This is a genomic window from Bacillus sp. MSP13 (assembly GCF_000815295.1).
GTDB lineage: Bacteria > Bacillota > Bacilli > Bacillales > Bacillaceae > Bacillus > Bacillus vallismortis.
This window is the reverse complement of the sequence record NZ_JXAQ01000010.1, coordinates 57,672-288,357: the sequence shown is the minus strand read 5'-3', so window position 1 is coordinate 288,357 and position 230,686 is coordinate 57,672. Positions and strand designations below refer to the sequence as shown.

The 230,686-nt window shown below is 45.6% G+C and carries 233 protein-coding genes, 12 pseudogenes and 3 other annotated features (2 of these 248 only partly in view); of the genes and pseudogenes, 74 read left to right on the top strand and 171 right to left on the bottom strand.

Annotated elements, in window-relative coordinates; translation table 11 throughout:
• Nucleotides 1-1,187, bottom strand: the 5' portion of a protein-coding gene (gene pucI / locus SC79_RS12080) for an allantoin permease (RefSeq protein ID WP_039075246.1). The gene continues 286 nt to the left of window position 1, outside the view; only the first 1,187 of its 1,473 coding nucleotides appear in the window; the start codon lies at nt 1,185-1,187; its stop codon lies off the left edge, out of view.
• A 786-nt stretch (nt 1,188-1,973) separates the two neighbouring features.
• Here pucI and amtB point away from each other — a divergent pair.
• The 3 genes from amtB (at nt 1,974) to SC79_RS12065 (ending at nt 4,307) form a co-directional block, all read left to right on the top strand.
• The gene (amtB, locus tag SC79_RS12075) at nt 1,974-3,188 is read left to right on the top strand and encodes an ammonium transporter AmtB (RefSeq protein WP_039075245.1); all 1,215 of its coding nucleotides are present in this window, start codon (nt 1,974-1,976) and stop codon (nt 3,186-3,188) included.
• Nucleotides 3,189-3,199: 11 nt separating this feature from the next.
• Complete coding sequence (locus SC79_RS12070) at nt 3,200-3,550, top strand: P-II family nitrogen regulator (RefSeq protein ID WP_010328878.1); 351 nt, start codon at nt 3,200-3,202, stop codon at nt 3,548-3,550.
• A gap of 175 nt (nt 3,551-3,725) precedes the next feature.
• Nucleotides 3,726-4,307: an undecaprenyl-diphosphatase gene (locus tag SC79_RS12065; RefSeq protein ID WP_039075244.1), complete on the top strand. Its 582-nt coding sequence runs from the start codon at nt 3,726-3,728 to the stop codon at nt 4,305-4,307.
• A 24-nt stretch (nt 4,308-4,331) separates the two neighbouring features.
• Here SC79_RS12065 and SC79_RS12060 read toward each other — a convergent pair whose 3' ends face one another.
• Both SC79_RS12060 and spoIIQ read right to left on the bottom strand, forming a co-directional pair.
• A complete protein-coding gene (locus SC79_RS12060; RefSeq protein WP_039075243.1) occupies nt 4,332-4,769 on the bottom strand; it encodes a VanZ family protein in 438 nt (145 codons plus the stop codon).
• A gap of 83 nt (nt 4,770-4,852) precedes the next feature.
• Complete coding sequence (gene spoIIQ, locus SC79_RS12055; protein WP_010328881.1) at nt 4,853-5,725, bottom strand: stage II sporulation protein spoIIQ; 873 nt, start codon at nt 5,723-5,725, stop codon at nt 4,853-4,855.
• Nucleotides 5,726-5,864: 139 nt separating this feature from the next.
• On the opposite strand from spoIIQ, the gene SC79_RS12050 reads away from it, so the two are divergent.
• The 3 genes and pseudogenes from SC79_RS12050 (at nt 5,865) to SC79_RS12040 (ending at nt 8,891) form a co-directional block, all read left to right on the top strand.
• Nucleotides 5,865-6,356, top strand: coding sequence for a GNAT family N-acetyltransferase (locus SC79_RS12050; protein WP_082022687.1), 492 nt, complete (start codon nt 5,865-5,867; stop codon nt 6,354-6,356).
• Complete coding sequence (locus tag SC79_RS12045; protein ID WP_039075241.1) at nt 6,353-6,871, top strand: DUF5362 family protein; 519 nt, start codon at nt 6,353-6,355, stop codon at nt 6,869-6,871. Before SC79_RS12050 ends, SC79_RS12045 begins: the two co-directional genes overlap by 4 nt.
• 231 nt (nt 6,872-7,102) lie before the next feature.
• Nucleotides 7,103-8,891: pseudogene (locus SC79_RS12040) on the top strand (N-acetylneuraminate synthase family protein).
• A 104-nt stretch (nt 8,892-8,995) separates the two neighbouring features.
• Here SC79_RS12040 and SC79_RS20615 read toward each other — a convergent pair.
• Nucleotides 8,996-9,354: pseudogene (locus SC79_RS20615) on the bottom strand (DUF5392 family protein).
• Nucleotides 9,355-9,405: 51 nt separating this feature from the next.
• Between SC79_RS20615 and SC79_RS12035 the strand changes: the two are divergent.
• From SC79_RS12035 to pseI, 8 genes and pseudogenes are all read left to right on the top strand, one after another.
• Nucleotides 9,406-9,643 (top strand): annotated as a pseudogene (locus SC79_RS12035) (cardiolipin synthase); the annotation flags it as partial.
• Between the two features lie 465 nt (nt 9,644-10,108).
• A complete protein-coding gene (locus tag SC79_RS12030; protein ID WP_039075239.1) occupies nt 10,109-11,113 on the top strand; it encodes an SDR family NAD(P)-dependent oxidoreductase in 1,005 nt (334 codons plus the stop codon).
• Nucleotides 11,114-11,132: 19 nt separating this feature from the next.
• A complete protein-coding gene (locus SC79_RS12025; RefSeq protein ID WP_039075238.1) occupies nt 11,133-12,077 on the top strand; it encodes a dTDP-glucose 4,6-dehydratase in 945 nt (314 codons plus the stop codon).
• A 14-nt stretch (nt 12,078-12,091) separates the two neighbouring features.
• Nucleotides 12,092-13,288: a UDP-4-amino-4,6-dideoxy-N-acetyl-beta-L-altrosamine transaminase gene (gene pseC, locus SC79_RS12020; RefSeq protein ID WP_039075237.1), complete on the top strand. Its 1,197-nt coding sequence runs from the start codon at nt 12,092-12,094 to the stop codon at nt 13,286-13,288.
• 11 nt (nt 13,289-13,299) lie between these two features.
• Nucleotides 13,300-14,058 (top strand): cytidylyltransferase domain-containing protein, encoded by a 759-nt coding sequence (locus tag SC79_RS12015; RefSeq protein ID WP_039075236.1) that lies wholly within the window; start codon nt 13,300-13,302, stop codon nt 14,056-14,058.
• A gap of 15 nt (nt 14,059-14,073) precedes the next feature.
• The gene (gene pseG, locus SC79_RS12010; protein ID WP_039075235.1) at nt 14,074-15,165 is read left to right on the top strand and encodes a UDP-2,4-diacetamido-2,4,6-trideoxy-beta-L-altropyranose hydrolase; all 1,092 of its coding nucleotides are present in this window, start codon (nt 14,074-14,076) and stop codon (nt 15,163-15,165) included.
• A gap of 15 nt (nt 15,166-15,180) precedes the next feature.
• The gene (pseH, locus tag SC79_RS12005; protein WP_039075234.1) at nt 15,181-15,771 is read left to right on the top strand and encodes a UDP-4-amino-4,6-dideoxy-N-acetyl-beta-L-altrosamine N-acetyltransferase; all 591 of its coding nucleotides are present in this window, start codon (nt 15,181-15,183) and stop codon (nt 15,769-15,771) included.
• A 47-nt stretch (nt 15,772-15,818) separates the two neighbouring features.
• Complete coding sequence (gene pseI, locus SC79_RS12000) at nt 15,819-16,868, top strand: pseudaminic acid synthase (RefSeq protein ID WP_039075233.1); 1,050 nt, start codon at nt 15,819-15,821, stop codon at nt 16,866-16,868.
• Between the two features lie 131 nt (nt 16,869-16,999).
• Here the strand turns inward: pseI and SC79_RS11995 are convergent, their stop codons facing one another.
• Nucleotides 17,000-17,434, bottom strand: a complete 435-nt coding sequence (locus tag SC79_RS11995; protein ID WP_039075232.1) for a DUF5392 family protein — start codon at nt 17,432-17,434, stop codon at nt 17,000-17,002.
• A gap of 241 nt (nt 17,435-17,675) precedes the next feature.
• On the opposite strand from SC79_RS11995, the gene cls (SC79_RS11990) reads away from it, so the two are divergent.
• Nucleotides 17,676-19,124 carry a cardiolipin synthase gene (cls, locus tag SC79_RS11990; protein ID WP_039075231.1) on the top strand — a complete coding sequence of 483 codons (1,449 nt, stop codon included), beginning with the start codon at nt 17,676-17,678 and terminating at the stop codon, nt 19,122-19,124.
• A 22-nt stretch (nt 19,125-19,146) separates the two neighbouring features.
• Here cls (SC79_RS11990) and SC79_RS11985 read toward each other — a convergent pair whose 3' ends face one another.
• Nucleotides 19,147-19,920 carry a MerR family transcriptional regulator gene (locus SC79_RS11985; RefSeq protein WP_039075230.1) on the bottom strand — a complete coding sequence of 258 codons (774 nt, stop codon included), beginning with the start codon at nt 19,918-19,920 and terminating at the stop codon, nt 19,147-19,149.
• Nucleotides 19,921-20,065: 145 nt separating this feature from the next.
• Between SC79_RS11985 and SC79_RS11980 the strand changes: the two genes are divergently transcribed.
• On the top strand, nt 20,066-20,455 hold the full coding sequence (locus SC79_RS11980; protein WP_039075229.1) for a DUF5362 family protein: 390 nt from the start codon (nt 20,066-20,068) through the stop codon (nt 20,453-20,455).
• A 248-nt stretch (nt 20,456-20,703) separates the two neighbouring features.
• Here the strand turns inward: SC79_RS11980 and SC79_RS11975 are convergent, their stop codons facing one another.
• The 22 genes from SC79_RS11975 to SC79_RS11875 all read right to left on the bottom strand — a co-directional run bounded on the left by SC79_RS11975 (nt 20,704) and on the right by SC79_RS11875 (nt 39,635).
• Nucleotides 20,704-21,345, bottom strand: coding sequence for an NAD(P)-dependent oxidoreductase (locus tag SC79_RS11975; RefSeq protein WP_039075228.1), 642 nt, complete (start codon nt 21,343-21,345; stop codon nt 20,704-20,706).
• A 66-nt stretch (nt 21,346-21,411) separates the two neighbouring features.
• On the bottom strand, nt 21,412-21,813 hold the full coding sequence (locus SC79_RS11970) for an Rrf2 family transcriptional regulator (RefSeq protein ID WP_039075227.1): 402 nt from the start codon (nt 21,811-21,813) through the stop codon (nt 21,412-21,414).
• A gap of 132 nt (nt 21,814-21,945) precedes the next feature.
• On the bottom strand, nt 21,946-23,655 hold the full coding sequence (gene ureC, locus SC79_RS11965) for an urease subunit alpha (protein ID WP_039075226.1): 1,710 nt from the start codon (nt 23,653-23,655) through the stop codon (nt 21,946-21,948).
• Nucleotides 23,652-24,026, bottom strand: coding sequence for an urease subunit beta (gene ureB, locus SC79_RS11960; protein ID WP_039075225.1), 375 nt, complete (start codon nt 24,024-24,026; stop codon nt 23,652-23,654). Before ureB ends, ureC begins: the two co-directional genes overlap by 4 nt.
• Entirely contained in the window at nt 24,023-24,340 is a 318-nt protein-coding gene (gene ureA, locus SC79_RS11955; RefSeq protein ID WP_010328899.1) for an urease subunit gamma, read from the bottom strand. Before ureA ends, ureB begins: the two co-directional genes overlap by 4 nt.
• A gap of 99 nt (nt 24,341-24,439) precedes the next feature.
• Nucleotides 24,440-25,141, bottom strand: coding sequence for an urea ABC transporter ATP-binding subunit UrtE (gene urtE / locus SC79_RS11950; RefSeq protein WP_039075224.1), 702 nt, complete (start codon nt 25,139-25,141; stop codon nt 24,440-24,442).
• Nucleotides 25,138-25,884, bottom strand: a complete 747-nt coding sequence (gene urtD / locus SC79_RS11945; protein ID WP_039075223.1) for an urea ABC transporter ATP-binding protein UrtD — start codon at nt 25,882-25,884, stop codon at nt 25,138-25,140. Before urtD ends, urtE begins: the two co-directional genes overlap by 4 nt.
• Entirely contained in the window at nt 25,859-26,932 is a 1,074-nt protein-coding gene (gene urtC, locus SC79_RS11940) for an urea ABC transporter permease subunit UrtC (RefSeq protein ID WP_039075222.1), read from the bottom strand. Before urtC ends, urtD begins: the two co-directional genes overlap by 26 nt.
• Nucleotides 26,933-26,943: 11 nt before the next feature.
• Nucleotides 26,944-27,846: an urea ABC transporter permease subunit UrtB gene (gene urtB / locus SC79_RS11935; RefSeq protein WP_039075221.1), complete on the bottom strand. Its 903-nt coding sequence runs from the start codon at nt 27,844-27,846 to the stop codon at nt 26,944-26,946.
• A 31-nt stretch (nt 27,847-27,877) separates the two neighbouring features.
• On the bottom strand, nt 27,878-29,134 hold the full coding sequence (urtA, locus tag SC79_RS11930; RefSeq protein WP_039075220.1) for an urea ABC transporter substrate-binding protein: 1,257 nt from the start codon (nt 29,132-29,134) through the stop codon (nt 27,878-27,880).
• A gap of 202 nt (nt 29,135-29,336) precedes the next feature.
• The gene (locus SC79_RS11925) at nt 29,337-29,525 is read right to left on the bottom strand and encodes a CsbD family protein (RefSeq protein ID WP_039075219.1); all 189 of its coding nucleotides are present in this window, start codon (nt 29,523-29,525) and stop codon (nt 29,337-29,339) included.
• A 71-nt stretch (nt 29,526-29,596) separates the two neighbouring features.
• Nucleotides 29,597-30,076, bottom strand: coding sequence for a membrane protein (locus SC79_RS11920; RefSeq protein ID WP_039075218.1), 480 nt, complete (start codon nt 30,074-30,076; stop codon nt 29,597-29,599).
• Nucleotides 30,077-30,237: 161 nt separating this feature from the next.
• A complete protein-coding gene (locus tag SC79_RS11915) occupies nt 30,238-31,371 on the bottom strand; it encodes a response regulator aspartate phosphatase (protein ID WP_039075217.1) in 1,134 nt (377 codons plus the stop codon).
• Nucleotides 31,372-31,557: 186 nt separating this feature from the next.
• Nucleotides 31,558-32,583 (bottom strand): GTP 3',8-cyclase MoaA, encoded by a 1,026-nt coding sequence (gene moaA / locus SC79_RS11910; RefSeq protein WP_039075216.1) that lies wholly within the window; start codon nt 32,581-32,583, stop codon nt 31,558-31,560.
• A gap of 15 nt (nt 32,584-32,598) precedes the next feature.
• Entirely contained in the window at nt 32,599-33,387 is a 789-nt protein-coding gene (gene fdhD, locus SC79_RS11905; RefSeq protein ID WP_039075215.1) for a formate dehydrogenase accessory sulfurtransferase FdhD, read from the bottom strand.
• A 244-nt stretch (nt 33,388-33,631) separates the two neighbouring features.
• The gene (locus SC79_RS20085) at nt 33,632-33,793 is read right to left on the bottom strand and encodes a hypothetical protein (protein ID WP_052245601.1); all 162 of its coding nucleotides are present in this window, start codon (nt 33,791-33,793) and stop codon (nt 33,632-33,634) included.
• 92 nt (nt 33,794-33,885) lie between these two features.
• Nucleotides 33,886-34,560 carry a vWA domain-containing protein gene (locus tag SC79_RS11900; protein ID WP_039075214.1) on the bottom strand — a complete coding sequence of 225 codons (675 nt, stop codon included), beginning with the start codon at nt 34,558-34,560 and terminating at the stop codon, nt 33,886-33,888.
• Between the two features lie 324 nt (nt 34,561-34,884).
• Nucleotides 34,885-35,568, bottom strand: a complete 684-nt coding sequence (locus SC79_RS11895; RefSeq protein ID WP_039075213.1) for a vWA domain-containing protein — start codon at nt 35,566-35,568, stop codon at nt 34,885-34,887.
• 392 nt (nt 35,569-35,960) lie between these two features.
• Nucleotides 35,961-36,992, bottom strand: a complete 1,032-nt coding sequence (gene spoIID, locus SC79_RS11890) for a stage II sporulation protein D (RefSeq protein WP_039075212.1) — start codon at nt 36,990-36,992, stop codon at nt 35,961-35,963.
• Nucleotides 36,993-37,186: 194 nt separating this feature from the next.
• Nucleotides 37,187-38,497 (bottom strand): UDP-N-acetylglucosamine 1-carboxyvinyltransferase, encoded by a 1,311-nt coding sequence (gene murA / locus SC79_RS11885; RefSeq protein WP_039075211.1) that lies wholly within the window; start codon nt 38,495-38,497, stop codon nt 37,187-37,189.
• A 33-nt stretch (nt 38,498-38,530) separates the two neighbouring features.
• The gene (locus SC79_RS11880) at nt 38,531-39,271 is read right to left on the bottom strand and encodes a YwmB family TATA-box binding protein (RefSeq protein ID WP_039075210.1); all 741 of its coding nucleotides are present in this window, start codon (nt 39,269-39,271) and stop codon (nt 38,531-38,533) included.
• A 133-nt stretch (nt 39,272-39,404) separates the two neighbouring features.
• Nucleotides 39,405-39,635 carry a DUF1146 family protein gene (locus SC79_RS11875; protein ID WP_010328914.1) on the bottom strand — a complete coding sequence of 77 codons (231 nt, stop codon included), beginning with the start codon at nt 39,633-39,635 and terminating at the stop codon, nt 39,405-39,407.
• Nucleotides 39,636-39,811: 176 nt separating this feature from the next.
• Here SC79_RS11875 and SC79_RS11870 point away from each other — a divergent pair, with 176 nt between their 5' ends.
• The gene (locus SC79_RS11870) at nt 39,812-40,285 is read left to right on the top strand and encodes a hypothetical protein (protein ID WP_039075209.1); all 474 of its coding nucleotides are present in this window, start codon (nt 39,812-39,814) and stop codon (nt 40,283-40,285) included.
• 32 nt (nt 40,286-40,317) lie between these two features.
• Here the strand turns inward: SC79_RS11870 and SC79_RS11865 are convergent, their stop codons facing one another.
• The 18 genes from SC79_RS11865 to spoIIR form a co-directional block, all read right to left on the bottom strand.
• Nucleotides 40,318-40,716, bottom strand: a complete 399-nt coding sequence (locus SC79_RS11865) for a F0F1 ATP synthase subunit epsilon (protein ID WP_039075208.1) — start codon at nt 40,714-40,716, stop codon at nt 40,318-40,320.
• 23 nt (nt 40,717-40,739) lie between these two features.
• Nucleotides 40,740-42,158, bottom strand: a complete 1,419-nt coding sequence (gene atpD / locus SC79_RS11860) for a F0F1 ATP synthase subunit beta (RefSeq protein WP_010328918.1) — start codon at nt 42,156-42,158, stop codon at nt 40,740-40,742.
• A 25-nt stretch (nt 42,159-42,183) separates the two neighbouring features.
• Nucleotides 42,184-43,047, bottom strand: a complete 864-nt coding sequence (gene atpG / locus SC79_RS11855; RefSeq protein WP_039075207.1) for an ATP synthase F1 subunit gamma — start codon at nt 43,045-43,047, stop codon at nt 42,184-42,186.
• A 76-nt stretch (nt 43,048-43,123) separates the two neighbouring features.
• Nucleotides 43,124-44,632, bottom strand: coding sequence for a F0F1 ATP synthase subunit alpha (gene atpA, locus SC79_RS11850; RefSeq protein WP_010328920.1), 1,509 nt, complete (start codon nt 44,630-44,632; stop codon nt 43,124-43,126).
• Between the two features lie 16 nt (nt 44,633-44,648).
• Nucleotides 44,649-45,194, bottom strand: coding sequence for a F0F1 ATP synthase subunit delta (locus SC79_RS11845; RefSeq protein WP_039075206.1), 546 nt, complete (start codon nt 45,192-45,194; stop codon nt 44,649-44,651).
• Nucleotides 45,191-45,703 (bottom strand): F0F1 ATP synthase subunit B, encoded by a 513-nt coding sequence (gene atpF, locus SC79_RS11840; protein ID WP_003221894.1) that lies wholly within the window; start codon nt 45,701-45,703, stop codon nt 45,191-45,193. The genes SC79_RS11845 and atpF overlap by 4 nt, the downstream gene beginning before the upstream one ends.
• A gap of 162 nt (nt 45,704-45,865) precedes the next feature.
• The gene (gene atpE / locus SC79_RS11835; RefSeq protein ID WP_003151167.1) at nt 45,866-46,078 is read right to left on the bottom strand and encodes a F0F1 ATP synthase subunit C; all 213 of its coding nucleotides are present in this window, start codon (nt 46,076-46,078) and stop codon (nt 45,866-45,868) included.
• Nucleotides 46,079-46,123: 45 nt separating this feature from the next.
• Nucleotides 46,124-46,858, bottom strand: a complete 735-nt coding sequence (atpB, locus tag SC79_RS11830) for a F0F1 ATP synthase subunit A (protein ID WP_003221896.1) — start codon at nt 46,856-46,858, stop codon at nt 46,124-46,126.
• 7 nt (nt 46,859-46,865) lie between these two features.
• On the bottom strand, nt 46,866-47,249 hold the full coding sequence (atpI, locus tag SC79_RS11825; RefSeq protein ID WP_010328922.1) for an ATP synthase subunit I: 384 nt from the start codon (nt 47,247-47,249) through the stop codon (nt 46,866-46,868).
• A gap of 417 nt (nt 47,250-47,666) precedes the next feature.
• Complete coding sequence (gene upp / locus SC79_RS11820) at nt 47,667-48,296, bottom strand: uracil phosphoribosyltransferase (protein ID WP_010328923.1); 630 nt, start codon at nt 48,294-48,296, stop codon at nt 47,667-47,669.
• Nucleotides 48,297-48,431: 135 nt separating this feature from the next.
• Nucleotides 48,432-49,679 (bottom strand): serine hydroxymethyltransferase, encoded by a 1,248-nt coding sequence (gene glyA / locus SC79_RS11815; protein ID WP_039075205.1) that lies wholly within the window; start codon nt 49,677-49,679, stop codon nt 48,432-48,434.
• A 205-nt stretch (nt 49,680-49,884) separates the two neighbouring features.
• Nucleotides 49,885-50,427, bottom strand: a complete 543-nt coding sequence (locus SC79_RS11810; RefSeq protein WP_039075204.1) for a TIGR01440 family protein — start codon at nt 50,425-50,427, stop codon at nt 49,885-49,887.
• Nucleotides 50,428-50,439: 12 nt separating this feature from the next.
• Entirely contained in the window at nt 50,440-50,889 is a 450-nt protein-coding gene (gene rpiB, locus SC79_RS11805; protein ID WP_039075203.1) for a ribose 5-phosphate isomerase B, read from the bottom strand.
• A 155-nt stretch (nt 50,890-51,044) separates the two neighbouring features.
• Nucleotides 51,045-51,497 carry a low molecular weight protein arginine phosphatase gene (locus SC79_RS11800; RefSeq protein WP_039075202.1) on the bottom strand — a complete coding sequence of 151 codons (453 nt, stop codon included), beginning with the start codon at nt 51,495-51,497 and terminating at the stop codon, nt 51,045-51,047.
• Nucleotides 51,498-51,571: 74 nt separating this feature from the next.
• Entirely contained in the window at nt 51,572-52,129 is a 558-nt protein-coding gene (locus tag SC79_RS11795; RefSeq protein WP_039075201.1) for a manganese efflux pump MntP, read from the bottom strand.
• 76 nt (nt 52,130-52,205) lie between these two features.
• Entirely contained in the window at nt 52,206-53,246 is a 1,041-nt protein-coding gene (locus SC79_RS11790) for an L-threonylcarbamoyladenylate synthase (protein ID WP_039075200.1), read from the bottom strand.
• Between the two features lie 157 nt (nt 53,247-53,403).
• The gene (locus tag SC79_RS11785) at nt 53,404-53,847 is read right to left on the bottom strand and encodes a GNAT family N-acetyltransferase (RefSeq protein WP_010328930.1); all 444 of its coding nucleotides are present in this window, start codon (nt 53,845-53,847) and stop codon (nt 53,404-53,406) included.
• 66 nt (nt 53,848-53,913) lie between these two features.
• Nucleotides 53,914-54,600 (bottom strand): stage II sporulation protein R, encoded by a 687-nt coding sequence (gene spoIIR / locus SC79_RS11780; RefSeq protein WP_039075199.1) that lies wholly within the window; start codon nt 54,598-54,600, stop codon nt 53,914-53,916.
• A gap of 140 nt (nt 54,601-54,740) precedes the next feature.
• Here spoIIR and SC79_RS11775 point away from each other — a divergent pair, with 140 nt between their 5' ends.
• Entirely contained in the window at nt 54,741-55,103 is a 363-nt protein-coding gene (locus tag SC79_RS11775) for a UPF0715 family protein (RefSeq protein WP_039075198.1), read from the top strand.
• 13 nt (nt 55,104-55,116) lie between these two features.
• On the opposite strand, the gene SC79_RS11770 is transcribed toward SC79_RS11775, so the two are convergent.
• From SC79_RS11770 to prfA, 3 genes are all read right to left on the bottom strand, one after another.
• Nucleotides 55,117-55,407: a DUF5316 family protein gene (locus SC79_RS11770; RefSeq protein ID WP_039075197.1), complete on the bottom strand. Its 291-nt coding sequence runs from the start codon at nt 55,405-55,407 to the stop codon at nt 55,117-55,119.
• A gap of 61 nt (nt 55,408-55,468) precedes the next feature.
• The gene (gene prmC / locus SC79_RS11765) at nt 55,469-56,335 is read right to left on the bottom strand and encodes a peptide chain release factor N(5)-glutamine methyltransferase (protein ID WP_039075196.1); all 867 of its coding nucleotides are present in this window, start codon (nt 56,333-56,335) and stop codon (nt 55,469-55,471) included.
• Nucleotide 56,336: 1 nt separating this feature from the next.
• Nucleotides 56,337-57,407, bottom strand: a complete 1,071-nt coding sequence (prfA, locus tag SC79_RS11760) for a peptide chain release factor 1 (protein ID WP_010328934.1) — start codon at nt 57,405-57,407, stop codon at nt 56,337-56,339.
• Nucleotides 57,408-57,532: 125 nt separating this feature from the next.
• Between prfA and gloA2 the strand changes: the two genes are divergently transcribed.
• Both gloA2 and racA read left to right on the top strand, forming a co-directional pair.
• Nucleotides 57,533-57,919: an SMU1112c/YaeR family gloxylase I-like metalloprotein gene (gene gloA2, locus SC79_RS11755; protein WP_082022685.1), complete on the top strand. Its 387-nt coding sequence runs from the start codon at nt 57,533-57,535 to the stop codon at nt 57,917-57,919.
• Nucleotides 57,920-58,040: 121 nt separating this feature from the next.
• Entirely contained in the window at nt 58,041-58,595 is a 555-nt protein-coding gene (gene racA, locus SC79_RS11750; protein ID WP_039075194.1) for a chromosome-anchoring protein RacA, read from the top strand.
• Nucleotides 58,596-58,633: 38 nt separating this feature from the next.
• Here racA and SC79_RS11745 read toward each other — a convergent pair whose 3' ends face one another.
• The 11 genes from SC79_RS11745 to spo0F form a co-directional block, all read right to left on the bottom strand.
• A complete protein-coding gene (locus SC79_RS11745) occupies nt 58,634-59,590 on the bottom strand; it encodes an AEC family transporter (protein WP_039075193.1) in 957 nt (318 codons plus the stop codon).
• Nucleotides 59,591-59,670: 80 nt separating this feature from the next.
• Nucleotides 59,671-61,368 (bottom strand): oxaloacetate-decarboxylating malate dehydrogenase, encoded by a 1,698-nt coding sequence (gene malS, locus SC79_RS11740; RefSeq protein WP_039075192.1) that lies wholly within the window; start codon nt 61,366-61,368, stop codon nt 59,671-59,673.
• A 287-nt stretch (nt 61,369-61,655) separates the two neighbouring features.
• On the bottom strand, nt 61,656-62,243 hold the full coding sequence (locus SC79_RS11735; protein WP_010328938.1) for a thymidine kinase: 588 nt from the start codon (nt 62,241-62,243) through the stop codon (nt 61,656-61,658).
• An 86-nt stretch (nt 62,244-62,329) separates the two neighbouring features.
• On the bottom strand, nt 62,330-62,530 hold the full coding sequence (gene rpmE, locus SC79_RS11730; protein WP_003151132.1) for a 50S ribosomal protein L31: 201 nt from the start codon (nt 62,528-62,530) through the stop codon (nt 62,330-62,332).
• 118 nt (nt 62,531-62,648) lie between these two features.
• Nucleotides 62,649-63,932 carry a transcription termination factor Rho gene (gene rho, locus SC79_RS11725; protein ID WP_010328939.1) on the bottom strand — a complete coding sequence of 428 codons (1,284 nt, stop codon included), beginning with the start codon at nt 63,930-63,932 and terminating at the stop codon, nt 62,649-62,651.
• Between the two features lie 30 nt (nt 63,933-63,962).
• Entirely contained in the window at nt 63,963-64,124 is a 162-nt protein-coding gene (locus SC79_RS21020; protein ID WP_052245600.1) for a hypothetical protein, read from the bottom strand.
• Between the two features lie 212 nt (nt 64,125-64,336).
• Entirely contained in the window at nt 64,337-65,302 is a 966-nt protein-coding gene (glpX, locus tag SC79_RS11720; RefSeq protein ID WP_039075191.1) for a class II fructose-bisphosphatase, read from the bottom strand.
• 31 nt (nt 65,303-65,333) lie between these two features.
• Nucleotides 65,334-66,623, bottom strand: a complete 1,290-nt coding sequence (locus SC79_RS11715; protein ID WP_039075190.1) for a UDP-N-acetylglucosamine 1-carboxyvinyltransferase — start codon at nt 66,621-66,623, stop codon at nt 65,334-65,336.
• Nucleotides 66,624-67,001: 378 nt separating this feature from the next.
• The gene (gene fsa, locus SC79_RS11710) at nt 67,002-67,640 is read right to left on the bottom strand and encodes a fructose-6-phosphate aldolase (protein WP_039075189.1); all 639 of its coding nucleotides are present in this window, start codon (nt 67,638-67,640) and stop codon (nt 67,002-67,004) included.
• Nucleotides 67,641-67,758: 118 nt separating this feature from the next.
• A complete protein-coding gene (locus SC79_RS11705) occupies nt 67,759-68,616 on the bottom strand; it encodes a class II fructose-bisphosphate aldolase (RefSeq protein ID WP_010328944.1) in 858 nt (285 codons plus the stop codon).
• A 178-nt stretch (nt 68,617-68,794) separates the two neighbouring features.
• Nucleotides 68,795-69,169 carry a sporulation initiation phosphotransferase Spo0F gene (gene spo0F, locus SC79_RS11700; RefSeq protein ID WP_082022673.1) on the bottom strand — a complete coding sequence of 125 codons (375 nt, stop codon included), beginning with the start codon at nt 69,167-69,169 and terminating at the stop codon, nt 68,795-68,797.
• Between the two features lie 165 nt (nt 69,170-69,334).
• On the opposite strand from spo0F, the gene SC79_RS11695 reads away from it, so the two are divergent.
• Entirely contained in the window at nt 69,335-69,856 is a 522-nt protein-coding gene (locus tag SC79_RS11695) for a DUF2529 domain-containing protein (protein WP_039075188.1), read from the top strand.
• A gap of 83 nt (nt 69,857-69,939) precedes the next feature.
• On the opposite strand, the gene pyrG is transcribed toward SC79_RS11695, so the two are convergent.
• The 4 genes and pseudogenes from pyrG to SC79_RS11675 form a co-directional block, all read right to left on the bottom strand.
• Nucleotides 69,940-71,547, bottom strand: coding sequence for a glutamine hydrolyzing CTP synthase (gene pyrG / locus SC79_RS11690; RefSeq protein ID WP_039075187.1), 1,608 nt, complete (start codon nt 71,545-71,547; stop codon nt 69,940-69,942).
• A gap of 237 nt (nt 71,548-71,784) precedes the next feature.
• Nucleotides 71,785-72,312 (bottom strand): DNA-directed RNA polymerase subunit delta, encoded by a 528-nt coding sequence (gene rpoE, locus SC79_RS11685; protein ID WP_039075186.1) that lies wholly within the window; start codon nt 72,310-72,312, stop codon nt 71,785-71,787.
• Between the two features lie 182 nt (nt 72,313-72,494).
• Complete coding sequence (locus SC79_RS11680; RefSeq protein ID WP_039075185.1) at nt 72,495-73,634, bottom strand: acyl-CoA dehydrogenase; 1,140 nt, start codon at nt 73,632-73,634, stop codon at nt 72,495-72,497.
• A pseudogene (locus tag SC79_RS11675) lies at nt 73,631-75,747 on the bottom strand (heterodisulfide reductase-related iron-sulfur binding cluster). The gene SC79_RS11680 and the pseudogene SC79_RS11675 overlap by 4 nt, the downstream one beginning before the upstream one ends.
• A 155-nt stretch (nt 75,748-75,902) precedes the next feature.
• Between SC79_RS11675 and cls (SC79_RS11670) the strand changes: the two are divergent.
• The 3 genes from cls (SC79_RS11670) to SC79_RS11660 all read left to right on the top strand — a co-directional run bounded on the left by cls (SC79_RS11670) (nt 75,903) and on the right by SC79_RS11660 (nt 78,426).
• Nucleotides 75,903-77,099, top strand: coding sequence for a cardiolipin synthase (gene cls / locus SC79_RS11670; protein ID WP_039075183.1), 1,197 nt, complete (start codon nt 75,903-75,905; stop codon nt 77,097-77,099).
• Between the two features lie 12 nt (nt 77,100-77,111).
• Nucleotides 77,112-78,074 carry a UV DNA damage repair endonuclease UvsE gene (gene uvsE, locus SC79_RS11665; protein ID WP_039075182.1) on the top strand — a complete coding sequence of 321 codons (963 nt, stop codon included), beginning with the start codon at nt 77,112-77,114 and terminating at the stop codon, nt 78,072-78,074.
• Nucleotides 78,075-78,153: 79 nt separating this feature from the next.
• Nucleotides 78,154-78,426, top strand: coding sequence for a hypothetical protein (locus SC79_RS11660; RefSeq protein WP_010328953.1), 273 nt, complete (start codon nt 78,154-78,156; stop codon nt 78,424-78,426).
• Between the two features lie 158 nt (nt 78,427-78,584).
• On the opposite strand, the gene SC79_RS11655 is transcribed toward SC79_RS11660, so the two are convergent.
• From SC79_RS11655 to SC79_RS11620, 8 genes are all read right to left on the bottom strand, one after another.
• Nucleotides 78,585-80,312 carry an ABC transporter ATP-binding protein gene (locus SC79_RS11655; RefSeq protein ID WP_039075181.1) on the bottom strand — a complete coding sequence of 576 codons (1,728 nt, stop codon included), beginning with the start codon at nt 80,310-80,312 and terminating at the stop codon, nt 78,585-78,587.
• A gap of 90 nt (nt 80,313-80,402) precedes the next feature.
• Nucleotides 80,403-81,905, bottom strand: coding sequence for a cardiolipin synthase (gene cls, locus SC79_RS11650; protein ID WP_039075180.1), 1,503 nt, complete (start codon nt 81,903-81,905; stop codon nt 80,403-80,405).
• A gap of 98 nt (nt 81,906-82,003) precedes the next feature.
• Complete coding sequence (locus SC79_RS11645) at nt 82,004-82,633, bottom strand: YitT family protein (protein ID WP_039075179.1); 630 nt, start codon at nt 82,631-82,633, stop codon at nt 82,004-82,006.
• Between the two features lie 139 nt (nt 82,634-82,772).
• Nucleotides 82,773-83,444 (bottom strand): respiratory nitrate reductase subunit gamma, encoded by a 672-nt coding sequence (gene narI, locus SC79_RS11640; protein ID WP_039075178.1) that lies wholly within the window; start codon nt 83,442-83,444, stop codon nt 82,773-82,775.
• The gene (gene narJ, locus SC79_RS11635; protein ID WP_039075177.1) at nt 83,441-83,995 is read right to left on the bottom strand and encodes a nitrate reductase molybdenum cofactor assembly chaperone; all 555 of its coding nucleotides are present in this window, start codon (nt 83,993-83,995) and stop codon (nt 83,441-83,443) included. The genes narI and narJ overlap by 4 nt, the downstream gene beginning before the upstream one ends.
• 25 nt (nt 83,996-84,020) lie before the next feature.
• A complete protein-coding gene (narH, locus tag SC79_RS11630) occupies nt 84,021-85,484 on the bottom strand; it encodes a nitrate reductase subunit beta (protein WP_039075176.1) in 1,464 nt (487 codons plus the stop codon).
• A complete protein-coding gene (locus SC79_RS11625; RefSeq protein ID WP_039075175.1) occupies nt 85,474-89,160 on the bottom strand; it encodes a nitrate reductase subunit alpha in 3,687 nt (1,228 codons plus the stop codon). Before SC79_RS11625 ends, narH begins: the two co-directional genes overlap by 11 nt.
• A 418-nt stretch (nt 89,161-89,578) precedes the next feature.
• Nucleotides 89,579-90,055: a Crp/Fnr family transcriptional regulator gene (locus SC79_RS11620; protein WP_039075174.1), complete on the bottom strand. Its 477-nt coding sequence runs from the start codon at nt 90,053-90,055 to the stop codon at nt 89,579-89,581.
• A gap of 143 nt (nt 90,056-90,198) precedes the next feature.
• Between SC79_RS11620 and SC79_RS11615 the strand changes: the two genes are divergently transcribed.
• Nucleotides 90,199-90,918 carry a YwiC-like family protein gene (locus tag SC79_RS11615; protein WP_039075173.1) on the top strand — a complete coding sequence of 240 codons (720 nt, stop codon included), beginning with the start codon at nt 90,199-90,201 and terminating at the stop codon, nt 90,916-90,918.
• 32 nt (nt 90,919-90,950) lie between these two features.
• Here the strand turns inward: SC79_RS11615 and fnr are convergent, their stop codons facing one another.
• The 4 genes from fnr to SC79_RS11595 form a co-directional block, all read right to left on the bottom strand.
• Entirely contained in the window at nt 90,951-91,667 is a 717-nt protein-coding gene (gene fnr / locus SC79_RS11610; RefSeq protein ID WP_010328965.1) for a fumarate/nitrate reduction transcriptional regulator Fnr, read from the bottom strand.
• A 99-nt stretch (nt 91,668-91,766) separates the two neighbouring features.
• On the bottom strand, nt 91,767-92,954 hold the full coding sequence (gene narK, locus SC79_RS11605; protein WP_039075172.1) for a nitrate transporter NarK: 1,188 nt from the start codon (nt 92,952-92,954) through the stop codon (nt 91,767-91,769).
• A 134-nt stretch (nt 92,955-93,088) separates the two neighbouring features.
• Nucleotides 93,089-94,759, bottom strand: coding sequence for an arginine--tRNA ligase (gene argS / locus SC79_RS11600; protein ID WP_039075171.1), 1,671 nt, complete (start codon nt 94,757-94,759; stop codon nt 93,089-93,091).
• A complete protein-coding gene (locus tag SC79_RS11595) occupies nt 94,756-95,184 on the bottom strand; it encodes a DUF1934 domain-containing protein (protein WP_039075170.1) in 429 nt (142 codons plus the stop codon). The genes argS and SC79_RS11595 overlap by 4 nt, the downstream gene beginning before the upstream one ends.
• 291 nt (nt 95,185-95,475) lie before the next feature.
• On the opposite strand from SC79_RS11595, the pseudogene SC79_RS20070 reads away from it, so the two are divergent.
• The 4 genes and pseudogenes from SC79_RS20070 to SC79_RS20595 all read left to right on the top strand — a co-directional run.
• Nucleotides 95,476-95,599, top strand: a pseudogene (locus SC79_RS20070) (subtilosin A family bacteriocin); the annotation flags it as partial.
• A gap of 134 nt (nt 95,600-95,733) precedes the next feature.
• Nucleotides 95,734-97,053 (top strand): annotated as a pseudogene (albA, locus tag SC79_RS11590) (subtilosin maturase AlbA).
• A gap of 36 nt (nt 97,054-97,089) precedes the next feature.
• Nucleotides 97,090-97,251: an antilisterial bacteriocin subtilosin biosynthesis protein AlbB gene (albB, locus tag SC79_RS11585; protein ID WP_039075169.1), complete on the top strand. Its 162-nt coding sequence runs from the start codon at nt 97,090-97,092 to the stop codon at nt 97,249-97,251.
• Nucleotides 97,248-97,403: pseudogene (locus SC79_RS20595) on the top strand (ATP-binding cassette domain-containing protein); the annotation flags it as partial. The gene albB and the pseudogene SC79_RS20595, both read left to right, overlap by 4 nt.
• Nucleotides 97,404-97,480: 77 nt before the next feature.
• On the opposite strand, the gene SC79_RS11580 reads toward SC79_RS20595, so the two are convergent.
• Nucleotides 97,481-98,860, bottom strand: a complete 1,380-nt coding sequence (locus tag SC79_RS11580; protein ID WP_039075168.1) for a YncE family protein — start codon at nt 98,858-98,860, stop codon at nt 97,481-97,483.
• A 219-nt stretch (nt 98,861-99,079) separates the two neighbouring features.
• On the opposite strand from SC79_RS11580, the pseudogene SC79_RS11575 reads away from it, so the two are divergent.
• The 7 genes and pseudogenes from SC79_RS11575 (at nt 99,080) to SC79_RS11545 (ending at nt 102,183) form a co-directional block, all read left to right on the top strand.
• Nucleotides 99,080-100,226, top strand: a pseudogene (locus tag SC79_RS11575) (response regulator aspartate phosphatase).
• The gene (locus SC79_RS11570; RefSeq protein WP_014665774.1) at nt 100,210-100,329 is read left to right on the top strand and encodes a PhrC/PhrF family phosphatase-inhibitory pheromone; all 120 of its coding nucleotides are present in this window, start codon (nt 100,210-100,212) and stop codon (nt 100,327-100,329) included. The pseudogene SC79_RS11575 and the gene SC79_RS11570 overlap by 17 nt, the downstream one beginning before the upstream one ends.
• 187 nt (nt 100,330-100,516) lie before the next feature.
• Nucleotides 100,517-100,720, top strand: coding sequence for a helix-turn-helix transcriptional regulator (locus tag SC79_RS11565; RefSeq protein ID WP_039075167.1), 204 nt, complete (start codon nt 100,517-100,519; stop codon nt 100,718-100,720).
• Nucleotides 100,721-100,733: 13 nt separating this feature from the next.
• Entirely contained in the window at nt 100,734-100,937 is a 204-nt protein-coding gene (locus SC79_RS11560) for a hypothetical protein (RefSeq protein WP_039075166.1), read from the top strand.
• A gap of 34 nt (nt 100,938-100,971) precedes the next feature.
• Nucleotides 100,972-101,157 (top strand): DUF4177 domain-containing protein, encoded by a 186-nt coding sequence (locus tag SC79_RS11555; protein WP_039075165.1) that lies wholly within the window; start codon nt 100,972-100,974, stop codon nt 101,155-101,157.
• A gap of 188 nt (nt 101,158-101,345) precedes the next feature.
• Nucleotides 101,346-101,627 (top strand): hypothetical protein, encoded by a 282-nt coding sequence (locus SC79_RS11550; RefSeq protein WP_039075164.1) that lies wholly within the window; start codon nt 101,346-101,348, stop codon nt 101,625-101,627.
• 43 nt (nt 101,628-101,670) lie between these two features.
• Entirely contained in the window at nt 101,671-102,183 is a 513-nt protein-coding gene (locus SC79_RS11545) for a stage II sporulation protein M (protein WP_039075163.1), read from the top strand.
• A gap of 770 nt (nt 102,184-102,953) precedes the next feature.
• On the opposite strand, the gene SC79_RS11535 is transcribed toward SC79_RS11545, so the two are convergent.
• The 3 genes from SC79_RS11535 to speE all read right to left on the bottom strand — a co-directional run bounded on the left by SC79_RS11535 (nt 102,954) and on the right by speE (nt 105,107).
• Complete coding sequence (locus SC79_RS11535) at nt 102,954-103,172, bottom strand: LuxR C-terminal-related transcriptional regulator (protein ID WP_039075161.1); 219 nt, start codon at nt 103,170-103,172, stop codon at nt 102,954-102,956.
• A gap of 170 nt (nt 103,173-103,342) precedes the next feature.
• On the bottom strand, nt 103,343-104,215 hold the full coding sequence (speB, locus tag SC79_RS11530) for an agmatinase (RefSeq protein ID WP_039075160.1): 873 nt from the start codon (nt 104,213-104,215) through the stop codon (nt 103,343-103,345).
• Between the two features lie 61 nt (nt 104,216-104,276).
• Nucleotides 104,277-105,107 carry a spermidine synthase gene (speE, locus tag SC79_RS11525; protein ID WP_024713868.1) on the bottom strand — a complete coding sequence of 277 codons (831 nt, stop codon included), beginning with the start codon at nt 105,105-105,107 and terminating at the stop codon, nt 104,277-104,279.
• A 201-nt stretch (nt 105,108-105,308) separates the two neighbouring features.
• Between speE and SC79_RS11520 the strand changes: the two genes are divergently transcribed.
• A complete protein-coding gene (locus tag SC79_RS11520) occupies nt 105,309-107,384 on the top strand; it encodes a transglycosylase domain-containing protein (protein WP_039075159.1) in 2,076 nt (691 codons plus the stop codon).
• Nucleotides 107,385-107,411: 27 nt separating this feature from the next.
• On the opposite strand, the gene SC79_RS11515 is transcribed toward SC79_RS11520, so the two are convergent.
• From SC79_RS11515 to SC79_RS11505, 3 genes are all read right to left on the bottom strand, one after another.
• A complete protein-coding gene (locus SC79_RS11515; RefSeq protein ID WP_039075158.1) occupies nt 107,412-107,837 on the bottom strand; it encodes a hypothetical protein in 426 nt (141 codons plus the stop codon).
• A gap of 152 nt (nt 107,838-107,989) precedes the next feature.
• Nucleotides 107,990-108,508: a YwhD family protein gene (locus SC79_RS11510; RefSeq protein WP_039075157.1), complete on the bottom strand. Its 519-nt coding sequence runs from the start codon at nt 108,506-108,508 to the stop codon at nt 107,990-107,992.
• A gap of 12 nt (nt 108,509-108,520) precedes the next feature.
• The gene (locus SC79_RS11505; RefSeq protein WP_039075156.1) at nt 108,521-109,180 is read right to left on the bottom strand and encodes a site-2 protease family protein; all 660 of its coding nucleotides are present in this window, start codon (nt 109,178-109,180) and stop codon (nt 108,521-108,523) included.
• A gap of 108 nt (nt 109,181-109,288) precedes the next feature.
• On the opposite strand from SC79_RS11505, the gene SC79_RS11500 reads away from it, so the two are divergent.
• Nucleotides 109,289-109,477: a 2-hydroxymuconate tautomerase gene (locus tag SC79_RS11500; protein WP_003222038.1), complete on the top strand. Its 189-nt coding sequence runs from the start codon at nt 109,289-109,291 to the stop codon at nt 109,475-109,477.
• A 42-nt stretch (nt 109,478-109,519) separates the two neighbouring features.
• Here SC79_RS11500 and SC79_RS11495 read toward each other — a convergent pair whose 3' ends face one another.
• The 5 genes from SC79_RS11495 to SC79_RS11470 form a co-directional block, all read right to left on the bottom strand.
• Nucleotides 109,520-109,939 carry a MarR family transcriptional regulator gene (locus tag SC79_RS11495; RefSeq protein WP_039075155.1) on the bottom strand — a complete coding sequence of 140 codons (420 nt, stop codon included), beginning with the start codon at nt 109,937-109,939 and terminating at the stop codon, nt 109,520-109,522.
• Nucleotides 109,940-110,058: 119 nt separating this feature from the next.
• Complete coding sequence (gene thrS, locus SC79_RS11490) at nt 110,059-111,975, bottom strand: threonine--tRNA ligase (protein ID WP_039075154.1); 1,917 nt, start codon at nt 111,973-111,975, stop codon at nt 110,059-110,061.
• A 54-nt stretch (nt 111,976-112,029) separates the two neighbouring features.
• Nucleotides 112,030-112,251, bottom strand: a binding site (T-box leader).
• Nucleotides 112,252-112,283: 32 nt separating this feature from the next.
• Nucleotides 112,284-112,505: a binding site (T-box leader), on the bottom strand.
• Between the two features lie 33 nt (nt 112,506-112,538).
• Nucleotides 112,539-112,766, bottom strand: a binding site (T-box leader).
• A gap of 112 nt (nt 112,767-112,878) precedes the next feature.
• Nucleotides 112,879-113,379 carry a YwgA family protein gene (locus SC79_RS11480; protein ID WP_039075152.1) on the bottom strand — a complete coding sequence of 167 codons (501 nt, stop codon included), beginning with the start codon at nt 113,377-113,379 and terminating at the stop codon, nt 112,879-112,881.
• A 35-nt stretch (nt 113,380-113,414) separates the two neighbouring features.
• Nucleotides 113,415-114,716: an HD domain-containing protein gene (locus SC79_RS11475; protein WP_010328986.1), complete on the bottom strand. Its 1,302-nt coding sequence runs from the start codon at nt 114,714-114,716 to the stop codon at nt 113,415-113,417.
• A 160-nt stretch (nt 114,717-114,876) separates the two neighbouring features.
• Nucleotides 114,877-115,101, bottom strand: a complete 225-nt coding sequence (locus tag SC79_RS11470) for a DUF1450 domain-containing protein (protein WP_003222050.1) — start codon at nt 115,099-115,101, stop codon at nt 114,877-114,879.
• Nucleotides 115,102-115,314: 213 nt separating this feature from the next.
• Here SC79_RS11470 and SC79_RS11465 point away from each other — a divergent pair, with 213 nt between their 5' ends.
• Complete coding sequence (locus SC79_RS11465; protein ID WP_039075151.1) at nt 115,315-116,097, top strand: RsfA family transcriptional regulator; 783 nt, start codon at nt 115,315-115,317, stop codon at nt 116,095-116,097.
• A gap of 143 nt (nt 116,098-116,240) precedes the next feature.
• On the opposite strand, the gene SC79_RS11460 is transcribed toward SC79_RS11465, so the two are convergent.
• The 4 genes from SC79_RS11460 to pta form a co-directional block, all read right to left on the bottom strand.
• Entirely contained in the window at nt 116,241-117,131 is an 891-nt protein-coding gene (locus SC79_RS11460) for a carboxylate/amino acid/amine transporter (RefSeq protein WP_039075290.1), read from the bottom strand.
• A gap of 170 nt (nt 117,132-117,301) precedes the next feature.
• Nucleotides 117,302-118,147, bottom strand: a complete 846-nt coding sequence (gene ywfL, locus SC79_RS11455; protein ID WP_039075150.1) for an octanoyl-[GcvH]:protein N-octanoyltransferase — start codon at nt 118,145-118,147, stop codon at nt 117,302-117,304.
• A 47-nt stretch (nt 118,148-118,194) separates the two neighbouring features.
• Nucleotides 118,195-119,094: a cysJI operon transcriptional regulator CysL gene (cysL, locus tag SC79_RS11450; RefSeq protein ID WP_039075149.1), complete on the bottom strand. Its 900-nt coding sequence runs from the start codon at nt 119,092-119,094 to the stop codon at nt 118,195-118,197.
• Nucleotides 119,095-119,240: 146 nt separating this feature from the next.
• Nucleotides 119,241-120,212: a phosphate acetyltransferase gene (gene pta / locus SC79_RS11445; RefSeq protein WP_010328990.1), complete on the bottom strand. Its 972-nt coding sequence runs from the start codon at nt 120,210-120,212 to the stop codon at nt 119,241-119,243.
• A 271-nt stretch (nt 120,213-120,483) separates the two neighbouring features.
• Here pta and hemQ point away from each other — a divergent pair, with 271 nt between their 5' ends.
• Together hemQ and SC79_RS11435 are read left to right on the top strand one after the other, a co-directional pair.
• A complete protein-coding gene (gene hemQ / locus SC79_RS11440; RefSeq protein ID WP_039075148.1) occupies nt 120,484-121,248 on the top strand; it encodes a hydrogen peroxide-dependent heme synthase in 765 nt (254 codons plus the stop codon).
• A 135-nt stretch (nt 121,249-121,383) separates the two neighbouring features.
• On the top strand, nt 121,384-122,163 hold the full coding sequence (locus tag SC79_RS11435; RefSeq protein WP_039075147.1) for an SDR family oxidoreductase: 780 nt from the start codon (nt 121,384-121,386) through the stop codon (nt 122,161-122,163).
• Nucleotides 122,164-122,176: 13 nt separating this feature from the next.
• Here the strand turns inward: SC79_RS11435 and SC79_RS11430 are convergent, their stop codons facing one another.
• The 18 genes and pseudogenes from SC79_RS11430 to spsA all read right to left on the bottom strand — a co-directional run bounded on the left by SC79_RS11430 (nt 122,177) and on the right by spsA (nt 140,561).
• Nucleotides 122,177-123,376, bottom strand: coding sequence for a pyridoxal phosphate-dependent aminotransferase (locus SC79_RS11430; protein WP_039075146.1), 1,200 nt, complete (start codon nt 123,374-123,376; stop codon nt 122,177-122,179).
• Nucleotides 123,377-124,561: a bacilysin exporter BacE gene (gene bacE, locus SC79_RS11425; RefSeq protein ID WP_039075145.1), complete on the bottom strand. Its 1,185-nt coding sequence runs from the start codon at nt 124,559-124,561 to the stop codon at nt 123,377-123,379. It abuts the gene before it with no gap.
• Nucleotides 124,558-125,976 (bottom strand): alanine--anticapsin ligase, encoded by a 1,419-nt coding sequence (bacD, locus tag SC79_RS11420; protein ID WP_039075144.1) that lies wholly within the window; start codon nt 125,974-125,976, stop codon nt 124,558-124,560. Before bacD ends, bacE begins: the two co-directional genes overlap by 4 nt.
• A gap of 18 nt (nt 125,977-125,994) precedes the next feature.
• Nucleotides 125,995-126,756: a dihydroanticapsin 7-dehydrogenase gene (gene bacC / locus SC79_RS11415; protein WP_039075143.1), complete on the bottom strand. Its 762-nt coding sequence runs from the start codon at nt 126,754-126,756 to the stop codon at nt 125,995-125,997.
• Nucleotides 126,753-127,466, bottom strand: coding sequence for a 3-((4R)-4-hydroxycyclohexa-1,5-dien-1-yl)-2-oxopropanoate isomerase (gene bacB / locus SC79_RS11410; protein WP_039075142.1), 714 nt, complete (start codon nt 127,464-127,466; stop codon nt 126,753-126,755). Before bacB ends, bacC begins: the two co-directional genes overlap by 4 nt.
• Complete coding sequence (bacA, locus tag SC79_RS11405; RefSeq protein ID WP_010328998.1) at nt 127,456-128,070, bottom strand: prephenate decarboxylase; 615 nt, start codon at nt 128,068-128,070, stop codon at nt 127,456-127,458. Before bacA ends, bacB begins: the two co-directional genes overlap by 11 nt.
• Before the next feature lie 147 nt (nt 128,071-128,217).
• Nucleotides 128,218-129,456, bottom strand: coding sequence for an MFS transporter (locus SC79_RS11400; RefSeq protein ID WP_039075141.1), 1,239 nt, complete (start codon nt 129,454-129,456; stop codon nt 128,218-128,220).
• 319 nt (nt 129,457-129,775) lie between these two features.
• On the bottom strand, nt 129,776-131,323 hold the full coding sequence (gene pruA, locus SC79_RS11395) for an L-glutamate gamma-semialdehyde dehydrogenase (RefSeq protein ID WP_039075140.1): 1,548 nt from the start codon (nt 131,321-131,323) through the stop codon (nt 129,776-129,778).
• Nucleotides 131,324-131,562: 239 nt separating this feature from the next.
• The gene (gene rocG / locus SC79_RS11390; protein ID WP_039075289.1) at nt 131,563-132,834 is read right to left on the bottom strand and encodes a glutamate dehydrogenase; all 1,272 of its coding nucleotides are present in this window, start codon (nt 132,832-132,834) and stop codon (nt 131,563-131,565) included.
• 175 nt (nt 132,835-133,009) lie between these two features.
• Nucleotides 133,010-133,474, bottom strand: a complete 465-nt coding sequence (gene bslB, locus SC79_RS11385) for a biofilm surface layer hydrophobin BslB (protein WP_039075139.1) — start codon at nt 133,472-133,474, stop codon at nt 133,010-133,012.
• Nucleotides 133,475-133,798: 324 nt separating this feature from the next.
• Complete coding sequence (locus tag SC79_RS11380) at nt 133,799-134,254, bottom strand: dTDP-4-dehydrorhamnose 3,5-epimerase family protein (RefSeq protein ID WP_039075138.1); 456 nt, start codon at nt 134,252-134,254, stop codon at nt 133,799-133,801.
• Nucleotides 134,247-135,098 carry a dTDP-4-dehydrorhamnose reductase gene (rfbD, locus tag SC79_RS11375; protein WP_039075137.1) on the bottom strand — a complete coding sequence of 284 codons (852 nt, stop codon included), beginning with the start codon at nt 135,096-135,098 and terminating at the stop codon, nt 134,247-134,249. Before rfbD ends, SC79_RS11380 begins: the two co-directional genes overlap by 8 nt.
• 12 nt (nt 135,099-135,110) lie before the next feature.
• Entirely contained in the window at nt 135,111-136,058 is a 948-nt protein-coding gene (gene rfbB, locus SC79_RS11370) for a dTDP-glucose 4,6-dehydratase (protein ID WP_039075136.1), read from the bottom strand.
• Complete coding sequence (locus SC79_RS11365) at nt 136,058-136,798, bottom strand: sugar phosphate nucleotidyltransferase (protein ID WP_039075135.1); 741 nt, start codon at nt 136,796-136,798, stop codon at nt 136,058-136,060. The genes rfbB and SC79_RS11365 overlap by 1 nt, the downstream gene beginning before the upstream one ends.
• 461 nt (nt 136,799-137,259) lie before the next feature.
• Entirely contained in the window at nt 137,260-138,141 is an 882-nt protein-coding gene (locus SC79_RS11360; RefSeq protein ID WP_039075134.1) for a GNAT family N-acetyltransferase, read from the bottom strand.
• A gap of 93 nt (nt 138,142-138,234) precedes the next feature.
• Nucleotides 138,235-138,339: pseudogene (locus tag SC79_RS21665) on the bottom strand (hypothetical protein); the annotation flags it as partial.
• 22 nt (nt 138,340-138,361) lie between these two features.
• Nucleotides 138,362-139,786 carry a CDP-glycerol glycerophosphotransferase family protein gene (locus SC79_RS11350; RefSeq protein WP_039075132.1) on the bottom strand — a complete coding sequence of 475 codons (1,425 nt, stop codon included), beginning with the start codon at nt 139,784-139,786 and terminating at the stop codon, nt 138,362-138,364.
• Between the two features lie 4 nt (nt 139,787-139,790).
• Nucleotides 139,791-140,561: a spore coat dTDP-glycosyltransferase SpsA gene (gene spsA / locus SC79_RS11345; protein WP_039075131.1), complete on the bottom strand. Its 771-nt coding sequence runs from the start codon at nt 140,559-140,561 to the stop codon at nt 139,791-139,793.
• Between the two features lie 319 nt (nt 140,562-140,880).
• Between spsA and gerQ the strand changes: the two genes are divergently transcribed.
• Nucleotides 140,881-141,414 carry a spore coat protein GerQ gene (gene gerQ / locus SC79_RS11340; RefSeq protein WP_039075130.1) on the top strand — a complete coding sequence of 178 codons (534 nt, stop codon included), beginning with the start codon at nt 140,881-140,883 and terminating at the stop codon, nt 141,412-141,414.
• A 42-nt stretch (nt 141,415-141,456) separates the two neighbouring features.
• Here gerQ and SC79_RS11335 read toward each other — a convergent pair whose 3' ends face one another.
• From SC79_RS11335 to SC79_RS11325, 3 genes are all read right to left on the bottom strand, one after another.
• Entirely contained in the window at nt 141,457-141,828 is a 372-nt protein-coding gene (locus SC79_RS11335; protein WP_039075129.1) for a DUF423 domain-containing protein, read from the bottom strand.
• Nucleotides 141,829-141,889: 61 nt separating this feature from the next.
• Nucleotides 141,890-143,215 (bottom strand): purine/pyrimidine permease, encoded by a 1,326-nt coding sequence (locus SC79_RS11330; RefSeq protein WP_039075128.1) that lies wholly within the window; start codon nt 143,213-143,215, stop codon nt 141,890-141,892.
• 20 nt (nt 143,216-143,235) lie between these two features.
• A complete protein-coding gene (locus SC79_RS11325) occupies nt 143,236-143,553 on the bottom strand; it encodes a YwdI family protein (RefSeq protein ID WP_010329013.1) in 318 nt (105 codons plus the stop codon).
• A 167-nt stretch (nt 143,554-143,720) separates the two neighbouring features.
• On the opposite strand from SC79_RS11325, the gene SC79_RS11320 reads away from it, so the two are divergent.
• Entirely contained in the window at nt 143,721-145,091 is a 1,371-nt protein-coding gene (locus tag SC79_RS11320; RefSeq protein ID WP_039075127.1) for an aldehyde dehydrogenase, read from the top strand.
• Between the two features lie 25 nt (nt 145,092-145,116).
• Here the strand turns inward: SC79_RS11320 and SC79_RS11315 are convergent, their stop codons facing one another.
• From SC79_RS11315 to SC79_RS11295, 5 genes and pseudogenes are all read right to left on the bottom strand, one after another.
• On the bottom strand, nt 145,117-145,794 hold the full coding sequence (locus SC79_RS11315) for a uracil-DNA glycosylase (RefSeq protein WP_039075126.1): 678 nt from the start codon (nt 145,792-145,794) through the stop codon (nt 145,117-145,119).
• A 14-nt stretch (nt 145,795-145,808) separates the two neighbouring features.
• Entirely contained in the window at nt 145,809-146,615 is an 807-nt protein-coding gene (locus tag SC79_RS11310) for a glycosyltransferase family 2 protein (protein WP_039075125.1), read from the bottom strand.
• Between the two features lie 89 nt (nt 146,616-146,704).
• Nucleotides 146,705-147,238 carry a hypothetical protein gene (locus SC79_RS11305; RefSeq protein WP_039075124.1) on the bottom strand — a complete coding sequence of 178 codons (534 nt, stop codon included), beginning with the start codon at nt 147,236-147,238 and terminating at the stop codon, nt 146,705-146,707.
• Nucleotides 147,239-147,286: 48 nt separating this feature from the next.
• Nucleotides 147,287-147,922 (bottom strand): annotated as a pseudogene (locus SC79_RS11300) (permease prefix domain 1-containing protein).
• Complete coding sequence (locus tag SC79_RS11295; protein ID WP_039075123.1) at nt 147,915-148,253, bottom strand: PadR family transcriptional regulator; 339 nt, start codon at nt 148,251-148,253, stop codon at nt 147,915-147,917. Before SC79_RS11295 ends, SC79_RS11300 begins: the two are co-directional and overlap by 8 nt.
• A 143-nt stretch (nt 148,254-148,396) precedes the next feature.
• Here SC79_RS11295 and SC79_RS11290 point away from each other — a divergent pair, with 143 nt between their 5' ends.
• Entirely contained in the window at nt 148,397-149,212 is an 816-nt protein-coding gene (locus SC79_RS11290; protein WP_039075122.1) for a bifunctional hydroxymethylpyrimidine kinase/phosphomethylpyrimidine kinase, read from the top strand.
• A gap of 91 nt (nt 149,213-149,303) precedes the next feature.
• On the opposite strand, the gene SC79_RS11285 is transcribed toward SC79_RS11290, so the two are convergent.
• From SC79_RS11285 to scrA, 3 genes are all read right to left on the bottom strand, one after another.
• Nucleotides 149,304-149,552: a hypothetical protein gene (locus tag SC79_RS11285; protein ID WP_039075121.1), complete on the bottom strand. Its 249-nt coding sequence runs from the start codon at nt 149,550-149,552 to the stop codon at nt 149,304-149,306.
• A 93-nt stretch (nt 149,553-149,645) separates the two neighbouring features.
• The gene (gene sacA / locus SC79_RS11280; protein ID WP_039075120.1) at nt 149,646-151,085 is read right to left on the bottom strand and encodes a sucrose-6-phosphate hydrolase; all 1,440 of its coding nucleotides are present in this window, start codon (nt 151,083-151,085) and stop codon (nt 149,646-149,648) included.
• Nucleotides 151,082-152,467: a PTS system sucrose transporter subunit IIBC gene (scrA, locus tag SC79_RS11275; RefSeq protein ID WP_039075119.1), complete on the bottom strand. Its 1,386-nt coding sequence runs from the start codon at nt 152,465-152,467 to the stop codon at nt 151,082-151,084. Before scrA ends, sacA begins: the two co-directional genes overlap by 4 nt.
• A 301-nt stretch (nt 152,468-152,768) precedes the next feature.
• On the opposite strand from scrA, the gene SC79_RS11270 reads away from it, so the two are divergent.
• Nucleotides 152,769-153,539 carry a formate/nitrite transporter family protein gene (locus SC79_RS11270; RefSeq protein WP_039075118.1) on the top strand — a complete coding sequence of 257 codons (771 nt, stop codon included), beginning with the start codon at nt 152,769-152,771 and terminating at the stop codon, nt 153,537-153,539.
• A gap of 37 nt (nt 153,540-153,576) precedes the next feature.
• Here the strand turns inward: SC79_RS11270 and sacT are convergent, their stop codons facing one another.
• Together sacT and SC79_RS11260 are read right to left on the bottom strand one after the other, a co-directional pair.
• The gene (gene sacT, locus SC79_RS11265) at nt 153,577-154,407 is read right to left on the bottom strand and encodes a sac operon transcriptional antiterminator SacT (protein WP_010329026.1); all 831 of its coding nucleotides are present in this window, start codon (nt 154,405-154,407) and stop codon (nt 153,577-153,579) included.
• Nucleotides 154,408-154,446: 39 nt separating this feature from the next.
• Complete coding sequence (locus SC79_RS11260; protein WP_010329027.1) at nt 154,447-154,749, bottom strand: hypothetical protein; 303 nt, start codon at nt 154,747-154,749, stop codon at nt 154,447-154,449.
• 527 nt (nt 154,750-155,276) lie between these two features.
• Here SC79_RS11260 and vpr point away from each other — a divergent pair.
• Complete coding sequence (gene vpr, locus SC79_RS11255) at nt 155,277-157,697, top strand: serine protease Vpr (protein ID WP_039075117.1); 2,421 nt, start codon at nt 155,277-155,279, stop codon at nt 157,695-157,697.
• Between the two features lie 34 nt (nt 157,698-157,731).
• Here vpr and SC79_RS11250 read toward each other — a convergent pair whose 3' ends face one another.
• From SC79_RS11250 to SC79_RS11235, 4 genes are all read right to left on the bottom strand, one after another.
• Nucleotides 157,732-158,733, bottom strand: a complete 1,002-nt coding sequence (locus tag SC79_RS11250; RefSeq protein ID WP_039075116.1) for an LLM class flavin-dependent oxidoreductase — start codon at nt 158,731-158,733, stop codon at nt 157,732-157,734.
• 174 nt (nt 158,734-158,907) lie between these two features.
• A complete protein-coding gene (gene nfsA / locus SC79_RS11245; protein WP_039075115.1) occupies nt 158,908-159,657 on the bottom strand; it encodes an oxygen-insensitive NADPH nitroreductase in 750 nt (249 codons plus the stop codon).
• A 106-nt stretch (nt 159,658-159,763) separates the two neighbouring features.
• The gene (gene rodA / locus SC79_RS11240; protein ID WP_039075114.1) at nt 159,764-160,945 is read right to left on the bottom strand and encodes a cell shape-determining peptidoglycan glycosyltransferase RodA; all 1,182 of its coding nucleotides are present in this window, start codon (nt 160,943-160,945) and stop codon (nt 159,764-159,766) included.
• Between the two features lie 209 nt (nt 160,946-161,154).
• A complete protein-coding gene (locus tag SC79_RS11235; RefSeq protein ID WP_039075113.1) occupies nt 161,155-162,300 on the bottom strand; it encodes a GNAT family N-acetyltransferase in 1,146 nt (381 codons plus the stop codon).
• A 228-nt stretch (nt 162,301-162,528) separates the two neighbouring features.
• Here SC79_RS11235 and ywcE point away from each other — a divergent pair, with 228 nt between their 5' ends.
• A complete protein-coding gene (gene ywcE, locus SC79_RS11230; protein ID WP_081638379.1) occupies nt 162,529-162,795 on the top strand; it encodes a spore morphogenesis/germination protein YwcE in 267 nt (88 codons plus the stop codon).
• Nucleotides 162,796-162,836: 41 nt separating this feature from the next.
• On the opposite strand, the gene qoxD is transcribed toward ywcE, so the two are convergent.
• Genes qoxD through qoxA form a run of 4 tightly spaced genes read right to left on the bottom strand, consistent with a single transcriptional unit; the run spans nt 162,837 to nt 166,783 of the window.
• Nucleotides 162,837-163,211: a cytochrome aa3 quinol oxidase subunit IV gene (gene qoxD, locus SC79_RS11225; RefSeq protein ID WP_039075112.1), complete on the bottom strand. Its 375-nt coding sequence runs from the start codon at nt 163,209-163,211 to the stop codon at nt 162,837-162,839.
• A gap of 1 nt (nt 163,212) precedes the next feature.
• Nucleotides 163,213-163,827: a cytochrome aa3 quinol oxidase subunit III gene (gene qoxC, locus SC79_RS11220; protein WP_039075111.1), complete on the bottom strand. Its 615-nt coding sequence runs from the start codon at nt 163,825-163,827 to the stop codon at nt 163,213-163,215.
• Nucleotides 163,828-163,840: 13 nt separating this feature from the next.
• Entirely contained in the window at nt 163,841-165,790 is a 1,950-nt protein-coding gene (gene qoxB / locus SC79_RS11215; RefSeq protein WP_039075110.1) for a cytochrome aa3 quinol oxidase subunit I, read from the bottom strand.
• A 27-nt stretch (nt 165,791-165,817) separates the two neighbouring features.
• Complete coding sequence (gene qoxA / locus SC79_RS11210) at nt 165,818-166,783, bottom strand: cytochrome aa3 quinol oxidase subunit II (protein WP_082022681.1); 966 nt, start codon at nt 166,781-166,783, stop codon at nt 165,818-165,820.
• 512 nt (nt 166,784-167,295) lie between these two features.
• Between qoxA and SC79_RS11205 the strand changes: the two genes are divergently transcribed.
• The gene (locus tag SC79_RS11205; protein WP_003222176.1) at nt 167,296-167,541 is read left to right on the top strand and encodes a GlsB/YeaQ/YmgE family stress response membrane protein; all 246 of its coding nucleotides are present in this window, start codon (nt 167,296-167,298) and stop codon (nt 167,539-167,541) included.
• Nucleotides 167,542-167,610: 69 nt separating this feature from the next.
• Here SC79_RS11205 and galT read toward each other — a convergent pair whose 3' ends face one another.
• From galT to SC79_RS11185, 4 genes are all read right to left on the bottom strand, one after another.
• Nucleotides 167,611-169,152, bottom strand: a complete 1,542-nt coding sequence (gene galT, locus SC79_RS11200; protein WP_039075109.1) for a UDP-glucose--hexose-1-phosphate uridylyltransferase — start codon at nt 169,150-169,152, stop codon at nt 167,611-167,613.
• Between the two features lie 3 nt (nt 169,153-169,155).
• The gene (locus SC79_RS11195; RefSeq protein WP_039075108.1) at nt 169,156-170,328 is read right to left on the bottom strand and encodes a galactokinase; all 1,173 of its coding nucleotides are present in this window, start codon (nt 170,326-170,328) and stop codon (nt 169,156-169,158) included.
• A gap of 67 nt (nt 170,329-170,395) precedes the next feature.
• Nucleotides 170,396-170,779 carry a GtrA family protein gene (locus SC79_RS11190; RefSeq protein WP_039075287.1) on the bottom strand — a complete coding sequence of 128 codons (384 nt, stop codon included), beginning with the start codon at nt 170,777-170,779 and terminating at the stop codon, nt 170,396-170,398.
• A 17-nt stretch (nt 170,780-170,796) separates the two neighbouring features.
• Entirely contained in the window at nt 170,797-171,468 is a 672-nt protein-coding gene (locus SC79_RS11185) for a TetR/AcrR family transcriptional regulator (protein WP_039075107.1), read from the bottom strand.
• 351 nt (nt 171,469-171,819) lie between these two features.
• Between SC79_RS11185 and slrA the strand changes: the two genes are divergently transcribed.
• Nucleotides 171,820-171,978, top strand: a complete 159-nt coding sequence (gene slrA / locus SC79_RS11180; protein ID WP_039075106.1) for a transcriptional regulator SlrA — start codon at nt 171,820-171,822, stop codon at nt 171,976-171,978.
• 171 nt (nt 171,979-172,149) lie between these two features.
• Here slrA and SC79_RS21010 read toward each other — a convergent pair whose 3' ends face one another.
• Entirely contained in the window at nt 172,150-172,290 is a 141-nt protein-coding gene (locus tag SC79_RS21010) for a hypothetical protein (RefSeq protein ID WP_156122670.1), read from the bottom strand.
• A 128-nt stretch (nt 172,291-172,418) separates the two neighbouring features.
• On the opposite strand from SC79_RS21010, the gene SC79_RS11175 reads away from it, so the two are divergent.
• The gene (locus SC79_RS11175; protein ID WP_039075105.1) at nt 172,419-172,727 is read left to right on the top strand and encodes a DUF485 domain-containing protein; all 309 of its coding nucleotides are present in this window, start codon (nt 172,419-172,421) and stop codon (nt 172,725-172,727) included.
• Nucleotides 172,724-174,265 carry a solute symporter family protein gene (locus SC79_RS11170; protein WP_039075104.1) on the top strand — a complete coding sequence of 514 codons (1,542 nt, stop codon included), beginning with the start codon at nt 172,724-172,726 and terminating at the stop codon, nt 174,263-174,265. Before SC79_RS11175 ends, SC79_RS11170 begins: the two co-directional genes overlap by 4 nt.
• 96 nt (nt 174,266-174,361) lie before the next feature.
• On the opposite strand, the gene SC79_RS11165 is transcribed toward SC79_RS11170, so the two are convergent.
• From SC79_RS11165 to cidR, 6 genes and pseudogenes are all read right to left on the bottom strand, one after another.
• On the bottom strand, nt 174,362-174,964 hold the full coding sequence (locus SC79_RS11165; RefSeq protein WP_039075103.1) for a DsbA family oxidoreductase: 603 nt from the start codon (nt 174,962-174,964) through the stop codon (nt 174,362-174,364).
• A gap of 91 nt (nt 174,965-175,055) precedes the next feature.
• A complete protein-coding gene (gene efeB, locus SC79_RS11160) occupies nt 175,056-176,306 on the bottom strand; it encodes an iron uptake transporter deferrochelatase/peroxidase subunit (RefSeq protein ID WP_039075102.1) in 1,251 nt (416 codons plus the stop codon).
• A gap of 18 nt (nt 176,307-176,324) precedes the next feature.
• A pseudogene (locus tag SC79_RS21605) lies at nt 176,325-176,753 on the bottom strand (Efem/EfeO family lipoprotein); the annotation flags it as partial.
• Nucleotides 176,754-176,849: 96 nt separating this feature from the next.
• A complete protein-coding gene (thiE, locus tag SC79_RS11145) occupies nt 176,850-177,518 on the bottom strand; it encodes a thiamine phosphate synthase (protein WP_039075100.1) in 669 nt (222 codons plus the stop codon).
• A complete protein-coding gene (thiM, locus tag SC79_RS11140; protein WP_039075099.1) occupies nt 177,518-178,333 on the bottom strand; it encodes a hydroxyethylthiazole kinase in 816 nt (271 codons plus the stop codon). The genes thiE and thiM overlap by 1 nt, the downstream gene beginning before the upstream one ends.
• A 7-nt stretch (nt 178,334-178,340) precedes the next feature.
• Complete coding sequence (cidR, locus tag SC79_RS11135) at nt 178,341-179,246, bottom strand: cidABC operon transcriptional activator CidR (protein ID WP_039075098.1); 906 nt, start codon at nt 179,244-179,246, stop codon at nt 178,341-178,343.
• 105 nt (nt 179,247-179,351) lie between these two features.
• On the opposite strand from cidR, the gene SC79_RS11130 reads away from it, so the two are divergent.
• The 4 genes from SC79_RS11130 to SC79_RS11115 all read left to right on the top strand — a co-directional run bounded on the left by SC79_RS11130 (nt 179,352) and on the right by SC79_RS11115 (nt 181,934).
• Nucleotides 179,352-179,738 (top strand): CidA/LrgA family holin-like protein, encoded by a 387-nt coding sequence (locus SC79_RS11130; RefSeq protein WP_015714922.1) that lies wholly within the window; start codon nt 179,352-179,354, stop codon nt 179,736-179,738.
• Entirely contained in the window at nt 179,720-180,397 is a 678-nt protein-coding gene (locus tag SC79_RS11125; protein WP_039075097.1) for a CidB/LrgB family autolysis modulator, read from the top strand. Before SC79_RS11130 ends, SC79_RS11125 begins: the two co-directional genes overlap by 19 nt.
• Nucleotides 180,398-180,499: 102 nt before the next feature.
• Complete coding sequence (locus tag SC79_RS11120; protein ID WP_039075096.1) at nt 180,500-181,702, top strand: MFS transporter; 1,203 nt, start codon at nt 180,500-180,502, stop codon at nt 181,700-181,702.
• A gap of 34 nt (nt 181,703-181,736) precedes the next feature.
• Nucleotides 181,737-181,934 (top strand): YwbE family protein, encoded by a 198-nt coding sequence (locus SC79_RS11115; protein ID WP_039075095.1) that lies wholly within the window; start codon nt 181,737-181,739, stop codon nt 181,932-181,934.
• A 35-nt stretch (nt 181,935-181,969) separates the two neighbouring features.
• Here SC79_RS11115 and SC79_RS11110 read toward each other — a convergent pair whose 3' ends face one another.
• Nucleotides 181,970-183,157 carry a class I SAM-dependent rRNA methyltransferase gene (locus tag SC79_RS11110; protein ID WP_039075094.1) on the bottom strand — a complete coding sequence of 396 codons (1,188 nt, stop codon included), beginning with the start codon at nt 183,155-183,157 and terminating at the stop codon, nt 181,970-181,972.
• A gap of 122 nt (nt 183,158-183,279) precedes the next feature.
• Here SC79_RS11110 and glxA point away from each other — a divergent pair, with 122 nt between their 5' ends.
• The gene (glxA, locus tag SC79_RS11105; RefSeq protein WP_039075093.1) at nt 183,280-183,660 is read left to right on the top strand and encodes a glyoxalase GlxA; all 381 of its coding nucleotides are present in this window, start codon (nt 183,280-183,282) and stop codon (nt 183,658-183,660) included.
• A gap of 38 nt (nt 183,661-183,698) precedes the next feature.
• On the opposite strand, the gene SC79_RS11100 is transcribed toward glxA, so the two are convergent.
• Nucleotides 183,699-184,376, bottom strand: coding sequence for a DUF2711 family protein (locus SC79_RS11100; protein ID WP_039075092.1), 678 nt, complete (start codon nt 184,374-184,376; stop codon nt 183,699-183,701).
• A 97-nt stretch (nt 184,377-184,473) separates the two neighbouring features.
• Nucleotides 184,474-185,790, bottom strand: coding sequence for a PTS cellobiose transporter subunit IIC (gene celB, locus SC79_RS11095; RefSeq protein WP_039075091.1), 1,317 nt, complete (start codon nt 185,788-185,790; stop codon nt 184,474-184,476).
• Between the two features lie 227 nt (nt 185,791-186,017).
• Here celB and SC79_RS11090 point away from each other — a divergent pair, with 227 nt between their 5' ends.
• The 3 genes from SC79_RS11090 (at nt 186,018) to sacY (ending at nt 190,685) form a co-directional block, all read left to right on the top strand.
• Complete coding sequence (locus tag SC79_RS11090) at nt 186,018-187,955, top strand: S8 family peptidase (protein ID WP_039075090.1); 1,938 nt, start codon at nt 186,018-186,020, stop codon at nt 187,953-187,955.
• A gap of 454 nt (nt 187,956-188,409) precedes the next feature.
• A complete protein-coding gene (locus tag SC79_RS11085; RefSeq protein WP_039075089.1) occupies nt 188,410-189,789 on the top strand; it encodes a sucrose-specific PTS transporter subunit IIBC in 1,380 nt (459 codons plus the stop codon).
• A gap of 53 nt (nt 189,790-189,842) precedes the next feature.
• Nucleotides 189,843-190,685, top strand: a complete 843-nt coding sequence (gene sacY / locus SC79_RS11080) for a transcription antiterminator SacY (protein ID WP_039075088.1) — start codon at nt 189,843-189,845, stop codon at nt 190,683-190,685.
• Nucleotides 190,686-190,735: 50 nt separating this feature from the next.
• Here sacY and SC79_RS11075 read toward each other — a convergent pair whose 3' ends face one another.
• Nucleotides 190,736-191,596, bottom strand: coding sequence for a glycosyltransferase family 8 protein (locus SC79_RS11075; protein ID WP_039075087.1), 861 nt, complete (start codon nt 191,594-191,596; stop codon nt 190,736-190,738).
• Nucleotides 191,597-191,706: 110 nt separating this feature from the next.
• Complete coding sequence (locus SC79_RS11070) at nt 191,707-192,420, bottom strand: YwaF family protein (protein ID WP_039075086.1); 714 nt, start codon at nt 192,418-192,420, stop codon at nt 191,707-191,709.
• Nucleotides 192,421-192,490: 70 nt separating this feature from the next.
• Between SC79_RS11070 and SC79_RS21310 the strand changes: the two are divergent.
• Nucleotides 192,491-192,611, top strand: a pseudogene (locus SC79_RS21310) (hypothetical protein); the annotation flags it as partial.
• 152 nt (nt 192,612-192,763) lie between these two features.
• A complete protein-coding gene (locus SC79_RS11065; RefSeq protein WP_039075085.1) occupies nt 192,764-194,131 on the top strand; it encodes a M28 family metallopeptidase in 1,368 nt (455 codons plus the stop codon).
• A gap of 226 nt (nt 194,132-194,357) precedes the next feature.
• Here SC79_RS11065 and ywaC read toward each other — a convergent pair whose 3' ends face one another.
• Together ywaC and SC79_RS11055 are read right to left on the bottom strand one after the other, a co-directional pair.
• Nucleotides 194,358-194,990 (bottom strand): GTP pyrophosphokinase YwaC, encoded by a 633-nt coding sequence (gene ywaC / locus SC79_RS11060; protein WP_039075084.1) that lies wholly within the window; start codon nt 194,988-194,990, stop codon nt 194,358-194,360.
• 142 nt (nt 194,991-195,132) lie between these two features.
• A complete protein-coding gene (locus SC79_RS11055) occupies nt 195,133-196,068 on the bottom strand; it encodes a 1,4-dihydroxy-2-naphthoate polyprenyltransferase (RefSeq protein WP_039075083.1) in 936 nt (311 codons plus the stop codon).
• Between the two features lie 448 nt (nt 196,069-196,516).
• Here SC79_RS11055 and SC79_RS11050 point away from each other — a divergent pair, with 448 nt between their 5' ends.
• From SC79_RS11050 to SC79_RS11020, 7 genes are all read left to right on the top strand, one after another.
• Nucleotides 196,517-196,666, top strand: a complete 150-nt coding sequence (locus SC79_RS11050) for a teichoic acid D-Ala incorporation-associated protein DltX (protein WP_039075082.1) — start codon at nt 196,517-196,519, stop codon at nt 196,664-196,666.
• Between the two features lie 17 nt (nt 196,667-196,683).
• Complete coding sequence (gene dltA, locus SC79_RS11045; RefSeq protein WP_039075081.1) at nt 196,684-198,195, top strand: D-alanine--poly(phosphoribitol) ligase subunit DltA; 1,512 nt, start codon at nt 196,684-196,686, stop codon at nt 198,193-198,195.
• Entirely contained in the window at nt 198,192-199,379 is a 1,188-nt protein-coding gene (gene dltB / locus SC79_RS11040) for a D-alanyl-lipoteichoic acid biosynthesis protein DltB (RefSeq protein WP_039075080.1), read from the top strand. The genes dltA and dltB overlap by 4 nt, the downstream gene beginning before the upstream one ends.
• A 16-nt stretch (nt 199,380-199,395) precedes the next feature.
• Nucleotides 199,396-199,632 carry a D-alanine--poly(phosphoribitol) ligase subunit DltC gene (gene dltC / locus SC79_RS11035; RefSeq protein ID WP_039075079.1) on the top strand — a complete coding sequence of 79 codons (237 nt, stop codon included), beginning with the start codon at nt 199,396-199,398 and terminating at the stop codon, nt 199,630-199,632.
• Complete coding sequence (dltD, locus tag SC79_RS11030) at nt 199,632-200,810, top strand: D-alanyl-lipoteichoic acid biosynthesis protein DltD (protein ID WP_039075078.1); 1,179 nt, start codon at nt 199,632-199,634, stop codon at nt 200,808-200,810. The genes dltC and dltD overlap by 1 nt, the downstream gene beginning before the upstream one ends.
• A gap of 88 nt (nt 200,811-200,898) precedes the next feature.
• On the top strand, nt 200,899-201,657 hold the full coding sequence (locus tag SC79_RS11025) for an SDR family oxidoreductase (RefSeq protein ID WP_039075077.1): 759 nt from the start codon (nt 200,899-200,901) through the stop codon (nt 201,655-201,657).
• Between the two features lie 141 nt (nt 201,658-201,798).
• The gene (locus SC79_RS11020; protein ID WP_039075076.1) at nt 201,799-202,890 is read left to right on the top strand and encodes a branched-chain amino acid aminotransferase; all 1,092 of its coding nucleotides are present in this window, start codon (nt 201,799-201,801) and stop codon (nt 202,888-202,890) included.
• A gap of 30 nt (nt 202,891-202,920) precedes the next feature.
• Here the strand turns inward: SC79_RS11020 and licH are convergent, their stop codons facing one another.
• The 7 genes from licH to SC79_RS10990 all read right to left on the bottom strand — a co-directional run bounded on the left by licH (nt 202,921) and on the right by SC79_RS10990 (nt 209,495).
• Nucleotides 202,921-204,249, bottom strand: coding sequence for a 6-phospho-beta-glucosidase LicH (licH, locus tag SC79_RS11015; RefSeq protein ID WP_039075075.1), 1,329 nt, complete (start codon nt 204,247-204,249; stop codon nt 202,921-202,923).
• The gene (gene licA, locus SC79_RS11010; RefSeq protein ID WP_039075074.1) at nt 204,246-204,578 is read right to left on the bottom strand and encodes a PTS lichenan transporter subunit IIA; all 333 of its coding nucleotides are present in this window, start codon (nt 204,576-204,578) and stop codon (nt 204,246-204,248) included. Before licA ends, licH begins: the two co-directional genes overlap by 4 nt.
• 18 nt (nt 204,579-204,596) lie before the next feature.
• Nucleotides 204,597-205,955 carry a PTS lichenan transporter subunit IIC gene (licC, locus tag SC79_RS11005; protein WP_039075073.1) on the bottom strand — a complete coding sequence of 453 codons (1,359 nt, stop codon included), beginning with the start codon at nt 205,953-205,955 and terminating at the stop codon, nt 204,597-204,599.
• A 15-nt stretch (nt 205,956-205,970) separates the two neighbouring features.
• The gene (gene licB / locus SC79_RS11000; protein ID WP_003218755.1) at nt 205,971-206,279 is read right to left on the bottom strand and encodes a PTS lichenan transporter subunit IIB; all 309 of its coding nucleotides are present in this window, start codon (nt 206,277-206,279) and stop codon (nt 205,971-205,973) included.
• A gap of 128 nt (nt 206,280-206,407) precedes the next feature.
• Nucleotides 206,408-208,333, bottom strand: a complete 1,926-nt coding sequence (gene licR / locus SC79_RS10995) for a transcriptional regulator LicR (protein WP_039075072.1) — start codon at nt 208,331-208,333, stop codon at nt 206,408-206,410.
• A gap of 385 nt (nt 208,334-208,718) precedes the next feature.
• Nucleotides 208,719-208,835 (bottom strand): hypothetical protein, encoded by a 117-nt coding sequence (locus tag SC79_RS21005; protein ID WP_100739930.1) that lies wholly within the window; start codon nt 208,833-208,835, stop codon nt 208,719-208,721.
• Between the two features lie 69 nt (nt 208,836-208,904).
• Nucleotides 208,905-209,495, bottom strand: coding sequence for a DNA-3-methyladenine glycosylase (locus SC79_RS10990; protein WP_039075071.1), 591 nt, complete (start codon nt 209,493-209,495; stop codon nt 208,905-208,907).
• A gap of 127 nt (nt 209,496-209,622) precedes the next feature.
• On the opposite strand from SC79_RS10990, the gene katX reads away from it, so the two are divergent.
• Nucleotides 209,623-211,266 (top strand): catalase KatX, encoded by a 1,644-nt coding sequence (gene katX / locus SC79_RS10985; RefSeq protein ID WP_039075070.1) that lies wholly within the window; start codon nt 209,623-209,625, stop codon nt 211,264-211,266.
• Between the two features lie 100 nt (nt 211,267-211,366).
• A complete protein-coding gene (locus SC79_RS10980) occupies nt 211,367-212,569 on the top strand; it encodes an MFS transporter (protein WP_039075069.1) in 1,203 nt (400 codons plus the stop codon).
• Here the strand turns inward: SC79_RS10980 and SC79_RS10975 are convergent.
• From SC79_RS10975 to sigY, 6 genes are read right to left on the bottom strand one after another with little or no spacing between them, the layout of a single operon-like run.
• On the bottom strand, nt 212,566-213,342 hold the full coding sequence (locus SC79_RS10975; RefSeq protein ID WP_039075068.1) for an ABC transporter permease: 777 nt from the start codon (nt 213,340-213,342) through the stop codon (nt 212,566-212,568). The genes SC79_RS10980 and SC79_RS10975 overlap by 4 nt on opposite strands.
• Nucleotides 213,339-214,226, bottom strand: coding sequence for an ABC transporter ATP-binding protein (locus SC79_RS10970; RefSeq protein WP_039075067.1), 888 nt, complete (start codon nt 214,224-214,226; stop codon nt 213,339-213,341). The genes SC79_RS10975 and SC79_RS10970 overlap by 4 nt, the downstream gene beginning before the upstream one ends.
• Nucleotides 214,227-214,232: 6 nt before the next feature.
• Nucleotides 214,233-214,421 (bottom strand): sigma Y negative regulator YxlE, encoded by a 189-nt coding sequence (yxlE, locus tag SC79_RS10965; protein WP_039075066.1) that lies wholly within the window; start codon nt 214,419-214,421, stop codon nt 214,233-214,235.
• On the bottom strand, nt 214,418-214,624 hold the full coding sequence (yxlD, locus tag SC79_RS10960; protein WP_039075065.1) for a sigma Y negative regulator YxlD: 207 nt from the start codon (nt 214,622-214,624) through the stop codon (nt 214,418-214,420). Before yxlD ends, yxlE begins: the two co-directional genes overlap by 4 nt.
• On the bottom strand, nt 214,624-214,941 hold the full coding sequence (locus SC79_RS10955; RefSeq protein WP_039075064.1) for a YxlC family protein: 318 nt from the start codon (nt 214,939-214,941) through the stop codon (nt 214,624-214,626). The genes yxlD and SC79_RS10955 overlap by 1 nt, the downstream gene beginning before the upstream one ends.
• Entirely contained in the window at nt 214,934-215,470 is a 537-nt protein-coding gene (gene sigY, locus SC79_RS10950) for an RNA polymerase sigma factor SigY (protein WP_039075063.1), read from the bottom strand. Before sigY ends, SC79_RS10955 begins: the two co-directional genes overlap by 8 nt.
• A gap of 211 nt (nt 215,471-215,681) precedes the next feature.
• Here sigY and SC79_RS10945 point away from each other — a divergent pair, with 211 nt between their 5' ends.
• Entirely contained in the window at nt 215,682-217,055 is a 1,374-nt protein-coding gene (locus SC79_RS10945; protein WP_039075062.1) for a cytosine permease, read from the top strand.
• A gap of 26 nt (nt 217,056-217,081) precedes the next feature.
• On the opposite strand, the gene SC79_RS10940 is transcribed toward SC79_RS10945, so the two are convergent.
• From SC79_RS10940 to cydA, 5 genes are all read right to left on the bottom strand, one after another.
• Nucleotides 217,082-217,912 (bottom strand): NAD(P)H-hydrate dehydratase, encoded by an 831-nt coding sequence (locus SC79_RS10940; RefSeq protein WP_039075061.1) that lies wholly within the window; start codon nt 217,910-217,912, stop codon nt 217,082-217,084.
• A gap of 83 nt (nt 217,913-217,995) precedes the next feature.
• Complete coding sequence (gene cydC, locus SC79_RS10935) at nt 217,996-219,723, bottom strand: thiol reductant ABC exporter subunit CydC (RefSeq protein ID WP_039075060.1); 1,728 nt, start codon at nt 219,721-219,723, stop codon at nt 217,996-217,998.
• Nucleotides 219,720-221,423, bottom strand: coding sequence for a thiol reductant ABC exporter subunit CydD (gene cydD, locus SC79_RS10930; RefSeq protein ID WP_039075059.1), 1,704 nt, complete (start codon nt 221,421-221,423; stop codon nt 219,720-219,722). The genes cydC and cydD overlap by 4 nt, the downstream gene beginning before the upstream one ends.
• Nucleotides 221,423-222,436 carry a cytochrome d ubiquinol oxidase subunit II gene (gene cydB, locus SC79_RS10925; protein WP_039075058.1) on the bottom strand — a complete coding sequence of 338 codons (1,014 nt, stop codon included), beginning with the start codon at nt 222,434-222,436 and terminating at the stop codon, nt 221,423-221,425. Before cydB ends, cydD begins: the two co-directional genes overlap by 1 nt.
• Nucleotides 222,423-223,826 (bottom strand): cytochrome ubiquinol oxidase subunit I, encoded by a 1,404-nt coding sequence (cydA, locus tag SC79_RS10920; protein WP_039075057.1) that lies wholly within the window; start codon nt 223,824-223,826, stop codon nt 222,423-222,425. The genes cydB and cydA overlap by 14 nt, the downstream gene beginning before the upstream one ends.
• A 559-nt stretch (nt 223,827-224,385) precedes the next feature.
• On the opposite strand from cydA, the gene cimH reads away from it, so the two are divergent.
• The 3 genes from cimH to SC79_RS10905 all read left to right on the top strand — a co-directional run bounded on the left by cimH (nt 224,386) and on the right by SC79_RS10905 (nt 227,811).
• On the top strand, nt 224,386-225,738 hold the full coding sequence (gene cimH, locus SC79_RS10915) for a citrate/malate transporter CimH (protein WP_039075056.1): 1,353 nt from the start codon (nt 224,386-224,388) through the stop codon (nt 225,736-225,738).
• Nucleotides 225,739-225,861: 123 nt separating this feature from the next.
• Nucleotides 225,862-227,550: a M56 family metallopeptidase gene (locus SC79_RS10910; protein ID WP_082022669.1), complete on the top strand. Its 1,689-nt coding sequence runs from the start codon at nt 225,862-225,864 to the stop codon at nt 227,548-227,550.
• Nucleotides 227,551-227,607: 57 nt separating this feature from the next.
• Nucleotides 227,608-227,811 (top strand): hypothetical protein, encoded by a 204-nt coding sequence (locus SC79_RS10905; RefSeq protein ID WP_039075055.1) that lies wholly within the window; start codon nt 227,608-227,610, stop codon nt 227,809-227,811.
• Between the two features lie 12 nt (nt 227,812-227,823).
• Here SC79_RS10905 and SC79_RS10900 read toward each other — a convergent pair whose 3' ends face one another.
• From SC79_RS10900 to msmX, 4 genes are all read right to left on the bottom strand, one after another.
• Nucleotides 227,824-228,663, bottom strand: coding sequence for a polysaccharide deacetylase family protein (locus SC79_RS10900; RefSeq protein WP_039075054.1), 840 nt, complete (start codon nt 228,661-228,663; stop codon nt 227,824-227,826).
• Between the two features lie 267 nt (nt 228,664-228,930).
• Complete coding sequence (locus SC79_RS10895) at nt 228,931-229,284, bottom strand: Ig-like domain-containing protein (RefSeq protein WP_039075053.1); 354 nt, start codon at nt 229,282-229,284, stop codon at nt 228,931-228,933.
• 219 nt (nt 229,285-229,503) lie between these two features.
• Entirely contained in the window at nt 229,504-230,232 is a 729-nt protein-coding gene (locus tag SC79_RS10890; protein WP_039075052.1) for a ZIP family metal transporter, read from the bottom strand.
• Between the two features lie 102 nt (nt 230,233-230,334).
• A protein-coding gene (gene msmX, locus SC79_RS10885) for a maltodextrin ABC transporter ATP-binding protein MsmX (RefSeq protein WP_039075051.1) crosses the window boundary here: on the bottom strand, nt 230,335-230,686 show its 3' portion. 746 nt of this gene lie beyond the right edge of the window; the window shows 352 of its 1,098 coding nt (coding positions 747-1,098); the start codon falls outside the window, past its right edge; its stop codon occupies nt 230,335-230,337.

Below are 230,686 nucleotides of genomic sequence, written 5' to 3'. Positions count from 1 at the left end.
AAGTAATCAGCCATCATCACGCCTGCCACCGGACCAAGCATACCGCCAATTAAGCCGAGAAACGCGTATACGCTTGTCGCACTTTCCATCAGCTTCCACGGAACCGTAAATAAAGCGAGCAGTGCCGTGATGTAACTGCCGCGTTTGAAATTAATATATGTCGGCAGGGCATTCGCTATATCATAAGCGGGCGATACGATATTCGCCGCGACGTTTACAGAGATCGTGGCGATGCAGAGTGTGATCACGGACAATGCGATGACATATGGGTTATCAAACCTCGCCAAAATATCCACAACATCCCAAATCGGTTCGCCGAAAGCAACCTGAGAACCTGAGGTCACTGTAATACTGGCAAACGCAAACAGCGCAAAGGTTCCCGGCAAGCCGTAAAATTGCCCTTTGACTTGCTCTTTTTGCGTTTTAGCAAACCGTGTAAAATCGGGGATATTTAAGATTAATGTCGCCCAGATGCCGATGATGCCGGTAACCCCGGCGGCAAACGGCCAGAATGTTTCTGAAAACGTATGGAACTTTCCCGGCTGGGAATAGATCGGCCCCAATCCTCCGGCAATATCGACAGCCCACCATACCATGCCGCCAAATACCAGATACACTAAAGGACCTGCCCATACTTCAAAACGCTTAATCGATTCCATGCCGTGATGCAATACAAGCAAATGAATGGCCCAAAAGAATATAAAAGAAAGCAAACCAGACAAGTGAATGCCGAGAATGTTCCACTCGCCGCCAATTCCTCCCCAGCCTGGCCATATATTCAAAAGCAAAATATTCAGCGCCGTGCTTCCGGCAAAGGTTTGAATGCCTAGCCACATAATCGCTGTAAACGCCCTGAGCAGCGCCGGGATATTCGCGCCATATATTCCGTAAGAAGCCCGAATGATTACCGGGAACGGCAGCCCGTATTTTGTCCCCGCGTGGCCGTTTAAAGCCAAAGCGCCAAACAAGATAAGCGAAGCTGTAATAATGATCGCCAGCACCTGCCAAGGCGAGAGGCCGATCGCAATTAATCCGCCCACCGTCGCGTAGGTCGGTATATTATGTATACATCCCATCCAAATAGAGGCAAAGTTCATTGCTTTCCATGTCCGTTTTTCCTGTCCTAAAGGCAGCAGATCTTCATTGCTCAGTTTGTTGGATTGATGCTGGCTCGTTTTTAATGTCATAGCCGGCTCCCCTTTCAATATTGTCTGTTTTTCGTCACATGTTCAGTTTTCTGACATTTGATGTCACCTAATATAACTGAAAAGTCAGACAATAACATTGGCTATGATATACAATTTTCCTATTTCTATTTGAACAGCTTAAACAAGAAAAAAGACAGACCTAGCGCCAGTCTCTTTTCTCACGATGAGTTTTCCCGCAAAGCACATTGCCATTCATAACGCACTAAGAGCCTGCGTAAAATGTCAAACAATCGTTAACCAAATCATCGTTCACAATAATCGCATCCATACAACCGCCCCTCATACAGCTGTTCGCGGGATTAAAATAAGACCGCCGCAATGATTTCACGAAATCTATGAACAGTTCGTAAACATGAGAATTCTAGAAAAATGTCTACGCAATGCCAACCTTCTTCCCAGCAGCTGCCTCGATTTCAGGCGTTGAGCCAGACCGTACACGAAAAAATGAAAGGCTAAAAATAATAATCGGACCGTCACTGGCTGCGAGCTCTCCTGAACCTGCCGCCTTTGGTCATCTCGATCCTCTCCTTAGTATCTTATAAAACCTTCTTCTTATTGGAAATTCCCAGTTCTGCTCTTATGGATAGCATCTTTTATAGATATAAAGTCTTATAATCTTTCAATTGTTCATTTGCTGTTATTCCATCCCTCGATAATATCCCCCAAAAAACCATGTTAGTAAATCTCACATGAAAATGTTTTATCATTCTTTTTTCTCTATAATGAAGAAATATAATAATTCTGAAAGATACGGAGGAATGAGACATGCAAATGGGCGATACAGTTTTTATGTTCTTTTGCGCTTTACTCGTGTGGCTGATGACACCGGGGTTAGCGTTATTTTATGGAGGAATGGTAAAAAGCAAAAATGTGCTGAGCACTGCCATGCACAGTTTCTCTTCCATTGCCATTGTTTCTATCATATGGGTGCTGTTCGGATATACACTCGCCTTCGCACCAGGCAATTCACTCATTGGCGGGCTGGAGTGGGCCGGTCTGAAAGGGGTCGGATTCGATCCGGGAGATTACAGTGATACCATTCCCCACTCGTTATTTATGATGTTCCAAATGACGTTCGCTGTCCTGACAACAGCGATTATTTCCGGGGCTTTCGCAGAGAGGATGCGATTCGGCGCTTTTCTGTTATTCTCTGTTTTATGGGCTTCCTTCGTTTACACACCGGTTGCGCACTGGGTATGGGGCGGCGGCTGGATCGGCCAGCTTGGCGCGCTTGATTTTGCCGGCGGCAACGTTGTTCATATTTCCTCCGGTGTGGCAGGCCTTGTTCTTGCTATTGTGCTGGGAAAACGGAAAGAAGGCACAGCGCCTTCCCCGCACAATCTCATTTACACCTTCTTAGGCGGAGCTTTGATTTGGTTCGGCTGGTTCGGCTTTAACGTCGGCAGCGCCCTGACCTTAGATGATGTGGCCATGTACGCCTTCATCAACACAAACACTGCCGCGGCAGCCGGGATTGCCGGCTGGATCTTAGTAGAATGGATCATTAACAAGAAACCGACGATGCTCGGAGCGGTATCCGGCGCAATTGCCGGGCTTGTGGCGATCACGCCGGCAGCTGGATTTGTCACCCCGTTCGCTTCTATTATAATCGGCATCATAGGCGGTGCGGTTTGTTTCTGGGGCGTTTTCTCGCTCAAAAAGAAATTCGGATACGATGACGCACTCGACGCCTTTGGCTTGCATGGCATCGGCGGCACATGGGGCGGCATCGCAACAGGATTATTCGCGACAACCTCTGTTAATTCAGCGGGTGCGGATGGATTATTTTACGGTGATGCAAGCTTAATCTGGAAACAAATCGTAGCGATCGTCGCCACTTACGTTTTTGTATTTATAGTCACATTCGTTATCATTAAAATTGTAGGCCTCTTCCTTCCCCTTCGCGCAACCGAAGAAGAAGAATCACTTGGGCTTGATTTAACGATGCACGGGGAAAAAGCATATCAAGATACTATGTGAGGAGTGACGTTATGAGCGGTCAAATGTTCAAGGTGGAAATTGTAACGCGTCCGGCAAATTTCGAAAAGCTGAAGGAGGAACTCGGAAAAATCGGAGTGACCTCTCTGACCTTCTCCAATGTTCACGGCTGCGGCCTTCAAAAAGCGCATACGGAGCTCTATCGAGGGGTAAAAATAGAAAGCAATGTATACGAGCGTTTAAAAATTGAAATTGTGGTCAGCAAGGTCCCTGTTGATCAAGTGACTGAGACCGCTAAAAGAGTCCTGAAAACGGGTTCACCCGGCGACGGGAAAATATTTGTCTATGAAATCAGCAATACAATCAACATCCGCACCGGCGAGGAAGGACCTGACGCACTGTAATCGTTTTTGAAGAGATTCGGAATTCCGGATCTCTTTTTTTGCATAGAATCCCCCAGAAAGACTGTTTCCCCTTCGAATTCTCTTCAAGCATCACAATTTCCGGCAAATTCTTTATTGATTTGAAACTTTTTATGAGTATAATGGGTCTATTATAAAAAATGCAAAAGGTGATTATTTGAATTACGAACTATTTAAAGCCATCCATGGACTATCTCATCACAATTCGGTTCTCGATTCCATTATGGTCTTCATAACGGAATATGCCATTCTCGCTTATGCTCTCATCTTGCTGGCTATCTGGGTGTTCGGGAACACGCAAAACAGAAAAAATGTGCTTTACGCGGGCCTTACAGGAATTGCGGGTCTTATCATCAACTTTTTGATTTCACAAGTTTATTTCGAACCGCGCCCGTTCGTCGCGCACACTGTGCATACACTGATTCCGCACGATGCGGATGCTTCATTTCCGAGTGACCATACAACAGGCGCGTTAGCGATTTCGATTGCGATGCTTTTCAGAAACCGCAAGATCGGCTGGCCGCTTGTCATTTTCGGGCTATTGACAGGGTTTTCAAGAATTTGGGTAGGGCATCACTATCCGGTAGATGTATTAGGCAGCCTCGTTGTCTCCATCATTATCGGGTTCTTGTTCTTTAGATTTTCAGATCTGCTTCGCCCATTGGTCGATTCGATTGTGAGAATCTATGAAGCCATCATCAATAAACTGACGAAAAAACCAACCGATCAAAATTTCTAGAAAAGACAAAAGCCGGCGTCTGAATCAAGACAGCCGGCTTTCATATTTTTCATGCATCTTATGTTTTCTCCGCTTCGCCAACACATATAAACCACAAAACAATCCAATTCCAACAGCATCGATGAGCACATCCCGCATACATCCGTTCCTGCTGAAGAAGAGCTGAAGAACTTCTGTGAAAAACGCAAATACAAATGAGCCGGCCGCAGCCAATTTTATGCCGCACCGCTGTTTCCACAGCAAATAGGTCAGGACAAAGAAGGAAAACGCGTGCCCGATTTTTTGAATAAACGCTTCAGGTACAGCAAGCTCAGCAACATCCATCACCAAAAATTGAGACAGGTCGGGGCGCGGCTGAAAATGAAAAGCTACCGTTTGCGTTAAGACCATGCCGCTGAAACTTTCCGTACAGACAGAAAGCAGCATAAAAAGGGTCCAGCCTCCAAGCAACAGACGGTTCATCATATAACCTCCTTTACGATATATAACGACATAAGCAAAGACACAGAAAAAAACGCCTATCACACGGATAGACGTTTTCTACATTAAGATTGTTCAGTGTCTTCTGTTGTGCTGCTTTCTTTAGAACCAGATTTGTCAGTTGAATCATCCGTTTTCTCATCGGATTTTTCTTCTGTTCCTTTTTCAGTTGCTCCATCCTTTTTCTCGGAAGATTGCTGAATGGATTCTTCTGTTTCTTCAGCGGCAGCTTTTTCTTCTGCTGCTGCAGCTTTTTCAATAGAAGAAACCGGCTTGTCCATAAAGTTCAGCGGGTTCATGGCGACTCCGTCTTTACGGATTTCAAAATGCACGTGGTTTCCGCTGTCTTCACTGTACAAGTTCTTGCCAGACTTTCCGATCACTTGGTTTTGCTTTACCTTGTCACCTTGCTCAACACTTACTTCAGAAAGAGATTGATACACAGTTGATAAGCCATTGGCATGTTCAACTTCAATCACGTATCCCAGCACCGGATCTTTTTCAGCCTTGACAACCGTACCGCTTAGAGAAGCAGAAACATCGAAATCTTTTCCGTCTTTCTCAGCTAAGTCAATTCCTTTGCTAAGGCTGTACGTGTTATTATAGGTAACGAGTGCTGCTTCTTTCTCTTCTTTTGCGGCATCGGTTTCATAAAACTTTTTCACAACAGATACGTTTTCAGAATCAACAACCGGCATAGCGACATTTTCCATTGACTTTCCTACTTCAACTGCATCGTCGTTGTTGTCATATGCGGAGTTTCCGCCGTTATCAGCCAACTGATCCTTTACATCATCATTTGATACAGATTGATACCAAAGGACAGCTGTTAAAATGACGGCCGCGCTGACTAAGTAAATTGCAGGGAACACCCAGCGTTTACGAAAAAACTGCTGAAGTTTTTTGACTTGAGAAGTTTTCTTTTCTTCCTCTCTCATTGTTTCATCACCTCAGCAACATTCTGAACACTTTTCTGAAAATATATACACCTATACAAAAAATTTTTTTACATGTAGTTTGCGCAGGCTGATACGAAAATATGTGACTTTTTTGAGAGGAGTGCAAAAATGTATGAACATGACATTGCGTCTTGCTGAACATAAAGATCTGGAGGCTGTTGTTGCGATTTATAATTCAACGATTGCTTCGAGAATGGTAACAGCCGATACAGAGCCGGTAACACCCGAAGACAGGATGGAGTGGTTTTTGGGGCATACAGAGTCGCGGCCGCTCTATGTTGCCGAAGACGGAAGCGGGAACGTTGCTGCCTGGATCAGCTTTGAAACATTTTACGGAAGGCCCGCTTATAATAAAACAGCGGAGGTCAGCATATACATTGACGAAGCATGCCGCGGCAAAGGCGTCGGATCGTATTTGCTCAAGGAAGCGCTTCGCATTGCGCCGAAACTTGGAATCCGTTCACTTATGGCCTTCATTTTCGGACATAATAAACCAAGCTTGAAGCTGTTTGAAAAGCACGGGTTTGCGGAATGGGGACTATTCCCCGGCATCGCCGAAATGGACGGCAAAAGATACGATTTAAAAATTTTAGGGAGAGAGCTATCATGATTAGTCTGGATAAAGATGAAAACGAGATTGAACATCAGAACGAAGGAAATGATGCCGTCGAACAGGAGATTGCGGCTGAGGAAAGTAAGAGCCGCCAGCTGAGTGCCTCTGCTGTCAAGTCGCTATCAGACATCGCCAAGTGGGGCAAAGTGTCAGGCATTTTGCTGATCGTTATGGGATCGCTTGCCACACTGTCTACCTTGATGACAGTGATCGGCGCCATTCCGGGCGTACTGCTCATTATTTCAGGCGTCTTTCTGATGCGTTCAGCAAAAGCAGCCGCGGAAGCCGAAGGAAATCTTGCCGGCAGCGCTGGCGAAAACATGCTTGAGAATTACGGAAAGTTTATAAAGATGCAGTTGTTTTACGCTGCATCCAGTATTATTTCGGCCCTGATTGGGATCGCTATGCTCATTTTCATATTCGTGATTATCGGTATTGCCGCTTATGAAAGCACCGACACATATGAAGATCCGGATTCTTATTACTATGAGGATGATCCGGTGTTTGAATAAGCCATTGAATTGATGCAGACAAAACGAGGCATGTGTTCCATATAAGACGGAACCATGCTTTTTTATTTGCCTATTTTTCTTTTATACATGTAATCAAAGCAGGCTGGCGTAAACACCGAGTCCTTTATAAAGCATATAATTCAATAAAAGAAAGAGTTTTCAATCAGGAGTGACTCCTGCTAATTTTGTATTAATGCAGGATTGTCTCAATATCGTTAAGGAGTGAGACATGTGGAAAATAACAGCTTACCGGAAAAAGTAATAGTCATTGCTGAAATCGCAAACGCCCATCAAGGAAAAGAGGAGAACCTTAAAGCTCTCATCAAGGCTGCCGCAGAAAGCGGAGCAGATGGTGTGAAATTTCAGTGGTTCAAGTATGACTGTCTTGCAACACCGTGTTTTTTCGCTTATGAGTCGTATATCGAGCTGTTTTTGAATGAAGATGTATGGAAAAATTGTATCTCTTATGGAAAAAGACTTGGATTAGAAATTTGGGTGGATATTTTCGATTCATGGGGGGCAAAGCTCTTTTTGCACCTGCAGAATGATATTGATGGCATAAAGCTTCCAACAACCATCCTTCAATCCACGGAAATCATGAAAACGATCGGTATGACAGAGAAGCCTGTGCTCATCGGAGTTGGCGGGTGGTACGAAGAAGAGATCGATCAGATGATGTCGCTTGTAAAACAACATATGGCAAATCAGCTCATTCTCATGCACGGATTTCAAGGGTATCCGACAAAATTAGAGGATATTAACCTAAAACGAATACAACATCTACAAAAAAGATACAAGGTTCAAATTGGATTTGCTGATCACATTGACGCAGAACACCCACTTGCTGCCGACCTTCCAGTCTATGCATTTTTTTCAGGGGCAGCTGTTATTGAAAAACATATTACCCTACATCGGGCAGCTAAAGGGTTTGATTATTATTCTTCCCTAGAGCCAAACGAATTCAAACTGATGGCGGAAAAGCTCCAGCAGGCCCAAATAGCTGCTGGCTCACTTGAAGTAAATGCAACCGAAAGAAAGTATTTGCATGATTCATCATTACGTGTGACAGCCAACCGGGAAATTAAAAAAGGAGAAATCATTACACTGGATAAAACGAGTTCCAAAAGATGCGGAAATGAGAATGCGTTAATGCCCTTACAAGCCGAGGACGCATTTCCTCAAGTAGCAACTGCTGATTTATCGTTAAACCAACCAATTACACCCAACGAAATAAAAAGTCCAACAATTGCTATTGCAGTCATATGCCGGCTAAAATCGACTCGTTTGCCGAAAAAAGCGCTGCTCCCTATTTACGGAATACCATCTATTGAGCGCTGTCTGATCAATTGTCTGGCTGTCCCTGGTGTTCATGAAGTTGTATTGGCAACGTCAAATCTTCCTGAAGACGACCCACTTGAAGCTTTCACTCTAAACGGAAAGGTCAGAATCGTGAGAGGCGCCCCCGAAAATGTGGCAGAAAGAATGCTTGAAGCCGCAGCTCTAACAAAAGCCGATATAATTATCCGTGTAACAGGTGATTGCCCAGTGGTTTCACCTGAAGTGCTTCAATATTTAATTGATCAGCACTTGCAAAAAGGGGCAGATTATACTCAGGAATTTTCAAGTTCAGCAGGGATTTCCGGTAATGTCATTACTGTTGAAGCCCTTCAGCGGCTTGTGCAGCAGCCAAAACCGTTAACCCATACAGAATATCTTTCTTTTATTTTTAAACAACCCTTCCCTATTTTCCATCAATCACGTCAGCCTGCCAGAAGAACTCCATTATCCATCTTGGCGTTTAACTCTGGATGAACCTAAAGACCTAGAGCTGTTTGAACAAATATATCGAAACCTGGATGTCAAAAACGAACCGCTCTATTTCAGCCGGCTAAGAGATTATTTATCAGCAAACCAACATATTTCAAAAATAAATCAAGATGTGTCAACCAAATGGATCGATCAGTCATCTCTAGTGGAGGAAATCAACAAAGCAACGTTGTTGCCAGCGGAGAACAAATAATATCTCGCTAAAAACGATGACATATTTATTTAAACTGCCCATATCCCTATTGTCTAATAAAACGCCCGACTGTCAGACAAATCCCAATATTTCGAGTGGAATTCTTATTTAATGCATTTTCTTGCGTCTGTCTCCGCTGTCAAAAATCCCACAAAACTTCGAATCGCAGAAGGTTCTTCCTTAATCTGTCGCGTGTAGGAGTCTTTCCGCTCTTCTAAAATGATGTCGCTCTTTTTAATCCTGTTCATGTTCATCATATAGATGTGAACCGGTTTTTGGATTTGTTTATGCTGACAGCCTGCTTTTTTGAAAAATGCAGCCCAAGCGCCGCCAAAAGGGCGAATATGCCCGCGCTGATCAGGGACTCCCTGTCAGCTGAAGCGCGAAATAGAAAAGCTGCTAAATTAAAGAGAGAAAATGCACAAGCGGAATCGCAAGAAAACGGTAAATGACGTTTTTTCATGAAAGGCTGTACAACCTTTTGAATTGTTTGCATTTCTGTTTTAATGGACACGGAATTGAAAAGCAGCAGCTAGAAGATTTACAAAACAAGCAATTTCAGTTTAACAACCGGGCGACCTTTGATAACAAAGATTTAATTTATATGATGATCATGAATAACCATGCGGTGTTTACAGAGAATAATTCGGTTGACGTCATTACAGATGGTCGGGATACGTTTTCAGCGGTTGCTGTATGACATTGAAATGGCTAAGGATCATATCCACTTACAATATTATATTTATAGAGGATGATCCGGTGTTTGAATAAAGGTGTGGGGGGTCGACCTCAAAAAAACAGACTTGAGTAGTAGAGAGGCGTGGTTTCGGTATTGAACCGGACTCATGCCTTTTTCATGTTCTCCTCAAATTCTCTGCGTTATTGTCATTCATCCAGGCACGCTCTTCAGTGTGACATACTTTGTATAGTATCCCTCGACCTTAGATGTTGGAAACGATTCCAGACAGACTGTTATACGTTTTCTATGATGACAAAGCATTTGTTTCTATTTTGTATACGTTTAGACCACTCAACAGCTGTTCCTCCTCCCCACGCTATCCTGTTACAATATTGCCCTTCATTTCTACTTTTTTATGGCTTTTAAAATAATAGTTGAATCCGCTTAGGCGAGAGTAAACACAGCGTCTTGTTATAAGCATATACTTCAATATCTGACATTTTTCCATCCATTTAAGAAAAAGGAAGTGAATATACTTGTGTTTTTCAAAGACAAAAAGATACTCATAATTGGCGGAACAGGTACCATCGGAAAAAGCCTGCTAAAACAAATTCTTAAGGACCAGCCAAAGGTTGTGCGAATCTTCAGCAGGGATGAATATAAACAATTTATGCTAGAAAACGAAATCGGGCCAAGAAAGGATATTAGATTTTTAATAGGAGATGTGCGAGATTATGACCGGGTCTTACATGCAATGGACGGCATTGACTACGTCTTCCATACTGCTGCCATGAAGCATGTTCCCGCTTGTGAATACAATCCCTATGAAGCGGTCCTGACAAATATTATAGGAACCAATCATGTCATCAAAGCAGCCGTTGCCCAAAACGTGAAAAAAGTCGTTTTTACAAGTTCCGATAAAGCAATCTCACCAACGAATGCATATGGCGCAACAAAACTCACAGCTGAAAGATTAATTTCCGCTGCACAATACAGCAAGGGAAGAGCCGAGACGGTTTTTTCTTGTGTTCGATTTGGAAATGTCATGGGTTCAAGGGGTTCCGTAGTTCCCTTGTTTACAGAACAAATCTTAAAGCAAAAAAAAGTGACTGTGACGGATTTAAACATGAACCGCTTTATGATGACATTGGATCAGGCGACGTCATTATTAATTAGTGCGCTTAAAGAATCTCAAGGCGGAGAAATTTTCATATTAAAAATGCCGGTGATCTCACTGCGTGACTTAGTGTCAGTCGTTGTTGAAGAAACATGCAAAAATCACAATCTGAATGTTGATGAAATTGAAATACAAGAGATCGGGCTGCGCCCCGGAGAAAAAATGTATGAAGAACTGATGACGCATGATGAATCGACTATGGCTTTTGAGCTGCCTGAAATGTTTGTGATTCCTTCAGCATTCGGGAAAAAAAATCATTATACTCAAGCAAAAAAAGCAACTGAAGGAACTTATAGTTCAAATGATCAGGAGCAAATGTCAAAAGGAGAAGTCCTGACATTATTAAAATCGCAAAACCTCATTTAATCTGGAAAGGAAGATGGTCATGAATATTCTCGTTACCGGAGGAGCAGGTTTTATTGGCAGATGGGTTGTGAAAAAATTATTAGAAGACGGTCATCAAGTATGGGTGCTGGATGATTTGTCGAACGGGCGTTTAGAAAATATTGAAGAGCTGAAGAACGCTCCGGGATTTATCGAGTTTATTAATGGAGATATAAAGAATCTAAAAACACTAGAAGATCTTTTCTTGAACCAATTTGATATTTGCTATCATTTGGGTGCAAGCATAAACGTACAAGACAGCATCGACGATCCGAAAACCACATTTGAAAATGACACAATCGGTACTTTTAACATTTTAGAATTATGTAAAAAGCATAATGTAAAAGTTGTTTTTATGAGTACCTGTATGGTGTATGACCGAGCTGCATTTGCTGAAGGCATTAAAGAAACAGACCCTATTAAACCCGCTTCTCCTTATGCAGGTGCAAAAATCGCCGCTGAAAACATGGTGCTCTCCTATTATCATGCGTATGGTCTTCCAGCAGTGGTGATACGTCCGTTTAACACGTATGGGCCTTTCCAGAAAACAGGTGGCGAAGGCGGAGTCGTCGCGATTTTTATAAAAAATAAATTGGACGGGAAAAAGCTGCATATATATGGGGATGGCACTCAAACACGAGATCTTTTATATGTTGAGGATTGTGCTCATTTCGTCGTGCAGGCCGGTTATTCCCAAAAAGCAAACGGTGAAATTATAAACGCAGGCCTTGGAAGAGATATCTCTATTAATGATTTAGCAGCATTAATTACAGGCGATAGACAAAACATTCACCATGTAGAGCATATCCATCCTCAAAGTGAAATTCCAACATTGTTATGCAACTACGAAAAAGCAAAGAAAATCCTTAATTGGAGCCCTCAGGTCAGTTTGGAGGAAGGAATAAGAAAAACAGAAGAATGGATTAAAGGCACGAATCTTATTTAATAGGAGAATGGAATATGAAAAGTGAAAATAAATTGGCGATTGCAGGCGGTAAGCCCGTCAGAGATTCCTACCTTCCATACGGCAGACAATGCCTGGATGAGGAAGATATCCAATCAGTAGTTGATGTTTTACGTGGAGACTATTTGACGACGGGCCCAACCATTGACTTATTCGAACAGAAAGTCGCTGAATATGCTGGCAGCAGCTATGCTGTTGCATTTTCCAGCGGCACAGCTGCTTTGCATGCAGCGTGCTTTGCTGCGGGAATTTCACAGGGAGATGAAGTGATTACTACACCCATCACCTTTGCGGCAAGCGCCAATTGTATTTTGTACATGGGCGCCAAACCGGTTTTTGCAGATATTGACCCGCTCACATACAATATTGACCCTGATTCTATTGAAAAACTGATTACCCCAAAAACAAAGGCTATTATACCCGTAGACTTCACGGGACAGCCGGTGAACCACGACAAGATTCAAAAAATCGCAAAAGCCAATAACGTAATCGTCATTGAAGATGCTGCACATGCATTAGGCGCTTCATATAAAGGGGAAAAAATCGGTTCTATTAGTGATATGACGATGTTTAGCTTCCACCCCGTCAAACATATCACAACCGGCGAAGGCGGAATGATCACGACTAATAATAGAACATATTATGAAAAGCTGCTCCAATTTCGCAGTCACGGTATAACCCGTGATCCGAAAAAATTAACCCAAGACCATGGATCGTGGTACTATGAAATGCACTTCCTTGGTTTCAATTATCGGATGACAGATATCCAAGCTTCATTAGGGATCAGCCAACTGAAAAAAATAGATGATTTTATTAACACACGAAACCATCTTGCCAGAATCTATAACGAAAAATTAAAAACCATCTCCCACATTCATCTCCCAAGCCAAGATGCAGCCTCAACTTCAAGCTGGCACCTTTATATTATCAACTTACATCTCGATCAGCTAAAGGGAACTCGCGATGACATTTTTAACGCTATGCAAAAAGAAAATATCGGAGTTAACGTTCACTATATACCTGTGTATCTACACCCTTACTATCAACGTTTAGGTTATCAAGCCGGCCTATGTCCACATGCTGAGGCCCTTTATAAAGGAATCATTACCTTGCCTCTGTTTCAATCAATGAACGAAAAAGATGCAGATGACGTGATCAAAGCATTAAAAAAAGTAGTGGATTTTTATTCATAGAAGGTGATGAGTTGACAGTAACGGCTATTATCCAAGCACGGATGGGGTCCAGCAGATTTCCAGGCAAAGTATTGAAAAAAGTCCTGAATAAACCTCTGCTGGAATATCAAATTGAAAGAATAAAGAGGTCGGCCCTTATTGATGAGATTGTGATCGCCACAACGACAAATGCTATAGATAAACCAATTGTTGAGTTAAGTAAGAGGTTATCTCTTGCTTATTATTGCGGGTCGGAAAACGATGTCCTATCTAGGTATTACGAAGCTGCAAAAATGAGCAAAGCGGAAACGATCGTCCGCTTAACCTCTGACTGCCCTATTATTGATCATCGTGTCATTGACAAAGTCATTACGTATTATCTAGATGCAAACGGTCACTATGATTATGTGTCTAACACGTTAAATAGAACGTACCCCCGCGGAATGGATATAGAAGTTTTTTCAGCTTCGTCGTTAGAAAAAGCTCATGCCGAGTCCAGTCTTGAATATGAACGAGAGCACGTAACACCCTTTATTTTCATGAATCCCGCCCGCTTCAAATTGGCTAATATCACCAATGCCGAAAATCAAAAACAGCATAGATGGACTGTGGACACACCTGAGGACTTTTTATTAATCCAAAAGATCATTGAAAATCTGTATCCAACTAAACCTGACTTTAGCTTAGAGGATACATTAGCATTATTGAACACGTTTCCGGAGTGGTCTTTACTCAACGCCCGAATAGAACAAAAAGAAATCTTCAATGAAAACAATGACAAAGATAAGTGATGATGGGGTGCTGTTATGAATATTCTTTTCAGAGCAGATGCTTCAATTGAAATAGGCACAGGCCATGTCATGAGGTGCCTCACGCTTGCTCATGCTTTGCGTAAAAAGGGAGCTCATATTATATTTGTTTGCCGAGACTTACAGGGACATCTAGCTGATGTGATTCGCGAGCAGCAGTTTGATCTCATTTTGCTACCAGAACCTAAAAAGAATGTTTTCATTCCTAAAGCAACTCCCCATTCTGATTGGCTCGGTGTCCCTTGGCATGTTGACTCAGACGAAACCATTCATGCGATGAAAAACCTGAACAAGGAAATCTCTCTCCTTATCGTTGATCACTACTCAATTGATATCAATTGGGAGAAGAAAGTGAAAAAACATGTCAAAAAAATGATGGTGATTGATGATCTGGCTGACCGTTTACATGATTGTGATATGTTATTAGACCAGAATCTTTATCCTCATTATAAAGACCGTTATGTCCATTTGGTCCCCAAAAGCTGCAAACAATTTTTAGGGCCAGAGTATGTCTTATTGCGAGACGAATTTTATTCATTTTGTCCCAGTCACAAAAACTGCGATGGAAGCATAAGAAAGATTCTTGTCTTTTTTGGAGGCACTGATCCCTCTAATGAAACGAAAAAGGCCATGAAAGCCTTTCAGCAGCTTCCCTCCCATGATATTGAGCTGGACATCGTGATTGGAAGCACCAATGTTCATAAGAATGAAATTGAATCCATTTGTAATAAACATGTTTTTTTCAACTTTCACTGCCAAGTCAATCATATTGCAGAATTAATGTACAATGCCGACCTTGCGATAGGTGCGGGCGGAACTGCTGCATGGGAGCGCTGCTTTCTCGGCCTTCCAGCCATCGTGATTACAGTCGCTGAAAATCAAGAACTGATCGCTCAAACACTCGATCAAATAGGGGCTATTCATTATCTGGGGCCTAAAGAATCAGTCAAAGAATCACATATCGTCTCCGCCCTTCACGACATGATCAATAACCCCTTGTCATTCATACAAATGTCCAAAAAAGCCCGCATGCTGCTAGAAGGAAATATTGATAGTCGCCAAAATCTATTATTGGAAATTTTAAAGTAAGGAAGGGATAAATCTGTGTTCACATACTCCCTTAGGACATTAAAAGAAAAAGACTTAGACACAGTTCTCCGTTGGCGGAACGATGAAAGAATCAGGAAATCGATGTATAACGACCAAATCATAACTGAAAAACAGCATCATCAATGGTTCAAGAATGTGAATTCCTCAAAAACAGAACATGATTTTATCTTTACCATTGATCATACAGACACCGGCTTTGTCAGTTTTAAAGATATTGATCATCATAATCACCACTGCTACTGGGGTTTTTATATCGGAGAGGCCCAGAGTCCAAAAGGCTCCGGTTCTGTCATGGGGTTTTTAGCATTAGAATGGGCGTTTCAACAGTTAGAGGTTGAGAAAGTGTACGGAGAAGTCTTGTCGAATAACGAAAAAAGCTTGTCATACCACCAATCACTCGGTTTTCGCAAAGAAGGCCATTTCCGAAACCACATCGTAAGGAAGAACAAATATCTTGATGTCATCAGATACGGTCTTTTAAAGGAAGAATGGATAGCGGAAAAACCGCAAGTGCTGAAGAAATTAGCTGAAAGAGGAATAGATCACAAAGACCTTGATACAAATTTTAATGAACTGAAGAGCTGAGCCCATCTTTTAAGGAGGTTTGACTATAAATAAAAGGAGGTGCAAAAATGAACGAAATCACGTTGGAAGGAAGAAAAATCGGGCCGAATCATCCCCCGTTTATTATTGCTGAAATGTCCGGGAACCATAATCAATCCTTAGAACGTGCCTTTCACATTATAGAGGAAGCTTCTAAAGCAGGTGCACACGCACTGAAAATACAAACATATACCGCTGACACGATGACATTAAATATGAATACGAAAGATTTTAAAATCGAGGATGAAAATAGCCTCTGGTCCGGCAGAACGCTCTATACATTATATGAGCAAGCGTACACCCCCTGGGAATGGCATAAACCAATCTTCGATAAATGCCGGGAACTTGGAATGATCCCTTTGAGTACGCCATTCGATGAATCGTCTGTCGACTTCCTGGAGGACTTGGGGGTTCCTATTTATAAAATAGCTTCATTTGAAAATACCGATATCCCTCTTATCAAAAAGGTCGCTGCTACTGGTAAACCTATGATCATTTCTACCGGAATGGCTACAGTAGCAGAAATTGATGAATCAATGAGGGCCGCCAAAGAAGCCGGCTGTAAAGAACTCATACTGCTGAAATGCACGAGCACCTACCCGGCATCGCCGGAAAATACCAATATCTCCACGATTCCTCATATGAAACAATTATTCAACTGCCAAGTTGGCTTATCAGATCACACAATGGGAACAGGAGTTGCTGTGGCTAGTGTCGCCTTGGGCGCAACTGTGATTGAGAAACATTTTACTTTATCAAGAGCCGATGGCGGCGTAGATTCTGCCTTTTCGCTGGAACCCCTCGAATTGGAGGAGCTTGTTGTTGAAACGAAAAGAGCGTGGCAAGCATTAGGACGGATCACGTACGGACCCACTTCCGAGGAAAAAGCTTCGCTTACATTCCGCCGTTCTATTTATGTAAAAAAAGATATAAAAGCCGGAGACATGTTCACCAAAGACAATATTCAAGTTGTGCGACCCGGTTATGGCTTGGAGCCAAAATACTATGAGGTCGTGATTGGCAGAACAGCCAAGAAACATATTGCAGCAGGGACACCGCTGAAATGGGATTCTCTATAGTCTAAATACCGCCTCTTAGTAAACCATGCTCCACCGCTCCGCTTTACAGAACTAGAGAATATATCGCCATTAAAAAACTGCACCCTGATGTCCGGCAAATCGGGGTGCAGTTCTGGTTTACAGCTTTTAATTTAATACATTTTTTTACGTCTGTCTTCTTCTGTCAGAAATTCCACAAAACTGCGCATCGCAAACGGTTCTTCCTTAATCTGTCGGGTATAGGAGTTTTTTCGCTCTTCTGAAAGGATGTCGCTCTTTTTGATCCTGTTCAGCATATAGATGTGTACCGTTTTTTGGACTTGTTTGCGCTGGTAGCCTGCTTCTTTGAAAAATGCCAATCCAAGCGCCGCCAGAAGGGCGAATATTCCTATGCTGATCAGGGACTCCCTGTCTGCTGCAGCGTGAAATAGATAAGCGGTCAATTGAAAGAGAGAGAATGCAGCAAGCGGAATCGCAAGAAAACGGTAAATGACGGTTTTCTTCATAAAAGGCTGTACGGCCTTTTGAATTTTTTGCATTTCTGTTTTAATGAACCCCGGCATTTGTTCGACTCTGTAAAAGTTCATGTAATCCTCCCCCTTTATTTGATGTTGCAAGGCTTTACGAACGTTATCATATGTGCTTATTTTAACGCAGGTGCAAACTGGTTTTAAAGAAATCTGCCCGGTTTTTTCACGAAGAATCTGGCGCCGCTCTTTATTCTTTTAAAATGTGAGTGTTATAATTTGTAATGGGAATCAGATCGCTGTTAATCATGGAATACTAATGGCAATCTTCTTGATAAATATGAATGAGCGGGGTTACAAAGTGAGTATTTCTTCCATCCTTTTATCACTTTTTTTCATTTTGAATATTCTTTTGGCCATCATTGTCATTTTCAAAGAACGGCGCGATGCCAGCGCATCTTGGGCATGGCTGCTTGTTCTTTTCTTTATTCCCGTTTTAGGCTTTATTTTATACTTATTATTCGGCCATAACCTCAGACGCAAACAATTGTTTCAATGGGAGGACCGGAAAAAGATCGGAATCGAAAAACTGCTGAAGCATCAGCTAGAAGATTTAGAAACCAGGCAATTTCAGTTCAACAACCGGGCAACCTTTGATAACAAAGATTTAATTTATATGCTTATTATGAATAATCACGCTGTGTTCACCGAGGATAATTCAGTTGACGTGATCACAGACGGACGGGATAAGTTTCAGCGGCTGCTGCATGACATTTCAAAGGCTAAGGATCACATCCACTTACAATATTATATTTATAAAGGTGATGAATTAGGCAAAAAATTACGGGATGCTCTTATCCAAAAAGCGAAAGAAGGCGTTCAAGTCCGGGTGCTTTATGATGAGCTCGGATCCAGAACACTGAGAAAAAAGTTTTTTAAAGAGCTCCGTGAGGCCGGCGGGCATGTGGAGGTTTTTTTCCCTTCAAAGCTCAGGCCGATTAACTTGCGGCTGAATTACCGGAATCACCGAAAGCTTGTCATCATAGACGGGATGACCGGTTATGTCGGAGGATTTAATGTCGGAGATGAGTACCTTGGTCTTAATCCGAAATTCGGTTATTGGCGGGATACGCATATCCGGCTGCAGGGAACGGCCGTACACGCCATCCAGACACGTTTCATCCTTGACTGGAACCAAGCTTCCCACCGCCATACCCTGACATATATTCCGAATCACTTTCCTGATTACGGCCCAAAAGGCAATGTCGGGATGCAGATTGTCACGAGCGGTCCGGATTCCGAATGGGAACAAATTAAAAATGGCTACATTAAAATGATTTCGAATGCCAAGCGTTCCATTTTGATTCAGACGCCTTATTTCATTCCTGACGCAAGCCTGCTGGATGCTTTAAGGATCGCATGCCTGTCGGGTGTTGACGTCAATATTATGATCCCGAACAAACCTGATCATGCCTTTGTATACTGGGCGACACTTTCGAACATCGGCGATCTGCTGAAAGCCGGAGCCGCTGTCTATATTTACGATAATGGCTTTATTCACGCGAAAACCATCGTGGTGGATGACGAAATCGCATCAGTCGGCACAGCGAACATCGATGTCCGAAGCTTCAGGCTGAATTTTGAAGTGAATGCATTTATTTACGATATCACCATTGCGAAAAAACTGGTTTCTACATTTAAAGAGGATTTGCTCGTATCCAGAAAATATACCTATGAGGAATACCTGCAGCGCCCCTTATGGATTCGAATAAAGGAGTCCATCTCGCGGCTGTTGTCACCGATTTTATAAGATGCGCCCCCCCCCCCGGCTTTTATGGCCGGGGGTTTTCCTGATGGTCACAGTAGATCATCATCGCTTCCCGCAAAAAAGCGGCAAGGCCATCTCCATATTGATTGATTGAATCGGTAAATCGTTCGTCAGTGATATACAGGTCCCCAAGCCCTCTGAAAATGTCGAGTGTGCAGTCGTAATGATAGTGACAAATATGGTCGCGAAACGCCCCCACAGCAACCTGAACCTCTGCATCACCGGGGCCGTGCTCCATTCGCGCCGCGATTCGTCTGTAAATTGAATCAAATTCTGCCATGATCATCCGCCAATCGTCCGCCGAATATGCAGATGTCCTTTTCTCTGTTTCTTCTGCCATTTCCCTTCCATACAGCTTTCTGACTTCACCGGCATATGTCTGCTGGTGCTCTTCAATGTCTTTCATGCTTAATCCGGCGAATAAATCCCGCTTACTCATTTGTTCTCCCCCCTTCATGGACTGAAGCGTTCTGTCAATCGTTTGAATCATCTCTTCCATTCTTTGTTTTTTCTTTATTAAGATATCCTTTTGCGACTGAAGCGCCTCTTTCCGGTCAAAATTCGGATGAGCCAGCAGCTCTTTAATATCATCCAAACGAAACCCAATTTCCTTGAAAAATAAAATCTGCTGCAGTCTTTCCAAATCTGCATCACTGTACAAACGATACCCCGCGTCAGTAATCGCTGAAGGATTCAAAAGCTGAATATCGTCATAGTGATGAAGGGTCCGAATGCTGACGCCCGCTATGTCCGCCACTTGTTTGACTTGGTATTTCATAAATGCCGCCTCCTCTTTTTCATCGTAAACAATCACGCAACGTCAGGGTCAACCCCAAAAATGTTATTTTCGATATATAAAACTTCTCACAAATAGTGTATAAATGAAAAGTGAGTATTTTTTTGTAAAGGGGGAGCCAGTGTATATGAATCCTGAAACAATGAACAAAACCCTCGTCAGCATTTCAAAATGGGGGAAAGCAACAGGCATCTTATTTATTATTATGGGCGCTCTTACCGCGCTTTCAGGCGCGTTTTTCTTTCTAATTGGGGCTGTACCGGGCGTCTTGCAAATCATCGCCGGAATCTTTTTGATGCGATCAGCGAAAGAAGCAGGCCAAATGGCTGAGCACAACAGCGAACAGTCTGAAGACTTCATGCTGGAGAATTACGCGAAGTTTGTGAAGATGCAAGGGATTTATTTAATCGTGAGCATTGCTGTATCGGTTCTTGCGATTATCGCCTTTTTCATCTTTTTAATGCTAGGAATTGCTGACGGCATTTTCAGCGATTATGATACGTACAACACTTATTAATGAGAAAAACCCGGAGGAAGCCCCGGGTTTCAGATTGTTGACAAAATCCTAAAACGATTTATCGTTTTAGGATTTTGTCTCTTTTCAGCCTGCTGGAAAACCCTTAAAGTATAAGCATCAAAGCATACTTTTACAGGATGTGATGAGGGCGCCATTTAGGCAGGACGCCTGAGCGATTAACCGCCGTTCCTGTCATAAAACATGGGTTTGCCGTCACGTTGGAATCGAAGGAAGCTCCGGCTGTTTTATTATTCCGCTTCGCTTACCACTGTGAAGCGCTCATTTTTGTGTGCAGGTTGTTCAAGCTCATCCAATACGGCAATGGCGTAATCTGCATAGCTGATATAGCTGTCGCCTTTTTCGTTTACGATGACATTGTCTTTTCCTTTTTGGTAAGAACCCGTCCGTTTTCCTGTTGGATCAAAAAATGCCGCTGGACTGAGGAACGTCCAGGAAATGGAGTCCGTCTGCTGCAAATCTTTCAGGTTCTCCCCTTGATTTGATGCAGTCGGCACATATTCTTTCGGGAATTCCGCTGTATCCATTAAACGGGTTGTTTTGGCTTCATCAACAAACAGGCTTCCTGCTCCGCCGACGACAAGCAATCTTGTGTCTTTCGCATCTTTTAAGATGCTGATGAGCGCTCTGCCTGCCTCCACATGAAGATGCTCCTCACCAGGCGCTGCTCCAAAAGCGTTGACGACCGCATCGAAAGGCTTGATATCTTCTGCAGTCAGTTCAAACACATCTTTCTCTAAAATCGCTATGCCCTGTTCCTGCACTTTTGAAGCGTTTCGGACGATGGCAGTCACTTCATGGCCTCTTGTTTTCGCTTCTTTCAAAATCTCGTTCCCTGCTTTTCCGCTTGCACCGATAATTCCAATTTTCATGTTTCATGTCCTCCTTATTGTAACAATTTTAGTTACATGTTAGTGGTGAGAAGTCATCCCTTTTGATTAAAAGAGATGATTCATAACGTCTTTTAATGACTTGCTTGCCAGTTCATTTTCCATCGCTTTTTGCACACTTTCAAATGTTTCATCCAGTGCGTTCTGAATTTTTCTCCCTACCGGACAGTTCGGATTCGGGTTTTCATGAACCGCAAAGAGTTCATCTTGCTTTTGGACAGCTCGATATACGTCTAAAAGAGAAATATCAGCCGGATCTTTTTTGAGGCTTGCACCCGGAACCCCGGCGCGGGATGTGAGAATATCCGCTTTTTTCAGCATGCTGATCATTCTTCGCACGACAACCGGATTGGTGTTGACGCTGCCAGCGATGGTTTCTGAAGACTCTTTTTCATCCATCGAAATGAGGGATAAAATATGAATGGCAACAGCAAGACGGCTGTTAATCATGTTTTTCACCACCGTTGTAACTATAATAGTTACACTTAATTCGTTTGTCAACATTTAATATACACTACCGAGGGATTCTTGTGCACCGTTTTGAGTCAATAGAACGGCCGGATTCACTCCGGCCGCGTCTTGTCAGAATAAGAAATATCGTTGTCCGAGCGGAACATAATCGACAGGCTGGCAAGACAATTCCTTTCCGTCCGCGAAGACCTGATAGGTTTTTGGGTCAACTTCGATCTTCGGCAAAGCTGAGTTCAATTTCATATCCAGCTTGCTGAGCTTTCTGATATGTTTGACTGGTGAAATTCTTTTTTCCAGCCCTAAGCTTTCCGCCACACCCCGCTCAATGCTTGCCTGAGACATAAATGTAATTGAGGTTGAGCGATTGGCTTTTCCGTACGATGCATACATTTGGCGCATAAATACCGGTTCAGGTGTCGGAATGGACGCGTTCGGATCTCCCATTTGCGCGCGGGCAATCATGCCGCCCTTTAAGACCAGTTCCGGTTTTACAGCGAAGAATACCGGGTCCCACAGAACCAGATCTGCGAGCTTCCCTTTTTCCACCGAGCCGACTTCATGGCTGAGGCCATGCGTAATCGCCGGATTAATTGTGTATTTGGCAATATAGCGTTTTGCCCGCACATTGTCATTTCCGTTTTCACCGGCAAGAGCGCCGCGCTGCTTCTTCATTTTGTCGGCTACTTGCCACGTTCGGATGATCACTTCACCGACCCGTCCCATCGCTTGGGAATCCGATGATGTCATGCTGATCGCGCCGATATCATGGAGAATGTCCTCTGCCGCAATGGTCGCAGCCCTGATTCTGGAATGGCTGAACGCCACATCTTCAGGCACTTTCGCATCTAAATGGTGGCAGACCATCATCATATCAAGATGCTCATCCATCGTATTAACGGTGTAAGGAATGGTTGGCGTTGTGGATGATGGCAGAATGTTTGCGTAAGAGGCGAGCTTCATTATATCCGGGGCGTGGCCGCCGCCTGCTCCTTCAATGTGATAAGTATGAATGACCCGGTCCCCGATCGCATCGAGCGTGTTTTCCAAGAATCCCGCTTCATTAATTGTATCGGTATGGATGGCGACTTGAATATCAGCCTCATCCACGACTTCCATACACGTTTTGATAGCCCTTGGCGTCGTGCCCCAGTCCTCGTGAAGCTTAAGGCCTATGGCGCCTGCTTCCACCTGTTCGATCAGCGGCGCTTTATCGGACGCATTCCCTTTTCCTAAGAAGCCGACATTGATTGGAAACTCCTCGGCTGCTTCCAGCATTCTTGCCATATACCACGCGCCGGATGTGCATGTTGTCGCTTTGCTTCCTGTAGCGGGTCCTGTTCCGCCTCCCAAAAGGGTTGTCACACCTGAAGAAAGCGCAACTTCCATCTGCTGAGGGCATATAAAATGAATGTGCGTGTCCACACCTCCGGCTGTTAAGATTTTGCCTTCACCTGAAATCACCTCTGTACCCGCGCCGATGACCATACGCGGATCGACTCCGTCCATGATATCAGGGTTTCCGCTTTTTCCGACGCCGACAATCCGTCCATCCTTCACACCGACATCCGCTTTAACAATGCCTGTGTAATCCAAGAGCACGACATTGGTGATGACCAAATCCAAAGCGCCGTCTTTCCCTGTGATCCTGCCGTTTTGGCCCATGCCGTCGCGGATCGTTTTTCCGCCGCCAAAGATCATTTCTTCGCCGTATACTGTAAAATCCTTTTCGACTTCGATCCATAAATCCGTATCGCCCAATCTGATTTTATCGCCCGTTGTCGGACCAAACAGCTCCGCATATTGCTCCCGTGACATTTTCATCGGATAACACCCTCCATCCAGCCGGCTTGATGTAAGTTGGCTGCCGTTTTTTCTTTGCCGCGTTCATCAATAAGCGTGTCGGCCATTCCGTTCAGGCCTCTGATTGTCTTTCGTCCTCCGATTTCCACAAGCGTGACCGTTTTCCTCTCGCCCGGCTCAAAACGGACCGACGTGCCTGATGGAACGTCCAGGCGCATGCCGATTGCCTGCTCGCGGTCAAATGTTAATGCCCCATTGGCTTCCGCAAAATGAAAATGCGAGCCGACTTGAATGGAGCGTGATCCGGTGTTTTTTACCGCTATCTCCCGTGTCTGGCGGCCTTCATTAATCGTAATCGTTCCCTCAGCAATTTGGAATGCTCCCGGCTTCATGACTTCACCTCCGCAGAAATGGGCTGATGTACCGTAACAAGCTTCACTCCATCCGGAAATGTGGCCTCCACCTGAATGCTGTCGAGCATCTCAGGCACACCCTCCATCACCTCTTTTTCCGTTAACACATGACGTCCGGCTTCCATTAGCTCCGCTACTCCCTTTCCGTCACGCGCGCCTTCCATGATAAAGCAGGTGATATAAGCGGCAGCCTCAGGGTAGTTCAGCAGAACGCCCCGCGCTTTTCGCTGTTTCGCTAATTCTCCCGCTGCAAAAATGAGCAATTTTTCTTGTTCAACCGGTGTCAGTTTCATCTGTAGTCCCCCTTCTTTTATCTTATTAAGCAGATATGATTACTGCGAATTTACGGAACATGCAGGCGGGACATCACCTCCCTTTCTTCAGCGTGATGTTCATACAGTAAGATGCCTTTCAAAGCGGCGTGTCGTTTCTTCATCGGCCTTTCCATGGTCGACAACCATTCCCCTGTCGATCACATAAAGATAGTCAGCACATGTGAACGCGTTTTCCAAACTGTGCTCGACTAACATAACGGAAATGTCATTTTTTCTGGAAATTTCTATGACAACTTGTCTGATTAGTTCGACAATTGAAGGTTGAATACCTTCCATTGGTTCATCAAGTAAAATAATTTTTGGATTTCCCATCAGCGCTCTGGCAATTGCAAGCTGCTGCTGCTGCCCTCCGCTTAAATCGCCGCCTTTGCGGTCAAGCATTTCCTTTAAAACAGGAAACCACTGAAAAATCTCTTCCTTTACCTGCCCCGTCCGCTTCTTCTTCGGAAGCGGCTCCTCCCCGAGCAGCAGGTTTTCACGAACGGTTAAGGAGGCAAAGATATCTCTTCCCTGCGGAACGTACGCAATCCCCATTCTTGCCCGTTTTTCCGCCTTTTCGTTTTGAATAAACGTTTGTTTAAAACAAATATCCCCCTGTTTAGCCGGAAGCAGGCCTATGATTGTTTTCAGCAAAGTGGATTTGCCGACTCCGTTTCGGCCTAACACAGCGACAATCTGCCCTGGGTGAATCTTCATGCTGAGGCTGCGCAATACCATCGATTGATCGTAACCGGAAGTTACATCGCTGATGGTCATCATGACACACCGCTCCTTCCTAGATACACCGCTGCCACCTCTTCATTGCTTGTGATCTCATCCATCGACCCTTCACAAAGCACTTTTCCTTCATGCATGACCGTGACTTTTCTGGAAAATGAACGCACAAAATCCATATCGTGCTCAACAATCAGTACAGAGCACGTTTTCGCGATTTCTTCAAGCAGGGCTCCGGTTTTTTCCCGCTCCTTTCCCGTCATGCCCGCTATCGGTTCATCCAGCAGCAAAAGCTTTGGCTCCATAGCGAGCTGCATGCCGATCTCCAGCCATTGCTTCTGTCCGTGTGACAGGCTGCAAGCTGGCAGATTCCGTTTGTCATCTAACCCAATCAGCCGCAGGATGCCTATGATCCTGTCACTTTGCTGTTTCGTCATACGCGCTGTCAGCAATGAAAGGATCGTCTTTTTCTGTTTCATAGCAAGCTCGAGATTTTCAAACACAGTCAGCTGCGTAAAGACACTCGGAGCCTGAAACTTTCTGGCGACACCCAGTTTCGCGATCTGATATTCCCGAGCCTTTGTCAATTCATTCGTATGAAACAGAACCTCGCCTGAATGCGGCTTTGTTTTTCCGCAAATGATGTCAAGCAATGTTGTTTTTCCGGCACCGTTCGGCCCAATCAAAAAATGGATATCACGTTCCTGCACGCTGATATCAGCGCCCCGCAACGCCCAAAATCCGTCAAACTCAACCTTCACGTCATGGCAGGTAAGTATCGGTTTCATAAGCAGCAGCCGCTCCTTTCTTTTTCGGGGAGAAAAGCTGGGTTTGAAGCTTCTCGCATAGCCCGACAATCCCTTTTGGCATATAGAGCACGACGATGATAAACAAAGCGCCGAGAAAGCACAGCCAAATGTCAGGGTAATATTCGCTTAAATAGCTTTTCATGCCGTTCGTTAACAGCGCGCCAAGCATCGCCCCGAAAATGGAGTGCCTGCCGCCGATCGCAACCCACAGCACCATCTCAACCGAAGGAATGATGCCCATCATTTCCGGCGAGATCATCCCGTCCTGAAGCACAAACAGCATTCCGGAAACCCCCGCCATCGCAGCGGATACACAGTAGATAAACACTTTAAAAACGGTGGAATGATACCCAAAAAACCGGACTCTGTTTTCTCCATCGCGCACCGCCTGCAATAGCCGCCCAAAACGGCTTCTCGTCAGAAACAAAGCGAACACCACAGAAACACCGAGGAAAAAGATTGTTGTGAAGTACAGAATGTGCTTTATTGCAGGATCGGCCAGAGCATATTGAAAAATGGTATAAAAATTTGTGAGACCATTCGTGCCGCCTGTAATGTCCTGGCTGCCGATGAACAATGTGACAACAACCACCACAACAGCCTGAGAGATCAACGAAAAATAAACGCCCTTTATGTTGTTGCGAAAGGTAAAGTAACCGATTAAAAAAGCCAAAAAGACAGGCACAATGACAGCCGCCGCAATCGCGCGAAAAGGATTACTGAATATGGCCCAAATCCACGGCAGTTCACTGACGCCGGTCCACTCCATAAAGTCAGGAATGCCTGTCGACGAGGCTTCTATCTTTAAGTACATGGCCATGCAGTAAGCGCCCAATCCGAAAAAGACGCCATGCCCCAAACTCAAAATGCCTGTATATCCCCAAATCAAGCAAATGCCGACCGCTACAATCGCGAAGCATAAAAACTTCGCCAACAGCCCCAATCGAAACTCCTGCAGAAAGAACGGGGCGGCAATAAAAAGGGCAAACATCACCAAATACGGACTAAATTGTGAAAACCGCTTCATCCGGTTCCCTCCTAATCAAGTAATCTCGTTCTGACGCTTGCAAGACCTGAAGGCCGCCATTGCAGAAACAGAATAATCAATGCAAACACGACAATCTTGGCGATCGTAGCGCTTGTCGAGTACTCAACGAATGTACTAAGCAAACCGACCGTCACAGCGCCGATAATCGTTCCCTTTAATTTTCCGATTCCCCCTAAAATGACAATCATGAAGGCATCAACAAGGTATGACGAACCGAGAGTAGGCCCGATCGAACCAAGCAATGTGAGTGAGCTCCCCGCAATACCGGCCAGTCCGCTTCCGAGCGCGAAAGCCAATGTATCGGTTTTTCTCACAGATACGCCGAGACACGAGGCCATGCTCCGGTTCAGCGTAACAGCCTGTATCCGCCGCCCTGCAGAGGTCTTAAACAAATAAAATCCGAGCAGCACCAGCGTAAATAGGACAAGCGCCAAAATAAACAGCCGTTTATACGGAAAGGTAACGGAAAACAGCGTTACCCCTCCCGTCAGCCACTCAGGTGACTTGACGGCCACATTCGGCGCGCCAAAAATCGATCTGGCCGCCTGCTGCAGAATTAAACTCACCCCCCACGTCGCCAACAGGCTGTCGAGTGGGCGGTCATACAACCGCCTGACAATCACTTTTTCAATGACAATCCCAATAAGCGCCGCGACCGCAAACGCCATGATAATCGAGATGAAAAAATAATAAGAAAACAGAGAAGCAGGCAAATAGCTTAAAAACAGCTGCTGAACAACATATGTCGTATAGGCTCCCGCCATAATCAACTCACCGTGCGCCATATTAATCATGTTCATCAAACCGAATGTAACGGCCAATCCAATCGCAATGAGAATCAAAATAGAACCGAGACTGATCCCGTTAAATAATTGAGTCATGATAATAGACACGCTCCGCCTCCTCCCCCGCAACGCCTTTAATTTATTTAGTTAACCCCTTTGCCCAATCGTACGATGTTAAATACGGATCAGGTTTTACCAGGTCACCTGAGTTCCATACTTCTTTAAACTGTCCATCCCCCATGATTTCCCCGATTCTGACCGTTTTGTAAAGATGCTGTGTATCTCCGTCGATTTTCACTGGGCCGCCCGGGGCATTAAATGTAATCCCGTCAGCCGCTTTCTTCACCTTATCGACATCAAAGGACTTGGCTTTTTCAACAGCCGCCGCCCAGAGATATACCGCATTATAACCCGCTTCAATCGGGTCGCTCGTCACCCTTTTACCGCCGTTCATCTTTTTATAGTTCTTCACGAACGTTTGATTTTCGCTCGTATTGGTTGTCTGGAAGTAATTCCATACCGCATAATGTCCTTTTAGCACATCAGGGCCGATCCCCCGAATTTCTTCCTCAGCGATACTTGCCGACATCACAGGCATATCGCCAGCCGAGATTCCCGCATCTTTCAGCTGTTTGAAAAACGCCACGTTGCTGTCGCCGTTTAAGGTGTTAAAAATGACATCAGGCTGCTTTTCTTTGATTTTGCTGACGAGCGTACTGTAATTCGTGTGGCCGAGCGGCGTATACTCTTCACCGGCAATTTCCCCTCCGGCCGCTTTCACCTGCGCTTTCATGATTTTATTGGCTGTTCTCGGAAACACATAATCCGATCCGATCAAGAAGAACGTCTTACCTTTATTCTTCAGCAGCCAATCAACAGCCGGCACAATTTGCTGATTCGTCGTTGCTCCGGTATAAAAAACATTAGGCGATGACTCCATCCCTTCGTACTGCACCGGATAGAATAACAGCCCGTTGTTTTGCTCCACAACCGGAAGCATGGCTTTGCGGCTTGCTGACGTCCATCCGCCGAAAACAGCAGCTGCTTTATCCTGCTGAAGCAGTTTTCTCATTTTTTCCGCATATACAGGCCAGTCTGAAGCGCCGTCTTCCACGATGGGTTGAAGCTTTTTGCCGAGAACGCCGCCTTTTTGGTTGATTTCTTGAATCGCCAGTAATTCTGCATCATGGACGGACACTTCGCTGATCGCCATTGTCCCGCTTAATGAGTGAAGAATCCCAACCTTCACCGCATCCCCGCTTGTGTCGATATCAACCGTATTTTTCGCATCTCCACTGGCTTCCGACACTTTCTTCGGCGCAACGCATCCCGTTATCAGAATCATAAGCAGGAACAACAGAAAAACAGATTGTATGCCAACCCCTTTGTTTTTCATTCAGAACCTCCCTTTGTCTAAATTCCACCATTTGATGTAATAAAAGTTAACAACTCATGTCATTATTATATAGAAGAAGGGCATTATTTCAAAGAATATTTGAAAAATTTAGATACTTTAACCAAATCGATAGATTTTTTTGTTACATTTGGTTACATCAAAAAAGGCAAGAAACATATCGTTTCCTGCCTTTTCCGTATGATTAATCTTTATTTGAGAATCGATCCTTCGCTTCCCCGATATCCTTTTGAATCTCGCCTTTCGCCTTATCTTTTTTGCCTTCAGCCTGCATGTCCGCTTTATCCGTCATATCTCCGGCTTTATCCTTCACTTCTCCCTTGGCTTTATTGAAGCCGCCTTTCATTTTATCTTTTACACTATCGTTACCCATGTTGATTCTCTCCCTTCAAGATCTGTGTACTTGTTATCTTCCCGATCTGAGAGAAGGTAAACAATTGAAGGTTAATTATCGATTTCATAGCGCTCTCCGTAGCGAAGCACCTTGTAAATCGCCAGCCCGTCCGATAACTTTTTCTCAGTGTATTGAACCGGCAGCAAGGCGAAAAACACATAATACGTAGAAAAATAAACAAACTGATAGAAAAACACATTCGGCTTTAATACACTGTGTATAATCAGCAGGTTAACTGTGAAAATCGTTATCAGGTTAAACAGGCTGCCCCCGGCATATACAAGCGCATTTGAATAGCGATTGTCAATTTTCAGCTCATCGTACCTGCAAAAAGAATCGATGAAATAAATTGTTCTGATCCGTATCGGCCCGATCTTGAACAGAGGTTTGCCCATCCCAATATCCAACGATCCTTTTCCGCCAAAAATAAAAGCCATAAAGCTGTGCCCTGAAACATGTATGATCTGTACAAGCGGCAGAACAATGAGGAAAGACCATAGAAACTTTACCATATCATTGAAACCAAACATTCAATTCCCCCTCACGCTTGTCATTGACCTAAACACCGTATAATCCGGCCAATTGTTTAAAAGCATATGTAGCGATTTTTCCTGTTTTGTCCGGAAATAAACCTTCCAACGCTTCCCTTTTTTTGTATATAAAAAACCATCTGCCAGCAGATGGTTTCGTCTTACACTTGATATAAACAGTCATTCCTTTGGATCATGTCTCTTACGCCAACCGCTTTTTCATAAAAATACACCGCTTCTTTGTAATGTTCGCGATGACTGAAATAGGCGGCAGCGTCTAAGGCGAATTCTTCAATATATACGTACAGGGCTTTTTCTTCCATATAGTCAAATACTTCTTGAATCATATCAACATTGACAGATTCCACATATAAGGCCTGCAAAAACTTATATTTTGCCAGACTGAAGAAATCGTTGCGTTTTTGAGCGATGAAAACCCCTTTTTCATAGTATCGCATCGCTGCTTGGACATCTTCTTTTTTGAAAAGAACGCGAGTCAGGCTGAAGAGCGCTTTCGGGAGCTGTTCTAGCTGATGCTCCTCAAAGACAGGCAGCGCTTTTTCAAAGTAAGCCGCAGCTTGATCCAGCTCGCCTTTATCGTCATAGCAATTCCCTATATTGTAGAGGGCAGATCCAATCAAACGGGGCTGGCCTTCTAATAAAGCCAGGCGATACGCGTCATCCAAATGCTCAAGCGCTTTTTCATCATTTCTGTAGTCAATATAGTTGCCAGATATGACGAAATGGCATTGAATTCTTCTGACTCTGTAAAAATCATAAGCCTTATATGTCTCAAGCGCCTGTATGGCATGGTTCATAGAAAAGTGCGTCTGCTTCATGACATAATAAACTTCAGCCACTTTGAAGTGGTATTCCGCTCTTTCAATTTCATCTTCTACAAACGCAAGCATCTTTTCAGCTTTCCGATAAAAGGATATCGCCGAAATATAATTGTTCTGTTCAAATTCGTACATTCCTCTGAACAAGTGAAAATAATACTCAGATAATCCGGAGATGCTGTCCTTATTGCTTTCCAGCTTGTTGATCAATTCACGATATTGAAGCTGAGATTCCTCGTGCAGGTCGGGTTTTACATAATCCAGCATCATTTGGTGGCGGTAACTGATCAGCTGATAATACAGCAAAAGCAGCTGATCCTCTTCCATCTGTTCGATGTTCTGATCAATCTCTTCCTTCAGCTTAACGGCATCAGCCACTTGAAATGCTAAAATGCGTTTATACCACTTATTGATTTTCACTCCTACTTGAGATGACGGGATTTCGTACGCGGCCATGCCCCTCCAACCCTTTCTATTATTTAATTGGTTATATTTTATCATAATGTATGGCGCTGGAATTAAAAATTCTTACAATGATTCCTTCTTTATGCCTATCCTTATATACTACGGTGTTTGCAAATACTTTTTGCCCTTATAAAAAAAAAGCTTACCGGACAGTGCCGATAAGCTCTTTACATGAATTTAGCCGCCAATATAAGACATTTCCACTTTCTTTTTATCTGATGCTTTTGATAGCGTACGGTCGACCGAATATTGATCAATCCGATTTTTCCATACCGTGCCGATCATCTCTGCCAGTTCGTCATCGCTTAACTCCTGCCGCACCGGCGCTCTGAGGTCGAACCCGCTTGCAGCGAATAAGCAGGTAAACAGCTCCCCTCTCGCAGAAAGACGGGCCCTGTTGCACGAGCCGCAAAACGCGTCAGATACAGACGATATGACGCCGATTTCCCCTGATCCGTCCAAGTAGCGGAATCTGGAAGCCACTTCGCCTATATAATTAGGCGCTATCGGTTCTACCGGCATGTGTCCATTGATCAAATCAATGATTTCCGCCTTTGTCATAACGTCCTTCTTTTCCCATTGGTTGGTGTTGCCCACATCCATAAATTCGATGAACCTCAGGATGTGCCCTTTTTCCTTAAAATAATGGGCCATAGGCAGGATATCTTTTTCATTGACGCCCTTTTGGACGACCATGTTGATTTTCACACCGAGACCCGCTTCCTTCGCCGCTTCAATGCCTTCCAGCACCTTGCTGACAGAAACCCCGCGCCCGTTTATCTTTTTGAAGCGCTCGTCCTCTAAAGAATCAAGGCTGATTGTGACCCTTTTCAGCCCGGCTTCCTTGAGCCTCTCCGCATAAACAGGCAGCAAAGATCCGTTTGTCGTCATCGCAATATCACGGACACCCGGAATGCGGGCCAGTTTTCTAATTAATTCAGGCATATCCTTTCTCATGAGAGGCTCTCCGCCGGTTAGGCGGATTTTTTCAACGCCGAACCTTGTGACAAACAGCGCCGCAAGCCGTTCTAGTTCCTCAAATGAAAGCAGCTCCTCTTTCTTTAAAAAAGGATAATCCGGGCCGAATAATTCGGCGGGCATACAGTACGTGCATCGGAAGTTGCAGCGGTCTGTAACAGATATGCGAAGGTCTCTCAGCGGCCTGTTTCTTTTATCCAACATCTGGCGCGATTCTGTAATCATAGCTACAGCCCCTTCCTATCCCCCGATTCTCTCGGGGTGTGTATATACATTAAACGATCTGTTTCTGACAAAACCGATCGCTGTGATATTTAATTCTTCTGCCATTTGAATCGCAAGCTCCGTCGGTGCCGATTTGGAAATCACAATCGATACGCCGATTTTTGCCGCTTTTAACAGGACTTCTGATGAGATTCTGCCGCTGAACACAATCAGTTTGTCGCGGACAGATATCCCGTTCAGCAGGCAGTGTCCGTATAATTTATCAAGCGCGTTGTGCCGGCCGATATCCGTGCGCATCAACAGCAGTTTTTCTGTGTCGCAAAGCGCCGCATTGTGGACGCCTCCCGTATCCTGAAACGTTCCGCTCCCATTTTGCAAATCTTTCATCAGCGCCAGACATGCTTCAGGCGATATCTTCATTTGGCTGACAGCCGTTTTGGCGGTTTTGACATCTTGCTGAAAGTAAAAATGGCGGCCCTTTCCGCAGCATGAGCCGATCACCCGTTTTGTATAATCCTTTTGATCCAACGTCTCAGGATGAATGAGATCGACATAAACAAAACCGAGACTTTCATCTATTGTAAACCTTTTAATCTCTTTTTGAAATCGTATAACACCCTCTGATGCGAGAAATCCAATGACAAGCTCTTTCATATGCTCCGGCGTACAAACGAGTGTCACAAATTCATTCCCGTTTAGTATCACTGTCAATGGATGCTCCGTCACCATCCGATCTTCTATTTTACTGATTTCCCCTTGTTCATAGCGCCATACATCCCTGACCGCAGTTACTTTATCGTTCAATTTCTTTCCCCTCCGCAATGTTCCTGCCATTATATTTTTTCATACTCCCCGGAATTTGTCGAATTCTGAGACACAAAAAGAGCCCTCTGTTTAAAGGGCTTTCACAGGATGTAATGACGGCGGTGTTTAGGCAGGACGCCTAAGCATTTAGCCGCCGTTCGTTTCATAACACGTGAGCACCGAGGTGCATTGACAATAAATGCGGGATTTGCCGACACGCTGAGAGCCCTCTGTATAAAGGGCTCTACGTGTGACGATGCTGGTTTTTTTTCAGGATCACAAACAGCACAATCGCTGCGATCAAGGTGAGAATGCTGACAAAAAAGAAGGCTGCCAGTTTTAGAAAAACACCGAGCAAAACAAACGCCACGGCGGCTATAAGAAAAATCATGCCTAATAATCTCATATATTCAACCCCTTTTAAGGGTATCTTTCCCGCACAGATCGTTTTTAAACCAATAGAAAAAGGCGCCTGGGGGAGCGCCTTCATACAAACAATTACTCAGTAAATTTTTGTGCTTCTTTTTCCCAGGTCTGTTCGAATTCATCTGCGCTGGCCGCTGAGATATATTCTCCGCCGCCAGCAACAGCCGCCTGTTTCATCTCTTCGTTCCCTTTTACATCAAAGTTAAATCCAATAATGTTTACAATTGTATCCACATTTGCTTCGCGAAGCTTTTCAATTTCCGCCGCTGGATCTCCGCCGCACGTTTCTTCACCATCCGTGATGACATACACCACATTTTTTCCGTTGGCGTCAAATGCTTCAAGTTCTTTTCTTGTATCTGAAAGGGCTTTGGCAATCGGTGTCCAGCCTGTTGGCTTGATCTCGCTCAATGAATTGTCAAACAGTGATCCTTCATATGGATGAAGGCCGTAAATGGTTTCTGTCGTGCCGCATGAAAGAGCTTTACCTGACAGTTTATTGTTTCCAGCATGCCCGAAAACGCGAAGCATCAAATTTGTATCCTTCGGAAGCAGCTCGGCAAACGACTTTACGGATTTTTTGGCAATATCTATTTTGCGCTCTCCTCCTGTTTTTTGAACCATGCTTCCGCTTCCGTCAAACAAAACAGCCACATTTGTATCAGCCTGTTTTTCAGCGGCAAAGGACGGGGATGCAATAGAGACAGTCAGCAATCCAATGAGACCGGCAGTCAGCAATTTTTTCATACAACAACTTCCTTTCTTTCTCATATTTTCCAACTTTATGTTGGATTCTTCTTTATGCTAGAATATCAAAATGCAAAAAGATATAGGGCAAGCTGCCTTTTGTGCCGCTTTCACTTTCTGTACAAAATCGCTTGATATGCCGATGATTGTTAGCCATTTTCGCCCATAAAGCAGATACAGACTGTGACATCACTCATTCTTTTTTCTCCTTGAATACGACAAATTAACGGAAATCTAATACTATGATACAAGCAGACAGCTAATCACTATTGAACATTTTGTTACATACAAAAAAGAGGCTGACATCGGCCAGCCTCTTTTTCCTTATTTAGATAACATCAATGACTGCTGAGTGAAGATTTTCTCAACATCTTTTTGAGTATACGCAGGGAAGTATTCACCGCCGCCTACTTTCGCAATCGCGTTCAGCTGGCCTTTGTATCCCTCTTTATAATCAAAACCGATCACATTCACAGTGATATTGTCTTTATGCAGTTCTTTTGCTGTTTTAATCGGATTTCCTCCGCACGTTTCCTCACCGTCTGTCAGCAGATACACTACTTTTTCCCCTTTTGTATCAAGCTGATCAAACGAAGATTTCGCCTCGTTCAGCGCTTTGGCAATTGGCGTCCAGCCAGTCGGCCCGATTGCATTGAGAGAATTGAGGAAGCTTTGCTCGTTAAAGCTTTGGAAGCCGTAAACGTTGCGGATAGATTCACATGATTGAACTTTTCCTGAATTTTTATTGTTTCCTTCTGAACCAAACACGCTCATTTTCACTTGAGTTCCTTCCGGCAGTGAGCTTGCAAACTTAGAAATTTCTTTTTTAGCTGAATTAAATTTAGATACACCGTCTATTCTTTTCGCCATACTTCCGCTGGCATCAAGCAAGACTGCCACGTTTGCCGGATCTTCAGCCTTCGGTTCTTCCTTTTCAGCCGCAAAAGCAGGTGACGTTAATCCAAATAACAAGCCTGTCATCATGATCAGTGAAAATCTTTTCTTCATGTTCGTACCCCTTTACAAGTTGGTTTCTGCGTGCAGATGTTCAACGCTGAACATAACTAATCGTAATCGACAAAAACAGAGAAATAAATAGGGCGGGCTTCCTCAATCGTGTTATTTACTTTTGCATAGAAACCTTTGTTTTTATTAGTGATTTCCACCTAATGATAAGATGAAAAAACAACATTGCCGGCCTTTTGGCTTTCGTTATATGAGTCTGTCGAAGTCTGTCGATACATGTGGATTACTTTACCACATCACGAAGTCCGCTATTAGGAAAAAGGAACTGATTTCCTTGTCATTCTAAAGGCTGCAGGAGCTCCTCTAAACCGTTTCAACAGCTCTTGGATAAAAGACATTCAGGAACAGAAAAGGACGCTCAATGAGCGTCCTTTCTACTTCTTGGCCATATATTTATTCAAAAACGAATCGGCTTCAGAAATTTGTGTGCCTTTGTAATAGTACTTCACAATGTCATTAACCGTTTTTCCTTCTTTCGCCATAAAATTGGCGCCATATTGGCTCATCCCGACACCGTGTCCAAAACCTCTCGTCGTGACAGTAATCGTGTCTCCGCTTCGCTTCCATTCAAAATCGGCTGAATTGAGGCCCAGCTTCTCTCGTATGTCTCTTCCTTTCAGCGTCTTGCCGTTAATAACGGCAGTTGCGACTTGGCGGCCCGGTGTTTCTCCGGTAATCTGTCCGACTGTGCCAGACCCATCCAGCTTGACGCCAAGCTTTTGCTCAAACTCCGAGGCTGTGAAGGTTTTCGTCGCCTTATATTTTGGAGACTTTTTATCCCATGAGCTTTTGACGCTTTTTAAATAAGGGATGGCACTTGTCCAATAGGCTTCTGCATTTTCTGTGTAGCCGTTGCTTGTAGAGAAAAAAGAGGCTTCAATCGGCTGGTTGTTGTACGTTAAGATTTTGCCTTGCGTGCTGGCAACCGCATCTGTGATTTTCTTCAAATCCCGCTCGTAGCTTGCCCCCCACTGTTTTTTCAGCTCCGCTTTGCTTTTATACACCTGGAACATCTGTGTATCATCGACCAGCGAGCCTTTAGGAGCCTCAACCGCTGAATTTGACACCATCAGTCTGACAATAAACGTTCTGGCGGCGAGAGCCTGCGCTTTCAGCGCTTCAGTTTCAAAGGTTGCGGGCATTTCGGAGGCGACGACTCCAATTACATACTCTTCAAGCGGAATGTGTTCTACGGATTGATTTGCGGTTCGATAGACGGGAATAGAAACAGGCGATGCTTTCAACGTTTCCGCTCCTTTTGATGCCGGTTTCGTGCTGACTGCTGTCTTTCCTGATTCTGCACTGGCTTCCGCTTCTTTGTTATGCTGAAACGGTATGACCAAGAGTGTGGGAATCAAGAGAATCAATGCACATAGTATGGATAGTGTAATTACGAATTGTTTCATATTCAGCTGCCTCCTGCTCGGGATTCGACTCTAGTCTAGTCTATGGGCAGGGACAAGCTAATATGACTCTCGTTTTGGACAGAAACTTTATTTGTCATTTACGTATTCTTTTTTGCTATTTTGCGCATAATGATGATAATACACGAAAAATAAAAAACCAGTATGCCAGAGTGACATACTGATTTTCATGTGGTTTATGCGTTTAAGTCAGATACGACTTCTTTGTTCTCTTGCTCAGAAGCAGACTCATCATTTACACGTTCGATGTCTGCGCCGATAGCCTCAAGCTTCTTATGGAAATCAACGTAACCGCGGTCTAAGTGCTTCAGTTCAGTAACACGCGTATGACCTTCAGCCACTAACCCCGCAAGAATCAGCGCTGCACCTGCACGCAAATCAGTCGCTGCAACTTCAGCTCCCTGAAGCTGTACAGGACCATTAATGATGACAGAACGTCCTTCAATCTTGATATCACCATTCATACGGCGGAATTCTTCCGCATGCATAAAACGGTTTTCAAAAACAGTTTCTGTAATCATGCTTGTGCCGCTTGCACGAAGCAGAAGCGCCATCATTTGTGACTGCATATCAGTCGGGAAGCCTGGGTGAGGCATTGTTTTAATGTCAATCGGTTTGAGTTGTTTCGGGCCGATGACACGCAAGCCTTCACCTTCATCCTTAATCGTTACACCCATCTCTTCCATTTTCGCAATTAAAGAGGTGAGGTGTTCAGGAACCGCTCCTTTCACCAATACGTTTCCTTCTGTGATTGCAGCAGCAACCATAAATGTGCCCGCTTCAATGCGGTCAGGAATAATATGGTGTTTTACGCCGTGAAGCTTTTCGACCCCTTCAATTTTGATGGTGCCGGTCCCAGCTCCGCGGATTTTACCGCCCATACCGTTGATATAGTTTGCTAAATCAACGATTTCGGGTTCTTTCGCCACGTTCTCCAGCGTTGTTGTTCCTTCAGCCAGAGCGGCTGCCATAATCAGGTTCTCTGTAGCTCCTACACTTGGGAAGTCCAGGTAGATTTTTGCGCCTTGCAGACGGCCGTTCACTTCAGCTTCGATGAAGCCATTGCCGACTTTGATTTCTGCGCCCATTGCTTCAAAACCTTTTAAATGCTGATCGATCGGTCTGGAACCAATTGCGCATCCGCCCGGAAGCGCAACTCTTGCATGACCTGTACGCGCAAGAAGCGGCCCCATGACAAGCACAGACGCACGCATTTTACGAACATATTCAAAAGGTGCTTCAGTTTGCAAAGCGTATGAAGCATTTACAGTCACTTCATTATTCTCAAAATGCACATCTGCTCCTAAATGACGCAACACTTCGTTAATTGTATATACATCGGAGAGCGTAGGTACATCACAAATTACGCTTTTTTCTTCACTTGCTAACAAAGATGCAGCGATAACAGGTAAAACAGCATTTTTAGCGCCTTCAACTTTGACTGTGCCGTTTAACTTTTGACCGCCGCGGACGATGATTTTTTCCAAGGTATTCCCCTCCGCGTCCCTAAATTCTCTATATTAATATTCAGTCGTTACGATTGGTGTGCCAACCGTAACGGTATGTTTTCCGCCCATTCCTGCACTTCTAAGTGCAATTTGCAAATTCATTTTATGTTTCGAGGTCATGATGTACTCTTCCCACTCATCTGTAAACGCAGAAATAGAAACGAAATTTGGCTCAACTACATGTTCTACAGATCTTGCTTGAAATTCATTTAATAACTGATTTGCTTTTTTTTGCAAAACAATATTCATATTATCATTTAAATGACCATTTAGACAAGTAAAAATAACTACTTTTTCTTGGAATATCCCGAGTGTCTCACGTTCAAACTGTTCATATGTATCATTCCAGCTATTCGGTGTCTCAAGACTCATTTGCTCATATAATAAATACGAAGTTGGGTTGTGTTTTTTGAGGGTTGTGACAAGCTGCAGCCTAAAAGAAGTGCGATTTTTTTTGTCAGTATATGTGCCAATGGCCTTTACGACCTTATCTTCCTGTGCAAGCTCCCAATCATATTGACGATACTCTGATTGTAAACGTTGCACTTTTTGATAAAATTCTTTTTCGGTCAGCGACATGTTTTGTTTGGCATGCAAAGTCCACTTATCTATTGACACATCTTGGCGATTCAGCCCCTCTGCCAGTTGTGCTAACGGCGTTAACTCCCTCGCATGAATGGTATGGAAAACAGCTATGACGAAGCTTAGCGTCACGGAAATGATAATAGCGCGGCTTACTTGTTTTTTGTTCATGTTCATCTCTCCCCCTTATCCCCAGTTTTACCGGAGGCAAGAGGCGCCATACGTAAAAATCTTCGTCAAAACTCGAGCTATTCGCTTCAACCCTTCCCCCAACCATTCCCTAGATGATGAGGTTCCAAACCTATTAAAATAGATAGGGAAGCTGCTGTGAATAATTGAGGTAATCTAAAAAGAAATTTGCAACGGCCGTTCCAATGGCGATTGTCAGCAACATCATCAGGAGCCTAGCCTGCACAACTTTGCCTTTTTTAATTAACGGATCGATATTGACGGCTTGCAGCGCCCACCAAGTCACCGCTATAAAAATCAGGTGCACGACAATGCCGATAGCAGCCTGCTGTCCCAATACACTCATCTATTCCACTCCTTTCATCCTTCTCCGCGTTTATACCCTTTCTTATTATATAAGAAGCACAGATAAAGATGATACATTTTATACAGAATGGAATAATCAGCCATATATAGGGCTAATCCCCGCTTAAAGTGCGATTCTTTTACATGGTATACTGAATTGGAAAGGAGCTGACAAATGTGAATCATTCTTTTTTTCAGCCTGAAAAGCAATACGGTGAGGACCTGCCAATTTTTGAACAGGAATGGGAAGCAATTGCATTCTATTATGATTATAGACAGTCGCAGATTGAAGAACTGAATGAATTGTGTCAGTTTTATAACATTTCTCTTACTTATGCGAGAGAAAGCCTTGAAGAGCTTGAAAACCTTTATTTTCAAAGTATACAAGAGCTATTGCTTACTGATTGGAACCTTCCTATTGAAGAATTTGAGAAAATGATCAGTGTGTATCTTATAGATTGCGTGATTGCCCATCATGAGGATGCGGAATGGATCGTAAAACCTTATCCGTACACAGACGGCGCTTATACAATGGGCTTCAGAAGACATCGGAAATCATGGCATACCGTAAATTGCTGCGATCGTTTATACTTGCGGCAAAAAGAGGGCCAACCGCTGCTCTCGCTGTTTGATTCTCTTGTGCGGTCATAAAAAAATCCTTCTCATAAAGAGAAGGATTTTTTCTATTTCCCTGCTACATCCAATCTGTTCAAAGCCCGCTGTAACGCAAGCTCAGCCCGACGAATGTCAGTATCATATGATTGAGAATTCAAACGCTCCTGCGCCCGCTGGCGTGCAGCTTCAGCGCGCTCTTTATCAATGCCTTCCGCTTTTTCCGCGGTTTGGGCAAGGATGGTTACATGATCAGGGCGGACTTCTACAAATCCGCCGCTGACGGCAACCAATTCAGTCTGCCCGTCTTTTTTCAGACGGACAGCGCCGATTTTAAGAGGAGCCACGGTTGGAATATGACCTGGCAAAATACCGAGATCGCCGCTTTCGGCTCTCACGCTCACCATTTCGATATCCGCATCGTATACTGGGCCGTCGGGAGTAACGATATTGACTTTAACGGTCTTCATGCTTTTACCCTCCTAGGACCAGATTAAACTTCTACACCCATTTCTTTTGCTTTCTCAACAACTTCTTCGATACGGCCTACAAGACGGAACGCATCTTCAGGAAGATGGTCGTATTTGCCGGCTAAGATTTCTTTGAAACCTTGAACCGTTTCTTTTACAGGCACGTAAGAACCTTTTTGTCCAGTGAACTGTTCAGCCACGTGGAAGTTTTGAGAAAGGAAGAACTGAATGCGGCGTGCGCGTTGAACGACAAGCTTGTCTTCATCACTTAACTCATCCATACCGAGAATCGCAATGATATCTTGAAGCTCTTTGTAACGCTGAAGCGTTGACTGTACTTCACGGGCAACTGCATAATGCTCTTCTCCGACAATTTCAGGAGCAAGGGCGCGTGATGTAGAAGCCAACGGATCAACCGCAGGGTAAATACCCATTTCAGTTAACTTACGCTCAAGGTTTGTTGTCGCATCCAAGTGAGCGAACGTTGTTGCCGGCGCCGGGTCAGTGTAGTCATCGGCAGGCACGTAGATCGCCTGGATAGATGTAACTGATCCAACGTTTGTAGATGTGATACGCTCTTGAAGCTGCCCCATTTCAGTCGCGAGCGTCGGCTGATAACCAACCGCTGAAGGCATACGGCCAAGAAGGGCAGAAACTTCGGAACCCGCTTGCGTGAAACGGAAAATGTTGTCGATGAAGAACAGTACGTCCTGTCCTTGTTCATCACGGAAGTGCTCAGCCATTGTAAGGCCTGTCAAAGCAACACGCATACGTGCGCCCGGCGGCTCGTTCATTTGTCCGAATACCATGGCTGTTTTGTTGATTACGCCAGAATCGCTCATTTCGTAGAAAAGGTCGTTTCCTTCACGAGTACGCTCTCCTACACCGGCGAATACAGAGATACCGCCGTGCTCTTGCGCGATGTTGTTGATTAATTCCTGGATTAATACGGTTTTACCTACACCGGCACCGCCGAACAATCCGATCTTACCGCCCTTGATGTATGGAGCAAGCAAGTCAACAACTTTAATACCTGTTTCAAGAATTTCAACTTCTGTTGAAAGCTGATCAAATGAAGGCGCCTGTCTGTGAATCGGATCCTTTTTCGCATCCGCAGAAAGCGGCTCATTCAAATCAATATTTTCTCCGAGTACGTTAAATACACGGCCGAGTGTTACATCACCAACTGGCACTGAGATTGGCGCTCCTGTATCAATAGCTTCCATTCCGCGCTGAACACCGTCCGTAGACGCCATTGCGATTGTACGGACTGTATCATCGCCTAAATGAAGAGCGACCTCAAGCGTTAAATCAATACCTACTTCGTTTTCACTTGCTGGCTGTGAAACCTTAATCGCATTATAAATTTCAGGCAAGTGACCGTCTTCAAAACGTACGTCGACGACCGGACCTAATACCTGGCTAACGCGTCCTTTCTTCATCGCTATCCCTCCTGACAAAATCTTTCTATTCTAAAGCGGCTGCTCCGCCGACAATTTCCGTAATTTCTTGTGTGATGGCTGCTTGGCGAGCGCGGTTGTAAGAAAGCGAAAGTGAATCGATAAGATCCTTCGCGTTGTCTGTCGCGTTTTTCATCGCCGTCATTCTTGCAGCGTGCTCACTTGCTTTACTGTCAAGAAGCGCACCGAAAATTAAGCTTTCTGCATATTGAGGAAGCAAAACCTCCAGAACCTCTTCTTCAGACGGTTCAAATTCATATGACGCCGTTCTCTTTCCGCCGCCGCTGCCCAAATCAGTTAACGGCAGAAGTTTTTTCTCCGTGACTTCTTGAGAAATGGCGCTGACAAAATGGTTATAAACAAGGTGCAATTCATCATACGCACCATCTGTAAACATTTGGATCGTTTGCCGGGCAAGATCCTTAATCTGTGCAAACGTTACTTCATCTCCAAGTCCTGTTAACTCGGAAATGATGGGAATCTCACGTTTCTTAAAGAAATCACGGCCCACTCTTCCGATGACGATCACCGCGTACTCATCCTTAGACTGATGACGTTCTTGCATGGCCTGATAAGCACTTCGTAAGACCGAACTGTTAAAAGCGCCGGCAAGACCGCGGTCAGACGTAATGACTAGGTATGCTGTCTTTTTCACTTCTCTGCTGATAAGCATCGGATGCTTCACGTTGCCGGAAACTCTTCCGACGTTTGACACAACCTCTTGGATCTTATCCATATATGGCACAAATGATTTTGCGTTGTTTTCAGCACGATTCAGTTTAGCCGCAGATACCATCTGCATGGCCTTTGTAATCTGGCTTGTTTTTTTCGTTGACGTGATCCTTGACTTAATATCGCGTAATGAGGCCAAAGATTTCACCACCTTTTCTCTTCATCTGCGTAAAAAGAGAGAAAAAGAGAACCTTTTTCTCTCATCAGCATTCGAGTTAGTTGCTTGGTGCAAATGTGCGTTTGAAGCCTTCGATTGCCGCTTTGAAGTCTTCATCAGCAGGAAGGTTTCCTGTTTTCGCAATTCCATCAAGCAGTTCTTTATGGTTTTGGTCAAGGTACATGTAGTACTCTTCTTCAAAACGTCTGATGTCCGCAACAGGAATATCATCAAGATGTCCTTTTGTCAGCGCATAAAGAATGGCTACTTGCTTTTCTACCGGAAGCGGCTTGTTCAGATCCTGCTTCAGCACTTCAACTGTACGCGCACCGCGGTTCAGTTTCGCCTGAGTCGCTTGGTCGAGGTCAGATCCGAATTGAGCGAAGGCTTCCAGCTCACGGTATGACGCAAGGTCAAGACGCAGTGTTCCTGATACTTTTTTCATCGCTTTGATTTGCGCTGAACCACCGACACGGGATACAGACAATCCGGCGTTGATCGCTGGACGTACGCCCGAGAAGAACAAATCAGATTGCAGGAAGATTTGTCCGTCGGTGATAGAGATAACGTTCGTTGGAATATAAGCGGAGATATCTCCAGCTTGTGTTTCTACGAACGGCAGAGCTGTAATTGATCCCGCGCCTTTCGCGTCGCTAAGCTTTGCTGCACGCTCTAGCAGGCGGGAATGAAGGTAGAAAACATCCCCAGGGAACGCTTCACGGCCTGGCGGACGGCGAAGAAGCAAGGACAGCTCACGGTAAGCAGCCGCTTGTTTAGAAAGATCATCGTATACAACAAGAACGTGCTTGCCGTTGTACATAAATTCTTCTGCCATTGTAACTCCTGCATACGGAGCCAGGTACAGAAGCGGTGCCGGCTGTGACGCAGACGCCGTTACAACGATTGTGTAATCAAGCGCGCCGTGCTTACGCAATGTTTCTACTACGCCGCGGACTGTTGATTCTTTTTGACCGATCGCTACGTACACGCAGATCATGTCTTGGTCTTTTTGGTTCAGGATGGAATCGATCGCAACTGAAGTTTTACCTGTTTGACGGTCACCGATGATCAGCTCACGCTGGCCGCGGCCAATTGGAATCAGTGCGTCGATCGCTTTAATACCCGTTTGGAGCGGTTCATGAACGGATTTACGGTCCATAACGCCTGGTGCAGGGCTTTCGATCGGACGCGTTTTGCTAGTAAGAATCGGGCCAAGTCCGTCTACCGGCTGGCCTAATGGGTTCACAATACGGCCGATTAGTTCCTCACCGACAGGAACCTCCATGATGCGTCCTGTTCTTTTTACTTCGTCTCCCTCACGGATCTCACTGAAAGGTCCTAAGATAACGATACCTACGTTTGATTCCTCAAGGTTTTGGGCCATGCCCAGAACGCCGTTTGAAAACTCGACAAGTTCACCGGCCATACAGTTGTCAAGGCCGTGCACACGCGCAATACCGTCACCGACTTGGATGACTGTACCTACGTCTTGAACTTCAATATCAGATTGATAATTTTGTATTTGCTGTTTTATCAGCGTGCTAATCTCTTCAGCTTTGATGCTCACTTAGGTTTCACCCCTTCTATCGATTTTCCCCGGCTAGTTGACGTTCAATGCGCTGAAGCTTTCCGCTTACACTGCCGTCAAAAATCCGGTTTCCAATGCGGACTTTAATGCCGCCTATTAAATCCGTCTGCACTTCATTTTTGATTCTCAGTGAAGCGACTCCGGCTTTTTTTGCAAACACTTGTGATAATGATGAAATTTCCGCCTCCGTCAGCGGTTTCACTGAATATACGATTGCGTCTTCTGTTTGACGGGCCTCATTTGCGAGTTTGATAAACTCATCTGTAAGATCAGGCACGATCGCCGCCCGATGGCGGTCAATCAAAAGAAAAATCGTATTGAGCACGGAATGCGACAAAGAGCCAAATGCATTTTGAACCAGCTCTTTTTTCTTCGCAGTCGGCACCTTCGGATGGTTTAACACATCATTAAGCGCTTTTTCATTTTGAAATACTTGTTTTACAACAGTTAGCTCTTCTTCTACTTGATTCAGCTGAGCGGACTCATTGGCAATATCAAAAAGAGCTGACGCATATCGTTTAGAGACAGCTGATCCACTCATCGGCTTTCTCCTACCTCTTTAAGATAGTCCTGAATCAATTTCTCTTGAGCTTGTTCATCCAGTTCTTTTTCGATCACTTTCGACGCAATCATGACAGATAGAGACGCTACTTGCTCACGGAGAGCAGAAACCGCCTGTTCTTTTTCCTTCACGATTTCAGTTCTCGCTGCTTCTTTCAGACGTTCAGATTCTGCACGTGCAGCCTGGATAATTTCTTCTTTTTGCTTATCTCCCAGTTTCTTCGCGTTTTCGATAAGAGTTTGGGATTCCTGTCTTGCTTCTTTTAAAAGAACGCGTTGCTCTTCAATCAGCTGCTGCGCTTCTTTATTTTTTTCTTCAGCAGACGTAATTTCTCCAGCGATGTGGTCTTCACGCTGTTTCATTATGTTTAATAGCGGCCCTAAAGCGTATTTCTTCAGAAGCGCTAATAAGATTAACATAGCTAACAGTTGGAACAGGATATCTCCGCCGTTAAACGATAATCCTAGTTCAAGTGGTAATTGAGACATCTACTACGGCAACTCCCTTCTGCAGGTTTTTCTTTGCTGATCCAGCAGCCGCACTTGTCTCTTTTCAGCCGGCAAGGCGGGTTGCTTATCAGACATAAAGCAATGGCGAAGGTTCTCTTGGAATGATCTTCGCCATTTTTAGTTCATATAAGGCTTTTATGCTTAGCCAAAGAACGCTAAGAATGCGATAACGACAGCGATAATAGGAAGGGCTTCAACCAATGCGATACCCATGAACATAAGCGTTCTAAGTTCTTTACCTGCTTCCGGCTGACGGGCAATCCCCTCTACCGTACGTGAAACAATCAAACCGTTACCAATACCTGCACCAAGTGCGCCTAAACCAATTGCAATCGCAGCTGCTATTAAATTCATGAAAAAGTTCCTCCTTTAAAATGTTATCCGTTTGGATATAATGTTTTAGTGATCATGACTGATTTTATGAGACATGTACACCATCGTGAGCATTGTAAAGATAAACGCTTGGATGGCGCCTATAAATAAACTGAATGCTTGCCATGCCAGCATCGGCAGAATGGCGCCGATTGTACCGACAAGACCGAGAGCCACGCTTTGCGAATAATGGCTTGTCGCTAAACCCGCAAGCAGGCCGAGAAGAATCTCACCAGCGAAGATGTTACCATAAAGCCGCAACCCGAGAGTCAGCGTATTGGCAAACTCTTCGATGATTTTCATCGGGAGCATGAATGGAACAGGCCTTAAATAGTCTTTAGAATACTCCTTGAGCCCTTTCATCTTCACACCATAGTAGTGGGTTAAAGCGACAACCATCACGGCTAGCGTTAATGTAATGGCAGGGTCGGCTGTCGGAGATTTCCACCAGAGCTCATGTCCGATTGTAATAGAGAACGGCAGCCCCAGCATATTCGACACAAATATGTACATCAGCAATGTGACACCAAGTGCCAAGAAGTTCGCCCCTGTTTTCAAATCCATTGTACTGCCGATAATATTGCGGACGAAATCAACAACCCATTCCATAAAATTCTGGGCTTTTCCGGGACGGATCGAAAGCGTTCTTGTCGTTAATATCGCAATCAATAAAACAATCACACTCGCCACAGTAATCATCAGAATGTTTGTCAGATTAAAAGTAAGACCTAGAAATTCAATAGTTCTGTATTCATGATTCAAAGGGTTTTCACCTCTCTTCCATTGATGAACGTTTAAGCTGGATAATAGAATCTATCATAATGACAGGGTATATTGTCATTAATCCAATGATTGTGCTTGCCATATGAACATGCTCAGGGTTTTTATAGGCGACAGCTGCTGCAAGAATCGCATTGCACCACCGCGCTGCGCTCCCCAAAGATCGTATGGACTTTCCTTTCTCAACAGCTCTGTCAAAAGCGTTCATTCTTCTGATGAGCAGTAAAAAATTAAACAAACTGAAAACAGTTCCCAGAATAAGGCCTAAAAAAACGGTTTTATACGCTGTTAAACCATAACCCAGTACATACACTGCCAAAATGCATAATAGATATTTTCGTTGTCTGCTAAATGTAAGCTTGGGATCGTCCATCAACTATCTGTCTCCTGATGAAAAATAATGTATTTCTTAGATACGGCAAAATCAGCGGTTAACCCTAGTAGAAGACCTTTTTTGACCGGCAAAACGGGCCTGTTCGAAAAAATCATTCATCCGCAAGCCTTGCAAGGATGCTGTTTCATTCGCTTAATAAATCCTCATAATACGGGTTTTCTGAGAGGATTTACATTGAGGATGGGGACTATAATGAAAGCTATGAAAACCTTCTCATAATACCCTCGTTTAGCATACAATAGCCCCTAACAAGTGTCAATCTGTTTAAAGTTAAAAAACTTTTTATACTGTAAGCATCCACAGAATGTTCACATTTTCACCTATAATTGTATACAGATTGGCCGAACAGCAAATAACTGGATAAAAAAAGAAAACCCTTTTTCGGGGTTTTCTTTTTTATTTTGTTCCAAACATACGGTCTCCCGCATCTCCGAGACCTGGAACGATATAACCTTTTTCATTTAATTTATCATCAAGCGCCGCAATGTAAATATCCACGTCCGAATGATGCTTTTGCAATTCTTCCACACCCTCCGGCGCCGCTACCAGACACATAAAACGAATGTTTTTCGCGCCGCGTTTTTTGAGGCTGTGAATGGCTTCAACCGCGGAGCCGCCTGTGGCCAGCATCGGGTCAACCACGATGAATTCACGCTCTTCCACGTCAGAAGGAAGCTTGACATAGTATTCCACTGGTTTTAAGGTTTCAGGATCACGGTACAGGCCGACATGCCCCACTTTTGCCGCTGGAATAAGCTTTAAGATGCCGTCAACCATTCCCAATCCGGCTCTGAGGATAGGAACCACTCCGAGTTTTTTCCCTGAGATGACTTTCGACTTCGCCGCCTGAACCGGTGTGTTGATATCCACTTCTTCCAGAGGGAGATCACGGGTAATTTCAAACGCCATAAGCGTTGCCACTTCGTCTACAAGCTCTCTAAAATCCTTCGTACCTGTCTCTTCATTCCGTATATATGTCAGCTTGTGCTGAATTAAAGGATGATCAAATACATAAACCTTACCCATACTGTGTTTCAGCTCCTTTTTTATTGTCACATCAACAATTACACACTTCTATTGATTCTACAAAAAAAGACATGGAGTTTCAAGAACATCGTCAAAAAACCCGCCGGGCATAAGCCTGAGCGGGTTTTTAGGATCTTAGTAATCTAATTCATTATATAGAGGGAATTTATCTGTCAGAGCAGCTACACGCTGGCTTGCTTCTTTAAGTTTCCCTTCATCTTCGTGGTTTTTCAATGCAAGCGCTATAATAGCGCCAACTTCGTCCAATGCGTCTCCGTCAAAACCGCGGCTTGTCACAGCAGCTGTACCAAGACGGATGCCGCTTGTTACGAAAGGTTTTTCCGGATCATATGGAATCGCGTTTTTGTTAGACGTAATACCAATTTCATCAAGCACATGCTCCGCAACCTTACCTGTCAGTCCGAGAGAACGAAGGTCAACAAGGATAAGGTGGTTGTCTGTTCCGCCTGAAACAAGCTCGACGCCTTCTTTCGTTAACGCTTCAGCCAAGCGTTTTGCATTTGAGATGACGTTTTGTGCATATGTTTTGAAATCGTCCTGCAATACTTCGCCGAATGAAACAGCTTTTGCAGCAATTACGTGCATCAGCGGGCCGCCTTGAATGCCAGGGAAGATCGATTTATCAATTTTCTTGCCAAACTCTTCACGGCAAAGAATCATACCTCCGCGAGGTCCGCGCAGTGTTTTATGTGTTGTTGTTGTCACGAAATCAGCATAAGGAACCGGGTTTGGATGAAGGCCTGCCGCAACAAGTCCAGCGATATGCGCCATATCCACCATGAAGTAAGCGCCGACTTCATCGGCAATTTCACGGAATTTCTTAAAGTCGATTGTACGAGGATACGCACTTGCTCCTGCCACAATAAGCTTCGGTTTATGAGCGAGGGCTTTTTCACGCACGTCATCGTAATCAATATATTGAGTTTCTTTATCTACGCCGTACTCAACAAAGTTATATTGAACACCGCTGAAGTTGACTGGACTTCCGTGTGTTAAATGGCCGCCGTGGGAGAGGTTCATCCCAAGTACAGTATCGCCTTGCTCCAAAATCGTGAAGTATACTGCCATGTTTGCTTGTGCGCCTGAATGCGGCTGAACGTTTACATACTCCGCTCCAAAGATCTCCTTCGCGCGGTCACGAGCGATATCTTCAACGACATCAACGTGCTCACATCCGCCATAGTAGCGTTTGCCCGGATATCCTTCAGCGTACTTGTTTGTCAAAACAGATCCTTGTGCTTCCATAACCGCTTCACTTACAAAGTTCTCAGAAGCAATCAATTCGATCTTAGTCTGTTGGCGTTCACGCTCATTTTTAATGGCGTTAAACACTTGTGCGTCTTGCGCAGGTAAATGTTTCATCAGCGAGATCCTCTCCTATCCGTATCCTGTTCTTTGTTTTTACCATCACTATTGTACATGGTTTTTTAGGCCGATGTAAAAGATTATTTTCAAAAAACCAAAAATTCCGTTGGTAAAAACGAATATTAATAACTTAAATTTAAATTAAAGTTCGGAATTTATTTTTCCGCCTCAAAATAAAGAAAAGACTGGCCTCGCAGTCCTTTCATTCGCACTCATAAACCGCCCGTACTCCGCCAATCAGCTTCGGCCGCGTACGCGCTAATGTCACATGGGCTTCACCCAGACTGTTTTGAGAAATACGCACAGGGACAGCTACCGGCTTCAGATGCATGCCGATAAACGTATCGCCTACGTCTATTCCGGCGTCAGCCTGTATGTTTTCAACAAGAACAGGAGACCTCATCTGCTTAAATGCATAAGCAGCCATCGCCCCGCCCGCTTTTGGAACAGGTACGGCCGAAACGGCCGGCAGCCTGAACAGCTGAGCCGTTTCCTCCTCTACTACAAGCGCTCTGTTCAAATGCTCGCAACACTGAAATGCGAGATGGATGCCTGTTTTTCTCTTGAGCTCGGCAAGTCCGCTGTAGATGCTTTCCGCGATGTCTTCGCTTCCCGATGTGCCGATCCGGCTGCCGGCCACTTCGCTCGTGCTGCATCCAAGGACAAAGAGCTGATCCTGTTTCAATCCCGCTTGTTCCTGAAACTCAGACAGCATCGTACTCCATTTTAGCTTGATCTCATTCATTGAACAGCACCCCTATAGGTTCTTCTCTTCATAGTCCGAGATTTTTCCAATCCGGGTTTGATGTCTTCCGCCGGTAAATTCAGTAGTCAGCCAGATTTTCGCCACTTCCCGCGCCAAACCGGGGCCGATCACCCGTTCACCCATCGCGAGGATGTTTGTGTCATTATGCTCTCTCGTCGCTTTTGCGCTGAATGTATCGTGCGCCAGCGCGCAACGAATGCCTTTGACCTTATTAGCGGAAATGCTCATGCCGATCCCTGTCCCGCAAATTAAAATGCCTCTGTCAACTTCGCCGCTAACCACTTTTTCGGCCACCGGAAAAGCATAATCCGGATAATCGACAGATCCGCTGCCGCAGTCACAGCCCATATCCATATATTCAATTTGCAATTCGTCCATTAACTCTTTGATTTCATTTCGAATGTGAACACCGCCATGATCCGATGCAATGGCTACTTTCATCAGCTTTTCCTCCCAGCGTGTGTGATGCGGCAGCCCGCTATGTTGACCGCGCAGCCTGTCCGCTCTTAAGATTCACACCATATGATGTGCTTTTCACTATATTCTACTCCTTCACGCAGGATTTGCAAATGACCTGTTTGCAGATTTTCATCCATCTACCTGCCGTCTTTTTTCAGCTGTTTTGCCAGCTGACGAAGAAGCTCTTCAAGCTCATCTCTCGTTTGTTTATAGATATCAATTGAGCCGCCGAACGGATCGATGACATCCTCATGGCTGTCTTTGACATATTCTTTTAGCGTGAACACTTTATCACGATAACGTCCGAATTGATTGGCAATGATCTGTTTGTGCTGCTGGGTCATAGCCAGAACCAAATCAGCCGATTCCATATGTTCTTCAGTTAATGGAGAAGACATATGGTTAAGGGCAATGTGTTTTTCAAACAACGCTTCGACTGCATGAGGCGTCGCTCTCCCATTAGGCGAAGCAAACACGCCAGCCGAGCGGACACTGACATGCAGCCCTTCCGTTTCTGCAATTGACTTAAAAAGCGCCTCAGCCATGGGACTGCGGCACGTATTTCCAGTACAGACAAAAATAATGTTCATGTCAGTCACCCCTTATTTTCTCTATTATATATGAAGAAAAAAGAAACAGCGACTTCGTTTCTTTTATTGATATATTAAATTGGCAGAAGCAGCTTTAGGCCGAATGCGATTAAGATGATGCCCCCAAGCGCTTCGCTGTATGTGCCAAGCCATGACTGTACTTGTTTTCCGATCAGCAGGCCCAGCCATGTCAATATCATGCTGAACAGCCCGAACAGGGTAATGGTGAGAAGCGGGTGTGAGCCGTATATCCCCAAGCTCAAGCCAACGGAGAAGCTGTCAAGGCTGACGCCGACGGCAAACAGGAATAAGCCCGGCCCTGCCGGAGACATGAATCGTTCTTCCGACTGTTTAAATGAAGCCATCAGCATTTGAATACCAAGAACAAAAAGCAGCGAACCCCCGATATAAACCGCTAACACGCCGAGGAGCCCTGACAGCATGTTACCGGCCACCATCCCTCCGAGAGGCATGATGACATGAAAGAGGCCGATGATCAAACCAATATAGAATATCTGCTTTTTTCTGAGTTTGACCATGCCCATTCCAAGGCCGACAGAAAAAGCATCCATCCCTAACGCAAACGCCATGATGCTTAATGTAATCAGTTCGCCTATAAACATATCCGACATACATGAATACCCCCTTGGACACGCCTCGCTTTTTTAGCCTATGCGTGTCCAAAAAGGGTTAGAACATCTGACTTCGTCAGCGAATCACTCTTCCACCCGCGGCTTTCATCAGCCTGTTCATAATAGCGTGCCCGACACCCGTGTCCGGAAAGGATTCCGCTATAATAAAATCCACCTTTGCCTCATCAAAGCTGCGTAAAGCATCATACAGCGCCGCCGCAACAGTCTCAAGCTGAGCCCGTCTGCCGCAGCTCTTCACGTAATCTGCCGAATACACATCAGCGTTTTCTTCTGTTGTCAGGACACCGACCCGTCTGCCGTCCTGTTGGTGCTCCTGAATGAGATGCTGAATACGTTCTGGGCTGCCTTCGCAAATGGCAAGCGGTGCAGTCGGGGCATAATGTGTATATTTCATCCCTGGAGATATCGGCTTTTGATTTTGATCACTGAGCCCTTTATCCACAAGGATCGGTCCGATCTCCGCTTCAATTTGCTCTTTCGTAATGCCCCCCGGACGAAGAAGAACAGGAATGTCGCCAGCACATGAAAGGACGGTCGATTCGACCCCAATCCCGGTAGGACCTCCGTCCATGATGCCAGCTATGCGGCCATCTAAGTCGTGAGCCACATGTTCCGCCTTTGTCGGGCTTGGCTTTCCTGATAGATTAGCGCTCGGTGCCGCAATCGGCAATTCCGACGCGCGAATCAACGCAAGAGCAAGCGGATGATCCGGCATCCTAATGGCAACCGTTTCAAGCCCTGCCGTTACACGAGGTGAGAGCGCACCAGGTTTGCAGGGCAGGATGAGGGTAAGTGCCCCTGGCCAAAACCGGTTCATTAATGTTTTCGCCTTATCTGGCGCCGGGCCCGTTAAGTCGTCAAGCTGGCTGATGTCCGCAATGTGGACAATCAGGGGATTATCACTCGGACGCCCTTTCGCTTCATATATTTTTTTGACAGCATCTGTGTCTTTCGCATTTGCGCCGAGGCCGTATACCGTTTCTGTCGGGAACGCAACGACCTCATTTTGCCGGAGCAAAGCGGCTGCTTGTGCAATTTGTGGATCATTTGTGGATAACTCGCCAGTTACATCCACAAACCATCTTTTCGTTTTCATTTTCTGACCAAACTCCTTATTCACAACAATAAAACGATTGTTTTACGCGTGTAATCCTTTTGAAAGTATAAAAGATGTCCTGTAATAAAACAAGCGTTATCCACAAATTGTGGACAACGCTAATGAAGAAGTGGATAACTCTGTGTATAAATCACACTTATCCAGACGCTTTTTTCATCAAGACGGCCCCTTCTGTTTTTCGCGACTCACAGAAATGCCCAGAAGAAAACAGCTCTTCAGGTACACTCTCAGCTTGTTCAAACCCCATGGCCGTAAGGAAATCAGCAGAGGAATGCTGATTCGCAATTAAATATACTGTTTTGATCTGGTGCTTTTCGCACAGAAGCTCCATGCTCTGAAAGAGGGTCACAATATGGCCTTGGTGAAGCTTGTCCGATATCACAAGTGATCGCAACAGCCCTTGATCACAGCTTATTTTTTCAATTCCGAGACAGCCGGCAATGTTCTTCTCGCTATCCTCAAGCATCAGAAACTGGGTGAAGCCTTCTTTCACGCCTTCATGGTTGGCTTTCGCCTGTTTTAAAAATTCCTCGAGCACGTCCCCGTCTTTTTCCCTTGCCACCCGCAGTTGATAAAACATCCGTTCACCCCGTTTTTGCATTCTTTCTTCCAATCTATGAGGCAAATCTATTTTTAGACCAGGTGATTAGGAAAAAAGGTCGGAAATCCATTCGACTAAGAAGAATTTCACTTCTGTGCCGCCGTCTTCCTTCTCTTCTTGCTCTTCTTTCTCTTCTATTTTGGCTTTTTCCGCTTTGGCGGTTACGTCCTCAAGCACTTTTTCAGTCTGTTTTTTCGAGGCTTCTTGATCTTCTTGTTCTTTCACAGCTTCCCCATTCGAAAAATCAAGAAAGCAGAGCGGCGGGAACAGCACACACCACCAGTTGGCGCCGTCGCCGTTTCCAAGCGTAATCAGGATCGCTTCATACTCACCAGCGGGATATACCATGTTGCCGTAAAGCTTTGTCGGAAAAGAGATTTTGTCAAAATCAACAGATATGGACTGGTTCGCCCCTTCGTTCTCCATTGTTTTCTTTGCAATGTCTTTGATTTCAGGAAGCTTTGAGCGAATCACACGCCGCGCCTCTTCTATAGAAGCAATATTCTCTACCCAGGTTGTGATTTCTTGATTGACCGCGTCTCTGATATGCCGTTTTAATTGCTGATCTTGATCCCTATCGCTGTTTGCCAATATTCGCAAACGAATCGCCTCATCCGGTATGACCACCGGCTGATTTTCTGATTGCTGTGCCGTCTCTTCTTTTGCCAGCCCTACAAGTGCTCCAGATAATAAAAGAAAGATATATATGCAAATGATAACTGTTTTTTTCATCTGTCCCCACCGTTCCTCTCCGTGCTTTGTTTCTAGCCCTATTATGGACAAGGGAAGCCCGGGGTAAACGTGCAGGGTGAAAAAAATCTAGCAAGCTGGTAATCTTATTTATGGTACGATAGTGTTTTAGGAGGTTTAAGATGAAATATAATTATACAGTGCTGTTATCGGCATTTACGATGTCGGTTCTTTATTCGGTGATTTATATTCATTCATTTATCATTGCCGCTCTGATCACGATGGCATTTTATTTTCTATTTCCTTATCTGATATTCGCGCTTCCTCTTCAATTCATGATGAATAAAAAGCCGAAGCGGTTCAACCCTTTGTATTTGCTGTATTACTTTGCTGCGGCTTTTGTGGCCAACGCGATTATTTTCGGCCTGCTGCAGCCTTCAGGACAATCTCTGTTTCAAAATACCGCCTTTTACATCTTCGTTGTATTAACAGCTGTTGTTTATTGGATATGGGATTCTGTTTTACTGCAAAAAAAGGAAGCCTAGGGGGCTTCCTTTTTCATGAAAACAAAACCGTCAGCAGATAACATAGAATAGAAGGTATCGCCGCAACAAAGAAAGCAGCCGCCATTTTCATGCGGGCTGTACGGCCTTCTTTCGTTTCTGAATGGTAGTTCGCCCGCTGATCGCTTCCGCTTACAGCCAAGCCTGATGTGATGATTGCAAGCCCAATCAAAACAAGAGACGCGATGCCAAATATGGATTCATATGAAAGTACCTGCGGAAAAATGGTGCCCACCATGCTCTCAATTGCAATGAGCAAGATTCCTGCTGCCAGGGCTTTTTTCATTTTTCACATCCCCTTTGCCGGTGATCAAACAGCTCGATTCATCAACTCGACAGCAAGCTGCTTACTTATTTTTATGAATCACAGCGCATATGGTTCTGTCTTTTCCATTAATATCTTTCAGCACTTCCACTTCCGCATCCTTAAACGTCTTGAGAATCAGCTCTTTGACCGCCGCCCCCTGTTGCCATCCGATTTCAAAAACGACAAACACTTTATCCTTCATGACAAGCGGGATGTCTTCCATAAACCGCTTATAAAATTTGAGCCCGTCTCCGCCATCGGTGAGAGCGTGCAGCGGCTCATGAAAACGGACAATCTCTGATAGATCAGCCATTTCTTCTTCTGAAATATAAGGAGGATTTGAGACGATCATATCCGCTTTTTTTCCCGCCGTAATCAAAGGCTCAAGCAGATCGCCCTGGTAAAAACGCACATCAGCTCCGAGCTTTTCCGCATTGGCAGAAGCGACCTGAAGCGCCTCTTTTGAAATATCGACCGCCGACACAGAAAAATTTTCGTTTTCAAGCGCAAGCGTGACGGCTATCGCGCCGCTCCCTGTACCGACGTCAACAACATCAAGCCCGCCGTCTTCCGAAAAGACATGCCGATACTTTTGCAGCAGATGATAGACAACCTCTTCTGTTTCCGGCCGCGGGATCAGCACATCATCATTCACCATAAACTCCCGTCCGTAAAAAAACTCTTTTCCGATAATGTACTGAACCGGCACTCCCTCTTTATGCATCTCAACGTGACGCCGAAAGCGATACAGCTCATCTTCGCCGATCGGTTCCTGTAAGCTGGCGAGCAGCTTGCTTCTGTCCATTCCGGTATCATAAAGCAAAAGAAGCTCAGCAGCGTTTTCTTCTCTTCCCGCTTCGGTTAAATAAGAAGAAGCCCATTTCAGGGCTTCAAATATCGTCTTCATCTTAACCTTCCGCTTGCTGAAGCTTGCTTGCCTGATCTTCAACAATCAGCGTTTCAACCACTTCATCAAGTTTTCCTTCAAGAATCTGATCAAGCTTTTGAATCGTCAGGCCGATTCTGTGATCCGTCACACGGTTTTGCGGGAAGTTGTATGTGCGGATACGTTCAGAACGGTCACCTGATCCGACTGCTGATTTTCGCGTTTGATCATATTCAGCTTGTGCTTCCTGCTGAAATTTATCGTAGATTCTGGCACGAAGAACTTTCATTGCTTTTTCTTTGTTTTTGATTTGAGATTTCTCATCTTGGCATGATACAACAACACCTGTCGGCAAGTGTGTCAGACGAACGGCAGACATGGTGGTGTTTACGCTTTGTCCGCCCGGTCCGCTTGAAGCAAACGTATCAACTCGGATATCCTTCTCATGAATGTCAACCTCTACCTCTTCGGCCTCAGGAAGGCACGCTACGGTCGCGGTCGATGTATGGATACGGCCGCCTGATTCTGTTTCCGGAACACGCTGTACGCGGTGGGCGCCGTTTTCATATTTGAGTTTAGAATACGCGCCGCTTCCCGTAATCATAAAGATGATCTCTTTGTAGCCGCCCGTTCCGGTTACACTCGCTTCCATGACCTCAGTTTTCCAGCCTTGAAGCTCGGCATAACGGGAATACATTCTGTACAGGTTACCCGCGAATAAAGCGGCTTCCTCGCCTCCCGCTGCTCCGCGGATCTCCATAATAACGTTTTTGTCATCATTAGGGTCTTTCGGGATCAGGAGCACTTTCAGACGCTCTGACAGTGTATCCGTTTCCTTCTGGAGTTCAGAAATCTCTTCCTTCACCATCTCGCGCATCTCAGCGTCCAGCTTCTCTTCCAGCATCGCTTTTGCATCAGTCAGCTGTTCTGACGCATCTCTGTATTGTCTATAGACGTCAACTGTTTCTTGTATATCAGATTGCTCTTTTGAATATTCTCTTAGCTTTTTCGGATCGTTGACTACTTCTGGATCGCTTAAAAGCTCATTTAATTTTTCGTATCGTTCTTCGATTGATTGTAAACGGTCTAACACGGTCTTCACCTCTGTTTTCCTGTGCGTAACATTCTCATTATAGTATAGTGATGAACCCCAGTCAAAAGCATTTCAATCCCATTTGGAAAAGCCTCCTCTGCTATACTGGGAATCGAGGAGTGATGATCATGCTGAAATCCATACATCATATTGCAATCATATGTTCAGATTATGAAAAGTCGAAAGCTTTCTACGTACATAAGCTTGGTTTTCAAGTGATTCAAGAAACGTATCGAGAAGAACGGGACTCTTTTAAGCTTGATTTGTCGCTTAACGGCGCGTATGCCATTGAGCTGTTTTCGTTTCCCGATCCGCCCGCACGCCAAACCCGGCCTGAAGCGGCAGGCCTCCGCCACCTCGCTTTTACAGTCAGCAGCTTGGAGGAGGCGGTTCAGAAGCTTCACAAAAAAGGAATCGAAACAGAACCCATCAGAACAGATCCGCTGACCGGCAAGCGGTTCACCTTCTTTTTTGATCCTGACCAGCTTCCTTTAGAACTGTATGAACAATAACGGTTTTTGAAGAAAAAAAGGAGATACCCACTTTCTTTGCCGAATCTTTTCTTGTTTTGTCTAACAAGAAGGGAACCGCATGCGATGGTCGAATACCTAGCTAAAAAGGAGGTATGGGATCATGAATACAAATATGGTAGCAAGTGAACTCGGCGTCTCCGCAAAAACGGTGCAGCGGTGGGTGAAGCAGCTGAAGCTCCCGGCCGAACGCAATGAGCTCGGACATTATTCGTTCACGGCAGAAGACGTGAAGATTCTAAAATCTGTTCAAAAACAAATTTCTGAAGGCACGGCGATTCAGGATATTCATGTGCCGCAAAGCACGAAAAAGCGGACAGGATTCATTGTCCAAAAGACAACCGGCGACACAGAACGAAGAATCGAGCTGCTCGAACAGAAGTTCAACACCCTATTGCAGCAAAAGCAGGATGAAAACGAACTTCTGTCAAGGATCGAGGAACTAGAACGCCAGCTGAAGCAAAAAGCCGATGAGGGTGTATCTTATCAACTGCTTCAGCATCGCAGGGAAATGGATGACATCCTTGCAGACTTGCAATCATTGACCTCACAAATGCAAGAATTCACCGCTCAGCCGATCCCCGAGACCGCTGCCGCTGCCGAAAAAACCAAATCAAGAAAAAAACCGCTGCTGTCACTGTTCAAATTTCAAACCTAATATAAAAAGCTCCCCGTAAAAAGGGAGCTTTTTTCGATTTACGCCGTAAGCGCAATAATAATCGGAAGTGAAATCAATGACAGAATCGCACTGATGACAAATGCAGAAGCCGTTTCTTCCTCTTGTCTCTCGAATCGAGTTGCAATCATGGCTGCTACGGCAGAACCAGGGAATGCCACAAGAAGGATCGCTTTTGTCATTTGGTCAGCTGGCAGTCCGACAGCAAGAGCAATCAAGAACATTAACGCAGGTTGAACCGCGACTTTGAGCAACGCAATGCCAAATGCCGGTACGCTGAGTTTGATACTGCGGATACCAACAGTAACACCGACAGCAAAGAGAGCCACACCAGATGTTGTGCTTCCAATCTGGTCAAGCATTTTAACACCCAGCTCAGGCAGAGTCACACCGCAAAGCACTAAGATCATACTAATTAACGGAGCAGCTGCAAGCGGCTCAGAAAGACCGTGCAGGATTGATTTCCCTGTCATCTTCCAGAAGCTGTCGCCGCCCTCTTCGTTTTTCTTAGAAGACACGCCGACAGTAGCAACAATAATCGCAAGCGGATCAAGAATCGCATTAACAACGATACCTGTAACCGCGATTGGAATCGCAACCTCTTGCGCACCAAACAAGCTTCCCAGTACAGGAATACCCATAAATGCGAATGTTGGCTGTGCAGAGTTCAAAGAAAATACGGATGAGTTCGTTAAATCATATTTAAACACAAATCTGCAAAGCAGTAAAATAACAATATAGAAACCAACAATCCCAATGATTAAAGAAACCATTAATGGAATTTGAGATAAAAATTCACTTCTGGAAGTAGTCAAAATACCAGCGATAAAGTGAGCTGGAAGTGCGTATTTCGTTACTAACGTACTTACCCCTTTTGCCGACTTGGCATCATAACTTCCAAAATGTCCTGCAAACCATCCCAGCACGATCACAAAGAAGATCGGTGCCAGGAGGATTAAGATATCTAAGATGCTCAAAATATTCTCCTCCAAATCCTATGTCCGTATACTTTAGCTTTCCGAAAAAGCTTTCCCTCGGACGATATATTAATAGTTAATTATTTTGCGATGACTTTTTTGTATTCCGGTGTCCACATCGCATCAAGAACCGCTTGTTTCACATCTTCAGGCTGGCGATTTGCTACGCCGTCTTTAATAGCCGCTTCAGCAACGGCAATCGCAACTTGAATAGAAACTTCTTGAAGCTTATCAATGCTTGGAAGCAAACCTGCTCCAGGTGTTTCAAGATCAACCATTTCAGCAATCGCATCAGCAGTTGCAGCAAACATAGCAGGCGTAATGATACGCGCTTCCGCTACAATTGAACCAAGTCCAAGACCAGGGAACGCGAATGCGTTATTAGATTGTCCGATTTCATAAGAAACACCGTTGTATTCTACATTGTCAAATGGGCTTCCTGTTGCAATAAGCACTTTTCCGTCAGTCCATTTGAATAGATCTTCAGGAGTCGCTTCCGCAAGGTGAGTCGGGTTTGACATCGGCATGATTACCGGACGGTCTGTGTGAGATGCCATTTCTTTCACAATTTCTTCTGTAAACGCGCCTGATACACCTGAAGTACCGATTAAGATCGTTGGTTTCGCTTGGCGAACCACTTCATCGAATGGAATTTGGCCTTTTTCATCGCGTTTCCAATCTTTCACTTCGTCCGCAGTGCGAAGGTAAGGTTTTTGGAAATCAAGGATGCCTTCGATTTCTTCAGTCAGCAAGCCTCTGTAATCAATTGTGTAGAAGCGTTTGTTCGCTTCTTCTTCAGATAATCCAGCAAGCACCATTGTGTCACGGATTTGGTCGGCAATACCGATACCAGCAGAACCTGCACCGAAGACAACAACACGCTGATCTTTAATAGAAGCGCCAGTTTTCTTCATAGCAGCAAGCACACCAGCGAGCGTGATAGCGCCTGTACCTTGGATATCATCATTAAATGTAAGAACTTCATGGTTGTATTTTTTCATGATATTGCGCGCATTTTTGTTACCAAGGTCTTCCCAGTGAAGAAGCGCTTTAGGGAAGAATTTCAATGCTGCTTTTACATAAGCGTCTATGAAAGCTTCATAGCGTTCGCCTTGAACACGTTCATGTTTGTTACCAATATATAAAGGATCATTCAGAAGTTTTTCGTTGTTTGTACCGACATCAAGCACTACCGGGATCACACGGCTAGGGTCAATACCAGCTGCAGCAGTGTAAACCGCTAATTTACCGATTGCGATGTTAATACCTCCTACACCCCAGTCACCGATACCGAGAATGCTTTCAGAGTCAGTAGCAACGATAAGATCAATATCCCCTGCTGTCGCATGAAGGTTTTCAAACGCTTTTTCAATACCGTCAATATTGTCGATTGACAAGTAGATACCTTGAGGTCTTCTGTATTCATGGCTGTATTCCTGAATCGCTTCGCCAACTGTCGGTGTGTAAACAACAGGAAGCATTTCGCGAAGATGGTTTTTCAGCAATTTATAGAAAAGAACTTCGTTACGGTTTGCAAGATCACTTAAGTAAACATTTTGACGAAGGCGGTCAGGCTGCGCTTGGAATTGCTCGTATGCGCGTTGTGCTTGTTGATCAAGAGAAAGTACAGTTGGCGGCAGAAGCCCTTCTAAGCCAAGCTCTTGTCTTTCTTCTATTGAAAACGCAACACCTTTATTTAAAGTAGGAATAGATAAAACTTCTTTTCCTCTAAGAGTTGTTTCTAAGTGGCCTTCTTTCGTTTTTTTTATGTTATTCAAGCAAATCTCCTTCTTTCTTGAAATAGTTAACCAAGTTAAGTAATAACCCATCTAAAAAAATACGATCATGATCTTTATGCGACTTTATGACAATTATTCGAACAATGTCTAAAAACTATTTACATTACGTAAGCTATTGTATGCCTGTCCAAATCAAAATTCAAGGGAAGAAAATTACTTAATTTTTTAATACACTTAATTAAATTTTTTAATTAAGTGTTGTCAGAAAATAAAAAAACACCGGTGTTTTTAGCCGGTGCCTTCTAGCTTTATACCCATGTTTCGGGCTATTTTTTAGGTTTTCCTGGAACTTCATGATGATGTCTGCATCTTGCTTCATACGATTCGGATGCCCCCACCAAAATGACCGGATCATCGTAAGAAGCAGGTTTGCCGTCAATCAGGCGCTGCGTTCTGCTCGCAGGCGATCCGCAGACGGAACAGACGGCTTGCAGCTTCGTCACACTTTCCGCAATCGCCATTATATCCGGGACGACACCGAACGGCTCTCCCCTAAAATCCATATCAAGACCAGCTGCAATCACACGGTAGCCTTTATCGGCAAGGGATGATAAAACCTCTACAATTCCCTCGTCAAAAAACTGAACTTCATCAACCGCAATCACATCCGTGCTTTCGCTGATGTGTTCCCAAATATCCGCAGCAGCAGAAATGGCATAGCTCTTCATGGATGTTCCATTATGGGAGACAACAGCATCTTCGCTGTATCGATTATCAATCACAGGCTTAAAAACCCTGACTTCCTGCTTGGCATAAGTCGCTCTCTTCACTCTTCTGATCAGCTCTTCAGATTTCCCCGAGAACATGCTGCCGCAAATCAGCTCAAGCCAACCGCTTTGTTTCATTATGTACATAGGCTCTGTTCCCCTCTTTCTGCCAGCTGTTTTAGACAATATAAAAAACAGGCAAGACTGCTTCTTGCCTGTTGAAAAATCTATTATTACTTAAGACCGTATTTTTTGTTAAAGCGATCAACACGACCATCAGCAGAAGCGAATTTTTGACGGCCAGTATAGAATGGGTGGCACTCAGAGCAAATCTCAACGCGTACCTCTTCTTTTACTGAGCCTGTTTCAAATTCATTTCCACAAGCGCATTTCACTGTTGCTTTTTTGAAATTAGGATGAATTCCTGCTTTCATTGTATCCATCTCCTTCCGCCCTGAATCCCGTGTGGAAACAGAGTTATTATTTCGGAGCATTGTCCGAAACGCATATGAGAAAATTATATCAGTGATTTACTTCTTTTGCAAATACAATTTACCGTCTTGCCGATGATAGATTTGCCTGTTTCCATTCTTGATTGAGGATATCGAAAAATTCCTGATTTGTTTTGGTTTTTTTCATTTTTCTCATGAACTTTTCCGCAAAATCAGGTGAATCAGACATCGTTTTGCGGATCGACCATAAGCGATCAAGATGCTCTTTAGGCACAAGCAGCTCTTCCTTGCGCGTTCCTGAACGGCGGATATCGATGGCCGGGAAGATTCGGCGCTCTGCCAGAGAGCGGTCGAGGTGAAGCTCCATGTTGCCCGTTCCCTTGAATTCTTCATAAATCACATCGTCCATACGTGATCCTGTATCGACCAGAGCTGTAGCTAGGATGGTTAAACTGCCGCCCTCTTCGATATTTCTCGCAGCCCCGAAGAAACGCTTCGGACGATGGAACGCCGCTGGGTCAATCCCTCCGGAAAGCGTTCTTCCGCTCGGCGGAATTACTAAGTTGTAGGCGCGGGCAAGGCGTGTAATGCTGTCCATCAGGATGATGACGTCTTTTTTGTGTTCCACAAGACGCATCGCGCGCTCAAGCACAAGCTCGGCAACTTTGATATGGTTTTCCGGCACTTCGTCAAATGTTGAGCTGACGACATCCCCAGCCACAGAGCGCTCGATATCAGTCACTTCTTCCGGTCTTTCGTCAATCAAAAGCACGATCAGCTCTGCTTCAGGCTGGTTCGCTGTAATGCTGTTGGCAATTTCCTTCAGCAGCATCGTTTTTCCGGCTTTTGGCGGCGCGACAATCAAACCCCGCTGTCCAAATCCGACCGGCGCCATCATGTCCATAATTCTGGTAGACAAGAAGTTTGGCTTTGTCTCCAACACCATTTGACGGTCTGGATAAAGAGGTGTAAGCGCCGGGAAATGCACACGCTCTTTTGCTGATTCGGGATCATCCCCATTTACTGCTTCAACGTGCAAAAGTCCATAATAACGCTCATTTTCTTTTGGCGGGCGAACCTTGCCTGATACTTTGTCTCCGTTTCGCAAATCGAAGCGGCGAATTTGTGAAGCTGAGATGTAAATGTCTTCTGAGCTTGGAGAGTAGTTGATCGGTCTCAGGAAGCCGAAACCTTCAGACTGGATGATCTCAAGAACGCCTTCCATAAACAGCAGGTCTTCCTGTTCTGCGTTTGCTTTCAGAATGGCGAAAATAAGTTCTTTTTTTGTCAGTTTGCTGTAATAGGAGATTTTATAATGTCTTGCAAGTTCATAAAGCTCTTTCAATTTCATATTTTCCAAAGAGGAAATAGATACATTTTTCATAAAAACACCACGCTTTTCATAGTCAATATCTTACTCTGCACATATCATCTGCTGCTTTTGCACAACATCCGCCAAAGCACATTCTTTTTTCAACATAAAGGAACTTCTATCGGTAACACTTCCACCCATGATCGGCGCTTTTGTTAAAAGGATTGTCTTAATGAGTTTTGAAGGAAGCGAGGACAAAAACATGAGAAGATCAATACTTATATCGTCTGTATGCGGTAGAAATTGAAACATTCCTAGTGCTTAAAAGAAGGAATTACGCAGTAAATTCGCAGCACTCTTTATTTTTACCTTATTTCAGAAAATTATTCAACTGAAATAAGGTTTTGACACTGAATTGATAGAGTCGACTCTTTTTTGCAAAAGAAAAGCGGGCTCATCCCCGCTTTTTCTGTTTGTTATGGACGGATTACAAGGTTTGGTTTCTTTTTCAAGCTGTGTCTGCCGTCAACGAAGCGGACAGTGCCTGATTTCGCACGAATCACCAAGCTTTCAGTTGTGCCGACAGTGCCTTTGAATTGAACGCCTTTTAACAGCTCGCCGTCAGTTACCCCGGTAGCTGCAAAAATCGCGTCATCGCCTTTCACAAGGTCTTCCATGCGAAGGACTTTGCTTACATCAAGGCCCATGTTGTTACAGCGCGTGATTTCTTCTTGATGTTGCGGAAGGAGTCTACCAATGATTTCACCGCCCAGCGCTTTTAACGCAACAGCAGAAAGCACCCCCTCAGGAGCTCCGCCTGATCCGAACAGAATGTCAACGCCCGTGTGGTCAAAAGCCGTATTGATGGCGCCTGCGACATCGCCATCATTGATCAATTTGATCCTGGCTCCCGCTTCACGAAGTTGAGAAATAATGTTTGCGTGTCTATCACGGTTTAAAATGGTGGCAACGACGTCCTCAACGTCCTTGTTTTTCGCTTTTGCCACCGCTTTAAGGTTATCAATGACAGGGGCTTCAATGTCAATGCAGCCCACCGCTTCCGGGCCGACTGCGATTTTATCCATATACATGTCAGGGGCGTTCAGAAGCGTGCCATGGTCTGCGACTGCAATAACGGTCAGCGCGTTCCAGCCGCCGCTTGCCACGATGTTTGTGCCTTCAAGAGGGTCAACTGCGACATCCACGCGCGGACCGTATCCGTTTCCGAGCTTTTCCCCAATATACAGCATCGGCGCTTCGTCCATTTCGCCTTCACCGATCACAACGGTTCCTTTCATCGGAACGGTATCAAAAACGTCTCTCATTGCGCTAGTTGCCGCTTCATCAGCCTCGTCTTTTTTTCCCCGGCCCATCCATCTTGCAGATGCCAATGCAGCAGCTTCTGTCACACGTACCAATTCCATTGATAAACTTCTTTCCATTCAACACGAGCTCCTCTCCACAAATAACCATTTATGAATTTTGCAGCTGCTCTATTTCTTCGTCAGTCATTCTTTCACGCCAGATTGTCGCTCCAAGCCCTTCAAGTTTCTTCTCAAGACTGCTGTATCCGCGGTCAATATGCTCCAAACCCGTAATTTCCGTGACGCCGTCAGCCATCAGGCCGGCTACCACCAGACAGGCTCCGGCACGCAGATCGCTCGCCTTCACTTTTGCGCCTTGAAGCTCGACAGGACCTGTGATGATGGCGGATCTGCCTTCTACTTTCATATTCGCACCCATCCGTCTCAGCTCGTCAATGTGCTTGAATCTTGCCGAGTAAATGGTGTCCGTTACAACGCTTGTCCCTTTCGCTCTTGTCAGGAGCGCCGTCATCGGCTGCTGCAAATCTGTCGGGAAGCCCGGATATACGAGGGTTTTGACATCAACCGGCTTTAATTGCTTCTGCCCGCCGACAATGAGAAGCTGGTCATCGCTTGTTTCGATATGGTATCCCATTTCCCTCAACTTTGCCGTTAACGACTCTAGATGAGTGGGAATCACATTGTCGATCATGACTTCCTTACCCATTGCAGCAGCCACAATCATAAATGTCCCGGCCTCAATTCTGTCCGGAATAATCGTATGTTTGCAGCCGTGCAGCTCCTCCACGCCGTCGATTCGGATCACATTGGTTCCCGCACCTTTGATTTTGGCGCCCATGCTCGTAAGCAGTGTCGCAACATCAATGATCTCAGGCTCCTTCGCAGCGTTTTCGATGATCGTTTTCCCTTCTGCCAAAACAGCGGCAAGCATAATGTTAATGGTTGCCCCTACGCTCACGACATCTAAATAGATTCGTGCGCCTCTCAGCCTTTGGGCACGCAAATAAATGGCGCCCTGTTCGTTGGTCACTTCAGCTCCGAGCGCTTCAAAGCCTTTAATATGCTGATCAATCGGCCGGGGCCCCAAATGGCAGCCGCCGGGTAATCCGATGACGGCCTGCTTGAAGCGGCCTAGCATCGCTCCCATTAAATAATAGGACGCGCGAAGCTTTTTTACTTTTCCGTTAGGAAGCGGCATACTGATCATCGACGTCGGGTCAACGACCATTTCCCCATTATCAAAATGTACGTTTCCGCCGATTTCCTTTAACAGGTCACGCAGCGTTTCAATATCTGAAATCTCTGGAAGCCCTTCAATAGTCACCTCGGAATTTGCCAAAATGGTTGCTGGTATTAAAGCAACAGCGCTGTTTTTAGCGCCGCTGATATGTACTGTACCGTTTAACGAGTCACCGCCGGCAATATTCAACTTTTCCATGATAGTCTCCTTCCATAAGAAGATAGCTGCGGAGCTAAATAAAATGTCATTTTATTCTGTCTCTGCAAATAAAGCTCATGTCCAAAATCTAGCCAATTCGAAGAGAAAGAATACAACACATTGTAAAATATCAGGAAGAAAATAGCGAAGCTTTTTGCGGGGCACAGGTTTCGAAAATTGCATAGAGACCCGCCGGCTCGAGAAACATATCGTCATCCGGCAAAAGCAGTACGCAAACACTTCATTCCGATATCAGCTTCTGCAGCCCAATGATTCCTTCTCTGTAAAGCGGCGTCAGTGTCTGTAGGTCCGCTGTATCAGGACGGTGAAAAACAAAGGCCGCGGCAAACAAGCATAAACCGTTTGCCGCCCTTTGCATTATTTATTCCAGTCTGCCAGGAATTGTTCAATACCTTTGTCTGTTAACGGATGCTTAGTGAGTGAATGAATGACTTTCAGCGGCATAGTGCCGATATGGGCCCCTCTTAGAGCGGCTTCTGTCACGTGTTGCGGATGGCGGATTGACGCCGCAATGATTTGCGTGTCAAGACCGTGAATGTCAAAAATGGCTTTGACGTCTGAAATCAGGTCAAGTCCGTTGTGGCCGATGTCATCTAAGCGTCCAAGGAAAGGTGATACATACGTCGCCCCTGCTCTGGCGGCAAGAAGCGCCTGGTTTGCATTGAAGATCAATGTGACGTTTGTTTTGATGCCTAATTCAGTAAGCGCTCTTACCGCTTTAAGGCCGTCAGACGTCATCGGGATTTTCACCGTAATGTTCGGAGCGATCTTCGCCAGTTCTTTACCTTCCTCGATCATTTCCTCAGCTTTTAAAGAAATAACCTCTGCGCTTACAGAGCCTTTTACGACGTCTGTGATCTCGCGAAGACGGTCGTGGAATGATACATTAGCTTCTTTCGCTACTAAACTAGGGTTCGTCGTTACACCGGCAAGAATTCCTAATTCATTCGCTTCTTTAATTTCATCAATATTGGCTGTATCAATAAAAAATAACATGTTCAAAAAGCCTCCTTGAGCAAGAAATTTTCTGAATTGCGAATATGATTGCGCTTTCTAAAGATAGACGGAAAACCGCCTGTCAAGCTGTCAGGCGGTTATAAACGTTCCAATTGAATTAAGCTTGGTTTGAAGAACCAAATTCACGCATTTTACCGATAACTGTTTCTTTAATCGCTTCACGAGCAGGTCCAAGATATTTACGAGGATCGTATTCGTTAGGCTTAGCTGCCAAAGTATCGCGAACAGCTTTTGCAGAAGAAATTTGGTTTTCAGTATTTACGTTGATTTTAGCTGTACCAAGTGAAATTGATTTTTTAATGTCAGCAGTCGGAATTCCAGTACCGCCGTGGAGAACTAATGGAAGGCCAGTTGTTTTACCGATATCTTCCATTTCCTTGAAACCAAGGTTTGGTTCGCCTTTGTAAGGGCCGTGAACAGAACCTAATGCTGGTGCAAGGCAGTCGATGCCAGTGCGCTCAACAAGCTCTTGGCACTCTTTAGGGTCAGCGTAGATTACGCCTTCAGCGATAACATCATCTTCTTGTCCGCCGACTGTTCCAAGCTCAGCTTCTACAGATACTCCGTGGAAATGAGCAAGCTCAACAACTTTAGAAGTTGTTGCGATGTTTTCTTCAAATGGATGGTGAGAAGCGTCGATCATGACAGATGTGAAACCTGCATGAATCGCTTTCGCACAAGATTCAAAGCTTGAACCATGGTCTAAGTGAATCGCAACAGGAACTGTCACGTTGTAATCTTCCATAAGTGCTTTCACCATAGCAACGACTGTTTTGAAGCCGCCCATGTAGCGTCCCGCACCTTCAGAAACACCAAGGATCACTGGAGATTTTTCTTCTTCAGCTGCTTGTAAAATCGCTTGAGTAAACTCAAGGTTGTTTAAGTTGAATTGTCCTACTGCATAACCTTTTTCTTTAGCTGTATTCAACATTTCTGTCATAGAAACTAAAGGCATGTCGAATGTCCTCCTTATGTAGCCTGATTGTCTTCTAGCGAAAAAAGCTTTCCACCCTAGCATGACCCATATATTGCTGTCATATGTAAATACTCAGATCGCTTTTTCTCCATAACTAGAATACCAACTTTTCGACAAATGGGCAACACAATGACATCATACATTTGTATCTTCTTTGTTAATTAGACTTCAGGGGCAGATATTTTTTCACGGCTTCTCTGATTTCATCGATATCAAAAGGCTTCGCAAAGTGCGTCAGAGCGCCCAGTTCTTTTGATTCCTGGATCATGTCGAGCTCTCCGTATGCCGTCATAATGATCACCCGGATGTCTTCGTCAATGACCTTCATCCGTTTTAAGATTTCAATTCCGTCCATGCCGGGAATTTTCATGTCCAGAAGCACAAGGTCGGGCCGTTCTTTTGTCACGATGTCAAGCGCCTGCAAGCCGTTTGCAGCCTGGAATGTCTGGTAGCCTTCTTTATTGAACACTTCGTTAAGCAAAATACGTATGCCGTATTGATCATCAACGATTAAAATTTTTTCATTCATCATTTTACACCCCAATATTATGATTTTCGTCAAAAGTAAGCAGTAGTGTATGTATTCTGTTTGATTTTCCTATTTCCTTTAATTATAATAGTCTACTTTACGACATTTTCTGAGCATTTTCTCTTTTGTTGTATACTGATATTGTACGTTATAAAGGAGGATTCACTTATGTTGAAAATATTCACGACACAGTTAACAGGTATTTTTTCCCGCATTCAGGATAAGGAATCTGACGCGATTGAAGATGGGGCGCGGCTGCTTGCCCAAGCGGTGGTCAGCGGGCATACCATATATATATACGGAGCAAATGAGCTTCAGGGCGTCTTATACGAGGCTGCCGAAAGCACAGAACCGCTGCCTTCCGTCAAACCTTTTCCAAAAAGTGCTGATGAAGTGACAGAAAGCGACAGGGTGCTGATGTTTTGCTCAGGGACGGGCACAGCCGAAGAGCAGGCGCTCGCGAAAGAACTTTATGAAAAGGGTGCGGGAGTCGTATGCGTATCGCCGGCAGCCAAAGACAGTGCGGGAATGGAACCATATTGCGATGTGCATATTGATTCCAAATTAAAAATGCCGCTCGTTCCCGATGAAGACGGCACCCGTTACGGATTTCCCTCTTTAATGACAGCACTGTATGTCTACCATGCTTTATCGTTTACATTAAAAGAAATTCTGCAAGAGTATGCATAATATCTTATTGTACATGCTGTATGTTGCCGGAAACAAATAAAAAAGACTTGCCCGCTTTTGATAAAAACGGCAAGTCTTTTTTATTACTTTTGATTTGCAGCTTCGACAGACGCTCCGATAAAGCCTTTGAATAGAGGCTGAGGTCTTGTCGGTCTTGACTTGAATTCCGGGTGGAACTGAGAAGCCACGAACCAAGGGTGGTCTTTCAGCTCGATGATTTCAACAAGGCGTCCGTCAGGGCTTGTGCCTGAGAATACGAAGCCTTGGTCTTCCATTTGCTGTCTGAATTCGTTGTTGAATTCATAGCGGTGGCGGTGGCGCTCGTACACCACTTCATCCTGGTACACTTCAAAGGCTTTTGTGCCTTCTTCAAGCTTACAAGGGTAAAGGCCGAGGCGAAGCGTTCCGCCGAGGTCCTCAACATCCTTCTGTTCAGGAAGAAGGTCGATGATCGGGTATTGAGTTGACGGATCAATTTCGGCTGAGTGGGCGCCTTTTAAGCCCAATACGTGCCGTGCGTATTCAATAGATGCAACCTGCATGCCAAGGCAAATGCCCAAGAACGGAATGTTGTTTTCGCGCGCGTATTTTGTTGCGACGATTTTGCCTTCAACACCGCGGTCTCCGAATCCGCCCGGTACGATGATGCCGTCCGTTCCGTTCGTAAGCTCTTGAATGTTGCTTTCTGTTACTTCTTCCGCGTTGATCCATTTCACTTTTACATCTGTGTCGAACGCATAACCCGCATGGCGGAGTGATTCAACGACAGAGATGTACGCGTCAGGAAGCTCAACGTATTTCCCGACAAGTCCGATCGTGATCGTTTGAGACAGATTGCTGACCTTGTTAACAAGCTCTTTCCACTCGGACATTTCCGCCTCTTTGCATTCCAATTGCATGTGATCGCAAACAAGCTTATCCAGCCCTTGTTTTTGAAGCTCAAGCGGAATGGAGTAGAGGTTGTCCGCATCTTCACATTCAATAACGGCTTTTGTATCTATATCGCAGAATAGCGCGATTTTATCTTTCATATCTTGAGAAATCGGCATTTCTGTACGAACAACGATGATGTTTGGCTGAATGCCCAAGCTGCGCAGTTCTTTTACACTGTGCTGTGTCGGTTTTGTTTTCAATTCTCCCGCGGCTTTAATGTAAGGCACAAGCGTGCAGTGGATGTACATGACATTTTCACGGCCGATGTCGCTCTTCATTTGGCGAATGGCTTCAAGGAATGGCAGTGATTCGATATCCCCGACAGTACCGCCGATTTCCGTAATCACGACATCTGCGTTTGTTTCTTTCCCCGCGCGGTACACACGGTCCTTCAGTTCGTTTGTGATGTGCGGGATGACCTGTACCGTTCCGCCAAGATAGTCACCGCGTCGTTCTTTTTTAAGAACTGTTGAATAAATTTTACCTGTAGTCACGTTGCTGAATTTATTCAGGTTGATATCGATAAAACGCTCATAGTGACCAAGGTCCAAATCTGTTTCAGCGCCGTCATCCGTTACGAATACTTCACCGTGCTGGTACGGGCTCATGGTTCCCGGGTCGACGTTGATGTATGGATCGAATTTTTGAATTGTCACGTTCATTCCGCGGTTTTTCAGCAAACGTCCTAATGAAGCAGCTACAATACCCTTTCCAAGTGAGGATACAACTCCCCCGGTTACAAAAATATATTTCGTCATTTCGTTTGCTCCTCTCTTCGCTCTTAGCTACATGTTTAAAATGTACTGTTTTATAGAAAATCATTTAGCCTTTTAAATGATTTATTAAGAAAAATGAGGGGTGAAAATAAGAAAGCTCCCTTTCAATTTCTTGAAAGGGAGCAAAACGCACTATGTTCTCTCTTCGTTTTTGAAGAGCCCAAAATACATACTACATAGTTCGACTTTGAAAGTCAAGATTGTTTTAAAGATGATCTTTTACGATTTGATTTCCTCTTCATCTTCATCATAGTCGTCATCTTCATCTTCATCAATCAGATCTTCTTCGATCTCAAGTTTATCGTCGTCTTCGTCAATATCTTCATCATCAAAATCGCCGGTATCAAGATCAAGTTGTTCCTCGACTTCATCCAAATCAATGTCGTCTTCATCGATCTCTTCAAACTCGTCAAGATCAAGATCTTCTTCGACTGCTTTCTTCGCTTTTTTCTTTTTCGCTTTAACTGTCGGCTGAGTTTCTTCATCAAGCTGATCATACGGATACCAGCTGCGAAGCCCCCAAGTCTGGTCAGAAAGCGCCAGGAAGCGGCCGTCAATGTTTAAATCTGTATAAAATTGAGCGATGCGGTCTCCAAGCTCTTCTTTTGTCACACCGAGCAAAGATGCAATTTCATTTAAAAGCTCCTGAAAAGGAACTGGTTTTTTATGATCTTCAAATAATTCGTGAGCGATTTCCACTAAAGCCATTTCCTTTAGCTCTTCCTGTGAATATTGTTTGATACCCAAGGTCGGACACTCCCTTTCTATTACTTATATGTATCTGTTTTATCAATAATGAAAGCGATTTTGTATCGTTCTTATACAAACCATACCTCTCATTATAAACAAAATAAAACAGAATATGCTACCCTTAACAGCGTTAATTTAAATAATTTTACAAGAGTGGTCCGACTGATAGATATTTTGCGTCAATCCGCGAGCATTCTGGAGATGACAAGTCTTTGAATTTCTTGAGTGCCTTCATAGATTTGCGTGATCTTCGCATCACGCATATAGCGTTCAACCGGATAATCCTTTGTATAGCCGTAGCCGCCAAAAATCTGCACGGCTTCGGTCGTCACCTTCATCGCCGTATCCCCCGCCAGCAGTTTGGACATGGCGGAAGCTTTTCCATATGGAAGGCCTGATGATTCCAGCCATGCCGCCTGATAGGTCAATAGCCTTGAAGCTTCTATCATTGTAGCCATATCCGCGAGTTTAAATGCGATGCCCTGCTGATCGGCGATCGATTTTCCGAATTGTTTTCTTTCTTTTGCGTACTGAAGCGCGGCATCAAGCGCCCCCTGAGCGATGCCCACGGCTTGGGCGGCAATGCCGTTTCTGCCTCCATCAAGCGTCTTCATCGCGATTTTGAAGCCTTCCCCTTCTTCTCCGAGACGGTTCGCCGCGGGAACAACACAATCTTCGAACGTGATTTCTGTTGTGGGAGACGAGCGGATGCCCATCTTCTTTTCTTTCTTGCCTGCAGAAAATCCTTCGAAATCCTTTTCTACAATAAAAGCGGAAATGCCTTTTTTCTTTTTCTCGGGATCCGTGACTGCAAAAACAAGGTACATATCCGCAACGCCGCCGTTTGTGATAAACACTTTGGCGCCATTTAACACATAGTCATCACCGATTCGTTCAGCAGACGTTTTCATGCCGCCGGCGTCAGAGCCGGACCCCGCTTCCGTCAAAGCGAAAGCGCCGATTTTCTCCCCGAGGGCCAGCTGTGTTAAGTGCTCTGCCTTCTGTTCTTCCGTCCCATAGGCAAACAGCGGACAGCTGCATAGAGAGATATGGGCGGAAAGCGTCACACCGGTGGAGGCGCACACTTTCGAAAGCTCCTCCACCGCAATGACATAGGCCAGATAGTCACTTCCGATTCCTCCGTATTCTTCTGGCCACGGAATTCCCGTCAGCCCTACATGCGCCATCTCCCGAAACAGTTTGCGGTCGAATCGTTCTTGTTCGTCTCGTTCTGCGGCTGACGGGGCCACCTCATGCTTTGCAAAGTCGCGCACCAATTTCCGTATCATCTCGTGTTCTTCTGACAATGAAAAATTCATGGCTTCTCCCCCATTTTCATACAGCGCCTAAGACAGATTGAGCCAGAAGCTCGGCAACATCATACGTTTTGACCCGGTCCTCGGCTTCTTTTGCCTTTGTGCCGTCCCCAAGCATTGTGAGACAGTAAGGACAGCCCGAGCTGATCACCGATGGGTTGACCGCAAGCGCTTGCTCTGTCCGCGCGACGTTAATCCTGTTTCCTGTTTCTTCCTCCATCCACATTAACCCTCCGCCGGCGCCGCAGCACATGCCGGTTTCCCTGTTTCTCTCCATTTCAATCAGCTGCACGCCCGGAATGGCTTTCAAAATCTCTCTCGGCGGATCATAGACTTCGTTGTACCGGCCCAAGTAGCATGAATCGTGGAAGGTAATCGCCTCTTGAAGCGGGTGTTGCGGCTTTAATTTTCCGTTCTTCACCAGCTCAGCCAGCACTTCTGTATGGTGATAAACCTCGGCTTCAAAGCCGAAATCAGGATACTCGTTTTTAAATAAATTGTATGCGTGCGGGTCGATCGTCACGATTTTTTTAATATGATTTTTTTCAAATTCAGCAATATTCTTTTCAGCCAGCTCTTGGAATAAAAACTCATTTCCTAAGCGGCGCGGCGTGTCCCCTGAATTTTTTTCTTTATTGCCAAGGATCGCGAAGGACACACCCGCGTGATTGAGCAGCTTGGCAAAGGAGATTGCGATTTTCTGGCTTCTGTTGTCGTAAGACCCCATCGAACCGACCCAGAAAAGGTACTCAAATTCTTTTCCCTCTTTTTTCAATTCTTTTACGGTCGGAATTTCTGTATTCGGCGCCGCGTCACGCCAATTCTCACGTTCCTTGCGGTTGAGGCCCCACGGATTTCCCTGCCGCTCGATACTTGTCATGGCGCGCTGTGCGTCACTGTCCATTTTTCCTTCTGTCAGCACGAGGTAGCGGCGGAGATCGATGATTTTATCCACGTGCTCGTTCATGACCGGGCATTGATCCTCACAGTTTCGGCAAGTGGTGCACGCCCAAATTTCTTCCTCGGTGATGACATCGCCAATCAAGCTCAGCTCGTCATCCAGCGCGGCAGCGGCTTCCTGCGATCCGCTTCCTGATGAAGCCGCCGCCAGCTGATTGCCTCTCGTATGACGGAACGCTGCCGCGGGCACCCAAGGCGAGCGTGAAGTGACGGCGGCTCCTTTTTCTGTGAGATGATCTCTGAGACGCAAAATCAAGTCCATCGGCGACAGCATTTTTCCGGTGCCTGTTGCCGGACACATATTGGTGCAGCGGCCGCACTCAACACACGCGTACAGATCAAGCAGCTGAGACTGCTTGAAATCTTCAATTTTCCCCGCACCGTAGCTTTCTTTCGTTTCATCGGTAAAATCGATTTTTTCAAGCTTTCCGGCCGCTTCCATTCTATTGAAAAAGACATTGGCAGGGCCTGCGATGAGATGGGCATGCTTTGACTGCGGCACGTATACCAAAAAGCTCAGCAAAAAGAGAAGATGCACCCACCATGCGATATAGAAAATCACCATCGCGCCCGTTTTTCCGACTCCGCCAAACAAAAACGCGATACCTGAGGCAATCGGCTCGCTCCAAGAAAGCCCATGATCATGCCAGATGAGATTCATTCCGTTTCCCAGCAGTACCGTCAGCATTAATCCTCCGATAAAAATGAGAACAAGCCCTGCTTTGAAGCCGCGTTTCAGCCTGACGAGCTTTTCAATATAACGTCTGTAGAATGCCCAAGCCACAGCGATTAAAATGAGAAACGTAACAATTTCCTGAAAAAAGGTGAAGGCGGGATAAACAGGGCCAAGCGGCAGATTCCGGCCAGGAGCCAGTCCCTTGATGATAAAGTCGATTGCTCCGAACTGAACCAATATAAACCCGTAGAAAAACATGACATGAATGATTCCGCTCTTCTTGTCCTTCAGCAGTTTTTTCTGTCCGAATACATTCACCCATATGGCGCGAAGCCGTTCCTTGATCCTTTGATCAAATTGTTCTTTTTGGCCGAGTCTGATATAGGCCAGTCTCGTTTTGATCAAATAGACAAACAAATAGACAGCGTAAGCGGTTACAATCAGAAATAACAATGCGTTTGCGATGAGAAAGCCGCTCATTCCAATTCCCCCTTTTTACTGATAAAGACCGCGATCCCCTACCCTCGAATCTGTATAAGATTATCTTTATGATAAATAATGAATGAGTGTTCAGTCAATAATTAAATTCCTGCTGTTAGGGCACACTACCTTTACTACAAGAAAGGAGTGCCGGGATGAAGATATTTTTCGCGATTCTTATCATCGTCATTATACTATTGGCTTTCATACTGCTTGATATCTTCATGGGGCGTGCCGTTTACAAAAAAAACGCGTACGAACCTGTTTTTTCAAAAAAGAAAAGTAATATCGAACTGATCCACTGCGGCGCTGATCTTGTGGAACGGATGATGAAAGATATCAGCCAGGCAGCTTCCTCTGTTCACGTGATGTTTTTCATTATGAAAAACGATGAGGTCAGCCACAATATGTTTACGCTGCTGAAAACAAAAGCACAAGCCGGTGTTTCTGTTTATTTGCTGCTGGATTGGTCGGGATGCCAAAAAATTAAACAACCGGCACTGGAAACGATGAAAAATGCCGGGGTTCATGTGCATTTTCTGAATAAGCCCCGTTTTCCTTTTTTCTTTTTTCATATGCAAAAACGGAATCACCGGAAAATCGCTGTGATCGACGGGAAAATCGGTTATATCGGCGGATTTAACATCGGTGAGGAATACCTTGGAAAGAAGGCGAAGTTCGGCAATTGGGAGGATTATCATCTGCGCATGAAGGGAGAAGGCGTGCATGATCTTCAAACGCTTTTTGCATCCGATCTGAAACGAAATACCGGAATTGAACTTGGCACGGATGTTTGGCCAGAGCTTCCGCAAGGGAATATCTCTCATAAGATTTATGCGACTGACGGTTATTCTCTTGAAAAAACGTATTTGGCAAATATCGCGCAGGCAAAAGAACGCATTACGATTTGCACGCCTTATTATATTCCGACAAAACCGCTTCAGCAGGCCTTGGTCAAAGCAAGAAAAAACGGTGTAGCCGTTACGATCATCGTGCCGATGAAATCAGATCATCCGCTGGTCCGGGAAGCAGCTTATACCTATTATTCGGAACTCTTAGATGCCGGCTGTCTGATCTATCGTTTTTACCAGGGGTTTTATCATGTGAAAGCCCTGATCATAGACGATCATTTCAGCATCATCGGAACCGCCAATTTTGATCAGCGAAGCTTTTTTTTAAATGAAGAAGTGAATATCGAAATTGATAATGAAGCATTTACAAAAGATGTCTATGCCACGATTGAAGAGGATATGAAAAGGTCAGAGCTGCTGACAAAGGACAACTTCAAAAAGCGCACGTTCAGGCAGCGCCCGGCGGAATGGCTTGGCCGAGCATTATCTTATTTTTTATAAAGGAGAATTCCTATGATTTTCAGATTCGGGTTCGTTTCAAACGCGATGAGCCTTTGGGAGGCGTCTCCCGCTAAAACACTGACATTCGCGCGTTATTCAAAGCTATCAAAGGATGAAAGAAAAGAAGCGCTGTTAACTGTGACAAAAGCCAATTTGCACAATACACTCAGAACCCTTCACTATATCATCGGCCACGGCATTCCTTTGTACCGTTTTTCCAGCTCGATTGTGCCGCTGGCCACGCATCCCGAAGTCATGTGGGATTTTGTGACGCCTTTTCAAAAGGAGTTTCGGGAGATCGGGGAGCTTGTCAAAACACATCATCTGAGAACAAGCTTCCATCCAAACCAATTCACTCTGTTCACGAGCCCGAAGGAAACCGTCACAAAAAATGCGGTAACCGATATGGCGTATCACTATCGCATGCTTGAAGCTATGGGCATTGTTGATCGCTCCGTAATCAACATTCATATTGGCGGCGCTTACGGAGATAAAGACACCGCCACTGCTCAATTCCATCAAAATATAAAGAAACTGCCGCAGGAGATCAAACAGCGGATGACGCTGGAAAACGATGATAAAACCTATACGACAGAAGAAACGCTTCAGGTCTGTGAACAAGAGGATGTTCCGTTTGTCTTTGACTTTCATCATTTCTACGCCAATCCAGATGATCACGCCGACCTGAATGAAGCACTGCCCCGGATGATCAAAACGTGGGAGCGAATTGGGCTGCAGCCGAAGGTTCATCTGTCTTCCCCAAAATCGGAGCAGGCCATACGCAGCCATGCCGATTATGTTGACGCCAACTTTTTGCTGCCGCTGTTGGAACGCTTCAGGCAATGGGGGACCAATATTGATTTCATGATTGAAGCAAAGCAGAAAGACAAAGCGCTTCTCCGCCTGATGGATGAATTAAGCTCCATTCGCGGCGTCAAACGCATCGGCGGCGGCACGCTGCAATGGAAATCATAAATGCGCATCATCAGGTTTAAGACTCGTCCGCTCTGGGAACATACGCTATATAAGATAACAATGATGGAGGAGAAAGAACATGAAAAACATCAAGTCTCTAAAAGTAGCCGCACAGGCATTTACTTTAAGAAATTTGATTCATCTTTATAAAATGTGCCATTCCGGCAGCCACGAGGTCTATATTTATTCGAAGAAAACAATGTGCAAAATCAAAAACTTAATTGAGCTTGAGACGTTCCGCATGGCTCATGATGAGAAAGAATATCTCATTGTAGTGGAGGGCACAAAAGCGTCCCAACTGGTAGAAAAGTTTCAAAATATCATTGAGCCTGCTGAAAAAGAAGCGCTCTGACTTACATATAAAAAGGATAGACATGTTGTCTATCCTTTTTCTTATGGTAGCTGAACTGTCTGGCCAAATCGTTTCCGCCCTTTAAACCGCAACTTTTTTTCATATGTTAACTCGTAAAACAGCGGGATGCCTAGACTGGAATAATATTTTCTAACCTCCTATTGCTGCACCATTTCTCCGAATTGCGCCTGATGCAGCCTGCTATAAAGACCGCCGGCTTCAATCAGGTCATGATGGCGCCCTTGCTCTTCTATCCCGTTCTTTGTGACAACCACAATTCTGTCCGCGTCTTTGATCGTCGCCAGCCTGTGGGCGATGACGAGCGTCGTGCGCCCTTCGGATAATTCTTGAAGCGCCTTTTGGATCGCCGCTTCTGTTTCTGTATCAAGAGCCGAGGTCGCTTCGTCGAGGATCAGGATCGACGGATTTTTCAAGAACATCCGCGCAATGGACAAGCGCTGCTTTTGTCCGCCGGAAAGCTTCACGCCGCGTTCGCCGATGATGGTATCCAGCCCATCCGGCATGTGATGGACGAGCTCTTCCAGATGCGCTTGCTTCACAGCCTGCCAAATGTCTTCTTCTGATGCGTCTAATCGCCCGTAGGCGATATTTTCTCTAAGCGTGCCCGAGAACAAGAAAACGTCCTGCTGTACGACGCCAATCTGCCCCCGCAGCGAAGACAGCGTCATGTCTTTACTATTGACGCCGTCGATCGTAATGTCGCCCCCTGATGCTTCATAAAAGCGCGGTAGCAAACTGCAAAGCGTTGATTTCCCCGCGCCTGACGGACCGACGAACGCAACTGTTTCCCCCGCTTGAATGGATAAGTTGATGTCATTGAGGACATTGTGTTGGTCATCATAGCCAAACGAAACATGTTCATAGCGGATGTTGCCCTTCAGGCCGGAAACGTCTTTCGCATCAGGGGAATCCTGAATATCCGGCTCTGTCTCCATCAGTTCCATATAGCTTTTGAAACCGGCGATTCCCCTTGGATACATTTCGATAATGGCGTTAATTTTGTCAATAGGCCTGAACAGCACGTTCGTCAAGAGTACAAACGCCACGAATTCCCCGTACGATAAGGAGCCGCGAATGACAAACCACGTTCCGCACAAAAGCACAAACAGCGTGACAAACCGAGTCAGCATGTAGCTGATTGAGCCGTTTTTCGCCATGATTTTGTATGAGGAAAGCTTCGTGATACGGAAACGCTGATTGTTGACGTCGAAGCGTTCTTTTTCAAACGCTTCATTGCCGAACGCCTGCACGAGCCGGATGCCGCCGATATTATTTTCTACACGCGCGCTGAAGTCTCCGATATCTTTGTTCAGCGTGGTAAATGCTTTGGTCATTTTTTTGTTGAAATAAAGCGCTAGCCAAATGACAATCGGCATGATGATAAACGTGAGTAATGCCAGCTGCCAATTAATAAACAGCATCACCCCGAACGCCCCCAGAATGGTCATGATGGCAATGAATAAATCCTCCGGTCCGTGATGGGCAACTTCGCCGATATACATTAAATCGTTCGTCAGCTTCGACATGAGCGTTCCCGTCTTGTTGTTGTCGTAAAATTTGAACGAGAGCTTTTGTAAATGGTCAAAAAGCGACTTTCTCATATCGGTTTCAATATTGATCCCGAGCATATGCCCCCAGTATGTCACGATATACTGGAGCGCCGAGCTGAGCGCGTACACCGCAAATAAACCAAGTGAGGTCGCGATAATCAGCCCCCAGTCCCTGCCCGGAAGCAAGGTATCAATAAAATAATTGACGATCAAAGGAAAGCTCAACTCCATTAAGCCTCCCGCGATCGCCGAGAAAAAATCAAGAAAGAACAACGTTTTATATGGTTTATAATACGCAAAAAATTGCCGCAGCACCCTATTTTCCCCCAATGCATAAATAACTGATCACTTTTCTCAAAATTATACTATAGACTGGCTGTTTTGAAAGGACATATTTTCTGTTTTCTATAGAACACCTGAAAATAGACGGGCAAAGGATTCTTTTGTCCGGTCGGCCACTCCCCTTTTATAAAAACCGACAGGGCTGAGCTTTTCACTGTCCAGCATATCCTCTTCGAAATGGTCTTCAAGGGTGCGGATCGCTTCGGCATCCGTAAAAAACATGTTCACTTCAAAGTTGAGCTGGAAGCTGCGCATGTCCATATTCGCCGTGCCGACCGTGGCGAGATCGCCATCAACAATCATGACTTTTTGATGCATGAAGCCTTTTTGGTAAGAGTACACTTCAATGCCCTCAAGGAGCAGCTCCGGGAAATAGGATCTTGACGCGTATTGCGTCAAAAAGCTGTCGTTCTTTTCCGGCACCATGACCCTTACCTCTACGCCTTTTGTCGCCGCTGCTTTCAACGCCGTGCGAATGGACTCATTCGGGACAAAATAGGGCGTGGCGATCCATATTGATTTCTGCGCTGAAGTAATCATTTCATAATATAAGTCGCTCATGCTTTCTTTCGCATCAGGGCCAGTCGCGACAATTTGATATATGCCCCCTCCCTCCACGGGAACCGGCGTATTGTACTCCTTTTGATCTATCAACACTTCATTGGAGACGTATTCCCAATCCAGCATAAAAATGGCATGAAGCGTTTGGACAATTTCTCCTTCCAGCCGCAGGTGAGTGTCTCTCCAAAACCCGATATATGGATCTCTGCTGATATATTCCTTCCCGACATTTAATCCTCCCACAAAACCGATTTTCCCGTCGATGACCACGATTTTCCGGTGATTTCTGAAATTCAGTTTCTGGTTGAAAAATCCGTATTTCAGCGGAGAAAACGGCACAATGTCCACTCCCGCTTGTTTCATTTTCATGATATCTCTTCTTGCCAGCTTGATGCTCCCTGCGGCGTCATATAAAAACCGCACCTCTACGCCTTGACGCGCTTTTTCCACCATAATGTCCATCATGCCGTGGCCGAGCATGTCTGATTTAAACATGTAGTATTCAATATGTATATAAGATTCCGCTTGCCGCATCGCTTCAAAAATATCAGGAAACGTTTCTTCGCCGTTTTTCAGCACTTTCATATCGCTTTTCGTATTGATATTCATATGGGCGGCCCTGATGGAATACGTAAAAAACCTCTCCTGATTGTCCTTCAGGCCTGTCACTTCCGGCGTTTCCTCCATGTGAAACAGCTTCCTGAGCTTTTCCCTGTTGTACATTCGTTTTGTTTTAAACAGCTTTCCCTTCACATAAAGCTGTCCGGAAAACAGATAAAACATGTAGCCGACGATTGGAAAAAAGATGAGAATGTGGATCCATAACAGCGTGTGCTGAGAGGTGCGATTTTCAAGAATTAACGAATAGATGCTGAACAAAATAATGCTGACATAGCAAAGCAATCCTCCGTAAAATTCAAGCCTGGAAACCGGAAAAAACCATATGACATATGCCCCGATGAGCATGATATATAAAAAGAAAAATTCCAGTCTCCTTTTTAGCATTCTCACTCTCTCCAATCTGATTCGATTACCTCCTTATACCTCTTTTCTCTCGTCTGTAAACCTTGCAAAAAAAGCCCCTCCGCACGAGGCGGAAAGGCTTAAGATGAGGCTTCCTTTGATTGCCCGGGTGTGATGTTCCGGAGTAACCCGAGCTTGAGTGAGTAGCTGCTTTTGATTTTATTTTTGAAGAAGCTGACGATCAAACCCGTCACCGCAATCGACACTATGGAGAAGAGGCCTTTTATCAATCCAACGGAGTAAATGCCGGCCAGCACTACGCCAAAATCGAAGATGAAATTAACCGTACCCGGATTCCATCCGTAGCGCTTTTGCAGAAATAAAGCGAGGATATTGGCTCCCCCGAGCGATGCCTGATGATAAAACATGAGCGACAGGCCGAATCCAATCAGCGTTCCGCCGCAAATCGCCCCGCCAAGCGGTGAAAAAGAGACAGACGGCAGCCAGTGATCCGCGATTGTAAACAGAGTCAGCGCAGTGACTGCAAATACAGTGGATAAGGTGAATGTGATGCCCATTCTGATGAGTGAAAAAACATAAAACGGGATATTGACCAGAAAGAAGATCATAGCAAACGAGGAATGAAACAAGTAAGACAGGCTTAGTGACAATCCGGCTGTGCCGCCGGTTAATACGTGAGAATGCCTGAGTGTCAGGACTCCGGCGCTTGTGATAAGACAAGCAGTTAAAATGAGTAAAATCCGCTTCATTCTTCACTCTCCTTGTTAGATGATGTGTTTTCCACATACAAACATAACAGGATACCCGGGCGCCCAGCCATTGCCTTGGCAGATCATATCTCCATCATATTAATTTGATAAAATATCCCCCTCTTGCCAAGGGGGATTTTCACGAGCGTTTCCGATACACGACATAGCTTCGTGTCAGATATTTGAGCGGCAGACTGAATACGTGAACCAATCTCGTAAACGGCCAGAGGATAAAAACGACGTAACCTATGATGATATGAAGCTGAAACCATAGCGGGACATTCTCCATCAAAGAGGCGTCAGGCCTGAACAAAAAGATCTCTCTGAACCACGGTCCGACTGTTGTCCGGTAATCAAATCCTTTCGAATCAATGTTGAGAAATGTGGCGGCAAGGCCCGACAGCAGCATAAACAGCAGCAGAATCAGCGTAAGAATATCCGATGGCGTGCTGGTTTTGCGGATTCTTTTGTCAAACAGCCTTCTGTACGTCAGGATGAAAAGTCCGATACAAGCCGCGATCCCCGCCGGCAGGCCCGCGCCAATCGCCATTTTGTGATACATATGCTCTGAAATGCCAAGGGAAGAATACACGGCTTCCGGGATCAGAATGCCCATGACATGGCCGCCGATCACGCACAGCATGCCCCAGTGAAAAAGGGTGCTGCCCGCCGCAAGTTTTTTCTTTTCTAATAGCTCGCTTGATTTCGCGTTCCAGCCAAATTGGTCATGCTGATAGCGGTAAATATGGCCGCCGATGAAGATCGTCATGACAATGTATGGCATCACACCCCACAGGATCTGCCCGCTCATGGCTGAACAGTCCCTTCAACGCTTTCACGCAAGCCGATACTTTCCAGCGCGGCCAGCAGCACGTGCAGCAGCTCCGCATAGATACTGTCATTTTTTTCGAGGCGGGATGCCAGCTCCCTCACATTGGACAAATAGGTTTCAAACACGCTATTCACAGCTTCGATCTCCGCAACCGCGGCAAATTCCAGCATAAGCGGAAGATAATCAGGCAGCTCTTTGTCTGTCGGCAGGAAACCGGATTGCTGGTACGTGTTTTTTAAATGCAGCAATTCAATCCCGCGTTCCCTTTGCTCGCCTGAGTTGAAATAAGTGACGTACATATTCGTTTTTTTCCCGAAGTCGAATGTATAGACATAGTGTTCAATCAGCGCTGCTTGAGTAAAGTTGGCAGACGCCTCGAAAAAACGCAGCAGCTTCTCCCGGATGTGCTGGTTACTGATTTCATGGATAAGAGCCTTCCAATCGGGAAGCTCGGCCCTCCACTCTTCATCCGGATAGGAAAGAAGAGTGGAGAGAGCGGAGAACGTGATTTGCCTGTCTGTGGTGTTCATCTTGTTACACCTCGTTTATCAAAAATTAGAAACAAGAACCGGGACCGCCTGAAAATGATAAGCCGCAGCTCCCCTGTTCAGCATATAAATCGGACACTTCTTCCCGGTGGCTGCTCGGAATCACAAAACGGTCATCATATTTGGCGATGGCAAGCAGCCGATACATGTCTTCGATTTGTTGTTCTGTTAAGCCGACACTGGAGATCAGTGCCGGGTCGACGGTTTTATTCGTCTGGACCGCTCTCATATACTGGCGCATGACAGACATTTTCTTTAATGTTGACCGAATATGATCCGTATCACCGGCCGTTAACAGCTGTGCCAAATAGTCAATCGGAATTCTCATCTGGTCGATAGCCGGAAAAATATCTTCCGCCGTTTGCTGGCTGCCTTTTCCTTCAAAGAGATTCATAATCGGGCTCAGCGGCGGAATGTACCAAACCATCGGCAGCGTCCGGTACTCAGGATGAAGCGGCAGCGCAATCTTCCAGTCGATGATCATTTTATAGATCGGCGATTGCTGCGCGGCCTCTATCCATTCTGCCGGGATGCCTTGTTCTTTTGCCAGTTTGGCAACTTCAGGGTCATTCGGATCAAGAAAAACGTCCAATTGGGAATGGTAGAGATCCTTTTCATTTTCAACAGATGCCGCTTCCTCCACTTTGTCTGCGTCGTACAGCATGACGCCGAGGTAGCGGATTCTGCCTACACACGTCTCGGAGCAGATGGTCGGCAGCCCCGCCTCCAAGCGCGGAAAGCAGAGGGTGCATTTTTCCGCTTTGTTCGTTTGCCAGTTAAAATAAACCTTTTTATAAGGGCAGGATGAAACGCAATATCTCCATGAACGGCATGCGTTTTGATCCACAAGCACAATGCCGTCTTCCTCGCGTTTGTACATGGCGCCGGACGGGCAGGATGAAACGCACGCCGGGTTGATGCAGTGCTCGCAAATACGCGGCAGATACATCATAAAGACCTCATCGAATTCAGTTTTGATCGATTCCTCCATCTTTTGCACGTTTGGGTCTTCAAGACCTGTAATGTGGCCGCCTGCGAGATCATCCTCCCAGTTCGGCCCCCATTCAATATTCATGAAATCCCCTGTCAAGGACGATTTCGGGCGTGCCACTGGCTGGTGTTTCTTCTGCGGGCTGTTCGTTAATGTTTCATAATCATAGTTCCAAGGTTCATAGTAATCATCAATTGAGGGCTGGTTCGGGTTATAGAAAAGGCCTGCGAGCCGATTTGTTTTCGAGCCGGATTTCAGCTCGAGTTTTCCTTTTTTCAATGTCCAGCCGCCCTTATATTTGTCCTGGTCCTCCCATTGCTTCGGGTAGCCGATGCCCGGCTTTGTTTCTACATTATTGAAGTACATATATTCCGCACCGGCACGGTTTGTCCACGTGTTTTTGCAGGTGACGCTGCACGTGTGGCAGCCGATGCATTTATCCAAGTTCATGACCATTCCGATTTGCGCTTTAATCTTCAAGCCAATCGACCTCCTTCAGCTTACGGATGACGACGTTCAGGTCACGCTGATTCCCCGTTGGACCGTAGTAGTTAAAGCCGTAGCTGAGCTGGGCATAACCCCCGATCATCTGTGTCGGCTTGACATGTATCCTTGTCGGACTGTTATGGGTGCCTCCGCGGTTATTCGTCAGCTTCGTGCCGGGCACGTTGATATGGCGGTCCTGGGCATGGTGCATAAACGCCATCCCTTTAGGAATCCGGTGAGATAAAACCGCTCTCGCGACGACAACACCGTTTCTGTTGAAGCATTCAATCCAATCGTTGTCTTTGATATCCGTGTCCTCCGCATCATCTTTATTCATCCACACGGTCGGCCCTCCGCGGAATAGCGTAAGCATCGGCAAAGAATCAAAATACATGCTGTGGACGGACCATTTATTATGCGGCGTCAAATAATTGAGGACGATTTCTTTGCCCTCTTGATCAGGCCGCTTGCTCAGAAACGGACGGTGCTGGAGGATCGGTTTAAATGTCGCCATCGTTTCACCGAATTCCATCATCAGTTCATGATCGACATAATAAGATTGCCTTCCGGTCAGGGTTCGCCATGGGATTAATTTTTCTACGTTCGTCGTAAACGGCGAGTACCTGCGTCCCCCTTTTTCCGAGCCGGTAAATGCCGGAGAGGTGATGACCGTTTTCGGCTGGGCTGTAATTTGTTCGAACGTAAAGCATTCTTCCTCTCGTTCTTCCGCCAGGTCTTTTAGCTTCAGGTTTGTGATATTTTCAAGCGATTCCCATGCTTTCACGGCGACTTTTCCATTTGAAGTGGACGATAGGGTTAAAATCGCTTCTGCCGCCTGCTTCGCTTCACTTATATTCGGACATCCCTTGGCGACACTGTCCGTTGAGATGTCTCCCAGTCTTTTTTTGAGTGATTCATATTCATCAGCTATCGACCAGCTCATCCCTTTTGTTCCGCTCGGTTTTAATCCGGCATGAGGCCCGAGCGCGGTCATTTTATGAAAAATATGCTTGTAATCCCGTTCAACGACATGGATGTTCGGCATCGTTTTTCCCGGAATGGCTTCACATTCGCCCTTGCTCCAGTCATTGATTTTGCCGAACGGCTGAGCCAATTCCTGCGCGGTGTCATGAAGGAGCGGCGTCGCGACTACTTCTTTCACAGGCTCCATATCGACTTCTTCTGCCAGATCGGAAACGGCTTTCGACAGGGCTTTGAAAATATCCCAGTCTGACTTCGATTCCCACGGAGCCGAGATCGCCGGGGCGAAAGGATGAATAAACGGATGCATATCTGTGCTGCTGAGATCGTGTTTTTCATACCATGTCGCCGCCGGCAGCACGATATCAGAATAAAGTGCCGTACCAGCCATTCGAAAATCAAGATTGATTAACAAGTCGAGCTTTCCTTCCGGCGCTTGCTCCCGCCATTCGATTTCTTCGGGGCGGATGCTGTCGCTGTCGTCATTCATCAAGCCATTCGTCGTCCCCAGCAAATGCTTGAGAAAATACTCATGCCCTTTTCCTGAGCTGGAGATCAGATTTGCCCGCCATACGAAGAGATTTCTTGGGAAATTCACTTCATTGTCGGGATCTTCAATCGCGAATTTCAGCTTTTTCTCTTGAAGCTGTGAGGCCACGTACGCACCAACGTCTTCAGGTGTTGCTGCCCCCGCTTGTTCAGCTTCCTTGTAAAGGTCAATACCGTTTTGATTGAATGTCGGGTAAGACGGAAGCCATCCTAAACGCGCTGCCAGCACATTGTAATCGGCGTGATGCTTATAGCGGGATGACGCAGCGATCGGTGAAGCCAAGTCACTGATCGGCTGGTCCTCATATCGCCACTGGTCTGTCGCAAAGTAGAAAAACGAGGTGCCGTTTTGCAGCTTGGGCACGCCCTCCCAGTCCTTTGCGTTGGCAATCGTCTGCCACCCTTCAGCGGGACGGAGCTTTTCCTGCCCGACATAATGGGCCCAGCCTCCGCCGTTTACGCCTTGGGCGCCTACCAGCAAAACAAGATTTAACACCGCCCGATAAATCGTGTCGGAGTTGAACCAGTGGTTGATCCCCGCCCCTACGATAATCATGGAGCGGCCGTCTGTATCGATCGCATTTTGGGCAAACTCTCTGGCTATCTTAATGACGGCTTCTTTTTTGATTCCTGTCATCTGTTCCTGCCATCCAGGTGTAAACGGCTCAGGATCATCATAAGAGGCAGCTGATTGATCGCCGATGCCCCGGTTTACGCCGTAGTTGGCCAATATTAAGTCAAATACGGTCGTGACACAAACCTCTTCGCCGTTCAGATCCAGTTTTTTAATCGGCAAATCCCGCTCAAGCACTTTGTTGCCGTCATTTGAAAAATAAGGGATACGCACCGTGCCGATTTCGTCCTCTATTCCGAGCACAGAGAGACGGGGTTCTATCGGTTCCCCGGTTTCTTCATCAATCATGTGCAGGTTCCATTTCTGCTGCCCGTCCCAGCGGGAGCCCATTGTCCCTTGCGGTATGGCAAACGCGCCTGTCTGTTCATTCCAGACCGCAGGCTTCCACTGATCATGCTTTGTCTTCCGGCCAATGTCCTTCGCATGCAGAAACCGCCCCGCTGTGTATACGCCATTTTCTTTCGACAGGGTGACGAAGAACGGAAAATCTGTGTATTGCTTCGCATAGTCAATGAAACGTTCCGTCTCTTGGTTCACGTAAAATTCCTGCAAAATGACGTGGCCCATAGCCATCGCAAGCGCTCCGTCAGTCCCTTGGCGGATACTCAGCCAGTCATCCGCAAACTTTGAGGATTCCGCAAAATCCGGACTGATTGAAATAACCTTAGCTCCTTTATAACGGGCCTCAGCCAAAAAATGCGCGTCAGGCGTTCTTGTTAACGGAACGTTGGAGCCCCATGTCATGATATAGCCTGAGTTGTACCAATCACTGCTTTCCGGAACGTCCGTCTGGTCACCCCAGATTTGCGGGGACGCCGGAGGAAGATCCGCATACCAGTCATAAAAACTGAGCATCGGGCCGCCGATTAAAGACATAAACCGGGAGCCTGAGGCATGGCTGATCATGGACATGGCCGGAATCGGAGAAAAACCGACATTCCGGTCAGGCCCGTATTTCATGACGGTATAGAGCAGAGAGGCTGAAATCAGCTTCAGCACCTCCGGCCATTCAGCGCGCACAAAACCGCCCTTCCCTCTTGCCTGTTTATAGGACTTTGCTTTTTCAGGATTTTCAACGATCGATTTCCAAGCATCCAATGGATTTTGATGGGCCTGCAGTGCTTCCCGCCACAAATTGATCAGCACACCGCGCACGTATGGATATTTCACACGGAGCGGGCTGTAAATATACCAAGAAAAACTGGCCCCTCGCGGACAGCCTCTCGGTTCGAAATCAGGCATATCAGGGCCTGTTGATGGATAATTCAAGTTTTGTCCTTCCCATGTGACAATTCCATTTTTCACATAAATATTCCAGCTGCAGGACCCCGTACAGTTGACGCCGTGGGTGGAGCGGACGACTTTGTCGTACTGCCATCTGTTTCTGTATACATTCTCCCAATCGCGATCTTCGCGGGTGGTTTGGCTATGTTGATTTGAATGGTGTTCGATAGGAGAGAAATAGTTTAATCTCCTAAACAACGGACTCATTTTCTTTTTCTTCATGAGCGTTCACTCCTTCCGAGTCAGGTAATGCTAAGTTCACTATAAACAGAGAAAGCGTGTTTCCTTGTGAACTATGTCACACACTTTGTTTTTTTCACAAAATGTTCACATTGAGAAGAAGGAACAGACTTTCACAGGACGTGATGACGGCGGCGTTTAGGCAGGACCTGAGTCATGAACCGCCTTTCATTCAAAGATCAAAAAAACCGGTTCTTTTTAAGAACCGGGCAGATTGTTGACAAAGTCATAAAACGGTTTTCGTTTTATGACTTTGTCATCTTTTCAGCGTGATTGAAAAACCCTTGAAGTCTAGGAAGGGCCCAGCATCGGAGCACAGCGAATGTAGATATTCGTGAGCACCGACGCGCAGGCCTGACAACGAATGCGAGGGTTTGTCGACACGCTGACCGGTTCTTTTTTAAGAACCGGGCTTGGCGTTTTCACCCTGTGATGTGTGCAGATAACGCAAAAATAATTGATAGGAACAAAAAACATTTTGCTGTAGCATGGCTAAAAAATTCATTTGCAGCTGCGGATGGTAAGACATCATTTTTTTAAATATGTAATAAGGGATATTGAGAATAAGAACGTCTGAAGAGGCATTGACTGAGATAAAAGGCGATAAGTACAGCCCGCCTTTTTCATCAACCGGAAACACATCGCCTTTTTCCCACAGCGCAACGGTTTTCGATCCTTCCGGGAGCCTGCTGTCCATCAAACGGACACTGCCTTTTAATACGATATAAACGGATTGCGAATGAAGAAAGGATGAAGACTGATCAGATGAGCCGCTAATCAACGTCCCGTTTTTCAGCAAGGTTTCAACAATGGACACAGGCACTTCATTAAACATAGGAAGTTGTTTCAGAAATAATAAATAGTCACACTGATTCATAGGAAAGCCTCCTGTGCTAAGGATAGCTTTAGTGTAGCCCGATTAAGCCTGTACAGCAGTGATGTATTTCACAGCCTGTATGATGAATGTCACTAATCGAAAGACTGTCTCTATTTATAATGAAATAAAAAAGGAGGATTTCGATGAAGACGATGATTCCAAAACAGCACGGCGCGTGGGCGATGCTGCTGATTCCATTTTCACTCGGGATGGTCAAGGGCGGTCCCGTTTTCTGGCATATTCCGCTCTTCCTAGGGTGGCTTTTCCTTTATTTGACGGTCTATCCCGTCACCCTCGCCTTGAAGAAGAAGCAGATCAAACTTTACCAAAAGTGGATATGTTACTACGGTGTTTCGGCCTGCTGCTTTTTGATGATCTCCATTTTTCATAAACCGGCACTCATCTGGATTGGCATTTCGTTATTGCCGCTTTTTCTCATCCATGTGTGCTATGCCCGCCGTAAAAACGAACGAGCATTAGTGAATGATATTGCGGGTGTCTTGTTCTTTTGCTCAGGGGGGCTTGCGAGCTGCTGGCTTGGGACAGGAATCCTTAACGGCTGGGCTTGGTTTATATTCTTGCAATCTGCTATATTTTTTATCGGGAGTTCCTTTTATGTAAAGTCGGTGATCCGGGAGAGAAAAAACAGCACTTTTGCATACTGGTCATGGGGTTACCACTTGCTGCTCCCCTTTTTATCCGCTCTTCTCGGAGCCGGATGGGCATTTCTTGCTTTTATCCCAAGCAGTTTGCGGGCTTGGTTTTTTTACGGAAGAGATTGGCCCGTGAAAACGATCGGCATCCTGGAAATGGTGAATGCCTGCTTCTTTTTTGCCGCCATGTGCCTAGCAATCACAAGATAAAAAACCAAGGACCGCCGGCGGCCCTTGGTTTTTCAATCAATATTGCAAATCTCCAGCGGACAATTTTCACACTCAATTTCGCATCGTAAATAGTCCCGCTTGTGCAAAATAATTTTTCCGGATTCGTCTATCGAAATCACCCCTTGTTTGCGGAGGTCTCCCAGCATACGGTTGACGCTTTCCCTTGCCGCCGCGCAAAACTTTGCCAAATCCTGATTTGTCAGCGCGATGTTAATCAGAATGCCGTCGCTTCGTTCCACCCCGTAGCTGTTTGATAAGCGGATAAGGGTGGAGTAGAGCGCCCCCTTTTTGCCGTGAAGAAGCAGATCCCTGATCTTAGACTGGATTTTCCGGAGATGGGTGCTCATCCATTTCATAAATTCAAATGTCAGAGCACCGTTTTGAATGAGTTCCTTTTCCAGCTTGTTTTTATTAATGACGAGCACCTCGCCATCCTCTAGCACCTTTGCACTGAGCATATATCTCGGTTCTTCAGTGAAAAGTGTTAATTCCCCGACAATATCATTTCTTTGGCAAATTCTAAGGGTCAGATCTTTTCCGTCAGATGTCAGTTTGCCGATTTCAATGAGTCCTGATTGAAGCAGATACAGCTCTTCTGCATCCATTCCTTCTCGAAACAAATACGTGTGTTTTTCCATTTTTCTTTTCGTACTGATCGATTCCAGCAATTCAAAGAGATCGCTGGACAGAAGATCACTATCAGATGGTCGAACAGAGAGAATATTCATGAGCTCACCTCGAAGAAAGTCACGTTGCGTATGTTTATTGTAACGTGAATTGTTTTGCACCCATCGAGAAAAAACTAACAATCTTGTGAAGGCCCAGTGTTAGCTGATGCTCTGGCTGTTTCTCTCCGTGTGTGCTTTCATTCTTTCCTGCCAATACATCCATATGACAAGGACAAAGCTGGCTAACGCCACTTCCGATAGCGCCATAAAGCCGATCGCGTATTGGCCTGTGGCCTGAAAAACACTCGCCAATATCAGCGGAGGGAAAAAACCGCCTAATCCGCCCATGGCAGACACAATACCATTAACAATCCCCGCCTGCTTCGAAAAATAAAAAGGCACCAGTTTAAAAACGGTTCCGTTTCCTATACCTGAGCAAACTGCCACCGTTAATGACCCGAACGTATAAAGGCCGATCGTCGGCGAGAACGATAAGATAATGCCCGATAACGTAAGCCCCGCAAAAACAACCATCAGGATGCGAAGCGGGCTCATCTTATCAGCCAAAAATCCGCCCGCAGGCCTGAGCAGCGTAGAGACAGCAATAAACCCAGCCGTCCGCAAACCGGCGTCCGCAGGGTTCAGCCCAAAGTGCTCTACCAGAAAGTTCGGGAGATAGATGGTGAAAGCGACAAAGGCGCCAAACGTAATAAAATAAAACAGGCTCAAAAACCACAGGACATGATTTCGGTAAACGGTCTTGATTTGGGATGTTACGGAAACGTTCACTTTTTTCTCATGGCGATCGCCAAACAAAACGTGCAGCAATGCGAAGACAGCCAGCAGAACCATATACATCTGCACGGTTGCTTTCCATCCCGCCGCTTGAGCGATAACCGGCGCCGCAAAAGTGGTAATCGCGGTTCCGATGTTTCCGGCCCCGTAAATCCCATTGACGAAACCGTGCTTTTCTTTCGGATAATATTTCGGAAGAGATGTTACCCCAATGGAGAACACCGCTCCCCCGATCCCTAAGAAAAAACCGCCCGCGATTAAATCAAACAGGGAATCCGCGATACTGATCCAAAACACCGGAAACAAAAGCAGGATGAAGCTGATCATAAACATCAGCCGCGCGCCAAACCTGTTCGTTAAATACCCTAAAGGAATGCGGAGAAGCGATCCGAGAATGACGGGAATGGCCGTCACCAAAGAAATCTCGCCTTTGCTTAAATGAATATCTAATGTGATTTGGCTAATGAGTGATGAAATCAGCACCCATACCATAAACCCTGCCACCAAGCTTAATGACTGTAACGATAATTGGAAATGTTGACGGTTGAACATTCGGCTTGCCCCTTTCAATGATTCAATAATCAGTCCTATCATACAAAAACTCGGCAAACAGGTTTGTGAATTACATCACACGTTTTACGCATAAAAAAAGGACAAAGCCCGAAGACTTTGTCCTTTGATCATGATTACATTTTTTCCGGAGCCGATACGCCGATCAGCTGAAGCGCATTGTTCAGCGTAATTTGCGTTGCCTTCATTAATGCAAGGCGCTCGCGGCTTTTCTCTTCATTTTCAGGATCGATAACTTTCTCTGCGTTATAAAAGCTGTGCAAAGCAGAAGCCAGATCATAAATATAATTTGTGACGCGGTGCGGAATTCGTTTTTCCGCCGCTTCCGCCACCGCTTCCGGGAAGCCGCCGATTGTTTTCAGCAGGTCATATTCTTTTTCTGATTGAACATGGCTGAAATCAAGATCCGCCGCCGGCTTAAGTCCCTGTTCTTCCCCTTGGCGAAGCATGCTGCAAATACGGGCATGAGCGTATTGTGCGTAATACACAGGGTTTTCGTTAGATGTTGATACAGCAAGATCTAAGTCAAAATCCATATGCGTATCGGCGCTGCGCATCGCAAAGAAGTAACGCACGGCATCCAAGCCGACTTCTTCAATCAGGTCGCGCATCGTTACCGCTTTACCTGTTCGTTTGCTCATTTTCATTTTCTCGCCGTTTTTGTAAAGGTGAACGAGCTGAATGATTTCGACTTCGAGTGTTCCATTTTCATAGCCCAACGCTTCGATTGCCGATTTCATACGCGGAATGTAGCCGTGGTGATCGGCGCCCCAAACGTTGATCAGCTTATCAAAGCCGCGGTCAAGCTTGTCCTTATGGTATGCGATATCAGGCAGCAGGTACGTGTACGTGCCGTCCTTCTTAATCAATACGCGGTCTTTATCATCGCCGAATGTTGTGGAACGGAACCAAGTCGCGCCTTCTTCTTCATAGACATGGCCTTTTTCGCGGATCGCTTCAAGCGCCTTGTCGATTTTTCCGTTTTGATACAGCGATGTTTCGGAATACCACACATCAAACGGCACACGGAAGTTTTCCAAGTCCTTGCGAAGCTTTTCCAGTTCGTATTTTAGGCCGTATTCACGGAAAAACGCGAGGCGTTCGCTTTCGTCTTCGTTGACGAAACGGTCGCCGTATTCTTCTGCGAGACGCTTTCCGATCGCAATGATATCCTCACCGCGGTAGCCGTCCTCCGGCATCGGTTTTTCCAAACCGAGCGCTTCAAAGTAACGGACTTCCACAGAAAGCGCCAGGTTGTTGATTTGGTTTCCGGCATCGTTAATGTAATATTCGCGGCTCACATCGTAACCCGCTTTTGAAAGCACATTGCACAAAGAATCGCCGACAGCCGCACCGCGCGCATGGCCAAGGTGAAGGTCTCCCGTCGGATTCGCTGATACAAATTCTACTTGAACGCGCTCACCGTTTCCGATATTCGTTTCCCCGTACGCTTCCCCCGCTTTTAACACAGACGGAATCAGCTTCGTTAAATAGTGATTGTTCATATAAAAATTGATAAAACCCGGGCCGGCGATATCCAGTTTTTCAATCGAAGCCTTTCCTTTATCAAAATGAGCGACAATCTCTTCAGCGATTTGGCGCGGCGCTTTTTTTGCGACTCTCGCCAGCTGCATCGCCATATTTGTTGAATAATCCCCGTGTGTTTTATCTTTCGGTGTTTCTAAAACGACATTCGGAATCTGGCTTTCTTCAGCCAACCCCGCTTTCAGAACGGCCGCTTTGATTTCTTCTTTCAGCACGTCCTTCATTTGTTCCGCAATGTTCATGCGTGAGTTCCTCCCTCATACGTGATCGTCATATGATGTAAATGCTGCTGCTCGTCTCCGACATGCATGTCATATGCGATGCTGATACGGCCTTTTTCTTCACCGAGATCAGATTGAATCGATTTTGTGCTTGTTTTCAGCTCAAGCTCACCAAATGACATTTTATATTTGGCAATTGTGGAAGCTCCCGTTACGAAACGCTGATTCGCTTTGACAGCGCCTGACCTCATGACCAGCACTTCGCCTTCGCTTACTTTCACAATTGTTTTTACTTTGCCTAAGTCGTGTTCTTCATAATAAGATAGATACACTTTATTTTGTTTAACATAGTAAAATCCGGTGGTGCGGAATTCGATGACTTCCTGGTTTCCGTCATCTCCGATCACAGATTTCACATGGAGTGTTATCGGTGTCTCTTGCTTCATTTTGACACGTCCTTTTCATCTTTCCACTTTGACTTGAATAGTATAATCATTCGGTTTGTAAACTTCAACTGCTTCTATCTTACCATCATTGCTCATCAGATTTGAAGATAAACCTCATAAAAAGCATTTCCTTAATAGAAGAGAAAAACATGTCACACTTTTCCGAAATTTATTGTTTTCATTTCACATTTTCTTCAAAACATATGTATTGAATTGGTAATTTTTTAGTTTTATGATAAAAGCAAAACATAGACATGCTAGAATAACAAAAAAATAGGGCATATCCAATGGTTGAAAAAAGCTGTCATTCCAGAAAACAAGGGTTGTGCAACATGTTCGATCGGAGCGCCTCGTGGAAGGTCCTATCCCTGATTTTGAAATCGCCGGTGCTACAGGTCTATTCGGTCTATGGGGAACAAGTTCTCCAAAAGGGCATAGTCTTTCTGCTATGTCCTTTTTAAGTAATTACAGTTTTCAACTACATTCTACCTCTTAGTTATACATACACAATCGTTTTTCATATGAATCATATGTATAGGGGATGGTTTTTTGTTTACAGAACATAAGTTTCCATTTATTAATAAAAGTGTAAGAGTTCACCGGCTTCCTGAGGGCGGCGTGTTAGAAATCAACTACTTGCGGGATAACGTCTCCATTTCTGACTTTGAGTATTTGGATCTTAACAAAACGGCTTACGAGCTTTGTATGCGAATGGATGGGCAAACAACAGCTGAGCAGATTTTGGCGGAGCAATGCGCCGTCTACGATGAATCACCGGAAGACCACAAAGACTGGTTTTACGAGATGCTCAACATGCTTTTGAACAAGCAGGTCATTCAGTTTGGAAACCAGCCCGGCAGCCACACCATCACCACGAGCGGAAGCGATGAATTTCCGATGCCGCTGCACGCCACCTTTGAGCTGACGCACCGCTGTAATTTGAAATGCTCCCACTGTTATTTGGAAAGCTCGCCGGAAGCGCTCGGCACCGTGTCGATTGAGCAATTCAAGAAAACGGCTGATATGCTGTATGACAACGGTGTATCGACATGCGACATTGCGGGCGGAGAAATCTTTGTCCATCCGAACGCCAATGAGATTCTTGACTATGTGTGTAAAAAGTTCAAAAAAGTCGCTGTCTTAACGAACGGAACACTTATGCGAAAAGAGAGCCTCAAGCTTTTAAAAGACTACAAGCAAAAAATCATCGTCGGCATTTCTCTCGATAGTGTGAACTCCGAGGTCCATGACGCCTTTAGAGGGAGAAAAGGCTCTTTTGCCCAAACTTGTAAAACGATAAAATTGTTAAGTGATCACGGGATTTTTGTCAGAGTCGCCATGTCCGTTTTCGAAAAAAACATGTGGGAAATCCACGACATGGTCCAAAAAGTTCGGGATCTTGGGGCGAAGGCGTTCTCTTATAATTGGGTTGAAGATTTCGGAAGAGGCAGAGATATGGCCCACCCCACAAAAAATGACGAGCAGCATCGCAAATTTATGGAATATGAGCAACATGTCATTGATGAGTTTAGCGATCTGATCACGATTATTCCTTATGAGAAGAAACGCGCGGCAAATTGCGGCGCTGGCTGGACGTCCATCGTGATCAGCCCGTTCGGAGAAGTCCGTCCGTGCGCGCTCTTTCCAAAGGGATTATCATTGGGAAATATTTTTCATGACTCATATGAAAGCATCTTTAACTCCCCTCTCGTCCATAAACTGTGGCAAGCGCAGGCGCCGCGGTTCAGCGAGCATTGCATAAAAAACAAATGCACGTTCAGAGCTATTGCGGCGGCTGTTATTTAAAAGGGCTGAACACTAACAACTATCACGAAAAACATGTGCTCTTGGGAGAAAAATGAACAATGAGAAGACGTGGTCCAGCTTATGTAGGAGGGAAACGATTTGTCACCAGTACAAAGAAGAATTTTACTGTATATCCTTTCATTTATCTTTATCATCGGCGCGGTCGTCTATTTTATCAAAAACAATTATTTATTTACGATGATCTTCATTGCGATTGCCATCCTTTTCGGGATGCGCGCGCGGAAGGCTGACTCGCGATGAGCATTTTGAATATACACGATGTATCCGTTTGGTATGGACGGGACAACGTCATCTTAGAGCACGTGGACTTACATTTAGAAAAAGGCACTGTTTACGGATTGCTTGGGGTAAACGGCGCCGGAAAAACAACATTGATTAGTACGCTGACAGGAGCCTAGAGATTGTGGATGCTCAGTTTCTACAAACACATCTCTGACCGCTGGCCTGTTTCTTTCAAACTGTAAAGCTGCTACATCGCAATTGCAGCCGGTCCCGTGCCAACCGGGATCACTGACACGGCTGTATAATCACTCGTACGGTAGACGGTCACGGTATTGTCATCGGGCTGTGCCGCATAAATATACTGATTGTCCGGCGTTACGGCGATGTCAGATGCGCCAGGGAGAGAGGCAGTTGTTATCATAGTATGCTGTGCTGTATCTACGACGGTGAGATTCTCCGGAAAGGGCTCAAGGAAAAACGCACGAGTCCCGTCATCAGAAAAAACAATTGTAATTAAACCATCAAATAGTCTGTTAATTTGTGAAGATTTGCTAAATGTCGTCAAATCGATCACAGAAACGACATTCGGCCTTAGCTCACCATTTTCCAGATAAGCAAAATCCCCTATTAACGGGGTTTCAATAACATTTGGTGTTTCTAAGTTACTTAAACGATCAATCAGCTGCCCTGTATTGATGTCATATTTATTAACGACCCAAATTCCAGAGTTGGTCGTATAAAAAAACTGTCCGTTAGGGTCTAGGGCAAAATCGTCCGCAGCGGGTGACACCGTAAATGTATTGGTAATGGTTTGTGAGGAAATGTTAATTTCATAAATGGAGCTGCCCCCTGCAAGAATATAAGCAAATTCGCCTCCAGTTTCAAACTGAATTTTTCTTGGGGCTCCTGCAAGAGGGGTTGTTTGTGTAACCGTTAATGTCTCGTTGTTAATGATTGATACAAGATTCGCATTTCCATGGAGAACATACGTATACGCTTTATCCAAGGTAACACCCAGATCAGTCGGGATATCAGATAAAGAAATGTTACTTACAAGAGTATTCACTTCAGCGTCAATGACCGAAACCGTGCTGTCTCCAGAGTTTGCAGTAAACACGTAAGATCGCTGATCCGGCTCCGGTACAAGCACAATCGTCCCCATCACCGATAAAGGACTGCCGTAAAACGGCGGAACAACAACAAGCTTCTCAATCCTGATATCACTGAAATCCGGGCAATCATCCGGTTCATCAGAATAATAAACAACTTGATCGATCTCTGCACTGTGAATGACAGAAACAGCCCCGTTCCCTTGTCCATACTGATTTCGTACAGGTGAGACGCTGACAAGAAGCGTAACGGTTCCCTGCAAGCGAACAGCAAATTGAACAGCGATTTCATAAGGCTCAGGTCCGGTTTCAATGAAGCATCGTTCGCTGACACAAGAAAGGCTGTCAGCATTCCACGTAACGTTTGTGACAGCTTCTGCCGGATCAATAACAAATCCTTCAGGCAATTCAATCGGTGCTTGAAACATTGCTTCACGGCTTGCTTCCTCACAAAAACATAAACATTCTTCTTGTAAGGATCCTGCTCTTTCTTGAAAGGAAAGCTTGTTTTTTCTCATCCCTTCACTTCCTTTTCAGAAATACACTGCTCACGCAGATACAACAGAATATGGAAGGTGAATCTATTTGCTTGTACAAATTGCCGAGGGTAAAAGCAAGTTTTTCCTCTAACATGCGGGGTAACGAAAGAAAAGATTGCGGTTTTTTTGCGCTTCTCATAAGAATGATAATGATAAAATATGACATATATAGAATAATGAAGGGAGGGATTTGCAAACGTGACAGGTGTCATATCTTCTTCTTCCGTCGGAGAAAAGATTAACGAATGGTATATGTACATACGCCGATTCAGCATACCCGATGCAGAGTACTTACGAAGAGAAATCAAACAAGAGCTGGATCAAATGGAAGAAGATCAAGATCTCCATTTGTACTATTCACTGATGGAATTTCGGCACAACCTGATGCTTGAGTACCTTGAACCGCTGGAAAAAATGCGGATTGAGGAACAGCCGCGGCTGTCTGATTTGCTGGTTGAGATTGATAAAAAACAGGCTCGTTTGACTGGGCTTCTTGAGTACTACTTTAACTTCTTCAGAGGTATGTATGAGCTGGATCGCCGTGAATATGTATTAGCCATTCAATTTTTTAAAAAAGCAGAGAGCAAACTGATTTTTGTGAAAGACAAAATTGACAAAGCTGAATTCTTTTTCAAAATGTCAGAAGTCTATTACTATATGAAACAAACTTATGTCTCCATGGACTATGCACGTCAAGCATTCGAACTCTACAGTGAACAGACTACATATGATATCAGAATGATTCAATGCCAGTCCTTATTCGGAGCCAATTTTTTGGATCTAAAACAATATGAGAAAGCCATTGCCCATTTTCAAAAAGCTTATATACTTGCCGAAGCAGAGCAGCAGCCTCAATTAATGGGAAGAACGCTTTATAACATAGCGCTTTGCAAGCAAAATCAAAATAGTTTTGAATCAGCGATAGAGTATGTAAAAAAATCTATTCAAGTATTTGAAGGATCTAAAATGATCCCTTCTCTGCCACAAGCCTTTTTCCTAATTACACAAATTTATTTTAAATTAGGTAAGATGGATGACGCTTGTGAATATCATAAAAAAGGAATAGAATATTCAGCAACAGCGGGAGACACCGTGTACTTAACGGAGTTTGAATTTTTGGAATCTTTATACTTGTCTGGACCAGATGAGGAACGGATAGAAAAATGTTTTGTTTTTCTTGAAAGTAAAATGATGTATGCTGATATTGAAGACTTCGCACTTGATGTTGCTAAGTATTATCATCAGCAGGAAAATTACAAAAAAGCATCTCATTACTTTTTAAAGGTTGAAGAAGCAAGACAGCACATTCAAGGGGGGGGTGAATTTATATGAAATGGAAGTATAAATTATTACTCGCTTGTTTAGCTGTGAGCGCTGTATTTATCACAGTCGAAGTATCAAATTCATCAACAGAACATTTTGATGTTGCACAACGCGCCATGATCTAAAACCGCCGTCCATCGGCGGTTTTTTTGTGAAAACGACTTTATAATTGTCAAATTTTCAAAACAAAAAAATATACTTTAACACCCTAATATGTAAAAAGTATTTGACACTTATGCATATATTAATTAAAATAAATATATAAATTTGAAGATTTAAAATAAGAATAAAAATAATTTAAGGAGGGTTTTAGTGGATAACAATATTAAAAAATTTAGAACAGAAGCTAATATTTCACAAAATGATTTGGCTAAGCTCTGCAATGTTTCAAGGCAAACCATTAATGCAATTGAGAATAACAAATATGACCCGACTTTAAGTCTGGCTTTTTCTATAGCCCAAGCATTAAATATGGGAATAGACAAAGTTTTCAACTATAATGTAAAAAAAAACTAAGGGAGAGGTTCTTATGAAGAAAATGGATGAGATGCAAAAACACCAATCGGGCATAGCCGCCAGAATAGCATTTAGTTTTTATACTATCACTTTACTGATATGGTCATTAATAGATTATTTTAATAACGGAAATACAGGGTGGCAATTCCCAATACTTTTAATAGGCTGCGCTCTCTATTTGTGGATTCAAGTTTATCATAATAGAAAAACTAGGTAAAATTCCTATAAAACTTCTGGAGGATTATACAGTCATGTATGAATATAAGTTCATAAAAGTAGAAGTAAACCGTTGGAAAGGAAAGCCTAAAGAAGACTATAAAGATATTATTGAAAAGTATTCGCAGCAAGGGTGGAAACTAGTCCAAATTTTTGCTCCTGCTATTTCAGGTTACGGGGCAGCCGATTATTTTGATATTATTCTTGAAAAAAAAGTATAATGTTTCAGTACAGTTAAAGCCGGGTCATAAATAGGACCCGGCTTTAACTGTACTGAGATAAACCAGACAGATATCTTAGTAGACTTCACCTCCTAAATATTATTTTTCGGAAATCCGCAATTCAAATAGATTCCAATATATTTTATTATTTAACTTGCTGGGGATATTGAAAAAATTGGAGGAAAAAAATGAATCTACTTTTAAAAACACAAAATAGTAAAGCAATTTTTACATTAGTAGCATCAGGAATAATTGTTCTCGCTCTTTTCAGTATGAAACATAATAATTTAAGTATGGATGTTATCGATATTTTAAACAGAGCTGGAATAATAGCTCCTAGTTGGATTGTCAGTGCTATCACCGCAACTGGATCAGTTCTGGCCATCATAACTGTTTTAGGATCTCTTGGAGCAGGTTTGCCATTAGCCGTTTTAGAACAATTGGCTGGAGCAAGTACCGCAGCGGCCTAATATAAAACATTAAATTCAATATCCCTGGCAGTCCCTCGAACGAATAGGTGAAAATACTTTGTTTAAAAAGAACATTTTAGTTAAATTGTATATGCTATGTCTGATCTTATTTTTAATTGCTTTTTTTTCAGCATATTTTTATACAGATCCCGTTTCAAATTTAAATAACCTAAATCGAAATATCCGTCCGAATTTTTTTGGGATTTTCTTTAATAACATTAAAGTAGCGACTCTGCTTGTTTTTTTAGGACCGCTGACGCTGTCACTTGGCACGATTGCTGTTTTAATTATTAATGGGTTAATTTTAGGAAATGCCATAGGGAATATTAAAGACAATTTAAACCTTTTACTGCTTGTTATACCTCATGGAATAATTGAAGTCCCGGTATTGCTTCTGGCAGCCTCTGTAGGAATGAAATTAACTTTGGATTTATTACTCTTTAAAATAAATTTGAAATTTACTTTTAAATACATTGCCATTATATTTCTCGGTTTAATTATAGCAGCTATGTTAGAAACATTTATTACACCTATCTTTATAAAAGGAGCCTTTTAGGATTATGCAAATTGAATTATCTTCATTTAAGGAACGAAACATTAAATTTTTACCCTCGTTTTTATTTTATATTATTGGGTTAGCTTTTTATTTAAGTTCTCTATTACCTTTTATGAAAAGTTTAATTCCCAAAAATATATCTATACAAGTTGTTGATCAGATAAAACATTTAGATTATATCATAGCAATAGCCGCTCTGTTTCTTTTAATGTTCGGGGTGATTTTTGAAGGGTTTGTATTATTTCTCATTATAAATTTTCTTGGTGCTCAAATTAAGATTAAAACCTTTTATTCCCTATTTATGTTTTCTAACATCCCAGTAGCAATTAAGTTTTTTCTTATATCATTCAAAAATATTTTCGCAGAACATCCAAATACTAGTTTATTTTTCACAAGTGATCATTTGATTTTTTCTATACTTGATTTGTTCAACATTACATATTTATTTCTTTTATTTATACTTCTAAAATGGCGAACAAATATGAACTACCTAACAATCTCAGTTTTTATTTTTACGGCATTCCTGTATAGAATGTTTTTTTAGCATATATAAATAACCCCCCCCTTAATAGCGGTTTCAGGCTGTTGACAAGTCGACAGCCGTTTTTTATAATGACTAATTCATCAATATATGGTGCTGATTCTTGAGAAGAGCAACCATATTTGCAACTAAAACAGAACAAAAACCCCTTTTTCTTGAGATGACTTTTTGAAAAAGGGGTTTGTCTACACTCTGAAACCCCCTCAATAGGGGTTTATCTATAATTTCACTATATACAATTTCTTTTATATGCTTCCGAAACAATACCGACTCTAGTACTTACATTCAATTTTTTACAAATATCAGCTATTATGTATTCAACATTGCGCTGAGAGTAGTTTAATGACTTAGCAATCTCTTTATTAGGTTTTTCAGCAATTATCATCTTAATTACTGAAGTTTCAATCTTTTTTAATTCCAATTCATTTTCTATAACTGCTGTTTTCATTCTATCTTCCTTTCTAAAGAAGTATTTACTAAATAATACCCTATTATATAAATTTTATCAATATTTCAATTACTAATGGTAAAATAAAGTGTGTTGCTTTTACTAACTTCTAAGTATTTTATATACAATATAAAAATACCCCGCGATGTTTCGAGCGGGGAATCTTCTATTTATTTCACAAACCCAAGCAGCATTTCACGGATGATTTTGCTAGCTGTGTTTGCTGTTTGTTCTGAGTGGTCGTACACCGGTGCGACTTCCACCAAATCAGCGCCCTTCACGTTTACCTCTGAACGCGCGATTTCATGGACGGATGCAAGCAGTTCTTTAGACGTGATGCCTCCGGCGTCAACTGTACCTGTTCCCGGTGCGTGTGCAGGGTCTAATACGTCAATGTCGATTGTGACATACACTGGACGGCCGGCGAGCTTCGGAAGCACTTCCTTCAGCGGTTCTAGCACTTCAAATTTTGAGATGTGCATGCCGTTTTCCTTCGCCCATTCAAACTCTTCTTTCATGCCGGAACGGATTCCGAATGAATATACATTTTGCGGTCCGATCAATTCTGCCGCTTTGCGGATCGGCGTGGAGTGAGAAAGCGGTTCTCCCTCATAATCAACGCGAAGATCCGTATGTGCGTCAAAATGGATAATCGCAAGGTCTGGGTATTTCTTGTGCATTGCTTTTATGACAGGCCATGACACGAGGTGCTCCCCGCCCATGCCCATTGGGAATTTCCCTTTTTCTAAAATGCTGTCCACATATTCCTCGATCATATCAAGGCTTCGCTGCGGATTTCCGAACGGCAGCGGAATGTCGCCTGCGTCAAAGAAATTGAGATCGGCCAGATCACGATCTAAATACGGACTGTATTCTTCAAGGCCGATTGACACCTCGCGGATTCTGCTCGGGCCAAAGCGTGAGCCCGGGCGATAGCTGACCGTCCAGTCCATCGGCATGCCGTAAAGGATGGCGTCCGCCCCTTTCCACTCTGGACGGCTCGCGATAAATACTTTTCCTGAATAAGCTTCATCAAATCTCATCTATAATGCCCTCGCTTTCCTGTAAAAAAGCGCAAGATTCGCTCCTGCGCCATTGCCAATATTATTTAATCAGGTCACTCACAAATTTCGGCAGAACAAACGCCGCTTTATGAATATCTTTTGTGTAATATTTTGTTTCAATATCGAAGAAACGGCTGTCTTCCACTGCAAGCGGATCATATTTTTTCGAGCCGATTGTAAATGTCCACAAACCGCTTGGATATGTCGGAATGTTCGCTGTATACAGCTTCGTGATCGGGAAGATTTCCTTCACGTCGCGCTGTACATTTGTGATTAATTCCGGCGTAAACCATGGGTTGTCCGTCTGAGCGACGAAAATGCCGTCTTCTTTCAGCGCCTTCGCGATTCCCGCGTAGAATCCTTTTGTAAACAGGTTTACAGCCGGTCCGACAGGTTCAGTTGAATCCACCATGATCACGTCATATTGATTTTCAGATTTTGCAATGTGCATAAATCCGTCATCCACCTGCACGTCAACGCGCGGATCATCCAGTTTTCCTGCAATAGATGGAAGGAATTTTTTAGAGTATTCGATGACCTTGCCGTCAATATCAACAAGTGTCGCTTTTTTCACGCTCGGATGCTTGAGGATTTCTCTGATGACGCCGCCGTCACCGCCGCCGACAACAAGAACGTGCTCCGGGTTCGGGTGTGTAAACAATGGGACATGCGCAACCATTTCATGATAAACGAATTCGTCTTTTTCAGATGTCATGACCATGCCGTCCAAAAACAGCATGTTGCCGAATTCTTCTGTTTCCACCATTTCTAGATGCTGAAATTCCGTTTGTTCTGTATGTAATGTTTTGTTAACCTTCAATGTTATGCCAAAGTTTTTCGTCTGCTTCTCTGTGTACCAAAGTTCGCTCAATTGTCATCTCCCTTTCAAGGCTGTATTCATTTATTGTAAGCGTCTTATCAGCTTTTATTCTCGGTTGAAATCTCTTTTTCACCTAAGGAAAAAGTATAGAGGATGGCGGGGAAAAAGTAAAGATGCGTCCTCTTCTGCGATGTTTAAAAACGGTCTTTTTTCCTCATAATAGTAGAAACATAAAAAAAGGGGGAACCCGTTGTGGATGCAATGACAAATAAACGGCTGAAACTGACGCTGAAAACCGTTCGCGCCTGTATCTTTTTAGGGGCTCTTGCGGCCTTAGCGGCAGCTGCTGTATTTATGACTGTCATTCTGATAGCCAAATACCAAGGCGCTCCCTCCGTGCAAGTGCCGCAATCCACGATTTTGTATGCGAGTGACGGCTCAAAGCTCGGAGAAACGAATTACGGTGAAAAGCGCTATTGGGTCCCCTTAAAGGACATGAATCCGACGATTGTAAAAGCGACAGTGGCGGTTGAAGACCAGAATTTCTACGATCATCACGGTTTTGACTATAAACGCATGGCCGGTGCGGCGCTTGCTGATCTGAAAGCATTTGCCAAGGTTCAGGGCGCAAGCACCATCACCCAGCAATATGCGAGAAACTTATACCTTGAACACGATAAAACGTGGAAACGGAAATGGAATGAGGCGTTTTATACGATCCGTCTGGAACAAAACTATTCTAAGGACGAGATAGTAGAAGGCTATTTAAATACGATTTACTACGGCCACGGCGCCTACGGCATTGAAGCAGCTTCCCGCCTGTATTTCGGCAAGCATGCGAAAAACCTGACCGATGCGGAGGCGGCGCTTTTGGCGGGAATCCCGAAAGGCCCTTCCGGCTATTCGCCGTATGTTAATGAAACGAAGGCTAAGGATCGCCAGAAAACGATTGTGCGGATGATGGAACAGCAGCGGATGATCAGCCAGAAAAAAGCGGATGAACTGATCCGGGAACCTCTTTCCTATCAGCCTTTGAATAAACAAGTTTCCAAGAGAAAAGCCCCTTATTTCTATGACAATGCGATGAGAGAGCTGGAGAAGAAGCTCGGCATGACGCGGGCACAAATTGAAACGAGCGGGTTAAATGTCTATACAACGGTAGATAAACGGATGCAGCGCATCGCCGAGGAGACCATTACTGAAACGGTTAACGCCGGCTCGGATATTCAAGTCGGATTTTCAGCCATTGATCCCCGCACCGGAAACGTTCTCGCTCTAGTCGGCGGCAGAGATTATCAAAAAAGCCCATTTGACCGGGCGACACAGGCGAAACGCCAGCCTGCTTCGACAATCAAGCCGTTGCTATACTACAAAGCGATTCAGAGCGGATTTACGCCTGTCACCTTGATGAAAAGCGAAGAAACCGAGTTTCAAATTGACGCGAAGGGAGAAACGTATTCTCCAAGCAACTATAACGGATACTACGCCAACAAGCCCATTACGCTTCTGCAGGCGCTGGCGCTTTCCGACAACATCTACGCTGTGAAAACACATCTTTTTCTCGGCATGAACAAGCTCGTACAGGCGGCAAAAGAGTTCGGCATCACTGCCCATTTTCAAAAACTGCCGTCTCTGGCACTCGGCACCGAACCCGTGCGCCCGATTGAGATGGTCAATGCCTACGCCATGCTCGCCAATGGCGGGAAGAAAATCGAACCGGCTTTTATTTCAAGGGTCACAGACGCGGCGGGGCATGTGCTGTATGAAAATCCGAATCAGCATAAACAGGTGCTTGATGAAAAAGCCGCCTTTGTTACGGCGAATATGATGACAGGCATGTTTGATACAGATTTAAACGGCTATACATCGGTAACCGGACGGACGATCGCCAACCGCCTGACAAGAACGTATGCGGGAAAATCAGGCACCACCAGCGCAGACAGTTGGATGATCGGCTTCAATCCGAAGCTGGCCGCAGGCGTGTGGACGGGCTATGACAAAAATAGCACCATCGACTCGGTCGAAGAAAAAAGCTATGCCAAAACGATTTGGGCGGACTTCATGGAGGATGCGCTTAAAGGAGAACCAGAAACAGCTTTCAAACCGCCAAAAGGCGTAACCGGCGTATACATTGATCCGGCAACGGGCTACACGTCCGGCCCCGGCTGCGCAGCCAAGCACTACACGTATTTTGTGAAAGGCACTGAACCGTCGAACGTGTGCTATGGCGCTGAACCCGCAAAACCAACAAAACACCGGTCTCCAGTCAAAGAAAAGCCCGCTTCCGAGAAAAAGTGGTGGGACAAATGGCTGGGGCGGAATCATTGAAAATAACCCGGCTCCTCGGTGGCCGGGTTATTCATATGGTTCTTTCATAGTCCATGGAAGCAATGTGATGCAATCGAGCTGAACAATCGGTTTCGGGAATCCTTCGGGGATAAAGTGGTCATCTCTCGGCAATTCAAATGATATTGTCCAGTTACGGTCCGGATCCCATTCGTTTCTCCCTTCTATAATATGTCCGACAATAAAATAGCTGGCTACATAAAGATGACGGTCACCCTCAGGGCCGAATTCATTAATATCGGTACAAACAGATGGCTGAAGACCAAATCCCTCAAAAATTTGCGCCTTCTCACGCGGCAGTGTTTCCATTACTTCCCGGAAATTTTCACAGAGAAGACATCCGCACATATCTTCAATATTTTTCGCATACTGCCTTCTCGTTTCCTCCACGTCCGCTTCAATGATCCAATCACCAATCCTTATCGTTTGAAACATGATATCTCCCCTATCTACTGCAAAAAAAAATGAAAAACCCCGAGTCTTGGTTCGGCTCGGGATTTTCCATGTCCTATTTCTGTATCACCAGTTTACTCAATGTTCACGAAAAATAGTACAAATTTTCTAAAAGTTCACAGAACGTTCACAAACTAATTATCTTCCGGAAAAAGGCCTTTTTTTAATTCATCTGGTGACCGATCCCATAGTCCCTGATCATGATTTTTCAGAAACTCGCCGAGCACACGCTTCGAGCTGTCGTCCATTTTATCAATGATAATCTTCCGTTTCATGGATTTATCCATTAGATTCACATGCTCAGGCAGCGATTTGTAGCCTCTTCTGATGCTTCTGTCAACCGTCAGTTCACAGGCTGTCACACCAGCGTAATAAGGCCCCTCTTCTCTTCTGTCAATCGTCACCCAGACAAGCCAGTATGGTTTGCCGTTCGGAACTTCTTCTTTGTTCGGCAGAAATTTAATTCCTTTTTCAACGGTGCTGCGGGCGTGCATGGCGCCGATATCAACGAACGCTTCTTTTTCCTCTACATCGACGAATACGGGGGAAATGTTATCGAGGCTGAGCGCTCCTACGCCGAAACCGCCGTGTCCGTCTGTCGGATCACTTTTGATAATATTAAACCCGATTGATTTTTTCTTTTTTTCTTCCATGAGTTCTACCTCCTACAAAAGCGGTTGAAATATCGCTGAAAACAGCTGTAAAATCTGATCTCTTCCGGCATTGAGCATCGGCCAAAGCACGTAAGACCCGAGCGGTGTCACAAACAGAACCAAAAAGACGATAAAGCCGTAGCTCTCCGCCTGCGTCATCTTGGCACGCACCCCCGGCGGAACGAGATCTTCAATGATTCGATAGCCATCGAGCGGCGGCAGCGGCAGCAGATTAAATAAAAACAAGACAAGGTTCAGCTGAATCCAAATCGAAAAGAACTGATCAAGTCCAGTGCTGAATGCCGCAAGCTGCTCCATTCCGTATGCATGCATCAACACTAACAAAAAGAAACCGATAAACGCAAGAATCAGGTTACTGACGGGTCCGGCGATTGATACGAGCACGCCGGCAATCCGAGGTTTCTTAAAGAAGCGGCGATTGACGGGAATAGGGCGCGCCCACCCGAATCCGGCCACCAGAATCAAAATGGTTCCGAACGGATCAAGGTGTTTAATAGGATTCAGCGTCAGCCTTCCTTGTTTTTTCGCCGTATCGTCACCGAATTTGTATGCGACATAAGCATGGGCAAGCTCGTGAATCGTAAACGACACAATTAACGTAATGACGAGGTATGGCATTAAAGATAACGGATAATAAAAAAAACGGTCCAAGTGAGATATCCCTCTTTCTAAAAATGCAAGAATTTACTTTATTCAGTATACTATAAGAAGCCTCTTTTTCTAAAGAGAGGAAACGAGATAAAGGAGGATTCAGCACCCATGCCATACGTAACCGTCAAAATGCTCGAAGGCCGTACAGACGAGCAAAAACGCAACCTTGTCGAGAAAGTAACAGAAGCCGTAAAGGAAACAACCGGTGCTTCTGAAGAAAAAATTGTTGTATTTATAGAAGAAATGAGAAAAGACCATTATGCCGTCGCAGGCAAACGCCTGAGCGATATGGAATAAGCTCTATAAAGCCGGCGTTTCGCACACCGGCTTTTTCTATCCCTATTGGGTCAGCTTCTCAATAATCGATAATAATGACTGTTTCTCTTCGGCTGTTAAACGTTCAAACATGCCGTCAATCAGCTGTTGGCGGTTTTCGATCATTTGCTGAGCCGCTCCCCGGCCCGAATCAGAGAGCGTAATCCATACAGTGCGGCGGTCATTGTTATTTCTCGATCGCTCAATAAACCCCTCCTGCTCTAAATGATTGAGAGCGGTGGTTGTGGCAGAAGGAGACAATGTGACTTCCTTTAGTATATCCTTTATGGTGCAGCTCCCATGTCTGTATATGATCCGCAGAATAAATCCTCTTACATTATTTACGTGTTTCGGAACGGTCGCTTCATCTAATTGCTTCGTGGTTTTCAAGTATTTTGTAAGTGCGTGATCCAGCAAGTTTGCTTCCAGTTTGTCATGGTCCATGTCAATTTCCCCATTTCGAGATGCATTCAAAACATACGAACGATTTGATTTACTTATTATTTTACTGATTCCGAATAGGGAAAGTCAAAAAAGCAAAATGTGAATCCGCAGCTTTTCACCTACATGCCTCGATTTTTCACCTGTTTGACAAGTTTATCTTTAAATGTCTGAAAAGGAACGTGTTCACTCTCCTGATGCCCGAATTGGCGGACGTTTACCGTATCCTGCTGCTCTTCATGATCTCCAAGCACAAGCACGTACGGGATTTTGTGGATCTGGGACTCTCTGATTTTGTATCCAAGTTTCTCATTGCGCTCATCAATGCCGGCTCGTATGCCCAGCTGCTTCAGCTCTGCCTGCACCTTTCTGCAATAGTCCAAGTGAACGTGCGAAACCGGTATGATCTGAGCCTGAACCGGTGCGAGCCAAACGGGGAAAGCCCCGCCGAAATGCTCAATCAAAATGCCGAAGAAACGGTCGATCGAGCCGAATACCGCTCTGTGTATGACGACGGGCCGAACCTTTTCATTGTGTTCATTGATATATGTTAAATCAAATTTTTCCGGCATTTGAAAATCAAGCTGAATGGTCGCGCATTGGTGGCTTCGTTTCAGGGCATCTTTGATGTGAAAATCGATTTTCGGTCCGTAAAACGCCCCATCACCTTCATTGATCTCATAAGAGAGGCCAAGCTCCTCAAGGACGTGTGCTAAGGCGCGTTCCGACGCTTCCCAAAGGCTGTCATCGCCTAATGAATCCTCCGGACGAGTCGAAAGCTCAACCGAATACTCAAAACCAAAAGGGCGATATACCTCGTCAATCAGCCCAATCGCTTCTTTGATCTCGCTCTGAATTTGATCCTCACGAACGAAGATATGCGCGTCATCCTGGCAGAATGTCCGAACGCGAAGCATTCCATTTAAAGCACCGCTGTATTCATGGCGATGCACCTGGCCGAATTCCGCCATGCGAATCGGCAGATCCCGATAAGAATAAAGGCTGTTTTTAAAGATGAGCATATGGCCGGGACAATTCATCGGCTTCATGGCGAATCTTTTCTCATCCACTTCTGAAAAATACATATTGTCGCGATAATGATCCCAGTGGCCAGACTGCTCCCATAACCGCTGATTCATCATAAACGGCGTACGCACCTCATCATAGCCGGCCTTTGTTTGCAGCTCACGCGAGAAGCGTTCCAGCTCATTACGGACAACCTGCCCTTTCGGCAAATAAAACGGCATGCCCGGCGCTTCTTCAGAAAACATAAACAGCCCTAGTTGTTTGCCCAGCTTGCGGTGGTCTCGTTTTGCCGCTTCTTCCAGCATATGCAGATGCGCATCGAGCTCTTTTTTCTTGGGAAACGCAACCCCGTACACCCGTTGCAGGACTTCATTTTCGCTGTCTCCACGCCAATAAGCGCCGGATACTCTTGTCAGTTTGAACGCCTTGATCATTCCTGTAGAAGGAAGGTGCGGACCGCGGCACAGGTCAACAAATTCTCCCTGCTGGTACAGCGTGATATCCGCTCCGCGCGGAAGATCCTTCAAAATCTCCAGTTTAAACGGCTCGCCTTTTTTGGCAAACAGCTCTTCTGCCTCTTCGTAAGAAACCTCAATTCGTTTGACCTCATGGTTCTCATTTATAATGTTCTTCATTTCTTTTTCGATGGCTTCTAAGTCTCCTGATGTCAAACTGTGCTCCAGCTTCATGTCATAGCAGAAGCCGTCTTCAATCACTGGACCTATCCCCAATGACACTTCTCCATACAGGCGTTTCACAGCTTGCGCCAAAACGTGCGCTGATGTGTGGCGGAATACCTGCAAGCCTTCTTGTGAATCAAGTGTGATAATCGAAAGCTTGGCATCCTTCTCCAGCTTAAAACTGAGATCAACGGGCTTGCCATTGACCTGCCCCGCAGCCGCCTTCTTTTGCAGGCTAGAGCTAATAAAACCCGCTACATCTTTGACTGCGATGCCTTTCGGGTATTCCTTGACCTGTCCGTCCGGAAGCTCAATGTGTACATGTTTATTCATTTTTTAAACACTCCTTCATTATTGTTGTATATAAAAAAACACACCCGTCCCGCTGAAAGGGACGAGTGTGTGATTCACCCGTGGTTCCACCCAATTTCCCGACAAACGCTATGTTGTCGGCTTGGTGCTGTAACGCAGCATAGACGGCATTGGATACTTCAGTTCCCCAATGCTGCTCCAAGGCGGTAAATGATCATCCTAAGCTGGGAAGCTCTCACCTTTCCTTCCCTCTCTGAAAACCGTAACGACCATTCGTATCCTTTTCTTCGCATGTATTCAATTCATAAAAAAAACACATCCATCCCTCTACAAGGGACGAATGTGTTTATCATCCGTGGTTCCACCCAAATTCCCGACAAACGTTATGTCTATCGGCTCGGTGCTGTAACGCAGCATAGACGGCATTGGATACTTCAGTTCCCCAATGCTGCTCCAAGGCGGTAAATGATATTCCTAAGCTGGGAGCTCTCACCTTTCCTTCCCTCTCTGAAAACCGTAAATATCATTCGTATCCTTTTCTTCGCATGTATTCAACTCATATAAAAAAACACATCCATCCCTCTACAAGGGACGAATGTGTTTATGATCCGTGGTTCCACCCAAATTCCCGATCACACACATGGTGTATCGGCTTTAAGGTGCTGTAACGCAGCATGACGGTATCGGATACTTTAGTTCCCCGATACGGCTCAAAGGCGGTAAGCTGCTTTCCCTGCGTTAGGAAGATCTCAGCTGTTCTTCCCTCTCTGGAAACCGTAAAAAGCATCTCATGTCCTTATCAGTGCCTGTATACATTACTGATTGTTAAATGATTTCATATATTTTACAATAGTCTTTTTAAAACCGCAATCTTTTTTGTTAAAAAAAGCAAAAGAAACGTTTCAGTTCTTTTGCCCTGTATGGTTAACAAATCTGCTTCAATTCCTCTATGTATTGAAGCGCTTCGTCATATTCTTCATTCGTATATTTTTGCTTGCTTTTGATTGTAAAGACTTTTTCTTTCTTTTCCTCGGCCTCAAGCCCGTCAAAGTAAAGGATCGTGGAAACCAGCTCTAAAAACCGCGATGAACAGCTGTTCACACTGTCGATATAGCCCTTAATGTCTGGCATATCCAGATCTGCATGGTCTAAAAACGCGGAGCCCGTCTCAGTCAGTGAATAACGGTATTGAAAGTAGCCGCCCTTTTTTTCCTTCACCTCATCCAGAAATCCAAGGTTGCACAGCTCTTCAATCTGGAGCGTCAGTTCTTCTGAATACGGTCCATAAAAGTGAAAATCATATTTCTCATAGAAAGGAAACTGCATTTTCTTGGCGATATAAATCATTTTCTGCAGCTTCTTCCGCCCGATGATTTCTCCAGAATCCGAGAACACCTTCATCAGTTTTGCATGTTCTTTCAACAAATTCCCGACATCTCCTTTTTCCTTCTTTCCAATTTCTATGTCAGACCCAGCAGCTGCCGGATTTTCATTTTCGCTTCCGGGTATTCAGAGCCGTCACAAATCAAGTCCTTCGGATAGTACAGCTTGTGGTCCGTCCGCCGTTTCCCGGAGATGGATTCCACAATAGCCGACTGTCTGGACAGTTCTTTAATTTGGCCGTTTTGCGTCAAGAGATGGATCGGCAGACGCTCCTCTTCCTCTCCCGGTCGGTAAAAATCGTATGGCAGATCAGAAGAAGAATCAACGACCAAATAATAGCTCGGATCGATTCCCGCCTCTTTGAATAATGAAGTCAGCTCAAAATAAGCCGACATTTCTTCATTCGGATTGAATTCAACGTATTGGAACAGCTGGCGGTTAATGAATCTGCGGCACAAATCGGATAAAATCGCGTCCTCTTCATCCTCCCAGGCCTGGAAATAATATAAAATAATAGATTCATCCAGCTTCACATAATCCTCCAGTATCAATTTCCCTTCAAAAATAGAATAGAAATGAACCGGAGCGTGAGTGAAGACATAGCCTTCATCATGAAGCTGCTTCGCTCTGTGCAGAATCTTCGTTAGTATAACCTCCGCGCTTCTTGTCACTGGATGGAAATATACCTGCCAGTACATTTGGTAGCGGCTCATGATATAGTCTTCGACAGCGTGCATCCCGCTTTCTTTAATGACGATCTGATCCTCGCGCGGGCGCATCACGCGAAGAATTCGCTCCATATCAAAATGGCCGTAGCTGACGCCCGTATAATAAGCGTCGCGCTGCAGGTAATCCATGCGGTCCGCGTCAATTTGACTCGAAATCAGGCTGACCACTTGCTTGTTTTTATATGTTTTGGCAATGACTTCAGCAACATCCTGCGGGAAACGCGGGCTCACCTTTCTGAGCACCTGATTGACCTCTGTGTCCCCCAAAATGATTTCCCTTGTAAAATCTTCGTGGTCAAGGTGAAAGACTTTTTCAAATGAATGTGAGAACGGTCCGTGCCCAAGATCATGAAGCAGCGCCGCGGCCAAACAGAGTTCGCGCTCACTGTCATCCCATTCAGGGCGGCCTTTAAAGACATCATCAACCATTCTCCTGACAATTTCATAGACACCGAGAGAATGGTTAAACCGGCTGTGCTCAGCGCCGTGGAACGTCAAATACGTCGTGCCGAGCTGCTTAATTCTGCGGAGACGCTGAAATTCACGGGTACCGATCAAATCCCATATCAGCTTGTCCCGAACATGAACATAGCGGTGCACCGGATCTTTAAACACTTTTTCTTCTGATAATTTTCCATTTGGATACGCCATCGTCATTCCCTCTTTTTTTTAGCCGTGTTTCTATTATATCGACTCTATTCTTTGAAAACATCCTTGAATTTGCCCGGCGATTTGTTCCACCTTCACAAAACACACATTCTGCGAAGCAAAAAAGCCTGACCTGAGGCCGAGGCTATGAAAAAATATGTTTTTACTTTTTTATTTTCTTTTTTACTTTATCAATCAGCTCATCCTCTGTCGGAGCTGACAGCGGGCGATTGTTCACAAAAGCAAATGATTTTTTCCGTCCGGGCCCGCAATAAGATTGGCACCCTACCTCAACCTTTGCATCCGGGTCCACTTCTTTTAAACGCGGCAGCAATGTTTTGATATTAGTGGCTTGGCAATCATCACACACTCGAAATTCATTAGCCATGACGTACGCTTCCCTTCATTTCTATGTTCATCTATGTGAATAAACTTAAAATCGCTTTTCAAAAAAATCACATCGCTCTTCATTTTACAAGGATTCGACTGTTCCTGCAAGCCGCTCCATCCTTCGTATCTCCTATTCTTTCAGCCAACTTGTATAAATATTTTCAAATTGGACACTCTAATACCATGAAAAGAAAAATGGGAGTTGAGATAAATGACAAAACAGCGACAAGACGCTTGGTCAGAAGAAAATGATCTGCTTTTAGCCGAAACAGTGCTTCGGCATGTGAGGGAGGGCAGCACTCAGCTGAACGCCTTTGAAGAAGTCGGAGATCAATTAAACCGGACATCCGCAGCCTGCGGATTCAGATGGAACGCGGTCGTCCGCCACCAATATGAAAAAGCGCTTCAGCTTGCGAAGAAACAGCGAAAACAGCGAATGAGAGCGCTCGGAAACGGGCAGCCCGCAAAAAAAAGACTATTATATCAGCCTCCTGCGGTTGATCCTGAAACAATTCAAGAAACTGCAGTGCTGGAGGAGCAGGCGAAAGCTGAAACTCCGACAGCCGAAAATGAGCAGCAGCCTTTACTGTCAGGCGAACACATGCCTTTTGTAGACGAAAGCTTTAAGGAAGAGTTAGCTAGTCTATCACACTTATTGTCTCCTCAAACGCCTTCAGTCGCGCCTGAGATGACGATGGATGATGTGATCCGCTTCCTGCAGAATTACGAAGGAAATAACGAGCAATCATCAGCATTAAGAATGGAAAACGAACGTTTAAAGAAAGAAAATCAAGAATTGCAAAGCAAAACGGAACAGCTTGAGGCAGAAGTTCAAAAGCTGGAAAAAGACCAAAAAACAATCCAAGAAGATTACGAAACCTTAGTGAAAATTATGAATAGAGCCAGAAAGCTAGTTTTATTTGAAGAAGATGAACATGCCTCTCCGTCCTTCAAAATGGACCGAAACGGCAATTTAGAAAAAATGGCAGAATAAGTTAGAAAAATCCCAAAACCAGCTGCTGTTTTGGGATTTTCACCATGTGCAAAATCCCCTTTTCCATTAAGAAAAGAGGATTTTATCATTTTGCAGCAGTTTACTCTATTCTTTTAAAATGAGGCCAAGCTTATGTGAATCTATTAAGACAAGTGAGCTGCCTCGGCCGTTTTTTGTTTACGAGGCGCAGCGGAAATGACCAGAAGCCCCAGCATCATCAGCGCAATGCCGAACCACGAGGAAAGTGAAAGCATTTCCCCTATGAAAAACACGCCCAGCAATGAGGCCGTCAGCGGTTCAGCTAAAGAAAGCGTAACCGCCGCCGAGGCCGGAACCCCGGTAAGCCCTTTCGCAAACAAAAAGTATGCGGCGCATGTTGCGATTAGGCCGATATAAAGGCTCGTTCCGAATCCTCTCGGTGTCAATATCCACGAGATATCTGATTGCCATAAAAGCGGCGTCAGCAGGATGGCGCTGATCATAAAAACAACGGCGGAGGTTGCTCGCGGAGGCTGGGTTTTCATCATCGCTTTACTGATGAGCGTATAGCCAGCAAAAGAAGCACCAGCTCCAAGCGCCATAAGCACGCCAGCCACATCAATCCGGACATTCGAACCGTCGGAAAACAGGAGCCAGCAACCGGCTAAAGCCAATACAGTCGCGATCCACCACGAGTTTTGCGGGCGTTTTTTCAAGACGGCCCACTCCATGCTCCCGGCAATAATAGGCGCACTTCCGATCGCAATCACAGTCCCTACCGCGATTCCGGTTTCTTTAACAGCTGTGAAAAACAGCGGCTGGTAACACGCCATACAAACTGCTGCCGATAACACGAGCGGCCATGACCAATTTTTCACGTCAAGCTCACGGCTCACCCAAACCGCCAGCAGCATGGCGCTTCCTCCTATTAATAATCTGAACGCTCCAAATGCCAGCGGTGTGGAGTTTTCTGGAGCCATTGCCTGAACGGTTCCCGTGGTTCCCCAGAAAAAAGCCGCGATCAGCACATACAGGCTGTAAACATTCCCTTTCATCTGCCTCTCCCCTTTGTATATGGATGCTGATTTCATTTTACCGTTTTTCTTTTTGTCATGGTTATCCGCATGTAAGAAGGATTTATCTGAAAATAAGATGATTGGAGATAACATGCCGCTTAAAATAAAAAATGCATGCCCGCCGGATACGGCTGGCATGCGAAGAACGTTCACCCAAATACCTTTGCATTCCGTTCAGCCATTCGGACGAGGTTTTCTTCAAATGCCATTTCCTCATCGATGGACAGCCCGGCTGAGTATAGATGGGTGCTTAATACTTTTAATTCTGTCAGTAAAGCGAACATTAAGTCTTGTACGGAGATGTCTGTTTGCAATAGTTCGCTTAGGGACGCCATCGTTTCCGGACGAATCTCGGGATAGACGCCTTTTTTATCGTTTTGTCTGTCCTTTAGCGCCGCTTGGTAGAACCGTCTGATCAAATCGGCTCTTTCACTGCCGCTTTTGTCCGCGCATAGATAAATTTGAACAGCGACTCCGCCGCGAACGCGTCTTTGAGAGATGCCGGCGAACTTTTTGCCATTGATGCTGAGGTCATAGCTGCCCGGACAATACGAGCCTTCAATTTCATAGGCTTCGATCTTTGCGTTATATGGGCTTAGCATCCGTCTCATCAGCTCAACCATCGCTTCGTATCCTTTGTCTATATCGATGCCTTTCTTTTCGTCCTCGAATATGAGGGAGATATTTAAAACGCCTTCATCCAAAACGACGGCAAGGCCGCCGGAATTGCGTACAATCACACGGTATCCTTCGTTCTCCAAGAAAGAGATACCATCCTGCAAAAACGGGAGGCGCGTATCCTGTATTCCAAGGACAATTGTATTGTGGTGCACCCAGGAGCGCGCTGTCGCCGGCGACACGCCTTTTCCGACGGACATGCACAGCGTATCGTCCATTGCGAAGGATTGCTTCGCGTCAAATAAAGGGCCGAGACTGGATTGGTCAATGACTCTCCATGTCGGCTGCATCAGTAAATCAATCGGTTGGTTTGCCATCTATGTAAAACCCTTTCATGTTAGGCTTATGAACGAAAACTATTATATCATTTCAGCCGCTGTGATTGATCATTGCTTTTCAGCATTGTAATGAAAATTTCTTTGTTTTTTGTATTCTCCATAAGAGGTGAATGAATGTAAGACAGCTTGCGCTTCAACGAGAAATCTTTTATCTGGAGAATGGAAATTTCTCGATGGATCAAATCCTTGTGCAGCACGCTTCTGGATAAAACCGACAGTCCCATGCCGCTGATCACCGCTTCTTTTACCCCTTGATTGCTGCTGATGGTGAACATCGACTTTGGCCGCAGTCCGTTTGAGCTGAGGACATGATCGAGAAATTCTCTCGTTCCGGAGCCTTTCTCTCTTGTCACCCACGCTTCGTTTTGCAAATCGCTGATTGATATATCACTCCGTCCCGCCAGCGGGTGCTGATTCGGCGCGGCAATGCACATTTCATCCTCCATGAACGGCTCAATTTCAAGTTCATTCTCATTTGTATGTCCTTCAATCAGCCCGATATCGGCCTGAAGCATCCGCACACGTTCACTGACCTCCTCTGTATTGCCAATCATGACATCGAGGTTCAGCTCTGGATACAGCTTTTGCAGCTGGGCCAATAGCGGCGGAAGAATATACTCTCCGATCGTAAAGCTGGCAGCTATTTTCAATTCGCCTTTCACATAGTGATGATGCGCATAGATTTCAGCCTTTGCTTGCTCGTAGAGAAATACCATTTGCTTTGCTCTTTGATACAAAATGTCCCCTGTCGGCGTTGTCGTAAAGTGTTTTGGCGATCGGTTCAGGAGGGCCGTTTGAAATTCTTTCTCAAGATTTTTGATATGCAGGCTTACGCTGGGCTGGGAGATCATCAGCTTTTCCGCCGCTTTTGTGAAGTTTTTTTCTTCTACTACCGCTATAAATGTTTTCAGCACGTCGTAATACAAAGACCCCACCCCTGTCATTAATGAAATATATCGTTATGATTCGTTTTCTTTATTGTACTCATATCATCTGTCTTGGTAAAGAAGGCTATACGAAGGCGCAAAAAAAAGCAGCCCTCCGGAAGAGAGCTGCCATCGTCTTCATTTTATTACAGTGCTTGAACAGCTGTAATTAATGCGAGGTTGTAAACATCCTCAGCATTACATCCTCTTGAAAGGTCGTTTACAGGCATATTTAAGCCTTGCAGGATTGGTCCTACCGCTTCAAAGTTGCCTAAACGCTGAGCGATTTTATAGCCGATGTTGCCTGCTTCAAGGCTTGGGAATACGAATACATTAGCATCCCCTTTGATATCGGAATCGGGCGCTTTTTTCTCAGCTACAGATGGAACAAATGCAGCATCGAATTGGAATTCGCCGTCAAGTGTCAGCTCAGGCGCTTTTTCTTTGGCGATTTTCACAGCATCAGCTACTTTTTCTGTTTCATCAGATTTTGCTGAGCCTTTTGTCGAGAAGCTGAGCATTGCCACGCGAGGCTCAATGTCGAACATTTTTGCTGTATTGGCACTTTCGATCGCAATCTCGGCAAGATCTTGGCTGTCAGGCGCAATGTTGATCGCGCAATCTGCGAATACATATTGCTCTTCTCCGCGAGCCATAATGAAAACGCCGGAAGTCTTTTTCACGCCTTCTTTTGTTTTAATGATTTGAAGAGCAGGGCGGACAGTATCGGCTGTTGAATGAGCCGCTCCGCTCACAAGGCCGTGTGCAAGGCCTTTGTACACCAGCATAGTACCGAAGTAGTTCTCGTCTAACAACGCTTTACGAGCCTGTTCTTCTGTCGCTTTGCCTTTACGGCGTTCTACGAATGCTTGTACAAGGTCTTCCATGCCTTCATATGTATGAGGATCATAAATCTCAACGCCATCCAGCGCCAGATTCAGCTCTTTTGCTTTTGCTTGGATCTCATTTTCATTGCCGATCACAATCGGATTCAGCACTTTGTTTCCCGCAAGCTTGCTGACCGCTTCTAAAATACGCTCGTCTAAGCCTTCAGGGAATACAATCTTAACATCTTTTCCAGCTACTTTTTCTTGCACTGTTGAAAATAAATCTGCCACGATAAAACCTCCTCAAAAAGTTGCAAAAACGCTTTCTTTTACTAGCATACTCTTCTTCCAATCAAATTCAAACAGCCAACTTTCATTATAGCGCTTTCATGAAAAAATCTTATTTTTCTAATTAATTTAAGTGGCTGATTCTTTCCTTATAGCATCTCTTATTTTTATGGAGTTATGCGAATGGGATGATGTTCAAGGTTTCTCCACAGTAGAATCGGATAAACTATGATATAGTGAAGGCAATCATGAAAAGTAATAGGAGTGAAGATAAATGAGTGAACAGCAAATGACCAATGAAGCGGCGAAAACGCTTGACGGCTGGTATGCGCTTCATGATTTCCGCACAATGGACTGGACTTCCTGGAAGATGCTGTCCAGTGATGAGCGCCAATCTATCATACATGAATTCACAGGATTGCTTGAAAAATGGGGCGTAGCCCAAAAAGAAGGAAAAGGATCACAGGCCATTTACAGCATCGTCGGCCAAAAAGCTGATTTTATGCTGATGATTCTTCGTCCTACAATGGAAGAATTGAATGAAATTGAGCTTGAATTCAACAAATCAAGACTTGCCGAGTTCACCATCCCGGCTTACTCCTACGTATCAGTGGTAGAGTTGAGCAACTACTTGGCAAGCGGCGACGGCGACCCTTACGAAAATCCGCATGTGCGTGCGCGCCTTTACCCTGAACTGCCTGAATCAAAATATGTATGTTTCTATCCAATGGATAAAAGAAGATCCGGTAACGACAACTGGTACATGCTTTCAATGGAAGAACGCAGAAATTTGATGAGAAGCCACGGCTTAATCGGCCGCAGCTATGCGGGCAAAGTCAAACAAATCATCACCGGCTCAGTCGGCTTTGACGATTACGAATGGGGCGTTACACTATTCAGTGATGATGTGCTTCAATTCAAAAAGCTTGTGTATGAAATGCGTTTTGACGAAGTCAGCGCCCGCTACGGCGAATTCGGTTCATTCTTTGTCGGCAACCGCCTTTCGCTTGAGACACTTCCTCAATTCCTATATGTATAATACCTGCTCCCGCCCTGGCCGGCGGGAGTTTTTCGATTCTGCTTTATCAGAATTTAAATAAAATTTGCTATTTTCTCTGTTTTTTCTTACGATGGAGATAATCATAATCCATTTTTTTCAAAGGGGTGCAGTGATTTGTCAAAACGAACCGCGTTTATTATGGGAGCCAGTCAAGGGATCGGAGAAGCAATCGCTCTGAAGCTAGCAGACCAGCATTTTTCTCTCGTCATTAATTCACGAAACTTGGACAATATTGAGCCTGTCAAAAAAGACATTTTGAACAAGCATCCTGATGCGAGTGTCATGGTCCTTGCGGGCGATATGTCTGACCAAGATACGAGAGCCGGCATTTTTCATCAAATCGAATCTCAGTGCGGACGGCTTGATGTTCTGATTAATAATATCCCGGGCGGCGCGCCTGACACATTTGAAAACTGTAATACAGAGGATATGACGGCCACGTTTACACAGAAAACCGTCGCCTATATTGACGCTATCAAGCGTGCCGCCTCACTGATGAAACAAAATGAGTTTGGCAGAATCATCAACATCGTCGGGAATCTATGGAAAGAACCGGGCGCCAATATGTTCACAAACAGTATGATGAATGCCGCTTTAGTTAACGCGAGTAAAAATATTTCCATCCAGCTTGCCCCTCACAACATTACTGTCAACTGCCTGAATCCTGGTTTTATCGCTACAGACCGTTACCATCAATTTGTGGAAAATATGATGAAAAAGAACAGCATATCCAAACAAGAAGCAGAAGAACAGGTTGCCTCCGGGATTCCGATGAAACGTGTCGGATCAGCCGAAGAAACCGCGGCGCTCGCCGCGTTTCTCGCCTCTGAGGAAGCCTCCTATATCACCGGACAGCAAATTTCAGCTGATGGCGGCAGCATGAAAAGCATATAAAAAATCCCGCTTTTTAGCGGGATGCTTCTTGTAATGATGCAAACTTTAGGTTCAGCTTTTGAATCCGCATGACAAATTCCCGCAGATCCTCCTGCTTCGACACCATTGATATTCTGACATGCCTTTTTCCGTTGCTTCCAAATATGTCGCCCGGCGTGACCACAACATGGGCATGTTCCAGCAAGTAATCGGAGAATTGATGAGATGTCTCAAACATTTTCGGAATCTCAGCCCATACGTAAAACGTCCCTTTTGGCTTTTCTATCTTCCAGCCCAATTCCTTTTCACACAGCTCTGTAAAAAAGGCAATTCGTTCCTCGTAGATTCGTTTCAACGATTCCATTTGCTCCGGATCTCCCGAAAGCGCTGCACTCGCCGCCTGCTGCAGTCCGCCGAACATGCCGACAAATACATGATCCTGAAATTCATTGACGGCCTGAATGATCTTTTCATTCCCAACGGCAAATGCCATTCTCCATCCGGCCATGTTAAATGTTTTTGAAAATGAATACAGCTCTGCTCCGACAGCTTTTGCATCCTCTGCCTCAAGAAAGCTGGCCGGTTTTTTATCAAATTCAAACGCGCCATATGCAAAATCATGAATCAAGTTGATCTTGTGCTCTTTCGCAAAAGCTGCCGCTTTTGCATAAAAAGCCGTATCCGCCACAGCTCCCGTCGGGTTATTCGGATAGTTTAAAAACATGAGCTTCGCTTTTTTCAGCACGGCGGGGTTGATCTTTTCAAAATCGGGAAGATAGCCATTTTCCTCATACAGCGGCATGTCGTGAAGCTCAGCTCGCGCCATCGCAATCCCTGACATGTATTCAGGATAGCCGGGATTCGGAACCAAAGCGATGTCTCCCGGATTGAGCAGGCATTGTGTCAGCACATACAAGCCGGCTTTCCCGCCCCCGAAGAGCGCAACTTCCGTTTCAGGATTGATCGAAACTCCGTATTCTCTTTTATAGAAAGCAGCGATGGCTTCCTTCAAAAAAGGGTAGCCCCTGAATGGGCCGTATCCGTGAAATGAAGGATTCAAAGACGCCTCACGCAAAGCTTCCACAATATGCGGGGGAGTCGGAAGGTCAGGGTTTCCCTGCCCGAGATTAATAATATCGGCCCCCGTTTTTTCCATTCCCTTCACCTTTTGAAAAACGAGAGAAAACTCTTGCTTTGGAAGTGTCTTGATGATGTCGGACGGTGTTATTTCCATCTAAAAGACTCCTTTTTGCTCCGTTTTGTTATCCCGTTCCAAAAACGATTTATTGACGAGCTTCGTATGCAAAAACAATCCGCTTACGATCACAATTATCAACCCCATAATGACCGGAGCGTTGAAGACATTGATTAACATCGAACCAACAGAAATACAAAATCCGATTGACGCCTCCGCCACCGAAAAAATGCGCCCCTGAATCTGATTCGCCGCGTTCTCCTGAACCTTCACCTTTGCAAGCACTTCCCCATACTCCATCGCGATGAAAAAGAGGACAGCAGCGATGACAGAGACAGCGAAAATCGGCGTAAATAAAAACAGCGCCAGCGAAACAATGGATAGTACGGTAAAGTACGTCAGTCCTCTATTGTTGTTAAAACCCCATTTGCTGACAAGCGCCGCTCCGATGAAGCCGCCAAAGCCGATACAGAAAGTAAGAATAAAGTTGCCGATTTCCCCGTCACCCAAAAAGCGGCTGACAATTGGAAAATAACTGTACACAATCCCCCACAGCAAAGCCATCGTAATCATTGTAAACATAGCGTTTAATACGTAAGCATTTGTTTTGATTTCCTTTAGCCCTTCTTTAAAAGAATAAAAGGCCTCTTTTATGTTTTCAGATTGAATCGGCACGAATTGGAGCTTGATGCGGCTGATAAATAATGCCGAAATCAAGTATGTCACACCGTTAAAGGCTACAGCCAGCTCTACAGAACCGCCTAACAGAAACAGCCCTCCGGCAGCCGCCCCGACGATAATGGAGATGGTCGTCGCTTTTGCGAATAACGTGTTGATGTTTTTAATATCTGATTCCAATGAGGACATGACAGCAAGACGGGCCGGATTGAAAAACACGCCGCTTCCATAAGAGATAAACAGCAAAGCGAGAAAAATCAGCGGGTACTCGCCTTTTGGAAGAAATGTGAGCCCCAAAAAGATAAGGCCCCTGATGATATCCGTCCACAGCATGATTTTAACTCTATCTAACCGATCGACCAGAACCCCCAAAAACGGCTGAAACACCATCGGAATGCTTCTGACCACGATAACCCCCGACGTCACCCAATAGTCATGATAATATGTAGACAAAATGAGCAGGGCCGGGAGAACACAATAGTCTCCCATAAACGATAGCGCCTGCCCGTAAAGCAAGTATTTAGAATTGGGCTTTAATTGTTTCATACTGGCAGCACATACTTTGCCGTCAGCTTCGCATGCTGCTGAATGTGTCTAATTGAATCGGCCACATCCTGCGAATTGCTGCCTTTCAGTTCAAAGGCAGCAATGGAATTGAAGGCTTCAAACAGTGTCAAATCCACTGATGTGCCTGGTGCCGCAGCCTCAAATGAAACGATTTCAGTATCACCCTTCAAAAGCCCGTCCGGAATATCGATCGCTTCGATCACCAAATCCTCCGCCGTTTCAGGAATCTGGCCATTTTGCTTGAAATGCTCAGGGTATAAATGGCAGTCAGCGAGATAGCAAGGCTCTTGATCCAGTAATCCGTTCGGGAGATCAGCGTCTTTCCCGAAACAAAGAACATCTAATAATAGTTGCGCCATATCAACGCCGAAGACTTTTTTAATATTAGGAATCATATTCCAGCCGGCGAATCTGGCTGCCGACTCTATTAAACCCGGTTCTCTATTTTTCATTAGCTTGATTTCTGTATGTGTTGCGCAATTTTCCAGTCCAAGCCCTTCATTTGCCTTTTTGGCGGCTTCGACAATTTTCTTTTTCGCCTCTTCATCCAATATGGACGGCGTAATATGTGAGGTTTCCGTAAATCCGATTTGCGGCGTTTTGTCATGAATGGCAATCGGAAAATACTCCCCGTCCGCCATGATGCCTTCTATACTGATATAGTCGGAGTAGCCTCCGGTTTGATACCAGTCTCCGTATTCACCCTGTAAAAATTCTTCAGCAATAAACGGCGCTTCAAACGTGACCGCCTTCGGCACGTTAATCGATTTTAGGTAGTCATTCACTCTGTTAAATTCAGATTCTGCCGTCTCAATGTCCGTAATCAGCGTAACACCGATTGAACTCGCTAAGTATGTAGGCTTTAAGATGAGAGGTGTGCCGATTTCTTCAAGTGCGGCACGGAAATCTTCGAGAGTTGTGACCCGTTTGTTTTTGATCGATTTCACTCCCGCTTTATTAAAAGCGTCTCTCATTTTATTTTTATCTCTTGCATTTTCGGCAGCTTGCACTCCGGCACCCCTCAGGCCAAGGCGTTCACAGGCTTTCGCCATCGGGGCAATGAATAATTCATTGTTTGTGGTGATGGCGTCTGCTCCAAACATTTCGGCAACCTTAACAATTTGCTCGACGACCTCTTCTTCAGGCTTGTCATGATCCTCATGAGCCCAATAAATGGAATCAGGGTGCTCAAAATCAGCTAAGCTCTGAAAATAGTCCTTATCCTTTATGACCGCGACCGAGTATTTTTCAATCAGTGCTGCATGGGAGGCTGTAATTGCGAAAGGTCTTGGAATATAGCTGACCAGGTTATACTTTTCGGCAGCGCTCTTATAAAACATGTGCGGCGGGCAGCCTCCAAGATCGGCGATGACCAATACTGTTTTTCTCTCCATATGTAAAACACTCCTTCTCTATTGTGCGGTGTATCCTCCGTCTGCGGTGATGGCGCTTCCGGTCATATAGCTTGATAAATCTGAGGCTAAAAACAGCATTACGTTTGCGATTTCTTCCGGTTTCCCGAGCCTCAGCAGCGGATTTACCTTTGCCTTTTCTTTTTTGATCTCTTCAAGTGTGCCTTCGTTATTTTCAAGGAATGATTTTTCATTTAGCGGTGTGTCGATAATCCCCGGACATACGCAGTTGACGCGTATTTGATGTTTCGCATAATCAACGGCCATTGACCGCGTCAGCTGCAAAACGCCGCCTTTGCTGGCGTTATAGGCAGGAATGTCAGGCCATGCCACGACTCCTCCGACTGAGCACGTATTAATGATGTTGCCCTTGCCGGCAGCCAGCATATGTTTAAGTGCGTACTTGCTCATTAAAAACGTGCCGGTCAAATTGACTTGCAGCACCTTGTTCCAATCGCTGAGCTCCATCTCGTGAATGGGAGCCACGATTTCAATGCCCGCGTTATTAATCAATACATCCAATCCTCCAAATGTATCGACCGCCGATTGAACAGCTTGCTGACAGGCAGCTTCGTCTGTGATGTCCGTTTGCACAAAGTGCAGCCCGTCATGATTTTCTTTCCTGACCATTTCTTCTCCCTGCGCCTCGTCAATATCCGCCACAACCACGTTGGCCTTCTGGTTCAAAAAAGCCTGAACCGCCGCATACCCAATGCCTGATGCGCCTCCTGTTATAAGGACGGTTTTACCGATGAGGTTCATGATGACTCATCCGCCTTTATTTTTTTTGCTTTTGCTCTGTTGTAGCGCGGCGGGAAGAAGATGTTAATGGATTTTGATTCGTTTTCTGAACGGTTGATGGCGCCGTGATCTTCTCGAGGCTCACAGAAATAGGCTGTACCGAATTTCATGTCTACCGTGCAGCCTTCGACCGTCATGTCATAACCGCCGCCGATGCAGATGCCGATTTGTTCATTCCGATGTTTATGGAAGGGCATTTCACCGCCGTTGCCAGGGATTTTGGCCAGCATGATTTCCACCCAGTCCTCAACAAAGAACGTGACTTCCATGCCAGGCAATAGGTCTCTTGTTTTAAAAATAGTCAAAAAATAGTCCTCGGGACTTGTATAGGTTTCATCAGCTTTCAACCTCTTGATGTCAATCGCAATGACTTCTTGGTCTGTATCGTTTCTTGCCCCGTGAGGCACATGCGGCGGCGCGATATAGGCAGATTCCAAGGCCGTCATTTTTCTCGTCACATCTCCGACAGTCATCATCAGCTCGCCTGAAACGACCATACCGATTTGGACTTCCTTATGCTGATGGGGTTCTACATTGGTATGCGGCGGAACGTAAGACATTAATACCTCAGTGTCACCGCGTACGGTTGAATACTGTCTCACTCCGTTTTCCCATTCGATTACTTTCGGTGTCGGGAAATAAAGCTCCTGCATATCTTCTTTAGTTTTCATCATCAACGTCTCCTTTTCCGAATAATGACCAGCTCATAGGAATTGTTTTAAATGTTTTCACAAATGCAAGCCCGTACTTTTGCCGCGCAAGCTCATTGGTTAAGGCAATGTCATACAAGCCTTCTTTTACTTTTCTTGCAGCTTGGCTGGTCGAATTGACGAGTTTGAAACGTACATCTTTGCGGGTAAAATATTTGATTAAATTAATGGGTGAAGGATGTGAAACGATAACAGATGAATCAAGCATATCGTCGCTAAATTCAAAATTAGGACGAACAGCCAGGCCGTACATTGGTGTATCGCACCTGAAGATCTGCAAAAGCTGCAAATCCGGCCTCATGTAGAAATGCTTAATGCCGTCATAAGCGTGTGGGACGATGGTATATTCCAGAGGGCTTTGAAGCGTCCTTTCGATGCACGATTCAAACGTATCATGCAAGGACAATTTACTGTTTAGCCCCTGTAGAAGAGTAAAATTGGAGATGAAATGTTTTGCTGCGTACTCACTGCTTGTCCCCTCAGGACCGAGCGTGTTGACTGTAATGAGTTTGGATATCGAATCAGTTCTTTTTTTTGTCTGAATACTATTATCCAATATGATCATGAGCACCAACCAATCTTTTAAATTTTAAGTAAATTTTATCCAGCGTTAATCAAACTGTCAACATTTTTTGAAAATATTGATAATTATCCCCATACAAACAGAAAAACCCTTAAAGAAGGGTTTTTTATAGGCATTTAGAAACTTTGTTTATTGAAATAAGGAATGATCTGCTTTCTGCTCATGCTTGCCGTACTTTTTATACGCGAATACACTGAGCACAAATCCGAGCACTGTGATGGCGGCGCAAATTAACCCTACGGCTGCATACCCGTATCCCACATATACAGGTCCCATTAAAGCAGATCCTAATGTCACAGCCAAATTCGAGGCGAGGCTGTAAAACACCATGATTTTCCCACGATGGCGCTCTGAACAGTCACTCAAAATGGTGCTAAGCAGTGTCACCGTCAAGCTTTGCATTAATCCCCAAATAAACAGGCTGGCCATTAACAGAAACATTGAAGCCGGCGCATATGCTAAACATGCCAGCAGCACGCTGATGACCCCCAGTGCAATAAATAGGGAACGCATTTTTCCGATGCGGTCGGCTATCTTTCCTGTAATGACACTCATGGAAAACCCAATGCCATAAATCATGATAAATAAACCCGCAGCTGTATTTCCTCCGGTAAAAACGTCCTGAAGATAGGAGCCTAAAAATGAATACATACCGTAAAAACCAATCATATTACAAAAGGTGATCGTGATATAAACGGGTACGCGCGGGACTTTCAGCGCGTCCCGGAATGTTCCGGCCGGCTCTTCTTTTTCTTCCTTGCCGCTGTTCTTCTGTTTGGCGTGGCGGCGCATTTCAAGCAGGATCAGCAGAACAACCAGAACGCCCATCAAGGCGAAAATCCAAAATGTCCATCTCCAATGCAGGACGCCGCCGATAAATGATCCGAGCGGCACACCGAAGATCAGTGCCAGCGACCAGCTAGAAACGATCAGTCCCATCACCTTGCCCCGGTATGTATAAGGAACACGATCCCCGACAACTGCATAAGCGGTCGGCACAAATGCTCCCGCAGCCAATCCCGACAGCGCCCGGCCTAAAAAGAAGAAAAAGATATTTTGAGCTAAAGCGCAAATTACTGTTCCTATGATAAAGATCATAAGCCCCGCCATTACACTTAGTTCCCTGGAGTATTTATCGCCTAAAGGAACCAAGAGCGGCGCACCGATAAAAATCATCACGCCGTAAATACTGATAGATAACGCAAGGACACTGACATCTGAGTTGAAGGCTTTTGCTAAATCCGGCAGCAGCGGCGAGATGACAAGTTCTTCAGAGCCAGCCGCAAACACCCCCATTGTTAAAGCCAGTGCCAACAATAGCGGAAAATGATGTTTTGTTTCGATGTCATTGTTTTGTTTGCCGTTCATTCTCCTACAAACACCTCTTCCATATTCTTCATAAAGTTGAATTCATTTTAGCATTGTTTTTACAACATTTACAATCCGAACGAAACCTTTATTATTTTTATTATTTTCATTTAAACATTAATACAAATTTAAATATTTCATTTAAAAATAAGGAAAAACTTTAATGCTACTAGGGGAAAGCCGAAGGCACTTAAGCGTATTCAGATGGTCAGACGAAACCGAAAAAAGCTCTCCGGTTCTCCGGAGAGCTTTTCTATTGCGCCTCTGCCTGTTGACATCGTGCGGGCCGCTACAGAATCGCACGGTTTTGTTTCTTATATCAAAAAGCTTCAGACGTTGTTTTGGCTTGCATATGAAGAATTAAATAATCCGGGCCGCCTGCTTTAGAATCAGTTCCTGACATATTAAAACCGCCGAACGGCTGATAGCCGACAATCGCTCCGGTACAGCCTCTGTTGAAGTATAGGTTTCCGACATGAAAATCCTCTCGCGCCCGTTCAATATGCGCGCGGTTTTTCGTCAGCAGAGCGCCTGTTAATCCGTATTCCGTATTATTTGCAATCTCCAGCATATGATCGAAATCACGCGCTTTGCAGACCGCAACAACCGGGCCGAAAATTTCTTCCTGCATCAGGCGCGCGTTTTCATCAACATCTGCAAAGATCGTCGGCTGGATAAAGTAGCCTTTTGAATCATCACCTTCCCCGCCGGTCAACAGTTTGCCTTCTGAATTGCCGATTTCAATATATGACATGACTTTGTTATAGGACGCTTCATGAATGACTGGGCCCATATACGTATCAGGATCTTCCGGATTGCCGACAGTCAGGTTTTTGGTCAACGCCACAGCCTTTTCCACCACTTCATCATAAACATCCTGATGGATGACCGCTCGGGAGCCTGCTGAACACTTCTGTCCTGAGAATCCAAACGCTGAATACACGATAGAGGATGCAGCAAGGTCGAGATCAGCGTCCTTGTCGACGAGCACCGTATCTTTGCCGCCCATCTCTGCAATGACCCGTTTCAGCCATTTTTGGCCCGGCTGCACTTTGGCGGCTCGCTCATAAATCCGGCAGCCGACCGCGCGGGAACCTGTAAATGAGACAAAGCGCGTTTTCGGATGCTCTACTAAGAAATCACCGATTTCTGCCCCATCTCCCGGAATGTAATTCAGAACGCCGTTCGGCAAGCCCGCTTCCTCCATGACCTCGACAAACTTCGCAGCGACTACCGGGGCCGCGTCAGCCGGTTTTAAGAGAATCGTATTCCCTGTCACAATGGCAGCCGCCGCTGTACCTGCCATAATCGCAAGCGGGAAATTAAATGGAGAAATGACGATGCCGACGCCAAGCGCTTCATAATGGTATTGATTGAACTCGCCTGACCGGCTCTTCACCGGAGCCCCTTCCTTAAGGTGTAACATTTGGCGCGCGTAGAACTCCAAAAAATCTATCGCCTCAGCCGTGTCCGCATCAGCTTCCTTCCACGGTTTTCCCGCTTCCTTTACAAGATAGCTTGAAAATTCATGCTTTCTTCTGCGCAAAATAGCCGCTGCTTTAAAGAGGATATTCGCGCGGTGCTCCGGCCTTTGTTTTTTCCAAGATTGAAATGCCTGCAATGCGGCTTGCATCGCTTTTTCGGCAAGCGCTTGATCAGCTGCAGACGCATACCCAATGATCTCTTCTTTATTTGCCGGGTTAACGGAAATGATTTTGCGGTCCGTTTCTATTTTTTCTCCATTGATGACAAGCGGATAATGCTTGCCAAGCTGCGTGTTTACAAAGGCCAATGACTCCCCAAATGCTGTTTTATTCTTTGCTTCCGTAAAATCAGTAAATGGTTCGTGTGCGTATGAAACTGTCATATGTAATCCCCCTCATGTCATGAAAAATGTCTTCAATTGAATGAAAATGCAAGAACCATACCAATATCCTGTCTTTTGCTGAAAAAACTTGTTGAATCCTACAGAAATTTGTCAAGCAGGAGAGCACTTTTCTCTTTTTTCGATCACGAAATGCAAATTTCTTTTGCAGGTTTCGTTTTTACGAAAAGGTTAAATGCAAAATTCCTTTGCACCAAAAAGGGATATCTCTCCTTCCGTAATCATACCCATCCGCGGAACCGCGACGCTTCCGCCGATTTTCTGATGCCTGTCATGTAAGCCGCCAAGCGCATATCGACTTTATGTGTCGCTGCTGTCTGATAAATGGTATCGAACGAATGAACCATGACGTTTCTCAGTTTTTCTGCGACCTCTTCCTCTGACCAATAATATCCTTGGTTGTTCTGCACCCATTCAAAATAAGAAACCGTGACGCCGCCGGCACTCGCCAGGATATCAGGCACGAGGAGCACGCCTCTTTCATTCAGGATTTTCGTGGCATCAATGGTTGTCGGGCCATTCGCTGCTTCGACAACGATTGACGCCTGAATGTTGTGTGCGTTTTTGGCTGTGATTTGATTGGCAATCGCCGCCGGCACTAAAATATCGCAATCCTTTTCAAGCAGCTCCTCATTCGTGATGACGTCTGTAAATAAGTTGGTAACCATGCCGAAGCTGTCACGCTTATCGAGCAAATAAGGGATATCAAGACCATCCGGATTGTAGAGCCCGCCATGGGCATCCGAGATCCCGATCACCTTCGTGCCCGCATCGTGCATGAATTTGGCCAGAAAGCTTCCCGCATTTCCAAAGCCCTGTATGATGATCCGCGCGTTTTGCAGCTTGATCCCTTTTTTCTTCACCGCCTCTTCAATACAAATCGTGACGCCCTGTGCCGTTGCCGTTTCCCGGCCTTGTGATCCGCCTAAAACGAGCGGTTTTCCTGTGATAAAGCCCGGAGAATCGAATTCACGCAGCCGGCTGTACTCATCCATCATCCACGCCATAATTTGCGAGTTGGTGTACACATCAGGAGCCGGAATATCCTTTGTCGGGCCGACGATCTGGCTGATGGCACGAACATATCCCCTGCTCAGCCTTTCCAGCTCTCCAAATGACATGGTCCGCGGATCACAAATAATACCGCCCTTTCCGCCGCCGTAAGGAAGATTGGCAATCCCGCATTTGAGCGTCATCCAAATGGATAATGCCTTGACTTCTTCTTCGTTGACTTCAGGATGGAAACGCACGCCTCCCTTAGTCGGACCGACCGCATCATTGTGCTGGGACCGGTAGCCTGTAAACACGTTGACACTCCCGTTATCCATTTTTACTGGAATGCGGACAGTAAGCATTCTCTGCGGCTCTTTCATGAGTTCATACATATCTCCCGGATAGCCAAGCTTTCGAATTGCTTCCTTAATGATCGTTTGGGTAGACAGAAATAAGTTAAGAGCTTCTTTTTCCTCGTCTTTCGTCACCTTTGCTGACATCATTTTTCACCTCATTGTTTGTTTGACCGTTTGAATTGTAAGCGCTTCAAAAAATGCGGACGGCCAATTTTTATCTGTTGGATTCCACCCTTATCATCATGCAAGATCCGTACCAGTTTTTTAAAACGACAAAAAAGAGACTGAAAACGTCTCAGTCTCTGGTCATATCTATTGATTAACGAGGGTCAATCACCAGCTGCGTTTCAGCGTAAAAACTGCCGATTCCCAAACCGTTTACCACATCGCCTTTAATCGTGTAAGTGCCTGCGCGCGGAAGGGTTTTGCGCACCATGACGAGGTCAAATTCAGTTGCGCCTAATAAATCAAGCGTAAGCGGGAGTCTGACTGTTTTTCCATCGTTTAAAATCTGTGTTTCTTTCAGTGTTCTTCCATTCACTGAATCTCTTGTCGTGGCATGGAACCCGTCAGGAAATCGGAATTCTACCGCTCCTAGAGAAAGCACCGCGTTTGGTTTATACGTCACTTCAATATCGGAAGTGGTCCACTCTTTTGTGCTGTTGATCGTTTTAGCTTCAATTGATGCAGACTGCGCATGAGCTTGGCCTGAAGGAAGCAAGATTGATAGTAAAACAGCTGAACTGATGAATAGTGAAGATTCGAATGAAGTTCTTTTTAACATGACATTTCCCCCTCAAATCACAGTTAATATTTGGCCAGAGCGTCCTCTGCAGAAAAAGTATGTTTCTGTCATTCGCGAATTTCCAATTCTTTTTCTTAAAAAATAATCTAACACCAATTCATATGGAAGTAAATGCTTTTTCAGGAATATTAGAACTTGGTTTTTTTGTGATTTCCATCCTAGTTATACAAGGTTCCTACAGACTATTTTTTCTCTCTTTTTCTACCTACACCCGCCTGTTGGTCTCTATCTTTTATCCTATTTTGAAAAAGGACAAAAAAAAGCGAAGATGCCTCCGCTCTTCGATTGATCATGTTCCTATCTTTATCTGAATTCGGTATTCCAGTCAAAACCGATCGTCTCATCATTCCACGGAATTCGTTTTTCATCCGGCTGATCCGGATTATACGACATAGTCGTGAAGTAGATAATCGTCAACGGTGTTTCTCCCAGCACTCTGTATCCGTGGGCAACCCCTTTAGGGATCAATAACAGCATCGGGTTGTCTTCGCCCATGTAATACACGTCGGTTTCTCCTTTTGTCTTTGAGTCCTCGCGCAGATCGTAAAGGACAACCTGAGCATGGCCTGTTGGGAAGAACCAAAGATCATCCTGCTTCTCATGATAATGAAATGCCTTAATCACACCCGGATAGCTTTTTGACCAAGAGGCCTGCCCAAAATGCTCAAGAATGTTCTCATCATCCCGAACCAGCTCGGCAAAAAAGCCTCTGTCATCACTGTGTTTCGTCAATTTTTTCACCTTGACTCCATCAATCACGTGCACTGCTCCTTTCCCGCAAATACTCCCGTAACGCTTCCCGCCAGTGGCGGGGGCGGATGCCGGCTTCTTCAATGGCCTGATGGCTCAGCACAGAATAAGCCGGACGGGGCGTTTTGTTCCCGTATGCTTCTGTTGTGACAGGCAAAATGATTGTGGCCAGCCCGTTTTCTTCCATAATGGCCTTCGCAAATTCATACCAGCTGCATATGCCTGAATTGCTGACATGATAGACGCCCGGCGAATGGCTGAACAGCGTGATGACTGCTTCTGCTAAATCCTTTGTGAATGTCGGCGATCCAATTTGATCACTTACAACCCGCAGCTCCTGTTTCGTTTCAGCAAGCTTTAACATCGTTTCAACGAAGTTGCTGCCGCCGTGTCCGTACACCCACGACGTTCTAATGATCGTCCTGTCTTTTGTCGCTAATCGAATCAGTTCTTCTCCGAGCTTTTTGCTTTTGCCATAGATGGTGTTCGGATCGAGAGGATCGTCTTCCCTGTAAGGCTGGGTCCCTTTCCCGTCAAAAACGTAATCCGTACTGATATGAACATATTGAGCGCCGATGCGGGTTGCCTCCAGCGCCGTATAGTAAGCGCCGATTCCGTTAATCAAGTACGCTTTATCAAGTTCTGTCTCGCATTTATCAACCGATGTAAACGCGGCCGTATTGACTACGATATCCGGCTGATAATGGTCAAACGAATGCCGGACTGAGCGCTGATCAGCAATGTTCATCATCTTCTTTGTTAACGCAATGACCTCATATCCAGTTTGTTTCAGCTGGCGGCACAGTTCCCGGCCAAGCTGTCCTCCAGCACCAGTCACCAATACCTTTGTCATCGGATCACCTTCTCATCGGTCATTATCTGTATACCAGCGAATCGTACGCGCAATGCCTTCTTCAAACGGCACTTCCTGCCGCCAGCCCAGTTCGTTTTTCAGCTTTGATGCATTGATCGCATAGCGCCGGTCATGCCCTTTTCTGTCTTCTACGTGAGCGAACAATTCCTCACAGCCCAGATGCTTCATGATGGCGCTCGCCAGCTCTTTGTTTGTGCGTTCATTTCCGCCGCCGATGTTATATATCTCACCGTCGGTTCCTTTTTCTAAAATCAGCTTGATGGCGCGGCAATGGTCCTCCGCAAACAGCCAGTCTCGGATTTGAAGCCCATCGCCGTACAGCGGAACCGGTAGGCCTTGCTTCGCATGGCGAATAATCGTCGGAATCATTTTTTCGCTGTGCTGGTAAGGGCCGTAATTGTTGCTGCATCGTGTAATAATGGCCGGAAGCTTGTGGGTTTTGATATACGACAACACGAGCAAATCAGAGCTTGCCTTGCTGGCTGAATAAGGATTATTAGGAGAAAGCGGCGTCGCTTCAATAAACGCGGGATCATCCGCTTCTAAATCCCCGTACACCTCATCTGTTGAAATGTGAATCAGCTTCTTGGCTTTTCCCTGTAATACCGCTTCCGCCAAACGATATGTCCCCATGACATTTGTGGTGATAAACGGCTCCGCTTGGGAAATGCTTCTATCTACATGCGATTCCGCAGCGAAGTGAATCACGCCGTCATACATCTCATCAAACGCGCGGTCGATATCATCCTGAACGCTGATATCCCCTTTCACAAAGCGAAATCGGCTGTTTCCCTTTAGTTTTTCTATTTCCTGCGAGTGGCTGGCGTACGTCAGTTTATCTAAAACGGTTATGCGCGCATCCGTTTCCTGTAGCATGAGCTTTGTAAATGTGAGCCCGATGAAGCCGGCCCCGCCCGTAATTAAATATGATTTTGCCATCACTTTTCGTCCTGTCCTTTCTGTAAAGCCTGGTGTACAAGCTGAGAGGCGAGATGAAGCGATTCGTGAGTTCCGGCATCGACCCACCAGCCTGATAACACATCATACGTAAGCTGGCTGTTTTCGATGTATAGATTATTCACATCGGTGATTTCCAGCTCGCCGCGCTTTGACGGTGAGATTTGTTCAATATACGAAAATACCTCCGCGTCATACATATAAATACCGGTTACACAAAGGGTGGTCGGCGGATGTGCGGGCTTCTCGATGATAGAACGAATCCGCTTGTTTTTCTCATCGATCTCAGCAATCCCGAAGCGCTCCGGATCATCAACTTCTTTCAGCAGCACCTTTGCTCCTTTTCCCTGCTGTTCAAAGCGTTCCGTATAAGGCTTTAATGAATCTTCGAATATATTATCACCTAATAATAAAATGAAAGGCTCTTTTTTCGTAAAGCGTTTTGCATAGGACAGCCCATCCGAAATGCCCGATGCGGCCGGCTGGACCTGATAAGTGATTGTGACGCCAAGCTCTTCTCCGTTCCCAAGCAGTTTAAAAAATTGTGGCATATGCTCTTTTTGGCTGATGAGCAAAACGTCTTTTATACCGGCTTCCTCCAGCTTCATCATCGACCAGTAAATCATCGGATACGGTCCTACAGGAAGCAAATGCTTGTTGACGGCTTTCGTTAAGGGCATAAGGCGTGAGCCGTTTCCTCCGGCTAAAATAACACCTTTCACAGTAACACTTCCTTCACTGCATTTTTATAGCTTTTGATCATATAATGCTAGAAGAATAGCTGATACCCGCTTGAGGAATTCCACGGGCGCCAGCACTTACATTTGCATTGAATCGTTCCCCCCCTGTGAACTCAGGGAGTATTGCCATTTATCATCCTCTTGCAGCCTCGAAAGCAGGGTGAGTTTAAGTGATTCTGCCTTTCATAGATAAGGGTGTTTTCTGATCATGCCCCCTGTTTCGGGTATCCTGTAATTTCCGTTCACTATGTCTCTTCAAAGTGTCCGATTTTTGCATCTGTTTCCGCTTTTATTTTCCTTCATAGATCATCGGGAAGACCGAGAACTCAAACAACAACAGATCAGGCTTCTAGCTTTTTATTTCCCAGAAAATAAATACATGCTGCTGCATTCATCAGCGCAAAGCCCTCGCCACTCACTTTGCCAAGGTTTTTATTCACAATCTAAAACTTGCATTCTTTCGCTTCCTTGTTCGGCCAAATATGATAATCGTAATAAGATTGCTCAGCTGTAAAGCCCATTCTCTCGAAAAGGCGGATCGCCCTTACATTGTGAAGCTGCGTCCCCACTGTTACCGTTTTATGCTTCTGGGTTTCAAGGTGTTCTATGACATTCGCCAATAAATGAAACCCGATTCGCCTACCTTCAAACCCCGGCTTCACCGCCATCAGATCGAGAATACATTCATCACCTTTTGACAAGCCTTGAATATAGCCGATGATCTCTCCATTGTACTTAGCGGCAACATTGACAGCCGCCCTTCCATTGAGATTGTTTCTTGTCCACTCCTGATAGATCTTGTTTGCTGCTTCGCGGCTGAGAAGAGGATCTTGAAAATATTTGCTTTTTGTAAACGAGTCTCTGGCCAGCTCACATATCGCTTCTGTGTCTTCAGGCTCAGGCGGGCCAAGTTCAAAAAATGGCGGTGTTTTGTCATAAAAAGACGGGGGTTTCGCCATCTTAAGAAAACTGCCGACAAAGTAAGAGGATGGTTGCTGCTGTATCACATGCACGGCATCGATATCTTCAGCCGGAACACGAACAGAGATCAAATCGGTTTCATCCATTTGGCGTACAGAATAAAAGGATCGAAAAAGCTTCTTCAATTGCCCAGTGCGGTTTGCCGCTAAAAGTTTGACATTCATCACTTTCTTCTGAAGCATCTGGCTTTCCCACAGAGAATCTTCGTAAAGCAAGACGCCTTGGAGCCTGCTGTTTTCAAAAAGGCCGAGGGAAAATTGATATGGAACGTCCAGTGTCAGCTTCCTGCTTTGAAGAAATTCGCCAATCACTTCTGGGGAGATATTCTCTTTTACCGTATACACTTAACCAGCCCCTTTTACGATATCCCGCGCAGTTTCAAGGACATCCTGTGCACCTTCGCCTGAGAGCGGGAGTGACAGAAACTTGAATGGCTTGCCTATGGAGAGCCATCCCGATTCAAGCATTTCTGTAATCTCCTGATTTTCTTCCTTGCCGATGAACGTCAATGAGTAAGGAAGAAAAAGATGTCTCTTTTTCATAATTCTTTGTGCTCCTATCATTTTATTCAGTATCTTCCCGCCTGTAATCAACTCCCGTTTTGGCTTTCAATTGCGCAAATAAAGCGTTTGTTGATTCTGCCACTGGATAATTAGCCGCTATGAATGCCTGACGCGCCTCTTCTGCTTTTTGATGCACGGTGGGACTTCGCAGAACCGCCACCAAGGTCCGCACCAGTCTATCCGGCTGATCTAACATAAAATTCCCAAGAGACTCATAATACGGGTATGTGCGGTTTCCGGATGATTTCCCGATCAGCGCAGGCTTTTGAAACAGCATGGCTTCAAGTCCGACCGTTGAGGTTTGTGTCACCGCGGCGTCCGCGTAAGGCAGCAAATCATACAGGTCCATCTCCTTTTTGATAACTCTGCATGCTTTATGTTTTTTCGCCGCAGCATGATACAGATCGAGTTTGTTTTTTCCGATTTCCCAAGGATGTGGTTTGATGATGATTTGCAGCTGCTTCTGATCGGCAAGCCCTTCTAACACACCGGAATAAAAATCTTCCGAAAAAGGCTGAGTCGCAATGAGCACGATTTTTTTAGTCGGATGAAAAGCAAGTTTTCGATAAAATGCGGACATGTCGATAGGGGTTCTGTTAAAAATCTGATCGAAGCGGGGGTGTCCCGTGACGAGAATCTGCTCAGGTTTGCAGCCTTTTCGTTTGTACCAATCCGCTTCATAAGCGCCAAAAACAGCCTGATAGGTTGTAAAAACAGGAATAAAGGCTTCATCTCCCATCAATGCGCCATGCTGAAGACAAATGCTGACGGCTCCTCTCCTGTGACACATAAGAGCGAGCACCCTGCTGTAAATATCTTCTGCCGTTCCAACGACAACGGCTGAAATCTCCTCCTGCTCAAACAGCGCATCAACCGTATCAATGGCTTCCATAAATAAAGGTATATCTTTGAAAAGCCGGTCGCGAAATGCTTGATCACCGAATGCCGGGTGGTCATCAAAAGGTGCGAGAATCGAACAGGCTGTTTCGAGATATTGCTTCGGATCGCCTTTTTTGCATGATTCCGCAATCTCACGCTTGCTTATCACAGGCAGATCACAATAATCAGGCAAACTCCACCGGGCCAAAATAGCTGTTTTTTCAGGATCAAACTGATAGTAATTTTCGTTTGTAAAACGCAGATAATCATAGTGCAAAATGACTTTTCCCTTACCTGGTTTGTTATTTGTTTTGGCTATACTGCGTATTTTTTCTTCAAAAAACGGCTGAATCTGCCCTTCGTCGATATGCTGCTCCACCGGTCCGAATAACTCTGGTTCTTCTTCCATCATTACGCGCAGCTCAGGGCTGATGTATTGATAAAAGTTACTGATAAGCCCTAGCGGAATCCCCTTATAGCACAGTCTGTCAAAAAGCTCCACATACTTCCGGTACAGCACCCAATAATTGCTTAAATAGGCCGACAAGCTCTCACCCCATTCCAAGCTTTTTTAATGATTCACGCAGCTCGCGGCAATTGCGCTGCGGGGGAAGGTTCCGTACAAATTCATTTTTTTCTGCTTCAAACAGCTGAAAGTGAATCGATTGGTCGGTAATATAATTTAGATCCAGCTCCTCAGCCAGCGGGTGAAATGGATAAAAATGATTGACCCTCCAAAAGAACCTGGCATCACCAATCCGGTAAAACGCCGGGCTTTCATCCCAATAGGAGCCAAATTTCTCCTTTACCTTTTCAAGCACAGAATACCTGTGCATCACCGAGCAATGGTCGATGGCGCACGGCGCATTCCACGTCACGTGAACGGCCGGCCTGACAGTTTCTTTTACAATGTCGCGATCCTCGTTTAAGTGATAGGTTTTAGAGGCTGAGTAAATCACAGCCTTTTCAGGATGAGCATTGAGCTCCCGAACCATTTTGAGGAGCCGGTCCGGCATATAAATGTTGTCATCCGTCGCATAGGTGATATATTCACCTTCCACCATCTCAATAGCCTGATTGATCAACGCCGCGTATCTCGTTTTTTCCGTTCTTTCTTTTACTTCAGATACATCGCTTTGATAAAAACGCACTCGGTTATCATTCAAAAAAGGACGGATTGCATTTAGCGTCTCTTCATTGGAGTTGTCATCCATAATAAACAGCTCAAAATCTGTAAACGTTTGTGAGAGTATGCTGGAAATGGACTTTGCCACATAATCGCTTTTGTTATAACTCGTCATAATGACAGATACTTTCGGCAAATCCTACACCTCCTTGTTGGAACTTCACACCTGAAACTAACGTTATCTTATGTTGCTTATACGCAAGTTGCGCTAGGGATACAAACCAATATGCGAAAAGTTTGTGTATTTCTATGAAAAACAGCGGCCGCCCAGACCGAAATCCGGCCCGTCTGCTGTTCTTTTTCAGCATATTCCAAGCATCAGCCTCATAAGGTGAAAGAGATAAAAATCGCACCAGCGACTAAGATCGTTTTCCATCGGAGGTGAGTCATCGCGGAGCGTTCATCTATACATTCGGAACTTGTTTTGAGTCGTTTTCATAAAAAGGAGGAACGATATGAAACCGAAAAAAAATCAATATCAGCAAATGCAGGGATTTGATAACATGCAGGGGTATCAGCCTCAGTACGGCGCCAATCCGTACCCGCAACAAGGCCAAGGCGGACAAATGCAGACGATGGGAATGCAGCCCATGATGCCAATGCAGCAGGGACAGCAAGGACAGCAGGGCTTCGGATTCCCGGGCCAGCAGGGCGGCGGGTTCCAAATCCCATCGGGCCCGACACCATCGGCGCCGGGCCAAAGCATTCCCGGCATGCTGCCTGTTGAGGAATCATACATTGAGAACATTTTGCGGCTGAACCGGGGAAAAACGGCCACCATTTATATGACATTTGAAAACAGCAAGGAATGGGGCTCAAAGATCTTTCGGGGGGTTATCGAGGCAGCCGGCCGGGACCACATTATCATCAGCGACCCGAAATCAGGAACACGCTACCTGCTTCTGACCATCTATCTCGATTACATCACATTTGACGAAGAAATTGCGTATACGTATCCGTATTCCATGGCATCCTATTCTCCTAGATAAAGTAAAAGCCAATCACTCATATGATGAGGATTGGCTTTTTTATTATAGATATTTAACGGCTGTGACAACGATCATAATCCAAGAAATAATAAACGCCACACCGCCGAGCGGGGTAATCGCCCCTAGAATGGAGACTTGCGTTAAACTGAGAATGTATAAGCTTCCGGAAAACAGCACAATTCCCGCGAACATCAGCCAGCCGGCTGTCGTGACACTGCCGATCCCGGATAATTTATCAGCCAGGAAGGCAACAACGAAAAGCCCAAGGGCGTGATACATATGATACTGCACGCCTGTGTGCCAAACCTGAAGATATTTATCAGGAATTTTCCCTTCTAAACCGTGAGCGCCAAATGCCCCGAGCCCCACGGCAAGCAGGGCGTTAATGGCACCTAATATGATAAACAATTTCATCTATCTCTCCCGCCTTTTCGTTAATCTCATATCCTTAATCTTATCGCACCTATACTAAAATTCAATGCTTGTTCTCCGATGACACGAGATTGTCGGATTTTCTCCTGCGCCGCCAAAGCTGGAACTGGTCTGCCGCTATTGCAGTAAGCGTTCCTAATACAAGCCCGTTGCTTAACAGCGAAATAAATACCGGGTGCAAACCTTTTAAAGCCGTTTCAGGAACAAACATGATACCGACCCCTGTCAGCAGTGAGGTGCCGATCACAGACCGCACCCTTTTCAGTTCCGCTTTCTCATACGAATCAAATTCTGCAAGGGCCAGACCGCCCATCGTGGAAAACACGACAAAGTTTACCGCAAAGCCAACGGGTGACGGCAGGCTCGCAAACGCATTCATAAAAAACGGGATCACGCTGATGAAGACAACAAGAATACTGCCGAGCATAAACGGTTTTTTAGACGGCATTTTCGTTGTCTCAATAAAACCTGCTGCTCCCGAAATCGGGACTGGGGCAATGGCTCCTGTTAAACCGCTCAGCAGATGGCTGAATGAGGCGGCAAAACCGGCATGGCGTTCATGATGGTGTCCATCCGGCTGTTTGCCGAATTTCTTCACAGCAATGTCCACAACCTTCATGCTCGCCAGCATATTTACGATCAGCAGGATGGTAATAAAAACGGAGGTGATAATCAGACCGCTATTAAATAAAGGTTTGCCAAAAGGAAACAAGGAAGGCAGCTGAAACAGCCGATCCGGCATTTCCATCGGCTTTGCCGCTCCGGCAGCCGCAAACAGAAGCCACCCGCCGAACAGGGCCAATAAAATCGAATATTGCTTAAAAAACGGAATGGTTGAATTGGTCATCATAAAGGCGGCGGCAACGACTACAAGTGCCAGACCAAATACTAGGCCGTCCACACCGTCCTTTCGGTAGCCGATTCCGAGAATTCCTTTTATAATGGGCTGGCTCAGCTGCATGACTAGCAGCAATAAATAGACACCTGTTACAACCGGGGTAAATAATGCTGCAAGCCGGTCAATGACCTTGAAGATGCTTAACAAAAAGAAACATACAGCGCTTATAAGAAGAGCTCCCTGCAAACCGCGCAGTGTATCCCCATATGTTGCAAAAACAGTTCCCGTCAGCCCGCCGTAGATCGTATACACTCCCCACCACAAGCCGGCGGGGCTCTCATTGATCGGCAGCCTGTGGCCTTTCATACACTGAATGACGGCGGCAATTCCCAATACAAAAAAGGTGCTTTGGATCAACCTCGCAGAAGCTGAGTGATCCAGATGAAACGACTGGGCAACCGCCACCGGAACAACAATCGCCGCAGCAATGATAAACGCTGTCCATTGCAGCGCGCCAAGAATCAATTTCACATGAGCTCAACCTTTCTCAATTAAAAATCAAATAAAGACTCTCCGTTTCCGTCCTCTTCCTGCTTCTCTTTTTCCTGCTTTCGATATTTGTTTAATCCCGCGCTTCCCATCATTTTTTCCATCATCAGCTGATCTGTCGATGGCGGCGCGGCAGGGCTCGGCGTGCTGCTCGGCTGGATGCGGGGCGCACTCGCTGTCTCCGGCTGATCCAACACGACATCACACAAAGAACGGACAACCGCTACCGAACGCTTCAGCTCCTCATCTAGCTCAGCCGTCTTCGCTTTTTTGAGCTCCTCTTCCATTTTTTGAATCAAAGCAGATATATGAATGTTCATCAAGAACCCTCCAAGAAATATTTATCGTCTTCCTGCATTTTATCAAATTCCCGCCATAAACGCAGATATGAGTTTGCGATTTTTTCTGACAAACCTTACGTATTTGACAAGCAAAAGAGATTTTTCACATAATAAGTCACCATACCTTATAAAAAAGGAGAAACGGAATGAACAGCATCCCCTCTATCGTCAGCAAGCAGAAAGCCTACTTTGCGGCAGGGCATACGAGACCGCTCGAATCGAGACTGGACATGTTGCAGACGCTGAAACAAGCCATCAAAACACATGAAGCCGATCTCACAGCCGCTCTCTATCAGGATCTCCACAAAAACGAACAAGAAGCATACACAACAGAAATCGGAATCGTGTTGAAGGAAATCAGCTTTGTGATGAAACGGCTTAGAAAATGGGCCAAGCCGAAACGAGTCAAAACGCCGCTGACTCATCTAGGCTCCAAGAGCATCATCATCTCTGAGCCGTATGGAACCGTTTTGGTGATTGCGCCTTGGAACTATCCGCTGCAGCTCGCGCTTTCACCCTTGATTGGAGCTATTGCCGCCGGAAACACGGTCGTTCTCAAACCGTCAGAATATACGCCGGCTGTTTCCGCTGTTCTTTCCAACCTCATCAGCAGCGTTTTTTCTTGTGATTATGTCGCGATGGCAGAAGGTGGGCCTGACGTCAGCACAGCGTTATTACAGCAGCCCTTTGACTATATTTTCTTTACCGGCAGCGTTGCCGTTGGAAAAATCGTCATGGAAGCCGCCTCCAAACAATTAATTCCGGTTACCTTGGAGCTCGGCGGCAAAAGCCCCTGCATCGTCCATAAGGATGCTGATATACAGCTTGCCGCCAAACGCATTGTCTTCGGGAAATTCACAAATGCGGGACAAACTTGCATCGCACCGGATTATGCAGTTGTCCATAAAGACATCAAAACAAAGCTGACAGAAGAAATGAAGCGTGTGATCAGTGAATTTTTTGGCCCTCAGCCTGAACAAAATCCGCAGTACGGCAAAATCGTCAGTGAACGCCACTATCAGCGGCTGCTCGATTTTCTGAATGATGGCGTCCCGCTCACAGGCGGGCAGTCTGATCCTGTCCACCACAAAATAGCGCCGACGATTCTTGATCAAGTGAAGGATGACTCTCCAGTGATGCAGGAGGAAATTTTCGGGCCGATTCTTCCGCTGTTTACGTACGGCGATATCGATGAAGCCATTGAGAAAGTCCAATTACGCCCAAAGCCGCTCGCCCTGTATGTTTTCACCACAAACAAAGAAATCGAGCGGGCTGTTTTAGAAAACCTGTCGTTTGGCGGCGGCTGTGTCAATGATACATTAATGCACGTCGCGACACCGTATTTGCCTTTCGGAGGCGTCGGGGAAAGCGGCATCGGCAGCTATCACGGCTTTGACAGCTTCAACACATTTACGCACAAAAAAAGCGTCGTCAAACAAACGAACCGCTTTGACTTCGCTTTCCGTTATCCTTCTTCCAAAAACGGGCTGCGGATGATTCGGAAAATCCTCAAGTAAAAAAGCGCAGATGATCTGCGCTTTTTTATAAGTCCTTTATACACCAATCAATCGGAGCCTCTCCCATTTTCTCCAAGCACGCATTCGCCCGGGAAAACGGCCTGCTTCCGAAAAATCCGTTTCTTGCCGAAAACGGGCTCGGATGCGTCGATTCAATGATAACATGCTTGGACGTGTCGATCCGTTCTTTTTTCATTTGGGCATGCCGGCCCCACAACATAAAGACAACCGGGCGCTCTCTTTCATTCAATACGTCAATCACCCGGTCCGTCAGACGCTCCCAGCCTTTTCCTTTATGGGAATTCGCCTGTCCGCGCCTGACGGTCAGCACAGTATTCAGCAAGAGAACCCCTTGCTTTGCCCAGCTGACAAGCGACCCGTGATTCGGAATGCTGCATCCGATGTCCTCCTGCAGCTCAAGAAAGATATTTCTTAATGAAGGCGGCTGCTTCACACCCGGCTTTACGGAGAAGCTTAAACCTTGAGCCTGTCCTGGCCCATGATACGGATCTTGGCCGAGAATGACCACCTTGACATCATCATATGGCGTATAATGCAACGCATTAAAAATATCCCCGCTGTCCGGATAAACTGTTTGCTCCGCGTATTCCCGCTTCAGCATGTCTCTGAGCTCTTGATAATACGGTTTCTCAAACTCTTCCTTCAGCTGAACCCACCAGCTGTCTTCTAACATCTGTTTCAAGATTCAGGCCTCCCTTACGAACGATGAAGTCTGGAATAGACAGGCTTGCCATCCCACACAATTTCACTTTGTGCTTCCCGTCTTTTCATCTCAGGCTCTTCAAGCAAGACGGCAAAGTTTTTCGTCGGCAGTTCCCCGAGTCCGTGCTTTTCACTTAAACGATCCAAATATTGTTTCCGCTTGGCGCCAAGGTCCGCGGACTGATTGTCTCCCGCGTCACTGAAGGCATAAATCACACTGGCGCAAGGGACACGCTTCACCCGGTATTCCTTGGCCGCGCGCAAATAAAAATCCCAGTCCCAATAATTGTGCACATCAGCATCGAAATACCCGATTTCATCATGCAGAAAACGTCTGTACATGCTGCCCGACGGCACGTATGTAGAAAACACTCTCATATCCTCAAAGTCAGCGGTATAAGCAAACAGCTTCCGCGACACTGGATATCTTGTTCCGTTTTTCTCTTCAAACGAGACAATTTCCGCATCGGAATGAACGAAATCTGCCGTTTCTATTTCCTTCGCCATTCTCTCCACATGCCCCGGCGTAATGAAATCATCGTCATCACAAAGCATAATGCAATCGCCAGACACCTCTTTTACCCCGGCATTTCTCGCAGCCACATGCCCCGAGTTCTTTTCTAAATTGATGACAGCAATCGGCAGCTCCGGATACAGTGCTTTGACCGGCACGACCGATTCCCCGGCATCATTCACAATAATCACTTCATACGGCTTCAAGGTCTGCTGCGAAATCGCCTCCAGAAGCTCACACAAAGCCGGAATCCGATTATAGGTCACAATTACGATAGAAATCTTCATGATGCTCTCCTTCTCATTTTCATAGTCATGTACTATTAAAACATATATTGGACGGGAGATCAGTGGGAATATCCTACTGAAACAGCAAATTAGAATGAGAGAAACAGTAATGTGGCACCGATCAAAAGTATCAAAATCAGTACCAAATCTCCTAATACATGAAAGAGATCTTTTAAGCGGACGCCATTCGGAAGGATCAGATGCCATAGCTTAGATTGATAGACCGGAAGCAGCACAAGCGCATAAGAAAGACACAAAAATGTAAAAGCCGGCGGAACAAAAGCACAGCTTGTATCGTCCCAATTCAACACAATGTCTTTCATACTGGATCCATCCAAGAAAAACAAAGATATCATGAAGGCCAGCAACACAAAGGAGCCCAATTGAACCTCAAACAGACGCATTTTCTGGTTATATGCAAAACGGGCTGCCAAAAACCAAATAAAAGCATATGAACATAACAGCATAAGAATGGCACCGGCTGTAAAGACGACATCAGGCAGCCAATCAAGCAAAAAAACAAAAGGCAAGCTGGCTAACATAGCCAAGAGCATACAGCAGCCAGTAAACAAAAACACTGCCCCATGAATGACAAAACCATATAAACAAGAACCAATCCTCAACGACATACACCTCCACTACATAGAATTTCTATGTATATACCTAAAAAATCAGGCAAGCTGACGCCTGCCTATATAACAGCCCATTCGTCCAAATAACGGAAATAACAGCGTTGCACAAGCACAAGTTCCGACAAACCAAGGTGTCAGTAAGGATTGAAACAGCGCAGCAGGGATCACATGAAATAGAAAAACAAGCATAAAAATGACGTTTGGCACCATGCAGATCAAAATCGTATGTAAAACAAGCTGTTCTCCGCGTTTTCCAAACTCCCTCACCCCTTGATACCCAATCAGCACCCAGTAGATCATATACCCAGCTAAAATTAGCCACATAGAAACAGAAATGCCTTTCCATATAGCATGAACAATAGGTGATGCAAAACAGACATACATCATTGTAATGGCGATACCGACAGCGAATAGTGCGCTGTTACAGAAAAGATGGAACATCAAAAATGTACGGAACGTCACCGGCTATTCTTTTTTAAACGAAGAAACAATGTCAGATGGTGTACCAAACGACTGCATTAAAGTCTGCATCGCCTCCTCCTCACTCTTCCCTTGCTGAAAAGAGTGGAACATATGATATTCAATATGGCTCTTCATTTCTTCTATGATCGTCTCGCCTTCTGGAAGCCCTTTAAGCCCATTTTTCATTTCAGATAAATATGTTTCTTTATCCATTCTGTCCGCCCCGCTTCAGCATTCGGTTCATCATAGCGGAAAATATACTCCATTCCTTCGTGCGTTCCGCAAGCACCTCTTTGCCTTCATCTGTAATCCGGTAATATTTACGGTCCGGCCCTTTCTTCTGCTTCTCCCAATAGGAAGAAATAAACCCTTGACGTTCAAGCTTGTGAAGAGAAGGATACAAGGTCCCTTCTTTCATCTGCAGTTCATTTCCGCTGCGGCTTCCCATTTCTTTTACAAGCTCATAGCCGTACATCGGCCGATCATTCAGAAGCGTCAATACCAAAATCACAGTGCTGCCCTTCACCAGCTCACGATTTAACATCACAAAACCCCTACCTAGTTTTCTTATGTAGCATTTTACGAAAGCTCATTGGTATTGTCAAATGATTCCTATAGGTCTTCTATATTGTGATACAGAGAAAATCTAACTATAATGAAAGATAAAACATGATGGAGGTTCAAGACATGTCTATGCATAAAGCACTCACCATTGCCGGCTCAGATTCCAGCGGCGGTGCTGGGATTCAAGCTGATTTAAAAACATTTCAAGAGAAAAACGTATACGGGATGACGGCCTTAACGGTGATCGTTGCGATGGACCCGAACAATAGCTGGGACCATCAGGTATTCCCGATCGATATTGATACAATCCGCGCCCAGCTTGCAACGATTACGGACGGCATCGGAGTGGACGCCATGAAAACAGGAATGCTGCCAACCGTTGATATTATCGAGCTTGCGGCAAAAACGATCAAAGAAAAACAATTAAAAAATGTGGTCATTGACCCAGTCATGGTTTGCAAAGGTGCAAATGAAGTCCTTTATCCGGAGCACGCCCAAGCCCTGCGTGAGCAATTAGCGCCGCTAGCCACTGTCATTACACCGAATTTGTTTGAAGCCAGCCAGCTCAGCGGCATGGATGAATTAAAAACAGTTGACGATATGATCGCAGCCGCAAAAAAAATTCACGCACTCGGCGCTCAATATGTCGTGATTACAGGCGGAGGCAAACTCAAACACGAAAAAGCCGTTGACGTTCTCTATGACGGAGAAAAAGCGGAGGTTCTTGAAAGCGACATGATCGATACGCCTTATACACATGGCGCAGGCTGTACCTTCTCAGCTGCCGTGACAGCGGAGCTCGCCAAAGGTGCGGAAGTCAAAGAAGCCATTTACGCAGCGAAAGAATTCATTACCGCTGCCATTAAAGAATCCTTCCCGCTCAACCAGTATGTCGGACCTACGAAGCATTCCGCGCATCGTATGAATCAATCATTATAAACAACATCGGCTGCCTTCCAGAGAGGCAGCCTTTTTTATATGATCGATCACTTTTCACAGAAAAAAACTGCCGATACCATCGGCAGCCTGTTTATTTGATTTTTAAGTTGTTCGCTGATTTCCTCAAAAACGTTTCTATCGATTGAACAAAAAGTGCATATTCCTTCATTTGCTCATATGCCCGTGAAAGGACTTCCGCCGTTTCACTGTGCGGTGAGGTCCCGCCAAGCATTTTTTTCAGATGCAGCAGCACATCCTTATATTCTTCCCGCTTATCTTCAACTTGGTCCGCAGCCTTTTCCAAACATTCCGGTGTTATCTTCTGTTCATGTATATTCAAGAAAACAACTCCTTTTACAGAAAAAAATAGTAGGTTATCGTTGAAGAATAGCACAGATGGCTCAGATTTCACATAAGAAAATAGAAGGAATTTCTACATGAGTGTCCAGATTCCAACGTTCATAGCAGATTTTCCCGTCGAGCTGGCTTTCACTTCATGATTTCCCGGGAAAGGAAAATATCTCGCACTGAAGACCTCTTCTCCCTCATTGATAAAGATTTCTATAGAAGACGCGTCGATAAACATGTGCACGGCATGCACATCCTTGATGCGGCAATGTCTCTCTTCTGTTCGTGTTCCGTCGAAGCTCGTCCGCTCCAGCGTAACAACTCCCTCCTCCTTATCAAAGGAGAACGCAGCCGCTCCGCGGATACGGATTGAAAAACCGTACTCCGTATCAATGTCTTTCATCAGGATCTCAGCTCTTTCAGGGTTTTCAACCGGAATCGTACCAGATGACCCGTGCATGTTGATTTGTATATTTTTCTCATTCCTGCGCATGGCTTTCAGCTCAGGCAGCGGCTGCTGAATCAGCTTCTCTCCTGATAGCGTCAGCTGTCTCGGCAGCGTCATACAGTGAATCCAGTGATAGTCAATCGTCGGATGAGACCCTTCATCCTGGTCAGGCACAGCCATCCACGCAAACAAAATCCGCCTTCCCTGATCGTCTTCAAGTGTTTGTGGAGCGTAGAAATCAAAACCTTGATCAAGTTCTGAAAAATGGCCGTGCTTTAGTTCAGGCTTGTTATAATCAAGACGCCCGACAAAATAACCGGATTGATACACGTTCTGATAACGAAAACCGTCAGCCTCAAGACCCTGAGGCGAGACAATCAGCACGTCGGACTCCTGAAGAGAAAACAAGTCAGGGCATTCCCACATGTACCCGAAATCGTCCAGCCCGTTGAAACCCGCGCCGGTTATCGGGCCGAGAAATCTCCACTCCGTCAGATTACCCGAAGCAAACAACACAGCGTGTCCTTTCAAATTCTCCGTTTGCGCGCCGATCACCATATACCATGTGCCTTCATGCTCCCATACCTTCGGGTCGCGAAAATGCGCGGTATATCCTTCCGGGAGGCGGGCGACGACACCCTTTTTCTCAAAAGTCAGCCCGTCGTCAGATACAGCAAGGCATTGATATGTTTCTCGATTGCCATCCTGATCCTTGACATTTCCAGTGTACAACAGATAAAGACGACCGTCTTTGGAGACAGCGCTGCCCGAGTAGCAGCCGTTTTTATCGAACCAATCACTCGGTGCCAGCGCAATCTCTTCCCGCTTCCAATTCACAGCATCCGGACTCGTGTAATGGCCCCAGAATTTCGCGCCATGCCCTGTCTGAAACGGCTGCCACTGAAAAAACACATGATAGCTGCCCTTCCAATATATCACGCCATTCGGATCATTCAGCAGCCCAACCGGCGGCATGATATGAAAATGCTGGCGATGCGGATCGCTGTTAGCGATCCGCTCTTTTTTCTCCACTTCTTCATATGCCCGGCGACGAAGCTCCTGATCATGTGATGTCATTTTTTTCTCCCCTCGTCTTCATTAATCTTCATGATAAACGCTGCAATGAATGCTGACACTCCCGCAATGGCCATTCCAATCAGATAGTTGATCAAGTTGCCAACACCAAACGGCGCAGCAATGGCGATCATCGGAATACCCGTTAACCCGTATGCGTTTGCAGCAACTTGAGTAAATACGACATATGCACCGCCCAATGCGCCTCCGATCATTGCGGCGATAAATGGCTTACGGTAGCGGAGATTGACTCCGAATATGACTGGTTCAGTAATGCCCAGAAAAGCAGAGAATGCAGCCGGAAGCGCGATTTCTTTTGTCTTTGCCTTTTTTGCCATAAAGAAGACGGCAAGGCCGGCCCCGCCCTGTGCGACATTCGCCATTGACCAAATCGGCAGCAAGTAGTTTTTGCCGATGTCCGCAATAAGCCCTGCCTCAATCGCATGGAAACTGTGATGGACGCCTGTCAAAACAATAAGTGAATACGTGCCCCCGAAAATCAGACCCGCGACAAAACCGGCATGATCATATACATACGTTAAAGCAACCGTAATACCGGAGCCAAGCGCTCTGCCCAAAGGACCAATCGCGATAAAAGCGACAAACCCGGTGACAATCACTGTGACAAAAGGTGTAACAAGCAAATCTACGGAATGAGGAACCACTTTTCTTGTCCATTTCTCAATCTTGCTCATCACATAAACCGCTAGCAGGACAGGGATGACAGTTCCCTGATAACCAAGAAGCGCGATATCAACTCCAAAAAGATGCATAAAATCCGGTGTTGCTTGCGCCAACCCCCAAGGATTCAAAAGCGTCGGATGAATCATGATTCCCCCGATAACCGCTCCCAAGTAAGGGTTGCTGCCAAACTCTTTTGAAGCACTGACCCCGATTAAAATCGGCAAGAAAATAAAGGCCGCGCTTGAAAACATATCAAGCAGCTGCAGCAAAGCAGAATCCTTGCTCATCCATTGAAACGCATTGATCATACCCAACAATCCCATTAATAGACCGCTGGCGACAATAGCCGGAATGATTGGAACAAAAATATTTGAAAGCGTTTTCGCAAATCTCGCAGCTGGATTCAGTTTGTCTTTTGCCGCATCCTGGTGATTTACAGGTTCGTCACGCTCGACATCAACTTCCTTCGAAAAAGCATCGTACACCTTATTGACAAGGCCTGTTCCAAAAATGATCTGGTACTGGCCCGAGCTGCTGAAAGCGCCTTTGACGCCATCAAGCTCTTCTACTTGTGTTTGATCTATCTTTGATTCATCTTTCATCACTAAACGCAGTCTTGTTGCACAATGAGCCGCGCTGATAATATTTTCTTTGCCCCCGAGAAGCTCGGTGAGTCGTTTTGCAGTCTCTTTGTAATCCATTTTGTCTTTCCTCCTTTTATTTAAACAAAAAAGACCCAAAATTCGGCAATGAATAAAGGACATAGCGATCCTTTTTCATTTACGCAAATTTTAGGTCTTGCCTGCTTTACCAGTCACAATCCCGCTTATTCAGATTGAGAATACGCTTTCATCATAAAACATGATAGCGTTTTCGTCAACTGTTTTTTAGTTAAAAAGTTTGATAAAACATTTAGACATAAATTCGTAAAATTTAATTGTGAAACACTTCACAATATCATGCTATACTATCCTCAATCACCAAAGAAAGCAGGAAAAGAACATGGAAACTCAAGCATTGCAAAAGGTTGAACAGTACGCTTTACAAAAACAAAATATATTTGTTTCCAGCAAAATGCGATATTTGCTCAGATCTATTTTGGCCAGCATGTTTATCGGTTTCGGCATTACAGCCGCAAGCAAAACAGGCAGCTATTTCTTCATCGCTGATTCTCCGTTTGCCTTTCCGGCAGCCGCTGTCACATTCGGGGCAGCTATCCTGCTGATTGCTTACGGCGGCGGGGATTTATTTACCGGAAATACCTTTTATTTCACCTATACCGCGCTTCGAAAAAAACTTCGCTGGCGGGACACCCTGTACTTGTGGATGACAAGCTATGCCGGCAATTTAATTGGCGCCATCCTATTTGCCATTCTGATTAGCGCGACAGGACTATTTAAGGAGGCTTCTGTGCACTCCTTTTTGATTCATCTGGCAGCGCACAAAATGGAGCCGTCCGCTACCGAACTTTTTTTCAGAGGAATGCTGTGCAATTGGCTTGTGTGCCTCGCCTTTTTCATTCCGATGTCCCTCAAAGGAGAAGGAGCCAAGCTGTTTACCATGATGCTTTTTGTTTTCTGCTTCTTTATTTCCGGTTTTGAGCACAGCATTGCCAATATGTGCACATTCGCCATCTCACTTTTGATCGAGCACCCTGATACAGTGACACTGACGGGAGCGGTCAGAAACTTAATTCCTGTTACACTCGGAAATCTGGCCGCTGGAATGGTCATGATGGGATGGATGTACTACAAGCTCAATCCCGATAAATAAAAAACTTCCAGAGATCACTCTCTGCAAGTCAAAGCGGTTATTCCGAGAGATCTTGAAGACGCTGGACATGCAGCGTGATATAGCCGGCCTCGGACTCCGGCAAATGCAATTGATATTCATTTTTCAAAAACTCCGCCAGCTCCAGCGCACATTGATAGGCAAATGAATACTTTTTTTGGATGAAATAAAGCATCTCCTCGTCCATATGATGGAGCGCTTCATTTGATTCCAACCGGCTGACCGCGTATCGCAAATGCGTGACAAGGCGTTGATAGGAAATGCTGTTTTCATCCACCTTTCGATTAAAGTAGTTTTCTATTTTTTCTATCATTTCTTTAATCATGGTCGTATGCTTCAGCGCTGAATACATGCTATCCGCATCCATCTTCGCCGTATGGATGTGGAGGGCAATATAACCCGCTTCATCTTCAGGCAGGGACACGCCCAATGTCTCTTTTACATGTCGGATCGCCCACAGTCCGATCCCATATTCTTTTTTATAGAGCGCCTTTATCTCATGCAGCAATTTATTCTGCACAAGCAGCCCATTTTGAACCCTTTCGATCGCAAAGGACAAATGGTCAGAAAGCGCGATATGAATGTGGTCGCTTAGCGGCGCCGCTAGCTCCCCTTCTGCATGGCTGATGATATCCTCAGCGATTTCAATATGCTCCTCCGGCAGCGTTTGCAGGATTTGCTTAAACTTTTCATTCTCGTCGTGCACGACAAAGATCTTTTCCACTTTATTCATAGGAATGAGATCATTTTTCTTTTTTTGAAATGCGATTCCCGGTCCCATGACGATTTTTTCCTGATCATCCTCTTTTATTAAAGCCGCATTGTTGTTTAACACCTTATAGATTTTCAAGAGGCTATCTCTCCCGCCAATTTGCTTTTGACTGGGATTTTACCTCCTTTTGACCGCCATGTAAAGGTGCGGGCCAGCTCTCTCCTGCTTTGGCGATTCCTTGAAGGCTTGCAAACACCTTCTTTTATAAAGCGCGGAGGCTTTCGCTTTCTGCTTTTCTTCTTCATTCACAGCCATCCGCCACTCATAAAACGAAACAAGTCCTGCGGCCTGCACCGCCGCTTTTCTTTGGTATGTACGCTGAGCCGAATAGACCGCGGCAGCCGCAGTTTTTCTGTCCGGCGTCACCCAATTCATCAAAAAGACCATCCACACCCGTAAAGATACAAGCAAACGTTTCATTGAAAAACATCCCTCCGCTTCTTTTTGGCAGGCAGCCTTTTAGCAGCCCGTTTTCTCAGCAGCAGCCCGCGGGAAAAGACGGCCGATTTCTTTTCTCGCAAACTAGCGGCTCTAGCAAAACTCATGACTCTATGATAGACCGTTGAAAGAGAATTCTTTGTCACAATATGAGTGAAAAAACCAACTAGTTTTTAGAAGTTTTGTTGAAAGCTGAAAGAAATGAAATGAAAATTGGAGAACCGTTTCAAAAACTTTATACACAAGTTATCCCAAAGTTAAGAACAACTTAATCACAAGAGATATCCACATGTCCACAATCACCATCAATATTTTGTATAAGAACATATATTCCCACCAACATATATACACAGGTTTATTCACTTATACACAAGGTTCTGTGTATAACTCCTTCCTTATACACAAAAGAAATTCAATAAATGGTTCAAATGACACAAGGATTTTTTTGAATTTTCAAGAAATATATACTAGATCTTCATATTTTTTTAAAACACAAAGGGGGAAACACATTGAAGAATGGGATCATTCGCTTTCTGCTACTAAGTTTCATTTTATTTTTTACGTTATCCACAGGCTTGACAGGCGTACAGGCAGCTCCAGCTGCTTCAAAAACGTCGGCTGACCTGGAAAAAGCCGAGATATTCGGTGATATTGACATGACAACAAGCAAAAAAACAACCGTAATCGTGGAGTTAAAAGAAAAATCCTTGGCAGAGGCGAAGGAAGCGGGCGAAAGCCAAACGAAAAGCAAGCTGAAAACCGCTCGCAGCAAAGCAAAAAACAAAGCGGTTAAAGCGGTGAAAAATGGGAAAGTAAACCGGGAATATGAGCAGGTATTCTCAGGCTTTTCTATGAAGCTCCCAGCTAATGAAATTCCAAAACTTCTCGCGGTAAAAGACGTAAAGGCCGTATATCCGAACGTCACATATCAAACAGACAATCTAAAAGATAAAGACGTCACAATCTCCGAGGATGCCGTATCTCCGCAAATGGATGACAGCGCGCCGTATATCGGAGCAAACGACGCATGGGATTTAGGCTACACAGGAAAAGGCGTCAAGGTAGCCATTATTGATACCGGGGTTGAATACAATCACCCTGATCTGAAGAAAAACTTCGGACAATATAAAGGATACGATTTTGTAGACAATGATTACGATCCAAGGGAAACACCAACTGGCGACCCAAGGGGCGGTGCCACGGAACACGGAACACATGTAGCCGGTACTGTGGCCGCAAACGGAACGATTAAAGGGGTTGCCCCTGATGCCACACTTCTCGCTTACCGCGTGTTAGGTCCTGGCGGAAGCGGCACAACGGAAAACGTCATTGCCGGCGTGGAACGTGCAGTTCAAGACGGTGCAGATGTGATGAACCTGTCTCTCGGAAACTCTATAAACAATCCGGATTGGGCAACAAGCACAGCGCTTGACTGGGCCATGTCAGAAGGCGTTGTCGCGGTTACATCGAACGGCAACAGCGGACCGAACAGCTGGACAGTCGGATCGCCGGGCACATCAAGAGAAGCGATTTCTGTCGGTGCGACTCAACTCCCGATCAATGAATACGCCGTCACATTCGGCGCCTACTCTTCAGCAAAAGTGATGGGCTATGACAAAGAGAATGACGTTAAAGCGCTCAATAACAAAGAAGTTGAGCTTGTCGAGGCGGGAATCGGCGAAGCAAAGGACTTTGAAGGAAAAGATCTGACAGGCAAAGTCGCCGTTGTCAAACGGGGCAGCATTGCGTTTGTGGAAAAAGCGGACAATGCGAAAAAAGCCGGTGCCATCGGCATGGTTGTGTATAACAACCTCTCCGGAGAAATTGAAGCCGACGTGCCAGGCATGTCTGTGCCAACGATTAAACTGTCATTAGAAGACGGTGAAAAACTCGTCAGCTCCATGAAAGCTGGTGAAACGAAAGCAACATTCAGGTTAAGTGTTTCAAAAGCGCTCGGTGAGCAAATCGCTGATTTCTCATCACGCGGCCCTGTTATGGATACGTGGATGATCAAGCCTGATATTTCCGCACCAGGCGTCAATATCGTCAGCACCATCCCGACACACGATCCTAACAATCCATACGGGTACGGATCAAAACAAGGAACAAGCATGGCTTCACCTCATATTGCCGGAGCGGTTGCCGTTATCAAACAAGCTAAACCAAAGTGGAGCGTTGAACAGATCAAAGCCGCGATCATGAATACCGCTGTCACCTTAAAGAACGGCGACGGAGAAGTGTATCCGCATAACGCACAAGGTGCAGGGAGCGCGAGAATCATGAGCGCGATCAAAGCCGACTCACTCGTCTCACCTGGAAGCTATTCATACGGCACATTCTTGAAGGAAAACGGAAAAGAAACGAAAAAAGAAACGTTTACGATTGAAAACCAATCTTCCATTAGAAAGTCATACACACTTGAATACTCATTTAACGGCAGCGGCATCTCCACATCCGGCACAAGCCGGGTTGTGATTCCGGCACATAAAACCGGAAAAGCCACTGCAAAAGTAAAGGTCAATACAAAGAAAACAAAAGCCGGCACCTATGAAGGAACGGTTATTGTCAGAGAAGGCGGAAAAACCGTCGCTAAAGTGCCTACATTGCTGGTCGTCAAAGAGCCGGATTATCCGAGAGTCACCTCTGTCTCCGTCAGTGAAGGAACAGCACAAGGCACCTATCAAATTGAAACCTACCTTCCAGCGGGAGCAGAAGAGTTGGCGTTCCTCGTTTATGACAGCAACCTTGATTTTGCAGGCCAAGCCGGCATCTATAAAAATCAAGGGAAGGGCTATCAGTACTTTGACTGGGACGGCACGATCAATGACGGAACAAAGCTTCCAACCGGAGAATACTATTTACTCGCCTATGCCGCAAACAAAGGGAAATCAAGCCAGGTTCTGACCGAAGAGCCTTTTACCGTGGAATAAGAAGAAGCCCTGCCGATTGGCGGGGCTTTTCAGATTAATTCGCAAATGCTTCCTTTAACAGGCGATAAGAATGGAGCTTATCTTCAAAATGATGCGTAATGGTCACCGCCATGATTTCCTCTGTTCCATACGCCTTACTCAAAGCTAACAGCTGCTCCTTCACCTGTTCTTTCGTGCCGACAATCATTCGATTTCGATTATCAACAATTCGTCTCTGTTCATACGGTGAGTACGTATTTTCCCGAACAGCTTCATACGAAGGAACTCCTTCTAAAGGGATGCCCTGCTCCCCCGCCAAAATCGTGAAATCTAGCACTGCCGCAAGCTCCTCTGCCTTCTCCTCAGTATCAGCACAAAGAACAAATACAGCAACTGCAGCTCGAGGCATGTCTCCTAACACAGACGGCTTGAATCGTCTCTTATACTGTCTGACCGTCTCTTCTCCGCCTTCTCCATTGATAAAGTGGGCAAACATATAGCCAGCACCTGACTCAGCGGCGAGCAGCGCGCTTTCTCCAGATGAGCCGAGCAGCCACACATCCGGCGCGGTGGAAACATACGGCGCCGCCGTCAGGTTCGGAAAACGGTGTTTATCATCCGCCAAATCATGCAAATACATCGTCAGCTCCTTGATTTGCTGCGGATATTGATCAGCATTGCGCTTCCCGCCGTCATTCAACGCCCATGAGGCAATCGGCATGCCCCCCGGTGCTCTTCCAAGCCCAAGATCAATTCTTCCCGGTGTCAGCCCCTCCAGCACACGGAAATTCTCAGCTACTTTATATGCGCTGTAATGGGGCAGCATGACCCCGCCTGACCCCACACGGATTCGTTTCGTCTTCGCCGCTATATGACTGATCAGCACCTCTGGGCTTGACCCAGCCAGCCGCTTTGAAAAATGATGCTCAGAAACCCAGAATCTCTTATATCCAAAATCCTCAGCAGCCTGTGCAAGCGCAACAGTTTGCTGTAATGCTGTTTCTGCAGAGCTGCCCACTGATACTGGAGATTGATCTAATATACTTAATGAAATCATCCCTACCACCTCATCCTCATCGTATCACTGATCCCTTATTTTTTCTCAAAAACCGCTCACACCGCTTATCAGTGTCTCTCGATCATTCGCCATTTATTTGTGACAGCGTGTCTGTATTTGTCGGAATATGTTACACGTGAAACATAAAAACCCCTCCGAACGGAGAGGTTTGCTTTAGTTTTTATTAAAGCCTTTTTCTTTCACATAGTCATTTAAATACGTGCGCGGCTTCTGCTTCATAAAGTTCAAAATTTGATCAGACCATGTTTCTTCCCGCTGACCGTTGGTTCTTTCTCTATAATAATCAGAAATCGTTTTATCATACGCAGCCATGGATTCGCGGAAATCGTCTGCGTTTACATTGTACGTATTCTCATGGTAGACAGCTTGTTTCGGCAGTCTCGGTTTTTTGCCGGAAAGGTTCGCAGGATGGCCTACTGCCAGACCGAAAAGCGGAAGCACATGGTCAGGCGTTTGCAGCACCTCTGCCACTTTGTCCAGATCATTTCGAATGCCGCCGATATAACAAATGCCAAGCCCCATTGATTCTGCGGCAATGCTCATATTTTGCGCTGCCAGCGCCGCATCAATCAAACTGACCATAAACATTTCCGTATTTTCAAGCAGCTCAGAAATATGTTCACCTTTTTCCTCAGCAAGTTGTTGATGGCGATACAAGTCCGCGCAAAATACAAAAAAGTGCCCGTTCTTCTCTACGTAAGGCTGAGGCCCTGCAAGCACAGACAGCTCACGTTTCTTCTCAGGATCGGAAACACCGATAATGGAATACGCTTGGACGTAGCTGGACGTAGACGCAGCCTGCGCACTTTTCACTAATATATCAATTTCTTCAGCTGTCAAAAGCTGATCAGTAAAAGACCGGATCGACCGATGATTCAAAATGGTTTCAATTGTGTTATTCATCACAAGAACCTCCTTATCTATTTTTTATCATATCCGAAAAAAAGAGAACTCAAAAGCAAAATGCTCTGCAACAAAAAAGACAGCCTCCGCCAAGGCTGTCTGCATATTAAGAATTAAAGAGATAACTTCTGTATTTCGTCAGCTGTACACTTGCGTTATACACAATCCCAAAGCCGATTAAGGTGGATAGCGTGGAGCTTCCCCCGTAGCTGACAAACAGCAGCGGAATCCCGGTAACAGGCATAATACCGATATTCATCCCGATATTCTGGAATGTGTGAATAACAATTAACGCCGTATAACCTACGCAAAAGAATGAAGCAAAACGATTGAATGGATGTATCTTGTCAATCAGAACGACAAGCCTGTAGATTAAGAAGAAGAACATGATGACGACAATGGCACAGCCTAAAAAGCCAAATGACTCGCCTATTATAGAAAAGATAAAGTCAGTTGTGCTTTCTGGAACATAAACCTTTAAATTAGAAATACCATTGCCTATAATGCCGCCAGATCCTATTGCCATAATGGCTTGATCAACTTGCCAGCTGTCATTTGAATCTTCCTGCGTCTCATTAGAAACTGAAACCCAAGAAGTGACCCGCTTAATTTGATAATCCTGTATTCCAACTGATTTAGCAACGTCAGGAAAGTTTATGATTACTATTAAAATAAGTGAAATGAATAGGATACCTGAACCAGCAATGATCGCGATCAATTTCCAATTTATACCTGACATGAAAATCATGACGAGAACAATAAACATACATATTCCTGCTGTACCCGCATCTTGCATCAAAATAAGGACAACAGGGATAACTGCGACACCCGCAATCTTTAATAAAAGGTGAATATCATCCCTAAACGTCCGAACTCCTTTAGGACTGGCTTTTCCGATGACTGAAGCAAGCATCATAATCAAACCGACCTTCATGAACTCTGAGGGCTGTATTGTTATTCTCCCAATCCTAAACCAGCTTTTTGCTCCTTTAATGACCGGTGCAATGGACTCAGGACTGATCTTAAGAATAATCAAAGATAAAATACCTATGATAAAAATATATAAACTTAACTTTTCAAGTTGCTCTAAATCAAAGTACAGCAGAACTGTTATCGCAATAGCTCCCAAAAGATAAAAGACAATTTGCTGTATCCAATCCGTATTCCCATACTGCCCAAATTGGCCGGCAGCATAAATCGCCACAACGCTAATGATAAAAAACACACCAAATATAAAAATCAAATCCCCCTGGTAAAAGGGGTTTTGCTGTTTCTTATATCGACTCATTCTATCCCGCCTTACATTTTCATCGGAAAATCACTAATGTTTATTATACATGAACCACGTTCAAGATGACACGTGAAGCTCGTTTCCATTTATGTTTTTTGTGCGCACAACGGCGCTTTTTCAGCTACACGAGATAAGACGTATCATAAACCGAAATGTTTCGATTGATATCAAACTTTCCAAATAAAAAACCCCATATAAATAAGGGGTTAAAAGAAATCCATAAGAAATGGGGGTTTAAACTGAAAAACATCATCAAGTCGTTTGATTTCCGATACGGGTCCTTTTATCATACCTGTTTCATAAAGAAAACGGGCATTTCTGGCGCCAAGGAAGAAAGCGGTAAAAGAAGCTATACTGCATTCTATTAGCTGGTCAGATGACTCTTCTGAAATGACCTGCACTTGCTCGGAATCGACGCGGAAAGTCAGTTGATTCCATGGAGCCCATTGATCTATTACCTTAAAGTGAAAGGGAGCTTTCATGCGGGGTGTTGGATAATTTCGCATAAAACCTTCGACATCGACGATACGTCCCATACTATAAGGAAACACCTCTTGTTTGACACGGGGTTCAGCCGTTAAAAAATCAAGATCTTCCTCCACCCTTACAGTCAGTTCTACTTCATTCAACATCGAGTCATGCTGGCAAATAAAATTCCATAAGCCCCTCTGTGCCTCTCTGTTCAAATAAACAAATTCCCCAACTCGCATGATTTTATTTTTGATGTCATACACAAGATATCCACAAGGCTTTCCATCCTCAGAGATGTACACAGCTTTCATTCCAGAAACCTTCTCTGCCCAATGCTCCTTTGAACGCTTCATCAGCCCGTTATGTTTCGTTCTATACTGATTATAGATGGCATTCACTTCATCTGTTTCACCCTTTTGAAGCCGCCTCACACATCCAGAGGCATCGCCTAGCTTTTGAAGCTGGTCTTTACGATAAGTCAGTCGTTTTTGATAGAAACAGAGCTCCCAGCCAAATTTGCGGTAGAAGGAGATCAGGAACGGATGCAAAAAGCTGATGGTTTGCTTTTCTTTCTTCATGACTAGGAGAGCGTTTCGAATAAGTTCTGTTACTGTTCCTTTTCTTCTATATTCAGGCCAGGTTGCTACCCCAGAAATGCCGCCCATCTTCATCTCCTGCTCCTCAAGCATGACAGAAAAGGGAATGATGTGAAGTTTAGAGAGCAGTTTCTCTTGCTCTTTAATCCCGATAATGGAATGGTTCTCTAAAGCTTTTACTTTCTTTTCTCGTTCCTCCTCACTGAGTTCTTTCTGAAAAGCATATTCTGACATGCGGATCACTTCTCGCCAGTCTTCTCTTTCAAGCTTTATTATCTGGTACATCAACATCCCCCTTGTTTTGAAAGATAGTTCCATACATTCTCCTAGCGAATGAATCTAAAAAAATAAGACGATAGGTCCAGACCATTTCCGTAAAAACATGTATCAATTTCTGGAAAACATGGTATAATAATTGTAACAGAATGTTCACAAAACAACCATAAAACAGACACAACTCAGTTCCTCTATTTCATTTTTGTAAACGTTATCATAAAATGAAAGGAGATGGGTATGATGGACATGTTTTTTGCTTATTTATTGGTTGCCAGCGCAACGCCTCTCTTTATTTGGCTTGATAACAAAAAAGTCGCACTCTCAGCAATTCCGCCAATCATCTTAATGTGGGTATTCTTCTTCTTTTACGCAACTGAAAGCCTTTCTCCACTAGGACACACTCTCATGATTATCTTGTTTGCCGTCAATGTCATTGTCGCTCATATCGCCGCATTTATCATTTACGGTCTTCCGTATCTTCGAAGAAAGCGAAGCAGCAGCTAAAGACAGCAAAAAACCCTCTTCTAACGAAGAGGGTTTTTGTATTATTCGTGGTGGCCTGAATGCTCTGAGTGTTCAGCGCCTCCAGGAGGATTTCCATCCATATGGTCACCGTGATTATAGTGAGCCGCGAAAATCCAGATGGATCCAAGTACGATAACGATCGCGCCAAAGAATCCGAACAGCGTGTTTCCGACTTGGATACCGCCGTTTTCGCTCTCTGTCATGTGCATGAACATGAGAAGCTGCAGCGCCGCCTGAATGAAGGCGAAACCGAAAATGATCCAAAGTTTTGCTGATGAGCTCAGATCAGTGTACACCGCAACCCATAGAGCCAGCAGGGTCAAAACGATAGACAGGGCAAATCCTACAATGTGCTTCCATGGAAAGTGACTGTGTTCAGCAGATTTGTTTGCCATTTTACAGACCCCCCAATCCCATGAGATAGACACCCGTAAAGATGAAAATCCATACAACATCTAAGAAGTGCCAGTATAAACTTGAGATAAAGATTTTAGATGAAGTTTGCGGAGTTAAGCCGCGTTTCTTCAACTGAATCAGAATTCCTGCAATCCAGAAAATACCGATTGTTACGTGAGTTCCGTGAGTTCCAAGTAAAACAAAGAATCCAGACCAGAACGCACTTGTACCGAGAGATGCTCCTTCATGTACATAGTGGACAAACTCGGTAATCTCAAAACCGACGAAGCCGGCACCGAGAAGAAGAGTGATAATTGTCCAAATGACGACGCCTTTTAAACTTCCGCGGCGCATTTCATGAACAGCGATCCCGCAGGTAAAGCTGCTGATAAGCAGCAAGAACGTCATAATCATTACCAGATTCACTTCAAACAGTTCGTCCGGTAAGACACCTCCTGCTGTTCTGTTTTGAAGAACGAAGAAGGTTGCAAATAGTGTTGAGAACAACACAATTTCTGCCCCTAAAAAGATCCAAAACCCGAGAATATTAAGTCTGCCGGTTTCAGATTGATATTCCATAGGCGCGTTAGAATTGCCGTGTTCTGCATGTTCCATAACTCACGCCTCCTTATTCGGAAATCTTTCTTTCCGTCTCTTTTATTTCATCAACACTAATGTAGTAGCCGTTGTCGTATTCGAATGAACGCAGAACCATGCAGAGCAAGACTCCGATCAGTCCGACTACGCCCATCCAGTACCATTCAAAGACAAGTCCAAAGCCGGCGATACCGAAGGCAACAGACATAAAGAACGGTCTGCCTGAGTTGCTTGGCATATGGATTTTCTTGAATTTGCTTTCAGGGTATAACTCTATTTTTTCTTCTTTCATCTGATGGAACGCATCCTTAGATTTGACTTCAGGAAGCACCGCAAAGTTGTAATGCGGCGGAATCGCAGAAGAAGTCGCCCAATCAAGCGTACGTCCCACACCCCATGAATCCCCGCTGATTTCACGAGTAGAGTAGCGGAAGCTGTAGTAGATGTTATAGCAAAGGATTAAGAATCCTACACCCATCATGAAAGCTCCGACAGTTGAGATAAAGTTCAATGCAGTCCAGCCGTCATTCGGTCCGTATGTGTAAATACGGCGAGGCATGCCTTGAAGCCCCAAGAAATATTGCGGGAAGAAACATATATTGAAACCGATCATGAAGATCCAGAAGAACCATTTTCCGATTCTTTCGTTCAGCTTGTGGCCGAACATTTTTGGATACCAGAAAATAAATCCGGCGAAACAAGCAAATACAGTACCCGCGATCAGCACATAGTGGAAGTGAGATACAAGGAAGTACGTATTGTGATATTGATAATCCGCTGCTGCCATCGCAAGCATAACCCCTGTCACCCCGCCGATGACGAAGTTAGGAATGAACGCAAGCGCCCACAGCATAGGCGTTGTAAAGCTGATTCGGCCTTTATACATCGTAAAGAGCCAGTTAAAGATTTTGACCCCGGTCGGGATTGAGATGGCCATTGTCGTAATTGAGAAGAAAGAGTTAACGGACGCACTGTTCCCCATTGTGAAGAAGTGGTGAGTCCAAACTAGGAAACTCAATACGGAGATGGCGATAATAGATCCGACCATCGCTGTGTAACCAAACAATTGTTTTCTCGCAAAGCTTGCGATAATCTCAGAGAAAATACCGAACGCCGGAAGAATAACGATATATACTTCAGGATGTCCCCAAATCCAGAACAAGTTAGCCCAAAGCATCGGCATACCGCCTGCTTCCAATGTGAAAAAGTGAGCGCCGAACAAACGATCAAATGATAAAAGTGCTAAAGCTACTGTAAGCACAGGGAACGCAAACACGATAATAACCATTGTGATCAGTGTTGTCCATGTGAACATTGGCATACGCATTAATGTCATGCCTTTTGTTCTCATTTTTAAGATTGTGACCATAAAGTTGATCCCTGTCATCAGGGTACCGATACCGGCAATCTGAAGTCCGAGGAGGTAGTAGTTCTCACCCGGCCCAGGGCTCATCTCGTTACTTGCAAGCGGCATGTAACTCGTCCAGCCTGCATTCGGAGAACCTCCGATAACGAAGGAAATATTGAAAAGCATCGCCCCTACGAAGAACGTCCAGAAGCTCAGGTTGTTCAAGTAAGGGAACGCAACGTCGCGCGCACCGATTTGAAGAGGCACAACAACGTTGATAAGACCGATTAAGAACGGCATCGCCATGAAGATGATCATGATCGTACCGTGCGTTGTAAAAATCTCATTATAGTGGTTTGAGTCTAAAAAACTGTTATTCGGAAGCGCTAGCTGGGCACGCATCATCAGACCGTCGACACCGCCGCGGAATAGCATGATTACAGCAGCTATAATATACATGATTCCGAGTTTTTTATGGTCAACGGTAGTTATCCATTCAGACCAGAGCCATTTCCATTTTTTGAAGTAAGTCAGTACAAAAATGATGGCAATGGTTGAAAGCGCAATGGAAACTTGTGCGCCCAGAATTAATGGGTCACCAGTTACGAAAAATTCGTCCCATTTGAATTTCATGCGGGCTTCCTCCTTTCCTGATCAATATCATTCTTCTGTATCATCAGACTTCTTAAATTCATTTTCTTTTACGTTTTCAAACGGATCTGTTTTAGAGTGCGGTGAAACGGCTTTGTAGCCAAGGCGTTTGCGCGCCTCCATCGCGTATTCTGCGTCTTGTCCGTGATCAACGTATTTTAAGTGAGTAGAAGAGAACGTTAACTCGTCTACATTTTCAGGAAGCATCAATTGATCATACTTCTCTTTTGTCAGCTTAGGCGCCTCATCCTGAGTCTTTTTCACCCAGCTGTTAAAGTCTTCTTCTGTGACTGCATTCACATCAAACTCTTGGTCCGCAAAATGTTCACCTGTGAAGTTCGCGTTGCGGCCTTGATAAGTTCCCACTTCATCAGCCTGTAAGTATTGGTCCATCAGCATTCCCGCCATCGCGTACTTTTGTCCTCCAAGCTGAGGAATCCATAGCGAAGCCATTGAATCTGCAGATGAAATTTTGAACAAGATCGGGCGGTCTACAGGAATGTTTAAGTAGTTGACCGTTTCAATATCCTGCTCAGGGTAGCTGAATACCCATTTCCAGTCTACCGAAGTAGCATGAACAACAAGAGGCTCTTTGTCCTTTGTTGCTTCAGGAGCTTTTTCTAACGAATATATCGTCTGTACGGTTGGCACAGAAAGTGCAATGACGATTAAAATTGGGATCACTGTCCAGACTACTTCTAAGAACGTGTTACCGTGAATTTCTGGGTTATAAGATCCATTATCTTTGCCTTTACGGTCGCGGTATTTTACTAAAATAATGGTAAATAGAACAAAGACGACCCCGACAATAAACAGCATAAATCCGATAGATAACAGGATTAAATCAGTTTGCTGTTGAGCTACAGGCCCTTTCGGATCTAGTACTGAGGCATTGCTGCATCCCCCAAGGACGAAAACCACAGTTAACAACGCTAATACAAGCAACGGTTTTAATGCTCTGAACAAGAAGATCACCATCCTTCCTATTGATGTAATAAATCTGAGTGCATACTTCCTCAAAATCTTTTCTCTACTTTGTTATGCTATCAAAAAGTTCACTTATTAGCTTTATTTTTTTCTAAACTTCATCCCATTTTCGCTTAAATGTCATAAAATCGACAAAAATCGCTCCAACTTTATTCACATCTATCGCTTAAGATGAAAAGTTTCTAGTTATTTCTGCATATAAGTAAGAAAAGATGATGAAAAACTAATTCTGACAAATAAAGGTTTACCACAATAAAAAACTTAGGTCAATCAAAAATTTCATTTTGTTAAACTTTCTAGTTAGGAATTAATTTTTCCTTGTCTAGCAGCTTTTCACACGATTACCATTTTAACGCACGGATTTTTGAAAGAAAAGGCTTAATCATTCGGCGATATGCTCTGAACTGTTCCCATTTATTAAGAGAGCATCCAATGGTTTAGCTTATACCAAACAGAGGTATGTTATAAGCAAATAAATTCAAAATAGGATGTGTTGCACGATGAGTTTTATCATTTCACTTATTGTCGCTATTATTATCGGATGGCTTGGCAGCCTGTTTGTGAAAGGAGATATGCCAGGAGGAATTATCGGGTCTATGATCGCGGGTCTTATCGGCGCCTGGATCGGACACGGACTGCTTGGCACATGGGGGCCGAACCTAGCCGGATTTGCCATTATCCCAGCGGTGATCGGCGCTGCCATTGTTGTATTCCTAGTAAGCCTGTTAGCAAGAAAAAGAGGATAAGAGTGACAGCGCCCAAAGCGTCAGTGCTTTGGGCGTTTGTTCTGCGATAAAATTGAAAAAGCCTCAACCCTAGCGGTTGAGGCTTTTGACTGGTTTCACGCCTAAATGATCAATAAACCTTTTGAAGGCCTGTTTTCCTTCCGGAGTTTGTTTAAATACACCGGCGTGTTCAAGAATCCGAGCGAATACATGTCCAAGCTCTTCTTTTATCACTTGATCGGCATTCTCTCTTGTTATCGTTCTTTTTTCCATCAGCCGAAGCGCCCAGTCTTTATGCTTTGCTGAGAGCGGATTTTGTTCTAAGGCTGTTTGCGGATCAGCAGAGCATAGCGCCGCTGCCGTTTCTTTCATCTCTTCCTGTAAACGGCCCGGCAATATCGCCAATCCCATGACTTCAATCAGGCCGATATTTTCTTTTTTAATATGGTGGACGTCCTGATGAGGATGAAAGATTCCTAACGGATGCTCCTCATCCGTCCGGTTGTTTCTGAGCACGATATCGAGTTCGTACAAGCCACCCCTGCGCCGCGCGATCGGCGTAACCGTATTATGGGGCGTACTGTCTGTATAAGCGGCTATGCCAGCTTTTTCATCTGAATACGTTTGCCATGTGCGGAATATATGATCAGCGGCTCCAACGACATGATCCGGTTTGTCTCCTTGGAGCCTGAGAACCGACATCGGCCACTTCACTAAGCCCAACGACACACCGGGATGATCATGTAATTCATATACATCCTCCGCTTCCGCACGCGCCATCGGAAAATCGTGTGCCCCCCCTTGGAAATGGTCATGGCTCAGGATGCTGCCGCCGACAATCGGCAGATCCGCATTTGATCCGATAAAGTAATGCGGATATTGCCCGAGAAATGACAGCAGCCTTTCAAATGTTTTTCTGCTGATCTCCATCGGTTCATGTTCACCCTTTAAGACGATGCAATGCTCGGGATAATAGACGTATGGCGAAAACTGCAAATACCATTCTTCGCCTTTCAGGATAACCGGAATGATTCTGTGATTTTGGCGGGCTGGATGATTCACGCTGCCCTCAAATCCGACATTTTCTTTACACAGCAAACACATCGGGTAATTCGTCTGCGTTTGCTCTTTTGCAGCGGCAATCGCTTTTGGGTCTTTTTCAGGCTTTGATAGATTAATGGTCATTTCCAGTTCGCCGTATTCGGTCGGCACCGTCCAATGCACATTTTTGGCGATCCTGTCAGACCGGATATAGTAGACATCCTCTGAATATTGATAGAATTCCTTTGTCGCCTGTTTTGGGCCGTATAATGCTTTTGTCTCTTCAAACTTGCGAATGACCTCGGATGGAGCAGGTACGAAACATCCCATCAGCTTGGCGCTGAGCAAGTCGCGGTACGTGTCTGTATCCGCTTCCATTCGGCCGGTTTCCTCCGCCCATTTGTAAATGGGAGCAAGCAAGTCCGGCAGGCTTTCGGCCTCCTTGATGCATGTGCGGGAGACCTGCTCGGGTTGTTTGATGTCCAACGCTTCATATAGGCGGTTTCTCGTATATTCCCGATCCCAGATCGAAATCAGTTTTCGTTCCAGGCCATACTCTAGCAGCCGTTCCAGATGTTCAATGATACTCATGTGTCACTCCCCCTTTAGTTCTCTCGCTCCCTCTCCGATATCAGCGACATAAAATTCCGCTTTGAGACCTGTTTTTTCTTGATACCTGTCGCCAACCTTTTGGATAAAACCATCAACAAACGCATCCTTTACAATGCTGATGGTGCAGCCTCCGAAGCCCGCTCCCGTCATTCTTGATCCGATGACTCCTTCGTGGTCCCACGCCGCAAACACAAGCTCATCAAGTTCAGGGCAAGTCACTTCATAATCATCCTTCAATGAAAGGTGGGATTCCTTCATTAACCGCCCGATTTCATCTACATTGTTTTCTTTGAACATCTCGGCCGTCTTGATGGCCCGGTGATTTTCATATACGGCGTGCTTTGCCCGGCGTCTGTTCGTTTCATTTCGAATCAGGCTGGAATGCGCGTCGAATTCAGCGGGCTTGATGTCGCCCAGCGAGGCAATATCAAGCGCTTTTTGCAGATCAATCAACGCATCATTGCACTCTTGACGTCTCGTATTATAGCTTGAGTCTGCCAATGTCCTTTTTTTGTTCGTGTTCGCAATGACAAGCGCGAGGCCTGAGACATCGAGTTTGCTATATTCATAATCCAGCGTGTCGCAGTTCAGCAGCATCGCATGATGTTTTTTGCCCATTCCGATTGCGAATTGGTCCATGATTCCGCAATTGACACCGATAAATGTGTTTTCCGCATGCTGCGCCATTTTTACAAGCTCAAGCGCCTCCACTTCAGGTTGAAAATAGCTTTGAAGCACGACTCCCATCAGCAGCTCAATCGAAGCGGAGGACGAGAGCCCTGCCCCGTTTGGGATATTTCCTGAAAACACGATGTCAAAGCCATGGGGAATTGAATAGCCCCTTTGCTGAAATTCATAAATGACGCCTTTCGGGTAGTTGGCCCAGTCGTCTTCTTTTTGATAGCGGATGTCGTCAAGGCGGCATTCCTTGATGCCTGCCTCTTTGAAGTTGTCAGAATACATCCGGACAAGGCCGTCATTTCTTTCTGCTACAACAGCATATGTACCCATTGTCAGCGCGCATGGAAACACATGCCCGCCGTTATAATCTGTATGCTCCCCAATCAGATTCACTCTTCCAGGTGCGAAAAAAAACCGTATCCCCTCTTTTTCTCCGAATACACTTGCATATATCCCCTTTAGCTCTTCCTGCATGTGCAATCACCTTTCATGGTTTTATTTTTTTATTTCCCCTTACTTTTTAAGTGAAACAATGCCCCTGTCACACGCCTTCTTCTTTTGCCTTTTTAAAGACGAGCCATTTGCTTGCAGCATAGTTGACGACAACAATGACCGCGTTATCGAGTATTTTGGCCAAGGTTTCATTTGTATTGAACTGGCCGACAAGAATGATCATCATGCCTAAATCAATGCCGAGAGACAGAACCCGAACGCTGAAAAAAGCTGTGAGCTCCTTCAGCAAGCTCTGCAGGTCATGTGTTTTTTGCTGAAACACATATAATTTATTCGTGATGTATGCAAACAGCACGGAAAAAATCCAAGCGGCGACAGTGGCGGCTTTATAATCGATATTCATGATCTCTACCAATATATAAAAGCTGGCGATGTTCACAATGGTGGTGAAAATCCCCATAATGATATACATAATCATTTCTCTATACTTCATTGATGTTCCTCGCTTTCTGAAAAACTTCTTAACATTTTTGGCCTCACATGTTCTCTGTCCAGAGTAAAAAAAACAGAGAGTGCGTCTAAAAAGCTGCGGAATGTGGCGGGCTGTCCCAATACATATGCTTGTTTAATGATTCCGTCAAGCACTGCACATATTATTTTAGCCGTATATCCCGGATCAATACAGGCGTCAATCAGCTTTCTCTCCTTCAGCCACTTAATATATAACACATTTTCCTCAACCCACAATTCGTACAGCCGGACATAGGCCTTGCATCTCTGAACGACTTTATACGTCGGCATATTCATGGCAAATGAGGCAATACCCCACGACGGCTTATTTATGTAATAGGAATAAAGCAGTTCTGCGGCATGTTTTGCAGCCTCGTCCAATGTCAGCGGTTTCACTGAAACCCTCTCCATTTGATCAAGATACCCGATGATGATCTTTTTTTTCATCTGGCGTTTTTCGAGAAGATGCTGCAGAAAATCCTCCTTGCTGACAAAGTGGACATAAAACGCTCCTTTGCTGTACCCGGCTGCTCTGCTGATATCCTCTACAGAAACCGGATCATACGCTCGGTCAATCAACAAGTCCAAGCCAGCGTCTATAAAACTTTCAAATGTTGCTTCTCTTTTCAATTTAAATTTGTTTTTTGTCATATTTTTCTCCAGGCGGCATGATTACCCTTATCTTACAACGGATCAATCTTTAGCGGTATTTATTTCTTTGAACGCCTATGCTATTCGGTTTCTCTGGGGTCATTTTTAATAGGCTAAATGATTTATTTTCATTTACATACTATCCAGTCAGTATTTAATTGTTTATTATTATAAATAAGATTCATTGGTTATATTAGTCATTTTTTTAGGGAATAGGTAGGTGGTTTTTCCTTCAGTTTGTGAACACCGAGCAACTATGTGTGAAATTTGTTGTACTCGCCTCATCATTGCGCCGGCTGGTGTTATTGCCCGCATGTTGCAGGAAAACATTTTATACAATTGGAGGTTACTATGAAAACTCATGTTAAAAAAGATTTGGACAAAGATTGGCATATGTTAATGCAAGAAGCTAGATCCATAGGGTTAGGCATTCATGATGTGAGGCAGTTTTTAGAATCTGAGACAGCATTGAGAGAGAACAATCACAAAAAAACCGTCCGCCAAGACTAATCCGAACAGGCGGATCTATTACCTCTGGCTTTTCTATCATCTGACCTGAGTTTTCACCATATCCTCTTATTCGAAAGCGATTGCTGCGCCGAGCTTGAGGACAAACGGTGTGTCAGCTAACATACGACAGACAGCCGGTGATGCAATCACCTCTTGGCACATGCATTGCTATTAAGAGGTGATGCGAACCTCCATAACCAGGCTCTGGTAAACAGCAGCTGCGCCGAGAACAAGCGTTATTCGGTGAGGTTTTGAAAGCAAATTCATATATACGCGGCCGAGCTGGAAAACCCTCGCTTGTCTTTCTGCCATTGCGTATACCTTCACGGCTTCCTTCTTTTTTCATCCTCCAGATATTCTTCAACGCATAAACCAGACTTTCTGTACATACCTATTGGTGTACCTTTTTGCTTACGTTTAACCACTAAAGGAGGATAGCCATGTACAAAGCTGATTACAAACAGATTGCTGCAACGCCGTCTTTCCAAGCCTTTTTAAAGCAGAAACGCGCCTTTATTGTTCCTTCTGCGATTTTCTTTTTCGTCTTTTATTTTTCACTTCCTGTTTTGACGTCTTACTTCACTTTTTTGAATGCGCCGGCCATTGGAGCTGTTTCATGGGCTTGGCTGTTTGCCATCGCCCAATTCGCCATGACCTGGATCCTGAGTACGATGTATTCCCGAAGGGCAGCCCATTTCGATCGATATGTAAGCGCTTTAAAATCGGACCTGAAGGGTGAACAGACATGAACATGACTGCTTTTCTATTATTTTTAGCCATCGTCGGCCTGACGCTTGTCATCACATATTTTGCCGCGAGGAAGACGAAAACGACGAGTGAGTTTTATACGGCTGGCGGCGGGCTCACCGGTGTTCAGAATGGACTGGCAATTGCCGGCGACTACATGTCTGCAGCTTCGTTTCTGGGGATTGCCGGAATGATTGCGTTATATGGATTTGACGGATTCTTTTACAGCATCGGTTTTTTGGTCGCTTATCTCGTAGTCTTGTACATCGTGGCGGAACCGCTACGGAATCTTGGAAAATATACGATGGCGGACATGATTGCGGCCCGTTTTAAAGAAAAGAAGATCCGCGGCGTCGCGGCGCTGAATACCATCGCCATCTCTACTTTTTATATGATCGCCCAGCTCGTGGGGGCGGGTGCGCTGATCAAACTGCTGCTTGGGCTGGATTATACCGTGGCGGTTCTCATCGTCGGGGTGCTGATGACCATTTATGTCGTGTTTGGCGGCATGATCGCGACGAGCTGGGTGCAAATCATTAAAGCCGTTTTGCTGATGGCCGGCACACTCGTGATTTCTATCATCGTGTTTTCGAAATTCGGCTTTAACCTCAATACCATGTTTGAGCAGATGAAAACGGTCACTCCGCTTGGCGCTGATTTTTTAAACCCCGGAAATAAATACAAGGTGCCGCTTGAGACTCTGTCGTTAAATTTGGCACTCGTGCTGGGAACCGCCGGCCTTCCGCACATTTTGATCCGGTTTTATACCGTTAAAGATGCTAAGACGGCCCGGACATCTGTTGTGTCAGCGACATGGATTATCGGTGTCTTTTACATTATGACGGTGTTTCTCGGTTTTGGCGCCGCTGCGTTTGTTGGTTTTGACGCGATTACGGCGGCTGATTCAGCGGGAAATATGGCGGCTCCGCTTTTGGCGAAAGCGCTCGGGGGAGATTTTCTGTTTGCATTTGTGTCAGCCATCGCCTTCGCTACCATTTTAGCTGTCGTGACAGGGTTGGTGCTGTCTGCCGCCTCGGCGTTTGCCCATGATATTTACAGCCAAATCATCAGAAAGGGAGAAGCAACTGAAAAAGAACAGATGAAAGCGGCCAGATGGGCTTCTGTCGCCGTGTCAGTGCTCTCCATTCTCCTCGCGATTTTTGCACAGTCCTTAAATGTGGCGTTCCTCGTCGCACTTGCATTTGCGGTGGCGGCAAGCGCAAACCTCCCGCTGATTGTGTTTACGGTCTTCTGGAAGAGATTCAATGCCTCAGGCGCATTATGGGGCAGCCTGACAGGCCTGATTAGCTCGCTAGTGCTCGTGTCGATGAGCCCTAGTGTGTGGGACCCGTCCGGAGGTGCTATATTGACCGGCGATCCGCTCATTCCGCTTTCTAATCCGGGCATTATTTCCATCCCGCTCGGCTTCCTTGGCGCGTGGCTTGGAACGCTCCTGTCGTCGGATAAAACAGTCGATGATGATACGTTTGCGGAAATTCAGGTGAAGGCGCATACCGGCATTCATATGGAACGGGAGTAAATGAAAACCGCTTCGGTATACAGTGTGGTTGACATTCAAAAAAGGCTGTCGAGGTACCCCTCGACAGCCTCAGCTCTCTTGTATAGAGAGCTTCCCTTACTTTTTCTGCTGTTCCTCAGAAATCACTTTTTCAAATACGTCCTTGCCGGCAGCACCCGGAATCACAGTGTCGCCAATGATAAAAGTTGGGACGGCTGTGATGTCAGCTTCTTCGTAGGCGTGCTTTAACGCTTGGCTCTGCACGTCTTGATATGTTCTGACTTCCAGCGCGGATTTGAATGAGTCTCCGTCCAGCCCAACTTCCTCGGCAAGCTTCTTCAAGATATCAATGTCTCCGATATTTTGGCCCTCTTGGAAAAACGCCTGAAAGACACGGGTATTATATTCATGTCCCTTATCGTATACCTTTGCAAAGTGAAAGCCTTCAAACGCCAGGTTTGTATAAGGATGAGGCGAGACGTTTGGAAAATTGATCTCGACTCCTAATTTGTCCGCCATTGGCTGGATGGATGTCCGCCACATGTACTGTTTGGAAGGATCATTGACCGGATCCAGCTGGGGAGATGGGCTTGGGCGCAGTTCAAATGGCATCCACTCAACGTCAACATCCTTTCCTTTTATCGCTTCTTCAAAAGCGGCTTTTCCAATGAAACAAAATGGGCAGACGTAATCTGAATAAACTTTAATGTGTACTGTCATAATACGCTCCTCTCATAATAGGTTGATTGTAAACTGTAACAATAAAAGTTACAAATATTTTTTTTAAAAAAGAAGCCGATAAAGGCTACTTTTATGATTCCAGCAAACGCTGGGCAATATATTCTCCTTTTTTGCAGCCGCCTGGGCATGCATATAATGCAGAACCGATTGTTTGCGTGTATTCGTTTAATGCGTCCTTTGCCGATAGAACCTTCAGCATGGGGATAAACTGATTGTCGGGATTTTTTTGAAAACAGATAAACAGGAGACCCGCATCCATATTGCCGGATTTCGGATCAAGTCCATCTGTGTAAGAGAAAGCTCTGCGCAATATTTGTTTTCCCGTAGACTTCGAAAGGCTGACGTGTGAATGTGGCGGGATTTGATTCAGCTTCACGGGATCTGTTTCCTTTTTCTGGCCGAAAGGCGCCCCCGAGCTTTTTATGCGCCCGAAGGTATCCTCTTGTTCCTTGAGGGAAGAGCGGTCCCATTTTTCAAGGAACATTTTGATTTTCCGAAAGGCCATATAGGTGCCGCCCGTCATCCAGTCAGGCTCACCGGACTGAATCCACACGATCGAGTTCATCAAGGTGTCATCTTTCGTGCTCTGGTTGCCTGTACCATCTTTAAACCCGAAGAGGTTTCGCGGCGTTTCTCCATTTTTTCCTCCGCTTAAAAAGCCTTTATTCACAAAGCGGACCTCACAGGTTCCGGTCGCTTGATTCAACAGATTTCTCAGCGCGTGAAACGCCACTTGTTCATCGTCCGCGCATACTTGGATGCAGATGTCTCCGCCTCCCTGCTTTTGATCAAGATTGTCATTCGGCATCGCGGGAAGAGCGGCAAGGTGCTTCGGCTTTTTGCTTTTCAGCCCGAAGCGGTCCTTTCCGTCTTTTTCAAAAAAACCAGGCCCGAATCCGAATGTAACCGTTAAGTTGGAAGGGGATAAATCAGCAGATTCACCTGTATCCTGCGGCGGCAGAGATTGATTTTTCTGCTCAGCCGACATTTTCTTTCCAGACGTCAGCATTTGTGTCAGACTTGTCCAATTTTTGAATAATGTAATGATGTCGCTCTTCTTTTTTGCTGTTACATCCAGCGCGGCAAAATAGACATACATCTGATGGGCAGTTGTGATACCGGCCTGATGGTTTCCGTAAAACGGGACAACCTGCTCCTCCTCTTGTTCATCCTTTTTTGATGACTTAGCAGCTGTTTGAACTAGCGGAGCAAGACCGCCGAGTCCGCTGGCGCCAATTGCAACTGCCGCGCCTGCCATCGCTCCCCATTTTAAAAAGTCCCTTCTCTGAATTTGTTCTGGCTTTTTTTGTTCATCGCTCATGCTGTGACAAAACTCCTTTTATAGCACATTGGCAATCTCCGACATCGTTTCAGGAAGAGTCGTCAACTTTGTGCTCAGCTCTCTGATTGGATTTTCACTTAATGTATCATAAGACGTATAGAACTGTTCATTTGTTTTGTATTTTGCCATTAAAACTTCAAATTCGCTGAATTCCGTATCCAGTTTTCCCGTCAGGTCAGAGTGATCTTTCACAAGCGCTCTTGTTACTGTTTGATATACAGCTTGGGAACCTTCCAGATTCACCATCAGCTCAACTCATATCATTCGTGAGTTGCGCTCCTTTTCTCTAGTGATATTCGAAATGCCGGCTCCGTTCGCGCCTGCTCCATGTTGTTCAGGTACTATCAGTGATTCAATGAAACGGCCAAGTTCTTTTTCAGCTATTGCCTTTTCGATCCTCCCGAAATGGCTATATGCATCGACTTCAAGGTCGTATTTACGGATCAAAACCACCGCGGCGGAAAATTTGAAACCACAGCAAAAAGCTGCCCTTTATCGGACAGCCTTCAGATGGGATCATGCTTATTTGCCCTTTTTATACGTTTGAATGTCTTCATAAAACTGGCGCGCGGCACCCTCTGGATCCTCCGCCTGACTGATGGCGCTGATCATACTGACACCGTCAGCCCCCGCTTGGATAACAGATGCGGCATTTTCGATTGTGATGCCGCCGATGCCGACAATTGGAATGCCGATGCCTTGGCGGCGAACCGCTTCGATGAGAGATACGCCTTGCACAGCTCTCGTATCCTTTTTCGTTTCTGTCGGATAAACGGGCCCGAGTCCGACATAGTCCGCCCCATCTTCTTCAGCCTGCTTCACCTCAGGCATTGTATGGGTGGAAACACCAAGAATCATATCGCCTATGGCGTCTCTCACCTCTTTTGCGTTAGCGTCTTCCTGGCCGATGTGGATTCCGTCAGCCTTCAGTTTCAGAGCCAGCTCTACGTCATCATTGACAATGAAAGGAACACCGGCTTCACGACAGGCTTCCTGCACGCTTTTAGCGAATGTAAGCCGCGCCTCCCCTGTCAGCGCGTCCCCTCCCTTTTCACGAAACTGGAACAGCGTGGCGCCGCCTTTTAACGCTTTTTGTACAACAGTGACAGGATCGGCATTCGTATTGTTTGACCCCATAATGAAGTAAACAGACAATAACTCTTTCATCATTTCCCGAGAAATACGTGTCATCAGAGAATCACCCTTTCTATTGTCGCCAATTCTTGGACGTCTTTTTCAGTAACAGATGAAAGTTTGTTTAGCAATTCAATCTGAAAGCTGCCCGGACCTTTGTCAGCTGTCTCTTGGGCGGCAAGCTGGGCTGCGACCCCGTATGAAGAAATGGCAGCGATAGCAGCAAACAATGGATTTTCTTCCACAGCGCAAAACGCTCCGACAACAGAAGTCAGCAGACACCCGGCGCCTGTCACTTTCGTCAGCAGCTTATGGCCGTTATGGAGGGTATATACGGTTGATGAGTCGGCTATGACATCGACTGCACCAGTGATCGCAATGACCGTGTTGAGCTTTTGCGCCGCCTGCTGGGCCAGCCGGATGGCATCGCCTCCCCCGTCTCCCGCATCAACACCTTTGATCAGCCAATCGGTCACGCCAACGGTATGGGCAATTTCCGCCGCGTTTCCTCTGATCGCTGAGAGGCGTACCTCACGAATGATGTCACGCGCTGATTCCGTGCGGAATGGTGTTGCTCCAGCGCCGACAGGATCAAGAATGACAGGGACGCCATGTTCATTGGCTGATTTTCCCGCAATGATCATCGCTTCGACTGATTCCTTGCTCAGCGTTCCGATATTTAAAACAAGCGCACCCGCCATCTTCGCCATGTCGGCTACCTCTTCTTTCGCGTACGCCATCACAGGTGATGCGCCGAGGGCGAGCAGGCCGTTTGCTGTAAAATTCGTTACGACGTTATTGGTTATGCTGTGTACTAGAGGGCTCTGCTGGCGGACAGCGGTAAGGCATTTTGCTGCTGATTGTGCATCCATGTTTGCATCATCCTTTACTCTCTTTTTTTGGGTCCCATAAATACGATTTCGTATGTTCAAGCCAGGCTCTGGCCGCAAAGGACAAGTAGCGGTCCTTTCTCCAAATAATGGCGAGGTGCCAGGGGATGACCGGATCGACAAGCGGAATGACCTTCACTTTTTCCGGGTCAAGCCCGCGGCAGATTCGTTCCGGCAAAAGCCCGATCCCAAGGTTGGCTGACACCATCTCACTGATAAAATCCCATTGTGAGGTTTCATAAATGATATGAGGCCGAAATCCGGCCCGGATACATTCTGTCATAATTCGATTATGCAGGACAAAATCCTCCCTGAAGAAAATAAAAGGCTCGTCCTTCAGTTCAAGCAGCCCGCACTCTTTTTCATCTGCCAGCCGGTGGGAAGGGTGAACGACAAGCATTAAGGTTTCTTTTACGATTGTAAACGAATGAAAGATGTCTTCATTTGCGGGAAGAACCACAACGCCGATATCAAGTGAACCGTCCCCAACACCTTCTTGGACTTTTATAGAACCGTCTTCCACCAGCTGAAAGGTGACATTCGGATAGTTTTCACGGAAATCGCCGAGCACTCTCGGGAAAAATCCCGATCCAATCATCGGGGGCAGTCCAATTCGTACGTGCCCTTTCTTGACCTCCATAATATCATTTAATTCTGACGTCAGATTTTGAAATGATTTAATAATTTCCTGCGCCTGCACATACATGCTATGGCCGGCGTCAGTCAGTTCCACCTGCCTGCCGTTTCGGTAAAACAGTTCAATCCCGAGCTCCTCTTCTAAATTTTTGATCATTTTTGATATCGTCGGCTGCGACACATAGAGAGATTGAGAAGCCTTCGTAAAGCTTTTTAAACGGGCGACTTCCAGAAAATATGTTAAATGGCGGATATCCATGTGCTTCCTCCTTTCTATAGACAAAAGGAATACTTATTATTCTTTATATATATTTTACCTATAGCGAGACCTTATGTACAATATGAATATAAGGGAGGCATCAATATGAAAAAACTGTTGCTAACCGTTATTCAAATCGCTCTGTTATTTATATTTGCTCGGCTGATTAATTGGGTGACAGCCCTTCTTCATATAAATATTCCCGGCAGTATAATTGGGATTGTGATTCTTTTCACATTATTACACTTTAACATTATCAAGCTTGAATGGATAGAGCTTGGCGCGGCGTGGCTTCTCGGGGAGCTGCTTTTATTTTTTATCCCATCTGCCGTCGGAGTGATTGAATACGGAGACATTATGTCGAAATTTGGTGTCAGCATTCTGCTTGTTGTCATCATCAGCACGTTTGTCGTGATGGTGTCTACAGGAACGCTTACACAAATCATTGCAAAAAGAAAGGAGAAAAAGCATACGTGTTCATCGGAATTGTAAGTTTGTTTTTAACGGTCTTGGTGTATATAGGAGCAAAAAAGGTATATCAACGCTTTCCGCGTGTCTATACGTCGCCGCTATTGGTAACGCCCGCTGTGTTAGTCGGTCTGCTGCTGCTCGTGAATGTCCCGTACGAGTCCTATAATCTCGGCGGCGAATTGCTGACCGATATGCTACAGCCGGCCACCGTAGCTTTTGCGATCCCGCTATATAAATATTTCCCTGTTTTAAAGAAATACGCAGTGGAAATTATTTTGAACGTAGCCGTCGGCTCATGCATCGCCATTATTTCAACTGCTCTTATTGCGAAATGGCTTCACCTCGGCACCGGCTTAATCGACAGCCTTGTTCCAAGATCAGTGACCACGCCGATCGCTATGAACGTATCAGAAATGATCGGCGGAATGCCTGCCGTCACAGCCGTGTTTGTGATTTTGACCGCGCTGTTAGGCACAGTGATCGGCCCGATGGTGATCCGCTATTTCCGCATTGATAACGAAATTGCGCGGGGCGTGCTGCTCGGCACAAGCGCGCACGGAGCGGGAACGTCAAAAGCATTTGAACTCAGCTCTGTATCCGGCACGATTTCCAGCGTGTCGATGATCTTAGCTGCGATTATGACGCTTTGCGCGGCGCCGTTTTTACTATCATTTATGTAAGAAAACTGTCCTCTCAGGGCAGTTTTTTTATGTGCTGCTCCTTATTGAAAAGCTGGCAGATTACAATATAATGTAATTTGTGGATACTAAAGGAGGCACCCCATGCACAGCTTGCAGGTGAGACGGCATTATGCCGCGTTAAAAGGATTTTATTTATTTGCTTTTCTCGGCACAGGCAGCATCATTCCCTTACTCAGCATGTATTTAACAAAAGAACAGCAGTTAAGCGGCTCACAGGTCGGCTTGATCATGTCACTCGGCCCGATTGTGATGATTTTCTTTCAGCCGTTTTGGGGCATGCTGAGCGACTATACGCAAAAAACAAAGGGTCTGCTGGCGATCTGCACAGCAATCACGGGCATCATTGGATTAGGCTATCTTGCATTTGACGGCTTTCCCCTGTTTATTTTGGTTGCGGCTTGTTTTGCAGCCTTTCAAAGCACGATTATTCCATTATCGGACAGCATTTCACTACGGTACACACTAAAAACAAACGGCAACTACGGCGGAATCCGCCTGTTTGGTTCTCTCGGCTTCGGCGTCGCGGTGTTTGTCATGGGCCAGGTGACGAATCAACTGTACCCCATTCACGTCATTTTTATTTTTGGCTGTGCCTTTCTGTGCATTGCCGCCATATTGGCCTCACAAATGCCCGGCCAGCAGAAAACAAAAACAAAGGTCAATATCCGCAAAGGATTCCGGGAGCTTATCAGCAACAAAACGTTCCTCATCTTTATGATCATCACCTTTACGACATTTGCTCCGAATTTAGCGAACAATACGTATTTCAGTCTATTTCTGGACAAAAGCGGCGCGTCACTTTCCGCTATCGGCCTTTTATTTTTTATCGGCGTGATCTCGGAAATTCCATTTATGCGATTCGCCCAAACATTTATAGATAAAATGGGGCTGCTCAACGTCATTATGCTGTCAGGCGGGGTCTCATTATTCAGGTGGGCGCTCTATTTCACAGCGCCTTCATTATGGATCATTTATGCGACGGTCTTTCTTCAGGGAGTGGCTATCGGTTTATTTATCCCGGCTGCGCTTCAATACGTGAAAAAAATCACGCCAAGCCACGTTGAAGCGACGGCGCTGACCATGTATGCGGCCATCGGCAACGGTTTCGGCAACTGGTTTTGCACCTTTGCGGGCGGGTATATTTTTGATTACGTGTCGATCTTCGCAGTCTACTTGCTTTTTGGTATTCTGGGCATAGCAGGCTTTGGGCTGACATTCTATTTAATGAAGGCTGAAAAAAACAAAAACACACTTCATCAGCCGGCTGTTACTTTTAAACCATAATGACGATAATGAATAAAAAGAAAGGATGAGCGTGATGAACGGGCAACAGCGAAGCAGCATTTCAAAAGGATTACAGGTGGATATTGTATTGAAAGCAGATCAAAAAACAGGAAAACTGACGAGAGGGACAGTGAAGGATATTTTGACGAAGTCGAGCTTTCACCCACACGGCATTAAGGTCCGTCTTGAAGATGGCCGCATCGGCCGCGTCCAGCAGATCATTTCTACATAAAAAAAGCTGCCCCCTGAACAGGGCAGCTTTTCGCTTTATTTTTTCTGCAGAAAGACCACTTTTAGGTAGTTGCCTTCCGGAAACGCCGAAATCGTTTTAAAATCCTCCGGCAGCGTAAATTCCTCAATGATTGTGTAGCGTTCATTGGTTTCTTTAAAGGCTGCGTCGATAAAGCTTTTGAATTTCTTCATGCCGAAGGCGCTGCTGTTTGTGGAAGCAACGATGATGCCCTTGTCAGCTGTAATGGCGATCGTTTCCTTCAGAAGATTTTTATAATCCTTGGCCGCGCTGAAGGTGCGTTTTTTTGTGCGCGCAAAGGAAGGCGGGTCTAGAATAATCAGATCAAAACGCAGATTCTTTTTCGCCGCATACGAAAAATAGTTAAATACGTCCATCACTTTTATATCGTGTGCCTCGTAATCGAGCTTGTTCACGCTGAATTGCTCGATCGTTTTGGCCAGGCTCCGGTTTGCCACGTCCACGCTTGTTGTTTTCTCCGCTCCGCCAAGCGCCGCTGCCACGGAGAATGCACCCGTATAAGAAAACGTGTTTAAGACGGTTTTTCCGTTTGCGTATCGGTCTCTGATCGCCTTGCGCACATGTCTCTGATCCAAAAAGATGCCCGTCATGGCGCCTTCATTCAAATCGACCGCGTATTGGATGCCGTTTTCCTGAATGATGATCGGAAAGTCGCCTCTTTTTCCTTTCACGAAGTCATCATCTTCGACGTATTGTCCAGCCGTGTCGAAGCGTTTTTTCTCGTAAATCGCTTGATAATCAAGATCAAGCTCATCCAAAGCGGAAATCAGCATGTCTTTAAAGGCGTAAATGCCTTTGCTGTACCATTGAACCAGCAGGTAGCCGCCATAATAGTCGATCGTGACACCACCGATACCGTCGCCCTCCCCATTAAACATACGGAAAGCTGTTGTATCTTGAGCCTCGAAAAGTTTGGCGCGCGCTTGCACCGCTTTGGATAATTTGCTGAGAAAAAATGCTTGATCAATCTGTTCTTGTTTATTGCGGGTAAGCGTCCAGCCGACCCCTTTGTTTTGCAGGCCGTAATAACCACGCGCGAGAAACTCCCCGCTCTCAGATACGATATCAACGAGGTCTCCTTCTTTCACGTGCCCCGCACTCCCTGCGAGCGCTTCCTTTTCGATGAGGGGGTAGCCTTTTTTGATTTTTGCAGTGTGTGCTTTTTTTAGGGTGAGTAGCTTCATGTGTGTTCGTCCTCTTTCTGTTTGCTTTCTCTTATCGTACCATAAAACGCCAAGATGTCTGCATTGACAGAAAGGAAAGGTTTTTCTACGATAGACAAATAAGAGTTACGAGGAGGAGCAGCATGGCAAAACGAATTGACCATACAGGCATTATGGTAAGAGATATCAACGCGTCCATCACATTTTATGAAGAGGTCCTCGGCATGAAATTGAAGGATCGCATCACACACACGAACGGTGTAATCGAGCTTGCTTTTCTCGGCTTTGAAGACGGCCCGGAAACAGAAATCGAACTGATTCAAGGCTACAGCAGCGAGCTTCCGACCGAAGGAAAAGTGCACCATATTGCCCTGCTGACGGATGACATCGCGGCTGAATATACAAAAGCGGAAAGAATGAACGCGACATTCATCGACGAAGAGATCACAACACTTCCAAACGGGTATCGTTATTTCTATATCGAAGGTCCTGATGGTGAGTGGATTGAATTCTTTCAGCGGTAAAAATAAAGAACGTACATTTTGTGGTGTACGTTCTTTTTTCATCTATACCAACTGATATGTGTGCCCTCATCGCAAATCATGGCTTCCCAGCCCATAAGCTGAACCAACTCATTGATGTTTCCACCTTTCGCTAAAAAGACAGTAATGAAGGAGTCATATACACTCATCAACACAAAATCCATTTTTTTATCAGTCAACATGAGCTCTGCGGCGGCATCATCAAGAACTGTCTGTAAGTTAGTCTCAGTTATCTCCAGAAAGCCACTGTTTTCGATAATTGGTTCTGAGTAATAAAACTGATTGGCCCCGTTCGAACGAAACACTTCTACCAAACTGGAAATATGAAAATTTGAAATATGGTCCTCACTGGGATAAAAGAGGCCTTCATTTATATTCCCATGTAAAACTTCAGCCAAATCCTCTCTCCCGCACTCATCCCTTAAGGCGCCTATCGACGTCATTAAAGCCAGTGCCAGCTCGGCATTTGTTTGAAAGCCGCAAGAGGACTTGACCTTCTTCCATGAAACGGCTTTGCCTTTTTCCCTTACTTCCTCATCATTTGGATAGATATGTTCATACTCATTTTTTCTCTTTTCTTTCTCCCATCCTTCAGGCATTTGAATAAAAGGAGAAAATAAAATAGCTGCTGATGTATATTCTGCTGGTATTTGTTTTAAGATTGGTGATTCATCATCGAACCATATGTATTCTAGCATTACGCACCCCCTTTACATATTCTAACATCGCTTTTAATTGAAAGAAGCTAATCATCCCAACGGCCCAGGCTGATTAGCTTTAACAACACACATTATCTCAAGATTCACCCGCACTCTCTTCCCGCCATTTTTGATGGTCCCATATTCTGAAAAACGGATAGTAGATAGCACAGGTGATCACAAGATTCACCAGCTGCATAACGGCTCCGGACACTTTTCCGCCTGTCGCCAGGTAGCCTGATATGAGCGGGGGCATCGTCCATGGCACGGCGATTCCCGCCGGCCTTGCCACCAGTCCTGTGCTCATGCCGATATAGGTTGCGGTAATCGTGAGGAGCGGCGCGATGATGAATGGAACGATGAGGAGCGGGTTCATGACAATCGGCATGCCGAAAATGATTGGCTCGTTGATATTAAATAGCGCAGGGCCAATCCCTAGTCGGCCAAGCTGCTTCATTTGTTTGCTACGGGAGCGCACAAGCATCGTCAGGACAAGCGCCAGCGTCGCTCCGCTTCCGCCGACATTGATCCATATTTGAAAAAACTGAGTCGTAAAAATACTCGGCAGCGCCTCGCCCGCCTGAAACGCGAGACGGTTGGCATCCATCGCGCCATACCAAATCGGCGCCATAATTCCGCCAATGATGGAAGCTCCGTGAATCCCGCACGACCAAAGCAGCATCTGCACAAATTCAGCGATCAGGCTTCCGCCGAGACTGCCTCCAAGGATGGAAAGCGGTGTGCCAAGCAAGTCTCCTACGACATTGTGCAGGCTCTGAAAAGGCGTCATTTCAATCAGTAGACGCGCCAGCCACACGAGAAATACAATGATAAAGCCGGGAATCAGCGCGACAAATGATTTGCTTACCGCCGGCGGCACGCCGTCTGGCATTTTGAAGACGATATTCTTTTGAATAATGTACCGATAGATTTCAGTCGAAAACAAAGCGATCAGCATGGCGACAAACAAACCCTTGCTGCCAAGCAGTGTGATCGGGATTCCGCCCCCGACCATGATGGATTCCGTTGAGCCATTCGGCGTAAACGGCACCTCAAACGGCGTTGCCAACAGAAATGCGGCGATTGATATCGCGCCGGCCGACAGCGCATCGACACCATAGCTCTCCGCCAGCCGATAGGCGATTCCAAATGCGGCGATCATCGCCATAATATCAAACGAAGCATTAACGGGATAACCGAGTTTATCGGCCCACTGATCTCCAAACACACTCGCCATGAAATCAGCATAACCGGGAATCGGCAGGCTCGTTAAAATTAAAAAGACAGACCCGATAATAATCAGCGGCATGGTCAGGATTATGCCGTCACGCAAAGCGCTGAGATGCCGCTGCCCGGCAATTTTCCCGGCGACAGGCATGATTTTTTCTTCCATCACCCGAGTGAATGCGCTCATCTGAAAAGCCCCCTTTTTTCATTGCTTTGTAAACAACCTTCGCAATGTTTTCTTTATCTTATTTTGAAAACGCTTACAAATTCATTCGGAAAATTTCCTCTTCCTGCGGAAAAAAACTGCATTCTACTGGACATTCTTGTCAATGAAAAAATTTTTCCTCCTAACTATTAAACTGTCTTTTTTCTCCGATATATATATCAAACATCATAGAAAGAAGGAGATGAATCATGAAAAACGTGTCGTGCAAGCTTGCCATATCAGTCACTCTGTTTTTCAGTTTGCTCGCCATAAGCCCTTTCGCGCATGCGCAAAACAGCAGCGGGAAAGAAGTTATTGTGGTTTATAAAAACAAAGCGGGCAAGGAAACCGTCCTTGACAGCGATGCTGAGGTTGAACAGCAGTATAAGCATCTTCCGGCTGTAGCCGTCACAGCTGATCAGGATACAGTGAAAGAATTAAAACAAGATCCTGATATTTTGTATGTGGAAAACAATGTCTCATTCACCGCAGCAGGCAGCACGGATTTCAAAGTGCTGACAGACGGCACTGAGGATACTGAAAACTTCGAACAATGGAACCTTGAACCCATTCAAGTGAAGCAGGCTTGGAAGGAAGGACTAACCGGCAAAGGTGTCAAAATCGCAGTCATTGACAGCGGAATCTCCCCCCACGAAGACCTGTCGATTGCCGGCGGGTATTCAGCTGCCAGTTACACCTCTTCTTACAAAGATGATAACGGCCACGGAACACATGTCGCTGGGATTATCGGAGCCAAGCATAATGGCTACGGAATTGACGGCATCGCACCGGAAGCCCAAATATACGCGGTTAAAGCGCTTGATCAGAACGGTTCGGGCGATCTACAAAGCCTTCTCCAAGGAATCGACTGGTCGATCTCACACGGGATGGACATCGTCAATATGAGCCTTGGCACGACATCAGACAGCCAAATCCTTCATGATGCCATGGACAAAGCATATGAACAAGGTATTCTGCTTGTCGCGGCCAGCGGTAACGACGGGAACGGCAAGCCAGTGAACTATCCGGCGGCATACAGCAGTGTCGTAGCTGTTTCAGCAACAAACGAAAAGAATCAGCTTGCCGGATTCTCTACAACTGGAGATGAAGTTGAATTTTCAGCGCCTGGAACCAACATCACGAGCACGTACTTAAACCAATTTTATGCGACAGGAAGCGGAACTTCCCAAGCGACACCGCACGCCGCTGCCATGTTTGCCTTGTTACAGCAGCGTCATCCTGCCGAGACAAACGTGCAGCTTCGCGCAGCTATGCAAAAACATGTCGTTGATCTTGGAACCGCAGGCCGCGATCAACAATTTGGCTATGGGTTTATCCAGTTTAAATCGCAGGAAGCAGATTCTGCGTATGCTGCCGCACAGCAAGCGGTGAAGAAAGCGGAACAAACAAAAACGCAAGCCGATATCAACAAAGCGAGAGAACTCGTCAGCCAGCTGCCGGATTCTGACGCCAAAACAGCCCTGCAAAAAAGACTGGATAAAGTACAGTCTTTCAGAAATGTAAAAGACGCGAAAGATAAAGTCGTAAAAGCTGAAAAATATAAAACACAGCAAACCGTTGATACAGCACAAGCTGCCATTAACAAGCTGCCGAATGGAACAGACAAAAAGAACCTGCAAAAACGCTTAGACCAAGTAAAACGCTATATCGCATCAAAGCAGGCGAAAGAAAAAGTGGCGAAGGCGGAAAAAAGCAAAAAGAAAACAGATGTTAACAGCGCACAATCAGCCGTCAGCAAGCTGCCAAAAGGTTCAGAAAAAACATCCCTGCAGAAACGCCTTGCCAAAGTAAAAAACAACAATTTAAAAACGGCGAAGCAATCCGTATCTGCAGCAGAAAAGAAATCAACTCACACCAATGCGGTAAAAGCGCAATCAGCCGTCAATCAGCTTCAATCAGGCAAGGACAAAACGTCATTGCAAAAACGGTTAGACAAAGTGAAGAAAAAAGTGGCAACAGCCGAAACAAAAAAGGTTAAAACCGCTAAAGACAAAGTGAAGAAAGCGGAAAAAGACAAAACGAAAAAAGCAAAGACATCCGCTCAGTCTGCAGTGAATCAATTACAAAAATCCAATGAAAAAACAAAGCTGCAAAAACGGCTGAATGCCGTTAAACCGAAAAGGTAGCCAAAAAAGCCTGTCAGCCTCTCATTCTAGGCCTGACAGGCTTTTTCCATTCTAAAGAACATCGCACACAACCTTTTTCCCATTCGCCGCACAGGCGTTTCCTACTATTGATATCCAGTCATGAACAGCATAAAATGAACGTTATTACAGTTATCACCACATATGGAGGGATTGTGACTGGTCAGCAGGCAAGACCCAATGATGCAAAGGGAGTATTAGTGCCTAATAAACAGGGCATTTTAACCCTTCTTTTCGTGTTGGGCTCATAACGGCGCCATGGACAACCCCATATCCTTTTTTTCATGCTCCGTCACCGACGCGGGCATTTTTTGTTGTCCCTGCTCGTTTTGTCATTTTGAGCCGGTATTTCTCACTTTTTTCATTTTGATTGTCAACTTTTCATTTGATAGGATGAACAAGCCGACTTTTTTTCAGCAAAGGAGGTTTTGATTGCTTGCAAAAAGAGATTGCAAACGAATTGTTGGTCCTCATAGGAGGAAAAAGCAATATTATCAGCATCAGTCATTGTACGACCCGTCTTCGTTTTGAGGTAAAAGACGAGACGAAAATCGATATACATGCCATTAAACAGCTGCAAGGTGTGCAGGGCACCTTTTTCCGATATGGGTTATTCCAGATTATCTTTGGAGCAGGCGTCGTCAACAAAATATATAAAGAACTCATTCACGTGTGGGAGAACGCGCCATCTGAAGAGCCTGGCCAACAGAAAAGCTCCAGCCGGAAGCTGAACCCTGTCGCAGCTTTTGCAAAAACGCTGTCCGATATTTTTGTGCCGATCATTCCGGCCATAACCGCAAGCGGCCTGCTCATGGGATTGATTGGCATGATTAAAGTGTTTCACTGGTTCGCAGCCGGAAGCCCTTGGATCAAAATGCTCGACCTCGTGTCCAGCACAGCCTTTATTTTGCTGCCGATTTTGGTCGGCTTCAGTGCCGCACGGCAATTTGGCAGCAATCCCTATTTAGGGGCAGTGATAGCGGGGCTTCTGACGCATCCCGATCTTCTGGACCCGTCTATGCTCGGCAGCAAAACCCCCGCTTCTTTAGACTTATGGGGGCTACATATTCCAATGATGGGCTATCAAGGCTCCATTATACCGATTCTTTTTTCCGTTTATGTCATGAGCCGAATCGAGAAGCTATTAAAGTCGATCGTGCCGAAGTCGCTTGATGTCGTCATCATTCCCTTTACTACGATCTTGATGACTGGGTTCCTCGCGCTGATTGTCATGAATCCCGCCGCGTCCATCATCGGCCAGATCATGACACAGTCGATTGTTTATATTTATGAACACGCTGGCATCGCCGCAGGCGCCCTATTCGGAGGCATCTACTCCACTATCGTTCTATCTGGCTTGCATCATAGCTTTTATGCGATCGAAGCAACACTGCTTGCTGACCCGCATGTCGGTGTGAACTTTTTAGTTCCGATATGGTCGATGGCGAATGTGGCCCAAGGCGGAGCGGGACTTGCGGTCTTCTTCAAAACGAAACAATCAAGCCTGAAAAAAATTGCGCTCCCCGCTTCCCTGACCGCGTTTTTAGGCATTGTGGAGCCGATTGTCTTCGGAGTAAATGTCAAATTGATCCGGCCTTTTATCGGAGCTGCCATCGGCGGCGCGATTGGCGGAGCATACGTGGTTGCGGTACATGTGGTGTCGAATTCCTACGGGCTGACAGGCATTCCGATGATTTCAATCGTGCTGCCGTTCGGTGCCGCCAATTTCGTTCATTATATGATCGGTTTTTTGGCCGCGGCCGTCTCTGCTTTTATAGCTACACTGTTTCTCGGGTTTAAAGAAGAGACAGAATAACTGGATTTATTCGTTTTCATTCATAAAACGGGGGATGAAAGGACAAAAAAGCTATGAAAATTAAAAGAATCTTAAATCATAATGCTATCGTCGTAAAGGATCAAAATGAAGAGAAGATTCTCTTAGGTGCAGGAATTGCGTTCGACAAAAAGAAAAATGATATTGTCGATCCGTCAAAAATAGAAAAAACGTTTGTCAGAAAAGATACTCCTGATTATAAGCAATTCGAAGAGATTTTAGAAACCTTGCCGGAAGACCATATTCAGATTTCCGAGCAAATTATCTCCCATGCCGAAAAAGAGCTAAACATCAAAATCAACGAGCGCATTCACGTCGCTTTTTCAGACCATCTGTCCTTTGCGATCGAACGACTGAGCAATGGAATGGTGATCAAAAACCCGCTGCTGAATGAAATCAAAGTCCTTTATCCGAAGGAATTTCAGATTGGCTTATGGGCTCGAGCGCTGATTAAAGACACACTGGGGATTCACATTCCTGATGATGAAATCGGCAATATCGCCATGCATATCCACACAGCAAGAAACAATGCCGGAGATATGACACAGACGTTAGATATTACAACAATGATCCGTGATATTATCGAGATTATTGAAATTCAGCTGTCCATCAACATTGTGGAAGATACCATTTCTTATGAACGGCTTGTGACCCATCTCCGCTTTGCGATTCAGCATATCAAAGCGGGCGAATCCATATACGAGCTGGATGCAGAAATGATCGAGATTATTAAAGAGAGATTTAAGGATGCATTTCTTTGTGCCCAAAGCATCGGCACATTTGTGAAAAAGGAATACGGCTTTGTGTTCCCTGAAAAAGAATTATGCTATATCGCCATGCATATTCAGCGCTTTTACCAACGCTCTGTCGCGCGCTGAGGCAAACAAAAAAAACGCTTTTGAGATGATCAAAAGCGTTTTTTAAAAATTTATTGGTTCATCGCCGGATTGCTGATTGTATTCCACTTCGTATACGACATGTAATGGAAATACTCATCGCGATACGGATGTTTGGTATTGGAGTTCCAAGGTTTTTCTCCGCCGCAGAAGTGGACAATGGCCGGGTTCTCTCTCGTTTCTCTATAAAGCTTTTGGCCTGACAGCGTCGCAGGCGTTTTTAGTTTTAATATGATATAGGTTTGAGCGTTCCAGCGTGGATGAAGTTCATACCACTTATCGTATAAGATCGCATTCAGCGCGTCTTGGTCGTGCAGCACAAGAAAATCTTCGTCTGGGTGTTCATTGATAAAGTTGATGACTTTTTCTGTGATGTTCTGCTTTCTCCAAGATTCAAAATCAATCACCATGATACCTGAGTTAAAATACTTCCCTGTATCAGTGACATTCATTTCTTTCAGGCGTTCATGCTGCCCCGCATCTTCAACAGCAGCGACCGTATATGGCGCAATATCCAGATCCCACAATTTCGAAATATCTTCAAGAATAATCGCGTCACAATCGATATAAATCATTCGTTTGATGCTCTCATCCTTAATTAAATCAGGAATTGAGATGCGGTAATACGCCGCTTTTGTAATATGGCTGCTTTCTACCGCATGTTCATACATGTTGGTATCCACTTCTAAAAATTCAATCGGCACACCGAATTTCAATGTGGTTTCTTCCAGTCTTTTTTTGTTATCAGTCTCAATTCCGCCATCAATGACGTATAATTTGACCTCTCTCTCCCGGTCCATGTTTGTCAATAAAGAAACGAACATTCCACCTAAATGACGAGCATAATTATCATCTGCGCATGACACGATATGCATAATTTCATCTTTCTTCAATGGTATTCATCTCCCTTTGTGTTGTACAAGTTACATTCCCGATTTCAGAAAATAAAACACTATTCAACAATATTTTTTAAAACAGAATGTGCTATACAACAAAAAAGGAATCACTTTTTGAACATGCGGTAAAGCCAATAAAGGATGTAAAAGCTTGCGATCGTAATGGCTTCAGCTGAGGCAATATACCATGGCCACGGCCCGAGAACATCCAAGAGAGAAGAGCCGCCCGGTTTGTTCGTCAAATACATATAATTCGCGCCAAGCCAACGATCAATCAAGTAAATACAGACGCCGTACACATTGACAATCAGGACAGTCATCCATAAAGAGCGCTGGCCCATTCTGTAAGTGCCGATCACCGCCAACAGCAGACAGGACAGAAACACGGACCCGTGCGACATAAAAAAGAGGATATATCGGATATGCGGAAATGAAAACATACCGAGGTCAGGTGTCAAAAGCGCCTGCATCGAGCTTGCAATGCCGACAAAATATAGAAATACAAACAGTCTCCAGCTTTTAGTCACCAGCATAATGGCTGACAAATACACCGATAGATCACTGAGCTGGAGAGGCAATGAAGTGCGCACCGACCACCTGCCCGTAGCGATCATCCATATTTGATAACCGATTTGCGAACCAATCAGCAGAAACACAAACAAATAACGCAGAAACTGGCTGGTCTTAGGCCGCTTGACTGCCTCGCGGAATAAAAACAACAGAATGGCCAAAAGAGCGATTATCACTAATGTCACCACATGCTCTGCAGAAAAAAGATGAAACGGGTCATGTTTATAGACGGCTTGAACATACTTTTGCAAGATAGCACACCCCCGTTTGCGGGTTTTTGTTTATTGTGGTGTTGTATGGGTCTTTTTTATTCAATCAAGTGAGAAAACAAGAACAACTGCCGATCTTCTCGTCACTTTAGAGCTCCTCTCTTCAAAAAGCGAGGCACAAAGAAAATATGATCATCCAAGTCGGCAAACGCAAGTTTTTAAAACTCCAATAGCCCAATATCCCAAAACGCTTATGACTCTCCATTCATAAGCGTTTTTTGCAGGTATAAAGCACTGTCTTTTCAAAAACGCTCTCCATTTTGCAGGAAATTCCCTTAGCTTCCCGAAATATTCCCCATCCATACATTAGGGAGGGTTATGTCCGATGAAAAAGCTTTTGACTGTAGTGACGTTGGCTGTTTTAACTGCCGGAACAGTTCTTTTGCCGGCACAGAGTATCACCCCTGCCGCGCGTGCTGTACAAATATCAGATAGCGAGCGAGAGCTTCCTTTCAAAGCAAAGCGTGCGTACTCAACCATTTCCCAGCTAAGTGAAGCCATCGGCCCCAGAATAGCCGGAACGGCCGCTGAAAAAAAGAGCGCCCTCTTCATTGCTTCTTTCATGAGAAAAGTAAAGCTTGATGTGAAGGTACAACGATTCGATATTCCTGACCGGCTCGAGGGAACGCTGTCTTCAGAAGGAAGCGATATTCTTCTACGGGCGGCATCCGGCTCAGCCCCGACTGACAAACAAGGGCTGACAGCTCCGCTTTTCAATGCCGGCTTGGGCTACCCAAAGGACTTCACCGCTGACGCCAAGGGCAAAATCGCCTTGATTTCAAGAGGAGACCTTACGTTTTACGAGAAAGCCAAACATGCCGAAGCCGCCGGAGCCAAGGCTGTCATCATTTATAACAACAAAGAAAGCCTCGTGCCTGTGACGCCAAATCTGTCAGGCAATGAAGTCGGCATCCCTGTTGTCGGCATTAAGAAAGAAGACGGAGAAGCCCTTGCCCAGCAAAAAGAAGCAACCTTGCACCTAAAAGCATTCACAAACCAGACCTCCCAGAACATCATTGGGATCAAAAAACCGAAGAACTTCAAACATCCAGACATTGTGTACGTGACGGCCCATTACGACAGTGTTCCTTTTTCGCCCGGAGCAAATGACAACGGCTCAGGCACCTCTGTCATGCTGGAAATGGCGCGCGTCTTAAAAAGCGTTCCTTCTGATAAAGAAATCCGCTTTATCGCTTTCGGCGCAGAAGAGTTGGGCCTGCTCGGCTCATCTTATTATGTAGATCATCTGTCGGAAAAAGAGTTGAAACGAAGCGAAGTGAACTTCAATTTAGACATGGTTGGCACAAGCTGGGAGCGTGCGTCTGAGCTGTATGTCAACACATTGGACGGCCAATCGAACGATGTTTGGGAATCCAGCCGGACGGCCGCTGAAAACATCGGATTTGACAGCCTGTCTCTGACACAGGGAGGGTCATCTGATCACGTGCCATTCCATGAAGCCGGTATTGATTCCGCCAACTTTATTTGGGGAGACCCGGAAACCGAAGAAGTCGAGCCGTGGTACCATACTCCCGAAGACTCGATCGAGCATATCAGCAAAGATCGCCTCCAGCATGCCGGCGATCTTGTGACAGCCGCTGTCTATCAGGCTGTGAAAAAAGAAAAGAAACCGAAAACCAAAAAGAAACAAATGAAGGCCAAAGCCTCTGACATTTATGAAGATATCAAATAAAAAAGACGGCACTTAGCTGCCGTCTCAGATTGTTGACAAAGTCATAAAACGGTTTTTGTTTTATGACTTTGTCATCTTTTCAGCGTGATTGAAAACCCTTGAAGTCTAGGAAGGACGAGCATTGGAGCACAGCGAATGTAGCAATTCGTGAGCACCAACGCGCAGGACTGACAACGAATGCGAGGGTTTGTCGACACGCTGAGACGGCACTTAGCTGCCGTCTTTTCTAATCCACCTCTTTCTTAATCCCCAGCATTTTCTCATCAAGATAATGGGCGATCTCCGCTGCTTCCTTCAGTTCGTCTGTTAATTGCTTCGGAACGTCATTATTCAATTTATAGTAAATTTTATGTTCAAGGCTCGCCCAGAAATCCATCGCGATCGTCCGGATTTGAATTTCTGCTTTGACGTATTCCACACGGTTTGTTAAATTCACAGGCATCTCAATGATCAAATGCAGGCTTCGGTAGCCGTTCGGTTTTGGCGTCTGAATATAATCCTTCACCTTTACGATTCGCAAGTCATCATGCTGCTTTAAGACATTCACGACATTATAAATATCGGAAATAAAGGAACAAATGATGCGCACACCGGCAATGTCGTGAATGTGCTCTTTCATTTCCTTCGTCGTAATCTCGCAGCCCTTTCTCATTAACTTATTCACGATGCTTTCAAAGCTTTTGACACGGGATTTCGTATGTTCAATCGGGTTGTGTCCGTGAATAAGGTTATACTCCTGGCTGATAATGGAGAACTTTGTATTCAGTGCATCCAGCGCAAATTTATAAACTAATAATTCATTTTTCCAATCTTCCATTACTGTTTTCAAATCGTCCATATGCGTTACAGATAAATCCATTTCCATCATCTCCTTTAACGGATCTTTATCCGCTGTCCATGTACTAGACGTCCTTGCTTCCAGTATGGTTTTGTGAATTTTTTTTACAAAATGTGATCGAATGTAACAAAAAAAGACCGCACGAAACATACGGTCTTTCTTTTTACCGGAAGTAACTGATCAATAACCCGATCGAGAGCAGGAATCCGAAAAATGTGTTGGTTTGGGCTGTGGATTTCATCGCCACAATCATGTTCATCGGTAATTCTTTTCGGACGAAGCCCTTCACTGCCTGAACCGGCTTAGGCACGCTCAAAAAGACGACAAACAGCCACGGGCTAGCGGCACCGGTGATGACCAAGCCGACAATCCAAATATAAGCGACAGCAAACGACGCGGCTAAGAGCGTAACAGCTCCCTTATGCCCCATCAAAATCGCCAATGTTTTGCGTCCGCCTTTTTTGTCCTCTTCAATATCGCGAATGTTGTTCGATAGGTTAATCGCGCCGACAAGAATTGCAATCGGGATCGAAATCAAGATGCTTTGCAAATTGATTTTATCTGTTTGAATGAAAAACGAAATCAGCACAAATACCGAACCCATGCAAATGCCCGAGAATAACTCACCGAACGGCGTGTACGCAATCGGCAGCGGCCCGCCTGTATACAGGTATCCGATCGCCATGCCGACGAGGCCGATCAGAGCCAGCCACCAGCTGCTGCTTGCGCAAATATAGACGCCGAGCAATATAGCAATCCCATATGCTGCAAGGGCTAATTGCAAAATCGTAATTGGCTTCATTCCGTGGCGTACGATCGCCCCTCCGATTCCGACAGATGCTGCTGTATCTAACCCGCGTTTAAAATCGTAGTATTCATTAAATAAGTTCGTCGCGATCTGGATCCATAAGCAAGAAAACAGCATAGCCAGAAACAGCAGCAGATCAACCTTGACATAAAACATCGCCAATACCGTTCCGAGCAGCACAGGCACAAATGATGCCGTTAACGTATGAGGACGGGTTAACTGCCAAAGGATCTGCCCCATGCTTTCTTTTTCCGGCGCAGTCTGACCCTCACCCTTATTTGTTTGGTTCATCTTCCTCTTCCTTTCTATTAAAAGGCTTACTTTTTTTCAGCCGGCGCTTTGATAAAAACTCCTTTTGCTTCCTTATCTATCATAATGACTTCTCCCCCATTTCACAAGATACCGAAAGAAGGCGTTTTCTTTCTTATTATACGCTTTCCGCCCCGATTTCATCAGGTTTCTGCTTTCACTAGAACGAACAGATACAGAAAAATTTTTTTAAGTGCTTTACGCTTTTTAAAAGTTAAAAAGATCGTTTTAACCCCTTCTGTCTTATCCTTTTATTATAAATGATCACCAGGCAATTCATTTTTTTCCCTATCAGGCATAAAGATTCATTTTCAATAGCAAAACGCCGATATATTTATTTGAGGGAGTTTAGGGAAAAAATGAAACTTTTTGCGCACCTAATCGTCAATACTCATGTGATTGTCGAAAAAACGGGAAAGGAACTTTTGATATGCTGCAATTGATGAAACAGCTGTATGAAAAGCCCGCTGTCAAGTGGACATGTCATACAGGTTTTTATTTGATTATACTTCTTGTTTTGTTTTTCATGTATGGTTTTCACACCGCGAATACCGGTTCATATATTTATAACGATTTCTAATTGGAGAGAGAATAACGATGAAACTTTTACATGCTATTCAAACACATGCGGAATCTTATCCGCAAACCGATGCCTTCCGCTCTCAAGGCCAGTCGCTCACATATCAGGAATTATGGGAGCAGTCTGACCGTGCGGGTGCCGCGATCCAAAAACGCGTTTCTGGGGAAAAGAAATCGCCTATCCTTGTGTATGGCCATATGGAGCCGCACATGATCGTTTCCTTTTTAGGAAGCGTCAAAGCGGGACACCCTTATATTCCCGTTGACCTGTCGATTCCGTCCGAGCGGATTGCGAAAATTATCGAAAGCTCTGGAGCAGAATTGCTGATCCATGCAGCCGGGCTTCCAGTTGACGAACTCGGCCAGCAGATTCAGACGGTTTCAGCAGAAGAACTGCTGGAAAACGCGGACGGCACTGTTAGCCAAGATCAATGGGTCAAGGATCACGAGACGTTTTACATCATTTACACTTCCGGAAGCACGGGAAATCCTAAAGGCGTGCAGATTTCCGCCGCGAATCTTCAAAGCTTCACAAACTGGATTTGCGCAGACTTTCCAGTCAACGGAGGAAAAACATTTTTAAACCAAGCGCCGTTTTCATTTGATTTATCAGTCATGGACCTTTATCCGTGCCTTCAATCAGGCGGAACGTTACACTGCGTGACAAAAGATGCTGTGAATAAGCCGAAAATCTTATTCGAAGAGCTGAAAACATCTGGTCTGAATGTGTGGACATCAACACCTTCCTTTGTGCAGATGTGCCTGATGGACCCGGGTTTCTCACAGGACTTGCTGCCTGATGCGGACACCTTTATGTTTTGCGGAGAAGTTCTTCCGGTTTCAGTTGCAAAAGTTCTGCTTGAGCGTTTTCCGAAAGCAAACATCTTTAATACGTACGGCCCGACCGAAGCCACAGTGGCTGTCACATCGGTTGAAATTACGGATGATGTCATCAGCCGCAACGAATCGCTGCCAGTCGGCTTCGCCAAACCTGATATGAACATGTTCATTATGGATGAACAGGGACAGCCGCTTCCTGATGGAGAAAAAGGAGAAATCGTCATTGCGGGGCCAAGCGTAAGCCGAGGCTACCTTGGTGAGCCTGAGCTGACGGAAAAGGCGTTTTTCTCTTATGAAGGCCAGTGGGCATACCGGACTGGTGATGCTGGCTATATCCAAGAGGGTCAGATTTTCTGCCAAGGACGTTTGGATTTTCAAATCAAACTTCACGGCTACCGAATGGAGCTCGAGGAAATCGAGGTCCATGTGAGACAGTCTCAGTACGTTCGCTCTGCTGTCGTGATTCCGTATCAGCCAAACGGAACAGTTGAATACCTGATCGCGGCCATTGTGCCTGAGGAGCATGAGTTCCAGAAGGAATTCCAGCTGACAAGCGCCATTAAAAAAGAGCTTGCCGCTTCCCTTCCGGCGTATATGATCCCCAGAAAATTCATTTACCAAGATCACATTCAAATGACGGCTAACGGAAAGATAGACCGGAAACGCATCGGCGAAGAGGTTCTTGTATGACGCCTTACAGTTCGTTTTTATTCTTTATACTGCTTGGCATTCTCCTTCTGCCGACGATCATTCTCGGCCTGAACGGAAAAAGATTTCAAGCATACAACATGTTCATATCTATCATTATATTGGCATTAATTTTTTCGCACGACGTACACGGGGTCATCGCACTGTGTCTGTTTACGATATGGCAAGTGCTTTTGATCAGCGGCTACTTGGCGTACAGGCAGAAAGCGAATAGCGGCTTTGTCTTTTGCGGAGCTGTGATCGCGGCGATTCTGCCTTTATTTTTGTCGAAAATATGGCCGTTTCTTTCACACCCGCAGCCGCATCACCCGGCACAAAACCTGATCAGCTTTTTAGGAATTTCATATTTAACCTTTAAAGGCGTTCAGCTGATTATGGAAGCAAGAGACGGTCTGCTGAAGGAACAGCTGCCGCTCCACCGCCTGCTGTATTTCATCCTGTTTTTCCCGACGATTTCCTCCGGCCCGATCGACAGATACCGCCGGTTCGTCAAGGATGAACAGAAGGCTTGGACGAAAGACGAATACGCCGATCTATTATATACAGGGATTCATAAAATCTTTATCGGTTTCCTGTACAAGTTTATTATCGGCTACGCAATCAACACGTACTTCATCATGAACCTTCCCGCGATCACGCATCATAAGATTCTCGGGAACCTGCTGTACATGTATGGCTACAGCATGTATTTATTCTTTGATTTTGCCGGCTATACGATGTTTGCCGTCGGGGTCAGCTATATTATGGGCATTAAATCACCTGAAAACTTTAATAAACCGTTTATCAGTAAGAATATTAAAGATTTCTGGAATCGCTGGCATATGTCTCTGTCCTTTTGGTTCAGGGATTATGTGTTTATGAGATTCGTATTTTGGATGACAAAGAAAAAGTGGATCAAAAACCGCATGGCCGTCTCAAACATCGGGTATTTCCTGCTGTTTATGCTGATGGGGGTTTGGCACGGGCTTGCGCCGCAATATATCATCTACGGCCTCTATCACGCCGTGCTGATGACGTGTTACAACTTTTTCGAGAAGTGGAATAAGAAATACAAATGGCTGCCGTCCAACCGCTGGACAACCGCTCTTGCAATTGTGATCACTTTCCATTTCGTTTGCTTCGGATTTTATATTTTCTCAGGAAAACTATTTCATCACCACCATTAAAGGAGAATAGAAAGCTATGGAATTTAAACAAGAGGTATTAGACGTTTTAGCAGAGGTTTGCCAGGATGACATCGTAAAGGAAAATCCTGATATTGACATTTTCGAAGAAGGTTTGCTTGACTCTTTTGGAACAGTAGAATTGCTGCTTGCGATTGAAAACCGTTTTGATATTTTAGTGCCGATCACTGAATTTGACCGGGATGTTTGGAATACGCCTAACAACATTGTAAATCAGCTGTCTGAGTTGAAATAATGAAAAAGCGTTTTTTCGGTCCAATTATTTTGGCGTTTATTCTATTCGCAGGCGCCATCGCAGTTCCATCTTCATGGCTGTCAGGCTTCATCACCGATAAGCGGGTGAAAGAGTCGGCAACAGCCTTGAACCCGAGTATGTTTCAAGGGCTTTATTTACAAGATCAAATGCTCAAAGATCCGGAATACCTTCCGATTTACGGATCTTCTGAGCTTTCCCGACTGGACGAGTTCCACCCATCTAATTATTTTCAGGTGAACAATGAGGGGTTCACGCCGTACCTTGTCGGCAAAGGCGGATCACAGTCATTGATTCACTCTTTAAACTTCGCTGCCCATATGGATCAGCTGAAGGGTAAAAAAATCGTATTCATCGTGTCTCCGCAATGGTTTATTAAGCGCGGGTCTGATGAACAGCATTTCGCGCCGAACTATTCCGCGCTGCAAGGGCTTGATTTGGCATTTAACGAGCAGATCGACCCCGATGTGAAAAAGAAAATGATGAAACGCATGCTGCGCTTTAAGGCCGTGCAAAATGACGCGATTCTATGCGAGCTGTACAAAGCAATCGTAAACGGCCAAACGTGGAAAGTGAACGCGCTGAAGCCGGCGGCAAAAGTCTATTACAGCATGCTGGAAAAGAAGGACATGTATTATTCAGCAATGGAGTCATCCGTTCCAAAGCGTTATATCTCGCAGTCAGTAAAGGACCAGTCATGGTCAGAATTAAATAAACTCGCAGATCAGTCAGGAAAACGCCACTCCGGGTCTAACGATTTTCACATTGACAATCCTGTATTTAAAAAGCTGAAGCCGAAAGTGCCTAAGCTGAAAGGGAAAAACAAAGGAAAATCGTATGCAGTGTCACCGGAATACGGTGATTTTGAGATGATGCTTGATATCCTGAAGGATGCGGGGGCAGAGCCTATGTTTGTCACCATCCCTGTTAACGGAAAGTGGTATGACTACACTGGCTTCCCGAAAAAAGGACGTACTGATTATTACCAAAAGGTGAATAAACAGATCAGAGCCAAGGGCTTCCAGGTTGCTGATTTCTCAAAGCATGAATACGATCCGTATTTCATGAAAGACACCATTCACATCGGCTGGAAAGGCTGGGTGTATGTCGATAAAGCAATTGACGAATTTTATAAAACCGGAAAAGTCACATCATCCTGAGCATCTCATAGGACGCGGCTGCATATTTCCTGCTAAGATTTGAAATAGTAAAGGAATCACAGCCAACTGAATAAGAGGTGTTACATCAATGAAGATGACAGGCAATACCGTGTTAATCACAGGCGGTTCTGCGGGCATCGGGCTTGAACTGGCCAAGCGGCTGCTGGAACTTGGCAATGAAGTCATTATTTGCGGGCGCAGCGAAGCGCGTCTGACAGAAGCGAAGCACAAGCTCCCAACCATCCATACAAAGCAATGCGATGTTGCAGACCGTTCGCAGCGGGAAGCATTGTATGAATGGGCTGTAAAGGAATTCCCGAACCTGAATGTTCTCGTCAACAACGCCGGCATTCAAAAGGAAATCGACTTTACAAAGGGGACGGAAGAGCTTTTTGTGGACGGAGATGAAATTGAACTTAATGTCCAAGCGCCTGTCCATTTATCAGCCCTTTTCACGCCTCATTTGATGAAGCAGCCCGAGGCGGCAATCGTTCAGGTCACATCCGGGCTTGCGTTTAACCCGTTAGCTGTTTATCCGGTGTACTGCGCAACGAAAGCGGCCCTTCACTCGTTCTCGCTTACGCTGAGACACCAGCTCCGTGACACAAGCGTGGAAGTGATTGAAATGGCGCCTCCTATGGTTGACACAGGTTTAAACCAAAAATCACGCGATAAACAAGGCCTGACGTACCGCGGCATATCAGCTGAGGAATATGTTCAGTATGTCTTGGACGGGTTGAAGGACGACAAACAAGAGATTACAAATGAACGTGTCGAAGGTCTTCGGAACGCCACTCGAGCCGATTACGACAGGGTGTTTGAGCAAATGAACACGCAGGAGAATTAATGTCTCCTGCTTTTTTCTTATGAATTTCTTACAAATTTGAGCAAACCTATTGCGAATATTTGTTGAAGGTATACAATAGAATATAAATTATTTTCAAATAAGTTTGATAATACAAACAATTTAACAACAGGGAGATTGACCATGACTAAACAAGAGATTCGCGTTGAATTGACAACGGCAAAAAAACCGAAACCAGATGCAAATCAGCTTTCGTTCGGAAGAGTGTTTACAGACCACATGTTTGTAATGGACTATGCGGCGGATAAAGGATGGTACGACCCAAGAATTATTCCTTATCAATCCTTTTCAATGGATCCGGCTGCAATGGTATATCACTACGGCCAAACCGTGTTTGAGGGGTTAAAGGCTTACGTCACAGAGGATGACCATGTCCTGCTTTTCAGACCGGAAAAAAATATGGAGCGCCTCAATCAATCAAACGACCGCCTCTGCATTCCGCAAATCGATGAAGAACAGGTACTCGAGGGCTTAAAACAGCTTGTCGCGATTGATAAAGACTGGATTCCGAATGCGGAGGGCACATCCCTTTATATCCGCCCGTTCATCATCGCCACCGAGCCTTTCCTTGGTGTTGCGGCATCTCATACGTATAAGCTCTTTATCATTCTCTCTCCGGTCGGCTCTTATTATAAAGAAGGCATCAAACCAGTCAAAATCGCTGTTGAAAGTGAATTTGTCCGTGCGGTAAAAGGCGGAACGGGAAATGCCAAAACCGCAGGGAACTACGCTTCAAGCTTAAAAGCGCAACAAGTAGCCGAAGAGAAAGGATTTTCTCAAGTGCTCTGGCTGGACGGGATTGAGAAGAAATACATTGAAGAAGTCGGAAGCATGAACATCTTCTTCAAAATCAACGGTGAAATCATAACGCCGGTGCTGAACGGAAGCATCCTGGAAGGCATCACGCGCAATTCTGTCATCGCCTTGCTGAAGCATTGGGGACTTCCTGTTTCAGAACGGAAAATTGCGATCGATGAGGTCATCCAAGCCCATAAAGACGGCATCCTTGAAGAAGCCTTCGGAACTGGTACAGCAGCAGTTATTTCTCCAGTCGGCGAGCTGATCTGGCAGGATGAAACACTTGCGATCAACAACGGTGAAACAGGAGAAATCGCAAAAAAACTGTATGACACGATTACTGGCATTCAAAAAGGCGCTGTCACAGACGAATTCGGATGGACGACCGAAGTCGCAGCGCTTACTGAGAGCAAGTAAAAAAACCGGCCCACTGAAGGCCGGCTTTTTTTACGCTTCAATTTTGTTAAAGAACTGCTGCAGGTACGCTTTGTGCGCCTCCAGCATGTCGTCTAAAATCTCTTTTGCCACTGTGTCGGACGGAACGAGCGGGTTAATCGTCATGGCGAGGAGCGCTGTTTGATAATCGCCTGTAACCGCCGCTTCTGCCGCGACACGCTCAAAGGATTTGATTTGCTGGACGAGGCCCCTGACAGATACCGGCAAGTCGCCGACAGCAATTGGCTGAGGGCCGTTTTTCGTCATTACGCAGTTCACTTCCACCGCGGAATCGTCTGGGATACTCGCGATTGCCCCGTTATTCATCGTGTTCACCGGCTGAATGTCGTGTTTATCATTGTAAATGGAGCTGATTAAATTACACGCGGCATCGCTGTAATAAGCACCGCCCCGTTTTTCCAGCTGCGGCGGTTTGATCGCGAGATTCGGGTCTTTATAAAGGTCGAACAGTTCTTTTTCAACCTTCTGCACAACTTCAGCGCGGGTGCCTTCCGTTTGTGATGCTTCCAGTTCGTGCTCCAGCATTTCTTTTGTTTTGAAGTAGTAACGATGGTAGCCGCAAGGGATGATATTGAGCGCTTTTAAAAATTCCGGCTCCCATTCTGCGCCTGCGATGTTTTTCATTGTCATCGCGTTTTTCGGGTCCCCCATCGCTTCGATGACTTGATCCTTCACACTGACGCCGTCCAGAAAAACATCAAGCCCGAACACCATATGATTCAGTCCGGCGAATTGGACGTCTACGCGGTTCACATCTACGTCAAGCGCTTTGGCCACGCCCATTTTGATGCCAATTGGAACGTTACAGAGACCGACGACTTTCTTCAGGTTAGAGTAGCGAAGCAGTGCTTCTGTCACCATGCCGGCCGGGTTTGTGAAGTTAACGAGCCATGCGTTCGGGCAAAGCTCTTCCATGTCCTTTGCGATTTCAAGGATGACCGGAATCGTGCGCAACCCTTTAAACAAGCCTCCCGGGCCGTTCGTTTCCTGGCCGATGACGCCGTATTTTAATGGGATGCGCTCATCCTTGGCTCTTGCCTGCAGAAGTCCGACGCGGAATTGAGTCGTGACAAAGTCTGCGTCTTTCAGCGCTTGTCTCCGGTCGAGCGTCAGATGAATGTCGATCGGGACACCGGCTTTTTCAACCATCCGTTTGGCGAGCGTGCCGACAATATTGAGCTTTTCTTCGCCCTCCGGGATATCGACGAGCCATAATTCACGAACAGGCAGCTCATCATACCGTTTAATCAACCCTTCCACGAGCTCGGGCGTGTAGCTTGAACCTCCGCCAATCGTTACAATCTTCAATCCTTTTGTCATATGCTTGCTCCCCTTTGCTCGGTAATCTTTTCATATAACGCAATGATTTCCGCCGCCATATCCTTCACTGTCATCGCATTCATTAAATGATCCTGTGCATGAACCATTAGAAGCGTCATTTCCGTTTTTTCTCCACCCGCTTCACTTTGGATCAGCTCTGTCTGATAGTGGTGGGCTTTTGACAATTCCTCCGCGGCTTCTTGAAGCTTGTTCCGCGCTTCTTCTGCGTCACCGCTTTTCGCAGCGGCAATGGCCTCCATTGCGGAGCTTCTTCCGTTTCCTCCGTGAAGGATGATTTGAAAAATAATGTGCTCCATTTTCTCATTCACGCGATTCACTTCCTTTCTCTAGAGAGCCGCTTCTTTGTCATCTAATATGGCCGGCTTTTGAGTTAGCTCCAGATCGGTTTCTTCTTTCAGCTTCTGCTTATCCCACATTCTGAAAAACGGATAGTAGACAACAAAGGATACAACGATATTAATGGCTTGCATGACCGCGCCTGAGACTTTCCCCCCTGTCGCCAAGTACCCTGAAAAGATCGGCGGCATGGTCCACGGCACTGCGATTCCCGCCGGTTTGGCGACAAGGCCGGTGCTCATTCCGATGTAGGTGAGTGTCAGCGTGACAAGCGGCGTGATGATAAACGGAAGCAAGAGCATCGGGTTCATGACGATCGGCATTCCGAAAATAATCGGTTCGTTGATATTAAAGATGGCCGGTCCGATCGCAAGCTTGCCGAGCTGTTTCATTTGTTTGCTTCGAGCGCGCAGGAACATCGTGACAACCAGTGCCAAAGTGGCTCCGCTTCCGCCGATATTGACCCAGATTTCGAAAAATTGCTGGGTGAAAATGTTTGGCAATGCCTCACCGGCTTGGAAGGCAATCCTGTTGGCATCCATGGCGCCGTACCAAATCGGTGCCATGACGCCTCCGACAATGTTAGCGCCGTGAAGGCCGCAGGCCCATAGAAGCATTTTGACAGATTCTGCTACAAGACTTCCCCCGAGGCTTCCGCCAAGAATAGAAAGCGGCGTTCCAAGTAAAACGCTTACAATATTATGAAGGCTTTCAAACGGTGTCGCTTCAACAATCAGACGGGCCGCCCAAATCAGGAAGATGACGGCAAAGCCGGGAATTAACGCGACAAATGACTTGCTGACAGCCGGCGGAACGCCATCCGGCATTTTGAAGACCAAATTGCGCTGGATAATGAGGCGGTAAATCTCTGTCGACACCATCGCGATAATCATGGCGACAAACAGGCCTTTGCTCCCCATCAGCGTGAGCGGAATTCCGCCGCCGACCATGATTTCTTTCGTCGTACCGTCCGGTATAAACGGCACTTGATAAGGTGTCGCCAACAGAAATGCCGCTAGTGAGATGGCTCCGGCTGACAGGGCGTCAACGCCGTATTTCTCGGCGAGCCGATAGGCGATGCCGAACGCGGCGACAAGCCCCATAATTTCAAAGGTCGCGTCGACTGGATAGGCCAGTTTTTCAGACCAGGAGCTGCCAAACGTTTTTGCCATAAAATCAGCGTATCCCGGGATCGGGAGGTTGCCGATGATGAGAAAAAAGGAACCGATGATAATCAGCGGCATTGTGAGGATGATACCGTCACGCAGCGCCTGCAAATGACGTTGTCCCGCAATTCTTCCCGCTATAGGCATGACCTTTTCTTCTAAGATCTGATTGACTTTATTCACATAGCCCGCCCCTCTCTATGACACATGTCCAAGCTGCTCAGCTGATTTCAGCACTTCCGCCCCGTTGCACGTGCCATAATGGACGGTATTAATGACGTCTACCGGAACCCCCTTTGACTCTCCTAATTTTTTCAGCTGCGGAAGCATGTAACGGACTTGCGGGCCGAGAAGCAGTACATCCGCTTTATCGATATGATTCTGTACAGAATCGCCTGAAACTGCCCAAATGGTATAGTCTTTTCCTTGTTCCTGCGCACTTTTTTCCATCTTGCTTACCAGTAAGCTGGTAGACATTCCTGCTGCACAAACGAGTAATATATTCATATAAAAGACCCCCTAGAGTTTGATCAATTTTGTTTAGTCCTGCTGTTGGTATCATCATATTATGAAATCGCTTTCATAAACACTCAAGGTTTTTCCGCAGGAAACGGAAAAAAGGTATATACAGGCTGTCAGCTCGGCATTTTTTTGTCAAACACATCTGACAGCTCTTGATACGAACGGCATTTGATCAGCTGGTTCACCGCCGCCGGGTCATCCAAGATGCTGCCGAGCAATCTATACATGCTTTGCAAATCCGCTTTGTTCTCCTTTTCAACACAAAGCAGACAGACGAATTGAACACGATGGTCCTCCCAATCTATCGGCTTTTCGAGCGTGCAAACGGCCCAAAACGTCGTTTTTGTCTGCGGAACGAGCGGGTGCGGGATGGCGACAAGATTGCCAAAACACGTTGGCGACATGTCTTCTCTTTCAAAAATGGAATCTATGATTTCTTCATTGGCGTAGCCGCAATCAACCGCTTTCTGCCCTAAAAATTGAATCACTTCTTCTTTTGAGCGCAGATCCTTCTGAAAAAAAACGAGTTCTTTTTTTAGGTAGCGGACCGCTTTTTCTTTTTCATCGCTCAGAATGGATTCGATTTTTGTAAAGTCGGTTCCGCCCAAGAGTGTGTTGACCTTTAGCACTGGTACAGGGAGCTCTTTTTTGATCGGAATGGTGCTGATGACTACATCAATGGAGTCATAGGACATTTGGTCAAGACTGTAATACTCAGCGGTTCCAAGAATATCGAGCCGCCTTCCGAAATGGGAGCGGAGTTTTTCTCGCAGCAGCTGGGCGCTTCCCGCGCCAGATGCGCACACAATAATACAGCGTTTCGGCGGGACCTCTGTTTTTTTCCGTTCAATCGCGGCACCAAAATGGAGAGCCAGATATCCAATTTCATTTTCATGAATATCGATGCCCGTCTGTTCCTTTATGACCATCCCCGCAATGATTCCGGCTTCAAAAGCGAGCGGATAATGTTCCTTGATCGCTGCCAGCATCGGATTTCGAAGATTCATGCCGTATCGGTTGCGGCTGATCGCCGGCTTCACATGCAGCGCCAAGCCGATTTTCAGCTCTCTGTCATGCAGAATGCCAAGCTTCAGTTCTCGATCAACGGCTTTGATCATAGCAAAAGTCAGCTGATCGGTTTCTTCGTCTATTGATGTTGTCTCCTCCCCGCATTGCGGCAGCGTCATTCGTTTTGTGCCGAGGAGGTGCATGGCGATATAGGCCGCCTCGTCTAGCGGAAATGTAACGGCGAGAGCTGATTCCAGCTCTTTTATAATGGCTTCGGCAGCCTGATATTCTTTTTGATGCAAGATATGATCCATATCATCCTGAAAAAAAGAAACATAGTTTTCCGTCCTGATCCGTTTACAGGCGATGGCGATATGGATGATGAGATTGTTCAGCCCCAAGTTAGAGAGAGGAATACGGTCGCTTTTCATTTTTTTCAGGATAGCGGACCGGATGATCTCAATTTCTTCTTTTGGCAAAATATCAGCCTTTTCATTCAGAACATCAATCTCCGTTTCTCTTTCATCAACAATGTACTCGGCCATACAGTACCGCATTTGCACCTCGTCCCCGCGCAGTTTGAAGCCGTAATTCGGACGGGTTTCCATAACGATGCGGTAAGGCAGAAGCCGTTTCTTTACTTCTTTTAAATCCGTTTGGAGTGTAGATTTTGAGATAAATAGTTCTTCAGCCAGTTCATCTAGCTTGAGATAATGCTCCGCCAGCAGCAGCCGTTTCATAAGATAGGCCATTCTCTCCTCCGGCAACACCGGCAGGCCCTTTTTTTGCTGAAGCACATCTTGCAGCAGGGTTCTGAATATCTGCTCGTCATGAATGCGGAGCTTGTAGCCGGAGCCTCTGGCCGAGTGGATTAAGGCGCCATGGCCGCTCAGCACGCTTTGCAATTCCTTTATATCATTGCGGACCGTCCGCGTCGTTACGTTTAGTTGCGCGGCAAAAAACGAGCTCGTCACCGGGGCTTCAGCCGCCATCAGCAAGCGCAGAATTTCACGAAGTCGCCCATGAATCATGAGAAAAACCTCCTATCAAGTAGATGCGGGAATAAAGTGAATAGGCAGAAAGGATGGTGAAGGAATGAAATGTACATAAATTCTATAATGGTGAGAATGGCAAGTCAATGAACATCGGGAGGGCACGAGGGAAAACGGACCCATAAAAAAACAGACGGGTTCAGCCGGCTATCAGATTGCTGACAAAAGCCTAACACGTTCACGTGTTAGGCTTTTCCGCATGATTAAAAACCCTTGAAGTCTAGGGCGGGCAAACATTGGGAGCGGACTTTCAAACGAAGTGGCGGCGGCGTATAGGCAGGACGCCCCGAGAATGTAGCAGCCGTTCCCCACTTGGAGTTTTATCACGAATGCAAGGGGTTGCTGATATGCTGAAAAGCCGGGTTCAGCCGGCTTTTCGGGATGAGGACGTGTTCTTTTGTTTAGACGCCTTGCGATCCTTCATGATTTTCCGAACAATCGGGTAAACGACCGGCGCCCATTTGATAACGGTTTTGATCATCTTTTTCAACGCTCCGATTCCCCCTTCTTTTTTCTCACCATTCCCCTGATTGCCTTTTGCATAAACATGCTAACGCGACACGTACCTGTTTCCCGTCACCCAGAAACGCCACGGATAATCCCGCGCCTCTCCACTGTTGTCAATGCCGATGCGCGGGCCCGTTGAAATGTCCTCCGGTGTATACCCGCTTTCGATGTAAAGCGGCTGTTCCGTGATCCAGCGTCCATAGTCATTCATCGTAACGCCAAGCGCCTTGGTCAGCTTTCCGGGTCCGTTTGTCCATTCCCTCGGACGACGGCCCGGCCTCCTTTCCTCCATTAACAGCTGGCCTTCATGGGGCTCAATCGCCCTGATTAATACCGCTTGCGGGATATCTGCTTCTGCGGCGACGACATTCAGCAACGTATGGGTATGCATGACGTATGTATACACGCGCCCAGCATCCGCAAACATAATTTCAGTCCGCTTCGTCCGGCGATTGTTAAAGCTGTGGGCCGCTCTGTCTTCAGCCCCCATATAGGCTTCTGTTTCCACGATATAGCCTGACGCTGTGCCTTCGTCTGTTTCTTTGACCAGAAGGCAGCCGAGAAGCGCCGGGGCAAGCTCAAGGGCGTTTTTTTGGTAAAACGTGATGGGCAGCGGATGTCTTTCTCTCGTCACAAAGCGACCTCTCCTTTTACCGATTTTTGTACATTGTACCATTCCCGAACCCGCTGAAAAAAAAAGCTGTTTTAAAATCTTTCCATTCAGGGAATATTGATACCGTTCAAAAAAGGAGGGTCAACCAATGAAAGATGATCATCAAAACAAGCATCACGGAACAAATGCCCAAAGCAGCGAGGATGCGCTTTCTCATAAGACATCCGGGAAAAACGAGTCAGAGGATACTTTGACGAACAGGCAGGGGCACCCTGTCACTGACAACCAAAATGTGAGGACGGTCGGGAACAGAGGGCCTACAACGCTTGAGAACTACGATTTTCTCGAAAAAATCAGCCACTTTGACAGGGAACGCATTCCGGAGCGGGTTGTCCACGCCAGAGGGGCGGGGGCACACGGGTATTTTGAAGCTTATGGAACCTTTGGAGACGAGCCGATCTCAAAGTACACCAGGGCCCGGCTCTTTCAGGAAAAAGGCAAGCAAACGCCGGCATTTGTCCGTTTTTCTACGGTGAATCACGGCAAACACTCACCTGAAACATTGAGAGACCCGCGCGGTTTTGCCGTTAAGCTTTATACCGAAGACGGAAACTGGGATTTGGTCGGGAACAACCTGAAAATCTTTTTTATCCGTGACCCGCTGAAATTCCCGGATCTTGTACACGCATTTCAGCCTGATCCAGTGACCAACATCCAAGATGGTGAACGTATTTTCGATTTCATTTCTCAGTCTCCTGAAGCGACACATATGATCACTTTTTTATTTTCGCCTTGGGGCATTCCGGCCAACTACCGGCAAATGCAGGGTTCGGGCGTACACGCCTATAAATGGGTGAATGAGGAGGGCAAGGCCGTTCTCGTGAAATATCATTTCGAGCCAAAGCAGGGCATCCGCAACCTGACACAAAAGGAAGCGGAAGAGATTCAAGGGAAGAATTTTAACCATGCAACACAGGATTTGTATGAAGCGATTGAAAATGGCGATTATCCAGAATGGGAAGTCTATGCCCAAATCATGAGCGACGATGAGCATCCTGAACTGGACTTTGATCCGCTTGATCCGACAAAGCTGTGGTATAAAGACGATTTCCCATGGAAGCCGATCGGCAAACTCGTTCTGAACAAAAACCCTGAAAACTACCATGCGGAAGTGGAACAAGCATCATTCGGAACGGGAGTGCTTGTTGACGGGCTTGATTTCTCAGATGATAAATTACTTCAGGGGCGGACGTTTTCCTACTCTGATACGCAGCGCTACCGTGTAGGCGCAAATTACCTGCAGCTTCCGATTAACTCGCCGAAAAAGCATGTCGCCACCAACCAGGAAGGCGGGCAAATGCTATACCGGACCGATAGAGCAGAAGGCCAAAACCCGCACGTCAACTATGAGCCATCCATTATGGGCGGACTGACGGAAGCGAAGCAGGATGGCAAAGATCATACGCCGCATGTCGAAGGTGATGTGAAGCGTGAAGCGATCGACAGAACGAACAACTTCGGGCAGGCTGGAGAGACCTATCGGAGATTTTCTGAATTTGAACGGAACGAATTGATCACGAATCTGGTCAATACCCTTTCCACATGCCGAAAAGAAATTCAGGATCAGATGATTGAAAATTTCACAAAAGCTGATCCCGACTACGGAAAACGTGTGGCGGAAGGGCTGAAAAAAGTCTCAGAAAACAACAGCAACGGACCGATCGGCACAACAGAGACTAAGCAGGCTGCCATGCAGGCTGAACAGGAGAGCCATCCGTCTGATCCGTATTAAACATAGCGTACAGGACTTTTTTTAGGTCCTGTTTTTTTATTTTCTATTGAAACACTTTCAGCATTTGTGTTGTACTGGAAGAAAAGGGTGGAGAGGAAAGATGGAATTACAGCAGGACATGATGTCTCAGAAAAAAACAATCGGCGCTTTAGACCACGCCGTTTTTTTATGCATGGTATTTTGCTTTTGGTTTTCGAGCTATATTTACGTGCCTGTTTTCAGCCTGTATTTGGAGGACCTGCACTTTTCATACGGTGCCATCGGCATCATTCTCGGCAGCTACGGGGTGACGCAAATCCTTCTTCGATTTCCGCTCGGCTTGCTGTCAGACATCCTGTTTTCTATACGCAAGCAATTGTTAATCTGCGGATTTGGTTTTTCCGTCCTCAGCAGCCTGCTTTTTCTGCTGTTTGATTCTTTCTTCTTCGTGCTGGCCGCACGGTTGTTTGCGGGAATCACCGCCTCTATGTGGGTCATGGCGACCATTTTATACGCGCAGTATGTCAACAGTGAAAACGCTTCAAAAGCAATGGGCATGATGCAGTTTTTCACTGTCATGCCTCAGTTTGCCAGCATTGTGTTCTGCGGGCTTGCGGCAGCCCGCTTAGGCAGGCATGTTCCGTTTTGGATGGCGCTGGCGGCCTCGGCCATCGGCTTGGTGATCTGCTGCTTTATCAAAGACCCTTCAGCCGCTCCAGCGAATCGCGACACAATCCGTGTGCCGCAATCCATCAAAGACACATTGCGGCTGCCGAAGCTCAAGTTTTTCACCATCCTGTCTATGACCGCCCACGCGGTGTTATTTATGACCGTGTTTGGTTTTACACCGCTTTACATTCAACAGCTTGGAATGGGTGACGCGGAGCTGCTTTGGGTGATGAGCGCCTTTTTCCTCCCTCACGCAGCCGCCACATTAAGCATTGTATTTCTGCGCATGACAAGCCGAACCGCTTACTCCGTGCTGCTCTCAAGTTTTGCTGTGACCGGAGCCTGTTTGCTATTCGTTCCGTTTTCAGCTACATTGTTCACGGTTTGCATTACGCACGCCTGCATTGGGCTGGCGCTCGGTTTCGTGTTTCCTCTGCTGCTCAGCCGGGTCGTCGATATCAGTTCGGCCCGTTTAAAAATGTCGGCCATGGGATTTTATCAATCGTTTTATGCGTTGGGCATCTTCCTCGGACCCCTTCTCGCCGGAAAAATCGCACAGCTTTTCGGGCTTGCGGGAGTTTTTTATGGAGCCGGGGCGCTGGCATTTGCCGCCTTTCTTGTGATGCTCGCGCAAAAGCGTGGCATGAGCAATTAATAGCTTTCATACCGCCGAAAGCGCCACACTGAAAACATGGCCAGAAGCACGATGCACAAAGAGGAACATGTAAGCGACCATCCGAAAAAATCCGCCCGCTCTCCATGAAGAAGGATATGCTCCGCCTGCTTGCAAAGCGCAGCCGGAAGCCACTTCGCTTCTTCGGGAAATAGCGAAGCCGCAAAGGAAACGGCAGCTATTAGCCCGATTCCGGAAGCCGCGGCTGCTCCGAGAGACCGAAACATCGTGCTTCCGGCAAGGCCGGCAGTCACCATAAACATGATCCAAAGAGCATAAAGGCCAAGGCTTCCGGCAAAGCGGCTGAAGGATGTGTCCTCAAACAGCAGCCGGACATAATAATAGGCAAGCCCGTATCCAGCGGCAAACGACGCGATACCGATCACGCTTTGGATAAACCATTTGCTCAAGATATACTGCACGGCCGAAACAGGCCGCGACATGATCAGCGACGTGACGCCTTGATTTCTTTCATTCGCCACGCTGCCCATGACGCTGAAGATGACCAGAGCCATGCCAAGCGTGTTGAATTGAGAAAGCGTGCTGACCATCACTTCAGGTCCGGAAGGCATTGAAAAACTGATTTTCATGCCGTCGGGAAGGTTTCCCCCGTGTGCGATGATTTCCGGCATATAATATATGGTCAGCGGCTGTGTCAGCCCCACGATCATCATCGCGATCGGCAGCCAGATCAGCTTGCCGCTTTTCCATCCCTCGAGCCATTCTTTTTGAAATAGCGTCATCAACACTTTCATGCGTGCACCACCTGTAGATAGACGTCTTCAAGAGACTCCGTTTTCTGCTCGAAATGGGTGACGGTCAATCCCGCCCGGATACAATCACTCAACAATGCCCGCCCAGCATGTATACCAGGCAGCTCAAAAACAGCTTGGGACGGATTGATATAGACAATTGCTGATACGTAAGGCTTATCTTCAAGCCAGCCCTTCAGATTCTCTTTCACTGAAAGGGTGAAAACGTTCGTTTGATGCAGTTTTTTCAACTGTTGTAACTCGCCTTTCCAGGAAACCTCCCCGTTTTTCATGATCACCACCTGATCACACACCTGCTCCGCATCGTGCAAAACGTGTGTGGAAAACAGGACAGCCATATGCTTCTTCAGCTCTCGCATCATATCCAGCACCTCAAACCGCCCTGACGGATCAAGAGCAGACACCGGTTCATCCAAGATCAACAGCTTCGGTTTATGAAGCAGCGCCTGTGCCAGACCGAGTCTTTGCTTCATGCCGCCTGAATAACCGCCGATTCTTTTGTGCGCGGATTCCTGCAAGCCGACAAATTGCAGCATCTCGCCGATTTCCTCTTGGCATTTTTTCTTCGAAAGACCGGACAGTCTTCCGGCAAATGTTAAACATTCGTTTGCGGTCATCCACGAATAAAAAGCGGGATACTGCGGGAGGTACCCAATCAAACGCCTATCAGGCTTTTTCTCCCCTAACAGCTTGATGGTTCCAGAGGTTGCCGAAAGCATGCCGGCCAGCATTTGCAGCGTTGTGGTTTTACCGGCTCCATTTGGTCCCAATAGTGCGACACACTCGTTTTCATTCACATGAAAACTGACACCCTTTACAGCTTCATGATGCCGGTACGATTTACATAATGACTCAATAGACAGCATGCCTGCTCACCTTTGCTTTCTGCCGACGGTAAAAAATAAAATCGGCCCGATAATATTGATACACACAATGACCGCTGCCCACATCCACTTTGGCCCGTTTGTCCGCTCTTCTTTTATACAGCTGATAAGAGCGAACACAGCCAGTACAACCTGCAATCCAATCAGCGGCAAAATCATTTCCCAAGAAATATTCATTTCTTTATCCCCCTTTTCTTCCGGTCTGGTCTTATCACAAAAAAGTAATAGCAAATCAGAGGCGTCGGCGCTTGAATTAACCCGACAATTCCCCAGACCCATGCCAGACGATCCCGTTTTTTCGCATCAATGAATAAAAAGATTCCCTGTGCCAAAAGGATGAGACAAGCAACCACCGCTACGATCATTTCTGGTTGGGACATCAGCGCTTCACCTCACGTTCGCCGAGGTATCGTTTTTTCTCGGCCGCAATCAAAATCGGCAGGACAACCAGCGCACAGACCTGAAGCACGACAAAAACAACGGGAATTTGATCAAATGCCAGCATCGCCGCGCTTACCATCGCCAGCGCACAGAACAGAAATAAGATCACTTCTTTCAGCAGGCTTTTTCTTCGTTCGGCTTTCATTTGTGCCAATTGATCAAGCAACTCTTTTTGACTCGGTATATTCGCGTTGGCGCATTGGTCGATTTTCTGCAATTCCGATTTTAAATGAACGGATCGCTTTTCTTTATTCATCAGTCCACTCCTTTCTGATTTGCTGGAGCCCTTTATGAACCCTAGACTTAACCGTGCCTTCTTTAATTTGCAGCATCAGCCCGATTTCGGCGTAGGTATAGCTGTAATAGTGCCTTAATAAAACGGGCGTGCGCAGCTTCGGGTCAAGCCGGGAAAAGAGATCAAGCGTCTCGCTCCACTCAAATCCTTTCATTGACATGTCCCACTTTATTTTGCGTATTGTTTCCTCTGTAACCGCCTGATTCCGTTTCCATTCTCTTTTTCTCTTTTTCTGGTGATCGAGGTAGAGCCTCGACGCAATAGAGATCAGCCACGTGGAGAATTTGGAACGGCCTTGGAAGCTCTTTAAATGAATGTACCCTTTTAGAAAGGTTTCCTGAACAAGTTCCTCGCTGAGATCAGGGTGAAGGGAAAGCTTCAACAAGTATTTGTATAAAAAAGAATAATGATAGTGGAATAGGGCTGTAAACGCCTCGTCGTTCCCCTCTTTCGCCTGCTGAATCAGCTTCTGTTCTTCAAGTGTATCCAATGGCAGCGATCCCCCCTTTTTTGTTTTTCTGCCTTATGAGACGACACCGGATTCAAAGCCGTTCATTTTTTTTACAACTCTATTCAGCTATGGACAGATAGGCTTCCCGGCCAATTGGCCGCATATCCGCATTTGTAAACCCCCTCATAGTCTGTTAAGCTATGTCTTTATGTCGATTTTAAAATAACATCCAAATATGGAGGACGATGCATTGAAAGTAGAAAGGCGAACGATTGAACATATTCCAAATGAAGAAAGACATGGTAAAGCGAAAGATTTATTCCCCGTATGGTTTGGGGCTAATATGCATATCACTACGTTAGTGACCGGTACTCTTCCCGTGGCAATGGGACTTAATCTGTTTTGGAGTGTTGCCGCTATTATTTGCGGAACCTTACTCGGTGCCATATTTATGGCGTCTCATTCCGCGCAAGGCCCTCAGCTTGGCATCCCGCAAATGATTCAAAGCCGTGCCCAATTCGGCGTCATCGGAGCGATTCTTCCCCTCTTCTTAGTCATGTTTATCTACCTTGGTTTCTTCGCAAGCAGCACGATTTTGGCGGCCGGAACCTTAAGCAGCTTTGTTCCCATCCCGGGATCATGGAGCATTATAGGCTTAAGCGCCTTATGTTTTTTACTCACCATTTTCGGCCATGATTTGATTCACAAAATGCAAAAAATCCTGTCTTGGACCTCTTTTGCTGTATTTTTTGCTGCAACGATTCTTATTTCTCAATTGCCGATCCCGGCAGGCAGCTGGATTCCCGGGGCGGTTGATCTGCCTGTTTTCTTGGTTGCGGTCAGCGCAGTCGCGACGTGGCAGCTGGCATACGCGCCTTATGTTGCCGATTATTCACGATATCTGCCAGTTCAAACACCGGCTTCTCAAACATTTTGGTACAGCTATGCAGGCACATCTGTCAGCTCCATCTGGATGATGCTGCTCGGCGCTTTACTGACGACGGCACTGCCTGACTTTACAACAAACTCAGGCAGCCAGATTGTCCAACTGTTCGGCCCTTTCTCGTTCATTATGCTGATCATCGTGTTATTCGGGCAAATGGCGATCAATGTCTTTAACCTGTATGGGGCTTTCATGTCCACAACAACAACGCTTGAGCCGTTTCTGAAGTTAAAAGTCACGCCCAACGTCAGAATCATCATGATCCTTGGTGTCACGCTTGTCGGTACAGTCTTAAGCCTGCTCGGACAAAGTAATTTTATGGAGCTGTTTTTGAATTTTATCTTTTTCATCAGTTATTTCTTAATTCCATGGACGGCAATCAATTTAGTCGATTACTACTTCGTCCGCCATGGAAACTATCAAGTCAAAGCCATGTTCGATGTAAACGGGCCGTATGGAAAGGTCAATTGGATCACGACGATGGCGTTTGTTCTTTCCATCTTGCTAGAGATCCCGTTTATCAATACATCCTTTTACATCGGGCCGCTGGCCAAAATGTTTGGGGGCGGAGACATCGCATGGATTGTCGGCTTGGTCGTGCCTTCTGTTCTTTATTATGTATTGATGAAACCGCGTCTGAAAAAACAAGCCGGTTATCAAGAAAAGCTGTCTTCCTTGTGAAGACAGCTTTTTATGTTACTACTACCTTATTCAAACCGTTTCCACACGCGAGGCAATACATCCGAAAGCTCGTGAGCGAGCAGGGTATGGGCGGAGTGCTCGTCAGTCCAGAGCTCGGCGCACGCACCGTGCAAATAGACCGCGTTTAATATCGCATGTTTCGGGTTTTCATGACAGCAGAGCATGCCCAATATCATACCTGTCAGCGTGTCACCGGTGCCGCCCTTGGCGAGCGCCCCGTTTCCGGTTTGATTGCACCAGCAGTCACCATCGGGAAACGCGATCATGGTTTGATTTCCTTTTAACACAATGACAGCCTGCAGCTGAGCCGCCCATTCCTTTGCATATTCCGCTCTTTTGTTTTGCAGCTCTTTTACAGGCACCCCTGTCATGCGGGAAAACTCGCCCGGGTGCGGCGTGAGGATGGTGGGCGCCTTCCGTTTCGGATACGTGCGCTTGGCCAGCGCTCCGGCATCCAAAATAACAGGGCAATCCGCCGCAAGCACATGATCAACTGCCTGCTGCACGCTTTCGGTTTGCGGAAGACCCGGACCGATGGCAATGGCCCGGTACGTCTCTTCAAGCTGAGCGTCCGCCGCTTTTTGCCAGCCATTACGCCAATAGGTCGCCTCGGGCAGAACAGGAACGACCAGCGGGATCACGCTTTCCGACGTGCCGATGACAAGCTTTCCGAGACCGCTCCGCATAGCCCCAAGCCCCGCCAGAAGCGTTGCGCCCGGCATAGCGTCGCTTCCCGCCAGAAGCAATGCGGTACCGTACGTGCCTTTATGGCTCTCCGCCTCTCTTTCAGGAAGCGAGGCTCTCACATGCTCCTCCGTCCAAAATGGAATCTTCATCTCTATCCCTCCTCTGCTTTCTCTTCGTATTTTTCCTGCACCTTTTCTATTTCAAACAAAAAAGACAGCCTTTGGGCTGCCTTCTATTTTACAGGAACATCAAGATGGTACAGGCGGCGATACCGTTCGTTTGCCGCCAGCAGTTCTTCGTGTGTTCCTTCCATTTCTGTTTTTCCGTTTTCAAGAAACACGATTTTATCGGCCGCTTCCACTCCGGCGAGGTGGTGCGTAATCCATAAGATTGTTTTTCCTTTCAGCACGTCAAACACCGTATCCATAAGTTCACGCTCTGTAATAGGGTCAAGGCCGACTGTCGGCTCATCGAGAATAATGATCGGCGTATCCTGAAGCAAAATGCGGGCGAGCGCAATCCGCTGGCGCTCCCCTCCAGAAAAGCGGATACCGGTTTCCTGAACAGAGGTATGATATCCGTCAGGGAGTGACTCAATATAATCATGGAGCTTCACCTGCTTTGCGGCGCGGCGCACATCCTCATCGCTTGCGTCTCCATTTCCAAGCCTGATGTTGTTCAGAATGCTTGTATCAAAGAGGTGCGGTTTTTGGTTTAACACAGCTACCGCATCGGCAATTTGATCCTTTACCAGCACAGTCTCCACTCCGTTTAACGTCACAGATCCTGAATCCGGCTTCAAGGCGCCCTCGATTAATGCGAGCGACGTTGATTTCCCAGACCCGCTTCGGCCGAGCAGCGCCATTTTTTCTCCTTGGCGCAGTGTAAAAGAAAAGTCGTGCAGCACATGGCTGGTGTTGTCATACGAAAACGCCACATCACGAAAGGACAGTGTGACATCTTGGAGATCGAGCGTTTCAGCCGCTGATTCTGTTTGTGACGCCTCTGGCTGAGGGGCCACCTTGTTCATGCGTCTGATGGAATCCTGATAGCCAGGCACTTCTCCCAAGGCATCGGAAAGCGGCAGAAAGGCTTCTGTCAGCGGGAACACCACAAGCACGAAAGCTGCGATCATCGTGTTGGCGAGTTCGCCGTCCGCATGCTGCCCAGCCGTCCAAAACAGCATCAGCAAAATAAGGCCGGCGACAAGGCATTGTGCGGCAAAGTCCCGCCATCTTATAAAGCGGTGTTTGTTCCGTTCAAGCTCAAACCAAGCAAGTTCTTCCTTTTCAAAGGAGTCAACAAACTCATGCCGGCGGCCGCTGAACATCCAGTCGCTGACACCCATCACGGCATCTGCCAGTCGGCTGTACAGCACGTTTCTCCCACTTTTCAGCTTTGCATTCTTCGCTCTTGTCACGAGCAAAGACACAACCGGAAACAACACAACGAGAACAAACAAGTAAAGCCCAAGCAATACGGCAAACGGCCAAGAAAAGAACCCGAGTGCAATCACTGAAACAGCGTACAGGAGCAAGGCTGAGATCGCAGGAAAAATCGTTTTTAAGAAGGCATCCTGCAAATGTTCAATATCCTCAGATAAAATGCCGAGCATATCCCCCGTGCGAAAACGGGAACGCAGCATCAAAGCACCCGGCTCAAGCATGTTGTACAGGCGGACACGCATGTCGGACACGATTTTCAAAATGATATGATGCCCGACGAGGCGTTCCACATATCGTGACACAGACCGTGCAATCCCAAAGGTGCGGACAGCGACAATCGGCACATAAATGAGCAGGATGTTTTCCGGTCTTGTCGCCGCCTTAGAGATCAAAAACCCTGAGGTGAACATGAGAAAAGCAGCAGAAAAAATTGTCACCGCGCCCAAAAGGATAACCAGAACGAACAGACGGGCATTTTGCTTGATATATGGCAGAATCCATTCTTCTTTCTTCATGCTCTTTCCCCCAGTTGTGCCTCCACGAGTTTGGCGTACACACCGTTTTTCTTCAGCAATTCATCGTGAGTCCCGATTTCCGCAATCCTGCCCCCGTCCAGCACGATCATTTCATCCATATCGAGCATCCAGTGAAGGCGGTGAGTCGCGAGAAAGACGAGCTTATCCTCAAATAAATCCAGCATCGTTTCTTTGATTTCATATTCTGTTTCGATATCAAGATGGGCGGTTGGCTCATCCAGCAGCAGGATCGGGCGGTTTCCCAAAAAGGCGCGGGCCAGGGCGACACGCTGAGCCTGGCCGCCGCTGAGCGCCCGGCCGCCTTCCCCGATTCGTCCCTCTAGTCCGTCCGGAAGTTTGTCCACCAGCTCTGCCAGTCCCGCCGCGGCAGCTGCGCGGGCCGCATCCTCATCTGAAGCGCTTGGATGATAGAAGCGAATGTTGTTCGCCAGTGTATCATCAAAAATGTACGGATGCTGCGGAATATATAGAAGGTTTTTCTGCCAGCTGCCATCCTGCAAATGGGACCGTTCTGAACCGTTGACCTCTATCGTACCGCCATTTGGCTCCAAAAACCCGCCGAGGATATCAATTAAAGTTGATTTTCCCGCACCGCTTGCGCCAATGATGCCAATTTTTTTCTTGCCTTTGCATGACAGATCAATATCGGACACTGACCTGCCGACTGACACGCCTGACAGCTTCAGCTCATCCTGATCGGACCAAGCCTCAAGCTGAAGCGGCGCCTCTTTTTTTAAACCAGGCTGCGACAAAATCTCTTGAATGGTTTTGCCTGCTTCCTGTCCGTTCAGCGTCGCATGATAATCATTTCCCACTTCCCGCACCGGCAGAAAATACTCAGGTGCGAGAATAAGCGCCGTTAAAGCCGGACCAAGCAAAATATCGCCGTCAATCAGGCGCAGGCCCAGAAACACGGCAACTGTTGCCACCGACAGCATGGCGAAAAAATCGAGCGCGAATGAAGATAAAAATGCCACCCGAAGCGTGCTCATCGTTGCTTTGCGATACCGCTCACTCACGTAGAAAATGTTTTTGCTGTGCGAGGTGCTCAAACCCAAAAAACGCAATGTCTCCAGCCCGCGAAGAGAATCAACGAAATGATTGGAAAGCCTCTGATAGGATTTCCACTGGCGATCCGCTTTTCTCTGCGCGACAAAACCGAGGAGAATCATAAAAATAATGAGAATCGGCATCGCCGCAATCAAAATAAGGGCTGATGTGCGATCCTGAAAAAACACATAAATGACAACAGCCGCAGGCACAATCGCCATGCTGACCATTTTCGGCAGAAACAGCTCAAGGTAACGGCGGAACTGGCTGATGCCTTCCATCGCCAGCGTCACCATTTGCCCCGTCCCCTCTTTCTTTGCAAAGCGGGGACCTAACCGGAACAGCTGATCAAGAAAACTCTTTCTCACATCTGCTCCTGTCCGGGCAGCATATTGATAGACGATTTTCTGGCGCGCCACCGCCACCCCGTGTCGGGCGACGAAAGCGATGAGGAAAAAGCCGATCACCGGAAACAGGGAGGCCACGCTCTTCCCGTTGAACAGCCCGGTTACGGCTTCACTCAGCCACTCTGCCTGCATGATAATGGCGGCTGTCTGAAATAACGTTAAACAAGTAATCACGGTGAGAATTCGCTTCATTCCTTTATATCGAAACAGGTCTTTTCCCATTAATAAATCATAGGCTCCTTATGGCTGACGCGCTTCCGGAAGACATAATAGCTCCAGATCTGGCTGCCAATGACAAACGGCAATAGCGTTAACGCCAAAATTGACATGACTTTAAGCGAATAATCACCGGAAGAAGCGTTAGCTACTGTTAAATCGTACGCGCTTTGAAGGGAGCTGACCATGACCCGAGGGAATAATGAAATAAAGATCATCCCTACCGTCAGCCCCAGCCCCGCGCCAGTCATCCCAAATGTCCAGCCGTCTTTTTTCTTACGGATAAAGACAGCCGCCAGCATAAAGCAGATGACAATCAAAACAACGAGCGGAATGGTAATCTCGCCGCGGCGTGTAAACATGTCTGTCTGATAGGCAGAAAGAGCCGCAAAGGCAAGAACCGCTATAAAAACAACACCCATTATCTTTTGCGCCATGTTCCGGGCGCGTTTTTGCAAATCACCGATCGTACGCAGTGTGATAAACATTAATCCATGTAAAAAGCAAAGAAGTGTTACAGTCACACCGCCAAGTACAGAGTACACATTGATATAATCGGATACATGCGCGTGAATGTTCATATCGGCATCAATCGGCATCCCGCGGAATAATGTCGCGAACAATACACCGAGCACAAACGGAGGAATCAGACTGCCGAAGAAAACGACCCAGTCCCAAATCTTCACCCATTTTCCATGCTCCACCTTGCCGCGGAACTCAAACGCGACCCCGCGGCCCATTAACGCAAGCAGCACAATGACAAACGGAATGTAATAACCGCTCAGCATCGTTGCATACCAGTTCGGAAACGCCGCGAAAATGGCGCCTGCTCCAGTCAATAGCCATACTTCATTCGCGTCCCAAAACGGCCCGATCGTGTTGATCAGCACTCTGCGCTCTAATTCATTATGGCCAAGAAAACGGGTCGCCATGCCGACTCCGAAATCAAAGCCTTCCAAAAAGAAGAAACCTACAAACAATACAGCAACGAGTATAAACCAAAGATCATGAAGAGACATGGTATACCTCCTGACTAAATGGGTCTGTTGATACAGGAACATCATGATGATCACCATGCTCCGCGCCTTTTTTAATTTCACGGACGAATAAGAAGACAAGCAGTGCGCCCAGAATCAAGTACATCACACCGAATGCGATGATTGAGAATAACAGGGAGCCCGCTGTTACGTTAGGCGACACGGATTGAGCGGTTGTCATCAAGCCCATGACCGTCCACGGCTGACGCCCGATTTCTGTCATAATCCAGCCCGCGGAGTTGGCGATAAACGGGAAGGAAATCAAGGCGATCATCAATCGCAAGTACCATTTGCTGGTTTCAAGTTTTTTGCGGCGGTTTAGCCAAAGGCCGCCTAACGTGGCAACAATCATGACAACACCTGCGCCAACCATGATACGGAAACTCCAGAATGTCGTTTTAACAGGCGGAATATAGTCGCCTTTTCCGTATATTTTTTCGTACTCAGCCTGAAGAGTTTTCATCCCTTTGACACTTCCGCTGAATTTTTGATACGCCAGGTAGCTCAATGCATAAGGAACTTTGATTTCATTTGAGCTTTTTTCATTTTTTGTATCGATCATGGCAAAAGCTGTCCAAGCAGCAGGGTCACCGCTGTCTTCCCAAAGGCCTTCACTGGCAGCCATTTTCATCGGCTGAGATTCCATCAAGTGCTCAGCCTGCGCGTGGCCGCTAAGTGCGACGCCAAGACCTGCGCAAAGGCCGACGATCATTGCGAGTTTAAAAGAATGCTTGAAAAACGGCACTTCTTTTTTCTTCAATAGTTTAAAAGCACTCACACCGGCGATAAAGAAAGCTCCGGTGGCAAGCGCACCGAAAATGACGTGCGGAAACTCAACCCAAAGCTGAGGGTTTGTGATCAGTGCGGCAAAGTCGTTCATTTCCGCGCGGCCGTTTTTAATCGTAAAGCCGACCGGCTCCTGCATAAAGGAATTTGCGGTTAAAATCCAGAAAGACGACATAATCGTTCCAAATGAAACGAGCCAAATACAGAGAACGTGAATTTTTTTCGGCAGGCGGTCCCATCCGAAAATCCACAAACCGATAAAGATAGATTCCATAAAAAACGCCAGTAATGCTTCAATCGCAAGCGGAGCGCCAAATACGTCTCCGACAAAACGGGAGTAATCAGACCAGTTCATACCAAACTGGAACTCTTGCAAAATCCCCGTTACAACACCGACTGCAAAATTTAATAAGAATAAGTGCCCCCAAAACTTTGCCATTTTGAGGTACTGCTCATTTTTTTTCACAAGATAAAGAGTCTCCATCAACGCAACCATAAACACAAGCCCGATAGACAACGGCACAAACAAGAAGTGAAACAACGTTGTTGATGCAAATTGAATGCGGGCTAAAACCAATTCACTCATGCTTTCTCCTCCATTTCCGGGTAAAAACTGATTCTACTTGCTCACTACTTCACAAATTAAACCAAGGCTTTGATCATCAATTCACAAAGTAGACGAAAAAAATATTTGTTCAATATTTCACAAACATGTCAAAAGATGAACCGATCTGATGCCAGATTGCCAGGTTGATCTAATGACACATTCTCTTCCTGGTTCATATTAAGTACTTTACAACGATTTATTTCAAAAATAAAGTCTAAAATACCTAAAAAGTCCCATATTATGTGACGGATTGTTGTCTATTTTGTTGATGTTTTTTGACGGCTGCTAGGATAAATGACCCTTTATCATCGTACATCAATACTCCGCTGCTTGCGAATAAAATGCTTATCCGGCACCCGCACTCGTTTCTCAGCACTCCGTCATGGACCGTTTTTAGTCAGAACGCCTCTTTTCCTTTGGAGCGGGAGAACCCGAAAGGTATAATAGTAAAATTTTAATATATTAATAATTTCAATTTTTTAGTATATTTGTTGTAGTGAACTATTTCACTGCATCAAGAATAGGGGAGGGTTTTTCAATGGGAGAGCTTCAAACACAACTGCAATTGCAAACGGATACAATTCAAGAAGGGGTTCGAAAAGAGAATTGGTTTGCGAGAGCCATGAATATAAAAGTAGGCATCATACCGCTTCCTGTGTATGCCTTGCTGTTTATATTAATCACAGTTTTTGTGATGCATCACGATGTAAAAAGTGACATCTTGACATCCATTGCCGTCATGGCATTTTTCGGGTTTACCTTTGCCCAAATCGGCAAATCGATACCGATTGTTCGTTCTATCGGCGGCCCGGCCATCTTAGCTACGTTTATTCCGTCCGCTGTCGTCTACTATCACCTGCTGCCAAATGATATCGTCAAATCCACCACAGAATTTACAGAAAACTCAAACTTCCTTTACTTATTTATCGCCGGGATTGTCGTCGGAAGCATCCTCGGCATGAAAAGAGAAACACTCGTAAAAGCATTTATGAAAATCTTTATTCCGCTTATTGTTGGTTCTGTCGCGGCCGCTATTGTCGGACTGGCTGTCGGCACATTACTCGGGCTCGGATTTCAGCACACATTGCTGTACATCGTCATTCCGATCATGGCCGGGGGTGTCGGCGAAGGCGCTATCCCGCTGTCCATCGGGTATTCCGACATCATGCCCATGTCTCAAGGGGAAGCGTTTGCACTTGTTCTGCCGTCCATTATGCTGGGCAGCTTGTGCGCGATCATTCTTTCGGGGCTGCTGAACAGAATCGGAAAAAAAAGACCGGAATGGACAGGCAACGGCAAAGTGGACCAATCCGAGGAAGAGCACCCTGCGCTGGAGGAATCGCAAAGCGGACAGCAAATGTTCAACCTCTCCTTATTTGCGTCAGGCGGTATTCTTGCTGTTTCTTTATACTTAGTCGGCATGCTCGCTCACGACTTTTTTGGATTTCCGGCACCCGTTGCCATGCTGTTACTGGCTGTTCTGATTAAACTGTTCAGATTGGCGCCCGCCTCAATTGAAAATGGCGCGTTTGGGGTGTCCCGCTTCTTTTCAACAGCTGTGACCTACCCGCTGCTCTTTGCGATCGGGGTGTCCATGACGCCGTGGGACAAGCTTGTCGCCGCTTTTAACCTCAGCAATATCATAACCATTCTGTCTGTCGTTGTGACCATGATGGCCGTCGGCTTTTTCACTGGAAAGTGGCTGAACATGTATCCGATTGAGACCGCCATTATCAATGCATGCCACTCAGGACAAGGCGGCACCGGGGACGTCGCCATTTTAAGCGCCGCCGAAAGGCTTGAACTCATGCCATTCGCCCAGGTATCTACCCGAATCGGGGGAGCGATTACAGTGTCCTTAACCTTATTGCTGCTTCACCAGTTTTATTGATGCACCGCAAGCAAGTTCTTCGTCAAACGAAAGAGCTTGCTTTTTTTGCATATTCCTGTTTTTGCAAGTTCCCGCGCCATGCTATAGTAATAGTTGGAAATACTAGATAGAAAGGACTCTGGCATGCTTATGGGAACACATCTATTTCTCTATATGATTCTCGGGCTGGGACTTTATTTGATATCAGCCCTGGCAGCAAAACTCATTCCGGTCATAGACTTCTGGATCGATATCGTTCTTTGGGTTTGTGTTGCTGTGTATACCTTCTCTCATCAATCATTCATGGACGGCATTGTCTCGATCGCGACCATGTTTTACTGTTACTGGACCGCCATGGATCTCACTGTCTCAAAGCGCGCGGAAACACCAACGGGAGACTGGCAGGAAATCGAGCTTGCCAGAAACAAAACACGCCTTCTATCAGACGTCACACTGACCGCCGCAGTGTTTGCGGGCGCCATTATTTTTTTCATCTACGGGCCCGACTCAAGCCCTCTCAAATATGTGATTCTTTTGGGTGTGATTTCCGGCGGAGGGGCACTGGTGAAACGAATATGGAATGTCTTCAGTGTAAACGTTTTGTATTCGGCGTCCTTAGAAAAGTTGCACATTAGCTCTCGTTATGAAACCCGTACATACCCGCTTACTGATTTGAAAGGCATTCAGCTTGAATCAACGGCTGACCTCTTAAAGCTTCACCCGCTTCTGACGATGTATTCATCCCGTTTGGATCTGACCACAAGCTTTCAGCAGGTCATCAAGCTGTCTCTTCCCGGTGAAACGGTGTTTTTGACGGTGAAGGAACCGCAAAGGTGGAAAGCGATTCTCCGGGAATACACAGATTCGGAAAACAACGAGGACACTGTGATTTCTGTTTTGCCGTTTTATCATAGAAAAAATGTGAAGCGGCTGCTTGGGAAGCTTTATTTTGCCGCCAGCGTAAAAGGCGTATCAGCTTACGCCTTATTGGTGCTCGCGTTATACGCATTACATGCCTCCCCTTGGATCATGGGCGGTGCTGTGATGCTGTACTGGGTATTCAACATGTATCTGTCAGACCGTGTTTTGCGGGCGGCAATGGACGCCAGGCCTTGTCATCACCCGCATGTACAGGCAGCGGCCGACAAGATTTTCCGCAAGGCCGGCATTTCCCATGTCCGCATATACGAAACGGAGAGTGATGATTACAACGGAATGGCAGTCGGCGTGAATGTCGGAAGGTCAATGGTCATTCTGACAAGCGCCACACTAACACTTCCGCAGCGTGTCATCGAAGGCGTTCTGGCCCATGAAGCGATTCATATTAAAAAACGTGATGTTCTGTCGTCACAACTTTTGCGTTTTCTATATCTTGGAGCCGTCGTTGGCATCATCCTCTTATTTCAGCGGCATGTCGCCCACCCCGAGGCTTACAAAATCGCGCTTTGGGCTTTCATTATGACAATCATCCTTTTGTTTCAGCTGTATCAATCCTTTTGTTCACAATGGATGGAGGTGCGCGCCGACAACCTTGGCGCATCACTGCTGGAAGGCGGGTACAGCCAAATGGCCGAAGCCTTGAGGATCTTGGCGATTCGGCAGGATGAGGATATACAGAAACAAAGCGCCTACAGCGCTGAGGCAGATGAAGACGAGCTTCAGATCGACTCTCTCACCCGCGATAAAAGCTGGCTTTTCAGGTTCATTGATTTTCAGTTCGCACCACATCCCCCTATGTATTGGCGTGTCAGCACATTATTGTCAAATAAAGGGCACGGGGTGCTGAAGCGCTGGCTCAGAGACCGGCTGAAAGAATCAATCTCTTTGAAGTGAAACCGATCTCCACTTCATCCGTATAACAGATATGGTGAAAAAAGGGAGTGATGAGAAGTGATTGTGATCATCTTATTGATTATAGCTATTATCGTTTTTCTTTCAGTCATACAGCCGCAGCCCTCGGAAAACAAAAGCCGCCAGCAGGCGGACAGTGGTTTTTTCGGTTATTCAGATCATGGCTCGCACCATAATGGATGCGGCAATGACGGAGGCTTCAGCGATTCCGGATGTGGCGGAGGAGGAGACGGCGGTGTTTAAACGCCGCCTTTTTCATTTCATCGATTCGATGTACGCGCCAAATGACGCGCCCGACATGCCCGGAGATACGCGCACTCGGTGGAGGGCGTACATTCCCTGGTCTCTCGATGCCGCGCCCGGTTCTGTCATCACACCCATTTGATAGCCCGTTTCTTCGGCTGCCTTCAGCGTCTCCTCATTGTAGCGCCCTACCGGATAGCTGATCATGGAGGTTTCCTGATGAAACATGTTGTCAAACAGCTTTTTCGAATCAGCCATCTCACTGTACTGCTGTTCAGGCGATAACCCGTTCAGTTCAAGGTGGTCAATTGTATGGCTTTCAATTGATACGCCGTTCTGCGCCATTTCTTTCATTTGGTCCTCTGTCAGATGATGCTTACGTCCGATCGATTTGCCGATCATAAAAATCGTCGCCTTCATCCCGTACTTTTTCAGCACCGGATACGCGTCCTCGTAATTGTCGGTGTATCCGTCATCAAACGTGATCAATACGCATTTCTCACTCGGTTTTTTATCCTGCGTCAGCATAAGATATGCCTCTTTTGGCGTTACTGTCTGATAGCCGTTATCGTGCAGCCACTTCATATGCGCTTCGAATTCTCCCTTTGGGACACGGAGGCTGTTTCCAGAGGAAATGCTGTGGTACATCAAAATCGGCAGCTTTGCCAGTTTCTCTGTTTTGATCCATGTGGATGTATCTTCTTCTTGTTTCTGAACATGTACTGTTTTTTCTTCCGGTTTCTGTTGTTCCGCTTTCGGCATCTCCTGCTCCGCGTTCGCCTCTTGATCAGCGCAAGCCGCCAGAGCCAAGCAGCTCCCCAAAAGAAATATGATTACCATCAATCGTTTCATTGTTCTCCTGCTTTCTGTCTATTTCTTCCTCCTTTTTCATCGGTTTTTTTCTGGGATTTTCAAGTGCAAGAGATAGGAATGTTATTCAATATAGTTTATTAATATTAGATAAATTAGCAGCAAAGATTACTGAATACTCGGAGATAGTAATTGTTCTATCGAGGCACTGACATCGGGGAATAGCGCTCACAAATAAAGAGCGGCTAAAGGGGCATTCCGCTTTTTAAATTAGAAACAATAAAAAGGGAGCAGATGCTCCCTTTAAGTTTACCAAACTCTCACATGTACAACACCGAGCACACTATTCCCTTTATATAAAGTAATATTCGCTGTTCCCACTGCATTAGCTGTAACTGTACCATATGGATCTACAGATGCAACAGATGAGTTATCTGACCAATATTCAGTCGCTACTGAATTGTAAACAGAGGCTGTTTTCCCTACGTGTAACGGCGGCAAATTATAATTTTGAATCTTTATAATGTGTGACGGAGAAACAGTAATATTCTTAGCATCTGTCACAGGAGAGGAGCTTATTTCATGCGCTGATGCCACCCCACTAACTGATAAAGCTAATGCAGAAATCGATAACGCGGAAACAATAGTTTTTTTAACATTCATTTGAAACACTCCTTTGTCATATTTTTTGTTGCACAGTATAAATTCCACTAAAAGTAATTTATACCTTGTAAATAATTGTTAAATAACTGTGAACATCTTTTAGAAGATTATAAATTGGAATAAATTGTATATAAACTAAATGGATATACGAGTGAAAGCTAATATTTTCAATATGATGTAGCTAGAAAACCGCTGTTTATCAAAACTAGATTAATAAGGTTAAGGAAACTGATTCAGAACCAGCGAGGTTAACAGCCCAAGTGCAGCGATTAAACCTGTCATCGGACCGCTGTCTTCGTACGCCTCGGGCATCATCGTCGACGCAACCATCGCAATGATTCCCCCGCCCGCAAACGCCGCGATTGCTGACATTACTTCTTCAGAAGCGCCGTCGAGAAAGAAATACCCTGACCATGAAGCGAGAATTGAAATCATGAGCACCGCGCCCCAAAGCAGCAAAATTTTCTTTCTCGTATACCCGCTGCCTTTCATGCCTGCTGTACTGGACAGCCCTTCAGGTATATTGCTGATAAATATAGCAATCACCAAAAGGAGACTGACCGATTGTTCCTCAAGAAGACTAGCGCCAATCATAATCGATTCGGGTACAGCGTCCATGACGGTTCCGATAAAAATGGCGATTCCTCCGCCGCTGGCAGCTGCTTGTCCCGATCGTTTTCTATGTGACGCGCCTCTTTTAGAAACCGCGTAATCAAACATCGTAAAAACGACCGCTCCCGCAATAAATCCGGCGCCTGTCGATACAATTCCGCCTTCAGCCACTGCATCCCCGAGAAGTTCGTAAGCCGCCGCGCCAATTAATACGCCTGTGCCAAAAGCCATAATATAACCGATGATCTGTTTGCGAATCGAAAAAAACATGGACGCCAGCGCGCCCAGCAAAACAGCAGAGCCTGAGATCCCGCCCCACATTGCCGCATGCCACATCTCTATCTCCCCTTTCTTACCAACCACTACCCGCTGCGGTTTTTTCTGTAAACCTTAGAGAAAGAAAAAGCCGGACATGTCGCCATGTCCGGTTTTCTGAACCTATCGAATTCTCACTTCTGTCTCACTGTCAAAGAAGTGGCCTTTATTCATATCAAACGCAACCGTCAGCTCATCTCCAGATTGAATATCTAGACGGGCGTCGATCCGCGCAATAAAATCTTGATGATCAATCTGCGAATAAATCATGATTTCAGAACCGAGCAGCTCTGCGACATTGATTTTCGCTTTAATTGAAGAATTCTTATATGACTCCACGACAACCAATTCATCATGAATATCCTCTGGACGGATGCCGAAGATAACCTCTTTCCCGATGTAGCCCTTTTCACGCAGTACCTTCATTTTTCCTTCCGGAACGGTTAATGCGGCAGAACCGATTTTGATGACGCCC

Bases quoted from the DNA above. Each gene is read 5' to 3' on its own strand.
- amtB (WP_039075245.1), top strand. From the start codon at position 1,974: ATGCAAATGGGCGATACAGTTTTTATGTTCTTTTGCGCTTTACTCGTG.
- SC79_RS12070 (WP_010328878.1), top strand. From the start codon at position 3,200: ATGAGCGGTCAAATGTTCAAGGTGGAAATTGTAACGCGTCCGGCAAAT.
- SC79_RS12060 (WP_039075243.1), bottom strand. From the start codon at position 4,769: ATGAACCGTCTGTTGCTTGGAGGCTGGACCCTTTTTATGCTGCTTTCT.
- spoIIQ (WP_010328881.1), bottom strand. From the start codon at position 5,725: ATGAGAGAGGAAGAAAAGAAAACTTCTCAAGTCAAAAAACTTCAGCAG.
- SC79_RS12050 (WP_082022687.1), top strand. From the start codon at position 5,865: ATGACATTGCGTCTTGCTGAACATAAAGATCTGGAGGCTGTTGTTGCG.
- SC79_RS12045 (WP_039075241.1), top strand. From the start codon at position 6,353: ATGATTAGTCTGGATAAAGATGAAAACGAGATTGAACATCAGAACGAA.
- SC79_RS12025 (WP_039075238.1), top strand. From the start codon at position 11,133: ATGAATATTCTCGTTACCGGAGGAGCAGGTTTTATTGGCAGATGGGTT.
- pseC (WP_039075237.1), top strand. From the start codon at position 12,092: ATGAAAAGTGAAAATAAATTGGCGATTGCAGGCGGTAAGCCCGTCAGA.
- pseG (WP_039075235.1), top strand. From the start codon at position 14,074: ATGAATATTCTTTTCAGAGCAGATGCTTCAATTGAAATAGGCACAGGC.
- pseI (WP_039075233.1), top strand. From the start codon at position 15,819: ATGAACGAAATCACGTTGGAAGGAAGAAAAATCGGGCCGAATCATCCC.
- SC79_RS11995 (WP_039075232.1), bottom strand. From the start codon at position 17,434: ATGAACTTTTACAGAGTCGAACAAATGCCGGGGTTCATTAAAACAGAA.
- SC79_RS11985 (WP_039075230.1), bottom strand. From the start codon at position 19,920: ATGAAATACCAAGTCAAACAAGTGGCGGACATAGCGGGCGTCAGCATT.
- SC79_RS11980 (WP_039075229.1), top strand. From the start codon at position 20,066: ATGAATCCTGAAACAATGAACAAAACCCTCGTCAGCATTTCAAAATGG.
- SC79_RS11975 (WP_039075228.1), bottom strand. From the start codon at position 21,345: ATGAAAATTGGAATTATCGGTGCAAGCGGAAAAGCAGGGAACGAGATT.
- SC79_RS11970 (WP_039075227.1), bottom strand. From the start codon at position 21,813: ATGATTAACAGCCGTCTTGCTGTTGCCATTCATATTTTATCCCTCATT.
- ureC (WP_039075226.1), bottom strand. From the start codon at position 23,655: ATGAAAATGTCACGGGAGCAATATGCGGAGCTGTTTGGTCCGACAACG.
- ureB (WP_039075225.1), bottom strand. From the start codon at position 24,026: ATGAAGCCGGGAGCATTCCAAATTGCTGAGGGAACGATTACGATTAAT.
- ureA (WP_010328899.1), bottom strand. From the start codon at position 24,340: ATGAAACTGACACCGGTTGAACAAGAAAAATTGCTCATTTTTGCAGCG.
- urtE (WP_039075224.1), bottom strand. From the start codon at position 25,141: ATGATGACCATCAGCGATGTAACTTCCGGTTACGATCAATCGATGGTA.
- urtD (WP_039075223.1), bottom strand. From the start codon at position 25,884: ATGAAACCGATACTTACCTGCCATGACGTGAAGGTTGAGTTTGACGGA.
- urtC (WP_039075222.1), bottom strand. From the start codon at position 26,932: ATGAAGCGGTTTTCACAATTTAGTCCGTATTTGGTGATGTTTGCCCTT.
- urtA (WP_039075220.1), bottom strand. From the start codon at position 29,134: ATGAAAAACAAAGGGGTTGGCATACAATCTGTTTTTCTGTTGTTCCTG.
- SC79_RS11925 (WP_039075219.1), bottom strand. From the start codon at position 29,525: ATGGGTAACGATAGTGTAAAAGATAAAATGAAAGGCGGCTTCAATAAA.
- SC79_RS11920 (WP_039075218.1), bottom strand. From the start codon at position 30,076: ATGTTTGGTTTCAATGATATGGTAAAGTTTCTATGGTCTTTCCTCATT.
- SC79_RS11915 (WP_039075217.1), bottom strand. From the start codon at position 31,371: ATGGCCGCGTACGAAATCCCGTCATCTCAAGTAGGAGTGAAAATCAAT.
- moaA (WP_039075216.1), bottom strand. From the start codon at position 32,583: ATGATTACAGAATCGCGCCAGATGTTGGATAAAAGAAACAGGCCGCTG.
- SC79_RS20085 (WP_052245601.1), bottom strand. From the start codon at position 33,793: ATGAGATTATTAGGCATGATTTTTCTTATAGCCGCCGTGGCGTTTGTT.
- SC79_RS11900 (WP_039075214.1), bottom strand. From the start codon at position 34,560: ATGAAAAAATTGCTGACTGCCGGTCTCATTGGATTGCTGACTGTCTCT.
- SC79_RS11895 (WP_039075213.1), bottom strand. From the start codon at position 35,568: ATGAAGAAAAGATTTTCACTGATCATGATGACAGGCTTGTTATTTGGA.
- spoIID (WP_039075212.1), bottom strand. From the start codon at position 36,992: ATGAAACAATTCGTAATTACACTATCCATACTATGTGCATTGATTCTC.
- SC79_RS11880 (WP_039075210.1), bottom strand. From the start codon at position 39,271: ATGAACAAAAAACAAGTAAGCCGCGCTATTATCATTTCCGTGACGCTA.
- SC79_RS11875 (WP_010328914.1), bottom strand. From the start codon at position 39,635: ATGAGTGTATTGGGACAGCAGGCTGCTATCGGCATTGTCGTGCACCTG.
- SC79_RS11865 (WP_039075208.1), bottom strand. From the start codon at position 40,716: ATGAAGACCGTTAAAGTCAATATCGTTACTCCCGACGGCCCAGTATAC.
- atpD (WP_010328918.1), bottom strand. From the start codon at position 42,158: ATGAAGAAAGGACGCGTTAGCCAGGTATTAGGTCCGGTCGTCGACGTA.
- SC79_RS11845 (WP_039075206.1), bottom strand. From the start codon at position 45,194: ATGAGTGGATCAGCTGTCTCTAAACGATATGCGTCAGCTCTTTTTGAT.
- atpF (WP_003221894.1), bottom strand. From the start codon at position 45,703: ATGTCTCAATTACCACTTGAACTAGGATTATCGTTTAACGGCGGAGAT.
- atpE (WP_003151167.1), bottom strand. From the start codon at position 46,078: ATGAATTTAATAGCAGCTGCGATTGCAATTGGTTTAGGCGCACTTGGT.
- atpI (WP_010328922.1), bottom strand. From the start codon at position 47,249: ATGGACGATCCCAAGCTTACATTTAGCAGACAACGAAAATATCTATTA.
- upp (WP_010328923.1), bottom strand. From the start codon at position 48,296: ATGGGTAAGGTTTATGTATTTGATCATCCTTTAATTCAGCACAAGCTG.
- glyA (WP_039075205.1), bottom strand. From the start codon at position 49,679: ATGAAACATTTACCTGCGCAAGACGCACAAGTGTTTAACGCCATTAAA.
- SC79_RS11810 (WP_039075204.1), bottom strand. From the start codon at position 50,427: ATGAATGAGATCAAGCTAAAATGGAGTACGATGCTGTCTGAGTTTCAG.
- rpiB (WP_039075203.1), bottom strand. From the start codon at position 50,889: ATGAAAGTAGCCATTGCATCGGATCATGGCGGTGTTCACATTCGAAAT.
- SC79_RS11800 (WP_039075202.1), bottom strand. From the start codon at position 51,497: ATGAACATTATTTTTGTCTGTACTGGAAATACGTGCCGCAGTCCCATG.
- SC79_RS11795 (WP_039075201.1), bottom strand. From the start codon at position 52,129: ATGTCGGATATGTTTATAGGCGAACTGATTACATTAAGCATCATGGCG.
- SC79_RS11790 (WP_039075200.1), bottom strand. From the start codon at position 53,246: ATGAAAACGAAAAGATGGTTTGTGGATGTAACTGGCGAGTTATCCACA.
- SC79_RS11785 (WP_010328930.1), bottom strand. From the start codon at position 53,847: ATGTTTTATCAACTGCGGGTGGCAAGGGAAAAAGACGGGGACGTGCTC.
- spoIIR (WP_039075199.1), bottom strand. From the start codon at position 54,600: ATGAAAAAAACAGTTATCATTTGCATATATATCTTTCTTTTATTATCT.
- SC79_RS11775 (WP_039075198.1), top strand. From the start codon at position 54,741: ATGAAATATAATTATACAGTGCTGTTATCGGCATTTACGATGTCGGTT.
- SC79_RS11770 (WP_039075197.1), bottom strand. From the start codon at position 55,407: ATGAAAAAAGCCCTGGCAGCAGGAATCTTGCTCATTGCAATTGAGAGC.
- prmC (WP_039075196.1), bottom strand. From the start codon at position 56,335: ATGAAGACGATATTTGAAGCCCTGAAATGGGCTTCTTCTTATTTAACC.
- racA (WP_039075194.1), top strand. From the start codon at position 58,041: ATGAATACAAATATGGTAGCAAGTGAACTCGGCGTCTCCGCAAAAACG.
- SC79_RS11735 (WP_010328938.1), bottom strand. From the start codon at position 62,243: ATGTACATAATGAAACAAAGCGGTTGGCTTGAGCTGATTTGCGGCAGC.
- rpmE (WP_003151132.1), bottom strand. From the start codon at position 62,530: ATGAAAGCAGGAATTCATCCTAATTTCAAAAAAGCAACAGTGAAATGC.
- rho (WP_010328939.1), bottom strand. From the start codon at position 63,932: ATGAAAAATGTATCTATTTCCTCTTTGGAAAATATGAAATTGAAAGAG.
- SC79_RS21020 (WP_052245600.1), bottom strand. From the start codon at position 64,124: ATGTTTTTGTCCTCGCTTCCTTCAAAACTCATTAAGACAATCCTTTTA.
- glpX (WP_039075191.1), bottom strand. From the start codon at position 65,302: ATGGAAAGAAGTTTATCAATGGAATTGGTACGTGTGACAGAAGCTGCT.
- SC79_RS11715 (WP_039075190.1), bottom strand. From the start codon at position 66,623: ATGGAAAAGTTGAATATTGCCGGCGGTGACTCGTTAAACGGTACAGTA.
- fsa (WP_039075189.1), bottom strand. From the start codon at position 67,640: ATGTTATTTTTTATTGATACAGCCAATATTGATGAAATTAAAGAAGCG.
- SC79_RS11705 (WP_010328944.1), bottom strand. From the start codon at position 68,616: ATGCCTTTAGTTTCTATGACAGAAATGTTGAATACAGCTAAAGAAAAA.
- spo0F (WP_082022673.1), bottom strand. From the start codon at position 69,169: ATGATGAATGAAAAAATTTTAATCGTTGATGATCAATACGGCATACGT.
- SC79_RS11695 (WP_039075188.1), top strand. From the start codon at position 69,335: ATGTTGAAAATATTCACGACACAGTTAACAGGTATTTTTTCCCGCATT.
- pyrG (WP_039075187.1), bottom strand. From the start codon at position 71,547: ATGACGAAATATATTTTTGTAACCGGGGGAGTTGTATCCTCACTTGGA.
- SC79_RS11680 (WP_039075185.1), bottom strand. From the start codon at position 73,634: ATGAATTTTTCATTGTCAGAAGAACACGAGATGATACGGAAATTGGTG.
- cls (WP_039075183.1), top strand. From the start codon at position 75,903: ATGAAGATATTTTTCGCGATTCTTATCATCGTCATTATACTATTGGCT.
- uvsE (WP_039075182.1), top strand. From the start codon at position 77,112: ATGATTTTCAGATTCGGGTTCGTTTCAAACGCGATGAGCCTTTGGGAG.
- SC79_RS11660 (WP_010328953.1), top strand. From the start codon at position 78,154: ATGAAAAACATCAAGTCTCTAAAAGTAGCCGCACAGGCATTTACTTTA.
- cls (WP_039075180.1), bottom strand. From the start codon at position 81,905: ATGCTAAAAAGGAGACTGGAATTTTTCTTTTTATATATCATGCTCATC.
- SC79_RS11645 (WP_039075179.1), bottom strand. From the start codon at position 82,633: ATGAAGCGGATTTTACTCATTTTAACTGCTTGTCTTATCACAAGCGCC.
- narI (WP_039075178.1), bottom strand. From the start codon at position 83,444: ATGAGCGGGCAGATCCTGTGGGGTGTGATGCCATACATTGTCATGACG.
- narJ (WP_039075177.1), bottom strand. From the start codon at position 83,995: ATGAACACCACAGACAGGCAAATCACGTTCTCCGCTCTCTCCACTCTT.
- SC79_RS11625 (WP_039075175.1), bottom strand. From the start codon at position 89,160: ATGAAGAAAAAGAAAATGAGTCCGTTGTTTAGGAGATTAAACTATTTC.
- SC79_RS11620 (WP_039075174.1), bottom strand. From the start codon at position 90,055: ATGAATCAGTGTGACTATTTATTATTTCTGAAACAACTTCCTATGTTT.
- SC79_RS11615 (WP_039075173.1), top strand. From the start codon at position 90,199: ATGAAGACGATGATTCCAAAACAGCACGGCGCGTGGGCGATGCTGCTG.
- fnr (WP_010328965.1), bottom strand. From the start codon at position 91,667: ATGAATATTCTCTCTGTTCGACCATCTGATAGTGATCTTCTGTCCAGC.
- narK (WP_039075172.1), bottom strand. From the start codon at position 92,954: ATGTTCAACCGTCAACATTTCCAATTATCGTTACAGTCATTAAGCTTG.
- argS (WP_039075171.1), bottom strand. From the start codon at position 94,759: ATGAACATTGCGGAACAAATGAAGGACGTGCTGAAAGAAGAAATCAAA.
- SC79_RS11595 (WP_039075170.1), bottom strand. From the start codon at position 95,184: ATGAAGCAAGAGACACCGATAACACTCCATGTGAAATCTGTGATCGGA.
- SC79_RS11580 (WP_039075168.1), bottom strand. From the start codon at position 98,860: ATGAGAAAAAACAAGCTTTCCTTTCAAGAAAGAGCAGGATCCTTACAA.
- SC79_RS11570 (WP_014665774.1), top strand. From the start codon at position 100,210: ATGAAATGGAAGTATAAATTATTACTCGCTTGTTTAGCTGTGAGCGCT.
- SC79_RS11560 (WP_039075166.1), top strand. From the start codon at position 100,734: ATGAAGAAAATGGATGAGATGCAAAAACACCAATCGGGCATAGCCGCC.
- SC79_RS11555 (WP_039075165.1), top strand. From the start codon at position 100,972: ATGTATGAATATAAGTTCATAAAAGTAGAAGTAAACCGTTGGAAAGGA.
- SC79_RS11550 (WP_039075164.1), top strand. From the start codon at position 101,346: ATGAATCTACTTTTAAAAACACAAAATAGTAAAGCAATTTTTACATTA.
- SC79_RS11535 (WP_039075161.1), bottom strand. From the start codon at position 103,172: ATGAAAACAGCAGTTATAGAAAATGAATTGGAATTAAAAAAGATTGAA.
- speB (WP_039075160.1), bottom strand. From the start codon at position 104,215: ATGAGATTTGATGAAGCTTATTCAGGAAAAGTATTTATCGCGAGCCGT.
- SC79_RS11515 (WP_039075158.1), bottom strand. From the start codon at position 107,837: ATGTTTCAAACGATAAGGATTGGTGATTGGATCATTGAAGCGGACGTG.
- SC79_RS11510 (WP_039075157.1), bottom strand. From the start codon at position 108,508: ATGGAAGAAAAAAAGAAAAAATCAATCGGGTTTAATATTATCAAAAGT.
- SC79_RS11500 (WP_003222038.1), top strand. From the start codon at position 109,289: ATGCCATACGTAACCGTCAAAATGCTCGAAGGCCGTACAGACGAGCAA.
- SC79_RS11495 (WP_039075155.1), bottom strand. From the start codon at position 109,939: ATGGACCATGACAAACTGGAAGCAAACTTGCTGGATCACGCACTTACA.
- thrS (WP_039075154.1), bottom strand. From the start codon at position 111,975: ATGAATAAACATGTACACATTGAGCTTCCGGACGGACAGGTCAAGGAA.
- SC79_RS11475 (WP_010328986.1), bottom strand. From the start codon at position 114,716: ATGGCGTATCCAAATGGAAAATTATCAGAAGAAAAAGTGTTTAAAGAT.
- SC79_RS11470 (WP_003222050.1), bottom strand. From the start codon at position 115,101: ATGGCTAATGAATTTCGAGTGTGTGATGATTGCCAAGCCACTAATATC.
- SC79_RS11465 (WP_039075151.1), top strand. From the start codon at position 115,315: ATGACAAAACAGCGACAAGACGCTTGGTCAGAAGAAAATGATCTGCTT.
- SC79_RS11460 (WP_039075290.1), bottom strand. From the start codon at position 117,131: ATGAAAGGGAATGTTTACAGCCTGTATGTGCTGATCGCGGCTTTTTTC.
- ywfL (WP_039075150.1), bottom strand. From the start codon at position 118,147: ATGGCAAACCAACCGATTGATTTACTGATGCAGCCGACATGGAGAGTC.
- hemQ (WP_039075148.1), top strand. From the start codon at position 120,484: ATGAGTGAACAGCAAATGACCAATGAAGCGGCGAAAACGCTTGACGGC.
- SC79_RS11430 (WP_039075146.1), bottom strand. From the start codon at position 123,376: ATGGAAATAACACCGTCCGACATCATCAAGACACTTCCAAAGCAAGAG.
- bacE (WP_039075145.1), bottom strand. From the start codon at position 124,561: ATGAAACAATTAAAGCCCAATTCTAAATACTTGCTTTACGGGCAGGCG.
- bacD (WP_039075144.1), bottom strand. From the start codon at position 125,976: ATGGAGAGAAAAACAGTATTGGTCATCGCCGATCTTGGAGGCTGCCCG.
- bacC (WP_039075143.1), bottom strand. From the start codon at position 126,756: ATGAACCTCATCGGTAAAACCGTCCTTATAACAGGAGGCGCATCAGGC.
- bacB (WP_039075142.1), bottom strand. From the start codon at position 127,466: ATGAAAACTAAAGAAGATATGCAGGAGCTTTATTTCCCGACACCGAAA.
- bacA (WP_010328998.1), bottom strand. From the start codon at position 128,070: ATGATCATATTGGATAATAGTATTCAGACAAAAAAAAGAACTGATTCG.
- SC79_RS11400 (WP_039075141.1), bottom strand. From the start codon at position 129,456: ATGAACGGCAAACAAAACAATGACATCGAAACAAAACATCATTTTCCG.
- pruA (WP_039075140.1), bottom strand. From the start codon at position 131,323: ATGACAGTTTCATACGCACACGAACCATTTACTGATTTTACGGAAGCA.
- rocG (WP_039075289.1), bottom strand. From the start codon at position 132,834: ATGTCAGCAAAGGTGACGAAAGACGAGGAAAAAGAAGCTCTTAACTTA.
- bslB (WP_039075139.1), bottom strand. From the start codon at position 133,474: ATGTTAAAAAGAACTTCATTCGAATCTTCACTATTCATCAGTTCAGCT.
- rfbD (WP_039075137.1), bottom strand. From the start codon at position 135,098: ATGACAAAGGTATTGGTGACTGGTGCTGGAGGACAGCTTGGCCGGGAA.
- rfbB (WP_039075136.1), bottom strand. From the start codon at position 136,058: ATGGCAAAATCATATTTAATTACGGGCGGGGCCGGCTTCATCGGGCTC.
- gerQ (WP_039075130.1), top strand. From the start codon at position 140,881: ATGAAACCGAAAAAAAATCAATATCAGCAAATGCAGGGATTTGATAAC.
- SC79_RS11335 (WP_039075129.1), bottom strand. From the start codon at position 141,828: ATGAAATTGTTTATCATATTAGGTGCCATTAACGCCCTGCTTGCCGTG.
- SC79_RS11325 (WP_010329013.1), bottom strand. From the start codon at position 143,553: ATGAACATTCATATATCTGCTTTGATTCAAAAAATGGAAGAGGAGCTC.
- SC79_RS11320 (WP_039075127.1), top strand. From the start codon at position 143,721: ATGAACAGCATCCCCTCTATCGTCAGCAAGCAGAAAGCCTACTTTGCG.
- SC79_RS11310 (WP_039075125.1), bottom strand. From the start codon at position 146,615: ATGAAGATTTCTATCGTAATTGTGACCTATAATCGGATTCCGGCTTTG.
- SC79_RS11295 (WP_039075123.1), bottom strand. From the start codon at position 148,253: ATGTTAAATCGTGAGCTGGTGAAGGGCAGCACTGTGATTTTGGTATTG.
- SC79_RS11290 (WP_039075122.1), top strand. From the start codon at position 148,397: ATGTCTATGCATAAAGCACTCACCATTGCCGGCTCAGATTCCAGCGGC.
- sacA (WP_039075120.1), bottom strand. From the start codon at position 151,085: ATGACATCACATGATCAGGAGCTTCGTCGCCGGGCATATGAAGAAGTG.
- scrA (WP_039075119.1), bottom strand. From the start codon at position 152,467: ATGGATTACAAAGAGACTGCAAAACGACTCACCGAGCTTCTCGGGGGC.
- SC79_RS11270 (WP_039075118.1), top strand. From the start codon at position 152,769: ATGGAAACTCAAGCATTGCAAAAGGTTGAACAGTACGCTTTACAAAAA.
- SC79_RS11260 (WP_010329027.1), bottom strand. From the start codon at position 154,749: ATGAAACGTTTGCTTGTATCTTTACGGGTGTGGATGGTCTTTTTGATG.
- SC79_RS11250 (WP_039075116.1), bottom strand. From the start codon at position 158,733: ATGATTTCATTAAGTATATTAGATCAATCTCCAGTATCAGTGGGCAGC.
- nfsA (WP_039075115.1), bottom strand. From the start codon at position 159,657: ATGAATAACACAATTGAAACCATTTTGAATCATCGGTCGATCCGGTCT.
- rodA (WP_039075114.1), bottom strand. From the start codon at position 160,945: ATGAGTCGATATAAGAAACAGCAAAACCCCTTTTACCAGGGGGATTTG.
- SC79_RS11235 (WP_039075113.1), bottom strand. From the start codon at position 162,300: ATGTACCAGATAATAAAGCTTGAAAGAGAAGACTGGCGAGAAGTGATC.
- ywcE (WP_081638379.1), top strand. From the start codon at position 162,529: ATGATGGACATGTTTTTTGCTTATTTATTGGTTGCCAGCGCAACGCCT.
- qoxD (WP_039075112.1), bottom strand. From the start codon at position 163,211: ATGGCAAACAAATCTGCTGAACACAGTCACTTTCCATGGAAGCACATT.
- qoxC (WP_039075111.1), bottom strand. From the start codon at position 163,827: ATGGAACATGCAGAACACGGCAATTCTAACGCGCCTATGGAATATCAA.
- qoxB (WP_039075110.1), bottom strand. From the start codon at position 165,790: ATGAAATTCAAATGGGACGAATTTTTCGTAACTGGTGACCCATTAATT.
- SC79_RS11205 (WP_003222176.1), top strand. From the start codon at position 167,296: ATGAGTTTTATCATTTCACTTATTGTCGCTATTATTATCGGATGGCTT.
- galT (WP_039075109.1), bottom strand. From the start codon at position 169,152: ATGAGTATCATTGAACATCTGGAACGGCTGCTAGAGTATGGCCTGGAA.
- SC79_RS11195 (WP_039075108.1), bottom strand. From the start codon at position 170,328: ATGCAGGAAGAGCTAAAGGGGATATATGCAAGTGTATTCGGAGAAAAA.
- SC79_RS11190 (WP_039075287.1), bottom strand. From the start codon at position 170,779: ATGTATATCATTATGGGGATTTTCACCACCATTGTGAACATCGCCAGC.
- SC79_RS11185 (WP_039075107.1), bottom strand. From the start codon at position 171,468: ATGACAAAAAACAAATTTAAATTGAAAAGAGAAGCAACATTTGAAAGT.
- slrA (WP_039075106.1), top strand. From the start codon at position 171,820: ATGAAAACTCATGTTAAAAAAGATTTGGACAAAGATTGGCATATGTTA.
- SC79_RS21010 (WP_156122670.1), bottom strand. From the start codon at position 172,290: ATGGCAGAAAGACAAGCGAGGGTTTTCCAGCTCGGCCGCGTATATATG.
- SC79_RS11175 (WP_039075105.1), top strand. From the start codon at position 172,419: ATGTACAAAGCTGATTACAAACAGATTGCTGCAACGCCGTCTTTCCAA.
- SC79_RS11170 (WP_039075104.1), top strand. From the start codon at position 172,724: ATGAACATGACTGCTTTTCTATTATTTTTAGCCATCGTCGGCCTGACG.
- SC79_RS11165 (WP_039075103.1), bottom strand. From the start codon at position 174,964: ATGACAGTACACATTAAAGTTTATTCAGATTACGTCTGCCCATTTTGT.
- efeB (WP_039075102.1), bottom strand. From the start codon at position 176,306: ATGAGCGATGAACAAAAAAAGCCAGAACAAATTCAGAGAAGGGACTTT.
- thiE (WP_039075100.1), bottom strand. From the start codon at position 177,518: ATGACACGTATTTCTCGGGAAATGATGAAAGAGTTATTGTCTGTTTAC.
- thiM (WP_039075099.1), bottom strand. From the start codon at position 178,333: ATGGATGCACAATCAGCAGCAAAATGCCTTACCGCTGTCCGCCAGCAG.
- cidR (WP_039075098.1), bottom strand. From the start codon at position 179,246: ATGGATATCCGCCATTTAACATATTTTCTGGAAGTCGCCCGTTTAAAA.
- SC79_RS11130 (WP_015714922.1), top strand. From the start codon at position 179,352: ATGAAAAAACTGTTGCTAACCGTTATTCAAATCGCTCTGTTATTTATA.
- SC79_RS11120 (WP_039075096.1), top strand. From the start codon at position 180,500: ATGCACAGCTTGCAGGTGAGACGGCATTATGCCGCGTTAAAAGGATTT.
- SC79_RS11115 (WP_039075095.1), top strand. From the start codon at position 181,737: ATGAACGGGCAACAGCGAAGCAGCATTTCAAAAGGATTACAGGTGGAT.
- SC79_RS11110 (WP_039075094.1), bottom strand. From the start codon at position 183,157: ATGAAGCTACTCACCCTAAAAAAAGCACACACTGCAAAAATCAAAAAA.
- glxA (WP_039075093.1), top strand. From the start codon at position 183,280: ATGGCAAAACGAATTGACCATACAGGCATTATGGTAAGAGATATCAAC.
- SC79_RS11100 (WP_039075092.1), bottom strand. From the start codon at position 184,376: ATGCTAGAATACATATGGTTCGATGATGAATCACCAATCTTAAAACAA.
- celB (WP_039075091.1), bottom strand. From the start codon at position 185,790: ATGAGCGCATTCACTCGGGTGATGGAAGAAAAAATCATGCCTGTCGCC.
- SC79_RS11090 (WP_039075090.1), top strand. From the start codon at position 186,018: ATGAAAAACGTGTCGTGCAAGCTTGCCATATCAGTCACTCTGTTTTTC.
- sacY (WP_039075088.1), top strand. From the start codon at position 189,843: ATGAAAATTAAAAGAATCTTAAATCATAATGCTATCGTCGTAAAGGAT.
- SC79_RS11065 (WP_039075085.1), top strand. From the start codon at position 192,764: ATGAAAAAGCTTTTGACTGTAGTGACGTTGGCTGTTTTAACTGCCGGA.
- ywaC (WP_039075084.1), bottom strand. From the start codon at position 194,990: ATGGATTTATCTGTAACGCATATGGACGATTTGAAAACAGTAATGGAA.
- SC79_RS11055 (WP_039075083.1), bottom strand. From the start codon at position 196,068: ATGAACCAAACAAATAAGGGTGAGGGTCAGACTGCGCCGGAAAAAGAA.
- SC79_RS11050 (WP_039075082.1), top strand. From the start codon at position 196,517: ATGCTGCAATTGATGAAACAGCTGTATGAAAAGCCCGCTGTCAAGTGG.
- dltA (WP_039075081.1), top strand. From the start codon at position 196,684: ATGAAACTTTTACATGCTATTCAAACACATGCGGAATCTTATCCGCAA.
- dltB (WP_039075080.1), top strand. From the start codon at position 198,192: ATGACGCCTTACAGTTCGTTTTTATTCTTTATACTGCTTGGCATTCTC.
- dltC (WP_039075079.1), top strand. From the start codon at position 199,396: ATGGAATTTAAACAAGAGGTATTAGACGTTTTAGCAGAGGTTTGCCAG.
- dltD (WP_039075078.1), top strand. From the start codon at position 199,632: ATGAAAAAGCGTTTTTTCGGTCCAATTATTTTGGCGTTTATTCTATTC.
- SC79_RS11025 (WP_039075077.1), top strand. From the start codon at position 200,899: ATGAAGATGACAGGCAATACCGTGTTAATCACAGGCGGTTCTGCGGGC.
- SC79_RS11020 (WP_039075076.1), top strand. From the start codon at position 201,799: ATGACTAAACAAGAGATTCGCGTTGAATTGACAACGGCAAAAAAACCG.
- licH (WP_039075075.1), bottom strand. From the start codon at position 204,249: ATGACAAAAGGATTGAAGATTGTAACGATTGGCGGAGGTTCAAGCTAC.
- licB (WP_003218755.1), bottom strand. From the start codon at position 206,279: ATGAATATATTACTCGTTTGTGCAGCAGGAATGTCTACCAGCTTACTG.
- licR (WP_039075072.1), bottom strand. From the start codon at position 208,333: ATGATTCATGGGCGACTTCGTGAAATTCTGCGCTTGCTGATGGCGGCT.
- SC79_RS21005 (WP_100739930.1), bottom strand. From the start codon at position 208,835: ATGATCAAAACCGTTATCAAATGGGCGCCGGTCGTTTACCCGATTGTT.
- katX (WP_039075070.1), top strand. From the start codon at position 209,623: ATGAAAGATGATCATCAAAACAAGCATCACGGAACAAATGCCCAAAGC.
- SC79_RS10980 (WP_039075069.1), top strand. From the start codon at position 211,367: ATGGAATTACAGCAGGACATGATGTCTCAGAAAAAAACAATCGGCGCT.
- SC79_RS10975 (WP_039075068.1), bottom strand. From the start codon at position 213,342: ATGAAAGTGTTGATGACGCTATTTCAAAAAGAATGGCTCGAGGGATGG.
- SC79_RS10970 (WP_039075067.1), bottom strand. From the start codon at position 214,226: ATGCTGTCTATTGAGTCATTATGTAAATCGTACCGGCATCATGAAGCT.
- yxlE (WP_039075066.1), bottom strand. From the start codon at position 214,421: ATGAATATTTCTTGGGAAATGATTTTGCCGCTGATTGGATTGCAGGTT.
- yxlD (WP_039075065.1), bottom strand. From the start codon at position 214,624: ATGTCCCAACCAGAAATGATCGTAGCGGTGGTTGCTTGTCTCATCCTT.
- SC79_RS10955 (WP_039075064.1), bottom strand. From the start codon at position 214,941: ATGAATAAAGAAAAGCGATCCGTTCATTTAAAATCGGAATTGCAGAAA.
- SC79_RS10940 (WP_039075061.1), bottom strand. From the start codon at position 217,912: ATGAAGATTCCATTTTGGACGGAGGAGCATGTGAGAGCCTCGCTTCCT.
- cydC (WP_039075060.1), bottom strand. From the start codon at position 219,723: ATGAAGAAAGAAGAATGGATTCTGCCATATATCAAGCAAAATGCCCGT.
- cydD (WP_039075059.1), bottom strand. From the start codon at position 221,423: ATGGGAAAAGACCTGTTTCGATATAAAGGAATGAAGCGAATTCTCACC.
- cydB (WP_039075058.1), bottom strand. From the start codon at position 222,436: ATGTCTCTTCATGATCTTTGGTTTATACTCGTTGCTGTATTGTTTGTA.
- cydA (WP_039075057.1), bottom strand. From the start codon at position 223,826: ATGAGTGAATTGGTTTTAGCCCGCATTCAATTTGCATCAACAACGTTG.
- cimH (WP_039075056.1), top strand. From the start codon at position 224,386: ATGGGAGAGCTTCAAACACAACTGCAATTGCAAACGGATACAATTCAA.
- SC79_RS10910 (WP_082022669.1), top strand. From the start codon at position 225,862: ATGCTTATGGGAACACATCTATTTCTCTATATGATTCTCGGGCTGGGA.
- SC79_RS10900 (WP_039075054.1), bottom strand. From the start codon at position 228,663: ATGAAACGATTGATGGTAATCATATTTCTTTTGGGGAGCTGCTTGGCT.
- SC79_RS10895 (WP_039075053.1), bottom strand. From the start codon at position 229,284: ATGAATGTTAAAAAAACTATTGTTTCCGCGTTATCGATTTCTGCATTA.
- SC79_RS10890 (WP_039075052.1), bottom strand. From the start codon at position 230,232: ATGTGGCATGCGGCAATGTGGGGCGGGATCTCAGGCTCTGCTGTTTTG.